Source organism: Clostridium zhoujianii, assembly GCF_051590805.1.
In the GTDB taxonomy this organism is placed as follows: domain Bacteria; phylum Bacillota; class Clostridia; order Clostridiales; family Clostridiaceae; genus Clostridium.
Genome location: NZ_JBPUTF010000001.1, coordinates 2,691,339 through 2,878,845 on the forward strand (window position 1 = coordinate 2,691,339; position 187,507 = coordinate 2,878,845).

Below are 187,507 nucleotides of genomic sequence, written 5' to 3' on the forward strand. Positions count from 1 at the left end.
ATCTTTAACATATTGAGTTTTTTCTGAAAGCCCTTTTGGCTCAATATAACTCATTACAAAATACTCTTTTCCATCTGTATCTTTATAAATAACATACATTGCTTTAGCATCATTATCCCATCTCTTAAAGAAACCATCTGATTCTTTTAAGTTCTTAACAGCTTGTAATTGTGGAATATTTTGATCATAGAATCCTACTGATACAAGTTTATCATAAATAAATTTATATTCTCCATCAAATTTACTTGATACAATTTGTGGTATACCTGCAGCAAATGCAAGGCCTATATTAATCTTTTCAGATGGACATCCCTCTTCTATATACTTTTTAACAGCCATATCTGTGTTGTAATCATCATAATCAAACTCTGTTTTCCAATCTTTTGATGCATATAATGCTGAATCAAAATAACATGAACCATATCTAAAATCATATGTCATTATATTTATATAATCTAAAATATCAATAACCTTCTTAAATTCTGTCCAATTAGTTGAAAAATTAACGTTACCTGAACCTGCAATTGATAATAAACTATCTGATCCAATTGCATTTCTTACTTCTTGTAATAGTAAAGTAAAGTTCTCTTTATCTTCTGGTCTTGATTTAATTACACCCCAACCACCATTAACAGGGTATTCCCAATCTAAATCAACTCCAGCTAGTCCATAAGTATCAATCATCTCTTTACAAGACTTAGCAAAAGCTTTTCTTCCTTCATCACTAGCTGCTGCATCTGAGAATCCTCTAGCTTCCCATCCACCAACAGAGAGCATAACCTTTAAATCAGGATTTCTTGCCTTTAATTCATCTAATCTTGATAAATCACTCTTTACCTTATCTGGTAAGTAAATAGTATTTAATAAACTTGGATCAAAGTCCTTTGGAACAACTACATCTGGATTAGTCTCTGGTCCCATAGCTGGATCCTTATATTCCTCATTGTAAATTAATCCAAAAGAATAATTTAAATGAGTAATTTTAGTTACGTCTAAAGTATCAATGTCACAATTTCTTTGGAATACATATCCAACATTTTTATAACTTTTTTGATTTTCGGTAGCCCCTGCTTTTGTTGTTGTAATACAACCAAGTACTAATGTAATCGCTACCATTGATGCCATGAAAGTCTTTAAAAATTTTGTTTTCATAATTTGCACCCCTCATCTATTAATTTGTCCCAATAATATTGTAAACTTTAACAGATATAAACTCAATGACTTTTTTGAATTTTCTGTATATTATATATATTTCTTCCTCAATGCAAATATAACTAATAGTTATATTTATGTAATCTAGTATTTTTTATATTAGGTAAAGCACCTAATATAAAAAAACTTATATCAATATCAACTTCTTTTATTTATAACAAAGTCGTATTAATATAAGTTTTATTCTAACTACTTGTCTTATCCTTTTTAAACAATATACATATACCTATTACAACTAATATTAGTGGTGCTACTATTGATCTATTCATCCAAGTAAAAATATTACCAAATACCATTGACCAGAAAGATACAACTGCAACAGAGGTTAATATTCCAACAGGAATCAATAAGCCCTTTTCTTTTCCTCCAAACCAATAAAGTTGAAATAACCCTATGGCAACAGCTAATATATAAATTGGCCAAGTATATGCTGATAATCTCCACCTTGTAAGAATTTCAAATATAAATAGACATCCTATAGTAGTTAATATTCCTCCAGGTACTAGCAGTCCTGGATTCTTCTTAGATGAGAAATATGCAAATTCAAAAAATAATCCAGGTATTAAAATAAATAAAGGCCACATTTCCCAAGGCCTAAATATGTGAATATTAAATATCCTACTCAATATTCCAAGCACTCCGATTGCAACTAGTAGTAGTCCCCAAAAGTAATTTTTATTTTTCATTATTATTCACTATCTCCTTTTTTCTCTCTATCTATAATATAATTTTTTCTTTAATATTATAAGTGTATTTAGTAATAGCTTTATATGACAATAATCATATTCTTCCCTATCTATTTACACCTTATATATTGTATCATTTATCTGCATATTTTTCCATTTACTGTATTATATAACCAATCTATAACATTTTATGTGATTTGCTACTGAAATATATATGTCTAAAAAAATAACCCCTATAGCATTTTATACTATAGGGGTTCACTTTAATTCCTAATACTATATTCAATAATTCTTTTAAATAGTTTATAGTGAATTAATATTTATTATTAGAATCCATTATTGTTAGATACTTGCTTAATCCAACGACCTGATTTCTTAATTGTTTTCTTACCTGTTTCTAAATCAAGAGCTATATATCCATACCTGTTCTTATAGGCATTGCACCATGACCAACAATCTATTGGTGTCCAAGTATGATATCCAAAGCATTTAGACCCTTCTTCAATTCCCTTATGTAGGTATTCTAAATGTTCTTTGTAAAAATCAATCCTATAATCATCCTCAACTATACCATCAGCATTTATATACTTTTCTTCACCTTCAACACCCATACCATTTTCTGATATGAACCATGGAATATTTTTATAATTATCTCTAATATTTATAGCTATATCATACATACATTGAGGATATATTTCCCATCCTCTGTAAGGATTCATTCTTCTACCAGGCATTTCGTAATTATCAAAATATTTATCTGGCATCCACCCTTTTGATTCATCAAACTTCTCTTCCTTAGCTTTAACTCTTCTTGGTTGGTAATAGTTAACCCCTAAGAAATCTACAGTATTTTCTTTTATAATATTCATTTCTTCTTCTGTAGAATCCCAAATAACATCATCTTCAACCAATATATCAACTAGCCTTTTAGGGAATTCTCCCTTAATTGCTGGGTCTAAGAATGAATTGTTAAAGAAGTCATCAGCAAATTTAGATGCCTCTAAATCCTTTAAATCATTACTTCTTGGATAAGATGGAGTTAAGTTTAAAATTATCCCTATTTGTCCTCCATCTCTATTGTACATACCTTTCCTATAAGCTTCTATTGCTTTAGCTGATGCTAAATTAATATTATACATTGCTTGAACAGCTTTCTTACCGTCTATAATCTTTGGATAATGGAATTGATATAAATATTGTCCTTCTACAACAACAATTGGCTCATTAAATGTTGCCCAATACTTTACCCTGTCTCCGAAAAGCCTAAATGCTGTCTCTGCAAACTTTACAAATAAATCAACTACATGCTTTGATTCCCATCCTGAATACTTATCATAAAGTTCTACTGGTAAATCAAAATGATGTAAGTTCATTACAGGTATCATTCCGTTCTTAATGCACTCATCTATAACATCATTATAGAATCTTACCCCATCTTCATCTGGCTCACCAGTTTCAAAGTCCTTTATAAGTCTAGTCCATTGAATTGAAGTTCTAAATGAATTTAATCCAATTTCTTTTAGCTTTGCTAAGTCTGATTTATAATCATTATAAAAGTTTGATGCAATATTTGGCCCTACTCCATCAAAAAATATTTCTGGCTCTATATCAAACCAATGATCGAATACACTATCATGCTTTTTATTAAATCTACCCTCTGATTGTGGTCCTGAAGTTGCTGAACCCCACCAAAAATTTTCTGGAAATACTAATTTCTTATCCATTAAATATCCTCCTATATCATCTTAAGATATTATTCTATGTTTTCATTCTACAACTATCTTCTTTTATGGTAACTACTTGTCTATACAAGAATATCCCTGTATGTGCTATACTCTTAGTAGTATATTATGTAGATTAGGGAGTAGTTAAACATGAAAAGTAAAGATATAATTCGGGACTTAATAGAAAAAATTACTTTAGGTGAAATACCAATTGATTCGCGTATTCCTTCTGAAGCGCAATTAGCCATAAAATACGACTGTAACAGACATACAATTAGAAAAGTCTTAGAATCACTAATTGAAAGAGGTTATTTAAGAAAAGCTCATAAAGGTCCAACTTATGTAAATAGCCTGCCATCTGATCATAGCTTAACCCTCTCCTCCTTCTATGAATTACATAAGAGTGATAACATTAAGACAGAAGTAATAAAATTTAAATTAATAAAAGCTTCTGATAAAATTAGTAATATACTTAAAATTGATACTGGCTCTAAAATATGGTCAATAATTAGAGTTCGATATGTTGGAACGGTACCAAATCATATCGAAGAAACTTATATGCCCTATTCTATATTTGAAAACCTATCTCTTGAACACTGTAGTACAAGTATATTAAATTACGTAGAGGAAGAATGTGGATATGAGATAAGTCATGGCATTAAAAGCATAAAAGCTATTAAATTAAATAATAAAAATAGTAACCTTCTAAAGTTACCTGAAGACTCATTAGCACTTCAAATAGAACATACCGGTTATCTAACTAACGGTAGGGTATATGAGTATTCAGTAAATACTCATGGGGATAATAATATAACTTATTATGCAAAAAGATAATAGGTCTTAAATCTTTTTAAATGAGGACTCTCATAATAATCTAGGCTATTTGCATTAGTAGCAAAATACCCATCATAAATATGAGAGTCCTTGTTTTTAATCTTAAATTTTCACTCAAAAATATCTTATAGTATTTTTCTACGTTCTCATTTTAAATTCTAATCTACATCTTTTACAAGTTACTATTATTGCCTTCTGTCCTCGTGGCAATCTTAATTTTTGTTTGCAGTTAGGACAAGTTACAATCTTATACTTCATTTTTTCATTAAACTTATATTTAAGTTGATTACCTAGTTGAGCTATTCCATCAAAATTCATTCTTGGTAAAGTATTTGGTAAACTCTTACCGAATTTACTAAGAATTTTATTTATAAACATAGTGAACCTTGATAGTTCTGCTGATCTTTTGTATATATTTTTAGAAAAGGCTCTATATAGAACAATAATCATACAGAAAAAACCTAACACTCTTGTATATCGTCCAAAGTTTAATAAAGAACTAAGTACAAGTAAGAATATTGATAAAATATCAAATCCGTAAGCTCCATATAAAAAATTCATATTCTCCCCTCCAATCTATAAGGCTCATTTTAACATATAATTGAACAAATGACTAAAAAAATATGTAAATTTTCTTTTAATATAATTCTATAAAAAAGAAGAGTTATAATTAAAATTACTTTTGAAAAAGTAATTTTTATAACTCTTCTTTCTTAATTTAACTTCTGAATAATTTTATTTTATTAACTTTTATGTTTATGATGGCATGAACAGCCTGAAGAATGTCCATTAGCCTTTTTTTCTTTTTCCTGTTGACTTGAACAACTTTTATCTTTCTTTTCACTCATAATATTTACACCTCCTAGGAAGATTTCAATATTATCCCCAATTTATTATTTCTTAGTTAAGCCCATTGATTATTTGTAGCTGTTTTTTTGTTTTTCTTATTATCATGGCTACAACTACAACCTCCACATGAACTCGCTTTTGATTTAACCTCATTTTCTTTATGACTTGAACAGCCACAATTATGTTTTTCACTCATAATATTATCCCTCCTATTAAAAGATTACGCTATTATTATTTGTAATAGATAAGTATTAATGCTATGTAATCACTTCCTAAATTAACATAAAAAAATAGACTAATATATTTTATGATTCTATCCTTAGAACTCATAAAATTATATCGGTCTATTTTTAATTGAAGTTACTATTTATTTGTTTTCTTCTATAAGTTCAAGAATTCTTGACTTACATCTTCCAGCATGACAATGGCCCGTTCCTGCGCCAGTTGCATGTTGTACTGCTTCAAAACTATCAGCACCTTGCTTAATAGCCTCAACTATTATATCCTTTGAAATACCTTTACAAAGACACACTGTTGTTGACATATCTTTTTCTCCTCTTTAACTACAATAATTTATTTCTTCTTATATATTCACATTTTAGCCCTGAATTATTCTTCTACTGATATTGCACCTACTGGACAGCTATCACAAGCTTCTCTTACTGCATCTTCTGTTCCTGGCACTACATCTCCTGCTACAGCTACTCCTGTATCTAATGAAAAAACTTCTGAACAAGTTCCTTCACATAATCCACATGATATACAAGTATTTTCATCTACGAATGCTTTCATTTTAAATCCTCCAAATTTTTAATTCATACTGTTTTAGTCTGAATTGACTATACTCATATTATCATCTAATATTGATTATTTGTCAATATTTATTTCTATCAATTATTTAACTTATAGATATTATTAATAAAAAAATAATGTAGGTACTTAATGTACCTACATTATTTAAATTCCTATTTATTAACAACTATTTTTTCAATTATAGCTATTCTTTCTTCACCTAAAACATTAGCTAATTTTACTGGCATAAAACCATCTTTATATACAGCATCACCGTTTGCTTGTGCAATCTTAGTGACTCTCTCTTCTAACTTTTCATAACTCATAAGGTCATCTAAGTATAAATCTACTAAGTCCTTTAAACATGTTGCTAATTCTCTTGGATTTTTATAAACTGCTCTCATAATATACTCCTTAATAATATGTTACAAATTCTTTCATTCGTTATATAAAAGATATTTGTATTATATAATTAATCCTCTATTTTCTCAATAGTAATTCCTAGTGAGTCTATTATTCTGCTACTAAATTTAAAATGTTTAGTAGCACAAACTCTACATAAAACTTTTTCATTAACTTCTATAGGATTCTCAGAGTCCTTATCACAGCAATAACAAGTATTTCTCTTTATTATTTCTTTATATTCAGAATTAACTTTATTACAACCCTCAAATTTTCCATCCATATTGTTACATCCCCTTATAACTTAATATATTTTTTATATACTTGAAGTTTGTCCATAAAATTAATTTCCTAGTCATTTTTTTCGAGTATCTGCATTTCCGAAGCTTGCCTGAGGAAAATCTTGCAGGCACATATATTCCTTTTTTACTATCCTTGAATAACTTCGATAACATAAACTTTTACAAAATGTATCTACATTTTAATAAGGATTAACATTTACTAGAGAGTAAAAAATCCGAATGTAATACAAAATACATTCGGACTTTTATTTTTTTAAATCTATAGTAAAACTTTGATCTATAAGTATTTTTACCTCATGCCTACTAATTACTCCTACTTTAATATCCTTTAACTCATATTAAAAATATCTATTTCTTATCTTTAATATAAGATTATAAATAGAGTCCTCTATATTAATTAAATTAATATATCACAATAAAAATAGCTATATTAGCCAACAGACATTAACTATGCCTTATTTACTAATATAACTATCTTTTACTACATTACATTCTTAGCTGGAAATTGGCTATTATATAATTTTGAATAGAACCCTTTAATCTTCAGTAGCTCTTCATGATTTCCTTGTTCTACTATATTTCCATTCTCCATAACTAATATCATATCTGCTTCCTTAATTGTAGAAAGTCTATGAGCTATTATAAAACTGGTTCTACCTTCCATCATTTTTTGGAATGCTTTTTGTATATGAATTTCTGTTCTTGTATCTATATTGCTTGTTGCCTCATCTAAAATTAGCATTGGAGGATCTACAAGCATTACACGAGCTATAGTTAGAAGTTGCTTCTGACCTTGAGATAAATTATCTCCTGTTCCACTAATTACAGTATCATATCCTTTAGGTAATCTTCTTATAAAACCATGAGCTCCTACTGCCTTTGCTGCTTTAATTATCTCTTCTTTTGTAGCGTTAGGTTTTCCATAGGATATATTATTTGCTATTGTATCTGAGAATAAGAAGGTTTCTTGAAGTACCATTCCAAAACTCTTTCTTAATCTATCTCTAGATAGATTATTAATATCTACTCCATCAATTAAAATTGACCCATTATCTACCTCATAGAATCTCATAAGTAAATTTACAAGTGTTGTTTTACCGGCTCCTGTTTTACCTACTATTGCAACTCTGCTTCCCTGTTTTATACTCATATTAAGATTTGTTATAAGCTTATTCTTTGAAGTATATGAAAATTCTACATCCTTGAATTCAATATTTCCTTTACAATCTTTAAATTCAATTACATTATCCCTATCTTGAACCTCTTCTTCCATATCCAATATCTTGAATATACGAGTAGCTGATGCTATTGCTGTTTGTATTTGTGTAAATACCCCTGTTATTTCATTGAAAGGTTTCGAAAATAGGTTTGAATAAATTAGAAAACTTGATATATCACCAACAGTAATCTTACCCATAATTGCAATTATGCTTCCTGCAATTCCTATAATAGAATATGCAATATTATTTACTAATCTAGTTGATGGATTAGCAAGAGATCCAAAAAATTGAGATTTAACTCCTGCTTTATATAATCTTTCATTTATCCCCTTAAAACTCTTAAAAGATTTCTCTTCATAATTAAAAGCTTTAACTGTTTTCTGTCCAGTAATTATTTCTTCTACGTATCCATTTAAATCTCCTAATTCCTTTGCCTGATCCTTAAAGTACTTTTGTGAACGTGTAGTTACAAAACGAGCTACAAAGAATGTAAATGGTGCTGACAACAATACTACTAACGTCATTAAAGGATTGATTGATAACATAAATCCGATAGATCCAATTATAGTTATAATTCCTGTAAGTAATGTTGCAATACCTTGCAGCATACCATCTCCAATAGCATCTATATCATTTATAAATCTACTTATGGTATCTCCATGAGGATTGTTATCATAGAACTTTAATGATAAATTATTAATCTTATCAAAAAGATCTTTTCTAAGTAAATTAACAGTCTTATAGGATATCCCATTTGTTAAATATGTTAATAGCCATGTGAATAAGCATCCTACTCCGTAAACTATAGCTAATATTACTAAAATATTAACTACGTTATTAATGTCTACTTGCCCTTCTCCAATCATCTTATCAATGGATTTCCCTATTAATATAGGTCCAATTAAACTTGATATTACACTTATAATTGCACAGACAATAGCAAATATTAAAAGCTTTTTATTTTTTCCTATATATTTAAATAATCTTATTAAGGTATTATTTTCAATCATTTTTTAGCCTCCTCATTTGAAAGCTGGGATAGACATATTTCTTTATATACATCACAACTATTCATAAGTTCATCATGAGTTCCAGTGCCAACTAATACACCATCATCAAAAACTAAAATTTTATCTGAAGTTTTTATTGTACTGGCTCTTTGAGAAACTATAATTGTGGTTAGTTCTTTACTTACCTTTTTTATTGCCTTCCTAAGAGCAGCATCAGTTGCAAAATCTAAGGCACTCGATGAATCATCCAAAATTAATATTTCTGGCTTTTTAACTAATGCTCTAGCTATTGTCAAACGTTGTTTTTGTCCCCCTGAGAAATTAGCTCCTCCACGAGCTACCTCCCTGTCATAACCTTTTGGTAACTTTGATATAAATTCATGTGCTTGAGCTATTTTAGCAGCTTCTATAACTTCTTCAATAGAAGCATTCTCATTACCCCACCTTAAGTTGTCTGCAATTGTTCCAGTAAAAAGTTCTGTTTTTTGTGGAACCACACTTATTTTCCTTCTCAGCTTTTTTAAAGGATAATTTCTTACATCAATGCCCTCTACTAATATTCTTCCTTCCGTAACATCATAAAATCTTGGTATTAGATTTATAAAAGTAGACTTACCAGATCCAGTCCCACCTATAATTCCAATAGTTTCACCTTTTCCTATTTCCAAAGAAATATTTTGTAAAGCCATGTCTCCTGTTTTGCTATAACTAAAGGATACATTTTCAAATTTAATAGCTGAGATAGATTCCTTAGCATTATTATTTATATCCTTATTAATGTCATTAATAGATGAGGTTGTTTCAAATATTTCCTTAATTCTAGTACCTGAAGCTGATGCCTTTGTAAATATAACAATAAGTCCTGATACAGTTGTTAAGGCATATAATACCTGGGTCATATAATTTATAAATGCAATTATTGTACCTGCTGATAGTCGTCCACTTTCTATTTGAAGAGCGCCTGTCCACAAAAGTACTATAATTGCTACGTTCATAACAAATAGTGTTAGTGGATTTAGTAACGAAGATATTTTTCCTATATCTATAGCAGTTTCTGTTAGATCTTCATTAGCTTCTCTAAATTTATCTTTCTCCTTAGATATATTTGCAAAAGCTCTTATTACCCTTACCCCGCCTAAATTTTCACGTAGTAAAGATGCTATTTTATCTAGCTTTTGCTGATATTTCTTATACATTGGAGATGTTTTTCCTATAAATAAATATAATATAACTGCAAAAAATGGAGTTGTAGCAATTAATATTAAAGATAATTTAAAGTCTAATATCATTGCCATTATAATTGCACCTATACATATAAACGGTGCTCTAACAACAAGACGTATTAACATTGCCACAGCTACTTGTAGTTGATTCACATCATTTGTCAATCTATTTACTAATGATGAAGTTCCAAAGCTATCTATCTCAGCATAAGATAAAGATGATATATGCCTAAATAAAGCATTACGTAGATTAGTGCCAAAGCCTTGAGATGCACGTGCTGCGTAATATTGACATATCATAGCACTACCATATCCAAGAATAGTCATGATAAGCATAACTCCACCCATTTTAAATACATATTCAGTATCCTTAGTTGCCACTCCATTATTAATAATTAATGCCATTATAGTAGGTAATATTAATTCCAATATTGCTTCAAAAAGTTTAAATAATGGACCTACAATGCATTCCTTCTTATATGGTTTTAAAAAGTCTTTTAATTTGTACAAGAACCTATTCCTCCGTTTTTTAATTTATCCAATTTCTACTTCCCTAACACTCACATCTTATATAAGATGGAGCTAAGAATCACTTTATATACTCTATTATATAACAAAAATCTGTTAGCTTTTGCCAAACTTATTCTATTAACTCATTTTTTACAAACATTCTGTTTTCTATTTTTTAATTATTATTAATTTAACCTTCTAAAACTTCCTCCATTATTGTAAAATTATAATATAATAGCTAAAGTTATAGTTTATTTTTATGGAGGTATTTCGTGGATATATTACCCCTTATAGATATAAATATTATTACCTTGATTCTACTGACAATTATATTATTTCTATCCAAAAAGAGAATGGATTTTAATAATAATGATAAAATTAATCCAATATTTATTTCAATGATTGTATTAACTATTTCCCTTCTACTTCTTGAAATAATATCAATTATTATTCAAACCTATAATAGTATAGGTTTAATTCCTATACATAAAATTATAAATATTATTTCTTTTTCATTATCACCTTTAATATCATTTCTATGGATTAATTATCTTAAAGGTTGGATTAAATTAAAATTTAACACCTCACTGCTAATAATTCCAATAATAATTAATATTATAATATGTATATTAAGTTTCCAATTTAATCTTGTATTTAGTATTGATGACTTAAACAACTCTATCCCGGGACCTATTCACTTTATTCCTTTTTTAATTTTCTTCTCCTATCTAATATTCAGTCTCATACTTTTAGCTCTTAATAAAAATATATTAGATAGACGAGAATATAACTCACTTTCAAATTTTGCGCGTATTCCCTCTATAGCTGCTATCCTACAATTATTTTTTAATAATGTTTTTATAATATGGAGCTCCCTTGGAGCATCCTTTGTAATTTTTTATATCTACCTCCAAGAAAGAGTGCTAATTTATGATCAATTAACCAACTCACAAAATAGACTAGGTTTAGAAATTAAAATTTCAGAACTAATTTCTTCTCGTAATAAAAGATTTTCTATGATATTTATTGATTTAGATTATTTTAAAACTATAAACGATACATATGGACATGCTGAAGGTGATATAGCCCTTAAAAATGTTGTTAGCCTATTTAAATTAACTTTCAAAAATACAGGACAAGTCTTCCGAATGGGTGGAGATGAATTTGTTATATTAGTTTATTCTAATAAAGCTGATAGACTTGAAAGGCTCATACATAAATTACATATGACCTTCGATAGATATAACCAAGATAGTCGTAAACCTTACACTCTACAATTTAGTTACGGATATGATATATTTAATAGTAACTTTAATAATATTGAGGAATATTTATCCCATATTGATAATTTAATGTACAACAATAAAAAATCTAAAAAAGCTAGATAATACAAATTTAAGTACTATCTAGCCTTATTTATCTTTCTTAATATCCTCTACCTCTTTTCTCAATTTCTGAACTTCATTTAATAAATTACATATACAGGATTTTAGTTCTTCAATCTCTTCGTTTCCTGAAGATCCTTGATTTGTGCTTGTATTGTTAGTTCCATCATTTGGACAAAATGGATTTGTAACATTTTTATTTTTAGGATTGTAATATCTTCCTGGTCCATTCTGTTGATATTGCTGTTGAGCATTGAATGTTTCAATTGCTTGCCCTACCAATTGTAACCAGTTACCCACTGCATTTTGCACATTAAAGGGTAAGCTACCTGCCATTATATTTCCCATCAATTCCCCAATTAGAATAAATAATTGAGGATTTAAATCTTGGAATCCTCCAGGCATATCCCTACACCCTTCTCCATCATTAAATTGATTTCCTTGATTATTCTCTTTATATCCACAAAAGTTCATAAAATCATCAAAATTATTGAAACCATTAAAATTCATTTATATTCCTCATATAAGTGATTTCATAATATACTATTCACTAATGTTCATCAAAATGATTTTAATTCACTTTCTTATAATGCATCCCAAGGAACAATTACAAGGTCAGTCCAAGTTTGAACCCACTTATTAACCTTAATATAATATATATCTTTATTAACTTGTTTTTTATTTACCCTTACTATTTTATTAAATAAATCCTCTAACCCAAATGGTGCATACACCTTAACTTGTCCCTCCTCACCTCTTATCCCAATAGCCGTTGCTGTAGTTGGTAGTGATTCGATAGCTTCTTCTAAGGATTTGTATGCCTTTATATTGTATTCAAAGTTCTTTTCATTACATAAATGAGCCCTAGCTTCATTTTTAATATTAAAATTAATTCCTATATTACTAAAAGCTTCATTTATTTTTTCTGATAATACCTGTTCTGACTTTTCTGTTAGATCTGAATCATCAAAATATAAGAAATCGATATCATATATCCCATACATCAAATCATTATTCGATAGATAATTCCAGACTGTTTGCGCTATACATTCAGTTCCAATATAGTAATTTTTTATTTCTAATTTTTTTGCAGCCTTAACTATCTCACTCAATATACTGTTTTTTAAAATTATTTCCCTCAATAACTCAATATCACTCATATAAACACCCTTTATACATTAATTATTTCTACCCTAATCTACATTCTTCTATGTCAATATTATTTGATTTTAAAAATTCTGATACATCATCTATATCATCATAGGCACTCTTATATATTATTCTTTTGATTCCAAATAAAGCTAGCATTTTTGCACAATTAAAGCATGGTGAAAAACTAACATATGCTGTAGCCCCATCTAATTTAAATCCATTATTCTGAGTTGCTTTCTTCACAGCATTCATCTCAGCATGTACCTCATTAATTCTTGACCAATGATAATGTTCATTTGGTTCTGCATCAATCCATTCAGTATCTACTTTACTTCTCTTTTTCCATACACCTTGTACCTTTTTAAAAATTTGATTGCAATTAACCTTCCCTCCAAGGGTTCCATTAATTCCAATTGAAAGAATATTATTATCTTTTACTAAAATACACACTACACTCTTAGCTGCACATTTTGAATGTTTCTCATATAGTTCTACTGTCTCAATAAAAGTCTTATCCCATTCAGTTATTTTATTTTCTCTTGTTTCTTCCATCATTATTTCTCCTTATCTTGAAGTTTAAATATTTAAATTTATCAATTTCTAGTTCTCTTACCTTATCCTATGCAGTAGTTTTTGCTAGTATACAATAAGTATACCATATTTCTTCAAATCGTCTTACATTTTTATCCAAAATAAATTACCCCTACATCTTTATGTAGAGGTAATTTTATATTATTTTGTAAATTCAATCTTATCTACAATAACTCCATCAGGATTTTCAATTTACAAGGCGAACTTATCAAGATTATCAAAAGAGGATATCCCATTAAAAACCACATTACTACTTCTTCTTTTAAGAAAATTGATTTACCAATCTTATATAATTCTATAGTGCACTGATTAACAGCCTCTATAAAAGCTTCACTATCACCTAGTTTGCTCTACCTATTAGTAACTCCAATCTTTTCTCTCCTTTTCTCTTTTACCTCTATTAGATAATCAACCTACTATAAAGGTTGTAAAAATTTAAAAATTAATTATTTTACATAAAAAAAGAGCAATTGAATAGTCATTCAATATACTCCTCTTACTATATAGCTCTTGCCACAAATGCTATTAAGTATGATGCTGGAACAAGTAATGGTAATGCTATGAAGGTTCCTATTACCTTACTTCCAACCATACCAACTATACATGTTCTAAATTCCTCTTCACTACACTTTCCTTCTATTACATCATCAGTCATAATTGATAACTGAGGATCAATAAATATAGACATAAGTATAGTTGCAGTACCGTTTATAACTGAAGATAGAGTGATACAAGTAGCGCTTAAAGTAGGCTCTATAGTCCCAGCAAAAATTGGTGCTAAGGATCCTACTGTTATTAATGCTACTGTAATTACATTATATATTAATATCTTCCACGGTAGCTTTTTTAAATCTATCTTAGTTAGATTCTCCTTCGCAGGTATTGCTACACAATCTTTTATATATCTGACTCCGCCTCTTGTAAAGCTATGCAGTATAAGTTTAGGTATTGATCTATCCACTGAAAACTGTTTAACTGCCTTACTAAAAATTCTCTGACATGTAGGAAGTAAAAATGCTCCAAAGATTGTTGCCACTCCTGAAATTATAATAATTAAATTAAATATATTTAATAAATCTCCTGCAGATGGATTATTTTCAACATACTTCGTTAATATTGGCACTTGAAAAGTTACTGCTGTTCTTGACGCTAAAGCTAATATATTAAATACAGCAAAAGAAACTGCTATTTTTCCGGTGGTAACACCAACAAACCTAGCTGAATATGCTAATGTCCCAATAAGGGCAATGATAAAATTCAACACTAAAACTACTATTATTTGAGTATCCAATAATTAACCTCCTCCTAAATGTTGTAAATTGGTATATATTATTATAGCATAGTCCTATTTTTTTAGTATAATCCTATCAGCTTTGTAATTAAAAAATAATATTTTTGTCATAATAAGTGTAAAAATAAGCTTTTTATCAAATACTATCTATTGATAATTTATAATATAAGGAGAGATTAATAATGTCTAGTACAACAGGAATAGTAAAATGGTTTAGTCAAGAGAAAGGGTATGGATTCATATCTTGTGATGAAGGTAATGATATCTTTGTACATCATTCACAAATTAAAGATAAAGGTCCTGATAAGGATTTACACGAAGGACAAAGTGTAACTTTTAGTATAGAAAATAGTGAAAAGGGTCCTATGGCTATTAATGTTCAAAAATAATAAAAAACTGTACAAAATTACTTTGTACAGTTTCTATTTCCTATATCTAATTATTCTATTTTATGGCCGGTATTCTCAATACAACTTCTTATGGCTTCCTCATTAGATGCCTCACTAAACATAACTTCTACTGTTCCTCTTCCAATATCTACACACACATCTTGAACACCTTCAATTTTATCTAAAGCATTCTTAACTTGTGTCTTACTAGTTGTATTTACTAATCCATTTACTGTATAGTGAACTCTATTCATTGTTCATTCTCCCTTCATGATGAAATAACAATAATAGTATGTTCAATTTTTCAGTGTTATATTTGTTTAAATATAGTTTCTAGTACTTACTATTTTCTCATTTTTAGTATAAACTCTTGGAACTCTCTGCTTTAACATACAAATAACTTCATAATTAATTGTCCCCATAATTTCTGCTATATCATCTGCATCAAATTTTAGATTTCCTTTTTTACCAAGTAGTATTACTTCGTCTCCAACCTTTACATTTTTAATATGACTAACATCAACCATACATTGATCCATGCATATTCTCCCTACTACAGGTGCAAATTCCCCATTTATTATAACCTTTGCTTTTCCACTTAAAAGCCTAGAATAACCATCTGCATATCCTATTGGAATAGTTGCTATTATACTCTTCTTATTAGTTTTGAAAGTTCTTCCATAACTAATATACATATCTTTCTCTAATTCTTTAACATGACATACCTTTGTCTTTAATGTTAAAGCTGGCTTTATATCTAATCTATCTTTTTTAACTTCATCTGATGGGTAATATCCATAAAGTATTATTCCAGCTCTTACTGCATCAAGATAGGTCTCTGGCAAATCAATAATTGCACCACTATTCGATGCATGTTTTAAAGGTATATTTATCCCATTCTTAATAAGCATATCACTAAACTTTTGGATTTTTGAAAATTGTTCATGAGTATATTCCTTATTCTCTTCATCAGATGTAGAAAAATGTGTAAATAAACCTTCTATTTCAATTCCTTCTAAAGTATTTATCTCAAGAATATCCTCAAAATTTTTATCATTTGGAATAAATCCTATTCTTCCCATTCCTGTATCTAATGCAATATGAATTTTTGATTTTTTACCAAGACTTAAAGCAACCTCAGATAATTTTTTTGCATATTCTAAGTCATAAACTGTTTGTTCTATATTATTACTTATTAATTCTTCAGCAAACTCTAAAGGAGTATATCCTAATATCATAATAGGAGCAGTAATATCATTACTTCTAAGCTCTAAGGCCTCTGTTATAACTGCAACTGCGAGCTTAGATGCTCCATTTTCTAAAAGTGTTGGTACTACATCAATAGCCCCATGACCATAGGCATCTGCCTTTACTACTGCTATTACTTCTTTATCTTTTACTAAAGTTTTTATATTTCTCATATTTTCTGCTATTGAATCTAAATCTATTTCAGCCCATACAGGTCTCATAATTCTTTCCATGTCTACACCTCTGCCTTATTCTCCATTAGTATAATTATATTTTAACAAAATCACATATAAAAAGAAAAGAACCACTCTTCTTATAAATCTAATTAATAGTGGTTTTTAAAGATTTTATATTCCCTCATTAGATTTCCTATACAAAAAAATCCCCAATAGGATCGCCCATCTGCCTTTTCAAATCTTATCTAAAAAATCTTAAAGGCCATAGTCATTTTTATTCTGCTAGAATAACTTTTATAATATAGTGACAAAAGTTATCCACATTCCAATAATGATTATAATTTCCTACATAGTAAAAAAAGCTTATAAAACATAAGCTTTTTCCAATCTTAATTTGCTTTCTTGTAGTTCATTATACGCTTTGAGAATACAACTCCTAGTATTAAAATCATAATAGGTACTATACATTTATATGAAAGTAAATTATCGAAATTTCTCCCTAAAATTGAATAGCAAATAGTCTCTGGTACAACCCCTAATAAGGAGGCTGCAATAAAATCCCTATAGTTTATTTTTGTAAATCCACAAGCATAGCTTAATGGATCATAAGGAAGAATTGGTGGTAATCTTAGCATAAACAAAATCTTAAAACCATTCTTTTCAATATTGTTATCTAAATTAACTAATCTTTTCCCAACTATCCCCTCTACAAAGTCTCTACCTAAAAATCTTGATAAATAAAATGCAATGGTTGCAGATATCCAAAATCCTATCATTGTTAAGATAAATCCCTTAACAGGCCCGAATAGAGTTCCACCAATTATTGCAATTATATTACTTGGTATAACTACAAAAAATGGCTTTAAAAAATATATAAACATATATATAAATATAGCTAATATACCTCTTTCACCTATAAACTCTGCCACCTTATCAATATCTAAACTCATTATATACTCTCTATTTTTAAATAGTATAAATAAAGATACTGCAACTATAGTTATAAATAAAAAGAACTTAATCTTATTCTCTCTTTTATTTTTCCCCATTCTCTTCCCCTTATTTTATCCCTTATTTTATCATCCAAACTATTTGTAATTATATCATACTTGACTATTCTCAAAACTAGTCTCTCCTAATATTAAGATATTATTAAGCTTATTAACAAGTAATCCCATTAGATACTTTCTTTTTATAAACCAGGTATCCAACAATATCAGCTAATGCCCAACCTATAGGAATAGCCCACCAAATCCCACTTGCTCCTAATGAAGTTGATGCTAGCATATATGCTAGTATCACCCTAGTTCCTAATGAAATTACTGTGAGTCCTATTGACATATTTAAGTATCCTATAGCCCTATAAATTCCATAAAACATAAATAGAAAACCTATTAACACATAAAATACCCCTACTACAGATATGTACTCAACACCTAACTTTATTACTTCAACTTCATTTTTGTCTACAAATAATAGCATTAACTTTTTAGAAAATACTATTATTGATACTGAAATTATTCCACAAAAAATAATTATTGCTTTTACAGAGAATTTTATCCCTTCTCTTACCCTGTCAAACCTCTTCGCTCCAGTATTTTGAGCTACATAAGTTGAAAAAGCATTTCCATAATCTTGTACTGGCATATATGCTAATGAATCTATCTTAACTCCTGCTGCAAAAGCTGCCATAACAGTTGCTCCAAAAGTATTTACTAAACCTTGTACAAATAATATTCCTAAATTCATTATTGATTGTTGCACAGCTGTTAATACTGAATATTTAGCTGTAACTTTAAAGACTTCCCTATCTATTCTTATATCTTTTCTTTCTATATTTAATAATTTCAAGTTTTTATAGGTATAAAATACTCCTAGCAAAGCAGATACTCCCTGTGCAATTATTGTTGCTAATGCTACACCCATAACACCTAAATCAAATACTAAAACAAACACCAAATCTAATACTACGTTGATTATAGCTGCTACAATCAAAAAATATAATGGTCTTTTTGAGTCTCCTACTGCTCTAAGTAATGATGTTGTCCCATTATATAAAAAGGTAAATACTAAACCTATTATAATAATTATTAGGTATGTTTTTGCATCTGGTATTAGCTCTATAGGCATATTAAATATAGATAATATTGAGTCAATAAATACTAATGAAATAACCATTAAAATGATTGTAACTGCAGATATGAATATAAAAGAATTAACTGTTACTTTCTTAAACTTCTCCATTTCCTTTGACCCATAATATTGAGAAAGTATTACACCACTTCCCATACATAGCCCTATAATTATTGAAGTCACAAAAACCATTATAGCAAAGGATGACCCTACCGCAGCTAATGCATTTGTTCCAACAAACTTACCAACTACTATGGTATCAACAAGGTTGTAAAGCTGTTGAAATATATTTCCTATTATCATAGGAAATGCAAACTTCAGTATTAATGTACTAGGTTTCCCCTCTGTCATATCAATCATATATACTCCCCTCCACTTTATATTCATCTTATAAAGCCTATTATACAATACTTTCTATATTTTCCTATTATAATAATTACTAAAATCAACTTTTTTCTAGTAATCATATCATAAGCAAATAGTGAAAAATGGTATAATTATATAAAAACAAAGGAGTTTATTATGAAAAAAATCGGTATTATTAGTTGTTCAAATGGATTAAAAGAAAATCAAATCACTGTTATAAATAAATTAGAAGAAATACTTATTTCTTTAGGCATAGAAGTTACAAGATCTACTTCTCTTTTTGCCTTAACAGGTGTTGCTAGTGGATCAGGTAAAGATCGCGCTAATGAGCTTATCAAATTCTATAAAGATCCTACTATTGATGGGATTTTTGATGTTTCTGGTGGAGACCTAGCCAATGAGGTGCTGGAATATATAAATTTTGATGTATTGAAAAATAATCCAAAGCCTTTCTTTGGATATAGTGATTTATCTGTAATTCTAAATAGTATTTATTCTCAAAGTTCTATTGAATCTTATCTATATCAAATTAGAAATATTGTTTCTAATCCTGATGCCTTGGATATGTTTAAAGATTATATGTCTGGTAAGAATAATAATTTATTTAACTTTGACTATAATTGGGTACAAGGAAATTCTATGGAGGGTATAGTAGTTGGTGGTAATCTACGTTGTGCCTTAAAGCTTGCAGGTACAAAATTTATGCCAGATTTTAAAGATAAGATACTACTTATAGAAAGTTTAGGTGGAGATGTACCAAAAATAACTACCTATCTTACCCAATATAAGTTAATGGGCGCTTTTGATAAAATAAATGGAATTATACTAGGCACTTTTACTGAAATGGAGAATAATAATTTATCCCCATCAGTTGAGGAATTAATTGTTAAAATAGTTGATAATCCAAATTTACCTATAATTAAAACTAATGAAATAGGACATTCTAATAATTCTAAATGTATATCTATTGGTAAGTATATGTCTTTCTAGGAAATTAGAATTTCTATCTACATATTTAAATTATATATTTTTTATAACTAAAGTTATTTTTGTAAATCCCTAAGATGTAATGTTATTTTTTTTGTAAACATAACATTACATCTTAGAATTCACTAATATTCTCTCTCTATAAACATATATTTTAATTAAGTGGAAAACTCCTACCTATTGGAGATCCACATCCCCCTAAAATTTATTACACGCAAAGGTAAGAGGTATATAAGTAACTGTTACTAATATACCTCTTATTCTTATTGTTTATATAGCTCTAGTTTCTTCTCTTAAGAATTCTCTTTCTTCATCATTTAGATATATATTTAATTTATCATAAACCATTTTGTGATAAGAATTTATCCATTCCTTTTCATCTTTTGTAAGTATTTCTGCATTTACACCATTTAAATCTATTGGACAGTAAGATACAGTTCTAAATTTATAGAACTCACCCATTTCCTCATCTTCAAAAGCTTTTGTAACAAGTAATGTATTTTCTATCCTAATACCATGCTTATTCTTCTTATAAACTCCCGGCTCATTAGTTATTATCATTCCTGGTTCTAATACAGTATTATTCCCAGATTGTCTAAGTCCTTGTGGTCCCTCATGAACATTTAAAAAGAATCCAACTCCATGACCTGTTCCACACTTATAATCTAATCCATACTTCCATAGAGGACCTCTAGCTAATGTATCAAGATTAGCTCCTGTAGCTCCCTTTAAGAATATAGCTGAGGCAAGTCCAATATGCCCCTTAAGTACTAAGGTAAAGTCTCTCTTTTCTTCCTCTGTTAAAGTTCCCATTATGAAAGTTCTTGTAATATCAGTTGTTCCATCTAAATATTGAGCTCCTGAATCTACTAAAAACATACCTTCTGTCTTAAGAGTATACTTACTTTCTTCAGTGGCAGAATAATGCATCATAGCTGCATGTTCTTTGTATCCAGCTATTGTATTGAAACTTAATCCCTTATAATTTTCACCTTGAGATCTTAATTTCTCTAATTTATCAGCTGCTGAAATTTCATCTACTTCAATTTTTCCTATGTTTTCTTTAAGCCATTTAATAAACTTAACCATAGCAACACCATCCCTTATTTGAGATACTTCTGTATTTGCTATCTCTATCTCATTCTTAATAGCTTTTAATGATGTTGTTATATTTAAAACTTCTATAATCTCTACTTTACTTGGGATTAATGTATATAGCTTTCCATTAACCTTTGCTGGATCTATTATAGCTGTCCCTTTAAGCTTCTTAACATCCTTATATATATCTAAATAGTTTCTTATTATTATTCCTTCATAATTTAAAGACTGCCTGACATCACTATTTATTTTAATATCCTCAATATATAATATAGCTTCATCTTCCTTAACTAGGGCGTAGGCTAATCCTACTGGGTTATATGTTATATCATTGCCTCTTATATTATATAACCAAGCAATATCATCTAGAGAAGTTATTATATAGTTGTCTCCACCTAATTTTTTCATTTCATCTCTAACTTCTTTAATCTTTTCCTTAGCTGATTTACCTGCATATTTAGTGTCTAAAATAAATATCTCATCTTTAGAAAGCTCCGGTCTATCTTCCCATACTTCTTCTAAAAGATCTTTATCCATCTTTATATAAAATTTATTTTCTATAGCTAAATCACTATAATTTTTATATTGATTTGTGGCTATAACAGTTCCATCAAAACCTAAAACCTCACCTTTTTTTATATTATTTTTTATCCACTCTTCTATAGTTGGGTATCCTGGAGTCATCATCTTCATAAGTTCAATTCCGGTGCCCCCTAACTCATTTTCAGCTTGAATAAAATACCTTCCATCTGTCCATAAATACGCTTCTGTCATTCCAATTAAAAGAGTTCCAGCTGAACCTGTAAATCCTGAGACATATGCTCTTCCCTTATAATAATCTGGTACATACTCACTTTGATGAGCATCTGTACTTGGAATAATATAATAATCAACCTTATTTTTTTTCATAGATTCTCTAATAACTTCTAAATTACTCATAAAAAATTCCTCCCCGATGTTAATTTATTAAAATTTTACTATTAAACTAAATAATAACTTTATTTAATTTAATATATCATTTTTGTATATTCTATTACAAATCAAATTTCTATAAATAGATTTTTTATAGTTAATAGTTAAGAAAATTTCATATACTTTCCTATATATATATAAATATATCCCATAAGTAAATTCTTTTAGAATTTACTTATGGGATACAAGTTATAATCTATTTGTTTGTATTACTTTCCAAATGTAGGTATATCAAAGTCAAAAGCTACCCCACATTTATCTAAATAAGGTGCCATTATTGTTGCTTGTTTTTCTGCCCAAGCTATATCTGATGCATATTGATGCCAACCTGGTCCAGACGAACTTAAATTCCATCTCATTTTATATAGTGTATTTTGCCCATAGCTAGAATTATTTATATAGTTCTTACTTATCCAGCTAGCCCCTTCTGTAATGGCCTTTTCAGGTGTAAACCAACCTTGCTTATAGGCATATTCTGAACCACCTCTTAATGGATCACTATCTATAGCTCCTACGCCATACATATTATATACAATTCTTGGTGTAACAGGTTTTCCATCCACCTCTTTTACTAATACACCTTTCGATAAAGTTGATGTACCATTACCAGTCTCTAACCTTGCATGAGACAATAAGTACATAACATTAACATTATACTTTTTAGCACCATCTATAAAGGCTTGTCCTTTACCAGATAATATTCCTCTACCGGATATAACTTCATTAATTACGGACATTGGAATTCCATCTACATGATTAAGCTTCATAAACATGTATTTACCTGAATTATTTATAAAGTTACTTGGATCTAAATTATACTTAATTTCACTCTTACTTGCATTTACCCACTTACCATTTTTATGTATTAGATTTAAACTTGGATATTGTAAATCAACATATTTATCTAATGTCATAGAATAATTACTTGAATTTGTACTAATTCTAATATACTTTGAACTTACATATCCATATGTATTTCCATGCTTTATTTTATACCAACCATTGGAGGACTTATCAACTACTTCTACGATAGTATTGATATTTAACTTACCTACTATACCAAAATTCTCACCAGCTCCACTTCTTACATTTAAACTTGATGCTGATACTGAGCCTACTGAAATTACTTTTGTATAATTCTCATTTGTACCACCTTGTTCTGGTGTACTTGTGTCTGGTGGTGTAACAGGCTTCTCAGGTTCTACTGGCCTTTCTGTTTCTTCGATTAATTTAATATAGCTCTTACTTGCGTATCCTACCTTGCCTTTATAATCAATTTTGTACCAGTCTCCTGATTCTCCAGTTATATCAACCTTTTCTTCATTTAATAAATATCCTAAAACACTTGAATTTACATTAGCTTCTGATCTAACTCTTAAATTACTAGTTATATTATATACTTGTCCCTTTTTATTTTTAGGAACCTCAGGCTTATTGTTTTCAGGCGGCTTTTGAGTATTTGTAATCATTACATAATCTTTATGTACATATCCAGTACTTGAATTGTAACTGATTTTATACCAATCTCCTTTAGTACCTGTTATCTTAATCGTTGATCCATTACTTATTGCTCCTAAAATCTTTGAACTTGTACTAGCATCTGATCTAACTCTCAAACCTGATGGGGCATCTATAACAACACCTCTAGACTCTTCGGATGTATTATTATTATTATTATTATTATTATTGTTGTTGTTGGAGCCAGAGTTACTATCTGATATCTTAGTTATGTATTGCTTATGGGAATAGCCTGTCTTCCCATTATAGTTTATCTTATACCAATCTCCATCTTCACCTATTATCTGTACTTCTTGTCCAGCTAATAAATATCCTAATGTTAATGAATTAGTATTTGGTGCACTTCTAACCCTCAAATTCCCTGATATAGCATTAACTTTTCCCTTTGAAATTGAAGTAGTAGGTGGTGATACTTCTTCTAATACCTTAACGTACTTTCCATAAACGAAACCTATCGTTGATCCAGTTCTTATATTATACCATTCTCCACTTTGGGATATTATCTCAAATATATCTCCATCCCTTAAAGATGTAATTTTTGCAGAACTCGTACTTGGTGACTGTCTTACAATTAATCCATTACCAGTTCCAATAACTTGTCCTCTTTTTGCTGCCCTAACTGATCTACCTATATTCAGCACTTCTACATTGCTTTTGGGTACATACCCTTCATTCCCATTAAAATATATTCTATACCACTCATCCGTTTCAGCTTTTATTTCACATATTTCTTCAGGATTTAAATATCCAATAACCTTGGAATCTTCCCTTGCTTCTTCTCTTACCGTTAAATTTCCATCAACATTAACAACTTTTCCTGCATAAGAATCACTTATTGTCATGATACTTTCTTTATTATTTCTTACATCATAACTCAGTTCAGTAGCTTCAACAGAATTGCCTGCTAAAGACATGCCACCTGAAAAAGCTGTAGTAGTTAATAACATTTGTGCAATCTTCTTTTTATTCATCCTTAGCTCCATATCCTTTTTACATAATATTTTGTCTTACTTTTCTATTCTGGTCATAAAATTACCTATGGTCAATATTATATGAAACTATAAGAGATGGAGCAAGTTATATTGTAGCAATATGTTGTAATTTAAACTTATTTGTAATAATATACCACTTAGTAACACTTTCATTTTTATAAATCCATACTATATTAAGATTGGAATTTAATCTTCAATTATCTTTATAAGTTCTTTAAAATCCTCTATATAATAATCAGCAAATTTTATGATGTTATCATGTTGATTTTTCTCCCTTTTTAATAAATACCCAGTCATTAAAGTTCTCATCCCTAATTCCTTTGCACCTTTCAATTCATCTGAACCACCATCACCAACAAAAATACAGTTTTGCGGATTAACATTCATTTTTTCTAATGCAATTCTATATATTTCTGATTTAGGCTTTAAATATCCAACTTCATATGAGAATATAGTCTTATCAAATAAAATATTTAAAGGAGATTTATTCCAATACATAACATCAATTATATCTGCATTACTAATTAAACATATTTTCTTCCCATTCTCCTTTATCTTTAAAAGTACATTTATAATTTCTGAATCTACTTCAATTAATGATCTCTTAAATCTCTCTTTTCTTATTTCTAAAATTTCAGCTTTTACGTTATCATGAATGTCTATGTCCATTTTATTAATAATATCGTCAATAATTTTTTTAGGACTTATCTTCTTATTTGTAGCTCTTTTTAGATATAGTTCAGTATCCTCTGAATATCTTTCCCATTCATCTTTTGATATTCCCAAAACATCATTTTCATTTTTAAAATCACTATACTCAGGTATTACAAGAGTAAAAAACAAGTCGAAAAATACAACCTCTATATTATTTCTCACATTAAAATCTCCTTTTTAAATATATCATTGTAATTATTTGCCTATATAAATAATTTATAACACCCTTTATGTATAACATCACTGATAACTACCAATACCTTATTTATTTCTTCCGTTCCTTCTGTATAATCATAAACTTTAAACTATTTTAAACAAAAAAACATAAGCACTTCCTTATATTGTGATATGGGGCTCTCACCTTCCTTTTCTTTTATATTTTTATTGTTTCTACTGGCTTCTATTAGCAATTAATAAATTAATTTTAATTTATAGATGGAGGGAGATTTTTCTCCCCCACCTTTTTTCTTATTGATGCTTAATTAAGTCATTATACTCATTTAAAGCATCATCAAGATTTTGACTCGCTACAACTACTTCATCGTCTACTAAACTTGTAGTTTTATTAATTATTCTTTGTAGTTCTTCTCGTAGCTCTTCTATTTTTCTTTCCATTCTTTCAATATCTTTCATATTATCACCTCCATTGCTAAATAATACTAATTACTTGCAATAAAGGTAATTTTATATAATATATTTAATACCTTTTATAGATAAATCACCTAACATTATTATGCTAGGTGATTTTTCAATTTGGTTGTTGAGAATTTACGAGAATTATCTTTATTAGTTTCCTACATTTTCATACTCTGCTATATTCCCTAATAATTCTTCATATCTATATATTCCTTTCTATATACTCTAGTAGCATTAATGTCTACTAAGTATTCATTAGCAAATATTCTTTGTTTATCTATTAGCTTGTCCATCAATACACCTTCTTTCTATATCTCGTATTAGTTATACACATTATGCACAATATATTGTGGATAACTTTTTTATTTTCTAATTTTTCCCATTTTATTTTTCTATATTTAAACTCAGTATAGTACTTAAATAATATATATTGTAAGATAAAGTAGCTCTCACCTTCCTTTTCTTTTATATTTTTTATTATTTCTACAGACTCCTATAGGCATTAAAAAAGAACCCTATTTATAGAGTTCTTTTTATTTTATTCCTCATCAACATATGTATCTCTTACATTTTCTAACAGTACATTTCCTCTTTGTTTTTTCCCTTCACCATCATATACTTCAAAATCATATCCTGGATATTGTTTCTTTAATTTATCCTTTATAAATGAAACATTTGCAGAGTTCTTGGTCATTCTCCCACTTACATAATTATTAGGTACACTTGCATCTCCTCTTACATCTTTCCCATCTTTGAAGAACTTAACGTCTATTCCTTCTTTTTTATAAATTGTTTTTTCAACAAACTCTATTCTAGGCATTACTACCACCACCTTATATTCATAATTCTACATAAAACTATAAATACCTTTTAATCTTTTTATTCACTAATAAACCCTTTATCATTTTTAAATATTTTATTCATTTACTTTAATTACATAATTATTTATTTTTACTTCCTCCATTATATACTTCCAAAACTCCTTGTTGAAAATATTTATCCTTGCTCTATATAAGCCTAGTCGAAATAATTTAGGTGCTATCTGTATTACTACTTTTTCCCCTTATTCTCTATTAACTCCTCTATTTTTCTATAGCAGTTGCTTGGTCCATATTTATTGTTAAAGATACTTATAATTTGTTCTTCCTATCTCCATACTTTAGTTCTTTGATTAAAATTGAACTTCAAAAAAAGTTAGGAGATTTATATAATATTGATCTAAACTTAGTTTTTGTAATTCTAAGGGGTACTATCTAGATGAAAGCAATGTAAGAAAGGAATTTAAAGATGTTGCTATAAAGGTTAGTGACTCAGATATTACCTTTCATTCAATACGTCATGCTTATGCTAATAGACTATTTAAAAACAATGTTACAGATAAAACTATTCAACTAATATTAGGACATAGTAATATATCCATAACTTTAAATATTTATACACATGTTCAAGAAGAAATACTAAGATCTGCTGTTAATACTTTTGAGGGGCAAAAGGGGGCAAAAAAGGGGCAAAACGAAAATTTGCAATTTTATCAATCACCGCAAAGTTAGTGTTTTCAATGGGTTTAGTCGTGTGAAATAAAAAAACCCGTAAGCATTTCGCTTACGAGCTTTGTGGCAGGGGCAGTAGGATTTGAACCCACAACCAATGGTTTTGGAGACCACTACTCTACCGTTGAGCCATACCCCTTTAGGACAAGATTGATTATATAATAATATTATTCAAAAATCAACTATTTGTTCTATAAAGGTATTATTATTTTTCTTCCACTGGAATTCCTTCATATATAGAAGTATAATTTCTAATCAAAAGTTCTCCAGCACTAATATCTTCATTATATCTTTCTAAATTAATGATTCTATATCCTTCTATAGTAAATTCTGTCTCTTTATCCTTAAGTATAATAACTTTATTAGGATCTAATTTATTAATTTTAACTATTTCAGTTAAAGGCTTGTCCTTAGTTAACTTAATAGGCGAAATTCCTATAGCCCTATAGAAATAATCCATATTATCATCTAAAGCTATAAATGTATAGTCACTTATTGTTCCATGTCTCTTTTCTAATTCTTTAATTGAATCATCTATTTGCTTAACTGCTTTATTATAATTATCTTCATACAATCCTCTATTAATGGGATCCCTATCTTGAATAGCTGACTTCACGTTATACAATGCAATCTTATATTCATCAAGGCCTGTCCAATAGTAAGGATTCTCTACATTACTATTTTCTGTTTCCATACTAATTGTTCTAATTCCTCTTGAAAGGTTGATTATACCTAATTTACCTTTCTTAAGCTTATCAATAACCTCATTAATCCAAGGTTCAAATTGATTACCGCTATAAAGAAATAAATCCATATTAGAAATATTACTTATAATTTCATCTGTATATTTAAACTCATTAGAGCTTTTCTCATCCATAAACATAAATTCAACATTATGCTTGTCTCCAGCTATAGCCTTTACCATTTCATATTGAATTTTATTACAAGTCATTATATTTAAATATATATCTCTATCACTTTCACTTCTATCAACCGTATTTGCTACTATCGGATTTGTAAATATTCCTAAGCCTAAAAATAAGAACAACGTAATCCCAAGCATAACAAATGTTACTTTTTTCAAGTAATCACCTCCTGGATTCAAATACCAGTTATTAACTTATTATAATTATATCAACTAATTCTTAATTAATGTATAACAAAATTATTACAATATTTATTTTACCCACTTATTAATGAATTTTACACGTTAATTAAAGGAATTTCAACTACCATAATCTGTTATTACCCTTCAATACTTTTCTTTTTCTCCATTTTTGGATAGAATATAAGGATAGAATAGATTTTGAAGGGAGATTGCTATGGAGTTTAAAGTAAATAGTATTGAAGAAACTACAAAGCTTGGTTATGAACTAGGTAAATTATTAAACTCTGGTGATATTGTTTGTTTAACAGGCGACCTTGGAACTGGTAAAACCCATATTACAAAGGGAATTGCTAAAGGTCTTGATATAAATGACACTATAACTAGTCCAACTTTTACTATAGTTAATGAATATGATAGTGGAAGATTAAAAATGAATCATTTTGATGTTTATAGAGTAAGTGATCCTGATGAAATATATGCAATAGGTTTCGATGATTATATTTTTTCAAATGCAGTTTCAGTTATAGAATGGGCAAATTACATTGAAGAAATTCTTCCAGAGGATTATCTTCATATACATATTTTAAAAGATCTATCAAATGGAGAAAACTTTAGAAATATTAAAGTAAATGGTTATGGAGATAGATATGATTATATTAAGGAGCTGAAATTATGATAGTTTTAAGCATAGATTCATCATCAAAGGTTGCTACTGTAGCTTTACTTAAAGATGATATGTTGATAGCCGAATATGTTTTAAATGATAAACGAGAGCATTCCGTATTACTTATGCCAATGATAGAAAATATCCTTAAAGAAAATGATTTAACTGTAAATGATATTGATGGTTATGTAGTATCAAAAGGCCCTGGTTCTTTTACAGGATTAAGAATTGGTATGGCTACAATTAAAGGAATGAGTTTTGGCTCAAATAAGCCTTACATAAGCTTATCATCCCTTGATGCCTTAGCTTATAGTGTATCTTCTTTTAGTGGAATAATATGTCCTATAATGGATGCACTAAGAGAAAGCGTATATACTGGTCTTTATAAAAATAATAATGATAAATTAGAAATAATTATGGAACCTACACCTATGGACTTAATTGACTTACTTAATTTGTTAAAAGAAAAGAAGGAAGAAGTAGTATTTACTGGTGACGGTCTAACTAAGCACAAAGATTTCATAAAAGAAAACTTCCCTAAGGCTCACTTTGCTCCAAACCATTTAAGTATTGTTAGAGCTTCATCTCTTGGAGAATTAGGATTAGAACTTCTAAAAAATGGGATATCTGATGATCCAAACTCTTCACCAGTTTACTTAAAGAAACCTCAAGCTGAAAGAGAATTAGAAAGAAGGATGAGGATGAGCGATGAATTTAACTCTTAGTTTAATGGAAGAGTCCGACTTAGATGGAGTCCTTGAAGTAAGTTCCATTTCTCTTAAGGAATCTTGGAGTAAAGGTGCTTTTTCAAAAGAGCTATCTAATCCACTTGCTAAATATTTAGTTGCAAAAGCTGATGATCGTGTTATTGGCTTTGCAGGTATCTGGATAATCGTAGATGAAGGACATATAACTAATATTGCTGTTCATCCAGACTTCAGAGGACAAGGTATAGGCAGGAATCTTGTTGAAGGCTTAATTGAACACTCAAAAAATTGGGGTTGCTATGCCTTAACCCTTGAGGTTAGAGCTTCTAATATTACAGCTCAAAATCTATATAAGAAGTGTGGATTTACCGTAGATGGTATTAGAAAAAATTACTATAAAGATAATAAAGAAGATGCTTTAATTATGTGGAAACGTGATTAAGAATGTAGTTCAAACTAAAAAGTTGGGACTTGTATCTCTTTTCAGGTTGGCTAGCTCTGTGAGATGCCACCTTGCAATGATATAAGTCCCAACTTTTTTATACTCTAAACTGTATATCTTATATAAAATCTCTAATAAATCATAGTTACTAATTAGAATTTTAATGATTCTTTTTCTGTTTTTTGACAGTTATACTAACTTGTTTTACAATATAGTTGTAGCTTGTAAAGCAAGTTAGTTCTTTCATCTAAATTTGATGAGTTATTTTTTTCTCTAACTACCATGCTTTGCAACTTAGCTATTAAACTATCTTATAAAAAGTTAAAACAAGAAAATCTTTAAATAAAGGTGGGTTATCAATGATTGATTTATATGAAAAGGGAAAGAAATATGGACTGGATGATGATCATCTAGATGTATTATATAGAATTAATAGTAAACTTTCCTCAACTATTATTAGTGAATCCTTTTGTGATGATGTTTTATCTGATTTACTTGATCTTTTTTCAGATAATCAAAAATCTGGAAGAAGAGTTACTGATATAACTGGCACTAATATAAATAAATTTATAGATGAAATAGCTGATTCCTATTTTTCTACTATTTCTAGAAAGAATATTTTTTCAACTTATATCATGTATGCCTTTATATATTCCTTAGCTTATACTCCATTATCTGCACTTCAAGGAGTATCAATTTCATCCACATTAGTTCTATCAGTTATAGGATTTATGTTAGGACTTTTGGTATGCATGATTATCCATAAGTGTAAACTAAGCAAATCAAAATTAGTTAATAATATCTGTTTCTTTATACTAGCTGGATACCCACTTAGTAATTTTATTTATGAAAACTTCTCCTTCTTTTCTAAAATTGAAACTTTACAAGTACCATTATATATATTATTTTTAGTTATAGCACTTCAGTTAGTAGGAATAATATTAACTTACAAACTAAAGAACTCTAGAAATACGGAGGATTAAATATGGCAACAAGTTCTCAATTATTAAAAGGACTAATGGATGGTGTTATTTTAAAGGTAATAAGTAAAGAAGAAACCTATGGTTATGAAATATATGAAAAGTTACAATCTTTAGGATTTGAAGATTTTGCTGAAGGTTCACTTTACCCACTATTATTAAGGCTTGAAAAAAAGAAACTTATAAAGGGTACAAAAAGACCGTCAGAGTTTGGGCCTGATAGAAAATATTATTCACTTACCAGTGAAGGACTAAATGAAATGAATTCCTTTAAAGATGTTTGGGATAAAATAAATACTGCTGTAGTATCATTATGGCTAGATAAATAAATAATAAATTCTAAAGGTAGGATTATTATCCTACCTTTAACTATTAAATATATCTACTAGTATTACCTTTATATATCCTATATCCATCTCCAAAGGATTCTATTAAATGTTTTTCTTCCTGTAATATAAGTAAATGTATTGAAATCATGCTTATTATCATAGTTCCTAGGGTAATTAAATTAGGAAATACTATAAATATCCCTGTAAACATAGTATAAAATCCAAGAAAAGCGGGATTTCTGCTATATCTATATATTCCATCTGTTACAAGCTCAGTCTTTGTATTTTTATCAATTCCAACTCTCCATGAAGTTCTCATGGAAAATGCTGCTACACCAAATATTATTACACCTATAAATATAATAACTATTCCTATCCATCTTACTATAGCATTTGTATATAAGTAAGGAATGTATTCATCTATTTTATCCCCTAAAATAGATTCTATAACCCATGCAAATCCCCATAAAAATGTAGCAATCTTCACTAGCCTTTCTATAAGTTTTATTTTCTTATTCTTTTTTCCCTTTCCAAGGACATTAGCATTTATTTTATTCTTTCTATATAACAAAAGTAATTTTCCTAAATATAATGATATAAATAGAATAAATAAAATTAATGCTACTAAATTGATTTTTTCCATTCTTATCCCCCCTATTTTTATTATTTTGAAATTATATATATGAATATATGCTCATATGTTTATATTATATTAAATTTCTTAATTTGTGAATAAAAAAGTTAGAGATTTTTAATTCTCTAACTCTTCTATAAAATATTCTTTTAATCCTTCAGCTGTATTAAATGTAATATGGCAGTCAACCTCATCATATTTATCTGCAAATCTACAATGTCCAAAATCCATATTAGCTGCCTTTGCTGCCTGATAATCAACTAATGCATCCCCAATATATATTGCTTGTCCTTTATTAATTTTTGCCTTTTCCATAGCTTTTAATAATGGTTCTGGATTTGGCTTATGTTTATCTGTATCTTCTTTACATACCCAAATCTTAAAGTACTCAAGTAAGCCTCTTTGAACAAAGTCATCATGAAGTTGTTGATGAGTTTTAGATGTTACTATTGCCAAGTTATAGCTTTTACTTAATTCTTCTAACATTGGCATAACTCCCTCAAAAACATAATTGTAGTGAGCATATTCCTTTACTTTATTCCCCCAATATACCCACGTATCCATAATTTTTTCTTCTTTAACCCCTATATTCCTTAAAGCCATGTCACCTGGAATTCCCATATACTTTCTTATTTCTTCCTCTGTGTACTCCTTATTAAATAGCTCTTTCATTGTTATCATAAGTCCAATGCTATTACTTCTTGCAGTTTCAATTAAAGTACCATCAACATCAAATATAATCCAATCATATCTCATTAATTATCCCCCTTATAAAATTAATTCTAAGTCTGATTTTAAAGTTCTTTGATTAGTTAAGTTAATGCCTTTTATTCCAAACTTCTCTGCAATTTCTACATTTTCTCTAACATCATCAATAAAGACACACTCTTCTGCTTTCAAGTTATATTTTTCTAGAATTAATTTATATACTTCTGGATTAGGTTTCATTAATTTCTCTTTATATGAAGCTATGCCACCATCAAATAACTTAAAAACAGGATACTCTTCATTTACATACTTAAATGCTTTTTCATGAAAATTAGATAAGAAGTATAATTTATATCCCTTAATTTTTAATTCATTAATCACTTCTATAGTTGATTCTATAGGCGTCAACATTGGATACCAATTGTCAAAAGCCATTCTTATCTCCTTTTCTAGTTCTAGATTTCCTGCACATATTCTTTCTATTGCTTCATCTTCTGTTATAGTTCCTTCATCTAACCTTATCCACTCCTCACCAGCAAATATAACCTTCATAAGTTTATTAACTTTCACTTCATCTTTAATCTTATCCATTAAATATTTTTTAGGTTCAAAATCCAATACAACTCTTCCTAAATCAAATATAATATTTTTTATCATTAACAATACCTCCTAGATTATGCTTTAACTATTAATACCTTTTCATCTATTAGTTTTAATGCTAATTTTGTAGCACCAATAACTGCATAATTTTCCTCATCCTTATTGAACTCTATCTCACATAATGTTTTATTTGTTGATATTTCCTCTAACCTATCAACTATAGCTTTCTTACAGTCCATTTTGAATATTTCTCCACCTACTACAATAGCTTGCGGATTTAAAATACAATTTACCGTTGCAATTAAATATGATGTAATATCTATACATTCTTTTTTACTAAATTCCTTTGATAATAGATTATTTATAATACCATCTTTATAGGGCAAGGCTCCAATTTCTCCTGCAAAATTTGTACTACCATCTATTATTTTATTATCTACTATTATCCCAGCACCTGCCCCTAAGGAAGTTAAACAAATATAAACCACATCTTCTATATTTTTATCTATTGCATATCCCAATGATATTACATTCAAATCATTCTCTATTATTACAGGTATATTATAATTTTCTCTTATATATTTTCTTATAGGATATTCAACCCAATCATTAAGTTCATAGCCTGAATAGTATCCCTCTTTACTAACCACACCTGGAACACTTATTACAATTCCTGATATATTATCATAGTTTTCTAGCACTCTATCCATAACTTCCTTTAAAATACCTATCGTTACCTGCCTTTGTCTGTACACTACTCCCGATGTTATCTTATCACCTATGAAGTTTAAAACATTATAGGTTAGTCCTTCTCTGGAAAAATAGATTACTAATGCTAACTTTCTATTCTTATTTATAGAGTATATCTCAGCTCTTCTCCCACCTGTAGAATCACCCTGACCATTAATAATTATTTCTCCTTCCTTAAGTAATTCTGATATTATACTTCTTACTGTAGTTTGACTTACTCCAGTATCTTCAACAATCTTCTGTCTAGTGGTACTACCTTTCTTTTTTATAGATTCCATTATTAAAGATCGATTAACTTTTTTTATCTCTTTCTGATTTCCTGCAATATTACTCATACTTTTCCTCTCTATTTCTCGTATACACTTCTTATTATCCTACAAGGATTACCTACTGCTACAGAATCCTTTGGAATAGACTTAGTTACTACGCTTCCTGCCCCAATAACACAGTTATCACCAATTGTTACCCCAGGTAATATACATACACTACCTCCAATCCATACATTATCCCCAATAAATACTGCATTACTACAAGTTTTATAAGGAGATTGTATAGGATTTTGCTTATTTAATCTCTCTCTTGGATTAACCGGATGCATAGCTGTGTATATTTGAGTATTAGGACCAATTAAACTATTTTTTCCAATAGTAATATTATTATCATCTAATAATACACAATTATAATTTATAAATGTATCATCCCCAATATAAATATTCTCCCCATAGTCACAACTGAAGTTTTTTTCTATCCAAACTCCTTTACCACATCTCCCCAATAATTCTTTTAACAGTTTTTCTTTTAATTCTTTATCTCTTGAATTTGAATTATTAAATCTATCCAATAACTCTTTTGTTTTATGATATCTATTTTGTAGTTCTTCATCTCTTGTATTATAAAATTCCCCATTTAACATCTTTTCTTTTTCTTTCATAATACCTCCAAAACTTTTATTATAAACTTTTAAAAGTTTCTAATAAAAGTTTACTACATTATTCTTTCAATTTCAATAATTTGGCGGTTACTAAAAATAATTATATTTTACTTTTCCCACCAAATCCATCCCCCTCTCTCCATTAAGTATAAATATAATAATCTTTTCTTTAATTTCATCATATTTATTAAATATCTTTTTTGCACCCTCAACATCGTTATAGACTTTCCAATAGCCACAAAATAAGCATTTTTTATTAGAGCTCATAAAATCATTAACATCCTTTATAGGTATTCCTAAAAATAATCCTAATTCATGCGGACAATCACATTTGCTATATCTATCTTTTAGTACATTTAAAATTTCATATATATTTTTAGCTTCTGAATATCCAATCTGTATCAAAAGATTTTTATTATCTTCTTTATAAAGGTATTCCTTCAATAAATATTTGTTGTAAATTAAAATTATAACTACATCATTGTAGCTCTTTATTTCTAGCCACTTTAAGTCCATGTCATCTATAAATCCTCTTCCATATCTGATCCACTTGTCATAAGAATTGTCTCCATTTCTCTTAAATGTAATTGTTGAAGCCGGCTTAATTCCAGCTATAACTGGTGATAAATTATATACTAATATATTTTCAATATACTCCTTGTCTTTCATAACCTTTAATATATTATAAAATTCTATATACTCATAAGATGCTAAACCCACTTTAATCACTCCTAATAACTATTTCTAAAGTTATTCTTCCTCAGAGTAATCTAATATAGACATACTTTTTGTATAATTTTATATAAAGAAAAAACTCTGATAAATATCTTATCAGAGTTTTTTAAATAACAATATTCTATTTATTTTTCATTCTTCTAAACATTATATTAGCTCCCCATATAAAAGGTCTATATAAAATTTTATTAACATCATTCTTAAATAACCTTTTTGATTTATCTGAAATAGTATTACCTGATGTTATTTCTTTCATAGCTGATTCAAGAGCCCTACTAATTCTTTCTCCTTCTTTTCCTGCCTTATCCAAAGCTTTAGATTCTATTCTAATTGCACCTCCATAAGATAACCCACCTAGCCATCTCATGTTAACTTTATTACAGAAGCATTTCCCGCTTCTTATTAATGGATCTATTCTTCTGCTTTCAGGAAAATTACATTGTCCAATCACAAAAAATCCTTTTTCTGATAAATCATCTATATATTTATTTTCCATCGCCTCTAAAAATGCTAATACTGGATATGGAAAAGTATCAACATACAAAGGACTAACTATTCCTATTATATCTGAACTTCTTATTGCATTTTCTAAACTATTAAATTCATTGTTATTAAAAGCTCTTTGAATACTTATTATTTCGGTATCTTTTCCCTCTTTACTTAAAATTTCTTTTATAGCATTGCATATATTTAATGAATTTCCATTAATCCTTGTACTTCCATTTAATAATAGAATGTTACTAACCATTTAAAATACCTTCCTTTAATTCTTTAGATATAATGCCTAATATAACATCTTTATTATCACTGGTGTTCAGTATTATAGTTTTATATGAACTACAATCAAAATTAATATAATTTGCTTTTACAACTGACTTAAACCCTTCTACCTCTTCACAATCTTGATTATCTATAGCCCCTATAGCTATTAATTTTTTACCATTGTAAGGCATTTTATGTACCATATATCCTTCTTTTAATCCCAAAAATTTCGATCCTATTGGTAGTAATCTATCTACAGCTTTTTTTAGGGTCTTTGAGTATGTTCCATACTTTATATTAGTTAAGAATATTATTAATTCGCTATCTTTATATTCAGCTAATACCTCTACCCCATCATCTTTCTGAACGCAAATTCCACTTTCAGCACATCCATTACAACATCTACAATACCCTACTGTCTTTTCTCTTAATTTAATATGACTTATATCATATTTATTTAATAAATTAAGGAGTATTCCTTCTATATCATTTGAATTATTCATACCATTAAATATACAAATTTTCATATGCTACCTCTTAATTCATTATTTTTACAAAATCTGATATACTGCTTTCATCTATTCTGTTAATATCCTTCTTCCCATCTACCTTTTCATCATTCTTTTGGGATTTACTAATCATCTTTATAATTTGTCTTTCAAAGAAATTCATTTTACTAAATAAGAATGCTCCACCAAAATTCACCTTTCCCTTTGCATTTTTTAATATATCTTCATCAAAATTTTCTTTAAATTGTTGTTTTGCCTTTTCATTATCAGACATACAAACCATAAATAAGCCGAAGTCCTTTTTTATTAACTCTTCTTTATTATTCTGTACAAAATTCTTAATTTCCTTATTCATCATCCCCATATATATAGATCCACCAATGATTACTTTGTCATAGTCTGATAAACTAATATCTTTATTAGTATTAATATCTACTAGATCTACTTCCCCACCTAACTTTTCTTTTAATTTCCTTGCACACATTTCTGCTGTTCCATACTTTGATCCAAAAATTATAATAGATTTCACTCTATTTTCCCCCCTTATTTATTGTCATCTTTAATTTCAAACTTATTAATATTATCATTAAATTTATTCATTCCTTTAAATATGATTATTAGATCCTCCTTACTAACACCACTAAATACATTATTTAAAAATTCTAAATCCCTATCTCCTCTATTCTCACTATAGCTTTGAAGTTTATCAGTTAAATGGAGCCTTAAGGCTCTTTTATCCTTTTCTATTTTTATAAACCCCTTTTCTTCAAGCTTTAAAGCTAACTGCTTTACATTCTGCCTAGATGATCCTATTATCTCACCAACCTGGCTAAGAGTAGGTGCTTCATCTTTAAAAAACTCTGATATTCCAATCAATAAAAGCCATTGCTTTGTAGTAATCTCACCTAAAAAGCTATCTCCAATAATTTGAAGCCTATTAGAAAATACGAATATACCACCAAAAATATACTTTTGTAAAAATTCTTTATCTAATTCCTCCATCCCGCCTCCTCCTTATATGTAATATATTACCTTATTAAGTAATATATTACCTTAATTCATGTTATAACGCAATTATATATATTCCTTTTTCAAAAATAATTATTCTATTGAAAAGTGACTTTGCTCTAAAAATATACTATTATATATTTATACTATATTTTAGGAGATTAATTATGTTGACTGATTCAGATATAAATTTTTTAAATACTAACCTTAAATTTTATAAAAAACTTACAATAGAAGAAAGAGAGATTTTTAATTCAAAGTCTTTTACCTCAATATTTCCTAAAAACTCTGCAGTCTTCTCTGCTGATAAAGAATGTAGTGGACTAATTATTGTTGTAAAGGGAACTTTGAGAGCCTTTCTAAACTCTCCTGAAGGTAAAGAGATAACAATTTATAGACTATTAGATAGGGATACTTGTATTCTCTCTGCTTCATGTATATTTAAAAATATACATTTTAATATAAATATAGAAGCTAGTGAAGATACTGAGGTTATTATATTGCCAAGTAAATACTTAGACTCACTTTCAAAAAGTAATCCTATACTCCAACAATATATTTTAGAGTTAACACAATCAAGGTTCTCTGATGTAATGTGGACTATAGAGCAACTTGTATTTACTAGCTTTGATAAAAGATTAATAAGCTATCTACAAGATTATAATTCAGAAACTATCAAAATTACTCATGATGCTATTGCAAGAGATTTAGGTACTGCTCGTGAAGTAGTTTCTAGAATGCTAAAATACTTTGAAAAAGAAGGAATGGTTAAACTCTCTAGAGGTACTATAAATATCATAGATTTGAAAAAAAATTAGTACTATAAATCTCTATAGTACTAATTTTTTCTTACTTTTTATCTGCTCTATCTGAAAAAAATGATAATATCACTGAAGATATAAGTAATGTCATACCTAAATACAATATCCCTCTATTATCACTTATTGGGCATGCCCCTTCTGGCAACCCTACTCTACTAACTATCACTTTATATAGTCCATATACACCAACTATAACCCCAGAATACATTAGATAATCACTTATTTTATTTATTCTTTTCTTAATAATTTTTTCTCTCATTTAACTTCACAATGATCCTTAATTAAAATTGTAATTTGTTAATATACTATCCCTATTCATACTTTTATCGTTAAAGTACTCATAATAACTTAGTGCTAAAAAGCTTCCTGCTATATTATATATATTGTTAAATCCTAATTGTTGCAATAATAAAGTTGCATTATAGCTTCTTTGGCCTGTTCTGCAATGAAGATAAACGGGTCTATCTTTAGGGATTTCATCTAGTCTTTCTCTAATCTCACTAAATGGAATATTTTCAACTCCATTAATATGACCTCTTTCATATTCAACCTTTTCTCTTATATCAATTATAGTCTCACCTTTCTCTAATAAGCCTCTTACTTTATCTACTCCTATCTGTCTAAAATCTCCCCTTAAAAGATTTGATCCAACATAACCTGCAAAGTTAACTACATCTTTTGCTGTTCCAAATGGTGGAGCATAAGATAAATTTAAATTCTTTAACTGTTCTACTGTTCCTCCAAAAGCTATTGCTGTAGCTATAACATCTATTCTTTTTGTCACATCACCCTTACCTATCGCTTGGGCACCTAAAACTCTACCTGTTGGTACTTCAAATAATAGTTTTAGATGTATTGGACTATTTCCTGGCATAAGACTAACTTTATCATTCCCTATTATTCTTACTACTTCATAATTAGTCTTCATTCCTAATGCTTTAATTAAACCCTCACTTAATCCTGTTGCTGCTCCATTGAAATCAAATACCTTTATAGCTGATGATCCTATAAAGCCCGGATTATTAACTGAAATTCCATTAATATGATCTGCTACCGCTCTAGCTGCTATCTGTGCTGGGCCTGCTAATGATATCTTTGTCATGGTTCCCATTAAAGGATTAAATACTTCTATTGCATCACCTACAGCATATATATCTTTATCATTAGTTCTATAGTTTTGATCTACCTTTATTGCCCCTGTATCTCCTAGCTCTAAATTAGCTTCTAATGCTAGAGTAACTTCTGGCATAACACCAATTGCCATAACAACAGTTCTAGCTTCTATCCTTTTGCCAGACTCTAATAACACTTCATTTTCAGTAAATCCATTAACCTTATCTCCAATTACTAGGTTTACTCCATGATCCATCATTTCTTTATGAAGTATTTGCACCATATCATAATCAAAAGGTTTTAATATTTGTGGCATTGCTTCAATTAAAGTAACATGGTAACCAGCCTCATTTAAATTTTCAGCTGCTTCAACACCTATGTATCCACCTCCAATAACTGCAACCTTTTTAGATTCATTACTCTTTACATACTGGTTCAATTTATCTATATCTACAACATTTCTTATAGTAAATATATTTGCCTTCTCGATTCCTTCAATTCTTGGAACTATAGGCTTTGCTCCTGGTGATAATATTAACTTATCATAACTTTCTTCATAAGTTTCTCCAGTTACTACATTATGTACCTTAACTTTTTTGTTTTCTCTATCTATACTTAATACTTCATTATTTACTCTTGCCTCAATTCTATATTGAGAAATAAACTTCTTTGGATTCATCAAAATCAGCTTTTCTGCTTCATCTACGACTCCGCCTAAGTGGTATGGTAATGAACAATTTGAAAATGAAACATGTTGCCCTTTTTCAAACATTATTATTTGATCCTCTTCACTTAATCTTCTAAGTCTAGCTGCTGCTGATGCTCCTCCAGCGACTCCACCAATAATTAATATTTTTCTTTTCATACTAACCCTCCTAAACCAATTACTTTCTCTTTGTTCCTACATAAGAACCCATTCCACCAGATACATTTATCACTTTAAATCCAAGTTTATTTAATGCCTTAGTAGTTCTTGAGCTTCTCATTCCTGACTGACACATTATGTAATATTCCTTTTCTTTATTTAAGTACTGATCTGGATCACTTAGAATTTTATCCATTGGTATATTCTTAGATCCCTTAATGGCACCTGATTTAACCTCATAAGGTTCTCTTATATCTATTAAATTTATTTTTCCTAATACATTATCTAAATCATTAACATTTACTGACTTAACTGAATTTTCACCAAATATTGAAAACATACATTTTCCTCCTAGCTTTTTTATTTCTTACTTAAGTTATATACCTTTTATTAAAGCTAGTCTGTGACAAAATCACTAAAGTTCATCTCATAGATAATTTCTTACCTTTTTCCCGATAAATTTTAAAGTCCGCCTTTATTTTGCCATATTTTTCATATATACTATTATTATCGAGTATAGTTATATAATTTAGCGTTATAGGTTAAGTCCTAGCGTCATATTTTATATATTTTAAGAGACAGTATAATTTTATACTATCTCTTTTTTATTTCCTTGTATTAACTACTTACTAATCAACTTCATATCTCTTTGATAACTTTTCTAAAAAATCTCTGCACTGTTTATAATGATTAGAGGCTATTAATATGTCCCAGACATAACCATCTTTAAAAGCTATCTGAATTCTGTCTAAAAACATATCTTGTATAACCTTAGTTACTGCCCATATTGCCAATGGAATAGAAATAAATACTCCCATAGACATTAGTGGTATATCCTCTATATTAATATCCAATGCCTTTATTACAAGAAATAATAAAAACATAATAATAGGATATATTATTGAAAGTATTTTAAACTTATTTCTACAAAGCTTTATTTTCAACTCCCCTTCTTCATCTTTTATAAGCCTAACTACCTTATTAGTAAATCTTATTCCCACTATCTCATCTAAATCCTTATTCCTATCCATTAGTGGTTTATTTGCAACATTTGAATCTACAAAAAATACTCTTGTATCTGTAAAATACATAGTATCAAAGACTCCATAATCAAGGCCTGCACCCAAAGTAGTCATTCCAAAGAAAGATGATACTGTTAAAGCATTTAAAACTTTTATATTTCTTATTTTTATTATACTCTTAACCTGCTCTTCATCTTCTAGTTGTCTCTTAACTATATTATTTCCTTCAGCTATATTTTTTCTACCAATCTCAGTTCTTACAGCTCCGCTTATAATTCCTAGTTCCTCATTACTCATGTCCCCAAGCTCTAAATATTCGCTTATTTCTTCTTCTGAATATGTGACTCCGTTAAAAAGCTTAAATAGTTCCTTCTCTTCCATTCAACTCACCTCCTAAAGTTACCTTTAATTTTTTTCGCCCTCTCGATAGTCGTGTATATATATACTCTTCGCTAACTCCTAAATCCTTTGCAATCTTTCCTGCATCTTGTTCTAAATAATATTTCCTTATAAATATATCCTTATCCTTATCTTTTAACCCAATTAGAAGTTTCATAAATTCTTCTTTTTTATCTACAATGCTATACTCATCTTCATGGACTGGTTCACTTAGTATTTCCTCTTTAAGCTCTAAATTCTCCCTACTCTTGGTTTTTCTCATATTATCAATTGCAGTATATTTTGCTACTGAAATCACAAAATTAATAAATTTCCCCTTCTCTCCATCGTAGCAATCTATGTTGTTCCATATCTTAAGCACAACATCATAGAATACTCCTTCTATTTCACTTTTATCATAACTAGTAGCTAAAACCTTATTTAATACCCCATATACAAGTCTCCCATATTTTTTTATGAAATTATCTATTCCATTTTCGTCCTTTGCTAGTAATTGGCCAATTACAAAACTATCCTCCATAAATCCCCCTCAAATTCAGTTAACCTATTTCCATTACTTTAGAAAGACTTGTTACTCTATATACGTAAATATTGAGTAATATCTGTCATATTCCTAAATAAATAATTTGTTTATTTATTATTATCATCTAATATCATTTGCCAATATGCCACATTTAGCCATTCATTATTTTTAAATCCTATTTCCTTAAACTCAGCTATTTTTTCAAATCCAAGTTTCTCATGAAGGCCTACGCTCGCATCATTTGGTATAGTTATTCCTGCAACAATAGCATGATATCCATAGTCTACTGCTAATTTTATCAGCTCACTATATAATTTAATTCCAACACCCTTTCCCCTAGCATTAACATCTATATATATTGATGATTCTTTTGAAAATCTATAAGCTGAGCGTGAACGCCATTCTCCTAAATATCCATATCCTATAACTTGTCCCTCTTCTTCATAAACAATCCACGGATGATCTTTTATTTTTTCTTTTATTCTTTCCTCCATATCCTCTTGATTCAATTTTTCCTCTTCAAAAGTTATATTGGTATTTAGAATATAATAATTATAAATATCCACTATAGCCTTTGCATCTTCTATTACTACCTTTCTTATCATAATATCCTCCAAATTATGTCACCTTTATTTATATTATACAACTTATCACATATCTTTTCTCCCATAAAATTCTATATTGTGTGACTTAATCACTGAAATATTTATTGAACTTATTTATTATAAAGTTACTAATAAATTCATCTTAGGAGGAACTATGGCAAGTATGATTAGAAAAAAAGCTTTTGTTGATACAAATTACTGCGTAGCCTGTGGAGTCTGTGCAAATAACTGCCCTGTAAAGGCTATATCTATCTTTAAAGGTATTTATGCTAAAGTAGATTTAAGTAAATGTGTTGGTTGTAGTAAATGTGCTAAATTATGCCCAGCATCTGTAATTGATATGAAAATGGAGGATGAAATATAAATGAAACAAAAGAAAAAAAATTGGTATGATTACATGTGGATAGTATCCACTTTATATTTAACATTAGGCTTATTCAATATCCTTTTTGCTTGGCTTGGTCTAATTTGTTTTATAGTTCCACTTGTTATATCAATTATTGGTGGCAATAAAAAATATTGTAATAAATACTGTGGTAGAGGACAATTGCTATCGCACCTTGGAACAAAATTTAAACTTTCAAGGAACAAGCCAATCCCTAAGTTTTTGAAGACAAAATGGTTTAGATATGGATTTTTAGCATTCTTTATGACTATGTTTTTAAATATGATTTTTAATACCTTCCTTGTTTTTAGTGGTACAAATGATTTAAAAGAAGTTATAACTTTATTATGGACTTTTAAACTCCCTTGGAATTTAGTAAATATTTCTTATGCATCTCCTTGGATAGCTCAATTTGCCTTTGGTTTTTATAGTGTTATGGCTACCTCAACCATTTTAGGTATAGTAACTATGATTTTATTTAAACCAAAATCTTGGTGTGTTTATTGTCCTATGGGCACTATGACTCAAGGTATATGTATTCTTAAAAATAAAAGTAGTAAGGCTTAAACCTTACTACTTTGTATCCTATAATGCCTTTATAGCTACTAAATTTAATAAACTCCATGGTTTGTTAAAGTGTGGTTGGAAGAAGAAATCAGTCATTGCTAATTCTTCAATTGTCATCTTATTTTGAACAACTACTGATAAAGTATTCATCATTTGAGTTAAATCAATCTTAGATATAATTTGACCACCTAAAATCACCTTAGTATCTTTATCATAAACTAGTTTTACCATAGCCTCTTCAAAAGTCGGCATAAATTCTGGTCTATAGTTGTCTTTAGCTGTTACTGTAGCTACATTAAACTCAGTTGTAGCCTTTGCTACCTCCTCAGTCATTCCAGTTGATGCTATACACTGTTCATATATCTTGATTCCTGATGTACCTTGAGTACCCATATATTTTAATGTAGGTTTCTCAATATTTCTTGCTACTAAAGTTCCCATTCTAACAGCATTAGTAGCCAAAGGAATATATCTTTCATCTCCTGCTGGATTATATCTCACCACACAGCAATCTCCTGCTGCAAATACATCTTTCTCACTAGTTCTCATGTACTCATCAATAATTATAGCACCATTCTTTAATGTATCTAATTTACCTTGAACAATCTTTGTGCTTGGAGCAAACCCGATACATAAAATAACTAAATCACCTTCATAACTTCCGTTTTCAGTTACAACTCTTTGTACCTTTCCATTTTCTCCTTCAAACTTTTGTACCTTTTCTCCTAGAACAAGATTAATCCCCTTGTCTCTAAACTCTTTTTCAGCAATATCTGTGAATTCCTTATCAAGGTATTTCGCCATAATTCTATCTTCTGCATCTATTAATGTTACTTTCTTTCCTTTTAATTCAAATGCTTCTGCAAGCTCAACACCAATATATCCTGCTCCAATTACAACTACATTTTTAGCTGATCCAGTCTTTTCTACTATTGTTTCTGCATGGTTATGATTCTTACATAATACTATATTCTCTAAATCTCCGCCTTCGAACTTAGGTATTATTGGCCAAGAACCTAGTGTTAATACTAATTTATCATAGCTATCTTCAAATTCATCTCCACTTACTAAATTCCTAACTTTAAGCTTTTTATCTTCAAAATTTATATCTAATACATCGTGCTTCATCTTAGTTGTTACCCCAGCCTTTGCTAGGTTCTCTGGTGAATTATAGAATAATTTTTCTGGTTCTTTTATTACTCCACCCACTTGAAGAGCTATTCCACATGATAGGAATGAAATATTATCATTTCTCTCATATATTGTGATATCACTATTAGGATAAAGCTCCATTAAATTTACAACTGCTGCTGTACCTGCATGAGTACACCCCACAACTACTATTTTCATTTTAAGTCCTCCTCGGATAATTCTTTTTATTTGATAATTATTATTCTATTTTGATGATACTCCATTTTTTTCTAAAAGTAAATAGATTTTTGTTAAATAAATAACACTTTTTTCGACTTTTTAACTAATACTAAGGTGGTAGAAATATTTCTACCACCTTAGTTTTTCTTTAATAAACTCTTATTATGCAAACCTATAGTCCATTTATGCTATTGCTATAATTCTAACACTCCCACCTTCTATAAGCGGGACTGATACCTGTAGGTGGTTGCCTTTTAATGTATTAGTTCTCATACTCTTCATATGGAGTAAGTATTTCTATTATTAAAACCCCATATGAAGCTAATAATCACTTGCTCTTTTAAACACTCTTCTTTCAAGGCTTATTCTAACTATTTCTTCCTTTAAAAAATTTACTATACCATCAAAATCACTTTCATAATTCTCCTTATAATTTGTTATATTCACCAGCAAAGTCTCACATCTTACTCCAATGCTAGTCTCCTTATTTAATATTTTCATATCTATATCTTTTATTACTTCATTTAACCCTAATACCTTATCTTCAAATATTCTTCCAAAGGTCTCCCTTGTTATCCCTATTGCTATAAGTAAGTCTACTTTATATACATCACAACATTTTATTAAATTTCTTCTTATTATTTCATCTGTTTCAGGTATTATTCCATATGATACTATTTCAAAATCTTTTTCTTTTAGGTAATTAGTTATATACTCACCACTAGTGTCTTCCCTCTCCCCGGTGAAAGTCTTATCACTAACAGTAATTACACTAGCCTTATACATTCTTCCTCCTAGTAAAGATATTCTTTAGTTATATTTACTATTAAATTCCTCTAATTATGTTATCAATCTAATCTTTATTAATTAGCTTTTTTATATTTATTATGTAATATTACCCATCTCTTGTTAATTTCACTTCTTTAATTATATCCTCTAGAATTTTCTTTAATACAGGATCAATTGTTCCTGAAAATTCACTTTTGTTAAAACCCATAAATAGAACATACTTAAAATTAATGCTAACATTCCAAAAAACTTGATGAAAACCTGCTTCCAAAGCTCTTATTCTTAACTTATCTATAGATTCCCCCACGCCAACAATTATATCCCAACTTTCATCAATCTTATCTATTGCATCTTCTACTCTATTGCTATTAAAACTTATAGTATTTACTCCTATATCTTCGAATTTATTCTTTAAGATCTTAGCTATTTTCTCTTCGTTCTTGCCTACTGTTACTAATCCAACTACTAGTACTTTAGAAACACTATATACTTTGTTCATTTAATTTTCTCCTTAAATAAATGTTACCTTCCTATAACCCTTACTCATAATATATTTATTAACTAATACAAATAGTATTTAAAACATTATATATCTTTTAAATATATTGGGATATTTAGATAATCCTATATTCCACTTAGATAAACAATTTTTTCTACCATATGACGTATAAGTTTTAAAAGTTATCTCTCACCTAATAATTCTTTAAATTCTAACTTTTTTTAACTTTTTCTCGACTTAAAAGAACAATTTATAGCCCCCATCATAATATGTACTATACAAAAGCTTAAAGAAGGAAGTTTAATGCCTAACCTATTTAAGCTTGTATAAATTATTAAGACGGAGGTTTTGATGAATATTATGTCAGATAATGAAAGATACGATAACGATGATTGTGGTTGCAAAGAAGAACGTCATGAAAAACAATGTGTGGTAAAATGTATATCTCACCAAGGACCTAAACCAGGTAGAGCAATATTAAAATGTGGTTGTAATGGTGGTGCTCCAATTCCTGTAATTAGTATTAATGTTTTAGGAACTGTAAAGCCATTACCTCTAGCTAGTGTTACTATAGATAATAGTAACTTAAAATGCCCTACAACACTTTTAACTTTCACTGCTGAAATTTCTTCTGTTGAAGCTAGCCTTTTAAGACTAAACTTCTTTGTTAAGAAATCTTCAAAAAATGGATGCTGTGACTTTATATGTGGCACTCATCACTTCGCAGATGAACTTGATGATACCGGAACATCATCTATTTCATTCCAAGTTTGTGACTGTAATCCATGTGACGATTGTGTAACTTATAGTGTTGAATATGCTGCAACTGATGTTGTTCTTACTAATGGTGCATTTATAACTAATGCAATTCTAACAGCTCTATCTGTAGAGAACATTTGCTAATTTAAATCTTTATTAATTTAAATATTACTCCTAGAAGAGCTCTTTTTAGAACTCTTCTAGGATAATTGTTACCTTTATTAGATTTATGAATATCCTATATTAAATACAATTAATTTATAGGAGGATATATGAAGGTTCACCAAATTAAATCAAAATATACTTATTATACTCATATGGGTAAAGCAGGTCCACTAGTAATAAAAGCGCCTGTAATTCTATCTGATTTGAAAATTTTAATTCCTATTAGTACTACCCTCTCATTAGATAAGGATTATAAAAGTACTACAAGTGATTACAATAAAGTTATCATTTCAAAACTTAAGCTAAGAAATGAAAATGAGCTTGTTATTAGTGGCTTTTTACTTAAACTACTTGAATGTTCTATTATAGAAAATAATAAACTTTGTAAATATAATAGAATATTTAAAATACCTATAGATAAAAAAATCTGCATAGAATTCAATCAACAAGCAAATTTATCTTGTAAGTCATGTAAGTCTATACAAACCTTTGATCCTGAACCTTTTAATTGCCATCTTGACTCTATAGAACTTCTAAAAGATTCTGCTGAATATAGCTGTTATGAATATCTAAGTGAAATGGTTATCTCTGTCAGATTATCTTTATCCCAAGTTCAAAATGTCTTTATTCCTGAACCTGAAGGAAATGTATATATACAATCTAAAGGTTCTAAAAATTTCATCTTAACTGAAGATTGTAATAAAGATTTCTATTACCTTGTTGGAGAAAATCCTAAAAAGGGCTTAATAGCTGATAAGGTAACAATAGACACTGATTAACTTTAATATAAATCCCCAACTTTCTAATCTAATTGAAATAGGACCTATATATTCTTCAAACTCATCTTACATAGAATTCTTTGAAATTCTATGTATATAGGTGATTATTTAATAATATATAGGTCCTACTTTTTACTTATTTAATTATATACAATTCTCCATTATCAAATCCTGTAGTTATATGCTTAACCTTAAACAAGTCTAGATAACTATTTTCCTTAATTATATTCTTAATAATCTTTACTACACTATCAATTACACCTGCATAACTTATCTCTTTATTTATAGGCAAAGCTTTAAGATATTTATCTATTGGTCTAAAGTCTTCATTACACGCCCAATCATCGTCTTCCTCATCATAAAACTTTGCACCAATTAAATACATACAATACCCTTTACTACTTTCATATAACCCAAAGTTCAGCCCCTCTATGTCATCCTGAACCTTATCTTTTTCATCAACTTTTTTAATCCATTCTAATATTAACCCTTTTAATTCTCTCTCATCCAATACTATAACCTCCCAAATAACCCCAATATAATTATAGCATCTAAAAAAGACTTATATAAGAAAAATATCTTCACATCTAAATGATTGTAATATTTTAATCTTATATAAGTCTTATTTATTATTTCTAGTATTAATTTAATACTCTACGTGCACGTCCAATCTTACTCCATGGAACATTTACAATTCTAACATCAGCATTTTTATTAGGTGCTTCTATCCATTGACCATTTCCAATATACATTCCTACATGTTCAAGGTTTGAATAGAATAATAAATCTCCTGGCTTAAGATCATTTGTAGATACTTCTCTTCCGTTCCCAATTTGATCCCAAGTACTTCTTCCAATATTAATACCTGCTTGTCTAAATCCCCATTGCATAAGACCTGAACAGTCGAAGGCTCTATAACCCTTATCTGCATATCTTTCTGCTCTAACATAAGCACCATTAGCAGTTTGTGATGGATAAGTTGCCTTTAACATATTTAACAATGATGTTGTTAAATACTCTCCTGATCCACCCCACACATATGGGCTTCCAAGATGTGCCTTCATAGCATTAAATACATTTTCAAAAGTAGATGAAGGATTGGTTGATGTACTTCCATCCACTATTTTAATGTAGTCCTTTGATACATATCCTGGTTTACTATTAAATAATATCTTATACCAATCTCCTGTTGTTCCTATGATATCAACTACTTCTCCGCTTAATAGATATCCTAAAACACTTGAATTAGCATCAGCTTCAGATCTTACTCTTAAATTACTTGTAACATTATATACTTGTCCTTTTTTGTTTTCTACAACATCAGATCCACCATTATTTGAAGAGTCTGAGTTATTTGACTCACCTTTTTGTATATAATCCTTATGTGCATAACCAGTAGTTCCATCGAAATCTATCTTGTACCACTCGCCACTCTCACCTTTAATATCTACATTTTGCCCATTCTGTAATGTTCCTAAAACAGTTGAATTTGTACTAGCGCCTGATCTTATTCTTAATCCAGATGGCGCATTTACTACATGACCTTTAATAGTTTCTACATTTGTAGATCCACCATTATTTGAAGATCCTGAATCACTTGATCCAGCCTTCTTCACATAATCCTTATGAACATATCCAGTAGTTCCGTTATAGTTGATTTTATACCAACTTCCACTTTCTCCAGTTATCTCTACTTCTGCACCATTCTTTAAGTACCCTATAGCTGCTGAACTTGTACTAGCTCCTGATCTTACTGTAAGGCTAGTTGTTATATTAATAACTTGTCCTTTTTCTCCTGTTGCAGATCCATTATTACTATTATTATTAGATCCTGAATTACTTGATCCAGTCTTCTCTATATAATCTTTATGAGCGTACCCTGTAGTACCCTTGAAGTTGATTTTGTACCAATCTCCACTTTCTCCAGTTATCTCTACTTCTTCTCCATTAAGTAAATATCCAAGTGTTGAAGCACTAGTGCTTGGACTTGTTCTTACTCTTAAATTAGAGGTTATATTAACTACTTTTCCTTTTTCCGATGACGGATTTTCAGAAGGTGTTGATGGTGGAGTTGTAGAATTTCCTATTACTTTTACATAATCACCATGTATAAAACCTACAGTTGAACCAGACTTTATATTATACCACTGGCCACTTTTTGCTATTATGTCAAATGTATCACCATTTTGTAAACTTCCTATAACAGCAGAGCTTGTACTAGCAGTTTGTCTAATTCTTAGACTGCTTGTTATGTTTATAACTTGTCCTTTTTCTCCTGAAGATGGTGCATTAGAACTAGTTACTTTAATATACTCTTTAGATACATATCCTTCTTTACCGTTAAAGTTTATTCTATACCAACTACCTGTCTCACCTTTTATTTCAATGCTTTCTCCGTTATTTAAATATCCAATTACTGACGAACTAGTTGTTGCTTCAGATCTTACTCTAAGGTTACTTGTTATATTTACTACTTGTCCTCTTTGTACATTTCTTGCATTATTTATTGCTTCTTCTTGATTATACCCTTCATCAGTAACTGGTACAGCTTGTGCAGCTGTTTGGGATAGAGTTATTCCACCAGCAAATGTCGAAGCAGCTATTATTATTTGTAATATCTTCTTTCTATTCATCACTATCACCTTCCTTGACTTATAAAAACCCTTTTCATACTCTATTATATCTCATTATTAGTAAATTTCACATCATATTTGCCATATATATTCACAATTTTGTAATATTTTCTTCGACAAATAGATAATTATAATAATTTAACCATATATTTTTCATTTTTAACTATTTATCAACAAATATTTTAATAAATTTAATAATATATTATTAAATTAAAAGAGAGTGCCTACTTCATGGCACTCTCTTGAATCTCTAATCAATACTCATTTAAATTTCTTTACTCAGTTTTTTCTTACTATCAAAACCTGTGTCAACCTTAAATATAGAAAGTGATACCTTTTTATAAACTATAAATGTAACTACTGAAACTAAGACTGCCTTAACTCCATTGAAAGGCAAAAGACCTATAGTTACATATTGAATAGTTTGTGCTGGATCCATCACCATTCCAAAGGCTGGTAATAAAAAATATACATTAGCTATAATCCCAGCTACCTCCATAAAAAGTCCACCTACAATCATACCTATAATCGCACTATTCTTACTTTTACTCCTATGATAAATATAGGATGCTGGCACTACAAATGAAATTCCTATTATAAAATTCGCAATTTCTCCAACAAACCCTGTTGCAGTTCCAGTTAATAATAAATTTAATAGTATCTTCATTCCCTCAATCACTATACCTGCTGCTGGACCAAAAGCAAAAGCACCCATAAGTACCGGCAACTCACTTAAATCCATCTTAAGCCATGGAAATAACGGTATTAGTGGTATTTCTATCAACATAAGAATTACTGCAATTGCACTTAAAAGTGCCATTTTGATAAACTTGCTTAAATTTGTGTTTGGATTATTCAATTATCCATCCCTCCCCAAAGTTTATCTTCTGGAGCATCTTATTAGAATTTAGTTAATTTTCAATTTACTTTCCGGAAAGTAAAAAAGCCCTGACACAAATGGTCAGGGCAAACACACAAAATAAATAGAGCTAGCTCTACTAAATTCTAATACATTACCTTCTTTCATCCAGACTATACTGTCGGCCTCGGAGTCTCACCGAATCATGCTAAATAATTAGCTCGCGGGCTATACCGCCGGTGGGGACTTACACCCCGCCCTGAAGATTATTAATTTTTACATACTTATTATACATCCATTTTACTTTTTCTTCAAGTTATTTAATTAAATTTTTAACAAAAAACAGAATACTATTCTTCTTCCTTTATATCCTTCATAGTTAAAGAAATTCTCTTTCTCTTTGTATCTACTTCCATTATCCTAACTTTAATAACATCCCCAACCTTAACTATATCAAGTGGATGTTTAACAAATCTATCTGCCATTTGACTCTTATGAACTAATCCATCTTGGTGAACCCCAATATCAACAAAAGCACCAAAGTCAGATACATTCCTTACTGTTCCCATAAGTACCATTCCAGGTGTTAAGTCCTTAAGATCAATAACCCCTGTCTTTAATATTGGCTTAGGCATTTCGTCTCTTGGATCTCTACCTGGCTTTTGAAGTTCTTTAATAATATCCTTTAAAGTTAATTCTCCTATTTCAAGTTCTTTTTCAAGATTCTTTATTCCTCTATCATTAACTCTCTCTTCTATATCTCCAAGATTATTATTCTTTAAATCATTCTTAGAATATCCTAGAATTTCAATTAGCTTCTTTGCATCATTATAAGATTCTGGATGGACTGAAGTATTATCTAAAGGTTCTTTACTTTCAGCTACTCTTAAGAATCCAGCACATTGCTCATAAGCCTTTTGACCTAACCTCTTAACCTTTAACAACTCTTTTCTAGTCTTAAAGCCACCATTCTCATCTCTATATTCAACAACATTCTTAGCAATAGTTGCATTTATTCCTGAAACATACGTTAACAGACTTGGTGTTGCAGTATTTAAATCAACTCCAACCTTATTAACAGAATCTTCAACTACTCCCTTTAATGATTCCTCTAATCTTTTTTGAGTAACATCATGTTGATATTGACCAACTCCAATGGCTTTAGGGTCAATTTTAACAAGTTCTGCCATAGGGTCTTGAAGTCTTCTACCTATTGATATAGCCCCTCTTACAGTAACATCTAGATCAGGATATTCCTTAGTTGCAAGTTCTGATGCTGAATATACTGATGCACCTGCTTCTGAAACTATAACATAAGCTAGCTCCCTACCTGTTTCCTGCTTAATCTCAGAAATCATTTCTGCAATAACTTCCTCTGACTCTCTTGAAGCTGTTCCATTCCCTAAAGAAATAACATCAACATTATGCTTTTTAATTAAAGCCTTTAAGGTCTTCTTAGTCCCTTCTATATCTCGCTTAGGAACTGTAGGGTATACTGCTACATTCTCAAGAAATTTTCCTGTGCTATCTAATATTGCAACCTTACAACCAGTTCTAAATCCAGGATCATATCCCATAACAACTTTTCCCTTAATAGGAGCTTGCATAAGTAATGCCTTAAGATTTTCCTTGAAAATCATTATAGCTCCTACTTCACCTTTGTCTGTAAGTTCATTTCTAATTTCTCTTTCAATTGAAGGGAAAATTAATCTCTTATACGCATCCCTTATAGATAACTTTAACTGTTCATCAGTAGATATATTATTATTAAGTAATTGATTTTCTAAATAAGTAATAACCTTCTCCTCGTTTACTACTACTTTTACAGAAAGAACCTTTTCTTTCTCTCCCCTATTTATAGCAAGTATTCTGTGAGGTGGAATCTTTTTAACTTCTTCACTATAATCATAATACATTTCATAAGGAGTTGGTTCTTCTGATGCTCCCTTTGATTCTATATGTCCATCTCTCATAACTAATTCTCTTATATACTTTCTAAATTTAGCTTCTTCAGATATTACTTCTGCAACTATATCTGAAGCACCAGCTAATGCATCCTCTGCTTTTTCCACACCTTTTTCTTCATCAATATATTTAGCAGCTTCTTCTAATAAGTTTCCTTGAAAACTTCCTTCAATAATCATATTAGCTAATGGTTCTAATCCTTTTTCCTTAGCTATGGTTGCCCTAGTTCTCTTTTTTTGCTTATATGGTCTATAAATATCCTCAACCTCAGTTAAGGTTACTGCCTTTCCTAAAGCTATTGTAATTTCCTCTGTTAACTTTCCTTGTTCTTCAATTAACCTTGAAACATCTGCTTTTCTCTCATCTAAGTTTCTTAGGTATGTTAACCTTTCTGATAAACTTCTTAAAACCTCATCAGAAAGTCCCCCTGTTTTTTCTTTTCTATAACGGGCTATAAAAGGAACTGTATTCCCCTCATCTAACATTTCAATTACATTATTCACTTGACTAAGTTTAAGTCCAAGTTCTTTTGCCAATCTTTCTTCGATTTTTACCATTGTCTCCTCCTAGTTTTTTCATCCTGAAATAAATATAAAGCTATTTATTTCAAGACGCCCTAATTTACATAATATATTACTATTATAAACTTATTTACACTTTTAATAAATGTTTCGGCTAATTTTTGGAAAGATTTTATTAACTTGTTCTATTCTAATAGTAACCCTATAATAAGTATTATTACTAATTTCAAAGGAGAATTTAAATATGGAAAAACTAACTATGCTTGGTACTGGATCTGCTATGGTTACCAAATGCTATAATACCTGCTTTACTATTTCAAATAATGATGAATATTTCCTAGTAGATGCAGGTGGTGGTAATACTATCTTAACTAATCTAGAAAAAGCAAATATTCCAATAAGCAAGGTACATAATGTTTTTATATCACATAATCATAATGATCATATCTTAGGTGTTGTATGGGTTATACGTGCTGCTTGTCAAGGAATACTAAATTCAAAATATGAAGGTAATCTAAATGTATATTGCCATAAGACTTCTATTGATGCAATAAAATCTATTTGTTCTTTCGTACTTCAAAAAAAATTTTTAAAGCTATTTGATACTAGGATAATATTTAAAGAAATATCAGATAAATATGAGGCTGAAATCTTAGGAAGAAAAACAGTATTTTTTAATATAAATAGTACTAAAGATCTACAACATGGCTTTAAAACTACTTTAATTAATGGGAAAACTCTTACTTTCTTAGGTGATGAACCCTATAGAGAAAGTATTAAATCTTACTGCGAAAATATAGATTATTTACTTCATGAGGCATTTTGTTCTTATGCAGATAGAGAAATTTTTAAACCTTATGAAAAACACCATGCTACAGCAAAAGATGCTTGTGAAAATGCTAGAATTCTAAATGCTAAATCTATTCTTTTATACCATGCTGAAGATAAAAACTTATCTAATAGAAAAGCCAACTACATAAAAGAAGGAAAAGAGGTCTTTGATGGTACTATCTACGTTCCTAACGACTTAGATACAATAGATTTATAAATAACTTTTATATTATGTCTCCTTCTGTTATAATTTAATTGTAAATATTTTACAGAAGGTGATTTTATGAATAGAATGATAGAAAAATGTGTCTCTCTAGTATTAGTTATCCTAATAACTCTACTAGTACTAGATTATTTTAAAATAATAGTATTTAGTAAAGTGATTGGTGAATGTCTATCCTTTATTACAGTTGTATTCATAGTTTTTTCTTCTACAGCTGCAATATGTACAAGTAAATCAGGATTATATAAATTTATTAATTATATTATCCTATTAACCATTACCGTTGGACTAATAATAACCATAATTTACGACAAGCTTAATGTTATAGTTTATGTATCACTATTATTTACTCTTATCTATGGGTTGATGGATATGCTGTTTAATAAGTCCTCTTAAAATTAATAACTCTTCAAATCTCTCTAAGCCTTACTAACATAATCATATTATTGTTCTTAATTTAATAGTATTAATTAGTACTATTAAATTAAGGAGATAATATGAAAAAACTAGTATACATATTAATTACACTTCTGTCCCTTTCAGGACTAATTACATGTCTCATTCTAAAAGGAAGCTATTATGACTTTAACCCCTCTAATGTTAAAAATAACATAGAGTATCTTTCTTCTACTGATTTCAAAGGAAGACTTACTGGCTCTGATGAAAACTACATGGTAGGTAGTAATATAGAAAGTACCTTTAAAGAATATAATCTTAAACCCCTAGGTAAAGATTTTAAAGAAGGTTTCAATGTAATGACTCCCACATCTACTAATGCAAACTGTTCATTAAAAATACTAGAGGACAAAACTACTATTAAAGAATTCACCCTTGGAGAAGATTTCAAAGAGGACATGCTTAACTTCAAAGATACTTCTATTCAATTTACAAATGAAGATAAAATTAATATATATCAAAAATCTCTTTCTATAACTAAAGGAGACATAGAATACTTATTTTATGTTACATATGATAAGGAATTCTCTTTTAGAAGTTCATTTATAAATGATTCTGAAATTGGCTTTGCTATGCAAATAAACACATCGACCTTTAACGAAATACTAGATTCTTTACGATCTGGTTATACACTAGATGTTCAATTACCTTATAAAGTTCAACAAAAGGAAGTATTTAATATAGTTGGTAAAATAGATGGTACATCTAAAAACCTTCCTCCACTTATCATAACTTCTCATTATGATCATGTTGGTGCAGATACTTTAAATTCAGTATATTATGGTGCCTTAGATAATGCTTCTGGAACTGCATTTATGTTAGAACTTGCAAGAAGCTTTTCTACCTTAAAGATGCCAAAAAGAGATATTATCTTTGTAGCTTTAAATGGTGAAGAGTTTGGTTTACTTGGTTCTAAAGCATTTTCTAATAAATATAAAGATGAATTAAAAGGTGCTGAAGTTATAAATTTCGATATGATTGGTGTTAAAGATTGCCCTATCACCCTTATGGAAGGTGCAAATAGTAAGGATAATGACTCTAATTTATTACAAGACTTAGAAATTATATGTGATCAGAAAAACATAAAAAAACTAGTTACCTATCAAGATTCTAGTGATCATGCTAGCTTTATAAATGATGGATTTGATTCACTAACAATTTCTCATGCAGATGTGTCTAATATTCATACCCCTAGAGACACCCCTGAGAAGATTTCTACAGAAGCAATTAGTTCCGTTTATGATGTAGTTGAATCTAAGATATTGGATTATGCTTATGAAAATAATTTTTTAATATTTTATAATTCTAAAACTCTTATTTTTTTCTTCCTTTCTACCTTTACTTTAATTGGTTTTGGAATAATTCAACTTAATAAGTTGAAAAAATTTAATGATAGTAATGCCAATATATAAAAACATCTAGGAGAAATCCTAGATGTTTTTACTTTTACAATATACATATCTTAATTACGCATTTTCTATTAATGAATATATTTCATCATTAAGTCTACAAATACTCTCACTTACTTTTAATTCTTTCTCCTCTAACTGGTTAATTAAATTATTTACCCTATTCTCCAATCTTCTTATCTTACTTAAAGAATCTTTAATTTTATCTTGTACGGACATATCAGTAAAAATATTATCAAAAAACACATCAAAGGCATAAGTACTATTATCGAAGGTTATATCATCTATAGCAAGAACCATATTAATATCACTAAGCTCCATATTCAACCTTCCTATAGAATATCCTAACTTATTTAATTCCTTTCTTGCAGTGTCTAACTTATCATGCTTAGCTATTGATGACATCACGCCTCCACCAATCATGTCATAGGTCCCCCAAGATTTTGCACTCTTTAACGCTTTACCTGCATTCCTAATTATACTAAAACATTCTTTTCCTGATGTTATTGCTTCTAATATTTCTCTTCCCTCTTTTGTGTCTATCTCTAATAAGTTTTCTAATACTTGTAACTTTTCTTTTTTCTCTTTATCAAAGGATTTTATAAGTTCATACTTTTTCTTAATCAATTCTTCATACTGTTCTTCATAATTATCTATATTTTTAATTCTTAGTTTAATAGAATCTATATCATTCTCATATCCATTAACTACTTCTAAGCATTCCTGATACTTTAATTTTGCCTCTAAATATTCCTGTTCTTCTTTATATAATTTTTCTTCCTTATTACGTAAAATAGTTGATAATATATTTGCCATAGACATTTTTTCTAATCTTTCAACATCTTTAAATTCTTTGTCTAGATTCTTTTTTAGTACCTCTAATAACCTTTTTTTAATATCCACCGAATCCTGAATAGTGCCTAATTTTTTTTCTAATGTATTTCTAAGAATCATTTCTTCCTTACATTCTTTTATCTTAGTATTAATTTCATTAAACATTTTACCCCTCACCTCAATAAAGATATTATCACAATAAATATTATATCATTTTTATACCTCCTCTTTTCCTTGGTTATATACTTTTACCTTTAGCATACTCTCATTATCTTTTTCATCACATATAACTTATTTTCTTAATACCTCTGTCAAAATAAAAAAGAGTATGCCTAAAAATAATTTTTCATTTTTAAACATCCTCTTTAATTTAGAAACCTCATTAAGAGTTTCATATATACTTTTGTATTTATAACCTTAAATTTTCAATTGTACTACAGACCCATTTCCACTTTTTTATTCAGCTTCATTCATAATTCCTAATTTATCAAATATCATAAAACTTATACTTAGCACCATTGCAACAACAGTAGCTAATCCCATTCCTTTTAACTCAATATTTCCTAGTGTTAATTTTATTCCACTTAACCCTACTATAAATATTACAGAAGCTAATATTAAATTTCTTGACTTAGCAAAATCAACTTTTTCTTCAATGAATGTCCTTAATCCTGATGTTGCTATTGTTCCAAATAGTAAAAAGCTGACTCCTCCAATAACAGGGGTAGGTATTGTACTAATTAATGCTGACATCTTCCCCGAAAAGCCTAATAATATTGATATTATACCAGCACCACAGATTACATATACACTATAAACCTTTGTCAAAGCCATAACCCCAATATTTTCTCCATAAGTTGTTGTTGGTACTGATCCAAACATACCTGAAATCATTGTTGATATACCGTCTCCAAGTAGTGATTTATGAAGTCCTGGATCTTTTGCTAAATCCTTTCCAACAATACTACTTGTCACCTTCAGGTGCCCAACATGTTCAGCTACAACTACAAATGTTGCTGGCAATATTGTTAGTATGGCATTAATATCAAAATGTGCTACTTGTATCTTAGGGAAAGTAAATAAACTTGCATTACTTACTGCAGTAAAATCTACTAACCCCATAAAACACGCTGTTATGTATCCTACAACAACTCCTATCAATATAGGTATAACCTTTAAAAACCCCTTTAATAATACATTACTTAAAATCACTGTTATTAAAGTTACCATTGATACTATTACCCATGTTGTATTAAATGTAGGTGAATTACTTCCCCCTACTGGAAAACCTGCCATGTCTGCTGCTGTTCCAGCAAGCTCTAATCCTATTATTGTTATTATTGCTCCCATTGCTGCTGGCGGAAACAATTTATTTATCCATCCCATACCTGTATATCCTACAATAATAGCTATTGTTGAAAATGCTATTCCTGTAACTACGAAACCACCTTGTATAGTTTGAAAATCATAACCTTGTGTATATAATAATAAAACTGGTGCTATAAATGCAAAACTTGAGCCTAAATATGCTGGAATCTTTTTTCTAGTTATAAATGCATATAATAGTGTACCTATCCCATTAAAAAATAAAACTGTTGTTGGATCTACCTTTAAAAGAAGTGGTACTAGAACTGATGCTCCAAACATTGCAAATAAATGTTGAATACTTAATGGTATTGCCTTACTTAAAGGGACTTTTTCCCCTACCCCTATACAGTCCTTTTCATATTCTAATAATTCGTTATTTATCATTTCTGTCTCCCTTCTTAGCTTCTCAGAGCTAAATTAAAAGTATATTTCTTTAAATATATCACAGATATATATACAAAGTTTTAACACATTATTAAATAAATAAAAATTTGACTGTTTATGTAGATATATTCTTTTAAAAAAGATTAGCCTATTCCTAAGCTAATCTAAATAATTAATTATTTTTTATTTTTAAAGTAATTACAAATAATAATACTGCAACAATCGTAATACCTAATCTTAAATAGTTCTCTGATATATTTAAAATATCATAACTAATTAATGATTCTAATGCTATAGATGGTATCTTTCCAAAAAAAGTTGCTATAGTATATGTACCTATATTAACATTACTTAAAGAAGCTGCTAGCGTCACAAAACCTGATGGCATAAACGGCAACAATCTTCCTTCGAATATTAATATTCCTGCTTTTTTTCCCTTACTATTAACGAGCCTATCTAATAACTTATATCTGCCACTTATGGATTCTATTCCTCTTTTTAATCCCATCCTATATACTTTAAAAGTTATAGCACCACCTATTGTTTCACCTAAAATGGATATAATAAAGCCCTCAGCAGGACCAAAAAATAAAATATTAGCTCCTGTTACAAATATTGATGGTAATACTCCAGCTAATGATACTAAAATACTTAATATCAAGGATATAATTATTGCTACATTGCTATACTCAATAAAAAGTTCCATTACACTTTCAATACTAAACATTTTTCAAATAATCCCTGACTTCTAATAAACTATTACATATCATAAATGACCTTTTCTTCATTTCTTCATCTGGTGCCTTCATATCAGGTACATTTATTCCTTTCATACCTGCAGCATGTGCTGCTTCTATTCCAGCACCTGAATCTTCAAGTACTATGCATTTATCTGGAGAAACCCCTAATTTTTCTGCTGCCTTTAAAAATATTTCCGGATTAGGTTTTGAATTTATAACCTCATCCCCACATATTACATAATTAACTTTATTCTTAACTCCTGCCATTTCTAACATATGTAGAGCTCTCTCTCTACTTGTTGAGGTAGCTACTGCTACTTTATAATTTTGATCCTTTAGATAATCAAGTAATTCATGTAACCCTGTCTTTACTGGTACCCCATTCTTATTCATGAAATCTGTCATTATCTTTATTTTTTCTTCATATAGCCTATCTAATGGGAAATCTTCACCATAAGTTTCCTTCATTATCACACCAAACCCTTTAAGGTTTCTTCCTATTAATGAAGTATAGAAGTCTTCCTCCATTGTTAATCCTTCTTTTTTACATACTTCCTTCCATGACCTAAATGATATTCTTTCTGTATCAAACATTAACCCATCCATATCAAAAATAACTGCTTCAATGTTTCTCATAGTATTCTCCTTTGTATTTGATTCTCATCCCTCTTATTTACTTACCAAAAAACTATTTATAAACTGATCTAACTCTCCATCCATAACTGCTGTAACATTCGAAGTTTCAACATTTGTTCTATGATCCTTGACCATGCTATAAGGATGAAATACATATGATCTAATCTGACTTCCCCATCCCATATCCTTAAGATCTCCTGTTAAATCTTCTATTTTTTCCTTATGAGCTCTTTCTTTTAGTTCAATAAGCTTTGCCTTAAGCATAGTCATTGCAGTATCACGATTTGAGAATTGGCTCCTTTCATTTTGACATTGAACTACTATTCCAGTTGGAATATGAGTAATTCTAACTGCTGATTCAGTCTTATTAACATGCTGTCCACCAGCACCTCCTGATCTATAGGTATCAACCTTTAAGTCATCTGGTCTTATATCAATATCTTGTTCCTTGGTTAGTTCTGGAAGAACTTCTAATGATGCAAAAGAAGTTTGTCTTTTACCATTAGCATTAAATGGTGATATTCTAACAAGTCTATGAACTCCTTTTTCAGCCTTTAGATATCCATAAGCGTTCTCACCTTTTATTCTTAAGGTTACACTCTTAATCCCTGCTTCATCACCTTCTAAGTAATCTAAAGTCTCTGTTTTAAAACCTTTTTTATCACACCATCTTGTATACATTCTTAAAAGCATTTCTGTCCAATCATTAGCATCTGATCCTCCAACACCTGCATGAAGTGTTAATATAGCATCATTTCTATCATATTCACCTGATAATAATATCTCTATTCTATAATCATATAGCTCTTTTTCTAAACTCCTTATTTCAGAGATAATTTCATTTGCTGATTCTTCATCATCCTCTTCCATAAGTTCCCGTAATACTTCTATATCTTCTATTCTACTAACTAGATTATTATGTCTATCTAACTTATCCTTAATTCTCTTACTCTCTTTTGTAACATCTTCTGCCCTCTTAATGTCATCCCAGAATCCATTTTCCTGCATCTGAAGTTCCAATTCTTTAACTTGTTTTTCTAAAGCTTCCTTGTCAAAGTGAAGCCCCCATTTCCTCTATATTCTCCTTTAAGCTAGGAACCTTAATCATTTCCTTTTCTAGCTCAATTATCATATAATCATCTCCTTCAAGTTAGGATACCTTTTAGTATTCCTACAAATTTAATATATTTCTATTAAAAAGGCTAACCATCTACTGGTTAGCCTATACATAGTACTATTAATTATACTTCTCTGCCACAGCAGTTTTTATATTTCTTACCACTACCACAAGAGCATATATCATTTCTGCCTATTTCAACTTTTTTTCTTACAGGCTCTCTTTTAATTGATTGTGATTCTCCACCAGATCCTGTATGAACTGCTGCAGTTTCTTTAACAACCCTTTCTCTTTCAGGTGCTCTTTCCATTTGAACATGGAAGATATACTTAACAGTATCTAGTTTAATGTTTTGAATCATTTCTTCAAACATTGCACTACCTTCCATTTGATATGCTTGAACTGGATCTTGTTGCTTGAATGCTCTAAGTCCAATCCCTTGCTTTAAGTGATCCATATTATCTATATGATCCATCCACTTTGAGTCAACTGTTCTAAGAAGAATAACTCTTTCTATTTCTCTCATCTTTTCAGAACCAAACTCTGCTTCTTTACCTTCATATATTTCTAGAGCTATTCCATTTAGCTTTTCTATTATTTCATCGTTTGAAAGATTCATTAACTCATCAATAGTTACTCTATTTGCTGGAATACAAATATCATCTAAGTAAGTTATAAGTTTCTTCATTTCTGTTTCTACTTCTTCGCCTTCTACCCCATTTAAATGAGCTAATACAGCATTAGATACAACCTCTTTAGTCATATTTATAATTTGTTCCTTAAGGTCTTCACCTTCAAGAACTTCTGATCTTTGCTTGTAGATAACTTCTCTTTGCATATTCATAACATCGTCATATCCTAACAATGTTTTTCTTATGTTAAAGTTATTTCCTTCAACCTTCTTTTGTGCATTTTCTATTTGCTTTGTAATGATTTTATTTTCTATTGCATCATCGTCTTCAAGACCTAATTTTTCAACTATTCCTTGAATCTTATCTGATCCAAATATTCTCATTAAATCATCTTCAAGGGATATATAGAACTTAGATGAACCTGGATCTCCTTGTCTACCAGCACGCCCTCTTAATTGATTATCTATTCTTCTAGACTCATGTCTTGCAGTACCTATAATCTTAAGGCCTCCTACTTCAACAACACCTTCTCCAAGTTTAATATCCGTACCTCTACCAGCCATATTAGTCGCTATTGTTACCATTCCAAATTCACCAGCATTAGCTATAATGTCTGCTTCTTGTTCATGATATTTAGCATTTAATACTTTATGAGGAATTCCTCTCTTCTTTAAGACATTAGACAACTCTTCTGACTTTTCAATACTTATTGTACCTACAAGAACAGGTTGACCTGTCTTATGAGTTTCAATAATTTCTTCTGCTATTGCATTAAACTTACCTTTTTCATTTTTATAGATAAGATCTGAATTATCAATTCTTTTAATAGGTTTATGAGTTGGAATAACTATAACGTCTAGTCCATAAATTTCTCTAAATTCATTTTCTTCTGTTAAAGCTGTACCAGTCATACCAGAAAGCTTTTGATACATTCTAAAGTAATTTTGGAATGTAATAGTTGCAAGAGTCTTTGATTCTCTTTCAATCTTAACACCTTCTTTAGCTTCAATAGCTTGGTGTAAACCATCAGAGTATCTTCTTCCTTCCATAAGTCTTCCTGTAAACTCATCTACTATAACTACTTCTCCATCTTTAACCATGTAGTCTTTATCTTTTCTCATTGAATAGTTAGCTTTTAAAGCTTGTGTTACATAATGTTGAAGAGACATATTGTCTGCATCTGCATAGTTATCAACTTTAAATGTTTTTTCTGCCTTTTCAACACCAGCATTTGTTAACATAACTGCATTTGCTTCTTCATCTATTGTATAATCTTCTTCTGCTCTTAAAGTCTTAACAAAATAGTCTGCAACCTTATAGAATTCAGTTGATTTTTCACCAGCTCCTGAAATTATAAGAGGTGTTCTAGCTTCATCAATAAGAATTGAGTCAACTTCATCTACTATACAGAAGTTAAGCTTTCTTTGTACTCTTTCTTCCTTGTAGATAACCATGTTATCTCTTAAATAATCAAATCCAAATTCATTATTTGTTCCATAAGTTATATCTGAAGCATATGCTGCTCTTCTTTGTTCATTTGTAAGTTCATGAACTATAACCCCTGTTGATAACCCTAAGAAATTATAGATTTGTGACATCCATTCCATATCTCTTTTTGCAAGGTAATCATTAACAGTAATTATATGAACACCTTTTCCTGGAAGCGCATTTAAATATGCTGGTAAAGTAGCAACTAATGTTTTACCTTCACCAGTCTTCATTTCGGATATTCTTCCTTGATGAAGAACAACTCCACCTATAAGCTGTTCCTTATAGTGTTTCATTCCTAAAACTCTCCATGAAGCTTCTCTTACTGTAGCAAAGGCTTCAACTAATATGTCATCTAATGTTTCTCCATCAGCTAATCTTTTTTTAAATTCAACTGTTTTTCCCTTTAGCTCATCATCTGACAATTTTGCCATTTCCCCATCTAATGCCTCTATCTTATCTGCAATAGGTCTTATTCTGTTTACTTCTCTTTCACTATATGATTTAAATAACCCTCCAAAAAGTCCCATATTGTCATCCTTTCATATCTTTTTATTAACCTTAGTAAAAAACTAAGCTCACAATTGTACATTTATAAATTATACCATTGTATCTTTAGTGTTTTCAAGGAATATAACTATTAATTAACAAAGAATTATTATAATATCTTAATCAATCCCTAATTACTTATTTTTCAACAAAAAACTCCATAGAGCGCATTAAATAAATTTAACTGCTCTATGGAGTATAACTAACTATTTATACTCTGGCTCTATTAAACCATAGTTGCCATCTTTTCTCTTATACATTACATTAACTTTGCTAGTTTTTGCATCTTGATAAACAAAGAAGTTATGTCCTAATAATTCCATTTGTAATATTGCTTCCTCACTTGACATAGGCTTAACATTAAAACTCTTAGTTTTTACTACCCTAGAATCATCTTCATCATCATCTTTAAAATCTAAAGAATTAAAATCTGGATATCTTAAAGACCCTGATGTGTTCCTTCTTGAAAGTTTAGTTCTTTGCTTTCTAATTTGTCTTTCTAACTTGTCTAAAACTAAATCTATTGATTTATACATATCTTCTGTAGACTCTTCGCCTCTTAGAATTACTCCATTGAAAGGAATAGTAACTTCTATAATCTGTCTATTCTTTTGAACACTAAGTGTTGCTCTAGCTCCTACTGCTGGTTCAAAGTATCGGTCTAACTTTGATATCTTCTTTTCGACCATATCCTTCAATGCATGTGTAAGTTCAATATTCTTTGCTACAACTGTTACTTTCATAAATCCAGCCCCTCTCTCATATCTAAGTATATACTTAGATAATAGTTAATATGTGTTTTGTTTATACTATAATTTTACATAATATATGCCAAAAAAACAAGTCTAAATTTTCAGAATATATATACTATTACTGAATACTTCTTTAATTTTCTTCAAATAGCTCTAATTTATGCATTAATTTATTTTATATATTATAATAAATTCATTATCCTACTTAAAAATCTCATAATTTATATAAAACCTTATAGATAATTTAAAACAAAAAAAATAAAGTAAGATACATATAGTATCTTACTTTTAAATAGCAAAAATGAAAGAGTAGCAAAGCTACTCTTCAAAGCTAGCTGACCTGGTCTTTGCCCCCACACTCGCCTACTGGAGATTTCGCTACCCAGAATTACCCTCTCACTACTAACCCTCTCAATATATAAATTGGTAGGACTTACCTCTATACCGCACCATGCTCATTAAAACTTTGTTTAAGTTACGTGGATCGTTTTGCCTGCGACTAGCATCGACTTTCAACCACAGACCTAGCTTTACATTAATATTATATATTAGATTTCCCAAGTGTCAATATTTTTATTTCAGATGCACCACATTCTTTTAATACTCTTGCGGCTTCTGATAACGTTGCACCTGTGGTAACTACATCATCAATAATTATTAACTTTCTTCCTTTAACTTTTTTCACATTCTTAACTTCAAAAGCTCCTAAAAGATTTTTTAACCGTTCTTCTTTTATTAATGTCTTTTGTATTTTGGTTTCTTTTACTTTTTCCAACGTATCCATAACCTTGAAATCTTTTCTAAATCCTATCTCATCAGCTATATATTTACACTGATTAAATCCCCTACTCCTTAGAGCTTCTTCACCAATTGGTATAAAAGTTAAACAATAATCTTTTTCTACTAAATCTAATTTCCCTTCTATGAGTCTAACTAATACTTCTCCTGCATTAAAATCTTTGTGGTATTTAAATTTTAATATTAACTCCTTTAGGGGCCCCTTATAATACCCTATACAAAGTTCATCTTCTTTACATCTAGTTATTTTATTATTACACTCTCTACAAAGTCCCTCCACATCTTCTTCACTGCATATAATACAACAAAAATCCGCTGGATATATTACTGCCAATATACCTCTTAGAATCATACCTATAATTTCATTAATCTTTTTTCCCATATTTTCTTATTGAAATCCCTAGCCATATCCTTTGCTATTTCCATTTCTTCAGATACCTCTCTTGATACAAATAATACTTCTGGTAGATTAATATTAATTTTTCCTATTTCTCCACAAAGATAAAGAAATTTTTTATAATTATATTTTTCATCATCTGAAAAAAGGACTATTGCATTATCTATTTTCAAGTCTTTCAATGATTCCTCCATAAAGTCTGTTATTATAAATGTTGCCTTATCTTTAATCTTTAAAACATTCTTTATATTCTTTTTATCATCTCTTCTTGAAATTGCTATTACTTTTACCCCTTCAATCTTTAATTTATTAGCATAATAATCATATACAAGGCTTAACTTTTCCTTACTTGGGACATAAATTATAATGTTTTTCCTTTTATCTCTAAACCATTTCAAATAGTCATAAAGTATGTATGGTATATCCTTATTTAAGTCTATTCTAGTAGTTATAAATCTAGGCTCTACAAAAGGATTTTTACTACATATGGGTGCTACCTCTAATTTATCCCCCAATGTAGTTATTGGCTCTATAGTATACAAAATCATTCTATTTGATATCTTTATAAGATTCTCATATTTAGTCCTTAAAGCCTCTTTACTTAGTGTGGAAAAGTTTGATATATCATCAAAAATTGTTAGTTCATATTTTCCTGATATATTCCCAATGTTTTTATAGTTAACAAAAGTTATATTACTCTTACTTTCACCGCTATCTATAGTACTATAAGTTATATTTTTTTTGATTTTTTTTAGTTCCTCGATTAATGTTCTATCTTCACCATTTTGTCCCCAAACATAAAGGACATTTTTCCTATTATTTAATACCTCTAATATAACATCTTCTAGAATATAGTTATTATTAAATGGACTTGTAATAATAGATAAAGTTTTAGTATTTTTTCTATACCATTGGCTAATTTTTTTTACTGAATACTCAATCTCCTCACTAAAAATTTTCTCTTTTCTATCCATTATCTTATCCTTTCTCTCCTAGGAAAATATATCACTTTCTAATAATTCTTTTATTCTATTTCCTAATGAAGAATATCTCTGCGTACTATTTGTATTGCTAACCATATATTGTAATGCTCTTGGATATCCTACTACTGTTACTAATTCCTTTGCTCTTGTAATACCTGTGTATAATAAATTCCTATTCATTAAAAATGGAGATCCCATATAGGATGGAATTATTACAACTTTAAATTCACTTCCTTGACTTTTATGTATTGTTATGGCATATGCTAAATCTAGTTCATCCATACTTTCTGTATCATACTTTACCTTACGTTCATCATCAAATATTACTGTTAAACTTCTTTCCCCTTCATCTATCGAATGAATAAATCCCATATCCCCATTAAAAACACCCTCTCCTTCTATATCTCCTCTTCCAGTTATAGAAGTCCATTTTAATGAATAATTATTTTTGGTTTGCATAACCTTATCCCCTTCTCTAAGAATGAGATTTTTCTGTTTCTTTTCTTTTTTGCTTTTCGATGGAGGATTTAAAATTTCTTGTAATCTTTCATTTAGGTTAAGAACTCCAAGTAACCCCTTTTTCATTGGACTTAGCACTTGGATATCCCGTCTCCTATCCCACTTATTATTAAAATTAGGTAACCTTCTGTTAACTAGATCTAGTACAATAGCCAATATACTATCTATATTCTCCTCTTTAATAAAATAGAAGTCCTTATTCTTTTGATTTAAATATGGCATTTCTCCGCTATTAATTCTATGAGCATTAGTAATTATTAAACTCTCTGCCCCTTGCCTAAATATCTCTTGAAGCCTTACAACTTTAATCAAACCACTATTTATAAAATCCTTTAATACATTTCCTGACCCAACTGATGGTAATTGATCTACATCTCCAACTATTATAAGTCGCGTTCCTACTTTAATCGCCTTTAGTAAATTATACATTAGGAAGATATCTATCATTGATGCCTCATCTATAATGACTACATCTCCATCTAGTGGTTCATCTATCTCTCCACCTAACAGTACATCTTCTTCTCCAGCTCCTATATCAAGTAATCTATGTATTGTTTTTGATTCTCTACCTGTAGATTCAGTCATCCTCTTAGCTGCTCTACCTGTAGGTGCTGCCAATAAAACCTTCATACCTTGGTTTTCATATATATCTATAATACATTTTATTATTGTCGTCTTACCTGTACCAGGCCCACCTGTTATTATTTCTATACCATCTGTAAATGCACCTATTATAGCCTCTTTTTGTGACTTAGCAAACCTTATCTCCTGCTTCTTCTCAAAGACACCAATTTCAAAATCTATGTCGGAATTTATAGTTTGATAGTTTTGTATAGAAAGCTTCGCTATCTTTTCTGTAATTCCAAGCTCGCTATAATAATAAATTGGAATAAATACTCCCTCTATATCTCCTATTTTTTGAACTATTAGCTTTTTTTCTAAAGATGAGTTATATATATTTCCTTCAATCAACTCTTCTTTTACCATAAGTAGTTCCTTTGTCTCCTTAATAACCATATCCTTTGGCATATATGTATTACCTGCTGCACAAAATCTATTTATAATAAAATCTATTCCACTTTTTATTCTTGAGTCCGATTCTTTACTTATTCCTATAAGTCCTGCAATTTTGTCAGCTGTACTAAATCCTATGCCTTTTATCTCTCTACATAATATATAGGGATCCTTTTGTGCTATTTCCTTTGCATTAGGCCCAAATCTTTTATATATCTTCAAACACTGACCATGAGTTATTCCGAATCCTTGGAAATATATCATTACATCTTTTAAATCATGTTGCTCTAAATATGACTCATATATAATATTAAATTTCTTTTCCCCAATTCCCTCTATTTCTTTCAATCTATCTATATTATTATCTAATACCTCTATAGTTTCTTCTCCAAAATGATCAATTATTTTTTTTGCTGTAACAGGACCTATTCCTCTAATTATTCCAGAAGATAAGTATTTCTCAACTCCATCTAATGTAGTTGGCATTATTTCTTCACATGTAACTATACTGAATTGTTGTCCAAATTGCTTATGAACTTTCCATTCGCCAGTTAATTTAATATGCTGTCCTTCTCTTAAAAAAGGCACTGTACCAACAGCTGTTACAGGTTTATTATCTACATTTATCTTTGATACTACATACCCTGTATCTTCACTTCTAAAAAGAATCACTTCTACAAAGCCCTCTAAGACCTCCATATTATCTCTCCATATCTTATAAAGTTATTTTTATTCTTGACTATATATATTATAATTATATCATAGGATGTTAAAGTATTTCCTAATAATCATTGGAGGTGTTTATAATGCTTATTAAAAATTGTAATATTATTTACTTAGACAAAGTAGAAAAAGGCTCAGTATTAGTAGAGGATGGAAAGATTAAAGAAATAAATCCTTCTAATGTAAATGATACTGAAATAATAGATGCTGAAGGTCTATATCTTTCACCAGGATTTATTGATGTACATATCCATGGTGCTGGTGGGTGCGATACTATGGATGGAAGTATTGACTCACTTAATACAATAGCAAAAACTATAGTTCAACATGGTACAACATCATTTACCCCTACAACAATGACAGTTGCAGGTGAAGATATAAGAAAATCTATGGCTGTAATAAAAAAATTAAAAGCTGATGGTACTGAAGGTGCTAACGTTTTAGGTGCTCACTTAGAAGGCCCTTTTATTAGCCCAAATGCAATTGGTGCTCAAAATCCAAACTTCGTTTTAGCTCCATCAATTGAAAACTACAAAGAAATAGTTGGTGATTGTGAAGATGCTGTTACATCTATTACATTAGCTCCTGAAGTTGAAGGTGCTAAAGATCTAATCAAATATCTTTCAGAAAATGGTGTTTCTGTTTCAATTGGACACACTAAGGCTACTTATGAAGAAGCTATTGAAGGTATTAAATGTGGTGCCTGTCACACTACTCATCTTTATAATGCAATGACTCCATTTACTCATAGAGCTCCAGGAGTCGTTGGTGCAACCTTTGATACAGATATAACTACTGAAACTATATCAGATGGTATTCACATAGCTTATCCAGCTCTTAGAACTGCATATAAGCAAAAAGGAACTGATAAGGTTTTATTAGTAAGTGACGCTATGGAGGCATGTGGTATGCCTGATGGTAAGTACTCTTTAGGTGGTCAAGATGTAATTGTTAAGAACGGAGCTGCAAGATTACTTGATGGTACTCTAGCTGGTTCAGTACTAACTCTTGATAGAGCTATTAATAATATTAAGAATAACACTAGTTATAATTTAAATGAGATTGTAAGAATGGCTTCTTACAACGGTGCTAAGCATTGTAACGTTGAAGATCGTAAGGGATTAATTAAAGAAGGCTATGATGCTGATTTAGTATTATTTAATGATAATATTGAAATTAGTAAAGTATTTGTTGGCGGAAAGCTTGTTTTTAATAAATAATTCCCATAAAAAAATCACTGATTTACATCAGTGATTTTTTTATTATAATAATTCCTTAATAGCTTCCACCTTATTTAATTGCTCCCAAGGAAGAGTTACATCTGTTCTTCCAAAGTGACCATAAGCTGCAGTTTGCTTATATATTGGTCTCCTTAACTCTAAATCTCTTATAATAGCACCTGGTCTTAAATCAAATACCTTCTCTACTATATCAACTAAAACTTCTTCATCCACTTTACCTGTGCCAAAAGTATCTATTTGAATTGATACTGGCTTAGCAACACCAATTGCATAAGCTAATTGAATTTCTAACTTATCTGCAACTCCGGCTGCTACTAGGTTTTTAGCCACCCACCTAGCAGCATAAGCTGCTGATCTATCAACTTTTGTTGGATCTTTTCCTGAGAATGCTCCACCACCGTGTCTACCCATTCCACCGTAAGTATCAACAATTATCTTTCTTCCTGTTAAACCTGAATCTCCTTGCGGACCACCTACTACAAATCTACCTGTTGGGTTTATATAATATTTAGTATTTTCGTCAAGTAATTCTGCTGGAACTACAGCTCTTATAACAAATTCCATAAGATCCTTTTCTATTTGTTCTAAAGTTACTTCTTCTCCATGTTGAGTTGAAATTACTATAGCATCAATCCTCTTTGGCTTGTTATCCTCATATTCTACAGTTACTTGAGTCTTACCATCTGGCCTTAGGTAATCTAAAGTACCATTCTTCCTAACCTCTGTTAATCTTCTAGAAAGTCTATGAGCCATAGCTATTGGTAGTGGCATAAATTCTTCTGTTTCATTGGTAGCGAAACCAAACATCATACCTTGATCTCCAGCACCTACTGCTTCAACATCGTCTTTATCACCTTTTCTTGATTCAAGAGCCTCATCAACTCCCATAGCTATATCAGCTGATTGTTCATCTATTGTTGTCATAACTGAGCATGTGTCACAGTCAAAACCATATTTAGCTCTATCATAACCTATTTCTCTAACAGTTTCTCTAACTACCTTAGGAATATCAACATAACAATTTGTAGTTATTTCACCCATAACCATAACCATTCCTGTTGTAGTACATGTTTCGCAAGCAACTCTTGCACTAGGATCCTGTGCTAAAATAGCATCTAAAACTGCATCTGAAATTTGGTCACATATTTTATCTGGATGCCCTTCTGTAACTGATTCTGATGTAAATAATCTTTTCATTTTCCTTTTCTCCTTTCAAACGGGTTTTTTTACAATAAAAAAACTCTTCAACAAGAAGAGACTTACTAAGCAATCTCTCTCATCTCGTAGATATTTATATCCACAGGAATTGGCACCTTGCGATTCTCACAGGTTGCCGGGTTTCATAGGGCCCTTTCCCTCCACCTCTCTTGATAAGAGTTTTCATATTAATTTTATGGTATTATTCTAACATATTAGTTCTTCAAACTCAATAGTATAATTTACTAAGATTTATTAAGTTTATCCACAGTCTTCAAAAAACTATCAACATTTTTTTGATTATCTACAACTATTAGTGGAAATAAAAAAAGCAAGATAATTCTTGCTTTTAAATGGTGGAGGAAGAAGGATTCGAACCTTCGAAGCAACTTGCAACAGATTTACAGTCTGCCCCCTTTGGCCACTCGGGAATTCCTCCATATTTTATTGGAGCTGGCAATAGGAATCGAACCTACAACCTGCTGATTACAAGTCAGCTGCTCTACCGTTGAGCCATGCCAGCATGTGCTAATTAAAGGTTTAAATGGTGGGCACAACAGGGCTCGAACCTGTGACCCTCTGCTTGTAAGGCAGATGCTCTCCCAGCTGAGCTATGCGCCCATTTAAACTGGTGGAAGAAGAAGGATTCGAACCTTCGAAGCAACTTGCAACAGATTTACAGTCTGCCCCCTTTGGCCACTCGGGAATTCTTCCATATTTTATTGGAGCTGGCAATAGGAATCGAACCTACAACCTGCTGATTACAAGTCAGCTGCTCTACCGTTGAGCCATGCCAGCATATTATGTGAAAGTTTAATGGTGGGCACAACAGGGCTCGAACCTGTGACCCTCTGCTTGTAAGGCAGATGCTCTCCCAGCTGAGCTATGCGCCCATTAAATGGTGGAGGAAGAAGGATTCGAACCTTCGAAGCAACTTGCAACAGATTTACAGTCTGCCCCCTTTGGCCACTCGGGAATTCCTCCATATTAACTCTTTCACTTTTGTTCAAGCATTTCGAAACACTCGAACCAACAATAGTTAGTATATATTCAACGGCTTTATATTTCAACCTCCAAAATACACCATTTAAAGAGATTATTTTATATATTCTTTCATTTAGTTAGAATTACTTCTATTTAATGTACTATTCACTTTTTTCTATGCCTCCTGTCCAATAATAGAAAAATCAATAAATTGACCTAATATATTCTCTAAAACCTGATAATCCTCTGTTGTTAGCCTCTTTTTTAACACCTTAAAAGCTTCTCTTACACCTTCTTCTTCATCTTCATACTGAATTACTTCCTCTATCTTGCCTATATCAACTGTAGACATCTTTTTAATAATATTATTTACTATTACCATATCATCTTTATTTATATTTTTTTCAATTAGGCTCTTTTCTATTTTAAATATAGATTTGTTTATTGTAGGAACATCATCTACTTCATTATTCCTTGATAAATCATCAATATCAGAATTATCACTATTTCTCCTACTCTGAACCTCATTTATAGTATTTTGAATAACTTCATTCCGACTTCCTTTTGGCTCCCAAATAAATAATGTATATATCGTTCCTATTAACGCTATCAACATAATTCCTACAATTAATAATTTTTTCAAATAAATCAAACTCCCTTCCTTTTGATTTATTGCCAAAAATTCTTTTTTTATACTTAAATAATATTTCTCTCTTAAACCTCATATATTTAGTGAGGGGGTGTAAGATTTGACTAAAAGAAAAATACATTATAAATCAGCACTTGCTTACTTTGAAATTGCTGAAAGCCTAAAAGATTTTATAAATAAAGATACAATTATTGTCTGTATAGGAACAGATAAGTGTATAGGAGACTGTCTTGGTCCCTTAGTTGGTACAATATTAGAAGATAATTTTTTTCCTCTTCCTATATATGGTACTATTGCTGCACCAATTCATGCCCTTAACATAGATAAACGTTTAGATGAAATTAAGAAAACACACCCTAACGCTTGTATTATAGGCGTAGATGCTTGTCTAGGAGAAATTAAATCTATTGGTGAAATACACACTAGAGATTATGCTATACACCCTGGTAAAGGTGTTGGGAAATCTCTTCCCGATGTGGGAAACGCATCTATTATTGGCATAATAGACTCTAGTGATAATGCAGACTTCTTTTCATCACGTTCTATAAGATTATCCCTAGTTTTAGAGATGGCTAAAATAATTTCTACAGGTATTATTTACGCACATCATCTAAGTAATGGAAAAAATTTAATATTATAAGAATAAAAGATTGAGAGTTTCCCCTCAATCTTTTATTCTTATTAAATACTATTCAACTAAAATAACATCTTGTGAATTCAAGCTAGAATCAATCTTATCAAAGAAAGCTAGAACCTTTCCTGTTCCCTCTGCAACACATTCCACAGAATCTTCTGCAACAGTTACATTCACTCCAGTTTCAAATTCTATAAGCTTGTCTAATCCATATAAAAGAGCACCTCCACCAGTCATGAAGATACCTTTTTCAATAATATCCGCCGCTAGCTCTGGTGGCGTTTTTTCTAGTACAGCCTTAACACTCTCAACTATTGATAGTACAGGTTCAAGTATAGCTTCCCTAATATCCTCTGTTGATATTGGAATTTCATCAGGTAAACCCGTAACTAAATTCCTTCCCTTCATAGTTGTGTCTAAACTTCTTGCTCCCTTAAAAGCTGAGCCAACACTTATCTTTAAATCCTCTGCTGTCTTTTCACCAATCATTATTTTATGCTTTGATCTTACATATTTAATAATAGCCTCATCAAATTTATCTCCCGCAACCTTAATAGAAGACCTAACCACAACACCACCTAATGATATAACAGCAATATCGCATGTACCACCTCCGATATCAACAACCATAACACCATCTGGTTTTGTTATATCTAATCCGGCACCTATAGCTGCCGCAAGGGGTTCCTCTATTAAATGCACTCTCTTAGCTCCTGAATTTTTCGCTGCATCAATAACAGCTCTTTTTTCAACTTCACTAGCTTGAGATGGAATGCATACCATAACTTTTGGAGCAACCATATTTTTTTTCCCTACTGCCTTTTTTATAAATTCCTTTAACATTTTTTCTGTTACATCATAATCTGAAATAACACCATCCCTTAAAGGACGAACTGCAACTATATTTCCAGGAGTTCTTCCAATCATTTTCCTAGCTTCTTCACCAACCGCTAAAACTTTATTGTTGTTTTTGTTAATTGCAACAACCGACGGCTCCTTTAATATAACTCCTTTTCCTTTTTCATAAACTAAAACAGTTGCTGTTCCTAAATCTATTCCTAATTCTGCCCCAGTTCTCCAAAACCACATTCCACTCACTCCCACATCTTTAATTCATTGCATTATTTATACAATTTTTTTCAATTTTCTACCTATTGTTTATTATATATGCAATATTATTATCATTCAATAGCTTTATACTTTAATTTTGTGGCTTTTCCACCTCTAATATGTCTTTCCGCCTTATTAAGTTCTAAAATGCTATGAGTTTTTTCTGCAATTGTGGGATTTATTTTAGGTAATCTTTCTGTCATATCCTTATGAATGGTACTTTTACTCACTCCAAAAACCTTTGCAGTTTTCCTAATCGTAGCTTTTGAATCAATAATATATTGTGCTACTTCTAGTACCCTTTCTTCAATGTAGTCCTTCAAAATGCTACCTCCTTAATTCACTATATTTATAATTATGCAAGCTCTCGTCATTAAATTACTTATTAATCAGCCATTTTATCTTTTAAAATGACTGATTAATATTAATTTTTAGTATTTTCTACTTACTCTTGTATGAAAAATACTTTAATGGATCTACCTGTTCGTTATTAGAATTAATAACTTGTAAATTTAAATGTTCTCCAAAAACTTCTTTATCATAGATCTTTGATGTTTCTCCAACCTTACCAATTACTGTATCCACAGTAACTTTATCACCTTTCTTAACTGATAGTTTTGAATCTAGATTACAATACTTAGTTTTTAATCCATTTGCATGCTTAACAACTACTGTTACACCCTCTTCAACACCATTATTCTCAGCACTCTCAACCACACCTTCTGCTGCAGCTTTTACCTCAGATCCTATTTTTACGTTAACATCAATACCTTTTATTGTTTTCTGGGTTGTGTCATCAATCTTCACAGGTTTAGGATATGTATACCCTCTAAGTAAAACTCCTTCAACTGGCTTGCTAAACTTAACTTCATTAGTTGTTGCTACTGCTTTCGCCTGATTATTGTTGCTATTAGCATTGCCACTTGTATTATCCTTTGATTTACTATTATCAACACGCTCAGCATTAGGCATTTCATTTGTCACATTTTTATCGTCAAGGTTTACACTTACTTCTTTATTGCTATTATCTACTTTAGGTTGTGATTCTGAGTTCCTAGCCTTTTTTAAAGAAATGGCTCCAACTGTAGTAACTATACATAAGCAAAGGAAAAGTACTACGTAAAAACCCTCCTTTCTAAAAAAATCTTTTGCCTTTTGTTTATAATTTTTATCCATATAAACACCTCCTTTCTCTATTATTTCCGCAAAGTTTAAAATAATACATAATTACCATATTTTTATTTCACCAAATTTCAACATTTTCACTTATATCTATATATTTCATAATAATTAATCTACATAAAGAGATTTTTATTAATAAAAAAAGAAGCCATATAGGCTTCTCTACTCATATTTAACTTTCTCAATTCCCACTCCACTGTAATAATGCAGTAATATATCTGTATATTTTTTCCCTTCCTTACCCATTACATTAGCTCCCCGCTGACTCATCCCAACACCATGCCCATATCCTTTACAACTAATCTTAACAATATCACTTGCAAACTCAATATTGAAATTTGCTGATTTTAGCTCAAATATCTTCCTAAATTCTACTCCTGATATCTTAACTTCACCTAAAATTATTTCTTTAGCTGATCCCCCTGTAGTCCTTGAATCAATCTTAACTTGAGATAACAACTTTTCCTTACTAACCTTAGCATTTGGATATGACTTATTTATTTTACCTATAAAGTCATCTATCTTTATTTCTTTAACTGTTTCATAATCCTTTGATGTTTCTTCCCCTAGGCTATCTACTGATTTTAAATATGGTATATCACTTGAAAAAACATCTACTGAGTCTTCTGTTTTTCCTGAACTAGTTGAAAAGAACTGTGGATACAGTACTATTGAACCATCATACACTAATACCTCACCTTTAGTTGATGACACTGCCTCAGTAATCTTATTCCAATTCTTATCTCCATCTGAACTTTTCCAATTTGCTAAACGTTCTTCCTTACTCATATATACTTGGCAATGTGTTGTATCACAAATATCTCCCCCCTTAGAATTTTTGCATGGAGACAATCTCTTTGAAAAATAAAATGTTCTTGCCGCAACAGCTTGCGCTTTCAATGCCTCTAAATCAAAATCTGCTGCCATCTCAGCAGCCACTACTCCTACAATATAATCTTCTAAGTCCATCTCTTGTATTTCATTTCGCTTAGAATTATATAGTTTTACCTTATCACTTCCTTTTACGATGACACCTTCACCCTTTATATACTTTATTGAATCTTCACTTACTTCAAATGAATTTACCTTATCAATGGGGGCTATTATAAATATACTTCCAATTAATATCATAAAAATAAATATAAACATCGTCATATAGGAAATTATCTTTATATTTTTTATAATTTCATCTTTGTTCATTACTTTGCCTCCTTAAATATTTCACTTTTAACTATATGCTTACATAATTTAAGTTATAACTAGGTACTCATAACTTCTTCTTTAATCTATACTCACATTTAAAAGTTATTTTTATAAATATAAAAAGACAAGCTTATTGAACTGCTTCCCTTATAGTTACAGTTTTATTACTTTAACTGTCTACTATAAAGGGAGCATATCAAATCCCTTGTCTTCTTGAATAATTGCATTTTATTTATTAATTCTGTTTATTTCTGCTCCTAGTCCCCTAAATTTCTCCTCAATATCTATATATCCTCTATCAATATGATATATATCACCTATCTCCGTCTGTCCCTCAGCTACCAAGCCAGCTAATATCATTGCCGCGCCAGCTCTTAAATCTGTAGCCTTTACTTCACAACCAGTAAGTTTAGTAACACCCTCTATAAATGCGGTTCTTCCATCAATTTTAATTTTTGCTCCCATCCTTACTAATTCTGCTACATGCATAAATCTATTTTCAAATACTGTTTCTGTTATCATACTTGGACCGGCTATAAGACTTAATAAACTCATCATTTGAGGTTGCATATCTGTTGGAAACCCTGGATAAGGCATAGTTTTAATATCTACTGGCTTTTTAGGACCTGTTCCGTCTACTATTAAAGTACTATCTTCCTCTGTAAATCTAATACCACATTCTTTTAATTTTTCAATCAAAGGTCTAACATGTTCTCCATTTACGCCATTTACTTTAATCTTACTATTTGTCATAGCTGCTGCAATCATGAAAGTTCCAGCTTCAATTCTATCGTAAATAGGTTTATATGATATTCCTTTTAAGGATTCTACCCCTTCTATTATTATTTTTCCAGTTCCTGCACCAGTTACCTTTCCTCCCATGGCATTTAAAAATTCTGCTAGATCCCATATTTCCGGTTCTTCTGCTGCATTCTCTATTATTGTTGTTCCTTTTGCTAGAACAGATGCCATAAGAATATTCTCAGTTGCTCCTACAGATGGGAAGTCCAAATAAATTCTATTTCCAATTAATCTCTTTGCTTTAGCTTCAACAAATCCATGACCCATACTTATTTCTGCCCCCATAGCAGTAAATCCTTTTAAATGAAGATCTATAGGTCTACTTCCTATATTACATCCTCCAGGTAATGATAGTTTACAGTGGCCAAATCTTGCCAGCATAGGTCCCATAATTAAAAATGATGCTCTCATCTTTCTTATTAAGTCGCTATTTGCATCTACAGGCAAGATATTTTTTGTATTAATTTCAAGCTCATTATTTAAATTTGATATATTTACATCACAATTTAATTCCCTTAACAAATTACATATTACAGATACATCCTCTAACATTGGGGCATTTTTTATAACTAATTTCTCTGGGCAGAGAATAGATGCCACTATAATTGGTAATACAGCATTTTTTGCTGCGCTTATATTAACCTCACCTTTTAGTTTATTACCACCTTTTACTATTATCTTTTCCATATTATCCTCCATAATGAATTGTTAGTATGTTGTAAATATTATTGGTGTACCAATAATTAGATAAGAGCCTGTATCATAGCTACTTATCACAAAATTTACCCTTTCTCCATCGTATAAAATAGCTGTTCCAACATTACCATTATGGATATCTAGGGTTTCTATGTCTTTTAAATATGATGTATTTTTAATTGCCTCTAAAGCTTCTTCGGTATTATTTATTCTTCCCTTTACATATTTAAAATATCTTACTTCTATAGCATTATTAGTTTGTAATTTAGTTAATTCTTTCATTAATTTTGATAAACTCTTTTCACTGTCATAATTTATTAAAGTTATTTCCACTTGAGTTTTATCATTTTCTTCATATATGTTTATATTTATCTTCTTAAGTATTTTATTTACTTGAATATTATCATCTTTAGCTATAATATCTTCATTCTTATAAAAGCTTATAATATTATCTTTTAGTTTTTCGAATTCTTTTTCTTTTTTTAAATTACTTTTATATTCTACCTTAACTCCACTTTCTAAAAAATTGCTATATCCTTTTATTTCAGATTCAATGGAAATAAAGGAATTAACTAATTCTTTTTGAGGAATAGCTCCTAAATTAATAAAAGAAAATAGGAAAACTAAAATAAGGCATATTTTATTTTTCATATATACCCCCACCTTTCTTCTTAATTATGGACAGCTATTCTTTTTTTATTCAGTTACTATATATACTATAATATATATATATAATCGTTTTTTGTGAAAGATTGTCAAAATAAAAAAGTTGTAGCGATTATGAGCGCAGACTTTTTTCGCGCATCTACAGTTCCGATGCTTGTCTGAGGAAAATCTTGCAGGCGTACTCTATTTTATTTTTTATTCTTTAGGAGTGTTAATCTTAATAATAAGAATATGTTGTGATTATCCACATTTTAGATGTAAATTTAATTTTCTAAATAATAAAAAAGCATCCCTATAAGGAATGCTTTTTTAAATCCATTCTCACCATTGCTCTTACTAAAGCTGCTCTTGCTCTTTCAACATCGAACTTTGATGATTCCTTTATTCTCTTCTCTGCTCTCTCTTTGGCAGATTCAGCTCTAGCTAAATCTATCTCTTCTGGCAACTCTGCTGCATCACTACAGAAAGTTAGCTCATTATTCTTTACATTTATAACACCTTTTGAAGTGAATATTTCTTTCTTTTCTCCATTACTACCTTCTATTATAGTAATACATGGAATAGTACTTAAAATAATAGGAGCATGACCCGCTAAAAATTCTACATTACCATTAATAGTACTTGTAAAAACTTTTTCTGCTTCCTCTTCTATTACCACTCTACTTGGTGTTAATATTTTAACTTTGAAGGTTTTGGCCATTTTCCTCCACCCCTTATCCTAAAGTCTTAGCCTTTTGTACGGCTTCCTCTATAGTTCCTACAAATAAGAATGCTGATTCTGGAATATCATCATACTTACCTTCTAATATTTCTTTAAATCCTCTTACTGTTTCTTTAACTGAAACATATTTACCTTGCATTCCAGTAAATTGTTCTGCAACAGTAAATGGTTGTGAAAGGAATCTTTGTACTCTTCTAGCTCTTGCTACAACTGCTTTATCCTCATCAGATAATTCATCTACACCAAGTATAGCTATTATATCTTGTAGTTCTCTATATCTTTCAAGTATGTTCTTAACCTTCATAGCTGTTTCATAATGTTCTTTTCCAACTATTCTTGGATCAAGAATTCTTGAACTTGATTCTAATGGATCAACAGCAGGGTATATACCTAATTCTGATATACTTCTTGATAAAACTGTTGTTGCATCTAAGTGAGAGAATGTTGTAGCTGGTGCTGGATCTGTAAGGTCATCAGCTGGAACATAAACTGCTTGAACTGACGTAATTGATCCATTTGTTGTTGAAGTAATTCTTTCTTGTAATGCACCCATCTCAGTTGCTAGTGTTGGTTGATATCCAACAGCTGATGGAATTCTTCCAAGCAATGCTGATACTTCTGAACCAGCTTGAGTAAATCTGAAAATATTATCTATAAATAATAAGACATCTTGACCCTTATCTCTAAAGTATTCTGCCATTGTAAGACCTGTTAAAGCTACTCTCATTCTTGCACCAGGTGGTTCATTCATTTGTCCAAAAACTAATGCTGTCTTCGCTATAACTCCTGAATCTTTCATTTCATGATATAAATCATTACCTTCTCTTGATCTTTCTCCAACACCTGTGAATACTGATAATCCACCATGCTCTTTAGCTATATTATTAATTAATTCTTGAATAAGTACAGTCTTACCTACCCCTGCACCACCAAATAACCCTATTTTTCCACCCTTTTGGTATGGAGCTAATAGGTCTATAACTTTTATTCCAGTTTCAAACATTTCCGGTTCAACGGATTGATCCTTAAAGCTTGGAGCTGGTCTGTGAATTGGATACCTCTCTTCAATTTCTATCGGTCCAGCATTATCCACTGGATTTCCAAGAACATTGAATAGTCTACCTAGAACACCTTCCCCTACAGGAACAACTATAGGCTTTCCAGTATCTATAGCATCCATTCCTCTTCTTAATCCCTCTGTTGCTTCCATTGCAATAGTTCTTACAATATCATCACCCATATGTTGCTCAACTTCAGCAACAAGTACTTCATCTCCAAAATTTATGTTAATAGCATTATATAAATTAGGAAGTGAATCTGAATCAAACTTTATATCAACTACTGGTCCAATTACTTGAACTACTTTTCCTATTTTACCAGGCATTCAAATACCTCCTTACTATTTTTGAGCTTCTGCTCCTCCAACTATTTCAGATATTTCCTGAGTTATCATACTTTGTCTTATTCTATTATACTTAATATTTAAAGCCGAAATTATATCATTAGCATTATTTGTAGCGCCGTCCATAGCCGTCATTCTTGAACTTTGCTCACTACATTTTGCACTTAGCATTAAATTTCTTATTTTACCCTTTAAATATATATCAAGTGAATCCTTTAGAACAGTTTCAATATCTGGTTCTACTAATTGTTCACCTACTTCTCCTTCAACTCTTTGTACAGGCAGTATCATTTCTGATTTTACTTCCTGTTTCACTGGAGAATGAAATTCTGTATATACAATATGAACTTCTGATACTTTTTCCTCATTAAATAGCTTAAGAGCTTTCTCGTATATTACCTTAACTTCCTTTATTGTTGGAACATCCGGTATATCTACATATTCTGCAATGGTCTCTAATCCAGCTCTCTTAATGTATGAAAGCCCTTTACTTCCAACGGTAATAATACTAACCTTATCTCTATGATCCTTTACTAAGGCTCCAAGATAGGAAACTACATTATTGTTATAACCTGCACATAGCCCTGAGTCAGATGTCATAACTATATATAATTTTCTATCACTATTATTTCCATTAAAATAAGGAATCTCTAATTTTTCTTCAGCTATAGTAGCTAATGATTTCATAGTTTTCTCAGCTACTTCTACATATTTATTATTAGTAGCTAGTTCTTTCCTACATTTTCTAAGCTTAGAAGTGGCAACAAGTCCCATGGCATTTGTTATTTTCTTGGTACTTTGTACTGACTTAAGTCTTCTTTTTATTTCTATCAGTCCTGCTGCACCCATTATTCCACCTCCTAAAGAATGGCATAGCTTTAAATAAAGCTATGCTTCTTGTAAAAATACTTTCTTATATTCTACTATGGCTACTTCTAACTTGTTCTTTATTTCATCAGTTAAAGTCTTCTCATCAATAATTTGCTTTAATAAATCTCTATGATGTGTATCCATATACTCTAAGAAGTTTCTTTCAAATTCTCTTATATCGCTTACCTTTATATCGGAAAGGAAATCATTAACTGCAGCATATAAAATAGCAACTTGTTTTTCAACTGCCATTGGTTGGTATTGATCTTGCTTTAATACCTCTATTAATCTCTTTCCTTTTTCAAGTCTCTTCTTAGCATCTCTATCTAAGTCCGAGCCAAATTGTGAAAAGGCTGCAAGTTCTCTATACTGAGCAAGCTCTAATCTTAAAGTACCTGTTACTTGCTTCATAGCCTTTATTTGAGCATTACCACCAACTCTTGATACAGATATTCCTGCATTAACTGCTGGCCTTTGTCCTGAGTTAAACAAGTCTGCTTCTAAGAATATTTGTCCATCTGTAATCGAGATTACATTTGTAGGAATATATGCTGTAACATCTCCTGCTAATGTTTCTATTATTGGAAGAGCTGTTAGAGATCCTCCACCATATTCTGGGGCAAGCTTAGCTGCTCTTTCTAATAATCTTGAATGAATATAGAATACATCTCCAGGATATGCCTCTCTGCCTGGTGGTCTTCTAAGAAGTAATGACATTGTTCTATAAGCCACTGCATGCTTAGACAAATCATCATATATTATAAGAACATTCTTACCTTCATGCATGAAATATTCTCCCATACTACATCCAGCATAAGGTGCTAGATATTGTAATGGAGCACTATCTGATGCTGTTGAGCTAACAACTATTGTGTAGTCCATAGCTCCCATTTCAGTTAAAGTATTTACAATATGTGCTACTGTTGATTGTTTTTGGCCTATAGCAACATATATGCAAATAACATCTTTACCTTTTTGATTTATTATTGTGTCTATTCCAATAGCTGTTTTACCAGTTTGTCTATCACCTATAATAAGCTCTCTTTGCCCTCTACCAATTGGAATCATTGAATCAATTGCTTTAATACCAGTTTGTAAAGGTTCATTTACTGAACTTCTTTCTATTATTGTTGGTGCTGGTACTTCCATAGCTCTTACTTTATTAGTATTAATAGGTCCTTTTCCATCAATAGGATTACCTAATGAATCTACAACCCTACCTATTAACGCTTTACCAACTGGAACTTCAACTATTCTGTTAGTTCTCTTAACAATATCGCCTTCTCTTATACCTTCTTCTGAGCCTAATAAAACGCAACCTACGTTATCTTGCTCAAGGTTAAGAGCCATACCATATACATTGTTAGGGAATTCTAATAATTCACCCTCCATACAATCGTCTAATCCATATACTCTTGCGATACCATCTCCAACCTGGATTATTGTACCAGAATCTACTGTTTGGATATGCTTTTCATATCTTTCAATTTCTTTTTTAATAATTGAAGTAATTTCTTCTGGTTTTATATTCATGGACTCACCTCTATTCTCTCTTAAGCATTATGCCTTTCATTTCCTCTAGCTTGGATTTAACAGTTCCATCTATAACGTCATTTCCAACTCTAACATAAACTCCACCAAGAAGGCTCTTATCAACTTCCGTTGTCATAATTATCTTCTTATTGTATTTATCCTGTAATTTTTTTTGTAAAGCCTCAACCTCATTTTCTAACATAGGCACTGCTGTCTTTACATGTGCAATCAGAGTATTTTTTCTATCTAGATCTATCTTTTCCATTTCATTTATCTTTTCTTTAAGATATAATATTCTATCCTTTTCAATAAGTATTAATAAAAATGAAAGAAGTTCTTCATCAATCTGCCCTTTGAAAATATTGATAAATGTCTTTTTTTTCTTTTTTGTACTTATTTGAGGATGTTTTATTACTTCATGAAACTCTTTATTATTCTCTATAATCTTACAAATTTCTCTAAGGTCATTTAAATACTCTTCTACCTTGCCTTTTTCTTCTGCAACTTGGTATAAGGCTAAAGCGTATCTCCTATCTAAATATTCATACATATTTAACTACCTACCTTAGTGATAAAATCATTGATTAACTCTCTTTGCTTAGTCTCTTCTACTTTTTCATCTAATGCCTTAGTTGAAAGATCAATTGCTAAATCAACAACTTGTCTCTTTAATTCAAATTGAGCCTTTTCTTTTTCTCTTTCAATTTCTAACTTTGCCCTATTCATAATTGATTTTGCCTCATTATTGGCATCCTCAACTATTTCACTATATACTCTATTAGCTTTATCTTTCTTCTTTTCAATAATCTTATTTCCTTCTTCTTTAGAAGCTTTTAAGATTCTTTCATTTTCAATAAGATAGATTCTTGCTTTTTCTGAATCCTCATCTGCTTTAGATAATTGTTCTTCTATGTAATCTTCTCTCTCTTGAATAACAGTTTGAATCTTTTCCCAGAAAAAATGTTTTAGTATTAATACTAAAATCCCAAAATTTATTAGGGTTGCAATAAGAACAGATACATCTATTTCCATCTACTTTTATATCCTCCCTTCGGAGTCAATTATATTAACTCTAATCCTTTAATCTACTTTATAACTAACATAAATGCAATGATTAATCCATATATTGCTGTTGCTTCTGAAAGACCTGCTCCTAAAATTAAAGCACTTTGAATCTTACTAGCGGCTTCTGGTTGTCTTGCTATTGCTTCAACAGCCTTTCCTGTTGCTATTCCTATTCCTATTCCTGCTCCTGCTCCTGTTAATACAGCTATTGCTGCTGCTAAATGTGCTATTGTCATTTTAATTCCTCCTTAAATTTCACCTTTAATGATGTTCTGATACTATCTTAATATTTATTATTGTTAGCATAGTAAATACTAACATTTGAATTGTTCCATCGAACAAATCAAAGTAGCCATGTGCAATAATCGGTAATCCAATTTGTGCTAGCCATGTCATAGACCCCAAGGCTTCATAAATCATATCTACAAGCATTGTAGCTGCCATCATGTTACCAAAAAGTCTTAATGCTAATGATACCGGCAACATAACTCTTTCCATTATATTAAGTGGCAACATTAACAAATATGGTTCTCCAAGTCCTTTAGTATATCCCCAAGCACCATTTCTTTTTATTGCTGTACCATTAATAACAAAGAATGATGTAAAGCCTAGAGCTAAGGTAACACTTAGATTCTCTGTAGGTGGTTTTATACCAATTACCCCTATTAAATTTAAAGATAATAGGTAAATAACTAAGGTACCTACATAAGGTATGTAACTAATAAAGCTTTCACCTATATTATCTCGTACAAGATCATGTACATAGGTATATATGCTTTCTAATACTACCTGCCTCTTATCTGGCACTCTTTTTAAATTCCTTGTTAAAAGGTAAGCTGCTATTCCTAATATAAGAATTACTACCCATTGAACTATAATATCTCTTGTTATATTAATGGGGAAATCTCCTATATTAAAAGAAAAGATAGGCGTAACTGCTTCCAACCTAAGCACTTCCTTTCTTTTTTAATGTACAATAGATTAAAACTGGATAGTGAGTTATGATTCCTAATAAATATGCAATAAGTAACTCTACATTATTCCTAAATGGAATAATAAGAGCTGAAACTAAAAGGATTCTACAAATTGTGACTATTAATATTAGTCCTTTTTTATTTTTCTTAAAAATCCAATTCTCCGTTCCATAAATACTTACTTGAAAATTTATCATTGCCATAGTCACACCTAGTAAATAAACTATTGTTGGCTTTAATGAGAAGATTATTCCAATAATTAAAGACATAAATAATCCGCTCGTCATATCATATTTTGTGACTTTTGCTTTAAGGTTATTCATCTCTTTACTCATCTAAAACTCTCCTCGCTTCCGCTTTGAATATTATATCGCCCTTACAAACTTTAAGAAAACCTTAATTTTCCTCAAAAACCTTAAAAAAACCTTGAATTTTGAAAATATACCCCTAGTAATGGCTATTCTCTTAACTAATGTCCATTAATTGCTGTTTATCTTCTAATATACATAAATCTATTCATACTTATTCATTAATCTGAAAATTCTGATATTTAAAAGTTTTCCTTAATTCACTTGATAACATTTTCATTATATGTTTTTCAAATATTATTTTTAGTTTAGTAACATTTTATCCATCTTTCCTTGTTGAAAGCAGGCATTTCCTACTTTGGAACAGTTTTACTAACATAAACAATTGAAATGATTTTATTTTTATTATTCATATTTTTTTCTAACTAATTATCTTTATTTTATTCCTTATGATTTTATATATTCTTAGTACATTTATCACTCCTATTCCGCCCTAGCTTAAAAGACTTTATAATAATGCACCTCCAATTATATACAATACTACCATGTAACTCTGAAAATAGATATATCAAAAAAAGAGCTAACCTAAATTAGCTCTTTTACTTACACTTAAATTCTCTCTACAATAAGGGCAGTTCCCATTCCGCCACCTATACATAAAGTAGCTAAACCTGTTTTAGCCTCTCTCTTTTCCATTTCATATAGTAAAGTTGTAAGAATTCTTGCACCTGATGCTCCAACCGGATGTCCTAATGCAATAGCTCCTCCGTTAACATTAACCTTACTCATATCAAAGTTAAGATCCTTAGCAACAGCTAAACTTTGTGCAGCAAATGCTTCATTTGCTTCAATTAAATCTAAATCCTCAATTGTTAAGTTGGCAGCTTCTAAAGCTTTCTTTGTTGCATGGAATGGACCATATCCCATTATTGCTGGATCTAATCCCTTTGAACCATATGATACTATTTTAGCTAATGGTTTTACTCCTAATTCAGCAGCTTTTTCCGCACTCATTATTACAAATGCAGCAGCCCCGTCATTAATTCCAGATGCATTACCAGCTGTAACAGTACCTTCTTTTGCAAATGCTGGTCTAAGTTTTCCTAATGTTTCAACTGTTGTTCCAAATCTTGGGAATTCATCTGTATCAAATACTTTTGGTTCTCCCTTTCTTTGAGGGATAACAACTGGAACTATTTCATCCTTAAATCTTCCTTCTTTTATAGCCTTTTCAGCTTTTTGTTGTGAAGATGCTGCAAATGCATCTTGCTCTTCTCTTGTTAAATTCCATTCTTTAGCTATATTTTCTGCAGTTACTCCCATATGATAGTTATTGAATGCATCCCAAAGAGCATCATTTATCATTGTATCAACTAACTTTCCGTCTCCCATTCTTTGGCCCCATCTAGCTTTATCTAATACATAAGGCGCTGCTGACATGTTTTCCATACCACCTGCAACAACTATATCTGTATCTCCTGATTTAATCATTTGAGCTGCTAATGATACTGCTCTTAATCCTGATCCACAAACTTTATTAATTGTCATGGCTGATACTTCGTTAGGTAATCCAGCCTTTATAGTTGCTTGTCTTGCAACGTTTTGTCCTAAACCTGCTTGTATAACATTTCCCATTATAACTTCTTCAACGACTTCTGGCTTAATTCCTGCTCTGTTTACAGCTTCTTTAATTACTAATGCCCCTAAATCTGCTGCTGGTACGTCCTTAAGTGATCCTCCAAATGAACCAAGTGCTGTTCTTACTGCACTGGCAATAACTACTTCTCTCATTAATATACCTCCTAAATTCACGTAAATCTCAAAATTATGTTCGTTAAACTATTAACATAATACAATTATACCATTTTTATCATAATTTTCAATATAAATTTGTTAAATTTTAAACAAACTATCTTTTAAATTCTTCTACCTCTTTTTCACTTAAGTTAAAATATTTAAGAATAGCATCTGCAATTCTGACTGATGCTCCGCCATCACCATAAGGATTAACTGATTTACTCATCTTTTCATATGCAACCTTATCTTGTAGTAAAATATTTGCCTCTCCAACTATCTTTTCAATATCAGTACCCACTAATTTAACAGTTCCATAATCAACAGCCTCTGGTCTTTCTGTAACATCTCTTAATACTAAAACTGGCTTTCCTAAATGTGGTGCTTCCTCTTGTAATCCCCCTGAATCTGTCATGACCATAAAACATTTATTCATAAGATTATGAGTTTCCTTTGTGTCTAAAGGAGATAATAAATGGACTCTATCTTGTCCTCCAAGCCTTTCATGGACCACATCTTTAACTACAGGATTTAAATGTACTAGATATATCAACTCTACATCTTTATTTTCATCTACAATCCTATTCAATGCTTCACATATATTATCTATTCCAACACCCCAATTTTCTCTTCTATGAGCTGTAATCATAATCACTTTTTTATTTTCAAAATCTATTTTATTTAATTCCTCATTATCAAATATATACTCATCTTTCACCGTATGATGCATAGCATCAATAACTGTATTGCCTGTGATATATATATCTTCTTCTTTTACTCCCTCCCTTAATAGATTTTCCTTAGATCCCTTAGTAGGTGCGAAATGTAAATCTGCTATTGCACCAGTAAGCTTTCTATTCATCTCTTCTGGGAAAGGAAAATACTTATCAAAGGTTCTAAGTCCTGCTTCCACATGACCAACCTTAATTTGTTGGTAAAATGCAGCAAGTCCGCCAGCAAATGTTGTAGTTGTATCTCCATGAACTAATATCATATCTGGCTTTTCTTCTTGAAATACCTCTTCTAACCCTTCTAGAACTCTATTTGTAATTCCAGTAAGACTTTGCTTACTTTTCATTATATTTAAATCAAAGTCAGGCTTTATATCAAAATACTCTAGTACCTGATCTAACATTTCTCTATGCTGTGCTGTAACACATACCTTAGATTCAATTTCCTCTCTCTTCTCTAGCTCCTTTACTAATGGAGCCATTTTTATAGCTTCTGGTCTTGTTCCAAAGATTGTTATAACCTTTTTTTTCAATACTATTACCTCCTAATATTTTATTAATATATTATTCTAATATCCTAGTTCTTTTTTCATAGCTAGTGAATCATCATCTTCTATCCATGAATTAACATAAATAGTTCTACATTCATTCTTACTATCTCTTATAACTAATTTTTCTATACCTGCATTAATCACCATTCTCTTACACATTGAGCAAGAATTTGCATCCTTTACATACTCTTTAGTTTTTGCATCTCTTCCCACTAAATATAAAGTTGCACCAATCATATCTCTTCTTGAAGCGCTTATAATTGCATTTGCTTCACTATGTACACTTCGACAAAGTTCATAATGAGTTCCTCGTTTAACTTGTAGTTGCTCTCTTATACAATTTTGTAAGTCAATACAATTCTTTCTTCCTCTTGGAGCTCCTGTATAACCACTGGAAATAATTTCATCATTTTTTACTATAATAGAACCGTAGTTTCTTCTAAGGCATGTTCCTCTTTCTGCTACGGTTTCTGCAATATCTAAATAATAATTGTCTTTATCTCGTCTCTCCATTTCCTAAACTCCTTAACTAAGTTTTAGTAACTATACCTTTCTAAATTATATATTAGATATCCTTCAATGTAAATAATTCCACAATATTGATGAAATACATAAAAAAAGTACTTCTACAAAAGTAGAGGTACTTTTTATGTATTTGTTATTTAGTCCCGAATAATCTATCCCCTGCATCTCCTAAGCCTGGAACAATATATCCTTTTTCATTAAGCTTTTCATCAATAGAAGCAAGATATATATCAACATCTGGATGTGCTTCCTTAACTGCTTTAACACCCTCTGGTGAAGAAATTAAACACATAAGTCTTAGGTGCTTAGCTCCTCTTTGCTTTAATAGAGTTAATGCATCAGCAGCTGATCCACCTGTTGCTAGCATTGGATCTACAACTATTACATCTCTTTCAGCTATGTCTTGTGGTAATTTACAGAAGTATTCAACTGGTTTTAAAGTTTCTTCATCTCTATATAGCCCAATATGTCCAACTTTTGCAGCTGGTATTAAGTTTAACATTCCATCAACCATTCCTAATCCTGCTCTTAATATTGGTACTATTGCAACCTTTTTACCTGAAAGCATCTTACATGTAGTCTTACATATAGGTGTCTCTATTTCCACATCTTCCATACTTAAATCTCTTGTTACCTCATATGCCATTAACATAGATACTTCACTTACTAAAGCTCTAAACTCCTTTGAACCAGTCGCTTTGCTTCTTATAAATGCAAGTTTATGAAGTATTAATGGATGATTAATTTCTACTACCTTACTCATATCTAAAACCTCCTAAGTTTATTTACTATATTTTTTTTCTATAGCTGTGATTTTTTCTATTCTTTTAACATGTCTATCCCCTTCAAACTCTGCAGTTAAGAAGGCTTTTACTATATCAAGTGCTAATCCAGTTCCTACAACTCTTGCACCTAATGCTAATATATTTGCATCATTATGTTCTCGCGTTGCATGAGCACTAAAAGTGTCTGCGCATAACGCGGCTCTCACTCCTGGTACCTTATTCGCAGCAATACTTATACCTATTCCTGTTCCACAGATTAGTATCCCATAATCGCATTCCTTTTCTACTACCGCTTCAGCAACTTTTAATGAATAATCTGCATAATCACACGAATCTGTAGAATATGTACCATAATCTTCTATTTCATAACCCGAATTCTTTAAGAAAGAACTTATCTCTTCTTTTAATTCGAATCCACCATGATCTGAGCCTAAGGCTATCTTCATAGTGTACACCTCCTATGTTTTTAAATGTTTATTCATAAAAAAAGAAAGAGTAAGTATCATTAGCTACTTTCTTCTTTCTTTATTTTTGACAATAATAAAGACACTAACCCCTCTATTTGTTTATATGTTTTTTCATAAATGCTAATTGTGCTACCGTAAGGATCAATTATTTCATCCTTTACGCCAACATATTCTGATAAAGTGAATGTCTTATTCTTATAATTTGGATAATATTCTTTGATAAAGTCTCTGCTATACTCTGTCATAGTTAAAACTAAATTTGACTCTTCTAAATGGGATTTTCTTATTTGAACAGCTTCCCTATTATTAATATCAAAAGATAATTCTCTATTAACTAACTCTACTGAAGATTTAGTGGCAATACTACCTGGAACAATAGATATCCCGGCTGATTTAACTGTAAACTTTTTATTTTCATTTAATCTATTAAATATTGCTTCTGCTATAGGGCTTCTACAAGTATTACCTGTACACACAAAGAGAATCTTCATCATTACCTCCAAATTAGATATTAATTATATCGTATCCCGCTGCCTTATTTAGTCTATTCATAACTGCTATTCCAACACCTTTTTCTTCAAAAGCTTCAGCAATTATAACATCAACACCAATATCATCAAAACTTCTAAGAGCTTCAAATAAGTTGTGGGCTACCTCTGACATATTATACATACTTCCTAAAACTATCACTTCACCAATTTTATAAAGTGAGCTATTCTCTTCTGACGCAAGAATTCCAACCTTCTTACCTTCATCCATATAATTGTGTACCATTTCATTAATTTTTTCAATAGTTTTTTTACTATCTCCTGAAACAATTTTAACCTTTGCTTTTGGAGCATAATGTCTATATTTCATTCCTGGCGCCTTAGGTTTAAAATCCTCCGTAGGTTTAGACATTATTCCTTTATCTATTTCTATTCTTTCATCAATAGTTTTTAACATTTCAAGAGTTATTCCACCTGGCCTTAAAATTAATGGTGGATCTATAGTACAATCTACTATAGTTGATTCAACACCTACATCGCTCTTTTCCCCACCTAGTATATAATCTACTTTTCCAGATAAATCTTCAATACAACGTTCCACATCTGTTGGACTTGGCCTTCCACTTATATTGGCTGACGGTGCAGCAATTGGTGCTCCAGATAACTCAATTAAATTTTTAGCAATAATACTGCTAGGCATTCTCACACCTATGCTTTTTAAATTTGCACTAGTTACATCAGGTACTATATCTTTTTTATTTAGTATTATTGTAAGTGGTCCTGGCCAAAATTTATCAATTATTCTTTTTGCCACATCTGGAACTTCTTCTACATATTCGCTTATATCCTTTGATGCAACATGTATTATTAAAGGGTTATCTTGTGGCCTTCCTTTGGCTATGAAAATTTTCTTTACAGCTTCATCATTTAATGCATTTGCACCTAATCCATAAACTGTTTCTGTTGGAAATGCTACTATGCCGCCTTCTCTTATAATTGTTGCTGCTTCATTAAGATACTTATTATCTTCTTTCAAATTCTTAACTATAGCTATTTTTGTCTCCAAGGTTAATTCCTTCCTTCTTTATACTAAGGTTTGCCCTCTTGCTATTTTTATATTCTGAATGCATTCTTCTGTATATGTAGCTTTAACACAGTTTTTATATACATTATCTAATAACATATATTTATTTAATCCGCCTCTTTTTACTACTTGATAGTAATATACGTTTTCTGGTTGTAGCTCCTTTATTCGCAAAAATTCCTCTGTAATTAATGGATACTTTTTCAAAAACCCCTTTAATACAGGCTTTAACATCTTATTCTTAAAGTTGACTGATGTTACTATAATTATCTCCATTTCCTCTTCCATTTTTTCTGTATGTACTAAAACAACCTTATCACAAAATATCAAACTTTCTTTTCCCCAAAGTCCACATTTGAATCTTAGTCTATTATTATTGCAAACATATGTGATTTTATGATAATTTGCTTTATTTATTATTGCTACTACTATTAAAAATTCAATAAACATTAAATAGCTCAAGTAAAAAGGGGTTGCTAATCCAGTTAATAACACTATAAATGGTAGTATTATAGCTATTAAGATCATCATAATATAGAATTTTTTCAAGAATTTTCTTTCTTTCTTTATAGCTTTGAAAATATCCATATTTTATCCCTCCAATTACTCCAAAAGCCCTACATTAAAAATGCAAGGCTTTCAAGTACTATAAAAATGCAAGGCTTTCAAGTACTATTACATATCAGTATTTCCCATTTGCTTCATCTTTTCAGCTTGATCCGCTGTGATAAGAGCATTTATCATTTCATCTATATCACCATTTAAGTATGCTTCTAACTTATAAAGAGTCATTCCTATTCTATGATCTGTAACTCTTCCTTGAGGATAGTTGTAAGTTCTAATTCTCTCACTTCTATCTCCAGTACCTACCTGACTCTTTCTATCTTCAGCTATTCCTGCTGACCTTTCCGCTTCTGCTTGTTCAAAAAGTCTAGCTTTAAGAATCTTTAATGCTTTTTCCTTATTCTTTAACTGTGACTTTTCATCTTGACATGAAACTACTAAACCTGTTGGTAAGTGAGTCATTCTTACAGCTGAATCTGTAGTATTAACGCATTGTCCACCATTACCTGATGCTCTAAATACATCAATCTTTAAGTCTTTTTCATTTACTTCAATTTCTACATCATCTACTTCTGGTAATACAGCTACTGTTGCAGTAGATGTATGTATTCTACCACTTGATTCTGTATCAGGAACTCTTTGTACTCTATGAACTCCACTTTCATACTTAAGCTTCGAGTATGCTCCATGACCTTTTATCATGAATACAACTTCTTTAAATCCACCGATATCAGTTTCGTTTGCACTCATTAACTCAACTGTCCATCTATTATTTTCAGAATATCTTGTATACATTCTAAATAAGTTAGCTGCAAATAGTGCTGCTTCGTCGCCACCTGCTCCCCCTCTTATTTCTACAAATACATTCTTATCATCATTAGGGTCTTTTGGTAATAATAAAATTTGTAATTGTTTTTCTAATTCTACTTCTTGATTTGTTAACTCAGAAATTTCTTCTTGCATCATTTCTTTCATTTCTTTATCGCTTTCTTCCGCAAGCATTTCTTTGTTAGCAGCAAGGTCTTCTACAACCTTCTTGTACTCCCTATATGCATTTACTATCACTTCAAGATCAGCATGCTCTTTACAAAGCTTTCTCCACTCATTTTGGTTAGCCATAATTGATGGATCGCTGATTTTTACAGATAGTTCGTCATATTTATTCTCTATAAAAGCTAATTTATCTAATAACATGCTATCACTCCGTATTTCATTTTTTCACATTTTAGTATTATATCACAATTTATTCATTGTAATCAACAAGTAAACTTTCCTAACACTACTCTATCTAAGCCTGCTAGATCTTTTATTACTCTTACATTACTAAAATTGTTTTCTTCCATTAATTTTTTTACTTCTTCACCTTGATCATAGCCTATTTCAAATGAAAGTATTCCTCCATCTAATAGTACACTCTTACTCTCCTCTACAATTCTCCTATAGAAAATAAGTCCATCATCACCACCACTTAGAGCTGTACGTGGTTCATAATCCTTAACATCACTCATAAGTTTTTCTATCTCCTCATCCTTAATATACGGTGGATTAGATACTAAAATTTTATATTTCTTTCCTTGTTCTATTACCTCTTTTAATAAATCACTCTTTATAAAATTAACTCTATCCTCTAGATTATTTTTAACTATATTCTTTTTAGTTACCTTTTCAGGTATTGGATAGTAATCTATTGAGTCTACTTTTATATTCTTCCTATAATGAGCCAATGAAATACCTATAGCACCACTACCAGAGCATAAATCACATAATTCGATTTCTTCATCTTTATCAATTAACTTTAATACTTCTTCAACTAATATTTCTGTATCACTTCTTGGAATAAGAACTCCTTCCTCAACAAAGAAATCTAACCCCATAAAATCACATTCTCCAAGAATATATCTAACAGGCATCTTGTCTTCTCTTTTTTTTATAAGGCCTAAGTATTCTTTCTTCTTATTATTTGATACCTTTTCAGCATTATTCGTTATTAAATAAAGCTTATCCTTTTCCAAAACCTTGCCTAGTAATAATTGTGAATCTAATCTAGCTGTATCAATTTCAGCTCCAATTAAAATCTTGGTTCCCATATTAATTAACTCACCAATGGTCTTCTCTGGTTCCTCTATACCCTCTGCCGCCATTAAGGATGCTATAGCTACCTCTATCTGATCATCATCAGGTTCTTTTGTTGTTAACTCCTGTAATTTTAATCCAGGATATGAAATAATTCTTGCCATATTATTATCACTTTTTCCTAACCATTTTATAATTTCATAGGTTATCCCAGCTACAACTGGTATTAACACTACTCTCAATGTAATTCTTTGTAATATTCCTCCCCATCCTGTAAATGAGAAAATAAATATACTTACAAACATTATTAAAAATAAAAAATTTGTTCCACACCTTGGATGAAATCTAGAAAACTTCTTAACATTGTCCACAGTTAGCTCTTCTTCAGCTTCATAACAAAATATTGTTTTATGTTCTGCTCCATGATATTGAAACACTCTATAAATATCCTCTAACTTACTTATTCCACCTATATATAGAAATAAAATTACTATTCTTACAAATGCTTCTATTAAATTTAAAGATATAGCTGATATATTTAAACCTTTGAATAAAGCTGCTATTGCAGTAGGTATACCTATAAATAATCCTATTGCAATAACAAATGCTAATATCATAGTAAAACTCATTACCATATCATTAGTCTTCTCTCCGAACTTACTTCTTAACCAATCTTCGAATTTTGATGGCTCTGTATCCTCAAAGAATGAAGCTGAATAATTTAATGACTTCATTCCTAATTTCAAGGAATCTACCAATACAAATATTCCTCTTATAAAAGGTATGTTCAATATACTATACTTCTTAGTAATTGGAATAACTGTTTCAAAATTTACTTCAATCTCCCCATCTTCTTTACGTACTGCTGTTGCAAGTCCTTTCGAACCTCTCATCATTACTCCTTCAATAACTGCCTGACCACCCACATCACATTTTTTCATTATATACCACTTTCTTCCTTATATTTTATCTTTATAATTATAATAACACTTACCACACAATGATTCATACTCTACATCATTAATATTATCTATTGCAATTTGATCCCCTGAAAAAACAAAATTCCCGTTAACTTTTCTTGCATTCAATAAAGCCTTATTTCCACACTTACAAATTGTCTTCATTTCTTCTATACTATGAGCAATTAATAAAAGCCTGCTACTTCCTTCAAAACCTTCCATTTTAAAATCTGTTCTTAACCCATAACATATAACTGGTATATTAAGCTTAACTGCTATTTCAAATAAATTATCAATTTGATTTCTACTCATAAATTGTACTTCATCTACTAGTATACAATGAATTCTCCCATTATTTATAATATACTCTTCTACCATTGTATAAATATTATCATTAACTCCTATTAACATATCTACTTTTCTCTCAACACCTAATCTTGAAATAAGTCTTTCCCCACCTTTTTTGTCTGTAGAAGGTTTCATTAATAATACTCTCATACCTCTTTCTTCATAATTGTATGCTACTTGCATTAAATGGGTAGATTTCCCTGAATTCATTGCCCCATATCTAAAGTATAATTTGCTCATCCTAAGCCTCTCTCCTTCATCTTTAGTTACCTCGATTATAGCATTTTCATACTATCATAAAAAGTGTTTTTTCTTATCCATATTCCTTGACTGATATAAAGATGCTATGATATACTCTAGTAGTTATTTAAAGAAGTTTACAAATCAGTAAACAATCGAAAGAGGTGAAATAAATGAGAGAAGGCATACATCCAGAATACAATCACGAATCAGTGGTTAAGTGTGCATGTGGAAATACTTTTACAACAGGTTCTGTTAAAGATGAACTTAAAGTAGAAATATGCTCTAAATGTCATCCATTCTTCACTGGTAAGCAAAAGATCAATGATATTGGTGGTAGAGTTGATAAGTTCAACAAGAGATTTAACCTTAACCAAGGTAAGTAAGAAATTTAGGGAAAGACTTAGTCTTTCCCATTTTCTTTATATAAGGCTATTATATTAACTTGGATTATTTCCCCAAGTAATGATAAAATAAAACTATAAATTAAAATTTAAAAGTGAGTGGATTGAATGAAGAAAGTTTTAATCTTAACTACCTCAACTGGACAAGGTCATAACCAAGCTGCAAATTCATTAATCGAAGCCTTCACTGAAGAAGGTTTTGAATGCGTTAGGCATGATTTTTTAGCTAATAACAGTAAGTTTTTAAATGATATGATTGTTGGAGGATATGAAATATCTGCATCAAAATTACCTAATACCTATGGTGTATTTTATAAACTAACTGATAGTAAGGTAATTCTTAAATTATTACCTCTAGTATTTAACAATACTATCAAAAAGTTAAATAGCCTTATTAATTCAACAAAACCTGATATTATAATTGGAACCCACCCCTTTACAGTTAGCATACTTGCAAAACTAAAATCCCAAGGGATGAATGTTCCATTTATATCTGTTGTTACAGATTTTAAAGCACATTACACCTATGTAAGTCCTTTAGTTGATGCATATATTACAGCCAGTGAGTATACAAAAAAATCTTTAGTTGATAGAGGCATTAATCCTGATATTATTTTCCCTATTGGAATTCCTATAAAGGAAAATTTCTATGAATCAGATAAGGAAATATCGAAAATAAAAGATAATGGGTATTTTAACCTTCTACTTATGAGCGGAAGTATGGGCTTAAAAAATATTTCATATGTTTTGGATGAATTACTGACTAATCCAAATAAACTAAGGATTACTGTTGTTTGTGGAAATAATGAAAAGCTAAAAAATTCTCTTTCAAAAAAGTGTCAATCAACATATCCTAATAAAAAACTTCATATTCTTGGATTTTCTAATGATATTGCATCATTAATGGAATTTTCAGATGTAATAATTTCCAAACCTGGTGGCCTTACAGTAACAGAAGCTATTGCAAAGAATTTACCACTTATAATTCCATTTGTTATTCCTGGTCAGGAAATGGAGAATACTGAGTTTTTAACTTCTAGCGGCTACGCTTATTATGTAAAGGATATACAGAATATTAATCCTACCGTAAATAAGCTAATACAAAACCCTGAGTATTTAAAAACCATGAAGACTAAATTGAAATTATTATCTTCTTCTTACTCTATAAAAGGCATTGTAAATGTTGCGAACTCATTTATAGATAAATATAACAAAAAAGCTAACTGATTTTATTAAACCAGCTAGCTTTATTTTTTATTTTTTACTTATATCATTTTTTTCAAATATTCTTACAAACTCATTATTATTCTTAGTTTTTGAAAGCATATTTATAAGATTCTCTGTTATATTTTCTACATTTCCATCTCTATACATAACTTTTCTTATATTATAAGCTACTTCCTTTTCTTCATTAGAAAGTAATAAATCCTCTTTTCTTGTTCCAGATTTATAGATATCTATAGCTGGGAATATTCTTCTTTCTTGAAGCTTTCTATCTAGGTGAACTTCCATATTTCCTGTTCCCTTAAATTCCTCAAAAATCATATCATCCATTCTTGAACCAGTATCTACAAGTGCAGTTGCTAATATTGTTAAGCTTCCTCCATCTTCGATATTTCTTGCTGCTCCAAAGAATTTTTTAGGCATTATTAATGCTCCTGGATCCAATCCACCTGATAAAGTTCTTCCAGTTGGAGTAATTGTTAAATTATATGCTCTTGATAACCTTGTTAAACTATCTAGTAATATAATTACATCCTTACCTTGCTCAACTATTCTCTTAGCTCTCTCTAAAACAATTTGAGAAACCTTTGCATGATTTTGCGGTTCTTCGTCAAAGGTTGAATAAATAACTTCGCCCTTTATACTTCTTTGCATATCTGTTACTTCTTCTGGTCTTTCATCTATAAGCAGAACAATTAAAACAGCCTCTGGGTGATTAGTTGATATACTTTGAGCTATCTTCTTCAATAAAGTTGTTTTACCAGCCTTTGGAGGTGCAACTATAATTCCTCTCTGTCCCTTACCTATTGGGCAAATTATATCCATTAATCTAGATGATAAATCTGTGTTATCACTAGTTTCTAATCTTAATCTTTCTGTAGGGTAAATTGGTACTAGCTTTTCAAACCCTTTTCTTCCAATAGCCTTGTCAGGATGTTCACCATTAACTCTTTCTACAAAAAGTAATGCCTTGAACTTTTCTCCTTCCTTTGCTTCTCGTACCTTACCTACAACTTCATCACCTGTCTTAAGATTAAACCTTCTAATTTGTGATGGAGATACATATATATCCTCACTACTAGTTAGGTAGTTTTTACATCTTAAGAATCCAAAGTTATTATTTTCTAATATCTCAAGAATTCCTCTAGCAAAATAAGATGAATCATTTATCATTGCTTTAAGTTCTTCTTTTTTCTCTTCAGATTTTTCCTTTATATTATTAATAGGACTCTGTACTGGTTTTGGTGCAATCTTTTCCCTTAAGACTACTCCATCCTTCTTTATGCTATTTGCCTCAATTGAGGTAACTTGTTCTATTAATTCGCTCTTCTTAAATTTGGATATATTTTTAACACCTATTTCCTTAGCAATTTCCTTTATTTCTGCTAAGGTCATATTTTCGTATTGTTCTTTTGTCAAAATGACACCTCCAAAAAACTATAAAATTTTATATGTAAATATTGAAAAATAACTTGAATGCATTTGAAATGAAACCAGACATGTTATCTGTTGTTTTACTATTTAAGTATACCTATTAATGATTATTTTAACAACCCCTCTTCAATTTCAAAGAACCTATCTCTAAAATCTTTACTAATTAATAGCTTTTCCTCTGCTTTTCTCACATTATAAGTAATACTTCTCTTACTTTTTAAATTAAGTATATCTCCAACCTTTTTTTCATCCATACATCTATATTTTTTTAGTAATAATAATAGTAAATATTTATTATCTCTGTCTTTTAAAAGCTGAATAAAATTTTCTTCATCTAACCCATAATATTCGCATATAACTTCTAGTATTTTTATATATTTTTCTCCTAAATTCATTAATATACACCACCTTAAATAGTAATAATACATACTAGTAATTATTACCATACGAATTATACCTTAAACATATTAATGAAATAAAAACTCTCATATCTCCTCTTAAGTTAAATCAAATATAATTGATATTCTTTAAAGTAAATATAAGAGTTCTTTAATTATAATCAAATATTAAGTTTACATATCTATTTAATCTTCTTTTTGGGTTCTTACTTTTAGGTATAATGATGTCTTTAAAGGCTTTTGACCTGATACAGCCATATCATACTCTATATTAAGCTCTCCCCCTTCATCATCAATATTAACATTAAGTTTATTAGTGGATATTGATATTTCTAACATTCCATAAGGTGTATTATATAGGGCTACTGATGGTTCTTTTTCATTAAATAACATCTTAGTTGATGTTGTACCTTCCCTTTCTAGTATTACCTCATTATCTCTTATAGTTAATGTTGTTAAAGTTCCCTCCATACCAGAAATCTCTGTTTCTTCGTATATAGCTTTGTATTCATCATCAAGCTTAATGTACTTTCCTGGTGAAACTACTTCTATTATATCTCCGTCTTCCATACTTGCATTACTCTTTACACTTATAATCGCTTTCTTCTCCATAGTTTCCTCCTATTTTTTTTCTTGGATTAAGAATTCATTTATTTCTGATTCTGTAGCTGGTTTAATAGTAAATTCATCTTTAAATTTCGTTCCAAAATTTCCAAACTTAACTGTTACCTTATCCTCTTCCTTCCCCTTACTATACCTAGCCGCTAGCTTACAAGCTAGTTCTTTATCTTTTTGTGTAGCTTCTCCGTGAATAACCGCCATAGCTCCCTTATGACTAGATGGGAAGAATACTATATCTTCCTTATCTAAGATTTTCTTTAATGCTTCTCCTTCTTCTCCAGTTCTTGAAACAATTATTGTGGTATTATCAGATGAAACAAAATGTCTACCATATTTTAGTAAATCTATTTCCTTAGGCGTTAAATTACTCTTTCTCTCAAGCTCATTTCTCAATCTAATGGAATAGTTAGGCTCAGTTAATTTACATCCACCTGCTGGTGATGGATAGTCTTTAATTCCCCACTTATCCGCAAGTTCTATCTGTATTTTTCTTGATCTTCCTGATATCCCCATAAGCTTGTCCCTATCTACAAGTCCGTTAACTTCCATTTCAGTTGGTTCTAAATTTAAAGCACATAATGGTCTTAATATTTTATTTCCAAAGCCTGACTCTTTCCTAACCATATTTAAAGCTTGCTTATTTTGAGACATAGGTCTTTGGTTTAAAACTTCACCAGTTATAATAAAATCCGCATTAAACTCCTCTAATAATCTTCCTGAATGTCTCATCATCATAGCATGACAATCGATACAGGGGTTAATATTCTTACCCCAACCATGTTTAGGGTTCTTAACCATCTCGAAATGTTCTTCCGAAAAGTCTACTACTTCTAATTTAATTCCTATTTGTTCAACCATCCTTCTTGCATTCTCTTCATTGAAGAAATATGATTTAAAGCATAATCCTATTACCTCTATACCTTGATCCTTTATTAATTTAGCCGCTAAAATACTATCTAGTCCCCCTGAAACCATCGCTAATGCCCTAGTCATATTATTGCCTCCCGAAATTTACATATTATAATCTATAGTTTATGATTAATATATATATTTATCAAGTGGAAATTTATTTTTATGGGTACCCTATCCAAAGATATCTTTGAAGAATTCTACAATCTTAAATTTAATTTTAGGTTCTTCTTCCTTTTTCTCAGTATCAATCTGTTTGTTTTCTTCAATCTCAACTTCCTTAGCACGCTCTATTTGCTCATCCAATTCTTCCTTACTTCCTTCTTCTTCAACCTTTCCTTTTGTTACATCAATAAAACATAATGGTGGAAACATGACACACCACCAGTTACGACCTGAACCACTTCCTATTATTATTCTAAAGGCTTCATAATTTCCTTGTGGCAAAGTAATATTTCCATAGGACTTTTCCGGAAAATTTTCATGTGATAATTCTGCTATACTTTCGTAAGCATATCCATTTTCTTTAATAACATTCTGAGCTATACTATTTACTTTATCTTTATTATCCAAAATTATTTTTCTAGATTCATCTAAAGAAGTAGAATCTTTTAATAATGGATACATATATTCTATAACTTTATCTCTTACCTTAAGCTTTAAATTTTGATCAGCTTCAGTATCGCTGTTAGCTATTACATGAAACCTAATTAATATATCCTTAACTTCATCATAATTATACTTAACTTCCTCACTTACCTTAGGAATACTTGTACACCCTGTAAAAATGCTTGTACATATACACATTAAAATTAATAATCCAAATTTTTTTTTCATAAACAAAACCCCCTTGTAGCTTAAATTATTACCACAAGAAGGTTTTTTATTCACACTTTTAAATTGTTCTCGTTATAAATGTATCCTCGAACTTACTTTTCATTTCATCATAACACTTTTGTGCTTTAAGCATGTCATCAAAAAAACCAAAAACTGTAGGTCCACTTCCACTCATCATAGATCCAATTGCTCCATGTCTTATCATATCAGTTTTTATAGTAGATATAAGCTTATGCTTCCTCAATGTAACATTTTCTAATAAGTTCTTCATATTATTTGCTACGTAATTCAAATCATCTACTGCCATCTTCTCTATTAATCCATTTGTATTAGGATGTAATCTTGCCTTAGATAAATCAAAAGATTTATATACTTCCTTTGTAGATACTCCAAAGGGTGGTTTAACTAAAACTAATATATGATTCTTAAATGGTTTTAAAGTTCTTATTACTTCTCCTATCCCTTCACATAACGCAGTTCCTCCCTCTATACAATAAGGAACATCAGCACCTAAAGTAACACCTAATTCCATAAGCTCTTGATCGGATGCATTCACATCAAAAAGCTTATTCATTATCTTTAAAACTGCTGCACAATCAGTACTTCCTCCTGCTAGACCTGCTGATACAGGGATGTTTTTCTTTATATCGATGTCTACCCCTAACTCAATATTATAAGTATCTATAAATAATTTCGCTGCTTTATAGGCTAAATTTCTCTCATCTGTTGGCACAAATGGTTTATTGCAGCTTATAGAAATTCCTTTGCTACTCTTATTTATTTCTATCTCATCATACAAATCTATATTCTGCATTATCATTTTTAGTAAATGATAACCATCTTCCCTTTTTCCAACTACATCTAAAGCTATATTAATTTTTGCATAAGCTTTTTCTTTCATAAGTTTCTATCCTTTCCGACGCTATTATTTTATAATTTTATCATAGCAATATAAATTAATAAAGGCTCCCTCGTTTATATTTAATTTACTCCATTTTTCTACACTTTCCTTATAATTCCATAAATAATTTAATATTCATAATTATAACCATATAAATTTATGTAAAACCATACTTATTTTTCATATTTATAAGTACAACAAAAAGACCTTTACTTTTCAATAAAAAAAATGTAAAAGCCAGGCGATATAATCAAACCGTATGCTCTTACATCTTTTAATATACAACTGCTAACACTCCCGTTTCTCCGTATGAGCTTAATAAACCCTACTAAAACACCTAACCCGCATGTTGTACTATGGTGTAATGCGACTAATTCTAATGCACCGAGTCAATTAATTGCTCTAAGCCTTTATTCCCGCCTGCATTACAAGTTTGATTATATTATATTAAGTTTTATTATTCAAACTAATAATTATCTATCTAATCTATAATGTATACTAATCTTTTATCCATTTCTCTATCTTATTCTTCTGTTTCCTATAATAGCAATTATTATGCATATATTGTAAATATGTTATTGGCAGTCTCAAACATCTCGATTCTTTTTCTCTTATTCTCACCTTCAAATTCTTCTTTAAATATCTTCATATCACAGGAACTAAAATCATAACCTTTTAACATTTCTCTATAATCAAATTTCTCACTATGCTTTAACATCCCATACATAACCCTAACAAATTTACACATTAATGCAATTTGCATTTCTCTTTTTTTTTAGGTTTTTGATGTTTATATGATTTATAGTAACAATAGGATATTCTAAAATATTCATTATGCTTAATTAAACTCTCTACAATATTAAATAGATGTTTCCTTACTATACGTGATCCTGCTTTATTTATCTTTCTTTCTCCTACAAACTTACCTGAAGAATTTCCTCTAAGGCTCAATCCTAAATATGCTAATATAGTTCTCGAATTTTTAAAGTTTTTAATATCACCTATTTCACTAATAACCGAAATAACTTGTATCATTGGTATTCCCTTTATATCCTCAAAATCCTTATATGACAGTATTACTTCACTAGCAATATTTTTTATCTCCTCATCTAAGAAATCCTTAGATTGTTTTTCTATGAAAAGTCTTCCTAGATATGCTTTCATCTCAATTTTTTCAGCATAGGATGGCTCTTTTATATATTTACAACAAACTTCGCATTCTTCTTTGTATAATTGAATCATTTTTAAATTCGGTTTATTGGTTATATCCTTCACCCTCTTTAGAACCTCATTATAACAAACATCAATTATATCCCTTGGTGATGGATATAGGTTAAGTAGTGCCATTCCTGTTTTACTATTAAGGTTTCCAAAGACTTTAAAGTATACTGGATTACATACATCTATACACCTATGTATCTTATTTTTAATGGCAACCAGTTCAACACTACTCCCCTCTCTCATACGCGCTAACTTTTGTAAAGCCCTTAACTCTCTTTCACCATCCCTCACATATGAATAGTTACCATTCCTAACACAACTAGCAATAACCCTAGCATCTAAAGTATCATTCTTACCCTTCTGACCTTCTTCTAGTGCTCGTCTATGTTTTACCGCATCTGTTTTTATCATTACAGTCTCTATCCCAATATCCTTCAAATAATCATTTAAGTTAAACCAGTAGTGACCTGTTGATTCAAAACCAACGATGACGTTTTCATAAGTCACTTCATAATCATTTGAAATAACATCTATCTTCTCTTTTAACTTTATAAATCCATAATAGTCATTCTCTATTTCGAAACCTTTTTTAGTAAGTACCTGACCATCAATGTTAAGTATATTTACACTATTTCTCTCCTTACCAATATCTATTCCAATGAATACCTTCTTCACCATTAGTGTCACCTCTTGTGTTTATTTATTTACATATGCGATTATACCTAACAAAACCTATTAAATCTATATTAATATTAGCCCCAATACTTAATTAATTTAATACCTGTTGAAAGCACTTATTATTATTAAAAAGATGTTCCCCAGGGATACCTCATATAATCGATAACAAATTAAAGATATGATTATAAGTAATAATCATATCTTCAACTTTTTATATTACCCCTACTATACCTGTAAAGTAACCATCATCAACTTTATTAATTTCGTTAACTAACTACCTCCTTGTCCCATTGTTACACATCCCGATACAAGATAAGCCTCCCATAAATCTTCCCCTCCCCAGGTCGCACAACTTAAAACTGCTATTAACCCCAATTCACCCTTTCCCCCATACCATTTAATAGTCATAACACTTCTTAAAAACCTTTAAATACCTTTAGTTATATTAGAAATGAAACTTCCATAGGTACCAGTACCCAGTATTATCCATAGTGGACTTTTCATGCCTAATAGGAGACATGTACATAGTATTATTTATTTATATTATACTAATACTAAACTTTAATAATATCTATTTATAGGAGGATTTTAATATGAATAATAATGACCCAGACCTTTTCTATTGTAAAAAGTGTAACGTAATCATTGAAGAAATCTGTGGTAACAAATCAGACTACAGTTGCTGCGGTAAAAAACTTACTAGATTAGTTGCAGATACCACCGATGGGGCAGAGGAAAAGCACTTACCAATAGTTGAACTTTCAAATAATATCCTTACTGTGAACATAGGTTCAGTTTCCCATCCAATGCAAAGTGAGCATAGCATTGAATGGGTATACCTTAAAACACAAAGGGGAAGTCAGAGATACAACTTAAAGCCAAACGAAGAACCTATTGTTCAATTTTTATTAAGTGATTCTGATATTCCTATCGCTGTATATTCTTACTGTAATCTTCATGGTCTATGGAGAGGGGGGATATAAATTATACCATGTTAACCTAGGGAATTTGTTATACCGTATATCTACAATATATCACTATATTTATTAATTCATAGATGTCCCTATTTTATATATATTTATCTAATTAAATATATGCTTATAATTAAACTATTTAAAGACATAGAAAAGGTACCCTAATATAAAGGTACCTTTTCTATCTTTACAAGATTTAACTTTAATATCCAGAACCAGTATAATAGCACATCTTAATAATTAAGTATTTAATCTTAAATATGAACAACTTAGAGCATTTTTAATATAATAGTTATATATAGTTACACAAAACTGCTACAAACTTAAAAAGCATGACGTATTCTTATACCTCCCCAAGTACCAACATTACTAATGAATACTCGTATATTAATTTATTCAAGGGTATTAACAGTCTTAACTATAGAGGAGGTAGATTTCGATTACTACCTTCTCTATTTATGTTTATTAAAACTAGAATATACTATATATATATGAATACAATATTATCAGACTAATATAAACCAAGCTACTGCTATCCTTCTAGTTCTAATATTTCTGGTTTCCTATAGTCATTTATATGCTAACTATACATGTTTATCCCTAATATACTACAACGCGTAAATATTACACATATAGGTCATGTCATATTCCTAAACATTTCAAATATATCCAATATCCCATAACCCCACTGAGGATTTGGATATATATCCCCCTTCCTTCGATATGTACCCCTATCAATATATGCCTTAAGTGTTTGTGCAAAAAGGTAACGATTATTTCCATCCGTTATTCCCCACTCAAATAACAAGGCACAAACACCAGCAACAATTGCTGCCGATACCTCTGTTCCACTTATCGATGTAAATTCATTATTGATTGTTACTGCCAAAACATTAACCCCAGGTGCTGCCACATCAATCCTATCCATGTAATCATTCAAACCTGCTACACCTGAAAAGTTTACTATATTATTATTCATTTGATTGTAAGCTGCTACTGATATCAAATATACAGAATTTGATGGGTTAGTACTAGTTCCATATGGATCAAATGGTCTAAATCTTGTTTCACCAAGGGTAATTCCCCTCTGAGGTAGCCAGGCATTGAAGGTACCATCTACAATTAATCTACCAGTCAACCTAAATTGCCATATTCCAGGAACTATATCATGAAAAACTACTCGTATTAGTTCATCCCCAGAGGTCAACTCAGGCATGTAGTACTTTATTGTAACTTTTGTTTTTTCAAAAATATAATTATAACTTCCCGAAATCTTTAATAATGTAGGACTCTTGCCTGTACTTTCACCGGATGGGGAAATAACCTCCAATGTCATTACATTTGGAACATCGACCCATATTTCTGTTTCAAGATACTTCTGTTGCTTATCTACGTCCAATTGTATAGTCTTCATTTCCCCCTCACTGGTTATTACCCCAGATGTATGTCCACCATTAGCTCCCTCATTCCCGGTTCCAGTGACTACTACAATTCCCCTACTCATTGCTATTGATTCTATATACTCCTCAAGTAACCCATCCCCCTTGTGGTTACCTGCATTTGTTTCCAATGGGAAATATATTACTAATGGTTTTCCTTTTTCAAGAGAATATTCATACAAAAACTTCAGTGATATAATTATGGATGTTAGATTATATATAGGAACACCTATGTTATATTTCATCTTCAAGTTCTGAGCCTCTATCAACTTTATAGCTATGAAAGTACATCTTGGTGATATCCCCCTGAAATTTAACCTTTTATTATCCCCACCTATTATTGATGCCATACTTGTTCCATATCCACTATCATCCTTACTTGGAACTATGCTATATGGGTCTCCACCATTTCTATGGATATTAATTGCCTCATTTACCTTATCCATTGTATAAAAGCTACCATATGCTATGTTAGCATGATTATTATCCCCACCCGATGATATAGTTTGGTCCCAAATCCCCTCAATTCTAGTCATACCATCTTCATCCATAAATGTATCCGACAAATAATCAATTCCAGTACCAACAACTGCTACCATAGTTCCCTCTCCACTTAACTTTAATGGATGTTCTAATATTACCTCTTTTGCCTTTTCCTTAGATATAGTATTTATATCCTGCAATGTATAATAGACTGGGAAAGCAACAAATATTACCGATGGAAATATCCCGTAGTTATTCTCTAAATCTAAATCTGACTTGGTTGATATTATTGCATACCTTTCATCTACCATTGTTACAAAATACCCCGGCACCTTTGATACATCACCCACAATATCACCCTGGTATTGGGCCATATAATGCTTGTATTCCCCATCCATAAAGATATTTTCAGTAGCATTACCCTTTTCCACCTTTTACCTCCCCCTCCACAATAGGTATTCTTATAAATAACCCACCAGTATAATATTCATTATATCGGTTATTATTACTCCTACTCAACTGTTCATATAGCCCACCTATAAAGTTGAAAACCCCTAATAAATCTAGTAGCCCATAGCCAACCTCCCTATTTGGATAGATAAATTCCCTACGTCGTTTTGCCCCATACATAAGATATGACCTTAGCGTTACAGAATACATAGTTAAATCATTTTTATCAGTTATTCCCCACTGTAGTAATAGGCAACATACCCCACTAGCTACCGCTGTAGCTGCTGAACTCCCTGAAAAGGTTGTAACCCCTCCATATGGCTTTGTTGTTAATATATTTATCCCAGACGTTGTAATATCTGGACTTACCAAGTTATTTGTATTAAATCCTCTACCTGATTCGACACTCCCAGAACCCTTCTCGCTATTATAGTAGGCAACTGTTACAACCTTCCTAGCTGTTGAAGGTATTGTTAATGTAATATTGGGGTCTGGTTCCAAAAAAACGGTTCCCTCCGGCAATATCTCTTTCGCTGGTAACCATATGTCATACCTCCCATTAACTATATAATCCCCCCTTAATTGTATCTTCCATATTCCAGGACTCAGATTTATTAGTCCTATAATTATAGATTGGTTGCCAGTGAAGTGTTCTGGTATAAAGTGATATATCTTTAAAACTGTATTTGTAAAAACAAACTTCCTCTCTTCCATTCCCCTTATTTTAGGTGGGATAAATCCAGAAGATTCCCCTGTGGGGGATATTACATTTATAGCCATTTTATTAGGTCTACGTGCCCATACGGTAAATGATAACTCTGCCATCCTTTTAGGTATATTTAACTCAATTGTTTTAATATCACCTGTATCTTTAATATACCCAGATGCATGCCCCTCTGCTGCACCCTGGTTCCCAGTGCCAACCACTGTGATAATACCTCTCATCCGCCCAATATCAGTTATATACCTAGACACCAGGTTATTCCCATCATGGCTACCTTCTGTAGTTCCCACCCCAAGACAAATTACTATCGGCTTTTCTAATATTAGTGCATACCTCTTCAAATATTCTATCCCAGCCAAGATCTCCGACGCATTATACACCGGCTTTACCTCTAACCCATTTTCCCTCATTATTTTTTTATAACTTAGGGACTCAAGTGCCTTCACTACCACAAATTCGCAATCCGGTGCTATACCCTTTATATCTTTGTTAAATCCTCTCGCTCCAATAATGCTAGCCATCTTTGTCCCATGTCCTACATCATCCTTTGTAGGCACTACCGAATATGGATCACCACCATTCTTTGATATATCTATAGCCCTACCAATGTCCTCACCAGTAAATATATCACCAATGTACACCGACTTACCTTTTTCAGCAATAATTGTCTGGTCCCATATACTTAAAATTCTTGTTGTTCCATCTTCTCTCATAAATTCTTCGTTTAAATAATCTATTCCAGTATCTACTAGTCCAACCAGTATCCCCCTGCCAGTAAGGTTTAAATATGGATTCTCTTTTACTTTATAAATTTCATCGATATTAGTAGGCGATACATCCTGCAATACATATTGGCTCCTAGGTTCAAAAAAAACTATGCTAGGTACATCATTAATAAGCCTATTCACATTCTCATTAGAAATGGATACCACACCTAATCTTTCTGTTATTACATCCCCACAAGCATAATCTATTTTATCTATCTCCTCCTTAAAGTTACCCCTATATTCAATCAAGTAATTCGGTGAATTCTCACTATAGTAATAGTCATTACATTTATTACTTCTAAACATACTTTTCTCCTCTAATAAATATATTACTATTTATATTAATTATTCATTAAAAATATACCCAACATCATAACCTACCTACCTTATTTCGTTTTTGTATATTTTATAGGATTAACCTTACTCATGCCTTTCTTATATTATTCTATTATTTTTAATGCTTATATAATAATATCCATTAATATCCATTAGTTAAATTCAATGTATAAAGCAAACCTTTAAGTAAATAATATATGTTGTGAAACAATGTTAAAGTTAACTTTATATTTTAGGAGGAACGTAATGGGATTAGGAATTAGTATTTATCCACTAATTAGTTCAAAGGAGGATACAATAAACTATATAAGAAGCGCAAATACACTCGGTTTTGATAGGATATTTACATCAATACTTGAGCTTTCTAAAGAAAAAAACTTAGCATTAAACCAAATGGAATGTTATAAGGAGGTTCTAAATTATGCAAAGGCCCTAGGTATGCGTGTTTTTATTGATATTAACCCTCAAGTACTTAAAAACATTGATATTGACCCAACTAACTTAGAATTCTTTGTTGATTTAGGAGCTACAGGCATTAGGCTTGATGGGATATTCAATGGTATCCATGAGGCAATAATGACATATAATAGGTTCAATCTTGAAGTAGAAGTAAATGCCTCGTTTAATACATCCTATATAAACAATATAATTGATTTTGGATGTAAAAGAGGTAACCTGGTTGCATGTCATAACTTTTACCCCCAACAGTATACCGGCCTCTAAAAGAGCTTCCTTATTTCGAGTATTAATAGACATAATGACCTAGGACTAAAAGTTGCAGCATTTATAAATTCTAATTCCGGGGGGACCAAGGTCCCTGGCCAACAAATGATGGACTAGTAACTTTAGAAGACCATAGGTCACTAGAACCACTAGTTCAGGCACAAGAACTGTTTGCATTAGGTATTGATGATGTTATTATAGGAAATGCCTTTGCTTCTGATAAGGATCTAGAAGAGCTAAGTAAAGTTGATAAGGACATAATATCCCTAAAGTTTAACCTACCTGATAACCTTGGTTTAATTGATGGATTATTTGATGGAGAAATCCTACAGGATAGATTTGATAGTAGCCCTAAGGTAATACGTGTTTCAAAAGGCAGGACTACATATAAGAATACATCAATAGGAATTACAAATGAAGGTAATGGTCTCGTTAAAAAAGATACAATTTTAATTAACAATAATCATTACTTAAACTATAAGGGTGAAATCCTTATAACCAAAGAACCACTAAAGATTGATAACAAGCGAAATATTATAGGATACGTTGACGAAAACTATTTACCACTATTAGATTATATAGTTCATGGTAAAAGGTTTAAATTTATTAAATAGTAATATGAGGGGATGATACACAAATGAATAAGTTAATAACATTTATTGAGGGAAAAGTACTACCTATCGCAAACAAGGTGGGACAGCAAAGACACCTAATGGCTATTAGTGATGGCTTTCTAACAATCATTGCTCTTACAATTGTTGCCTCCCTTGCTACCTTAATTACCAATGTTCCATTAAATCTTATAAAGGGTTTCCTGACAAATAACTCCTTTGGCAAACAAATATATGAACTATGCCAAAACATATCATGGGGTGCATTTGCATTTATGGCACTATTTACATGTATAGCGGTGGCTCAGGCCCTGTGGCACAGTTATGATAAAAATGGTTTCGAAGGTGGTTTAATAGCCGCTGCTGTTTTCTTAGCTGTATCTAAACAAACCCTGCTATATAAACCGGAAGGTGCTACAGAAGCCATCTCTGTAAAGGGTGGATTAGCTGCAAATAACTTTGGGGCAACTACATTATTTACCGGAATAATTATTGCATTAATAACAATTGAATTACTAAGATACCTAAGTGGAGTAAAATGGCTCGAAGTTAGGTTGCCAGAAATGGTCCCCCCAGCAGTTTCTAGGAGCTTTAAGACAATTTAACTATAATTATATTAGTTACCCTTGGAATAATACTAAGAAGTTTAACAGGACAGTACATAGCAGATTTAATTACCTCCTTAATACAGGCACCTATCCAATCAGTTTCTGATTCACTCGGATCTGCAATTATAATTCCACTTATTGTTTGTACCTTATGGTCATTCGGGATACATGGTACAAATGTAACAGATGGGATATTCGTTCCAATATTAACTGCATTAGCTGCTGAAAACATGGAATTATCAGCACAAGGTACTACAAGTGGATTACATATAGTAAATGGCCCATTTTTCTATGCATTTGTATGGATTGGCGGTGCAGGAACAACTTTAGGGTTAATTATAGCAATGCTTATAGCAGGTAAAAGATCAAGAAATAGGTATGGGGCTATTACTACACTTTCTATCGGACCTGGAATATTTAATATTAATGAACCTGTAATATTTGGTGTTCCAATAGTATTAAACCCCGTAATGGTAATTCCGTTTATTCTAGTTCCTGTAACTTTATCTACAAATTCTTATTTTGCTATATCAATTGAATTAGTTTCACCGGTTGTTGTTCAATCTATACCATGGACCACACCACCAATATTATCCGGGTTTCTTGCTACAGGTAGCCTAAGTGGCGCTATACTTGGTTTATTTAACTTAATACTTTCAGCCATACTATATACACCATTCGTACTCACTTCTTTAAAAACTGAGGAAAAGACAGTAAAATAAATTATTACAATAATAAGCCTAATCTTATCTAAATAAATGCACGCTGTTATTTGATAATGATGGCAAACCAAAAACAGACCATAATTACTATTGGATTTTCAAGCACTCCCCCATATAAGTTGGAGCAATTTATTAACATAGTTCTTAAAATATCTTAATCGTAAGGTTAGGCCTATTAAATTAATTAGGAGTTGAAATGATGAAAAAGTTTATATTCTATACAATTTTAATAACATTGTTAGTTATCCCACATAAGGTTAATGCATATGTCACCCCAATATCAGATATATATACACAGGGAATATATCCCCTTGATACATTTTATGGATATAATGTATCAATCGAATTAAAGGATGAACCTGATACCTCAATTCTTATATTAGATGACGATGGGAAGCTCACAGTCTTTGCAAAGCTAGTTCCGAACGAAAAGATATACCTAAATAACATAAATTATAAAGGTAATATATTAATAGTCGGGAACGGGAAGGTCGCTGTATTATTTGATAAAAGATAGTGTTTATCCAACTCAAGTTCCCTACGTATTGCTAAAAAACCAGTATTAAGATAATAATTTATTATCTTAATACTTGGTACTTTGAAAAAATAAATAAATTCATATAATTATCACCTTTAAAAATTCTTCCTTTTTCACTCCAGCACTATAAAAATAATCTAACCCCACTAATTAAGTTTAACTTTTCCATATACTTCCTTAATTATATTCTTATCTATTTCAAATATAACTCCATATCGTATTTACAATATGAAAACTTCATTGTTCCATTTACTACTCTCTTGATTGAAGTTCCCCGACAACCCAAATATATTTCTTAATATTATCCTTTTCAATAAATATTCACTATAGTAAAGATATTTCCCGAATCTAACCTAAATAATATAAAATTATATCTCCTTTAATATAGTTACTTAATCGCCTAAAACTAATAATTCATATATATATGTTTAAGTAAGCTTTAAGTAAACTTCATCTAGTCCACCCTCTCTTAAAATCATTCAACTAATACCTATTTTCCTAATTTCATGTAACCGATGGGCTTCACGCTACGCTTATCCAATTAGGAAGAAAGATGCTCTGCACTTTCAATATAAATGTGTTTTTTTGAGGCACTAGCCTATCATATCCAACCTTACTTGTCAAAACCATAAAAAAGTTTTTATCAGCATATCCATTGGTATGCAGCTAAAAACTTTTTTATATGCCTCCGGCTTTTGACAATCGGTTTAGGATATGTAGTCTTGGGCTCAACAAAAAAACTTCAACACAAGGTGCTGACCGAAAGTTTTGTAATTTAATTGAAAGGATTTGATTGTATGAAAGCTTATAGAATTTTTTTATCCCCACTTGATAATAAAATCAGACATAAAAGTCAATTCAGAATTGATTTGTTTGGAGATATGAAAATTAATGAAGTAAAGGAACTTGAAGGATTTACATTATTATATTCTAGTAAAGGGCATAGCGAACTTATAAATATAAAAGGTGAAATGGTAACAAGAACTACACGATATGTCCAAGCGTTTAAAAAAGATATTGAAAGGAAGTGATTAATATTAATTAACCTGTAAAGGGGGTGATAATGTGAAGAAAAAAAAGAAGAAGACAAAAGGAACTACTTCTAGTAATGATTTAATACAATTAATAACAGTTTTGGTGAACCTATTAATAGCAATCTTAAATCTATTACTCGTTCTAAACAAGTAGAATTTGGAAGGGCTTACACCCCTTCCATTCCTCAAATCTTCTTCTTATATAATACCATATTCAGAAGGGAGTTGTATATATGAAATTAACTGAGAAACTACTACTTGCAACATCTTCACTAACCTTAATTATTAACTTAATAACTTGTTATTTATTATTAACTAAATAGTCTTTAGGTGTCCCTAAAAGGGACATCTAAATAAAACAACATTAATTATTTTACATAACTATAAATATAAGAAAGAAGGAATTTTATTATGAAAAATGTAAGCGTATTTAATATAAAAGGTGGCGTAGCTAAAACAACATCAACTGCTAATTTAGGGGCTGTATTAAGCCAAGAAGGTAAGAAGGTATTGTTAATAGACCTTGACCCTCAAAGTAACCTTACAAAGCTATTTAAGGCATATAGTATGGATGATTTGACAATATCTGATATTTTACTTGAAAAGGACTTAGACATTAAAAAAGTTATCAAATCTACCGACTTTGATAATATTGATATTATCCCATCTAATGTATCACTTGCATTTGCTGAAAGAAAGATACTTCTTGATGTTAGCAAAAGTCAACAAAATAGACTTTCAAAAGCACTTAAAAATGTTGAAGGATATGACTACTGTATTTTAGATTGCCCTCCTGCTCTTAATATGATAACTGTTAATGCTCTATGTGCCACTGATGAAGTTATAGTTCCTATAAAAATAGATAAATTCGCTCTTGATGGGCTTGAATACTTATTAGATAGTATTGATGAAATCAGAGAGGAACTTAATCCAAAGCTAGAGTTCAAAGGTTGTTTTATAACAATGGATAGTGCTACTACTGTAAATAAAGTAATTAAACAAAGCCTTAAAGAACTATTAAGAGATAAAATGTTCAAGGCTACTATTAAACAAAACATTAAAGTGGTAGAAAGTACATTTAATGAAAGCCCTGTTGTATTCTCATCAAGCAAAGCTAAGGCAAGTCAAAATTATAAAGAATTATGTAAGGAGGTATTCTAATATGGCTAATAAATTTTCAATAAGTGAAGGTATGTTAAATGGAATATCTAAAAATGTTAAGAAAGTTACTGAACTTGAAGCCAAAGAAAGCTTCAAGTTAGAATATATAGATATAAATAAAATTCAAAGAAGCGAAAAGAACTTCTATGAAATTATAGATATAGATGATTTATCAGAAGATATTAGAATTAATGGACTTAATCATAATTTAGTTGTAAGACCTACAAAGAATGGAACATATGAAATAATTAGTGGTGAAAGAAGATTTACTGCATTAACTAGATTAGTTACAGAAGGAAATACTCAATTTATTAATGTTCCTTGTAAAGTAATCTCTCTTAATGATGTAGATGCTGAAATAGTACTTATTCAGGCAAATGCACAAACTAGAGAATTATCCGAAAATGAAAAGCTTAAACAGGTTGAAAGATTATCGGAACTTTATAAAGCTAAAAAAGCTAACGGTGAAAAAATAGGAAAAATTAGAGATGTAATCTCTAATGATTTAAAGTTATCGCCAACACAGGTTGGAAGATACGAAAGAATTAATAATAAGCTTATTCCCGAACTTAAAGAATTGCTTGAGCAAGGTAATCTATCAACTGCGAACGCTAGTGAGTTTTCAACATTAAGTGAAGAAAGCCAAAAAGGTATATTGAGCATCATTAAAAATAATATTCCTATTTCTAAAGAAGAAGCATTATCATTAAAGAAAGAATTGAAAAACGTTGAACTTTTAAAGGAAGAAGAACTTAAAATGAAAAGTTACTTAATGACCTCTAATGCTGAAATGAAAGAAAAGTTAATGAAATCTAATTTTGAAAAAGGTGAAATAATCTCACAAATTGGAGGTCAATTAAGGGTTGAACTAACAAAGGAACTTGATAATAAATATTCTATGAAAATTGAAGAAATAAAAAACAACTTTATTAACATTAATGAAGAGAAGAAAAAACTCGAAAACGAAATCAAAGAACTAAAGGCTAATGCTCCTAAAGAAAACCTTGAAGAATTGACTGAAAATATAAAGTTAAAACAACTTATCGATAATTCTAAAAAAGCTATTCTTTTAGTTTCTCGACAAAGTAGATATATGAGTGATAAAAAACTTAACTTTACTGATGATATAAAAGTAGACCTTGAAAATGCTATAATTACCTCTACCATATTTAAAGATTTACTTAAAAGTTTCAAATAATAAAGGTGTCCCCAGGGGACACTTTTATTTAATATAAATGGATAGTGAATACTATTTATGAATTACATATTGTGTCCAAAACCTGGTTATCCTTAATAAAATAACCACTACAACATTTTGGTTATCAATATCAGCTATTGCTTTAACCATAGTTGTTAATAAGGGTGACAACTATTTAAGGTTCCATTACCATGACAAATATCACCCTAATTATATCTCTCCCCATTATATATAAGTAAATTACCCTATATTATGTTGCTAGGCAATAATAAGCTTCAAGATTAAATTACTAAAACTTTAATATTAAAACATACAAATATAAAATAACTAACTCTTTAATCTACAAGGTCAAAAGGTTAGGAAGTATTAAAAGAATATCTTCTTTTAATACTTCTCCACTATATTAATAATACTATTCTATATTATTTTTATTAACTTTTAATGTATTTGCAAATGAATCTAAATCCTGCTCAGCCCTTTTCGGGTCAATAAAACCCCTTACTACCTTATCTTCTTTATTTCCTTCATATACTTTTATATTATCTAACTTATATATTATATACCCTATTCCCCAAGTAGCTATAGTATAAAATATATATGGCATAGATGCATTAATATAATAGGATATAACATTTACTAGCTGTTCACTTACCACTAATCCCTGTGTACTTATTAAGTTTGATATATATTCATGTGAAGCATATATGGTAAATAATGTATATACTGCTGTAATAAAAGCAATAACATATAATAATATGCTTATAACTTGGTTACTTTCCTTATTATTCTTTTTCATAATTATCCACCCCTTATTAATTTAAATTTCTACTAACTTCTTATCTTTTAACCTTAAAACTACATCAGCTTCCTTAGCCATATCCTTACTATGGGTTACAACAATTACACATTTACCATAATTATGTGCACTCGTCTTTAATATCCTTATAATATCATCTGCTGTATCGCTATCTAAATTTCCAGTTGGTTCATCTGCAAGTACTATAGGTGCATCTGAAACTAATGCCCTTGCAATTGCAACACGTTGCTGTTGTCCTCCTGATAATTGAAGTACATTTCTATTTATTTCTTCCTCTTTTAGTCCAAGTGCTTCTAGCTCCTTTTCCCTAGCTTTAGGATTTACTATCCTTATATTTTCTAGGGGTGTTAGGTAATCTATTAAGTTATAATTTTGAAAAACTAAGGATATATTATTTTTTCTATGATATTCATATCCCCTTTCTTTTATATCATTACCTTTAAATAAAACTTCCCCCTTTTGTGGCTCATCCAACCCTGCTAATAAAGATAGTAATGTACTTTTACCTGCCCCTGAAATCCCCAATATCGTATAAAATTTACCCTCTTCAAACTTTATATTTATATCCCTTAATACATTTTTCTTATTGTTATATGAATAATTAATTTTATTTAACTCTAAAATCGACATATATATCACTCCTAACTCATTTTAGATAAAATTTCTTTTGGTTTTAATCTTATTATAGAAGCTGAAGATATAAATACTGAAGCAATTATAATACCAGATCCTATAAGCCATACATATATCATCTCATCTGGTGATATTTTAACTTCTATATCCTTTGTTGTATGGGTAAGCATATTACTTTCAGGGTCATTTCCAAGAGGTATTCCAGCGCCATATTTTATACTTTGCTCTGTTTCATTTGCAGCCTTTTCTATTATTGAATCTCCAACCTTTTGAGATATCATCTGTCCTGAAAAATATGATATACTAAAGGCTAATACACTAATCATCAATATTTCAATTATATATTGTGCTATTATTTTAAACTTTGAAACCCCAAGAGATAATAGTATTCCTGTTTCATGAATTCTTCCTTGAATCCAAAAGGTCAATATTAATGATAGAACAATAGCACTAATTATTATACTTCCTATTAACACCATATTTACAATGCTATCCATCTTTTCAAAGGACTTAGATAACGCCATAAACACCTCATTACCTTTCTCTATCCTAAAGTTCTCCCACTTTAGAGGTAATTTCTTCACCTTAGTTATAACAGAATCTAAATCAGAATCTTTATCAGCATAAAAACTTGCCTTATCAAATATCTTGTCATTTTCCCCAAATCCATAAAACTCTTCTATAGATTTATTATCAGTTAATAAGTTATTTTCTATTATTTCTAATGAACTTCCCACGCTATCTTCATTACTTCCACTTTCGAATACCCCTACAATTTCAAGGGTCATTTCTTCTTTTCCTTTACCATGAACCACATTATAATCTATAGACGATCTTTTAACAGTTAATTTATCACCTATTTTTAAATTATTAAGTTCTGCTAAGCTTTTATGAATTAATACTTTATTTTTATCTTCAGTAATTATGTGTCTTCCTTCAACTAATTTAATCATGCTACTAGTGAACTTCAAATCTGATTCTGAATAATCATTGCCATCTAAAGCAAATGTATTTTCTACCCCTTCATAATTATATGGTATCTCTTTGGATGGCTTTACCTTCCTTAGCCCATCTATGTTCCCACCTGCCCCAGATATTGTAGCATTATATGACTTAATTTCTTTAACTTTTAATACCTCTTCTAGATCTTTCCTTGAAAGATGCCTTCCCCTATTTTCAAAATTTTGACTTCTTAGATTAAAGAAATTAGCTAAATCCTTGCTAGAATTTTCATTTGATATTTTAGCTGCTTTTTTTACTGCTATACCACTTAATACTGAAGTGGCTACTGCTAGTAATACAAACATCATTATTAAGCTTTTTCCTTTCTTTCTAGTTACATATAACCAGGCTCTTTTTATTACATCCACTTTATCTCCTCCATTAGCTTTTATAGTTATTCTTATTCCTATCAACTTCAACCCCACCGTTTTTGCAGTGCTGCTACTCTATATAAGTTCAACTAAACTTAAGATTAGCCCTTATCTAAATTAAGTTTCACTTTATGTTTAAATAATATAAAAGCTATATGAAATAAATATGAAATTAAATGCTTACATATATGTATTATATCAATTTATCAATAAAAAATAGATATATATAATCTTGCCTTAATTAAGAATTAACTACATATATCTACTTACAAAATGAATAATAAAATTTATATTTAATCATATTTTTTAAAAATTATAGTGAATTTCATCCCTCTTTCAGTTGCATCAAATGAATGTTTTATATCTAATGTGTTTAATATTTGCTTAACAATATATAAGCCTAATCCGTTTCCCCCAGTATTTCTATTTCTGTCAAATTCTGCCCTATAAAAAGCCTCAAATACTTTATCTAAATGTTCCTTTGGAATTGGTATACATTCATTTTCTATAGTTAATGAATTTTTATTAAAGTATATATTTATATTTCCTCCTGAATCTGTATAATTTACTGCATTAGAAATAATATTTGATAAAGCTTTACTTAATAATTCCTTGTTAGTGCGTATGCTTAATTCCTTTGGATAATTAACATTTATATTAATATATTTATATTTTGCTGTAACTTTATATGGAGCTATAGCCTCTTCTAATAATTCTCCTATACTTGTATCTGCAGATTTCATATGCTTATCAAAGGTATTTAATCTTGATGTATTTAATATATCTTGAACCATTTTACTTAATTTATCAACTTCATCTTTGCATTTATTTAAATATATATCATGATTTTTATATTTTCCTACATTTAATATCATATTTTCTAGCATTATATGAATACTCATAAGTGGGGTTTTTAGTTCATGTGAAGCACTTCTTAAAAAATCCACCTTAAACTTTTCTGATTCACTTACATTTTTAATTTCACTTTCTAGGTTATCAATAGTATTCCATAAGGTACTATATAAGGAGTTTATATTTTCTGCAAGTATCTCCATTTCATCCCCAGTATTAACGACACAATAGGCTTCCTTATCCAAGGCTTCCATACCTTTGGTTGTATCACAAATTCTTCTTATAGGATCTGTAATTATCTTAGTATAAAGATATGATGCTATTATAGAAATAACTAAGCTTATTCCTATTGAATATGGCAATATCATAAAAACCACACTTCTTGCTTCCTTAAGAGATTGAAGACTCATCATTATTTTAATTTCTCCCTCAATGTCATTTAAACTTTTAAATTCATCATTTCTAAATATTGATGGGCCTTTCATTTTAAAATAATTGCTATTATCACCAATAAGGTTAGTTGGATTGTTTAAATTGTTATTATTAAATAAACTATTTAAATCATTATCAATAATGTTATCTCCAATATCCGGGAGTATTAAATCTTTATATTTAAATTCTTCAGTATCAATATAAACATCAGCTTGATTTATTCCTTCATAAGTAGTTGTTTTTCCACCTATTGTTAAAATAATGTTTAATTTATATTTCTTTGCAAAATTATTAACTATATCAATAGCACCTTCACTATTTTCACCTTTTAATTGTTTAACTAATCCTTCACTTATATTAGCTAATTCCTTTTGCTTTTTGTTATTGTAAAGTGTTGGTAACAGCATGTAAAGTAAGGTGTGTGATACAATAATGATCATACTCATAAGTATCATCGTAAAAATATATGTTTTAGGAAATAACTTTAAATTGCCCATAATCATACCTCGAATTTATATCCTATACCTTTTACAGTTACAATACAGTTTAAGGATAGTTTTTTTCTTAAATTCTTAATGTACACATCAATAACACGATCACTTGGGGTTTCATTTATATCCCAAAGTATATCTAATACTTGATTCCTAGTTAAAACCTTATTTTTATTTTTTATAAGTAACTCTAACAATTGAATTTCCTTAGGCCTTAAGTTTATAAATTCATTATTTTTCTTTGCAGAAAATCCTAAGAAATCTACTTCTATATCTTCATATACCCATTTACCTATTTCTTGTTCTTCATTTAATCTTCTTAAGAGTGCTTCTATCCTCTTATGAAGAACTACAACTGAAAAAGGCTTAGTTATATAATCGTCAGCCTTTTCATCAAAACTCATTATTTGTGTGTAGTCATCACTCATAGCAGTTAACATCATTACTGGTACCTTACTGGTTTCCCTTATTTTATTTAACACAATAAATCCATTTTTCTTAGGTAACATTATATCTAAAATTACTAAATTAAAGCTCTTTTCATTAAATAGATTAATTCCCTCTTCTCCATCACAAGCCTCTGTTACAGAGTATCCAGCTTCAGATAAATATTCACTTAAACCTTCCCTTATAGCTTCCTCATCTTCTACAATTAATATATTTACTTTCATGGTATCTTAAGCTCCTTTTATAATTTATATACTTTTCTCATTTTTTATTATTATAACTTTCCTATTAGCGTTATTTTGAATCCATATATTTCTTAAAATCGTCATACATAAATCAGATATATAAAATCTTCTTGTTTTTTAAGTTTGGTAAACATTTTTCTTATATTAGAAATAATATTTTTGATACCCTAGTGGTATAATTCATTAAATCTATTCAATGCCAAATTACAGGTAAGCCTACTACAACCTATTGGTTTAAATATTAATAATTCTTGCTGATTAGTTGGTATTGATCTGATTTTTATTGATTTATTAACTTTTTTCACCTCTTTTTTAATAAATAAATCATACAACCCCGATACCATATCTTGAATCATCACCTATTTCAGCTTCTAATTACTCTTGTAATACATCTCTAAACATTTCTTTTAAGGCATTTAGAATATCACTTATACTTGTAAAATTTTGATTCTTTATATGTTCTCTTAATAATTCTTTCGGCGTTCCTGGCATAAAAAATTCCTTCTTGTAATAACTTATCACCTTAATTATTTCCAGGGGGTGGGAACTTTCATTAAGTTTACATAAAGATCGCCATACATACCATTCCTTATTATCATTGGAGAACCACATTTTTTACATAACTTTTCAACCTGAAATTCTTTTTTGATAAAATTATATATTTTTCTTTCATCAATATCTTTATAATACACTCTTACAAAAGGTAACTTCGCCATTTTAAATAATGGATTCTTAAGGATGTCTCTTAAAATTTTCCCTTCTTTTTTATGATCTTCTCCATCAAATTCAACTCCCATTTGTGGTGTCATATATTCCTTTAAACAAATTAGCATATCAATCTGGTAATATGGAGGATTCTTGAAGCCTCCTTTTTCATCAAACTTATGCTCAAATATTTCTTTTAGGTATATGTGCGGTATTATTACGAATTCTCTAGATAAATTTCTAGCTACCCTTTCAAAAATAATTTTTTATGATTCACTATCCCAAAAGCGTTTCTCTTTTATACAATACCCCTCAGCACTTATTGTTTTTCCATTTAACTTTTCTTAAAGTGTTCTTTTATCAGGTTCATATATATTATCTTTATTCTCCAATGCATTAAGTCTGTTATTAATTCTATATTTAGTCAAACTTAATTTACCACTTTTCCTTGTAAAAATATTATTATAGCTATTAAAATTATGAAAATTAAAAATTTCATTTTCTCTCCCCCATCACTCTCTTATTTCATATAATAGCATATTTTTATAATACTTATACCTTTTAAACCTTATGTATCTTCCATTTGCTTTAATATACTTTGCTATATTCATATAATTTAACTTTAGAATTATTTTAATTACCCCAAGTGAACTTTCAAGTAAACTGATTAGTAACTCCTTACCAATAGCTTATATCCCTCCTAAAGCTATTCTTATAGCGTTAGTCAATCCACTCCCCCCTATGGGACAAATAAAAAATATTTGTTTTCTTTAGGAGAGTAATTTAAATTACCCAGTTTACACTATACAACTCGGACTTGCTTAGGTCTAGTATTATCAAGTATAGTACCATCTAACTTGTTGTATCCCCCTCGTTAATCACGCTAGGACAGGCACACCACCATTATACATCATTTATAACAGTAACGTCTAAGAAAAGTAATACCCTTCTAACGGATATTATATCGGTAGTGAATCGATAAGTTTTTTATAGTGTTATTCCTTTAACCACCTGCTGTATAAGTCTTTATCTTAATTTAATTTTATTAGCTATACTCATAAACATAGTAAATAAGCACCATTACATAGTGCTTATCATACCTTACTTAATTCACTTTTTAATCTTTCTCTATAAGCCTTAGATTTCTCATACTGCTCTGCTAATTTTCTATACTCTTCCTTAGCACAAGCTATAGTGTCCGGAGTACAATGTTCCCTCACTACTCTCTCATATTCTTTTCTAGCAACTATCATAATTCTATATTCATTCTTAACTCTTATAGAATATTCCTCGTAAAGACTTGGTTTAAATTCCGGAATTAATAGCTCTATTATCTCCTTTTGCTTTTCAATTTCTCTTAAAATATATTTATTTTGGCTTTGTATACAAGTTCCCTCAAGAAGATATAAAAACCGTTCAAACTCCCTAACTAATTTATAAACATCTGCCTTTTTTATCCTATTTACATTTATTCCCAAAAAAATCCACCTCACTAACCCTATTTACAAATAGGCAGATTTTTTCTGCCTATTCTTTCCTATGCTTCGATTTCAAATCCTCTTTCCTCTTTTGTATTTCTATTGCTTACTACATTCAAAATAGATTCGTATTTTTTATAACTATCATCCAAATTAATACTATTTTCATAACAAAAAGAAGACTTATTATTATCCTTGTCTAAGTCTTCTCTTTCATTCTTCTTTATTTCATTATAAAGTTTAATGCCTTCTCTAGCACTTCCATACGCTAGTTCATCACCATAGAATTGAAGTTCTTGCGATACTTCTTTTAAAACTTCCCTCTCTATTATGTTAATGTAATTAACTGATATTTCTTTAACTTCTTTTAAAAGCTTTTGCTTATCCTCAAACTCCCTTCCTTTAGTCCAACTATGTAAATATTGTAGTGAATAATCACTCGTATCAAGCCCGAAATAGGAGCATATAGTATATGCAGCCATTTCGGCTTGAAACTCTTTTTCGCTAGTAGTATAGTTATCTCTTGTCTCTTTATTATGAAGTTTTGAATGAGTCAATTCATGTAATAATGTTTTCATATTTTGCAGTTCACTATTTCTACTATTAGTCATTACTTCATTTGAATATGGTAAACTTACTCCTTTTACTACACCAAGTTCATAATCCGGTTTTAGAATTTCTACTCCTATACTTTTAGCTACCGCTTCCATACCCTTATATATAAATTTATAGTTTTCAACTTCTCCCTCAATCCACTTATTGGGGAATATCTCTGGAAGGTCACTAACCTTCGCTGTTGTCTGACTTATATCAAATACATTCCCTAATTTAAAGTAAGTACCTTGTATAATTTTAATTTCTCCATTTTTAATACTTTCTTTTTCTTTTTCGGTTGCTTTTATTACTTCTACTAAGTCTTTATTATTTCGTATAAATTTAGGCTTTGATTTTATAGGTACTAATATTTTAATTCCTTTCTCACCTTTTTTCACTGAATATCCTTGTTTCTTCCAAAATTCATAACTTCCTACTGCCAATGCTCCATTAAATTGATTATCTATCAGCATAGCATTATTAAGTGAATAGTTATAAAATTTACTCATATATTTTAAACATTCTTTTATACTTTCTTCACTTACAAAATAACCTTCTAATTTCTTTTCTGCCGATTCTATGAGTTGATCTACTTCTTTTTTCTTTTCCTCAAATGATTTTGTTTTATATTTATTGGGATTGCTCATTTTATTCCTCCTAAAAATAAAGCACCAGGACTTTTAGTTATCCTGGTACTCATATAAATTATATTACTGTCATAGTTCCTTCATCAAAAGGAATTAAATATGTTTCATCTTCATTAAAAGATAACTTTAACTCATCTATAAATTCCTTACTAGCCTTTACTTTAAGCTTATCTTTTTCATTAACTTTAATTCCAATTATATGGTCATCTTTAATTTCTAAAACCATTAATAAATTTTCATCATTCATAATACTTAACTACTCCATTTCTAATTCATTATTTTTAGATTTAAATATATCTAATTCAATCCCTATATTATTATCTATTGTAATTTCTTTCCTTGTCCTAAACATTTCATTATAAGTACCTATTGTTTCTACTAAATAATCTTTAAAAGAAAACTTCTCTATATCAAATTCTTCTAAAACTTCTTTAAAATCTTCTACAACATCACTTAATTTTAATCTTTGTTTCTCGACAAAAACTTTTTCTTCTTCTGTCATTTGCCTTTCATATATCTTAGCTAATTCTTCTTTATTTAAGTCTAAAAATTGTTCTTTTTCTCTATTATTTGTTATTTCTGTATTTATACTTATGTTATCCAATGATAAAGAGTTATCTTTATCATTGGATTTAATATTGTTTGACTTTCCAAGAACCATATCTTCATATCTTTCCATATATGTTTTTTCATTATATCTATCATACTCATCTTCCATTATCCCCATAATTTCTCTATCTAGGTAACTATGGAAACTTTTAAAATCTTCTTTTTCAAAATCATGCTCTTTAGCTTGATTTAAATATTCTTGAGTATATGAAGATATGTTTAGATTTCTCTTTTCCATAAACTTTATATCATCTTCAGGAATTAAAGCTTGAACTAACTCATTAAATTCTTTTAATTCCAAATCTAAAATATTGTTTAAATCATATTGGGTTAAGTTTTCTGTAATAGATAAATTCCACACTTCCTTAGAAAAATCACTAAGCTCTTTAGAATTAAATAAATAATTATCTCCAAGTTCATTATGATATTTATTATTTGAATTATTAGCAAAATGAATATTATATTTACCATCTTCAAATCCTTCAATAAAAAAAGATGTTCCTTTCCCTATGAAAGAACCATCTTCTAAATTTAGATTTTCTGTTATTATACGCTCTTTTTTTATATCAATTTCTTCTTCATTTCCAATACTAACCTCTTTTTCTCTATAAGCATTTAATTCATCTAAAAGTGCATAGTTTATATTCTTATATTCATTTAATTCATTATAAGTATCTAAAAATTTCTTTTGAAGATTATCATATTCATTAGATAAAAAATCATAATTAATATCCCTTACCCTTTCCTTTTTTGAATTATCTATATTTGACTTTTTACTATATTTTTTCCCTACTCGATTCACTTCTTTACCATATTCATAGGTCATTTCCCCCACGAATTTAGTATTAATTTCATCCCAAACTTCTTTAGATATTAAACTTTCCTTTCTATATGCAGAAATTGTTTCTGATGTATTCATCTCATAAATATTGTCCCTTTGCGAATAATTCATATCTCCTGCAATAATAGAGTCATATAAGTCTGTTTTTGATATTCTAGATACATTTTCTATAGTCTTTATATATTTCCAGTCTCCATTTTCTATGTCTACCAACTCTCTTATGAATTCATCTTTTCGTTCATCACTTAGCTGATTAAATTCTAACTCTGCTCCCTTTTTAATATAATTTTCATTAACTCTATATCCTTCATTCTCTCTCTCAAGAGTATCAATATCATACCTATATTCTAAATTCTCTTCTTTTAAATCCCTTATTCTTTGTGAATCTTCTAATATTTTTATATTTAACTCCTCAATTTCATTTGCCTTTCCCTTAAATAAAAATTTAAATGCTCCATCTTTTATATCATCAATCCATGACATCACTATTACCTCCTTTTATTATTCCAATACAAGTTCTCTCCGAATGAATACTTTTTAGTTATTATTAATATTCTATATCTTCTTTCTCAGCTTCTATTTCTTTCTGCAACTCTCTATAAACTCTCTTGTTTTTCATATGTTCTAACTCATTTCTAAACCCCCTTTTAATATCATTAATTTGTTTTTTGTTAATGTTAATTCTTATTGGGCTATTACTTTTCTTTTCTATATCACCCCTCTCAATCAATTTTACTTTTTTCTTTTCTTCCTTAGCATAATCTCTCATTTCTTTTAAAAATGTGTTTCCCATTCTTTTATAAAGTTCATCTATTTTATTTACTTTATAATCCTTATATTTCTCTTTTTTACCTTCTCCATATCTTCGCTTAAATTCTTCACATTCTTCATCCAATACATCATTTAACTCTTTAAAACTTTCTTTACAATAATTATCTATATAGTATTTACTCAGCTTATCTATTAATGGTTTTGCTTCATTTATTGAACTATATCCATATTGCCACTTACTTAAATCTTCTGGAAGAAGCTTTATAATTTCAATAAACTGTTTCTTCATATCCCTATCCTTAAATGTATTAACATCTTTCTTTTTGTGTACAATACTTTCTCTAACAAGATTATTAATCTTATCGAACTCTTTTTGCCTATTAACTAAAGTGTTAATAAATTTACTTTTCATTTTTCCTAAAGTCTGTGGTTTTACTTTGCCACGATCTTTAGTTGGCTCTAATTCAACTAAAGAAGTATGGACATGAATATTATCCGTATTATAATGAATATCAGCAGACCAAACAGCCATATTAAGGTTCTCTTCTTTAACCCTCAATGCAATTGAATTTCGAATTGCTTCTCTAATTGCTCCTTCATTAAGTGACTTAGTCTCATTATTGTATAGTCCACTTTCTATAAGCCAGTCATTATCAAAGCTATATACATCTTTCCATAAATAACTCCCTTTTTCTTGTGCCTGTCTATAAACATCTTTTAAACTTTCTTTCTCTTCTTTTGACAGACTATCTTTATCTTCTGTAAATAGTCTTACTGTAGTTCTATCCATTTCTTTTTTACGATTTACACTATCCATATATTCTAGGTACTCACTATAATTAGTTGATTTAATATTTAACTCATTATGAGTTTCTTCCCTATCTATATAGTCAACATATCCTCCATAATCTTTAAAATTATTCTTTTCAAATTCACAAACCATAACTATAGATGGTGTATTTCCATTACTCATTATCTAATTTCCTTACCCTACTTTTAACCAATCTTTTCTTTACTGTTTTCTCTGCTATCTCTAGCCCTTCTGCTTTTAAAATATCCGTCCCTAATATATCTCCAACATTATTTTTAATAAATAAACCATTTAGCATTTCTATAATGACTTGGATATTTTTATCTGAATAATTTATTCCTCTATTCATTTTTTCAATATCATATTTTAATGATTTTGCTACTTCTTTAGCAATAATTTTTATCATTAATTCTGTAGTGGTATCTGATTTTTCTTTATGCTCCTTTAATACGAATTCTAATGCTTCACTTTCAGATTTACATATTCTATTTTTCTTTACTTCTAATATATAATCTATAGATTTTGTAGAGATAGTATAGTGCTTTCTTTTTTTATTCTCATACGCCATATATCATTACTCCTAAACATCTATTAAATTTTCATCAATAAATTTACCCATAACTTCAGTATTCTTTTGAATAGTAGCCATTGTTATATTTATTAACTTTTCATATTTATTCTCAAATGTTTTAAACTCACTAAGTGCAGTTATATTTTCAAGGTGACTTCTTAGAAATTCTTCTCTACTTTTATATCCTTTTTTCTTTGATAACTCATCTAATGTCTTAACAACTTTAGGTGATATGTTTCTAACTAATACATCCATCTTTTTCTCCTCCTTAGTAGAATCTTATATTGCAGTTTCACTCCAATATTTTTTGAAGAGCATAAGGGGAATCTGCTATCATATTATATGATAGGCTAGGCAAAGCCTAGCATTAACGTGATATCACATTTTCATTCATAGTCCCATCTTTTTCCCACTTATAATCCCACTTGAAACCCACTTTTTTTAATCATTCATTTTATCATAATCACTTCTTTTAACTTCCAACTTTTCTAATTTACTATTCATCTCTCTTCTTTTATCTTCTAACTGCATTATTGTTTTTTCTGTTTCAACTTTATCACTATAAAGACTTTCTATCTTTGAATTAATATCTAATAATTCACTTTCAGTAAGATACTTTCTTTCACCTTCCAACCTAGTTATTTCTAATTTAATCTGTTCTATTTTCTTATTTTGAACTATAATTTCATCTTCTGATTGAACTATCTTGCCATTAACTTCATCAAGTTCTTTGTCCACAGTTTGTAATAGGTACTCCCTTCTGCTCTTTTCTTTAAGTGTAGAATCCTCAATGCTTTCTCTTCTATCAACATAGAACTTTGTACTTGTTTTTATTTCATTATCCTCAGTAAATGTTAATAAAACAGTTGTCCATTCCTTTGGCAGATTAACTACTACAGTATAATCTTTACCGTTTAAATTAATCAGCTTTGCCTTTAATTTTTCATTAGGTTTCTTTCTTTCCTTAACTTCTAACAATAGCTCTTTATCAAAAGTTAAATTAGTTTTCTCAAGCTGAAAATTAACTTCCAAAATATTATTTGTATTACTATACGTTGAACTCTTCATAGTAACTTTATAGTTATTCATAGCTACTGCTTTATCAAAAGATGTGGACATAATATCACCTTCCGAATTGAAAATACTATTTGATAGAAAGAAAAAGACATATCCACAAACTATAATTGTTAATGCAATATTATATTTTCTTGACTTATAGTTACATCTTTTTTCTTTCTCTTTTTTTTCTTTATCACCCAACTTTTTAAATTTACTTTTCAGTATACTTTCTATCTTTTCTTTCAACTTAATCACCTTCTCACACTATTAAAATAAAATAAAAAATGTCCCCTGGGGACACTATTCTATCTATATGCAACTATTTTTCATCTACTACTCTTCTAACTGTCCCATTAAAAACATTCTTATAATAACATGAATTCAAGCTTGAAACTGTAACTCCACTGCTTGTACCACAATGAATAAAGTCTCCATTTCCTAAATAAACTCCAACATGACCATTAGTTGTGTAAGTATCAAAGAAAATCAAATCTCCTCTTTTCATATTACTACTTGGTACTGCTTTACCCATATTTACAAGTGAAAAAGTAACTACACTTTCTCTTGCTCCAAGTTGAAGACCTGCACTCGCATACATATAATGAATAAATGAACTACAATCAAATATACCATTATCTACATCATACTGAGTTCTCCCACCTCCCCATAAATAAGGTCTTCCCATCCATCTTTCACCTGCTTTTATTGCATTTTCTACTATTTCATTAGCATTCGAATCTATTCCAGAACTTCTAAATTCCATAGCATATTTAAAAACCTTATTAGGATAATCAAACTGTGCTGAATCTAAATTAATATTCATTCCATAATAAGGACCACCATTATAACAAGCAAAAGTTCTTCTTAAAAGTTCTCTAAATTCTTGATTATCTTCATCTGCCTTCCAATTAATTAAATCCATATTTTCATTACTATTGTAATTAAGGTTTACTGTTTTTCCTTTCTTATATAAAACATAATTAGCATAATATCTTATCTCATATGAACCAGCTATTATCTGCACTTTTGAATCTTTTAGATATAGGTTCCACATATCTTCTGTATTAGAAAATGTATAACCGTTCTTCTTATATATCTCACCCAAACCTAAGTCCATTAAATATCGCCACAAGTCCTCCCCTGTTGCACTATCATATTTTTGTATCTGCATTATTCCATATGCACCACCAAATGAAGCGTTTGGATCAAAACCACTTTCCTGTTTTGCTACCGCCGCAAGTATCCAATTAGGTATATTGAATATCTCCGACGCTTCATTAAAATACGGCACAAATTCTGTCGGTACTCCCATCGCTCCTATATCACTAATGTCTGGTGCTTCACTTGTATCATTCTGAACTAACATTACAAATAGAGCGAATATCACCACCGCACAAACTATCAATCCAAAGTTGGATATCCCCATAAAAGCTAACAACTTCTTTTTCATTTTCTTCTTTAAAGCCTTTTTTAATAAGTTCTTCTTTTCTTTATTCTCATCCATCTTTCTTCACCAACTTCAATAAAAAAAGACTAGATTAAGTTTTCTTAATCTAATCCTTAAACATTTAGCATATTTTGTACTTAAATTTACTTTAACAATTCACCCTAGTTAATTCCCGTTATTCTTTGGATATTTTGTTAGTGAGTATTCAGAAATTTTGTAGTCGCTACCTTCTTTCATAAATACCACGAAAAAAGCTGCTTTTTCTTCTCCCACTAATTCTCCTTTTTCATTATAAATATTTGACATTAACTCTAAACTCCATAATAGTGACTTATCTTCTTCCTCATATTTAGGCTCAATAATATTTACTGCTGTTACTATTCTTTTGTATACTTCTTTTAGGTCTTCCTTAGCTATCTGTAATATTCTTTCACCCAAAGGTTTAGTAGTATAATTGGTTATATCCCCCAAATATTTTAAGGGATCAGTTGATTCGATAGAATAAATACTCTTTGAAAATTCCAAAGCCATTTTCTTGGTATTTTCCAAATCATCTACTGTATATTTCTCTTCTTTTACACCAGGAGTGTTTTCGTTTATATTACTGCTAGGATTCTCCGCAAACGTGATTTTATTAGTATCATACGAATCATCTTTTTCATTTTTATTAGGTATAAAGGATATAAAAATTATAAAAATAAGAATTCCACTTAACGTTAAAGTTAGTACCCTCTTATTCACTTTATCTTCCACCCTTAAATATCCTTCTTTCTTCTTCTGTTATCTCTATTTGCATTGATATATTTTTCATACCCATTATAGATAGTATACATTCCCCTTCTTCGAGATTCGGTATCATTTCTATTTCACTTTCCGTTAACCTTCCGTCAAATATCTTCTTAATAGCTTCTATAGCATTAGCGTCCTGTTGCATTATGAATTTATACTGCGTTAATTCAAATAGCTTTTTTAATTCTTCAACTGCTTCTGACTTAGCATCTTGGGGAACATAGTCCTTAATAGATTGATTAGCTAATAAGACTGCCCCAAAATATTTTCTATCTTCTCTTTCCATCTGTAATATATATCTAATTCCATCAATATTATTAGAATTAATATAATTATGTGCTTCATCTATAACAACTAAAAACTTAACTACATCCTCAATATCTTTTCCATGCTCCTCATACTCCATCTTCTCTCTTTTACCATGTTGAGTAGCTTGTCCCCATATCGAAGTTAAAACGCTAAATATTTGAGTCATAAATATTTGAGTCTCATATTGATGTAATGTTCCTACCTCATAAGAAATTAATTGCTCATCAGATAAATCATCAATAGTTGAATGACCATTAAATAATTTACCATATGTAAATACTAGCTTTTCTATAGTAAGTATTATACTTTCTAACCTATTAATTTTACCTGTAGTTAAGTTTTCCCTAACTATTTCTTCTTCTACATTTGAGTAAAGTTCATTCTTAGAGTACTCTAATAATTCACTCATTATCGGATACTCATTAGCATTATATTGAGTACATTTATCTATATCTATACCATAACTAATATAGAATTTTCTAACAATCCTATCAAACTCATCTATATCATTATCTTTATTTTTAGATAATGAACTATAAAGCATTGATAATTTGCTCATATGGACTGTATAACATTGTTCATCGAGAATCTCATTACTTTCTTCATCTATTACTGTAGGATATATGTGAAGTGGATTAATAATACCACTTGAACCATCTAAAGAAACTACCTTACCTCCACACTTTAAAATTAACGTCCTAAACTCTCCAGACTTATCAATTACTCTTACCTTATTTCCAATTAAATAATTATTATATATTAACTTTTTTAATGCAGTAGATTTACCTGCTCCTGTTGTTCCAGTTAGTAATGCATTATATGACTTTCTTTTCTTATCCTTATGAAATAAATCAAAAAGAACACTTCCCCCAGTAAATGTTGTACCTAGAAATGACCCTAAAGGATCATTAATATTAGTATAGTTAAATGGAAATCCAGCACCTAAACTTAATGAAGGCAATCCCTTACCTTCTCTCTTATTTTCATACTTCGCTTGATTGCTATAATTATCAAACAAAGCTTTCCACTCATGCTCCTGCTCATTAAGAAGTATTGCTCCGCGATAATTTAAATTTTCTAATTCTTCTAGTATATCACCAACCTTTTTTTCTAAACCAGCTCTTGTTCTATCTGCAACGTAAATTCTTAAATGAATAACTTTTAATACTTCACCATATTTAACAACTTCCTCTTGTAATTCAATAAGCTTATTGAATTCATCTTTAGCCATTAACTTATCTTTATACTCCATACTTTCATAATATCTTGACTCTTGCTCTCTTAAAGATTTCTCAAGTTTTTTTAGTGTATCTCCTTTTGTTGCTTCCCCTACATCCATAGTTACAATTGTATTTTTTATATTCATAACTGAATTTAACCAAAATTCTTCTACTTCTGTTGGATAATCATATAAGTGCAATACAACTTCGTACCCATCACCTTTTTTAATTATGTTATCCTCAAAACTTATACCACCTTGCGGTTGTATCTTGGATAAAAAATAAGGATTATATTCATAATTCAATATTTTCACTTTCTCCATAAAAACACTTGTCCTTTTTTAATACTAAATCACCCTTAGCATTACTCCCGTATGCAGAAGGATTATTTAATACTATTGATTTATTACTCATAAACTTAGTACCTTCATAATTTATAGCCTTGTTTATTTCTTTTGCTTCAAACCTTAACAATAAATTGTTTTTATCATGTGTTTGTTTTAAGCCTCCAAAATTTCTTTGTATACACTTACGAACTGTTTCTTCATTTGCTTTTAAAATTTTAGATATTACATTATATTTATAACCTTTTAAATACAACTCCTTAACTCTAGCCTTATCTAACCTCAATTAGTACCTCCTAATAAAAAAGAATATAGTTATTCCATAGTAAAAAACTGGGACATATTTTGTTTTTAAAGATTAATTATTCATAAAAAGTTAATATCTTTATTTATTATTCTAGATATAATAAAAAAGCCGATATTAACACTTTTTCTCTTAATCACTCTATTGATTAAGAGATTATCATTAATATCAGCTTTGGACAAACATTCCATTATTTCATTTTAGGTGTTCTAATGCATTAGCATCAGCCTTTATTTTATAAATTTGCTAGGTTTAGATTATTGTCTATAGAATTATATTCTTTTATTATGTCTAATAATGGTTCTAGACATTCATAAAATACAATTATAATATCTCCGGAAGATGAGTTATTTATTGCTTCCCTAAATGCATCACACTCATCTAAGACCACCTTAGATTTGTTTTTATTATTAACATTTCTTATCCCTTTTTCCAACAATTCTGCAACTTCGCCTGGCTTTCTACCTCTTCTGCTCTTATCTTCCTTTATGTAAATAGTATCCATAACACTACTACACATAGATCCTATTTTTAATATCATTTCGTCTTTTCTGTCTCCAGGAACACCTATTACTCCAATAACCTTCTCTTGCTTAAGTTTCGATAAGGAATCTAATACCACTCTATATCCTTCTATATTATGACCGTAATCAAGTACTATCTTTACTCCATTCAGATCATACATATTAAATCTTCCAGAGTTACACTCCATATTAGGCTTAAAACTATTAAATCCTTTGGCTATCATACAATAGTCTATTCCTAATCCTATCAATGCCCCACAGGCTGCCATAGCATTTTCTATATTAAATTCTAATATACCATCTAATGCTATTGGTATATTTCTAATATCTAGAATTTTATACTCTCTTTTTTCATTGCTTACCCACAAAGCATCTTTTTCAATATATACTGATATTCCACCTTCAACTATATTCTTTTGAATAAGCTCATTTTCTTTTGACATTGAAAATAATATTTTCTTAGCTTTTATTCTATCTATAATTTTTATACTCCACTCATCATCAGCATTCATTACAACATATCCATCTTCTTTTACAGCTTCACCTACTAGTGATTTTACGAATGCCAATTCTTCCATTGTATTTACTTGATCTACTCCAATATGATCCTCAGTAATATTTGTTATTACAGCAACATCAGCCGAATCATAAGCTAACCCTCGTCTTATTAATCCTCCTCTTGCTGTTTCTAATACTGCAACTTCAACATCCCTATTTAATAGAACTGTTTTTGCACTATAATATCCGGTATCGTCACCATTATCAATACATTTACCATCAATAAATATACCATCTGTTGATGTCATCCCAACATTATAACCCATTGTTCTTAATACATGTGATGTTAACCGGGTTGTTGTAGTTTTCCCATTCGTCCCTGTTATAGATATTAGCGGTATATTTACGGGCGTACCATTATATTGTAGGTTTAAAATTGCTTCTCCAACCTCTCTACTTTTCCCTAAACTTGGATATTGATGCATCCTTATTCCTGGTGCTGCATTAACCTCCATAACTCCCCCATTCTGATCATATATAGATTTGCTTATATCATCTATCTTTATATCTATCCCACAAATATCCAATCCAATAGTCTTAGCTGCCCTTATACATATTTCTTTATTTTCTTCACAAATTTCATCTGTACAATCTACAGCTATACCCCCAGTAGATAAATTAGCATTATGTCTTAAGAGTATCTTCTCTCCTTCTTCTGGAATTGTAAGTAAACTCTTTCCTGACTTTTCTACACACTCTAATAACTCATCATCTATTTTCACCTTAGTTAGAGGCTTTTCATGATTATATCCCCTTATTGGATTATTATTTAATCTTCTAATTAGCTCTTTTAAATTACTAACTCCATCTCCAACTACAACCGGGGGCATTCTTAAAGAAGCAGCTACAACTTCATACCCAACTACACAAACCCTATAATCATTGCCTTGAAGATATTGTTCTATCATCAAATCCTTATATTTACCTTTTAAATTATTATAGATTCTTACTAAATCCTTTTCAGATGAAATGTTTATAACAACTCCTTCACCTTTGCTTCCATACCTAGGTTTAAGAACTAATGGATATCCTATTTGTTCTCCTTCTTTGAGAAGGTTTATTATATTGCATACTCTTCCACCTTTTGCTACAGGGATACCTTGACTCATTAAAAGTTCCTTAGTTAATACTTTATCTGATGCTATATCTGTTGCTACACAACTTGTTGTTGCCCCTATAGTTGCCTCTATAACCCTTCCTTGTTTACCATATCCAATCTGATATAATCCACTATCTCCCAGCTCAAATACTGGCAATCCATATCTTAATGCCGCGTCTCTAATTGCTTGCGTACTAGGACCTATACTTTCTTTATTTAGTATGTCTTCTAATAATTTAATTCTACCCTCATAATTTATACTTTCATTGCTAATAAGTGAATTTATTATATCTAATGCTAGTCTTGCTGTTTCTATGGCTGTTGATCTGTATTCATATTGAAAAATAATATAATATAAATCTCCCTCTATTTCCCTTGACTTCCCATAGGAAACATCTAAGCCAAGTTTATTCTGTATGGCAATTATAATATGTTCACATATATGTGCTAAATATGTTCCTTCATTTAATCTTTTTACAAATCCCCCATCTTCATCTATTCCACATCTATGAGATTTTAGTTCTGGAACGAAATTTAATAATCCTGCATTAAACCCTGGTATATCTTTACTTGGCGTTTCTGAATAACCACATAAGTCTACATCCAACCTAATACATTTCTTATGAGAATATATATTTCGTCCCTCAAAAACTCCCTCTTTAATTATCTTCATAGTTAGTTTTATCCTCCTCAAAAGGTGCTTTTCCAATAAGACTAAATTTGTTTCCTTCTCTAAGTACATGAAGTTTAACATTGTATATACTTAAAACTTCATCTGAATGTTGTTCTGAAACATTCGTATATGATATTCCACTTCCATCTATAAAATATACTGCACCTTCACCTATCACTTCTACTATGCCATTCTTATTAACAATAATTGCAGTATTTTCATCAATCCCAATCCCTAATACTTCAGGATTTTGCGCTATTCCTGTCAATAACCTTCCTATTCTTCCCCTTTGTGCAAAGTGCTGATCAATAATAACATTTTTAATAAAACCAAAACCTGGTGACATCTTTAATGTACATTTTCTCGGAGCTTCTTCATCTTCCCCCTCTACAATCATAGTATCACTCATAACTGATGCTCCAGCAGATGTCCCAACTATATATATTCCCTTTTCTTCTACCTCTTTTAACGCATCATAAATAGGTGATCCCCCTACTAAGCTTGTAATTCTTAGTTGATCTCCACCTGTAAAGAATATTAAAGAGGCATTTTTAATTAACTCCTCATTTTCCTTCTTATAAGCATCCTCTCTCTCACTTATATCTAAAATGTCAATATTTTTAATACCTAATTCCCCAAAAGCCTTTCGATACTTATTAGCCGCTTCTTTTGGATATTCTGTAGCTATGGTTGCAATTAGCAAGCCATCTTTTTCTTTATTGATACATTCACATACCTTTTTAAGTATTTCCTTTTTTCCTTCTTTATCTTCAGCTCCCCCAATTATAATAAGATTTCCACTTAATTTAATATTCATCCTATCACCTCAAATCTTGCATTTGTTATTGTTTCCAAGAGTAAAGATAATTATTCAAATTCTTTATAACTCTAACTATATTAATAACAAAAAGGAGCTAGAAATAATCTAACTCCTTTAAAACGCAACTAAAATAAAGCTCTTCCTGGTACTATTAATTTTTCTCCACAGGTAATCATGTCTGGATTTTCTAATCCATTTATGTTTACTAGATCTTTAACTGTGGTGTTATATTTCTTTGCCAAGTCCCATAAATTATCATTTTTGCCCACCACATATATTGTTATGCTCGCTTTCTTGGTTTTACCCTCTCCTTCACTTTCAATTACATCTGAAATAAACTCTTTATTTACCTCATAGCAAACTTTTGCTGCAATTAATATATTAGCTTTTACTGCAATAGTATTAGCCTCCAATGCTGCATCCATCCCTTCTAAGTTACACTTAACAATTGCCTTCATACCTGCTTTTGCCCCATTCATATCTAAAACAACTGTAAATGGGATATCACCACTTACCTGAGCATATCCTTTCTCATCGTCAGTAGTCTTATATATAACATTAGCCTTAATTATACCCTCAACTGTAATTTTATCATCAACTACATTCTTCTCAGTTACAATTGCATTTCCTGTAGCTGTTATAATACTCTCTGGCTTCATATCATTTTCTTTTATATATATATTATCTTTTATTATAGATTCTGTTGATTGTGATCCATGTATAACACCAATCTCATAGTCATCTTTTCTTAACTCAATAGAAAATTCTGGCGAATAAACATCTTTAATCACCTCGATGCTCTCATCGGAAAATATTTTAACATTAGCCTTAACTAAAAACTCTGTATTAATTATTCTAGATTCTCCAAGGTCATCTTCCTCTAAACCTAAATCTCTATTTTCTATTTCATAAGATACTGAAGGAATCATCTCTGAAAATACACCAACTATTTCTTCTTCTTTTGATAGATATACATCATCCTCTAAACTAACTATATCTCTAGACTCATCCCCTATATAAAGAATATTAAGCTTACAATAACATCCTAAATACACTTTATCTTCTGCAACTTTAACTTCTTTTTTATGAAGTCTCATTGAGCATTTTAATATCTTTGCTACCTGTGGTTTATCCATACCAACTCTAAGCATAGATTTTCCTATAAGTTCTACCTCTTTATTAGCAGCAAGCCTATTTATTGATTCAGTTCTCCTTAGAACCTCAACCTCTTCTGTTCCTTCAATATCTTTTACAAAATCAAACTCTATACTCTTATAAAGTTCCCAGTTAAGATCAATAACACCTTCTATTGCTATCTTTCTTTCATTCATGATTTTAGCATCAATATGTTCTACCTTGCATTCAACTTCGCAAACCACCCTATGTTCACCCTCATCAAGGTCTAAGTAATTAGTAAATTTTTCAGTATAACTCACTGAATTCACTACCATATTATCTTCCCTAGGTATATAAAGCACAGTATACTCTACTTTCCCCTCCAACATAACCTTATCACCAATAACTTCCTTGCTAGTTATTAATGCTCTTGAATCTACTGCTAAAACCTCTTGCACATCTGGGTGAGTGTCCGGTATTAAATACTCATCTTTTAAAATAGCCGTTGAACTATTTTCTCTTAGTAGTTGCTGGAATTGTACATTTTCTTTTATAACATCTATCTTTGACATTTTATCCCTCCCATAGAATACCTACTATTATGTATATATCTCAGCCTCTATTTCTATGACAAAATTTCAAAAAATATTTTTTCTAATATATCCCATAATAATTTTCATATATGAGAATTTTGTCTAAAGATATTTTTTTCACTACTTTCCCCTTGTAATATTGTTGACATTTATATTTATTTGTCGTATAATAAATCTTGGTTATTGACCATATAACCTCTCATAAATTCTCAATACCCTTTTATACCATAGTTGAAAGATGGAAACCCACCATCTTTCTTTTTTTATTTTTTTAATAATATATTTATTCAATTCTATCTACAGTTTTACTTTTATATGCATATGTTTGAACAAAAAGAAAAACTTCGATATAATCGAAGTTTTATTACTAATTAGGAAAAACTAATTGTACTGTCTTAGTTAGTACATCTGAATAACTATATGTCACGGTTCTTTGGGTGTCATTCTCTAATCTGATTACAAAAATACTAGGGTATACACTTTCTATAACACCATCATTAACTAGGATTTTTTTACGCCCTCCATTTGCTCTTAGAGTTACCTTTTCTCCTAAGTGCCTTTCAATGTCTTTCTTAATAATTGCAATAGTTTTTATCTTTTCCATTTTCAAACACCCTCTTTCCTAATTCTATTATACCACCGATTCCTTATATTGTCAATGAAAATTTAATATTTTATCACTTTTCACTCATATTTGTCAATGGAAATTTAAGAATTTTTTAATTTTTTAATTTACTACTATATTGTTAGTGTTTTTATTTATTTTTATTCAAAAATATCAAATATTCATTGATAGATTTACATTCATTAAAATAGAAAAAATGTTGTTTAACACCTAACTTCAATTATATTTGCAAATATCATATTTTCACATACTCCTAATTTAAATATATGGAGATTTAGGATATCCTTCTCTGTACTTCCCCCTAGTTTGCAACCCACCTATACCTTTTATTCCTGTTATTGTATTTTCTATAACATCAGTTATTGATACAACCTTGTCTATCCTAGTATAGGCAATTTTCTCACATACAAACACTGGGTCAAGACAATGAATTAATACTCTATTGGGACTTGATGCAAAATTAGCCCCTGCATCTAACATACACTCATAACAACTTTGGCAAGCCCCTGCAAATATAACTAATTCATCATAACTCGCATTATAATTACGTAATGCTTTAACTGAATCTATATAATGCTTTGAATTCCTATAACATTTTAAATCTAAATAATTACTTGTACTTTTTAATACCCCATCATGACCAGTAAGAACTACTATATCAGGCTTTATTTCTTTTACTAGATCTACTATAACCTGTGCTTGTTCTCTTTCAGGTATAGCTTTACCTACAGCATCCAATGATAGTTGCTTATAAACTTTAAGGCAGGTCTCCATATACTCAATATCTCCATCTACATGAAGTATCTTACCTGGTCTTCCAAACATAAGCTCCTTACTGGTCGTCACTTTGGGGGATTTACTTATTCTCGTAAGTACATCTCCCCTAAGGGAAATTGCATTCTTTATTGCTTTTTTTACCCTACTATTTAATATCTTATCCTGTTCCCCTACATAATCATCATTAACTTCTTCAAGATCCTCACTTCTTGAATCAGCTATAATTCTTATATTAATGCCCTTTAATATATAAACAGGCTGTCCATCAATCTCTTTAATATCAATTATTTTAAATGTAATATCTTTATCATATGATTTACGTACTACTACATCTCCTACTACCATATTTTCCTCTCTTTATATAGTGTTGTTATTTATAATATGAATTTAAGAAATAATTGTGTATTAATTCGTACTATCAATATATCTTTTTCTTAATAAATATATTTAGAAAAAGAAAAGGTGCTCTCTTCGAACACCTTCCCCTTATAAGTCAAACTCTTCTTTGAATTTTTCCAACAATGTTAAATACTTATCCTTCTCATCTATAATACCTTGTAGTTTTTTAGAGAAGGTATTTTGTCCCCAGTTGACCTCATTGTAATAGTATCTGTTGGCTAAGCGCCAATATCTTTGTGGGAATTGTAGATAGGAATATAAAACTTTATACTCTTCGTCAGATATAGGTGATATAGATTCGTATGATTCTAATATTGCCTTTGCGAAGCTTATATCCCAATCTACCCTTTTAAGTACTTTTATCATAAAATTGGATATGTCAAAGGTTCTAACTTCTCTCTTACAATAATCAAAATCAATAACATGGACGTCGTTATTATCACTAAGTATAATATTATGATAGGTAAAATCATGGTGACAAAAACTTTTTTCCTTATCTGCTACTGCACATAAATCATAGTAAGATGATTCTTCTAATGTTTTTAAAGCTTTCCTTCCAATGTCCTTATAGAACTCCATAGACTTTAAATAAAGCACATCAAAATCACTTTTAACACTTTTCTTCCTTATCATGTCTCTCATCTTGTCTAGTGATTTAATTCTCTTTGCCATGAGGTGTGGCCATCTTCCCAAATCACTTTTAAGTTTTGAATTCTCAGGTGGGTCGTACCCTTTGGAGGCTTCATGCATCTTTGCTAAAGTTTTAGCTGCAAGCTTAACTTCTTCAATATTATGAAAGTCACATTCTCTTCCCTCTAGCCATTCGGAAAGAGTGTAAAGATCCTCATTAACTAATGCATATGGTTCTTCTTCAATATTTAAAAAATATCTATCAACTTTACTAAATCCATTATTAATTAGATATTCTTTTGCACCATATACAAACATTAATTTTTGAGGTCCATAGTTTATTTTTTTCAAACAACGTTCACCTTTATTAGTTTTTAAATAGTAGACCCCTTTGTTTGCTTTAATTATTTCAATCTTAATGTCGAACTGTCTTTCTATTTCAAATTCTCTCATCATAGTCCTCACCCCCTTTATATTTATATGTATATGCTATTTCTTTTATTAACAAAACTTAAGGTAATTTAATATAATAAAAAGAGAGTACTGAGAAAGGATACATCATGAAGATCGGAATAGACGGCAGAGCCGCTAAATGGTACAGGGGAACTGGTATAGGAACTTATACTCACCAGCTTATCTCAAGCTTAAATAATGTAGATTTTGATAATGACTATCTTGTCTTTCTACCTGAAGGTTCGTCTTTAAAAGATTTAAAAAATAATTTTCACGTAGAAAGGGCTAAATCTAATTTAAAAGAAAATTTTTGGGATGAGGTAAGAGTTCCTAATATACTTGATAATCACAATATGGAGCTATATCATGTTCCTCAAAATGGTGTTGGACTTTCAGAAAATATAAATTGCCTTAAAGCCATCACATTGCATGATATAATCCCTTTAAGGATGCCTGAAACTGTAAGTGACAGATATTTAAAGATTTTCAACAATGAGTTACCTAGTATGTTAAAGGATTGTGAAGGAATAATAACAGTTTCTGAGTTTTCAAAGCAAGATATAGCACGGGAGTTTAACTTTCCAAAGGATAAAATATATGTTACTCACCTTGCTGCTGAAGACATATATAGACCTATGAGTAAATGTATGTGTAAGCATATCATTAAGGATAAATATGGTATTGAGGATGATTATGTTCTTTATGTTGGTGGTTTTAGTCCACGAAAAAATATAATAGGTTTAATCGAGGCTTTTTCTCTAATTCAACCATATAACAGGAAAAATGTTAAATTAGTCATCACCGGCAAAAAAGGACTTTCCTACAATAAATATAAACAGAGAGCTGAAGATCTAAATATTGCAGAGGATGTGATTTTTACTGATTTTATCCCTCTAGAAGACTTACCACTTTTCTATAACGGAGCTGAAGTTTTAGCTTATCCTTCTTTTTACGAAGGATTTGGTCTACCACCATTGGAAGCTATGGCCTGTGGAACTCCAGTGATAGCTTCTAACGTTACCTCCCTACCTGAGGTATGTTATGATTCAGCTTTATTAATAAATCCTTATAATATAGAAGATCTTAGTTATGCTATAGAGAAGGTATTAAATGATAGCTTATTAATGCTTACAATGGTCAAAAAGGGCTTAATGCGTAGTATAAATTTCTCATGGAATAACACTGCATTAAGAACTATAGATGCTTACAATTCTATGATAAAAAATTAGCTCAAAGTAAAAGAGGAAGCAATTTTGCTTCCTCCTTCACACTCCATTAACAAAACATCTCTTTATATTTTCTCTTATATGCTTCTAAGAAATCTCTTCTAAATACTTCATTACTTAACTTGTTTTTAATCCTATTTAAAAAGACCTCCTCTTCCCAATCTTTTTCCCTATGATAATAGCTTCTTACTATTGAGTAAAAATCCCTAGGATATAATAATAGAATATATAGAAATTTGTATTCTTCCCTATCTAAAGGATAAACCTTATCATATGCATTTATGACATCCAATGCCTTATCTATATCAAAAGCTGCATTTTTTATTCCCTTTAATACCAAATCAGCTAAATCCATTATTCTAAGATCAATAGAACAGTAATCAAAATCTATTAAATACATTTCATCCTCTGATATTAAAAAATTATGCTCTGCTAAATCATTGTGGCAAACCACAATATTTTTCATCTCTTCTCTATAAGAACTATATCCACTAAATGATAATAATTCCTTCGATTTATCTATCTCTTCCACATACTTATCAATAACCTCTAAAAATAATTCATCAAACTCATTTTTATATCTATATTTTTCTACCCAACTTCTAATTTTTTTTATATCTTCTAAACTATTATCCAACTTAATAACCATGCTCTCTTCTATAACTTCACCTTCAGCTTTTCCTATTTCTTTTAATATTTCTTTAAAACCATTTTTAGATGCCAAGTGCATTCTAGCTAAAAGTTCTCCACTCATTTGAAATTCTAAAGGATTAGTAAATGTAACCTCTCTTCCAGGTATCAAATCCATTACTATATAATTATTTCCCTTCCAGTCTATATAACACTTTCCACTATCGAATTTTCTAAAAGATATTATATTGGAAAATTTATCATAAATATTTTCCACACAAGAATTTATAAACCTTAGCCTGTCTTCACTATACTCAACTCTCTTTAAAATCATTTTCCCCTCATCAGTTTGCAATATAAAAACTTTTCTTAATGGTGTAATATCCAACACATTAATACCCAGTTTATTAAAGAACTCTGAACTTAAATCATAATCCAGTAGATACTTCTTATCAGGATACCTTAGCTTATTCATGCTTTTACCACTCCTTACAAAATCTCATTCTCATATTTCAAAGAAGACTTAATATTTTTTAAGTACTCATCTGGTAATAATCCTCTTTTATTTTGCCTATACCTATACCATTGCTTTAAACTATCATAAGGAACAGATAAATGTATCTTAATATACTCCTCACTATCTTTATTTAAATGCGACAACTCAATATATTTATCTATACATGATTCAATGCTTACATTCATTAACCTACGCCTTACCTTTTTTAAATAAGCACATATATCCTCTTCAATTAAGTTATAACTTATATTTTTCAAATTACCTATCTCTACAGCATCAATCACTCTTAAATTGCCCTCATCAACTCTCCCTAAGCATATTTCATTTTTCTTCATGCTACGTTTTATTATTCCAATATAATCTATTTCATTAAGCCTTTTTAAAGCCTCTTCAGCTCTATATAATATATTCTCTCCATTTTCCATAATATAGTAGTCCATTTCATTTTTTTCTTTTAAATTTTCTCTAAACTCAAAATCCTTCCTTAACCTTTTAAGCTCTACTTTAATAGTTTCTATATTTTTTCCTATTGTACTATTAATTCTAGTAGATCCATTCCTGCCATAATCCATTAGAATTCTATGAATATCTTCTATAAGAATTATTTGACTAAATACCTCTTCCTCCGTATACAAGCGCCTTCCCTTAAAGCATTCTTCCGTTACTATTATATCTTTTTCTAATAGATATTCACTTAGAGTTAAATTATTAATCATAACCCCCTCCTTTAGGAAAAGAATGAATAGATAAAGCTCTCTCGCTCTTCTCTATCCTCTAAATACTTACTTAACCTTCCTATAAAAAACTCTTCCTTCCATGGCTGTTGTTCCCAATACATTTGAATTCCTAATTGCCAATAAGCTTGCGGAAATCCTATAAATTCTTTCATTATATTAAATTCTTCTTCATGTAAACTGTGACTTAATGAATAGTTTTCTAATATACTTTCTCCCTTTCTAATATCCCACTTTCCATTTTTCATTGCTCTAATTAATAATGAGGATAAATCATGTAAATTGGTATCTAATATACAATAATCAAAATCTATAACACTTATCTCCTCTTTATTGTCTATTAGAACATTATGATTGGCATAATCATGATGACAGAAACCTCTCTTTAACACCTGCTTCTCCATTATATTTAAATATTTTGAATCTCTTAATCCATTTATACTTCTATCAGCTCTATCTATTTCTTCTTCTAAAGCACTAAGATATAATTTATCAAAATCAGACTTATATGCTTTCTGGTTAATCCGATTTTTAAAGTCTAATATTTCATTTTTTCTTGTGTTAAAAACCTCTAACCAAGAAAACCATCCTATTCGTGGCTTCATATCTTTAGTGATTGTAAATCCTTCACTACAAAGATGTAGTTCACCAAGTTTAGTTGCAGCTCTCGAAAGTTCAATTGGATTATCATAATTGCTTTCTCTTGAAGATATCCATTCAGTTACATAAGCGTAGCTCCCAAAGAAATTTATATAATAATTCCCCCCATTTGTTATGAGGATTTGAGGAATCGTCTTAAACCCCCTATTCTGGAGATGTAACATTGCAGAGAGTATAAAATAAAAATGAGGGAATTGATATTTAATAATCTTAATACAATATCTTCCCTCTTTAGCATATACCTTATAAGTGCTCTTTACCTTCTCTATAGATTCAATATTTAGATTATAATTATCTTTTATGAGTTTTGATATTCTCTCCTCTTCCATCAAATTCCCCTTGAGATTAATTCCTTTTATTATATGTATTTCACCTTTTTAGTGTGATTTTCATTCACAAATTAATGAAGAAAGTAATATTTTATACTATATGAATTTTTAGAGGTGACTTTATGAAGGTGGGAATTGATTCTAGAGGTGCCAACTTATATGCTGGCTCAGGAATAGGCACATACACACAAAATCTTGTATTAAACCTAATTAATAATAGATCAGATACTTTCGATTTAATATGGACCGGAGCTAAAAATGAAAATTTCTTAAGAGATAATACTAAATTATTTAATACATCTGGAAAACATGGTGGCTTTTATGAAACTTACTATGTACCTAATTTAATGAAGAATGAAAAGGTAGACTTATATCATATCCCTCAAAATGGAATAGGCTTTCCTTTCGATTGGGATCTAAATGTAGTAGTCACCATACATGATCTTATTCCATATATAATGCCAGAAACTGTTGGAAAGGGCTACCTAAATAGATTCCTTAAAGATATGCCAAATATTCTTGCTTATTCTGCTGGAATACTTACTGTTTCTGAATACTCAAAAAAAGATATCTTAAGATTTTTTCCAAGTTACCCTGCAGATAAAATTTATGTAACTCCTCTAGCTACCAATGAATATTTTAAACCTATAGCAAAAGATTATTGCACGGAATATTTAAAAAATAATTATAAACTTAATGATCCATATATTTTATATTTAGGTGGTTTTAGCACTAGAAAAAATGTTAAAGAACTCATTCTGTCTTTTAACAAAATTCAAAAGGATTTAAAAGTTCCACATAAGTTATTATTAGGTGGCTCTCTTAGAGATGAGGGACTAATTCTTAAAGACCTTGTTTATTCATTAGGCTTACAGGATTCTATTCTTTTTACTGGATTCCTAGATGATTCACTACTGCCTATATTTTATAGTGGTGCTGAGGCTTTTGTTTACCCATCCACATATGAAGGATTTGGTTTACCGCCTTTAGAAGCAATGAGTTGTAAAACTCCTGTTATTACCTCTAATTTAACTTCAATTCCTGAAGTCACTGGTGATAATGCTATCTTAATTAATCCTTTTGATAAAGATCAATTAAGCCAATCCCTACTAGATCTCTTAAATAATGAATATTTAAAAGATGAACTAGGGGAAAAAGGATATAAAAGAAGCCTCCATTTTTCATGGAAGCAGACAGCCAGTAATACTCTTGATGCTTATAATGATATTTTAAATTCAATATATCTATAAATTATCTATAACTTTTCTATAAAGTTTATAGTCCTTTACTCTAGGAGCCTTCTCTGTTATATTACTCATTATAACAAGGGGGCTTTTCCCTTTAAAATTATTAATATCTGATTCAATTTCTCTATTTTTATAAGTAGATAAAAAACTCAAAAAAAATTGTCCATCTTTTATATCTTCAATCCCATCCTTGGTGTTTGTAGTTAGGAAACCTATAAATCTTCTTATTAATTCACTATTGCTATTAACTTTGCTTACTACAACTAAATTATCTCCCTCTGCCACATAGAATTTATTACTTCCACTAACTTTAGACGGAGCATTATTTGCAGTCCATACACATTCCTCTTCTAAAGCCTTCAATTCTCTCATACCATTTATAGAAGATATTCTAGCTAAAAACTTTCCACCTTCCTTAGTGTTTATTATATTTTCTACATTCAATAATTCAAGTTTTTCTTTTACATCATTTATAACATCTTCATAAATAAGAGACTCTTCCATAGCTTGCATCGTTAATAAAGATATTAGGTCATCATAATCTTGCCCTGTAGCATTTAGTATTCTTACCTCCCCATTACTCTTTGCAAATATATCCTTTCCCATATCAATAAGACTTTCCCAAGTATTAATATTCTCATGTTTATACCCGTATGTATCCATCATATCTTGTCTAAGATATAGCACTAAAGGTCTTGATGTTAATGGAATCCCAACTAATTTCCCATCTACTTTAACTTCATCTATTCTTCCACTAGTAAAGTTCTTTGAGTAATCATCAATTATGCTTGTCTCTTGCTCTATTGATATCTCATATCTATTATCTTCAGCTATCTTAGCTAAGTAATTACTATCCATTTGTATTATATTAGGTAAGATGTCTTTATTAAAAGCATCTTCAACCTTATTTTCATATTCATATGATTGTACCTTAATTACATTTACTTTACTCTTGTCATTTACTTCCATAAACTTTTTAGCCGATTCATTTAAATAATCAAAATTTATACTATTGGCCCATATTGTTATATTACCCTTTACATTATTCTCTATTTTGTTATTAAATAGAAGAAATGAGATTGTAATCAATATTCCTGACACTAAAATTGCAACAATATATTTAATATTTTTCATAAACTCGCCCCCTTGATAAGTATACCTATGATTATATAACAATTAATATCTATTTGTCATATTTCTTTACAATCCCTATGACTTCTATTATAATAGGTGAAAATACTGAATTTAGAATTAGGAGAATCTTATGCATATTGAAAATTTAAGGTTTTTTTATGAAGTTGCGCAAGCTAAAAGTATTTCAACCGTAGCTAAGGACTCACATATTTCTCAATCTGCCTTAAGTCAGCAATTATTAAAACTTGAGAATAACCTTAATATAAAGTTATTTAATAGGAGTAATAAAGGAGTTACCCTTACTAAAGAAGGGGAAATAGTTTTTAACCATTGTGAAGTAATACTAAGTACGTATAATAAAATGATTGAAGAGCTTGAACATACCAACACAAAAAATAATCTAATTACTATTGATGGTTTAGATATTATTACTTCTACTATAATTCCTATGGCTATTGGTAAAGTTAAGAGATTCTTCCCTAAATATATCTTAAAAATAATATCATCCGAGTTTAGCTATAATAATATATTAAATAGTATTTCTGATATAAATATATCCTATACACAATATCACGATTCATCTACAATAATTACTAAAGAACTATGTAACGATAGATTAGTTTTTATTTCAGACATAAGTTTTAAAAAGGATAAATTAACATTAGAAGACTTCTTATCAACACCATTTATTATGGTAAATGATAAGCTTAATTTAAAAAGGCTTCTTACGAATAGCCTAAGATCTAATAATAATGATATCAGTTTATTACCTATTTTATTTAGTACTAATACTTATCAATCCGCATTAATTGGTATTAAAGAAAATAAAGCTTTGACTGCTATTCCATATAGTATATATCATAATTGTTACAAAACTTTAGGTTATAAGATTATTGAGGTTGAAAAACTTTATTTTCCTCTCACATTATATATTAGTTACGGAGAACAACTTTATAAAAAGGAAAAACATTTTATCGATAAGTTTACTACAATATTAAAAGGCTTCTTAAAGTTTTAAGAAGCCTTTTAATATTCCCTAAGGATTAGCATTTTAGCAATATCCCTTAATATAAACTTATATTCATTCTCTGGTAATCTATCAATTCCCTTAAAAGCTTTGTCAGTATATTTCTTTGCTAAATCCATAGCTTTTAATACTCCATCATGTTCTTTCACTAACTTAATTATATCTTGTACATCATTATCACTAATAGATTTACTATTTAAATATTTATCAAATACATTCTTTTCTTTCTTATAAGCATAAATAAAAGGAAGTGTAAATATTCCTTGCTTTAAATCATTTGCTGCTGATTTTTTTATACTTTTGTCATCACCAACATAATCTAATATATCATCTATTATTTGAAAAGCCATACCGATATTATGTCCTATTTTCCATAATTCTTTAGCCAACTTATCACTACATCCACTCTCTGCTGCTCCTAAATATAATGATAAGGAGAATAACTCAGCTGTCTTTCCTGATATCCTGCTTAAATAATTTTTAACTGATAGGTTATTAGAAAATCTTGAATTTAGTTGTTCAACCTCTCCCATACATATCCTTGACATAGCTCTAGAATCCATCTTAATACTTGCTAATGACGCATTAGATGCTAATATTTTAAAACATACACAGAAAAGAAAATCACCTATATACACGGCATAATCCTTACCATATTTTGATTGAATTGTTTCATTTCCTCTTCTTAATTTTGAGTTATCTATTACATCATCATGAACAAGAGTTGCCATATGAAATAATTCTAATACTGCTCCTAATGCTCTTACTCTTTCTTCATTGTGCTCTCCAAACCTTGATCCTATTACTACGAATGCAGGTCTAAGCATCTTACCACCAGATTCAATTAATTCCAAAATCGAACTTTCAATTACTTTATCTCTACACTTAGTCTCTTTCTTCATTAAGCGTACAATTTGTTCAAGTTCAACTTTTATTTCTTTGTAGTTGTCCCAAATTTTATCCATTTGTTTTACCTCATATTGTTTCTTTGAAATATGGTACTTTATTCAAGTGCTCAATTAAAAAGTTTGCTGTTATACCTATAAATATTCCTGTAACTATACCTACTACAGATAGTACTGGTAAATATAAAGTTACACCTATATTCTGCACAATTGATGCTGCAATTAATATTTGCCCCACATTATGGAAAACTGCACCTGATGCACTTACTCCTATTATGCTCACTTTTGTCTTAAACAACTCCTTAATCAATACCATTGCAAAGAAGCTCATAATTCCACCTGCTGCACTATACATAAATGCTGATAAACTTCCGCCAAAAATAGAACCTAATGTTAACCTTAAAAATAAAACTAAAAATGCTTCTTTCTTACTTAATGTATAAAGAGCTAGCACTGTTACCAAATTAGCTAATCCAAGCTTTGCACCTGGTGTAATAAATGGAACTGGTATCATATTCTCAAATATATGCAGTACTAAAGCCTGTGATATTAATAAACCTATGTATACAATTTTTCTGCTTTTTTTCATTTTTCACCTCTAATATGAAAGAATGATATCATCATCATTTTCACCTAGTATTTGAATCATTACTTTATGTGGCAGGCAAACTAAGCTTTGCCCTGGTTTATTTATATATCCTGGTTCAATACAAACTCTGTCTGGACAATCTGCATCTATTATTGCAATAGATTCATCTTTAACCTTAACAATATTATAACCATCCTTTGTACTAACAACTATCTCTTCTTCTCCCTTATGCCCTGTTAATGGTATCTTTTTATATAACTTACCGCCTATGGTTATCTCTGCATAAGTTAAATCAAAACTTTTCCTATACTTCATTCCCAAAACTATTTCTGGAGTAAAAGATATAACTAGAAGAAATATAATAATTATTATATCCCACTTTTTAAATATGCTTCTCATCTTAAACATAAAAATCCCTCACTCTTAATACGATTCTATGTCAATTATTTTTTAGTTAACAATTAGTTTATCTCTTTATTATACTTTGTAAAATAAAATAAGGTAAGGATGGTTATCTACCATCCTACCCTAATACTGACATTTATTTTTGCTTATATACTGGTGTTCTCTTACCTAACCACCAATTACCTACTATTTTATTTATCCAAGGCATCACATAATAGTCTAATCCAAATGTTCTACCTGCTCCACCCATAAGTGCGATTGATCCAAATGTAAACCATAATATATCCCATCCTGCCATTGCACTTAGAATAAAGTTAACTGTCATTGCCGCTGAAGCACCTGACGCTAAGAATGTAAATAGGCCAACTATTAAGCATAACCCTATACCAATTTCAACCATAACAACTATTCTTTGGAACCAAACAGCTATTTCTGGATTTGGCATAAATACTTGCATTATTGCTTCGTAGAATTTAGGCATCTTTTCTAGTATTGGTGTTGCAAATGTTTGAGCCGCATCTCCTGCTTCTGCTGCTGCTGAAGCCCCTGAATCTGCTGCTGTTTGTAACCATTCAAATGGCATCTTAACATTTCCAGCCTTTAACCAGCTATCTCCACCAATCATATTTCCATTGAAGAATGCATTAATTCCATGTTTTTCCCATGTTCCTTCTCCAACAAATTTCTTTAAACCTTCTAATAACCAAAGTACACCTATATATACTCTAAGTGGTACTAACCATAATCTGTTAGCCTTTGATGATAAATGTCCTCTCATTAAAGATCTCTTATCTTCCATTGAGAAGAACTCGTGTTGAATGTAGTGATAACAAGCATTTATATTATTAACACCCCATAAGTAATGTAAGTTTACTAAGTGCTTCATAAGCATTGCAAAGAATCCTGCAAGCTTCATTCCAGCAACATTAGCAACACAGTATCTTCCACCGATTGAAACCATAAATCCATGGTAGTTTGACTTAAACTTTGTTAATTCTTTATCTTCCATTGACGCAACTATATTCTTAACAATAGTATCGCCAGTTTGTATTGCAGCTTCAACTATTTGTGGAGTTCCCTTTCCTTCTTCCTCTTCATAGTAATTAAGATCTCCAACTACGAATACATCCTTCTTATCCTTAGCTTGCATAAATTCATTTGCAGCTAATCTACCAGCTCTAGCTGTTTCTAGTCCATATTTTGAAGCCTCTTGATTCGCTTGAATTCCACAAGTCCAGATTAAAGTTTTTGTTTCAACTTCTTCTCCACTCTTAAGAATAATCTTATTTGGAGTTACTTCAACTATTGGGCTATTCTTAAGAATAGTCATTCCCTTCTTAGTCATGTAGTTTTCAGCTTTGTCAGCTTGCTTTCTATCTAACATATTAAGAATTGTTCCCATAGCTTCAACTACAAGAAGCTTTACTTCATTTTCATCAACATTATGTTCTTTTGCTAGTCTAGTCTTCCACTCTAATAGCTCCCCAGCCATTTCGATTCCTGTAAATCCTGAACCTGCAACAACAAATGTTAACATTTCTTTTCTCTTAGCTTCATCTCTTTCCATTGATGCTAGTTTAAACATCTTTTGAACATGCTTTCTTATTCTCATAGCATCATCAAATGACCATAGAGTAAATCCATTTTCTTTTACTCCTGGCACTCCGAAGAATGCTGGTTCACTACCTGTTCCTACAACTAAATAATCATATGAATAATTCCCATTAGTAGTTTTTACTTTTTTATTATCAGTATCAACTTTTTCTATTAAGTCTGTTATAACTTTAACTTTCGTTCTCGCAAAAATTTTGCTTAACTCAACTTGCACAGATTCTGGATGTACTCTTCCTCCAGCTACTTCGTGTAGTTCTGTCATTAAAGTATGGAATGGATTTTTATCAATTAATGTAATTTCCACATTTTCATCTTTCTTATACTTCTTCGCTAATTTTTTAGCAACGTGAACGCCACCATAACCAGCGCCTAATATAAGAATATTCTTCTTATTTGACATCTTCTCACCTCATTAATAATTTCACTATAGTTTTAATACTAAACATAAAACTACTCCTAAACAACATGTTGATTTTATAGCTTTCTGAATGATATGTCTATAAGATTAAACTAGTATTACTTACCTCTTTGCTACATTTTTAAAAAATATTTTTGGCTATACCTATTGAAACTACAGGCTTTCATCTGATAATTACATTTTTTACATATTAATTTTATTAATACACCATAAGAAAAAACAATGTCTAACTTTGAATTTTAAGTGTATAATTAACTAGTAATGTCGAGAAAAACCTTTTCTTGACATATTTTTAACATAATAATTAAAATTTCAAGGGGGATTTTTACTTATGAACAAGAAGAGATTAGTAAGTTTAGTTGCTGCTACAATGCTTTCAGTTGCTGTATTAGCTGGATGTGGAAGCAAGAGTGACTTCAAAGATGGAAAGTACGAAGTAGAATCAAAAGCTGCTGATGAAAGAGGTTACAAATCATCTCTAACTATGGAAGTTAAAGATGGAAAGATCACTGAAGTTAGCTACGACGAAGTTAAAGAAGATGGAACTGGTAAAAAGGCTGACACTGAATACAACACAACTATGAAGGGAATTAAGGGAACTAACCCTGCTGAAGCTTTCCCTGCTTTAGAAAAAGCTGTTGTTGAAAAGCAAAGCGCTGACGTTGATTCAGTTTCTGGAGCTACTTCATCAAGTGAATCTTTCAAGAAGTTCGCTGCTAAAGCTATAGAAAACGCTACTGCTGGAACTACTGATAAAGCTATAATCGAATAGTTTTATTAATAAAAGACTTTAGGGAGATCCCTAAGGTCTTTTTCTTGTAATAAATTATTTTTTTTGGTAAAACTATATATAATCTAGTAACTCTCAAGGAGGATTTGTATGAAAAAATATAAAAAGCTATTTTCTTTCACCTTATTACTTTTCATTTCCCTTGGCCTTATATCATGTAGTAAAAAAGAAGGTTCTGAACCACTATCAAAAACGGAATATTTTATGGGTACAGTTGTTACTGTAACACTTTATGATAATCAAGATGAAGAAATAATTAATAAAGCCTTTAATAGAGTAAAGGAAATTGAAGAATTAGTAAGTATCAATACTACAGGTACAGAATTAGATGCCGTTAATGAAAATGCTGGAATAGCTCCTGTAAAAGTAAGTCATGACACTTTTACAATAGTTAAAAAAGGACTTGAATATTCAAAACTTACAGATGGGTACTTTGATATAACCGTAGGACCATTAGTTAAGCTTTGGAGTATAGGGCTTCCTGAAGCAAAGGTTCCTACACAGGCCGAAATAGATGAATCTTTAAGATATATAGGCTATAGTGACCTTGAACTAAATGAAGCAGAGCAAACTATATACTTAAAGAAAAAAGGAATGTTAATTGATTTAGGTGGAATTGCTAAGGGGTATACGGCTGATGAAGTTGCTACTATTCTAAAAGAAGAAGGTGTTACTAAAGGAATTATCGACTTAGGTGGTAATGTCTATGCATTAGGAGAAAAAGCTGAGAATACTCCATGGAAAATAGGTGTTCAAAATCCATCTGAAACTCGTGGAGAAATAGTTGGATCTTTAACACTAGAAAATAAATCTATAGTAACATCTGGTATTTACGAAAGATTCATAGAAAAAGATGGGAAAAAATATCATCATATTCTTTCTTCATTTAATGGATATCCATATGAAAATGAAATAGCCGGCGTTACTATAATAAGCGATACCTCTATGGATGGTGATGCCCTTTCAACTTCTGTTTTTGCAATGGGTGTGGATAAAGGCCTAGAGTTTATTAATACTCAAAAAGATATTGAAGCAATTTTCGTAACAAAAGATAATAAAATTTATTTATCTGAAGGTGCACAAGAAATCTTTAAATTAACTAATACAGATTTTACTATAGTAAATTAAAATGGTACTTCATACTGAAGTACCATTTTTTAATTACTCAACAATCTTCTTGTTGAAAAAGTTATATATCATTTCCACAACTGAACCAACTACACCTACTAAAACTAGTCCATATATTAATTCCATACGCATCACTTCCTTTGTACATTCAAGTTAATTATATTTTTCTGCTGACCTTAGAGAGATATACCTATCTTCCTAATATTTATCTAAATTAACTCTAGGTCTTTTTCAATCTTTCTTCTCCTGATAAAAATAAAATAATATAATGTAATCATTATTATCCCCTTAATTACAGAAGTAATACTTATACTCCACCATACTCCATCAATACCTAGTAAAGTAGACATGGATAAAAGCATAGCTAGAGGTATTCTAATAGCTGTAAATAGAATACTTACTATAGAAGGTATACTTGTATTTCCTAATCCTCTGAATGCTCCAGATGTAGTTATCTCTATACACATAAATATTTGGGAGTATCCCAAAATTCTTAAATAATCCACACCCCCACTTATAACCTCTGCCTCTGGAATAAATAATGTGAATACTTCCCTTCCAAATACAATCAATACTATAGATGCTACTAATCCAACAAATACAGATACACCTATAGTAGCCTTAAATCCTTTTTTTATCCTCTCTGGTTTTCTAGCACCATAATTTTGTCCTATAAATGTGGTTAACGCAGTTCCAAAACCTCCTGCTGTCATCCATGAAATCGCCTCAATTTGCGATCCTACTTTTTGAATAGCTATAGCTGACGCCCCCCATTGAGCAGCTATTCTCCCAAGGACCATTGAAAATAAAGTGAAACACCCATTTTCTATGCATGCAGGCATACCTAGCTTAACTATATTTTTTATAAATAACTTATCTATGTATTTTAAAACCTTTTTCCCTGTGATATATTCATTCTTAATATAAGCCACTACAAAAATACCTGTAACTACAACTTGAGCTAATACTGTTGCTATGGCAGCTCCTGATACCCCCAAAGCTGGTATAGAACCAAATCCAAATATCAGAAGTGGATCGAATATCATATTAAAAATTAAGCCTACTGTATTTATAATAAAAGGCGTTTTACTATTTCCAGATGCAGTAAATATACTTGTGAATATAGGATTAATAAAACTAAAAATAGTTCCTAATATAACAATAACTAAATACTCATTAGCCATATTTATAATTGTTGTATCTCCTAAATTGAAGAATCCTATTAGAGGCTTTTTTAATATTAAAATTATTATGGTGTAACCTATTGCTAAAACCATATTTATTAAAACACTATTTACTATAAACTTGTCACGTTCTAACTTATTTCCCTTTCCTATAGATTGTGATACTCCTACCTCAATTCCAACCTTAGATATAAATACTAATGCCATTCCAAGCCAAGGAAAAAATCCAGCCGTACCTACTGCTGCAACAGCTTCACTCCCTACCCGCCCTATCCATATCATATCAGTCATATTATAGGCCATTTGTATAAAAGATGTTCCTAATATAGGTAGAGATAGCGCAATTAATGACCTCAATATCCCTCCTGAAACTAAATCTAAATGTTTTTTCATATTTACTCCCCTTCTGTTATCAGCTTGTTAAAATTATTTTTCTTTTTCTCTTCTATATTAATTATGTATAGTGCAAGAATAATAGATAATACACCAGCTATAATCTTTGTTATTAAATATACACTTATCATATCTCCTTCCACACTTGCAACAAATCCTAATTGTCCGCCTAGCACATATGCCCCTGATACAGAAAATGCTGAACAAATTATCCTTCCCTTTTCATCTAATTTTTCAAAATTTGAAAAAACTATTATTGCTGATGCTAGAGATCCTATTAAAGCTGCAACAGATTCATTATTAATTCCAATCTTTTTTCCAATAAAACTTAATTGCTTTTTTAATAATTTTTGCACACATTCCAACATAACATATGCACCACCTAAAAATATTGCTATCTTTCCAACGATATATAAAGCTTCTTTTAAGGGCATAACAGAACTTAATATCTCTATACCCGAAATAGAAAATATTCCTTGAACTATAAGACCTATTGTGCTTGCAAAAACTATAAGTCTTCCAATATATTTAAAAATTATCAATGTTAACTTTGGTTTAAATACTATTCCTAACGACAATAAAATAGCTAACAAAATTATTGGTAGTATGTTTATTAATAATGCTCCTATAGTTATATCTAATAGAAGCCCTCCAATAAAAAGAGCCACAGGTATGGTTATAATTCCACAAAGTATCCCCTTTGTAAGGGATGACATATATTCTTCTTTTACTAATCCTAATGCAAGTGGTAACGTAAAACTAAGTGTACACCCTAAAATTGAGGCTATTATAATTCCTGAAAACACTGCAAAATTTTCTGTATTCGCTATCCCTAAAGATATATTATAAGCACCCATATCCACCGCAATAAAGCTTGCTGGGAATACTGATGGATCTAATCCTAATGCTTTAGAAATAGGTGATAATATCTCACTTAATAATTTCGCTACTAATGGAGTTATTGATAATATTCCTATCATTGATATTACTAGGGGTCCCATTGTCTTTATTCCTTCTTCAAATACACTTCCTAACTTTAATCTATTTCCTTCAAAATAGTCTATAGCCCCTACAACAAAGAAAATAGATACTATGTATAATAATATTTTTTCCATCACGCCTCCAAAAATTATATTTTATTCTAAGGATTCAAACTATAATATCATATAATACCTTTTAAAGGATAGTATATAATACCAGTAAAAGAATAAAAAGCCCTTAAATAAGGGCTTTTTTTGAAAGTTAAAACAATAACCTAGCGATTAGCAACCGCAATTATTATCTTTATGGCCATTTCCACAACCACTTGTTGGATTAACGCCTATGCATTTTCCATCATAGCAATTAACATCTAAAGGCATATATTTAACTTGGATATTGTCCTTATAAACTTTAAGCATATATTTTCTATTTGGACATAAAGGTCCTAGTAAGAATTGACCATATTGATCTGTAAATGTGTGAGTTAGAGGACAAGGTAACTTACAACCATCTACAACTTGTAGTAATTTAACAACAGCATCAGCTACTGGATTACCACAAGAATCTAAAACTGTACCATGAATAACAGCTCTTTTTTCTACTGGTAATTTTATAACTGCCTCGATTTGTTGATTTTCTCTTGGACATACTGAACAAACAGCAACTTTTCCGCTCATAACTTTTACCTCCATTGTTCTTTATACTATAAAATATGTTTGTCCAAGAGAAACGTGATATAAATTCAACAAATTATGATTTTTTTCTACTTAATATTCCCCTACAAGATTATTGATCCACTTCTTAGATTTAAACCTTCTATAGCACAATATTACCTTTACTAACTCCTCTGCTGTGCACAAAGCATACACTAAGTGTACTGGTAACTTAAGCATGAATGCTCCTATAAAAGCTAACGGTACCCCTATAAACCACATAGTACATGCTTCAATTAATAAAGATGTCTTAGCATCTCCTCCACCTCTTAAAACACCAACTATAATAATTATGTTATATACTCTAATTATCATAATCATTGCTATTACATATAATATATCTTTTGCCCAAGTTCTTACTTCATTAGAAACATCAAATATCTCAACTATATTACCTGATAGTAAAACTAATCCTAAAGATAAAATCACTCCTATAGTACATCCCAGCTTAACTGACCTTTTACCATATTCATATCCCTTTTGATAATTTCCTCTACCTATTTCATTACCAACTATAACTAATGCAGCAGAACCTATCCCAAATATAACAACCATAAATAAATTGTTTACAGTTGTTGCTATCTGCACTGATGCTATAGCTTGAGTTCCTATTCTTCCATAAATAACATTGTACATTACAGAACCTAATCCCCAACAACCTTCATTTAATAAAACAGGAATCATCGTAATAAATATCATTTTCACAAATCTTTTATCAAAAGAAAATAGTTCTTTTATTTTTGCAGCTAATACTCCATTTGTAATATATATATATCCTAATAGAATAACAACTTCTAATACTCTTGCAATAACTGTAGCTATAGCTGCTCCTTTTACTCCTAATGCTGGTGCACCTAAATTACCAAAAATTAATATCCAGTTAAAAAAAGTATTAATTAATAAAGCTATTCCACTTATTACCATTGGAACCGCCGTTTTTTCTATACACCTTGAGGCAGTAGCATAATTAAATGTCAATGCTGTAAATGTGTAGCTTAAACAAACTATCACCAGATAATCTGCTCCAAGGCTTATTACCTGTGGATCCTTATTAAATATAGAAATTATCATCTCTGGAGATACTCTAGCCCAGATAGTAAATAATAGCCCTATTCCTAATGCAAATAATGTTCCAAGTCCTACTATTCTCCTAATATTATCAACATCTTTCTTCCCCCAATATTGAGAAGTAAAGATTGCCATACCGCTAAAAATACCCATTATTAGTATATTAAATAGAAAGAAATACTGATTACTTATTCCTACTGCTGCTATTTCTTTTTCTCCTAACTTTCCAATCATTATAGTATCTACTATATTAAGAGAGGATGTTATAAAGTTTTGAATTATAATAGGTACTGCAATTAACAATATTTTTTTATAAAATTCCTTATCTTTTTTTAATAAACTCTTCATATGTCCCCCTAAAAAAATAAAGCCTCCACCTAACAAGAGTTAAAGTGGTTGCTTTTCACTATATTTCATCTATATTATTTACATGTTGATTATTTTACCATATACTTTTTTTCCTTGTCAAACTCCTTTAATAATATCCATTCCTATAAAAACTATTCATATCATATTATTTCCCATAACAAAAAAAGATGAGCAATATAATTGCTCACCTTTAACAATAATTATTTACTTTCAAAATATTCTTTAAATTGTGGTAAATAATCTTTATGTGCTTCTAATAGCTCATCTAATAAAATCTTAGCCATCTTATCTGAAGATACTAATGGATTCATAGACATAGCCATTAATGCCTTATGATAATCACCAGTCACAGCTGCATCAATAACTAATTTTTCAAATGTCTTAATTTCTTGAACTAATCCATTTACTGCTACAGGCAATTTACCCATTGCTAATGGTCTTGGTCCTTCCTTAGTTATAACACATGAAACCTCTACTGCTGAATCATTATCTAACCCTTGGATTGCTCCATTATTTCTACAATCTACAGGTTGTATATCACCCTTATCATTATATATTGAATGAATTAATCTACATGCAGCATCTGAATATAAAGATCCACCTCTCTTCTCAAGTTGTGGTGGCTTTATATCTAAGTTAGGATCTTTGTATAACTCAAATAAATCATCTTCTAATCTCTTAACTACTTCAGCTCTAGTTTCTCCCTTAGAGAATTCTTTCAACTCACTATGAAGCATTTCTGATGTTTCATAGTAGTATTTATGATATGGGCAAGGCATCATTCCTAATGCCTTTACAAAATCAGCATCCCATTCAAAGTCACTAATATTTTTAACAATTGAGCCCATCTTACCAGCTGCAATTGAATCAACTACTTTTTCTGTAACATCTTCCCCATCTAAGAATATTTTCTTTCCATATACCATATGGTTTAGTCCAACGAAGTCCATTCTTATTCTATTATGTTCAACACCTAACATATTAGCTGCTGCTTTTTCCATATTTATTGGAACATTACATAAACCTATTACCTTTTTATTTTTACCATACTTAATTACAGCTTCAGTAACCATTCCTGCTGGGTTTGTAAAGTTAATTAAGAAAGCATTAGGACATAATTCTGACATATCCTTATCTATATCTAAGATAACAGGAATTGTTCTTAAAGCTTTAAACATACCACCTGCACCATTAGTTTCTTGCCCTATTAGTCCATGACTTAAAGGAATTCTTTCATCTTTAATTCTTGCATCTAGTAATCCAACTCTTAATTGAGTAGTTACAAAGTCTGCATCCTTTAAAGCTTCTCTTCTATCTAAAGTTAAATGTATTTCCATTGGGACACCAGCTTTTTTTACCATTCTCTTAGCTAGCTCACCAACGATTTCTAACTTGTGTTTACCTTCTTCAATATCAACTAACCATAATTCCCTAACTGGTAATTCATCATATCTTTTTATGAAACCTTCTACTAATTCTGGAGTATAACTTGATCCTCCACCTATAGTAACTATTTTAATACCTTTTTTCACAATGGCACCTCCCATTAATTTTATAATAAAGGGCTATGGATCCACCCACAGCCCAGTCTTGTTTTATTTTTTAAGCTTAAATGCAAACTTTGACCAAGGTTGAATTAAATCTAATAGGAATAACTCTTCTTCTACTATTCTAGCAACTACATTACTCTTTCCACTATTTTTCATATCTTTAAGAGCTACTTGTAATTCTCCAGCATATCTAGTGTATAGATCTGATTCGATGATAACATCTCCTCTTTTAATATCTGGTGTATTAAATGGAGGGAACTTCTCACCCTTATACTTAACTCTTGATTGAGTTGATCTAGCCATATATTCTGAATTATCCCCTCTATTAAAGTGGAATTCATCAAGAACTATCTTTCTTTCTATTTCTGGAATATCATCAACTAATTCAACAGTAAATTCTAATAAATCCTTGTTAATTTCGCTTAATGCTTTTAATTCTGCTTCTGATGCAAAACAATTAGCTACTATAACATCATCTATACCTGTTGCAAATAAATGCTTAGCTTGAACTTCTATTGGCATATCTCTATGCATTTCTAGTGTACATAAGCCTTCTGATACTGGCCATGGTCCAAATTCAGCTGTAGGTGAATTTACAAAGGCAGCTGTATTTATACCTAATTCTTTAAATTGATCAGTACATTTAATGTAATGATCTAATGAAAGTCCTGTATAAACATGTGGATAGAAGTTATGACATCCATATATATTTTTAACATTAGGTCTAAATGACATTATGTTATCAACATACTTTGTTCCATTACTCATATTTAATTCCACTTTTAATCCATATGGATTAAATGACATTATAGATTCTTCGTTACCAGCAAATCCCTCATCAAATCTTATTCCGCTTAATCCCATTTCACTAAATACAGATAAGTCAGTTATTGATGCACCTAAGTTTTTAAATACTGTTGGATCTAAATCAGCAATTACTTCCATCCCATGAGCATTTGCAACATCTAGCATCCTCTTAAATTCTGCAACAACTTCCTCTGTTGTTTTACCTTCTACAGATAATAAACAAGTAAATATTCTCTTAAATCCATATTTAGCTGCTAATTCTATATATTCAATAATTTCATCCATAGAACCGTGACTTGGATAAACTGAAATTCCTAACCTCTTCATAATTATGTCCTCCAGATTTTATAAATTCTGTTCTTTTTTATATAAGTAGTAGGCTCCCTTTGCTGCAGAAACGTCATTTTCTACAAAATCTACTACATTTATATTTTCTTTTAAGTAATTTTCAAAGGCTTCTCTAACAAATTTAGATTTTCTTATAACGCCTCCTACTAATCCTATTCTACATTTTTCAAACTCTAATTTCTTAAATACCCTTTCAGCTGCTTTAGCAATTTCTATTCCTTCATTAACTAAAACCTCTTTTGCAAATTTGTCTCCCTTTTCAGCATGAACTGAAACCAAACCTGCCATTGCTGCAATTTCATCTTTTGTTGCCGAATAAATAAACCCTACAATTTCATCAACATGATTCATATTTAGTTTGTCAAGAATAGCTTGTGATAATTCACTTCTTTTTAAACCAAAATCTTCTTCATGAATCATATTTTTAAATGCTTCTATAGATATTTTATAAGCGCTTCCTTCATCACCAAGTAAATGGCCCCATCCACCACATCTTGCTTGTCTATTATTTTTAACTCCAAAGGCAGTTGACCCAGTACCAGCAATAACTAAAATACCATCTTCACCTTCTAATAGCGCCTTTAAAGCTAAATCTCCATCGTTCATAATAATAGAATCTCTTTGGAATTTGCTTTTAACTTCTTTATAGATTACTTCTGCATGATCCCCCACTTCAGATCCTGCAAGTCCTAAATATATTCCCTTTAACCCGTCTTCTCCAAGCTTATTAATTAACTCTTCTATTGAAGTAGTTATGTTATTTAAAGCTTCTTGTTTCCCATTAACTAGATTCCCAAAACCAGTTAACGCTCTAGCTAATACTTCACCATTAAGATCATAGGCAACAGCTTCGGTTTTAGTACCACCGCCATCAACACCAATTACATAACTCATAGCTACTCTCCTCTTTATATAATTTCCTCTCTGCAGATCTACACTAATTTTAACTTCAATATAAATATAATTATGTTAAATAATTAGCCTGTTATATACTGTTATAATCAACGAACTCTAATGGAAACCATTAGAGTTCGTATTAAATTCAGACTATAATCTTGCGTATATGTCTATAAATTCGTTAGCTAAGTCTTTCACAGTCATTGATGTCATGAAGTGATCTTGTGCATGGCACATTAATAATGACATTTCAACTTTATCTCCGCCAGCTTCTGCTTGGATTAAGCTTGTTTGTGCATTATGAGCATGTCCTAACTGTTCATCTGATTTCGCAATTAGTGCTTTTGCTTCTTCGATCTTTCCTTCTTTTGCTGCTTGAATTGCTTCCATAGCATAACTTCTTGCTTCTCCGCTATTCATTATTAGTCCTAATATAATTTCTTCCATTACTCTAAACTCCTTCTCGTATCTACTATAATTATTGTCCTAAGAAGTACCCCCCAGTAACTCCCTATTTATCCATTAAATCAAACTTTTATTATTTAGCCATGCTTAATGCTAAAGCTAAAACCTTTGCTCCGTTCATAGTACCATAATCAACTGTTGGTATTATGTCTACTGGAATACCCATTGGCTCATATTTTGATTTCATCTTGTTTAATAAGAATCTAACTTGTGGTCCTAATAAAAGAACATCCATTTCGCTTTCGTGATTCTTAACATCTGCTTCACCCATAGCTTGAATTGAACACTCAATACCTTGGTCCTTTGCAGCCGCTTGCATCTTAGTTACTAATAAACTTGTTGACATACCTGCTGAACAACATAAAATTATTTTTGTCATGGTTAATTCCCCCTTGAATCTTTTTTATTTTAATTTTAATTATTTACTTTTGCACTATATATTATAAGCAATTGTCATGCCAACTATTCATATTTCATAATTTTTTTTATTTTTCTAAAAATACATTGATATTACTAGCTTTGCATCTACTCATAAAAAAAATAACTGTGCAATTTAATTACACAGTTATTTTACACACTATTTTACACACTATTTATTTTACACACTAATGATAACTTTTACACAGTTTTATTATTTTCTGTAACCATTCTAACTATAAATGCTAATTCATCTTCCCCTATATTAATATTATAGTTCATCTCAAGCTTTCTCAAACTTTGTTTTACTAAAATAAATTCCTTGCTGTGCTTATTTCTATACTCGTTAAGCTTTTCAAAGTTTCTTCCCTTACCTCCACTAATTGTTTTTTCTATAAGGAAGCATAAATGTATTACAATACCTACTTTCACTTCATGAGATACTTTAATCTCTAATCTTTCTTCAATATCCTTTATAGCCTCTCTAACTAAATTTACTAATGCTATCCCATCAATATCTGTTAATTGACTATCTATTGACTTAGATATCTTTCTAAAGTCTCCCTCTTCATTTATCCATTCATCGAGTTTTTCTATTCCATCACCTGCTAGAATATCTGGTGCTGGAATAAATGGAATTCCTTCAACATTTAAAGTTACAGTTCCAACAACTCCTAATATATTGTAATCATTCCTTAAGCTTTCCACCTTCTCTGAAAAATCACTTTTATCTAATATATTTAGAGGTACTATTTTCACCTTTTCACTATTTACTAGTCTTTGATTTAATATCTGTCTTAACTTTTCAGCAGATCCTTCACCTGTAAAACAAGCTGTAATAATCATGTCTCCCTTTGTTTCTTTCGGCACCTTTATTCCTTGAATACCATATCTACTTATATCTAAACATGATTTATATATCTCATTTAAACTTCTTCCATTTAAAGCTTTTCTACCAGCCTCTATAACTAATAAGGTGCTTGTCATATCAATGGTTTTAACAGGAATACCTGTTTCTTCTTTAATCATATCACCAAAATTAGTTAGTGATCCCATATCTACTAAAAACAGTACTCCCTTTCCGGAGTTAATTTCTAGAACCTTATTTTTAACAATTTCATACATCTTCTCTGCTTTCATACTTAATGGCATATCTAAGGCTATAGTATAATCTTCACCTATGAGTGTATTTGCAACCTCTACCATACTTGTAGCAGTTGAATGACCATGCATTATTACAACAACAGCAACCTTACCGTCTTTTTTCTCATCTATCTCATAAGGTCTAGCTGCTATAAACATTGTTAAATACCCAATTTCATCTAAAGGCACTTGAATACCAAAGGTACTATCTATTTTCTTTGTAGCCTCCATAGCTACTAAAAATTCATCTGCATACTGAACTCTTATAAAATTCAACTTCGGATGATATATTTTATTACCTTGTTTAATTCTTTCTAAGCTACCTTGAAGGTGAAGCGCAAGTCCGAAATATACCTTCTCATCATATTGTCTATTTAATCTTTTAGCTGCTAGCGCTAATATCTCTTCTACCATATCAACTATACTAACATCAACTATTTTACTAATTTCTTCTTTTCTGAATTGTCCTGGTAAATCTCTTATATATTTTTTAAAATAACTTTCTATATCAATGTTTAAAATATCATTTATTTCTTTCTCTTCTAATCCCTTTTTCTTAAGTTCCTCTAGCTTACTTTCAATAATGTCATAGAAGTATTCTCCATGAATATACTCCTCTTCTTCCTTTACCATATTGAATATATTATCATTATCCTTATATGAAAATCTTAATACATCCCCCATATTTGCAAGTAGCTCATCTATTTCTAACCTATAGTCTTGAAGCTTCATTAGCCCTTTCTTAACTCTCTGATGTAAATCGGACTGCTCAATTAAAATGAAATCCCTTCCATTTGCCTTATAATTTAGAAATGCTTTTGCACAAGCTAATTGGATATCGCTTTTAAGTTGACCTATATTATTTGGACAATCATATAGAAGATAAGATATTAGTGCGTTTTTATTAAAGTAAATACTCTTAGATAGCCTAACTGATTCTGCTTTTATAAATTGTTCCAATAAATAATATCTTTCTTGAATACTTCTTTCTTTTAAAGATGGTAAAGTTATACTCATAGGTATTCTTCTTGTAAATGTCTTTAACATAAAGGACTGTGGATCTTCTGTAGTTGCTGCTACAATCTGAGCTTCAACGTGAATCGGATTATCAGTCTCTCCTAAAGGCCTAAAATATCCCTTATCTATATAAGTAAATAACATTTCTTGTCCTTGTGGTGATAATCTATGTATTTCATCTAAAAATATTATTCCACCATCTGCTTTCTTTAACAATCCATCTTTATTAGTATCAGCACCAGTATATGCCCCCTTCTTCACACCAAATATCTGAGCCATAACTAATTGAGGGTTATCTGCATAATCTGCACAATTAAATCTTATAAAAGGTGCATCTTTCTCTATAACCTTTGATTCTTTTGCAAATAAATACATAAGCTCAGCAAACATAGATTTTCCTACACCAGTTTCTCCTAATATTAACGTATGAAGTCCTCTAGGTGGATAAAGCATTGCAGCCTTTGCTTGCTGTATTGGAACCTGAAGACTTTGACTTGCACCTACCATTTTATCAAGGCTATTATTACCTTCTATTTCAGAAACCGCCATCTCGTCTTTACTTCCATTATTAACTCCATTAGAAATAGAGTAGATAACAGGTCTACCCTCTATTTTATCCACTCTATTTTCCTTGAATAAACTATTTAAGTATCTAGAAACATTTGCTCTATCTAGACCCATAAAATCACTTAATTCTGCTGCTGAAACTCCTCTTTGCTCTTCCTTCTGCAATTGAAGTAATGAATTATACACTTGATCTAATTTACTCATATCAGCCCTCCAATGGAAATAGTTACTCCCATTATACTATAATTCAAGCTAACTTTCAGTAAGTTCTAATGTTAATGTAACCTCTTTTCCATTCCTTTCAACAGCAACCTCTACCTTATCGCCTATATTTTTCTTTCCTTTAATTTCATTTAATTCATCGAAAGTTTTTATTCTCTTCCCATCAAACTTTGTAATTATATCCGCTATTTTAATTCCTGCCTTTTCAGCTGGTGAAAATTCCACTACATCTTTAACAAATAATCCTTCTGGATAATCATTCCTCTTAGCAGTAGCCTCATCTATTTCTCTTACACTTACTCCAAGGGTTATAATTGGTTTTGATAATGTATCTATTCTATCCTTTGCATCATTTATAGGAATTGAGAATCCCATTCCTTCTACATTGTCTACTACTAACTTCATTGAATTAATACCTATTACTTGACCTTTAGTATTAACTAATGGACCTCCGCTATTACCAGGGTTTATAGCAGTATCAGTTTGAATTACATTCATTGTTACACCTGTACTTGCCTCAATATTTCTATTTACTGCACTTATTACACCCTTAGTTATAGTTTGAGCAAAATCCTTTGATAATGGTGTTCCTACCGCTATTACATCTTGCCCTGGATATAAGGCATCTGAATCACCTAATTCAGCAACTCCAGGAACCTTTGTTCCATCTGCTAGTTTTAACATTGCCATATCTTTAGCTTGATCATAGTTAACAACCTTAGCCTTAACTTCACTTCCATCACTTAAAAGAGCTGTTACCTCTTGACTTCCTTCTATTACATGATAATTTGTTAGAACATATCCTTCTTCATTTATTATAAATCCTGATCCTATTCCAGATACCTCTTGTGGATAAAGTCCATTATACTTTTGAATTCCTTTTGTTGATATAGTTACTACTGCTGGTTTTACCTTTTCAAAAGCTTCAGAAACTGTTAACGTCCCATCTGATGCACTTGTAAATTCTGGCGCTGCATAGGACTTAGACTCTACTACTGTTCCATTCTTGTTCATAACATTATAAGTAACTAAGCCTCCAATTAGTCCTCCTGTCATTGCAACTGCAAGACCACCTGCTATTACACCTAATATTTTTATACCATTTTTTCTTTTCTTCTTAACTGGACCTTCTGTAAAAATTACTCTTGCATCATTTTCTTGATTACTGTTATTCTCTTCACCATAAAAAACAAAACTTTTATTATCCTCGTTATTATTTTCCGTATTCATAACAATATTTCCTCCTAATAATTTATTAGCTTCTCTATATTTAAAGTATATCCTTTTTTTGTGACAAGTATATGTCATCATTTATGACATATATACTTTTTTATGTAATTAATATTTTAACAAATTAGATTAACATAATAATTGTCTAATAGGTATGTGTATATAATAATATAGAGCTAACCAACAGCTGGTTAACTCTATATATTCTTAATTTATTAAATAAATTTACTTTTCTGTTCTTCTCTCGATTCTCTTTGCCTCTTTTACAACATAATTTATTCCCGTAATTACCGACTCACTATCAGTAATGGAAATTATCTTAGAATCTGAATCTGTTTTATATACGCTAGTAAGTTCAACAGTTCCTAATTTTGACAATTCCTCATCATCTCTATTAGATATTATATATAATGGTTTATTCTTCATTAACCCATCTATTTGAGAGTTATCTTCATAATTATATATATTTTCAAGTTCATTGGATATTGCTTGTCTATAATTTTTCTTTGTTTTATGAACTGCAAACTCCTCATCTGCACCCTTTGGTAGATTTTCTTCAAAGTCATTTACCTTTATAGCCAGTCCAAACTTCTCAAGTAAGGTTGTTAATCCAAAGGATGCTCCAACCTTCTCAATTTTGCTCCTATAATACTTCCATTTAATTTCTTTTCTAAAAGCTTCACTTTTTATATTTTCCTCATTAAATGGTTGTACAAGAACCATACCTTTTACAGATTCAGGATACAAATTAGCAAAGTTGGTCATTACTAAACTTCCATACTCTTCTCCAACTAATATTACTGAACCAGTAACTCCAGCTTTTCTAAGAAGTATCTTCAACTCTTCTGCCTTTTCTTTAGGTGTCTTTATTTCTCCAATATCACTAAATCCATACCCATTCCTATTATACACAAAAGTTTTAACATCAAGCTCTTTTTCTACTTCCTTAGCTATGGATTCCCACTCATATAAGTTAGCTCCTATAGCTCCATCAAATACAATTGTAAAATCTCCAGCTCCTCTTGTTCTATACTCTTGTTTCTTACCATCAATTTTTGCATAATTTAACCTTGACTGAACTTTTTCTTTTCCAACAAAATTGCTTACTAGCTGAAATATAAATCCTATTGCAAAAATACCTACTATTACTATAGCAAATCTCTTTACCCATTGAACTGGATGGATCTTTTCCTTCATGTTTATTCGTTTTAAACCATTTGATTCTGGTATCAGATTCATCCTCTCACCTATCTTTCACCTAATTTTAAATTAGGTTTAGCATTTAAGTCTAATGATGATATATTGCCACCTATAAGTTCGTAATAGGCAGCTGATCCTATCATTGCTGCATTATCTGTACATAATACAGGCTCTGGGAATAAAATATCTATCCCCTTTTCTTTTCCTTCTTCTATTAATGCTCTTCTTAATGCAGAGTTTGATGCTACTCCACCTGCTATAGCAATTTTTTTAAGATTCTTCTTTTTACATGTTAAGAAAACATTATCTCTTAATACATCTACAACAGCCTTCTGGAATGAAGCTGCTACATCTGCTTCATTAATTTTTATATCTTGCATTTTACATTTGTTTAAATAGTTTAATACTGCAGATTTCACCCCACTAAATGAAAAATCTAATGTATCTTCGTGAAAATTTGCTCTAGGGAATTCCATAGCATTTTCATTACCCTCTTTTGCAAGTTTATCTATTTTAGGTCCACCAGGATACCCTAAGCCTATGGCTCTTGCAACTTTATCGTATGCTTCCCCTGCTGCATCATCTCTTGTTTGTCCTATAACCTCATATTCCCTATAGTTCTTTACATGTACTATAAATGTATGTCCTCCAGAAACTACTAATGATACAAATGGTGGTTCTAAGTCTTTGTGTTGTATGTAATTTGCACAAATATGTCCTTCAATATGATTTACTCCTATTAAAGGTTTATTTGATGAGAAAGCCAATCCTTTTGCATATTGTAACCCTACTAATAAAGCTCCCACAAGACCTGGACCATATGTTACTCCTATAGCATCAATATCCTCTAAAGTAACACTAGCCTCTTCTAACGCTTCTTTTACTACTGCATCAACAACCTCTATATGCATTCTTGAAGCAACCTCAGGTACAACCCCTCCAAATTTCTTATGGGTATCTATCTGAGATGCTATTATGTTTGATAATACTATTCTTCCATCTTGTACTACAGCTGCTGAAGTTTCATCACAGCTTGATTCTATTGATAATATCAACTTTCTATCCATTTATGTATCCCTCGTCTTTTTTCTATTTAAAAATCAATAAAAGTATTATACTTTATATACTCTCCTATATCAATTCATTTCCCTTGTACAGAAACTTAATCTAATGTATATTTAAATTTAGTACTATATATACAATTATAGTATATTTAAAAAATAAATCAGCAATTTTGTTATAGAATTTATGGAAAATTAAGTTTTCTTAAGAAGGAGTTTAGAATTATGTCATCATATGCTAAGGTAATCGTTGCAGGATCACCTATAACTAAATCAAATTTTAAGCTGCATAACACTCAAGGTAGAGCTATCTTACCTTCTAATTCTGGCCAATATCATGATCGCTATGCAATTTATGAACAAGAAATTGCATATATTGCACGATCTCAAAATCCAGATGTAGTTTTAGAGGAAAGTCTTATTGCCTTACTTAAAGTTTATTATAAAAGCGACAAAAGACACCCTGATACAATTAATATTACAAAAAGTATATTTGATGGTATCGAAAAAAGTGGATTGATTGTTAATGATGCTCAAATCAGAAGAATTGTTGTTGAGGAATACTATGATAAAGAAAATCCACGATTTGAGTTAGAACTATTTGGTGAGAGCCAATATAATATATCATATACAATACAAAAGAACGAAATAGAAAATGATAAAATAATGTATTCTCCAATAAAAAAAGGCCCTCTAGGTAAAGTTCAAAAAGATAATCTAGCTCATTCAACCTCTGCAAATAAAACCTGCAGTATATGTAATAAATTCCTATCCTCCGATAACTTTGTTACAGGGGATAAGGGTAAAACATTGATATGTAAAAATTGCTTTAAGAAACTATTTTAAGAGGTGATATCATTGAATGAAAAATTTGTTTTTATAGGGGATAGTATAACCTTTGGTTATGGTGTTCCTAAAAATCAAGGCTGGGTATCTAAACTATCTACTACACTTAAATCAGAGGTTATCAATAAAGGAGTTAATGGTGATACAACCCCTTCAATGCTTAATAGATTTTACGAAGATGTAATCACCCATAATCCAAAGTATATTTTTATAATGGGTGGTACCAATGACTTACTATCTGGTAGATCTATTGATTCTATACTTTCTAATATTACAGAAATGATTAATGAAGGTATTGAAGGTAATTCTACCATATATATAGGTATCCCACCTTATATAATAAAAGAGATGGCAAATAAACTATTCATACCATCTCCATTCTACTCTTATTGTGAAAACTCTCTTCCTATACTGAGAACTGAACTAATTAATCTCTGCAAAAAAAGAGCTATAAAATACTTTGATTTTTATAATTTGACATTAGATAATTTAGACAAAAACATATATATTGACGGAATTCATCTAAATTTCCTAGGAAATACTTTTTTATTAAATGAAGCTATAAAGGTCCTTAGTATATAAACTTTGTTATATACTCTGAGGCCTTCTTTCCTGCCTCAATACCATCTATATCTTTTTCATTTAATGCATTTATTCCATAAATAAGATTACCACAAGCAAATACACCCTTAAAGGATGTTTCATATTCATTTACCTCTGGTCCTAAGTTCTTAGGATTAATACTAATTTTAATCTTTCTTGCTAAATCAACCTCTGAGAAATATCCCACAGATAATAATAGGGAGTCACATGCAATAGTTGTATATTGATCCTTTTCTTTATTCAATATCTTTACTCCTTCTATTCGTTCTGTTCCAAAGACCTCTACAATTTTACTATCTTTTATTATTGGAATGTCAAATCCTTTTATTATATTTTGATTCTCTTCATTGAATGTAAAATCAATATCCTCTTTAACTACTAACGCCTTTATATTAGCACCTTCTATAAAAAGTCTTCTTGCTACTATAAGTGCCCATCTGCTACTTGCTATTATTACCGGTTCTTTACCTGGTAAGTAACCTTCAATATTTATTATTCTATGAGCATTGCCTATTGTGTAAATTCCAGTAAATCTATTTGTTGGTATTACTATACTTCCAGTATATTTCTCTCTACACCCAGTAGCTAATATTATTGCACTTGCCTTTACATCTACTACCCCTTCATCTGGATTAACATAACTTACTATTTTATCCATGGATATATCTAGCACCTCTGTATTAACCTTAATATCTATTTTATATTCCTTTAATTTTTCTTCTATAACATTAATATATTCTGGCCCCGTAAATTCTGCATTTAACACCTTCTTACCAAAGCCATTATGAATACATTGATTCAATATTCCACCTAAAATCTCTTCCCTTTCTAAGAGCAAAATCTTTTTAATTCCATTTTCCAATGCTGTTAAGGCAGCAGTCATCCCTGAAATGCCTCCACCTATAATAATTAAGTCATATTGATTCATAAAGATTTCCTCCTTCAAAATACCCAATATTAAAGCTAATTTTAAAACCTTAATATATTGCTAATTCATATATTATAACTAGATTATATCATACTAGGTTTTCTTTAACATGCTTTTAATTTTATACTTTAGATTGTATAATATTCTTAAATTAACATATACAAATTTATTATGAATAATAGGTGATAAAATGAATACTATAGCACTAGTCCTATATTTTATAGGCTTACTAGGTGTATGTTCAGCTCTATTGATACTAGGGTTTAAATTACATAAGAAAGGAAAAATACTAAATATAATTACCCTTACACTTATAATCCTCTCCTTTATTTCTCTAGGTATTGGGATTATATTAAACTTACTTAATATAAAGAATTTGCCTTCTGTTGATGATATCCAATCTAATACTACTGTAATATCTGATTTGGATGCCAGCGAAAAAGTTATAGATACGTATAAAGACTTATCTTTTATATACAAGATAACCTATTCAGATTCAAGCTCTGTGGCTGATGCTTTTCTTACAGTAATTAATGATTCTTCTTATTTATTTAGTGGAAATATAAACTTGCAATTCCTAGATGAAAATAATGAAATATTATCAACTATGGTATTACCAGTAAAGAATCTAGTTCCTAATAGTTCTATAAACTCTAATGTGCAGGTAAATAAAAATACTAAAAATATTGAGTATTCCTTCGAAGGAAAATTTATTAAAGAAAATACTTTAGATTCTACTGTAGACTATAGAGTTAAAACCATGGGTATAGGAGATGGCTATATGAGGTTTGAAGTTGTTTCAAAAAATAAATCTTATGGGAATCTTGAGAAGATATGTCAAGAATTTAAAATCCTATATACAAGTGATATATGCAAAGGCTTTTTAATTTATTTTATTGAAAGTGATGATTTGGGTTTTAATAAATCCTACTCTGATTTCTTTGGAGATAATGAAAAAAATATCTATACCCTAAATATATTTGAGAATAATACTAAATATAAAATAAGCTAGGAATTATCCTAGCTTATTTTATAACTTTATTAAATCATCTGCTGAGTTCATTATTTCAACTATTTCACTCATATCAGTTACTTTGCCTACAAGTAACTCTTTCTCTAATCCATAACTCTCTAAACAAGTTTTTGAAGTAAAAATATTTACTCCTTTTTCTTGTAATAGTTTTAACCCTTCTATAATCTTAGATCCTCTAGTAGCTAATCTTACTCCACCATTTAGGAATACTATTGTCTTAGGAACTTTATCTTCTTCACTTAATGTATCAAAATAACTTATCATTAGGTTTTCACCTAACTTGTCATCTCCTTCACCCAACTTGTCTGTAGTTATTAAAATAGAAATCTCCTTTTCCTCTTCTAATACTTCTAGACAACCTCTTTTCTCAACTTTTATTTCGTATCCGCCATTTATTTCTTTAGATTCTACTTGGTATCCTTGACTCATCGCATATTTTACTACATTTCCATTTGCAATATCATTGTCAACAAATACAATTGCTTCACCTTCTCCAATAGAATCAAAATATTTTTTAATTCTTTTTACTGGCACTGGACATTGAAGGCCCTTGCAATCAATCCTCTTCATAATCTCACCTCATACTAGTTTAAATGTTATAATGTTATTTCAAAATATAACCTTTTATTCAATTATATCATTTATAAAGATTTATTAAAGATTTTTTTAACTGTTTACTTTGACTTTATAAGTATATTATAATTTAAATTGACTATTTCAAAGAGGTGAAAGCATGAATAAATTTATAGATAGCATTAAATCTTATGTGAAAAATGTAGACAAGCACACCCTTATAAAACTTGGACTATTTCTAATACCTTTAATAGGTATTGTATGCAAGGGAGTATTCTTACAAGGTTTCATTCAAAGTGAAAATCCATATAATTTCGATTTAGCCCTTGGATTTTCTGAATCCTCATATTTCTTAAGTTACTATTTTGCATTTACATTAATATTTCTTAGTTTTGCATTACTATTTAAAGGTAAAGGAAGAATAATCTATATATTTATTGTCGATGGATTATTTACTCTACTAGTATTATTAGATGTAATGTATTTTAGAGGGTTCTTAACGATGCCTTCTGTACTAATATTAACTCAAACTGCAAACCTAGATAATTTAGGTGGAACTGTATTCTCAATGATGAGTCCACTTGACATATTATTCTTCTTAGATTTAATAATACTAGGTATTTATGTATTTAAGACTAGAAAATCCTATAAAGTTACTCCAGCTAGATCAATAAAGTTATTTCTTATTACATTTATAATACCTTTACTTTATGTTGCTTATGTTCCTTTTAATCTTTACGTATTAAAGAATGAGGATGTAAATAAAGCTTATTTATTTGATGGTTATGATCCAACTAATACTGCTAAGTATTTTTCATCTATTGGGTATCATATAATAGACCTTTATACAGTTTATAATAACTCTAAACCATATGACCTTACAGATGAAGAAAATCAAAAAATAAATGAGTATTATGAATGGAAAAAAGAAGACTTGCCAGATAATGAATATGCTGGTATATCAAAAAATAAAAATCTAATAGTAATTCAAGTTGAATCTTTAGAGACTTTTGTCTTAGGTAAAGAGATTAATGGTAAAAAAATTACCCCTGTTATGGATTCACTAATAGAACAAAGTTTATACTTCCCTAATATATATGAACAAGTTAATGAAGGAACTAGTTCTGATTCAGACTTAATGGTTAATACATCAATGCTTCCATTAAGAAGAGGAAGTACTTTCTTTAGATATCCAAACGTTAAGTATAATTCTTTACCGATATTACTTAAAGATGAAGGTTACGAAACAGCCTCTATACATCCTGATAAAGGTTCTTTCTGGAATTATGCTAATGCCCTAAAAGGTGGTATTGCCTTTGAAAACTTTATAGATCAATTTAGTTTTGATACCTCTGATCTTATTGGAATGGGAATTAGTGATAGAAGTTACTTTGAGCAAACTGTCCCAATGATAAAGGAATTTAAAGAGCCATTTTACGCTCATACAATAACCCTTACAAATCATGGCCCATTTGATTTACCTGCTGAGTTAAGAAAATTATCTCTTGATGATGAGCTTAACAAGAGTGAATTAGGAGGATACTTTGAAAGTGTTCACTATACGGATGCTCAAATTGGTTACTTCTTAGAATTACTTGATAAAGAAGGTATATTAGATAACTCTGTTATTGCTATAGTTGGTGATCATACAGGAGTTCATAAATATTACAATTTTGGAATTAACCAATTATCAAATAAAGAAGATTGGTACTTAGATAATAGTAATCCTACTGTTCCATTTATTATCTATGATAAAAGTATTAATGAAGGTAAAACTTTTGATACAATTGGCGGTCAAATTGACATAATGCCTACTATGCTTTATATGTTGGGCGTAGATAGAACTAAATATGAAAATACCGTTTTTGGTAGAAATCTCCTTAATACAAATAAAAACTATGCCATCCTTACTAATGGTACAGTTAAAGGAACTGATTTATCTGCTGAAGATGAAGAAATGTTAAAAAATTCTCTAGACTTATCAGATAAAATGATAAGAGCTGACTATTTTAACAAGGATAAATAGATAAAATATAGGCAAGTCAAATACTAAAGTATAGTGTTTGACTTGCTTTATATTTTAACCTAATAATTATATTTTAATTATAAAATCACTTACCTGCTATTGACATTTCTTTTACTATAATAGATGGTGATCCAATACTACTCATTGGAAACCTTAAATCACTTCCTATCACTTCTATGTCCTTTAATAAGTCAAAGTAATTACCTGCTACAGTTATTTGCTCAACAGGAAATGACTTCTTTCCACCTTCTATATAAAATCCCTTAGCTGCTAATGAAAAATCTCCAGTTATTGAATTTGCTCCTGAATGAAGTCCTGCAAACTCTGTAACCATTAATCCTTCACCAATAATCTTCATAAGTTCCTCTAAACTCTTCTCTCCCTTTTCTATATAAAAGTTAGTTGGAGAAATACTTACTGGTGATGCATAAGATCCTTTAAAGCCATTACCTGTTGTTTTGATTCCTGCCTTATTTGCAGTCTTTAAATTATGAAGTAATGTAGTTAGCCTACCCTTTGAAATAACTTCTTTTCTATAAGTAGCAACACCTTCATCATCAAACGGTGTTGATGATAGTCCATTTTCTAATAATGGATCATCAACTATTGTTAATATATCTGAAGCAATAACTTCCCCTTCTTTACCTTTTAATAAAGACAATCCTTTTTGTGCTGCATCTCCATTAAATATACCTGAAAATGTTCCAAGAAGTGATACCATTGCTTCGTTGAATATTATTGTTTTATATTTACCTGATTCAATGCTCTTACCACCAATTCTTGATAATGCTTCTTCAACACCTTGTTTAGCTATAACCTTAGGATCTATTTCACCTACAGAATTAGCAGTTATATATCCAGTTCCATCATACTTTTCTCCATTTTCCTCTACTATTGGTGCAACATAAGCTGTTAGCAAATTTCCTTTGTTAGTTAGTTCTAATCCTTTAGTATTATAAATTCCGTATTCAGATGTTCCATAACCTATACTACAACCGCCTATATTAACTACTTTATCTGAATATTTCTTTGACTCTTTTTCCATATCTAATGCTATCTTTATTAAGTCTTTATTATCTATGTTTTCTAGCTTTTCTGAATAAGATTTTACTTCACTATATTCTTTATCTCCTTCATAGATAAATTGAGTATCTTCACTTTCTATAGACATAGCTCCACTTTTTGCATTACTAACAAGCATATCTATAGCATCTTCATCTAATATTTCTGTATATGAATAACCCATTTTACCATTTATTTTACCTCTAAATGATAGTCCAAAAGTTTTATTAAGACTATACTTTTCTACCTCTTCTTCATAAACAGTAATATTTAAACTTTCTCTATTACTAAAATAAATTTCGCATTCATTAAAACCTTCTGCCTTTGCTTTTTTGAATAATAACTCTTTAAAATCTTTAAATTCCATAATCAGTCCTCCTATCTTCCACCTACAGTGATTTCTTTTACTCTTATCATAGGTTGACCTACATTAACAGGTATACTACCAGAAGATGAACCACACATCCCTTGTGCTTGCTCTATGTTGGTGCCTACCATATCAATATTCATTAATACCTCACTACCCTTACCTATTAAGCTAGCCCCTCTAACTGGCTCTTGAATCTCGCCATCTTTAACTAAATATCCTTCTGCCACAGCAAAGTTAAACTCTCCAGTGACAGGATTAACTGAACCGCCACCAAGTTTTTTTGCATAAAGCCCTTCTGATATTGATTTAATTATTTCCTTAGGATCATCCTCACCAGCTGCGATATAAGTATTAGTCATTCTTGAAGTAGGGGCATACTTATAACTTTGTCTTCTAGAATTCCCTGTTACATTCATCCCCATTCTTCTTCCATTAAGTTTATCAACCATATATGACTTTAATATACCATCTTGAATTAATATATTCTTATTACTTGCATTACCTTCATCATCAATATTTATAGATCCCCAAGCATTTGGAATTGTTCCATCATCAATTGCAGTGACCTTGGTAGATGCTATTTGTTCTCCTAGCTTATTTGCAAATACGGAATTCCCCTTAGCTACAGCTGTTGCTTCTAGTGAATGTCCACAAGCTTCATGGAATATTACTCCACCAAACCCGTTATCTATAGCAACCATCATATTACCTGCTGGGCAATTTTTTGCATGTAACATTGTGTATGCTGTTCTAGCTGCTTCTCTGCCATAGTAAGCTGGATCTATTTCATTAAACATTTCAAATCCCTTATATCTTCCTGGCCCTTCGAAACCTGTTTGATTTTCATTATCCTTAGATGCAATGGCATTTATACCTAGTCTTGTTCTTATTCTTCTATCTTCTGCATACACCCCTTCTGTATTTGCAACAAGAATCTTTTGATCCTTATCCATATATGAAACACTTACTTGTGAAATATCTGTACTAAACTCTTTAGCACTTTTATAGGCTATCTTCATTACACCTATTTTCTTTTCATACTCAACAACATTTGGATATATCTCTATCTTATGAATATCACCAACATTAACTGTATTATTTAATACAATACTCTTTTCTTCTTTTAAATCACCTAAAGCTAAAGCTGCTTTATATGCTGTATCTAGTAATCCTGATAAACTATTATCATTAGTATAAGCATATACGCTCTTAAACCCTTTAAATATTCTTATCCCTACACCATAGGTTCTACCCCCTAGTGCATTTTCCACTTTATTATCTAATATACCTATTGAATTGCTTATGCAATCTTCCTCAAAAATTTCTGCAAAATCTCCACCTGTAACTAAGCATTTAGCTAGTACAGTAGATGCTACCTCTCTTGAAATCATTTCTTTCCTCCTATTCTATACTTCTACTATTTTCTTTGAATACACTACCCCATTTATCAACATAATCTCCGGCACACCACTCTGACATAATTACCTCTTCTCCATCTTTTAGCTGAATTCGCTTTAATGGGTTTAATCCTAAATTACCATCTTGTATCTCATATATTAATAATTCATTCTTAGTTACTATTATACCTAACTTTCCATCAGGGGATATAAATGCATCTACTATAAAAGGTATCTCTCCCTTTAGAACTTTCCATGGTATTATTAGTGTATCATAGTTTATTAACTTTTGATTAGGTGTAATATTTAAAGGATAATCATAGGGAATTCCATCTGATATAGATGATATTCTTCCCTGCAATACCCATTTACCATTACTCCTCACTAATGTAAAATTACTATAATCTATATATTTACTTAATCCCCTAGTCTTTGAACTATCAAGACTTTTATATGCATTTTCATATGCTCTCTGATATATCTTATTCGTTTCTTCTGGATAAATATCACCTATAACAATTGCTTTTTCAGAATGAAGATTATCTATAGGCAATACTTCGTATTTAGGGCTATTAATAATCTTACCACTTCTTGTAACTTCTGTAGCAATATAGTCATTTCCAACAAAATTTAAACTTCTCTTAATATTTATCCCATCTTCGAATATTTTAATATTGCTATCCTTTTCAATATTGGCTTCAGGAGCTTTACCATCTATAGAATTTGCCACAAAATATTCATAATCTATATTTAACTCCTTATCTTCTATAGTTTCTTTTTTCAATACCCATATTCCCTTAGTTCTAGGGAATATTATATCACTTTTTTCTTTTATCTCTTGCAATTCATTTTCTTTTGTACTAATCCATAAGGTTCTATACTCTTCTTTACCATTATTTTGAGGATCACTACTTTTTAAACCAATATATACTCCTTGAGAACTAGATTCTTGACTCAATCCCTTCTTTTCATCATCGTACTTATTCGCCTTAAAATCTTCGTCTCTTTCTTCAATTTCTGATTCTATATTAATAGTAAAAATTACTCCTTCATAATAAAAATAGGAACTTCCTTCCTCTTGATATATTATCTCTCCCAAAATATTATTTTGGTATGTTATTGAATATATATTTGTACTGTCATAATCTATACCTAAATCTGATACTTTAAAGTTTGCCTCATATGAAAGCATATAATTCTTATCAACTACTTTTAGTTTATAATTTACTCCGCTTAATGTCTTACTACCGATTTTTATAGAATTATTTTTTATTATTAATGAATTTTCTATTATTTCATCTATTTGAGATTGTGTTGAAATATTCCTATCCTTTACAGAATAATCACTAACTTTCCATACTCCGCTTATTCCTAATTTATTATTTTTAGGTGCTTTGATATTAACATCTACTCCCCCATTAGTAATAGAGCAACCTGTAAATATTAAACTACATATGAATATAGTAAGTATTTTAAAAATTTTTTTCATTTTACGGTTGCACCCCCTTAATTAAAGGGATTATAACAGTTATCTTTGTACCTATATTTTCTTCACTTTCTATCTTCAAGTCTCCTCCATGAAGTTTTGCAATCTCATCACATATTGATAATCCAATTCCATTTTGTGACTTAACATTCTTACCTTTATAAAACTTTTCTTTAACCCTTGGTAAATCTTCCTTTGATATTCCGGAACCATTATCCTCTACAATAATACTCATATAGTTCTCTCTCTTATTAATATCTATTTCTATTCTTCCTTCGGTATCTGTAAATTTCAAAGCATTATCAACAATATTTATTAGTACCTGCTTCATCTTATCTATATCTATATATACTATATCATCCCACATATTTGATTTTATCTCTAATACTTTACCTTCTCTTTTAACTCTTTGAGACATATATATCTGCATGTATTCTATAAAATCTTTTACCTTAACCTCTTTCCTATTTAATACTGTTTTTCCATTCACAAGTTTAGAGAAGTCTAGCAACTCTTCTACCATTGTTACAAGCCTATCAGTTTCCTTTTCTATTATATTTAATCCAACCTTTAAGGTTTCCTTATCTGTCAATTCATCATCAAGTGTTATTGCCCAGCCTTTTATAGATGTTAGTGGAGTTCTAAGTTCATGAGACACCGATGAAATAAATTCATTTTTTAACTCATCTTTTGCTTGTATCTCTTCTGCCATATAATCAAGGGTATTCGCAAGCTTACCAATTTCATCTTTATCCTTAATATTACTTCTTACTTTCAAATCACCACTTGCCATCTTTTCAGCAACAACTGTAAGCTCCTTTATTGGTGTTATTATACTTTTTGCTATTAATATACTTAAAATAAATCCTATTACTAAAACTAACATTGATATAAATAAGAAAAATAAAACAATAGCATTTATTGCTCTATCCACACCTTGTAAGGAGATTATAAATCTTATAACTCCAATAACCTCATCTTCAACAATAATTGGTTTAGATACTGCCATTACTTTATAATCATAATAATCTACCTTTCCTACCCATCGGCTACTTTTTTCACCATTAAGCACTTTGGTTACATCTGAATATTCTTTTATATTTCCATCTATTGCTCCAATAGAATTCATAATCAACTTACCTTTATCGTTATAAATCTGAACTTGTGCATCAGTCTGATCCCAAAAGCTATCCAGATTATCGTAAACTGTCTCCTCTAGTGAATAAGATGAAAAATATTTATTATAAAAGCTTGTTGATAATCTTATTTGATTCTTTAATAAAGCTTCTGAATTATCGTAATAATACTTTTTTATGAATACTACCAATAATATATCCAAAATAATGACCGTAGAAAATATAACTATTATAAAGCTTTTTATTAATCTACTCTTTATACTCTTCATATTATCAACCTTTCCATCTATATCCCAATCCCCATACTGTTTCAATATATTTAGGTGATGATGAGTCTTCTTCTATTTTAGCTCTCAATCTTCTTATATTTACATCAATAATTTTTGGATCTCCAAAAAAATTATAACCCCAAATAATATTCAATAATTCATCTCTTGTAAATGCTTTATTAGGATTTTCAATAAATAACTTCATTATCATATATTCTTTTGGAGTAACATCTATTTCCTGCCCATTCTTTAATAGTTTTTGTGAGTACAAATCTATTATGAATGGTCCACCTTCTAGTTTTTGAATAATACCGTTATTTTCAACTTCATTTTCTATTCTTCTTAAAATCGCTTTTATTCTTAATACTACCTCTAATGGATTAAATGGTTTTATAATATAATCATCTGCTCCATATTCAAGTCCCATTATTTTATCCATATCCTGACCCTTAGCTGTTAACATTACAATCCCCATTTTAGGAAACTCACTTCTTAATTTATTACATACCTGAAACCCATCAATTCCTGGTAGCATAACATCTAATATAGCTATATCTGGCTTTTCATTAAGAGCCTTATTTATTCCATCTTCACCTGTATCAGCTTCTATAACTTCAAATCCATTTCTAATTAAATTTATTTTTAAGAATCCTCTTATACTTTCCTCATCTTCAACTAATAAAATTTTTGACATTCTCTCACCTCATATCAATATATGCTAATAGAAGAGAAGCAATTTGCTGCCTCTCTTCTATTATAAACAAATTATACTATACTACAAATAATTATAACTCTATAATATAATGTTACTCCATTAAATGCTAGATATTAATTTATAAATATACATTACAATAATGTTACTATTTTTTATTATATATAAAAAGAAAAGCGATAGTATTAACTATCGCTTTTTTTGCAAAAAAAAATGGCTCCGCGGAGAGGACTCGAACCTCCAACCTATCGGTTAACAGCCGAGTGCTCCACCATTGAGCTACCGCGGAACATTTATTCAAAGATTGCTCTCTGAAAATTGCACATAGTATATATTAAGTATTCTCGTTATTTATTTGGTCAAGCCCTCGACCTATTAGTATCAGTCAGCTCAATACATTACTGCACTTACACCTCTGACCTATCAACCTCGTGTTCTTCAAGGGGTCTTACTAGCTTATGCT

Annotated in this window: 189 protein-coding genes, 9 tRNA genes, 1 rRNA gene, 1 pseudogene and 2 riboswitches (1 of these 202 running past the window's edge); of the genes and pseudogenes, 40 read left to right on the top strand and 160 right to left on the bottom strand. The window is 30.1% G+C overall.

Translation table 11 applies throughout. The features are described 5' to 3' along the window. From ACSYT2_RS12700 to ACSYT2_RS12710, 3 genes are all read right to left on the bottom strand, one after another. A protein-coding gene (locus ACSYT2_RS12700; protein ID WP_430855594.1) for a glycoside hydrolase family 18 protein crosses the window boundary here: on the bottom strand, positions 1 to 1,152 show its 5' portion. The gene continues 252 nt to the left of window position 1, outside the view; 1,152 of the gene's 1,404 nt are visible here — the first part of the coding sequence; the start codon lies at positions 1,150 to 1,152; its stop codon lies beyond the left edge, outside the window. Between the two features lie 245 nt (positions 1,153 to 1,397). After that, on the bottom strand, positions 1,398 to 1,898 hold the full coding sequence (locus ACSYT2_RS12705) for a LiaF transmembrane domain-containing protein (RefSeq protein ID WP_430855595.1): 501 nt from the start codon (positions 1,896 to 1,898) through the stop codon (positions 1,398 to 1,400). A 326-nt stretch (positions 1,899 to 2,224) separates the two neighbouring features. Continuing rightward, positions 2,225 to 3,622 (bottom strand): glycoside hydrolase family 1 protein, encoded by a 1,398-nt coding sequence (locus tag ACSYT2_RS12710; RefSeq protein WP_430855596.1) that lies wholly within the window; start codon positions 3,620 to 3,622, stop codon positions 2,225 to 2,227. A 150-nt stretch (positions 3,623 to 3,772) separates the two neighbouring features. On the opposite strand from ACSYT2_RS12710, the gene ACSYT2_RS12715 reads away from it, so the two are divergent. Beyond that, on the top strand, positions 3,773 to 4,456 hold the full coding sequence (locus ACSYT2_RS12715) for a GntR family transcriptional regulator (RefSeq protein ID WP_430855597.1): 684 nt from the start codon (positions 3,773 to 3,775) through the stop codon (positions 4,454 to 4,456). A 138-nt stretch (positions 4,457 to 4,594) separates the two neighbouring features. Here ACSYT2_RS12715 and ACSYT2_RS12720 read toward each other — a convergent pair whose 3' ends face one another. The 8 genes from ACSYT2_RS12720 to ACSYT2_RS12755 all read right to left on the bottom strand — a co-directional run bounded on the left by ACSYT2_RS12720 (position 4,595) and on the right by ACSYT2_RS12755 (position 10,764). Next, entirely contained in the window at positions 4,595 to 5,017 is a 423-nt protein-coding gene (locus ACSYT2_RS12720) for a zinc ribbon domain-containing protein (RefSeq protein ID WP_430855598.1), read from the bottom strand. Positions 5,018 to 5,360: 343 nt separating this feature from the next. Further along, on the bottom strand, positions 5,361 to 5,501 hold the full coding sequence (locus ACSYT2_RS12725) for a hypothetical protein (RefSeq protein WP_430855599.1): 141 nt from the start codon (positions 5,499 to 5,501) through the stop codon (positions 5,361 to 5,363). A gap of 171 nt (positions 5,502 to 5,672) precedes the next feature. Next, entirely contained in the window at positions 5,673 to 5,849 is a 177-nt protein-coding gene (locus tag ACSYT2_RS12730) for a (2Fe-2S)-binding protein (protein ID WP_430855600.1), read from the bottom strand. Positions 5,850 to 5,914: 65 nt separating this feature from the next. After that, complete coding sequence (locus ACSYT2_RS12735; protein ID WP_430855601.1) at positions 5,915 to 6,097, bottom strand: ferredoxin; 183 nt, start codon at positions 6,095 to 6,097, stop codon at positions 5,915 to 5,917. Positions 6,098 to 6,270: 173 nt separating this feature from the next. Then, positions 6,271 to 6,501, bottom strand: a complete 231-nt coding sequence (locus tag ACSYT2_RS12740; RefSeq protein WP_430855602.1) for a TIGR04540 family protein — start codon at positions 6,499 to 6,501, stop codon at positions 6,271 to 6,273. A 68-nt stretch (positions 6,502 to 6,569) separates the two neighbouring features. Further along, complete coding sequence (locus ACSYT2_RS12745; protein WP_430855603.1) at positions 6,570 to 6,782, bottom strand: hypothetical protein; 213 nt, start codon at positions 6,780 to 6,782, stop codon at positions 6,570 to 6,572. Between the two features lie 500 nt (positions 6,783 to 7,282). Next, positions 7,283 to 9,031 carry an ABC transporter ATP-binding protein gene (locus ACSYT2_RS12750; RefSeq protein WP_430855604.1) on the bottom strand — a complete coding sequence of 583 codons (1,749 nt, stop codon included), beginning with the start codon at positions 9,029 to 9,031 and terminating at the stop codon, positions 7,283 to 7,285. Then, positions 9,028 to 10,764, bottom strand: coding sequence for an ABC transporter ATP-binding protein (locus tag ACSYT2_RS12755; protein ID WP_430855605.1), 1,737 nt, complete (start codon positions 10,762 to 10,764; stop codon positions 9,028 to 9,030). Before ACSYT2_RS12755 ends, ACSYT2_RS12750 begins: the two co-directional genes overlap by 4 nt. A 920-nt stretch (positions 10,765 to 11,684) precedes the next feature. Here ACSYT2_RS12755 and ACSYT2_RS12760 point away from each other — a divergent pair. Then, on the top strand, positions 11,685 to 12,152 hold the full coding sequence (locus ACSYT2_RS12760) for a GGDEF domain-containing protein (protein WP_430855606.1): 468 nt from the start codon (positions 11,685 to 11,687) through the stop codon (positions 12,150 to 12,152). A gap of 24 nt (positions 12,153 to 12,176) precedes the next feature. Here ACSYT2_RS12760 and ACSYT2_RS12765 read toward each other — a convergent pair whose 3' ends face one another. The 4 genes from ACSYT2_RS12765 to ACSYT2_RS12780 all read right to left on the bottom strand — a co-directional run bounded on the left by ACSYT2_RS12765 (position 12,177) and on the right by ACSYT2_RS12780 (position 15,183). Beyond that, the gene (locus ACSYT2_RS12765; RefSeq protein WP_430855607.1) at positions 12,177 to 12,659 is read right to left on the bottom strand and encodes a hypothetical protein; all 483 of its coding nucleotides are present in this window, start codon (positions 12,657 to 12,659) and stop codon (positions 12,177 to 12,179) included. A gap of 74 nt (positions 12,660 to 12,733) precedes the next feature. Next, positions 12,734 to 13,309, bottom strand: a complete 576-nt coding sequence (locus ACSYT2_RS12770) for a nucleotidyltransferase family protein (protein ID WP_430855608.1) — start codon at positions 13,307 to 13,309, stop codon at positions 12,734 to 12,736. Between the two features lie 28 nt (positions 13,310 to 13,337). Next, on the bottom strand, positions 13,338 to 13,853 hold the full coding sequence (locus ACSYT2_RS12775) for a deaminase (protein ID WP_430855609.1): 516 nt from the start codon (positions 13,851 to 13,853) through the stop codon (positions 13,338 to 13,340). Positions 13,854 to 14,391: 538 nt separating this feature from the next. Continuing rightward, positions 14,392 to 15,183 carry a lipid II flippase Amj family protein gene (locus tag ACSYT2_RS12780; protein ID WP_430855610.1) on the bottom strand — a complete coding sequence of 264 codons (792 nt, stop codon included), beginning with the start codon at positions 15,181 to 15,183 and terminating at the stop codon, positions 14,392 to 14,394. Positions 15,184 to 15,365: 182 nt separating this feature from the next. Here ACSYT2_RS12780 and ACSYT2_RS12785 point away from each other — a divergent pair, with 182 nt between their 5' ends. After that, on the top strand, positions 15,366 to 15,572 hold the full coding sequence (locus ACSYT2_RS12785) for a cold-shock protein (RefSeq protein WP_430855611.1): 207 nt from the start codon (positions 15,366 to 15,368) through the stop codon (positions 15,570 to 15,572). A gap of 50 nt (positions 15,573 to 15,622) precedes the next feature. Here the strand turns inward: ACSYT2_RS12785 and ACSYT2_RS12790 are convergent, their stop codons facing one another. The 4 genes from ACSYT2_RS12790 to ACSYT2_RS12805 form a co-directional block, all read right to left on the bottom strand. After that, the gene (locus ACSYT2_RS12790) at positions 15,623 to 15,826 is read right to left on the bottom strand and encodes a heavy-metal-associated domain-containing protein (protein ID WP_430855612.1); all 204 of its coding nucleotides are present in this window, start codon (positions 15,824 to 15,826) and stop codon (positions 15,623 to 15,625) included. A gap of 66 nt (positions 15,827 to 15,892) precedes the next feature. Beyond that, complete coding sequence (gene alr / locus ACSYT2_RS12795; RefSeq protein WP_430855613.1) at positions 15,893 to 17,053, bottom strand: alanine racemase; 1,161 nt, start codon at positions 17,051 to 17,053, stop codon at positions 15,893 to 15,895. Positions 17,054 to 17,385: 332 nt separating this feature from the next. After that, positions 17,386 to 18,045: a TVP38/TMEM64 family protein gene (locus ACSYT2_RS12800; protein ID WP_430855614.1), complete on the bottom strand. Its 660-nt coding sequence runs from the start codon at positions 18,043 to 18,045 to the stop codon at positions 17,386 to 17,388. A gap of 112 nt (positions 18,046 to 18,157) precedes the next feature. Next, entirely contained in the window at positions 18,158 to 19,489 is a 1,332-nt protein-coding gene (locus tag ACSYT2_RS12805) for an MATE family efflux transporter (RefSeq protein WP_430855616.1), read from the bottom strand. 162 nt (positions 19,490 to 19,651) lie between these two features. Here ACSYT2_RS12805 and ACSYT2_RS12810 point away from each other — a divergent pair, with 162 nt between their 5' ends. Then, positions 19,652 to 20,485: a S66 family peptidase gene (locus tag ACSYT2_RS12810; protein WP_430855617.1), complete on the top strand. Its 834-nt coding sequence runs from the start codon at positions 19,652 to 19,654 to the stop codon at positions 20,483 to 20,485. 267 nt (positions 20,486 to 20,752) lie between these two features. On the opposite strand, the gene ACSYT2_RS12815 is transcribed toward ACSYT2_RS12810, so the two are convergent. The 5 genes from ACSYT2_RS12815 to ACSYT2_RS12835 form a co-directional block, all read right to left on the bottom strand. Next, positions 20,753 to 22,519, bottom strand: coding sequence for an aminopeptidase P family protein (locus ACSYT2_RS12815; RefSeq protein ID WP_438384904.1), 1,767 nt, complete (start codon positions 22,517 to 22,519; stop codon positions 20,753 to 20,755). Positions 22,520 to 22,761: 242 nt separating this feature from the next. Beyond that, entirely contained in the window at positions 22,762 to 25,041 is a 2,280-nt protein-coding gene (locus tag ACSYT2_RS12820) for an SH3 domain-containing protein (protein WP_438384905.1), read from the bottom strand. Between the two features lie 207 nt (positions 25,042 to 25,248). Then, the gene (locus ACSYT2_RS12825) at positions 25,249 to 25,938 is read right to left on the bottom strand and encodes an HAD family hydrolase (RefSeq protein WP_438384906.1); all 690 of its coding nucleotides are present in this window, start codon (positions 25,936 to 25,938) and stop codon (positions 25,249 to 25,251) included. 306 nt (positions 25,939 to 26,244) lie between these two features. Further along, positions 26,245 to 26,409, bottom strand: coding sequence for an aspartyl-phosphate phosphatase Spo0E family protein (locus ACSYT2_RS12830; protein WP_430855621.1), 165 nt, complete (start codon positions 26,407 to 26,409; stop codon positions 26,245 to 26,247). 541 nt (positions 26,410 to 26,950) lie between these two features. Continuing rightward, entirely contained in the window at positions 26,951 to 27,232 is a 282-nt protein-coding gene (locus tag ACSYT2_RS12835) for a hypothetical protein (RefSeq protein WP_438384907.1), read from the bottom strand. 418 nt (positions 27,233 to 27,650) lie between these two features. On the opposite strand from ACSYT2_RS12835, the pseudogene ACSYT2_RS12840 reads away from it, so the two are divergent. Then, positions 27,651 to 27,962, top strand: a pseudogene (locus ACSYT2_RS12840) (tyrosine-type recombinase/integrase); the annotation flags it as partial. Positions 27,963 to 28,026: 64 nt separating this feature from the next. On the opposite strand, the gene ACSYT2_RS12845 reads toward ACSYT2_RS12840, so the two are convergent. Both ACSYT2_RS12845 and ACSYT2_RS12850 read right to left on the bottom strand, forming a co-directional pair. Beyond that, positions 28,027 to 28,101: transfer RNA gene (locus ACSYT2_RS12845), tRNA-Trp, on the bottom strand. A 66-nt stretch (positions 28,102 to 28,167) separates the two neighbouring features. Then, a complete protein-coding gene (locus ACSYT2_RS12850) occupies positions 28,168 to 29,046 on the bottom strand; it encodes a metal ABC transporter substrate-binding protein (RefSeq protein ID WP_438384908.1) in 879 nt (292 codons plus the stop codon). A gap of 238 nt (positions 29,047 to 29,284) precedes the next feature. On the opposite strand from ACSYT2_RS12850, the gene tsaE reads away from it, so the two are divergent. The 5 genes from tsaE to ACSYT2_RS12875 all read left to right on the top strand — a co-directional run bounded on the left by tsaE (position 29,285) and on the right by ACSYT2_RS12875 (position 32,192). Next, the gene (gene tsaE / locus ACSYT2_RS12855; protein WP_430855624.1) at positions 29,285 to 29,746 is read left to right on the top strand and encodes a tRNA (adenosine(37)-N6)-threonylcarbamoyltransferase complex ATPase subunit type 1 TsaE; all 462 of its coding nucleotides are present in this window, start codon (positions 29,285 to 29,287) and stop codon (positions 29,744 to 29,746) included. Beyond that, a complete protein-coding gene (gene tsaB / locus ACSYT2_RS12860) occupies positions 29,743 to 30,459 on the top strand; it encodes a tRNA (adenosine(37)-N6)-threonylcarbamoyltransferase complex dimerization subunit type 1 TsaB (RefSeq protein WP_430855625.1) in 717 nt (238 codons plus the stop codon). Before tsaE ends, tsaB begins: the two co-directional genes overlap by 4 nt. Further along, complete coding sequence (gene rimI / locus ACSYT2_RS12865; RefSeq protein WP_430855626.1) at positions 30,443 to 30,883, top strand: ribosomal protein S18-alanine N-acetyltransferase; 441 nt, start codon at positions 30,443 to 30,445, stop codon at positions 30,881 to 30,883. Before tsaB ends, rimI begins: the two co-directional genes overlap by 17 nt. 359 nt (positions 30,884 to 31,242) lie before the next feature. After that, entirely contained in the window at positions 31,243 to 31,866 is a 624-nt protein-coding gene (locus ACSYT2_RS12870; RefSeq protein ID WP_438384909.1) for a hypothetical protein, read from the top strand. A gap of 2 nt (positions 31,867 to 31,868) precedes the next feature. Then, positions 31,869 to 32,192, top strand: a complete 324-nt coding sequence (locus tag ACSYT2_RS12875; protein WP_430855628.1) for a PadR family transcriptional regulator — start codon at positions 31,869 to 31,871, stop codon at positions 32,190 to 32,192. Positions 32,193 to 32,235: 43 nt separating this feature from the next. Here ACSYT2_RS12875 and ACSYT2_RS12880 read toward each other — a convergent pair whose 3' ends face one another. The 10 genes from ACSYT2_RS12880 to ACSYT2_RS12925 all read right to left on the bottom strand — a co-directional run bounded on the left by ACSYT2_RS12880 (position 32,236) and on the right by ACSYT2_RS12925 (position 38,823). Further along, positions 32,236 to 32,835: a methyltransferase family protein gene (locus ACSYT2_RS12880; protein ID WP_438384910.1), complete on the bottom strand. Its 600-nt coding sequence runs from the start codon at positions 32,833 to 32,835 to the stop codon at positions 32,236 to 32,238. A gap of 108 nt (positions 32,836 to 32,943) precedes the next feature. After that, on the bottom strand, positions 32,944 to 33,582 hold the full coding sequence (locus tag ACSYT2_RS12885; protein ID WP_438384911.1) for an HAD family hydrolase: 639 nt from the start codon (positions 33,580 to 33,582) through the stop codon (positions 32,944 to 32,946). Positions 33,583 to 33,594: 12 nt separating this feature from the next. Further along, entirely contained in the window at positions 33,595 to 34,191 is a 597-nt protein-coding gene (locus ACSYT2_RS12890; RefSeq protein WP_438384912.1) for an HAD family hydrolase, read from the bottom strand. Positions 34,192 to 34,208: 17 nt separating this feature from the next. Then, positions 34,209 to 35,219 (bottom strand): ROK family transcriptional regulator, encoded by a 1,011-nt coding sequence (locus tag ACSYT2_RS12895; protein ID WP_430855632.1) that lies wholly within the window; start codon positions 35,217 to 35,219, stop codon positions 34,209 to 34,211. 11 nt (positions 35,220 to 35,230) lie between these two features. Further along, positions 35,231 to 35,815: a sugar O-acetyltransferase gene (locus ACSYT2_RS12900; RefSeq protein ID WP_438384913.1), complete on the bottom strand. Its 585-nt coding sequence runs from the start codon at positions 35,813 to 35,815 to the stop codon at positions 35,231 to 35,233. Positions 35,816 to 35,905: 90 nt separating this feature from the next. Then, entirely contained in the window at positions 35,906 to 36,535 is a 630-nt protein-coding gene (locus ACSYT2_RS12905) for a DUF3793 family protein (protein WP_438384914.1), read from the bottom strand. A gap of 136 nt (positions 36,536 to 36,671) precedes the next feature. Next, complete coding sequence (locus tag ACSYT2_RS12910; RefSeq protein ID WP_430855635.1) at positions 36,672 to 37,298, bottom strand: NAD(P)H-dependent oxidoreductase; 627 nt, start codon at positions 37,296 to 37,298, stop codon at positions 36,672 to 36,674. Then, on the bottom strand, positions 37,291 to 37,839 hold the full coding sequence (locus ACSYT2_RS12915; RefSeq protein ID WP_438384915.1) for an NAD(P)H-dependent oxidoreductase: 549 nt from the start codon (positions 37,837 to 37,839) through the stop codon (positions 37,291 to 37,293). Before ACSYT2_RS12915 ends, ACSYT2_RS12910 begins: the two co-directional genes overlap by 8 nt. A 10-nt stretch (positions 37,840 to 37,849) precedes the next feature. After that, complete coding sequence (locus tag ACSYT2_RS12920) at positions 37,850 to 38,350, bottom strand: flavodoxin domain-containing protein (RefSeq protein WP_438384916.1); 501 nt, start codon at positions 38,348 to 38,350, stop codon at positions 37,850 to 37,852. 14 nt (positions 38,351 to 38,364) lie between these two features. After that, positions 38,365 to 38,823, bottom strand: coding sequence for a MarR family winged helix-turn-helix transcriptional regulator (locus ACSYT2_RS12925; RefSeq protein WP_438384917.1), 459 nt, complete (start codon positions 38,821 to 38,823; stop codon positions 38,365 to 38,367). 173 nt (positions 38,824 to 38,996) lie between these two features. Between ACSYT2_RS12925 and ACSYT2_RS12930 the strand changes: the two genes are divergently transcribed. Beyond that, positions 38,997 to 39,647, top strand: a complete 651-nt coding sequence (locus tag ACSYT2_RS12930) for a Crp/Fnr family transcriptional regulator (RefSeq protein ID WP_430855639.1) — start codon at positions 38,997 to 38,999, stop codon at positions 39,645 to 39,647. A 31-nt stretch (positions 39,648 to 39,678) separates the two neighbouring features. Here ACSYT2_RS12930 and ACSYT2_RS12935 read toward each other — a convergent pair whose 3' ends face one another. From ACSYT2_RS12935 to ACSYT2_RS12960, 6 genes are all read right to left on the bottom strand, one after another. Next, complete coding sequence (locus ACSYT2_RS12935) at positions 39,679 to 39,909, bottom strand: hypothetical protein (protein WP_430855640.1); 231 nt, start codon at positions 39,907 to 39,909, stop codon at positions 39,679 to 39,681. A gap of 18 nt (positions 39,910 to 39,927) precedes the next feature. Further along, entirely contained in the window at positions 39,928 to 41,628 is a 1,701-nt protein-coding gene (locus ACSYT2_RS12940) for an FAD-dependent oxidoreductase (protein WP_438384918.1), read from the bottom strand. Between the two features lie 19 nt (positions 41,629 to 41,647). Continuing rightward, positions 41,648 to 41,968, bottom strand: a complete 321-nt coding sequence (locus ACSYT2_RS12945; protein ID WP_430855642.1) for a rhodanese-like domain-containing protein — start codon at positions 41,966 to 41,968, stop codon at positions 41,648 to 41,650. A 289-nt stretch (positions 41,969 to 42,257) separates the two neighbouring features. Further along, the gene (locus tag ACSYT2_RS12950; RefSeq protein WP_438384919.1) at positions 42,258 to 43,031 is read right to left on the bottom strand and encodes a hypothetical protein; all 774 of its coding nucleotides are present in this window, start codon (positions 43,029 to 43,031) and stop codon (positions 42,258 to 42,260) included. Beyond that, the gene (locus ACSYT2_RS12955) at positions 43,009 to 43,569 is read right to left on the bottom strand and encodes a sigma-70 family RNA polymerase sigma factor (protein ID WP_430855644.1); all 561 of its coding nucleotides are present in this window, start codon (positions 43,567 to 43,569) and stop codon (positions 43,009 to 43,011) included. The genes ACSYT2_RS12950 and ACSYT2_RS12955 overlap by 23 nt, the downstream gene beginning before the upstream one ends. Before the next feature lie 110 nt (positions 43,570 to 43,679). Further along, positions 43,680 to 44,177: a GNAT family N-acetyltransferase gene (locus ACSYT2_RS12960; protein ID WP_430855645.1), complete on the bottom strand. Its 498-nt coding sequence runs from the start codon at positions 44,175 to 44,177 to the stop codon at positions 43,680 to 43,682. A gap of 154 nt (positions 44,178 to 44,331) precedes the next feature. On the opposite strand from ACSYT2_RS12960, the gene ACSYT2_RS12965 reads away from it, so the two are divergent. Further along, positions 44,332 to 44,541 (top strand): ATP-binding protein, encoded by a 210-nt coding sequence (locus ACSYT2_RS12965; RefSeq protein WP_438384920.1) that lies wholly within the window; start codon positions 44,332 to 44,334, stop codon positions 44,539 to 44,541. Next, complete coding sequence (locus tag ACSYT2_RS12970; RefSeq protein ID WP_438384921.1) at positions 44,542 to 45,129, top strand: 4Fe-4S binding protein; 588 nt, start codon at positions 44,542 to 44,544, stop codon at positions 45,127 to 45,129. It begins immediately after the preceding gene. A gap of 18 nt (positions 45,130 to 45,147) precedes the next feature. Here ACSYT2_RS12970 and ACSYT2_RS12975 read toward each other — a convergent pair whose 3' ends face one another. The 3 genes from ACSYT2_RS12975 to ACSYT2_RS12985 form a co-directional block, all read right to left on the bottom strand. Beyond that, a complete protein-coding gene (locus tag ACSYT2_RS12975; protein WP_430855648.1) occupies positions 45,148 to 46,479 on the bottom strand; it encodes an FAD-dependent oxidoreductase in 1,332 nt (443 codons plus the stop codon). 342 nt (positions 46,480 to 46,821) lie between these two features. Continuing rightward, entirely contained in the window at positions 46,822 to 47,286 is a 465-nt protein-coding gene (locus ACSYT2_RS12980) for a molybdopterin-binding protein (protein ID WP_438384922.1), read from the bottom strand. A gap of 109 nt (positions 47,287 to 47,395) precedes the next feature. After that, positions 47,396 to 47,788: a hypothetical protein gene (locus ACSYT2_RS12985; RefSeq protein WP_430855650.1), complete on the bottom strand. Its 393-nt coding sequence runs from the start codon at positions 47,786 to 47,788 to the stop codon at positions 47,396 to 47,398. A 360-nt stretch (positions 47,789 to 48,148) separates the two neighbouring features. On the opposite strand from ACSYT2_RS12985, the gene ACSYT2_RS12990 reads away from it, so the two are divergent. Further along, on the top strand, positions 48,149 to 48,691 hold the full coding sequence (locus ACSYT2_RS12990; RefSeq protein ID WP_438384923.1) for a DUF4489 domain-containing protein: 543 nt from the start codon (positions 48,149 to 48,151) through the stop codon (positions 48,689 to 48,691). Between the two features lie 128 nt (positions 48,692 to 48,819). After that, entirely contained in the window at positions 48,820 to 49,491 is a 672-nt protein-coding gene (locus ACSYT2_RS12995; RefSeq protein ID WP_438384924.1) for a hypothetical protein, read from the top strand. 136 nt (positions 49,492 to 49,627) lie between these two features. On the opposite strand, the gene ACSYT2_RS13000 is transcribed toward ACSYT2_RS12995, so the two are convergent. The 4 genes from ACSYT2_RS13000 to ACSYT2_RS13015 form a co-directional block, all read right to left on the bottom strand. Beyond that, on the bottom strand, positions 49,628 to 50,002 hold the full coding sequence (locus ACSYT2_RS13000; RefSeq protein ID WP_438384925.1) for a hypothetical protein: 375 nt from the start codon (positions 50,000 to 50,002) through the stop codon (positions 49,628 to 49,630). Positions 50,003 to 50,132: 130 nt separating this feature from the next. Further along, the gene (locus ACSYT2_RS13005) at positions 50,133 to 52,124 is read right to left on the bottom strand and encodes a C40 family peptidase (protein ID WP_438384926.1); all 1,992 of its coding nucleotides are present in this window, start codon (positions 52,122 to 52,124) and stop codon (positions 50,133 to 50,135) included. Between the two features lie 265 nt (positions 52,125 to 52,389). Continuing rightward, complete coding sequence (locus ACSYT2_RS13010; RefSeq protein WP_438384927.1) at positions 52,390 to 52,983, bottom strand: ECF transporter S component; 594 nt, start codon at positions 52,981 to 52,983, stop codon at positions 52,390 to 52,392. A gap of 152 nt (positions 52,984 to 53,135) precedes the next feature. After that, positions 53,136 to 53,254: riboswitch (FMN riboswitch) on the bottom strand. A gap of 79 nt (positions 53,255 to 53,333) precedes the next feature. Then, positions 53,334 to 55,505, bottom strand: a complete 2,172-nt coding sequence (locus ACSYT2_RS13015) for a Tex family protein (RefSeq protein ID WP_438384928.1) — start codon at positions 55,503 to 55,505, stop codon at positions 53,334 to 53,336. Positions 55,506 to 55,713: 208 nt separating this feature from the next. Between ACSYT2_RS13015 and ACSYT2_RS13020 the strand changes: the two genes are divergently transcribed. The 3 genes from ACSYT2_RS13020 (at position 55,714) to ACSYT2_RS13030 (ending at position 58,391) form a co-directional block, all read left to right on the top strand. After that, positions 55,714 to 56,517 carry an MBL fold metallo-hydrolase gene (locus tag ACSYT2_RS13020; protein WP_438384929.1) on the top strand — a complete coding sequence of 268 codons (804 nt, stop codon included), beginning with the start codon at positions 55,714 to 55,716 and terminating at the stop codon, positions 56,515 to 56,517. A 66-nt stretch (positions 56,518 to 56,583) separates the two neighbouring features. Then, positions 56,584 to 56,919 carry a hypothetical protein gene (locus ACSYT2_RS13025; RefSeq protein ID WP_438384930.1) on the top strand — a complete coding sequence of 112 codons (336 nt, stop codon included), beginning with the start codon at positions 56,584 to 56,586 and terminating at the stop codon, positions 56,917 to 56,919. Between the two features lie 101 nt (positions 56,920 to 57,020). Continuing rightward, positions 57,021 to 58,391, top strand: a complete 1,371-nt coding sequence (locus tag ACSYT2_RS13030) for a M28 family metallopeptidase (protein ID WP_438384931.1) — start codon at positions 57,021 to 57,023, stop codon at positions 58,389 to 58,391. 54 nt (positions 58,392 to 58,445) lie between these two features. Here ACSYT2_RS13030 and ACSYT2_RS13035 read toward each other — a convergent pair whose 3' ends face one another. The 10 genes from ACSYT2_RS13035 to recD2 all read right to left on the bottom strand — a co-directional run bounded on the left by ACSYT2_RS13035 (position 58,446) and on the right by recD2 (position 71,298). Further along, positions 58,446 to 59,387, bottom strand: coding sequence for a hypothetical protein (locus tag ACSYT2_RS13035; RefSeq protein ID WP_438384932.1), 942 nt, complete (start codon positions 59,385 to 59,387; stop codon positions 58,446 to 58,448). 291 nt (positions 59,388 to 59,678) lie between these two features. Continuing rightward, positions 59,679 to 60,974: a uracil permease gene (gene uraA / locus ACSYT2_RS13040; protein WP_430855660.1), complete on the bottom strand. Its 1,296-nt coding sequence runs from the start codon at positions 60,972 to 60,974 to the stop codon at positions 59,679 to 59,681. A gap of 172 nt (positions 60,975 to 61,146) precedes the next feature. After that, positions 61,147 to 61,701 (bottom strand): TVP38/TMEM64 family protein, encoded by a 555-nt coding sequence (locus tag ACSYT2_RS13045; RefSeq protein ID WP_430855661.1) that lies wholly within the window; start codon positions 61,699 to 61,701, stop codon positions 61,147 to 61,149. Next, on the bottom strand, positions 61,694 to 62,350 hold the full coding sequence (locus ACSYT2_RS13050) for an HAD family hydrolase (RefSeq protein ID WP_438384933.1): 657 nt from the start codon (positions 62,348 to 62,350) through the stop codon (positions 61,694 to 61,696). Before ACSYT2_RS13050 ends, ACSYT2_RS13045 begins: the two co-directional genes overlap by 8 nt. Positions 62,351 to 62,383: 33 nt before the next feature. Then, positions 62,384 to 63,482 (bottom strand): peptide chain release factor 2 gene (prfB, locus tag ACSYT2_RS13055; RefSeq protein WP_430855663.1). Its coding sequence is split into 2 segments (ribosomal slippage): positions 62,384 to 63,409 and positions 63,411 to 63,482, totalling 1,098 coding nucleotides; the frame shifts between segments, so codons are not numbered across the junction. A 109-nt stretch (positions 63,483 to 63,591) separates the two neighbouring features. Next, entirely contained in the window at positions 63,592 to 66,117 is a 2,526-nt protein-coding gene (secA, locus tag ACSYT2_RS13060; protein ID WP_430855664.1) for a preprotein translocase subunit SecA, read from the bottom strand. A gap of 225 nt (positions 66,118 to 66,342) precedes the next feature. After that, positions 66,343 to 66,879, bottom strand: a complete 537-nt coding sequence (gene hpf, locus ACSYT2_RS13065) for a ribosome hibernation-promoting factor, HPF/YfiA family (protein ID WP_430855665.1) — start codon at positions 66,877 to 66,879, stop codon at positions 66,343 to 66,345. 550 nt (positions 66,880 to 67,429) lie between these two features. Continuing rightward, positions 67,430 to 68,068 (bottom strand): ComF family protein, encoded by a 639-nt coding sequence (locus ACSYT2_RS13070; protein WP_438384934.1) that lies wholly within the window; start codon positions 68,066 to 68,068, stop codon positions 67,430 to 67,432. Next, positions 68,041 to 69,057: a hypothetical protein gene (locus ACSYT2_RS13075; RefSeq protein ID WP_438384935.1), complete on the bottom strand. Its 1,017-nt coding sequence runs from the start codon at positions 69,055 to 69,057 to the stop codon at positions 68,041 to 68,043. Before ACSYT2_RS13075 ends, ACSYT2_RS13070 begins: the two co-directional genes overlap by 28 nt. Positions 69,058 to 69,075: 18 nt before the next feature. Then, positions 69,076 to 71,298 (bottom strand): SF1B family DNA helicase RecD2, encoded by a 2,223-nt coding sequence (recD2, locus tag ACSYT2_RS13080; protein ID WP_438384936.1) that lies wholly within the window; start codon positions 71,296 to 71,298, stop codon positions 69,076 to 69,078. 107 nt (positions 71,299 to 71,405) lie between these two features. Here recD2 and nagA point away from each other — a divergent pair, with 107 nt between their 5' ends. Further along, positions 71,406 to 72,542 carry an N-acetylglucosamine-6-phosphate deacetylase gene (gene nagA / locus ACSYT2_RS13085; protein ID WP_438384937.1) on the top strand — a complete coding sequence of 379 codons (1,137 nt, stop codon included), beginning with the start codon at positions 71,406 to 71,408 and terminating at the stop codon, positions 72,540 to 72,542. Between the two features lie 42 nt (positions 72,543 to 72,584). On the opposite strand, the gene metK is transcribed toward nagA, so the two are convergent. The 9 genes from metK to ACSYT2_RS13130 all read right to left on the bottom strand — a co-directional run bounded on the left by metK (position 72,585) and on the right by ACSYT2_RS13130 (position 75,387). Next, positions 72,585 to 73,760, bottom strand: a complete 1,176-nt coding sequence (gene metK, locus ACSYT2_RS13090) for a methionine adenosyltransferase (protein WP_430855670.1) — start codon at positions 73,758 to 73,760, stop codon at positions 72,585 to 72,587. A 76-nt stretch (positions 73,761 to 73,836) separates the two neighbouring features. Next, positions 73,837 to 73,940: riboswitch (SAM riboswitch) on the bottom strand. Between the two features lie 174 nt (positions 73,941 to 74,114). Continuing rightward, positions 74,115 to 74,199, bottom strand: a tRNA-Tyr gene (locus tag ACSYT2_RS13095). Between the two features lie 9 nt (positions 74,200 to 74,208). Further along, positions 74,209 to 74,283 (bottom strand) — tRNA-Thr (locus ACSYT2_RS13100). 22 nt (positions 74,284 to 74,305) lie between these two features. Next, positions 74,306 to 74,381 (bottom strand) — tRNA-Val (locus tag ACSYT2_RS13105). Positions 74,382 to 74,389: 8 nt separating this feature from the next. Then, positions 74,390 to 74,474, bottom strand: a tRNA-Tyr gene (locus ACSYT2_RS13110). Positions 74,475 to 74,483: 9 nt separating this feature from the next. Further along, a tRNA-Thr gene (locus ACSYT2_RS13115) sits at positions 74,484 to 74,558 on the bottom strand. Between the two features lie 19 nt (positions 74,559 to 74,577). Then, positions 74,578 to 74,653 (bottom strand) — tRNA-Val (locus tag ACSYT2_RS13120). 6 nt (positions 74,654 to 74,659) lie between these two features. Further along, positions 74,660 to 74,744, bottom strand: a tRNA-Tyr gene (locus ACSYT2_RS13125). Between the two features lie 175 nt (positions 74,745 to 74,919). After that, on the bottom strand, positions 74,920 to 75,387 hold the full coding sequence (locus ACSYT2_RS13130) for a hypothetical protein (protein ID WP_430855671.1): 468 nt from the start codon (positions 75,385 to 75,387) through the stop codon (positions 74,920 to 74,922). A 106-nt stretch (positions 75,388 to 75,493) separates the two neighbouring features. Here ACSYT2_RS13130 and yyaC point away from each other — a divergent pair, with 106 nt between their 5' ends. Continuing rightward, complete coding sequence (yyaC, locus tag ACSYT2_RS13135; protein ID WP_430855672.1) at positions 75,494 to 76,033, top strand: spore protease YyaC; 540 nt, start codon at positions 75,494 to 75,496, stop codon at positions 76,031 to 76,033. 48 nt (positions 76,034 to 76,081) lie between these two features. Here yyaC and mreB read toward each other — a convergent pair whose 3' ends face one another. The 26 genes from mreB to ACSYT2_RS13265 all read right to left on the bottom strand — a co-directional run bounded on the left by mreB (position 76,082) and on the right by ACSYT2_RS13265 (position 99,167). After that, the gene (gene mreB, locus ACSYT2_RS13140; RefSeq protein ID WP_430855673.1) at positions 76,082 to 77,116 is read right to left on the bottom strand and encodes a rod shape-determining protein MreB; all 1,035 of its coding nucleotides are present in this window, start codon (positions 77,114 to 77,116) and stop codon (positions 76,082 to 76,084) included. 92 nt (positions 77,117 to 77,208) lie between these two features. Further along, on the bottom strand, positions 77,209 to 77,460 hold the full coding sequence (gene spoIIID, locus ACSYT2_RS13145) for a sporulation transcriptional regulator SpoIIID (protein WP_430855674.1): 252 nt from the start codon (positions 77,458 to 77,460) through the stop codon (positions 77,209 to 77,211). 118 nt (positions 77,461 to 77,578) lie between these two features. Beyond that, complete coding sequence (locus ACSYT2_RS13150) at positions 77,579 to 78,313, bottom strand: peptidoglycan DD-metalloendopeptidase family protein (protein ID WP_430855675.1); 735 nt, start codon at positions 78,311 to 78,313, stop codon at positions 77,579 to 77,581. Positions 78,314 to 78,481: 168 nt separating this feature from the next. Then, complete coding sequence (gene spoIID, locus ACSYT2_RS13155; RefSeq protein ID WP_430855676.1) at positions 78,482 to 79,519, bottom strand: stage II sporulation protein D; 1,038 nt, start codon at positions 79,517 to 79,519, stop codon at positions 78,482 to 78,484. Positions 79,520 to 79,750: 231 nt separating this feature from the next. Then, positions 79,751 to 81,010 (bottom strand): UDP-N-acetylglucosamine 1-carboxyvinyltransferase, encoded by a 1,260-nt coding sequence (gene murA / locus ACSYT2_RS13160; RefSeq protein WP_430855677.1) that lies wholly within the window; start codon positions 81,008 to 81,010, stop codon positions 79,751 to 79,753. A gap of 21 nt (positions 81,011 to 81,031) precedes the next feature. Further along, entirely contained in the window at positions 81,032 to 81,670 is a 639-nt protein-coding gene (locus ACSYT2_RS13165; RefSeq protein ID WP_430855678.1) for a hypothetical protein, read from the bottom strand. Positions 81,671 to 81,977: 307 nt separating this feature from the next. Then, the gene (atpC, locus tag ACSYT2_RS13170; protein ID WP_430855679.1) at positions 81,978 to 82,385 is read right to left on the bottom strand and encodes an ATP synthase F1 subunit epsilon; all 408 of its coding nucleotides are present in this window, start codon (positions 82,383 to 82,385) and stop codon (positions 81,978 to 81,980) included. 13 nt (positions 82,386 to 82,398) lie between these two features. Further along, a complete protein-coding gene (gene atpD / locus ACSYT2_RS13175; RefSeq protein WP_430855680.1) occupies positions 82,399 to 83,790 on the bottom strand; it encodes a F0F1 ATP synthase subunit beta in 1,392 nt (463 codons plus the stop codon). 15 nt (positions 83,791 to 83,805) lie between these two features. Continuing rightward, positions 83,806 to 84,657 (bottom strand): ATP synthase F1 subunit gamma, encoded by an 852-nt coding sequence (atpG, locus tag ACSYT2_RS13180; RefSeq protein ID WP_430855681.1) that lies wholly within the window; start codon positions 84,655 to 84,657, stop codon positions 83,806 to 83,808. Between the two features lie 39 nt (positions 84,658 to 84,696). Further along, complete coding sequence (atpA, locus tag ACSYT2_RS13185) at positions 84,697 to 86,211, bottom strand: F0F1 ATP synthase subunit alpha (protein WP_438384938.1); 1,515 nt, start codon at positions 86,209 to 86,211, stop codon at positions 84,697 to 84,699. A 10-nt stretch (positions 86,212 to 86,221) separates the two neighbouring features. Then, positions 86,222 to 86,761 carry a F0F1 ATP synthase subunit delta gene (locus ACSYT2_RS13190; protein ID WP_430855683.1) on the bottom strand — a complete coding sequence of 180 codons (540 nt, stop codon included), beginning with the start codon at positions 86,759 to 86,761 and terminating at the stop codon, positions 86,222 to 86,224. A gap of 2 nt (positions 86,762 to 86,763) precedes the next feature. Next, positions 86,764 to 87,243, bottom strand: a complete 480-nt coding sequence (locus ACSYT2_RS13195) for a F0F1 ATP synthase subunit B (RefSeq protein WP_430855684.1) — start codon at positions 87,241 to 87,243, stop codon at positions 86,764 to 86,766. A 53-nt stretch (positions 87,244 to 87,296) separates the two neighbouring features. After that, complete coding sequence (atpE, locus tag ACSYT2_RS13200; RefSeq protein WP_430855685.1) at positions 87,297 to 87,512, bottom strand: ATP synthase F0 subunit C; 216 nt, start codon at positions 87,510 to 87,512, stop codon at positions 87,297 to 87,299. Positions 87,513 to 87,537: 25 nt separating this feature from the next. After that, positions 87,538 to 88,221 (bottom strand): F0F1 ATP synthase subunit A, encoded by a 684-nt coding sequence (locus ACSYT2_RS13205; protein WP_430855686.1) that lies wholly within the window; start codon positions 88,219 to 88,221, stop codon positions 87,538 to 87,540. 1 nt (position 88,222) lies between these two features. Beyond that, on the bottom strand, positions 88,223 to 88,585 hold the full coding sequence (locus tag ACSYT2_RS13210; RefSeq protein ID WP_438384939.1) for a hypothetical protein: 363 nt from the start codon (positions 88,583 to 88,585) through the stop codon (positions 88,223 to 88,225). A gap of 582 nt (positions 88,586 to 89,167) precedes the next feature. Next, positions 89,168 to 90,349 (bottom strand): acetyl-CoA C-acetyltransferase, encoded by a 1,182-nt coding sequence (locus tag ACSYT2_RS13215; protein WP_430855688.1) that lies wholly within the window; start codon positions 90,347 to 90,349, stop codon positions 89,168 to 89,170. Positions 90,350 to 90,467: 118 nt separating this feature from the next. Continuing rightward, positions 90,468 to 91,622, bottom strand: coding sequence for a non-hydrolyzing UDP-N-acetylglucosamine 2-epimerase (gene wecB, locus ACSYT2_RS13220; protein ID WP_430855770.1), 1,155 nt, complete (start codon positions 91,620 to 91,622; stop codon positions 90,468 to 90,470). A 30-nt stretch (positions 91,623 to 91,652) separates the two neighbouring features. Further along, positions 91,653 to 92,147: a deoxycytidylate deaminase gene (locus ACSYT2_RS13225; RefSeq protein WP_430855689.1), complete on the bottom strand. Its 495-nt coding sequence runs from the start codon at positions 92,145 to 92,147 to the stop codon at positions 91,653 to 91,655. Positions 92,148 to 92,292: 145 nt separating this feature from the next. Beyond that, the gene (gene upp / locus ACSYT2_RS13230; protein ID WP_430855690.1) at positions 92,293 to 92,922 is read right to left on the bottom strand and encodes a uracil phosphoribosyltransferase; all 630 of its coding nucleotides are present in this window, start codon (positions 92,920 to 92,922) and stop codon (positions 92,293 to 92,295) included. Between the two features lie 18 nt (positions 92,923 to 92,940). Beyond that, positions 92,941 to 93,390 (bottom strand): ribose 5-phosphate isomerase B, encoded by a 450-nt coding sequence (gene rpiB, locus ACSYT2_RS13235; RefSeq protein ID WP_430855691.1) that lies wholly within the window; start codon positions 93,388 to 93,390, stop codon positions 92,941 to 92,943. Between the two features lie 59 nt (positions 93,391 to 93,449). Beyond that, a complete protein-coding gene (locus ACSYT2_RS13240; protein ID WP_430855692.1) occupies positions 93,450 to 93,902 on the bottom strand; it encodes a low molecular weight protein arginine phosphatase in 453 nt (150 codons plus the stop codon). Positions 93,903 to 93,915: 13 nt separating this feature from the next. Next, a complete protein-coding gene (locus ACSYT2_RS13245; RefSeq protein ID WP_430855693.1) occupies positions 93,916 to 94,965 on the bottom strand; it encodes an L-threonylcarbamoyladenylate synthase in 1,050 nt (349 codons plus the stop codon). A gap of 18 nt (positions 94,966 to 94,983) precedes the next feature. Further along, the gene (locus tag ACSYT2_RS13250; protein ID WP_430855694.1) at positions 94,984 to 95,571 is read right to left on the bottom strand and encodes a hypothetical protein; all 588 of its coding nucleotides are present in this window, start codon (positions 95,569 to 95,571) and stop codon (positions 94,984 to 94,986) included. A gap of 87 nt (positions 95,572 to 95,658) precedes the next feature. Continuing rightward, positions 95,659 to 96,741 (bottom strand): peptide chain release factor 1, encoded by a 1,083-nt coding sequence (gene prfA / locus ACSYT2_RS13255; RefSeq protein ID WP_430855695.1) that lies wholly within the window; start codon positions 96,739 to 96,741, stop codon positions 95,659 to 95,661. Between the two features lie 62 nt (positions 96,742 to 96,803). Beyond that, the gene (gene prmC, locus ACSYT2_RS13260; RefSeq protein ID WP_438384940.1) at positions 96,804 to 98,561 is read right to left on the bottom strand and encodes a peptide chain release factor N(5)-glutamine methyltransferase; all 1,758 of its coding nucleotides are present in this window, start codon (positions 98,559 to 98,561) and stop codon (positions 96,804 to 96,806) included. 18 nt (positions 98,562 to 98,579) lie between these two features. After that, on the bottom strand, positions 98,580 to 99,167 hold the full coding sequence (locus ACSYT2_RS13265; RefSeq protein WP_430855697.1) for a thymidine kinase: 588 nt from the start codon (positions 99,165 to 99,167) through the stop codon (positions 98,580 to 98,582). Between the two features lie 173 nt (positions 99,168 to 99,340). On the opposite strand from ACSYT2_RS13265, the gene rpmE reads away from it, so the two are divergent. Both rpmE and ACSYT2_RS13275 read left to right on the top strand, forming a co-directional pair. Next, positions 99,341 to 99,553, top strand: coding sequence for a 50S ribosomal protein L31 (rpmE, locus tag ACSYT2_RS13270; RefSeq protein ID WP_430855698.1), 213 nt, complete (start codon positions 99,341 to 99,343; stop codon positions 99,551 to 99,553). Between the two features lie 126 nt (positions 99,554 to 99,679). After that, the gene (locus ACSYT2_RS13275) at positions 99,680 to 100,798 is read left to right on the top strand and encodes an MGDG synthase family glycosyltransferase (RefSeq protein ID WP_430855699.1); all 1,119 of its coding nucleotides are present in this window, start codon (positions 99,680 to 99,682) and stop codon (positions 100,796 to 100,798) included. A gap of 27 nt (positions 100,799 to 100,825) precedes the next feature. Here the strand turns inward: ACSYT2_RS13275 and rho are convergent, their stop codons facing one another. The 9 genes from rho to ACSYT2_RS13320 all read right to left on the bottom strand — a co-directional run bounded on the left by rho (position 100,826) and on the right by ACSYT2_RS13320 (position 108,202). After that, positions 100,826 to 102,214, bottom strand: coding sequence for a transcription termination factor Rho (gene rho / locus ACSYT2_RS13280; protein ID WP_430855700.1), 1,389 nt, complete (start codon positions 102,212 to 102,214; stop codon positions 100,826 to 100,828). 122 nt (positions 102,215 to 102,336) lie between these two features. After that, positions 102,337 to 102,624: a hypothetical protein gene (locus ACSYT2_RS13285; protein WP_430855701.1), complete on the bottom strand. Its 288-nt coding sequence runs from the start codon at positions 102,622 to 102,624 to the stop codon at positions 102,337 to 102,339. A gap of 189 nt (positions 102,625 to 102,813) precedes the next feature. Beyond that, the gene (locus tag ACSYT2_RS13290; protein ID WP_430855702.1) at positions 102,814 to 103,239 is read right to left on the bottom strand and encodes a YwiB family protein; all 426 of its coding nucleotides are present in this window, start codon (positions 103,237 to 103,239) and stop codon (positions 102,814 to 102,816) included. Positions 103,240 to 103,248: 9 nt separating this feature from the next. Then, positions 103,249 to 104,241, bottom strand: coding sequence for a tRNA 4-thiouridine(8) synthase ThiI (locus ACSYT2_RS13295; RefSeq protein ID WP_438384941.1), 993 nt, complete (start codon positions 104,239 to 104,241; stop codon positions 103,249 to 103,251). A gap of 90 nt (positions 104,242 to 104,331) precedes the next feature. Continuing rightward, on the bottom strand, positions 104,332 to 104,994 hold the full coding sequence (spoIIR, locus tag ACSYT2_RS13300) for a stage II sporulation protein R (RefSeq protein WP_438384942.1): 663 nt from the start codon (positions 104,992 to 104,994) through the stop codon (positions 104,332 to 104,334). A 58-nt stretch (positions 104,995 to 105,052) separates the two neighbouring features. Further along, entirely contained in the window at positions 105,053 to 105,895 is an 843-nt protein-coding gene (ispE, locus tag ACSYT2_RS13305) for a 4-(cytidine 5'-diphospho)-2-C-methyl-D-erythritol kinase (RefSeq protein ID WP_430855705.1), read from the bottom strand. Positions 105,896 to 106,448: 553 nt separating this feature from the next. Further along, on the bottom strand, positions 106,449 to 106,613 hold the full coding sequence (locus ACSYT2_RS13310; RefSeq protein ID WP_438384943.1) for a hypothetical protein: 165 nt from the start codon (positions 106,611 to 106,613) through the stop codon (positions 106,449 to 106,451). A gap of 29 nt (positions 106,614 to 106,642) precedes the next feature. Then, positions 106,643 to 107,794 (bottom strand): IS110 family RNA-guided transposase, encoded by a 1,152-nt coding sequence (locus ACSYT2_RS13315; RefSeq protein ID WP_438384944.1) that lies wholly within the window; start codon positions 107,792 to 107,794, stop codon positions 106,643 to 106,645. Between the two features lie 270 nt (positions 107,795 to 108,064). Next, positions 108,065 to 108,202, bottom strand: a complete 138-nt coding sequence (locus ACSYT2_RS13320) for a hypothetical protein (RefSeq protein WP_438384945.1) — start codon at positions 108,200 to 108,202, stop codon at positions 108,065 to 108,067. A 185-nt stretch (positions 108,203 to 108,387) separates the two neighbouring features. Here ACSYT2_RS13320 and ACSYT2_RS13325 point away from each other — a divergent pair, with 185 nt between their 5' ends. Then, complete coding sequence (locus ACSYT2_RS13325) at positions 108,388 to 108,777, top strand: desulfoferrodoxin family protein (protein ID WP_438384946.1); 390 nt, start codon at positions 108,388 to 108,390, stop codon at positions 108,775 to 108,777. Positions 108,778 to 109,405: 628 nt separating this feature from the next. Here the strand turns inward: ACSYT2_RS13325 and ACSYT2_RS13330 are convergent. Next, positions 109,406 to 111,121: a S8 family peptidase gene (locus tag ACSYT2_RS13330; RefSeq protein WP_438384947.1), complete on the bottom strand. Its 1,716-nt coding sequence runs from the start codon at positions 111,119 to 111,121 to the stop codon at positions 109,406 to 109,408. Further along, positions 111,108 to 112,937: a S8 family peptidase gene (locus ACSYT2_RS13335; protein ID WP_438384948.1), complete on the bottom strand. Its 1,830-nt coding sequence runs from the start codon at positions 112,935 to 112,937 to the stop codon at positions 111,108 to 111,110. Before ACSYT2_RS13335 ends, ACSYT2_RS13330 begins: the two co-directional genes overlap by 14 nt. 276 nt (positions 112,938 to 113,213) lie before the next feature. Here ACSYT2_RS13335 and ACSYT2_RS13340 point away from each other — a divergent pair, with 276 nt between their 5' ends. The 8 genes from ACSYT2_RS13340 (at position 113,214) to ACSYT2_RS13375 (ending at position 119,562) form a co-directional block, all read left to right on the top strand. After that, positions 113,214 to 113,690, top strand: a complete 477-nt coding sequence (locus ACSYT2_RS13340; RefSeq protein WP_438384950.1) for a MupG family TIM beta-alpha barrel fold protein — start codon at positions 113,214 to 113,216, stop codon at positions 113,688 to 113,690. 260 nt (positions 113,691 to 113,950) lie between these two features. Then, positions 113,951 to 114,304: a phospho-sugar glycosidase domain-containing protein gene (locus ACSYT2_RS13345; RefSeq protein ID WP_438385021.1), complete on the top strand. Its 354-nt coding sequence runs from the start codon at positions 113,951 to 113,953 to the stop codon at positions 114,302 to 114,304. Positions 114,305 to 114,327: 23 nt separating this feature from the next. Next, positions 114,328 to 114,906, top strand: a complete 579-nt coding sequence (locus ACSYT2_RS13350; protein WP_438384951.1) for a PTS transporter subunit EIIC — start codon at positions 114,328 to 114,330, stop codon at positions 114,904 to 114,906. Between the two features lie 56 nt (positions 114,907 to 114,962). Beyond that, a complete protein-coding gene (locus tag ACSYT2_RS13355; RefSeq protein ID WP_438385022.1) occupies positions 114,963 to 115,631 on the top strand; it encodes a PTS transporter subunit EIIC in 669 nt (222 codons plus the stop codon). A gap of 199 nt (positions 115,632 to 115,830) precedes the next feature. Further along, a complete protein-coding gene (locus ACSYT2_RS13360) occupies positions 115,831 to 116,148 on the top strand; it encodes a hypothetical protein (RefSeq protein ID WP_438384952.1) in 318 nt (105 codons plus the stop codon). A gap of 818 nt (positions 116,149 to 116,966) precedes the next feature. Continuing rightward, complete coding sequence (locus ACSYT2_RS13365; protein WP_438384953.1) at positions 116,967 to 117,200, top strand: hypothetical protein; 234 nt, start codon at positions 116,967 to 116,969, stop codon at positions 117,198 to 117,200. A 414-nt stretch (positions 117,201 to 117,614) separates the two neighbouring features. Continuing rightward, positions 117,615 to 118,364 carry a ParA family protein gene (locus ACSYT2_RS13370; RefSeq protein ID WP_438384954.1) on the top strand — a complete coding sequence of 250 codons (750 nt, stop codon included), beginning with the start codon at positions 117,615 to 117,617 and terminating at the stop codon, positions 118,362 to 118,364. A 1-nt stretch (position 118,365) separates the two neighbouring features. After that, the gene (locus tag ACSYT2_RS13375) at positions 118,366 to 119,562 is read left to right on the top strand and encodes a ParB/RepB/Spo0J family partition protein (RefSeq protein ID WP_438384955.1); all 1,197 of its coding nucleotides are present in this window, start codon (positions 118,366 to 118,368) and stop codon (positions 119,560 to 119,562) included. Positions 119,563 to 119,974: 412 nt separating this feature from the next. On the opposite strand, the gene ACSYT2_RS13380 is transcribed toward ACSYT2_RS13375, so the two are convergent. The 25 genes from ACSYT2_RS13380 to ACSYT2_RS13500 form a co-directional block, all read right to left on the bottom strand. Beyond that, positions 119,975 to 120,358, bottom strand: coding sequence for a hypothetical protein (locus ACSYT2_RS13380; protein ID WP_438384956.1), 384 nt, complete (start codon positions 120,356 to 120,358; stop codon positions 119,975 to 119,977). A 21-nt stretch (positions 120,359 to 120,379) separates the two neighbouring features. Beyond that, complete coding sequence (locus ACSYT2_RS13385) at positions 120,380 to 121,009, bottom strand: ABC transporter ATP-binding protein (protein ID WP_438384957.1); 630 nt, start codon at positions 121,007 to 121,009, stop codon at positions 120,380 to 120,382. 11 nt (positions 121,010 to 121,020) lie between these two features. Continuing rightward, the gene (locus ACSYT2_RS13390) at positions 121,021 to 122,427 is read right to left on the bottom strand and encodes an ABC transporter permease (protein WP_438384958.1); all 1,407 of its coding nucleotides are present in this window, start codon (positions 122,425 to 122,427) and stop codon (positions 121,021 to 121,023) included. A gap of 251 nt (positions 122,428 to 122,678) precedes the next feature. Beyond that, entirely contained in the window at positions 122,679 to 124,166 is a 1,488-nt protein-coding gene (locus ACSYT2_RS13395) for a HAMP domain-containing sensor histidine kinase (RefSeq protein WP_438384959.1), read from the bottom strand. A gap of 2 nt (positions 124,167 to 124,168) precedes the next feature. Continuing rightward, a complete protein-coding gene (locus ACSYT2_RS13400) occupies positions 124,169 to 124,831 on the bottom strand; it encodes a response regulator transcription factor (protein WP_438384960.1) in 663 nt (220 codons plus the stop codon). Between the two features lie 188 nt (positions 124,832 to 125,019). Beyond that, positions 125,020 to 125,208, bottom strand: a complete 189-nt coding sequence (locus ACSYT2_RS13405) for a helix-turn-helix domain-containing protein (RefSeq protein ID WP_438385023.1) — start codon at positions 125,206 to 125,208, stop codon at positions 125,020 to 125,022. Between the two features lie 171 nt (positions 125,209 to 125,379). Continuing rightward, a complete protein-coding gene (locus ACSYT2_RS13410; RefSeq protein WP_438385025.1) occupies positions 125,380 to 125,820 on the bottom strand; it encodes a DUF2726 domain-containing protein in 441 nt (146 codons plus the stop codon). An 831-nt stretch (positions 125,821 to 126,651) separates the two neighbouring features. Next, entirely contained in the window at positions 126,652 to 127,035 is a 384-nt protein-coding gene (locus ACSYT2_RS13415; protein WP_438384961.1) for a hypothetical protein, read from the bottom strand. Positions 127,036 to 127,094: 59 nt separating this feature from the next. After that, positions 127,095 to 128,276, bottom strand: coding sequence for an ArdC-like ssDNA-binding domain-containing protein (locus tag ACSYT2_RS13420; protein WP_438384962.1), 1,182 nt, complete (start codon positions 128,274 to 128,276; stop codon positions 127,095 to 127,097). 58 nt (positions 128,277 to 128,334) lie between these two features. Continuing rightward, entirely contained in the window at positions 128,335 to 128,523 is a 189-nt protein-coding gene (locus ACSYT2_RS13425; RefSeq protein ID WP_438384963.1) for a hypothetical protein, read from the bottom strand. 9 nt (positions 128,524 to 128,532) lie between these two features. Then, positions 128,533 to 130,209 carry a hypothetical protein gene (locus ACSYT2_RS13430; RefSeq protein ID WP_438384964.1) on the bottom strand — a complete coding sequence of 559 codons (1,677 nt, stop codon included), beginning with the start codon at positions 130,207 to 130,209 and terminating at the stop codon, positions 128,533 to 128,535. Between the two features lie 64 nt (positions 130,210 to 130,273). Further along, positions 130,274 to 131,470, bottom strand: a complete 1,197-nt coding sequence (gene mobP2 / locus ACSYT2_RS13435; protein ID WP_438384965.1) for a MobP2 family relaxase — start codon at positions 131,468 to 131,470, stop codon at positions 130,274 to 130,276. After that, complete coding sequence (locus ACSYT2_RS13440) at positions 131,463 to 131,876, bottom strand: hypothetical protein (protein WP_438384966.1); 414 nt, start codon at positions 131,874 to 131,876, stop codon at positions 131,463 to 131,465. The genes mobP2 and ACSYT2_RS13440 overlap by 8 nt, the downstream gene beginning before the upstream one ends. Positions 131,877 to 131,888: 12 nt before the next feature. Then, complete coding sequence (locus tag ACSYT2_RS13445) at positions 131,889 to 132,134, bottom strand: ribbon-helix-helix domain-containing protein (protein WP_438384967.1); 246 nt, start codon at positions 132,132 to 132,134, stop codon at positions 131,889 to 131,891. Positions 132,135 to 132,320: 186 nt separating this feature from the next. Next, the gene (locus ACSYT2_RS13450; protein WP_438384968.1) at positions 132,321 to 133,184 is read right to left on the bottom strand and encodes a hypothetical protein; all 864 of its coding nucleotides are present in this window, start codon (positions 133,182 to 133,184) and stop codon (positions 132,321 to 132,323) included. Positions 133,185 to 133,257: 73 nt separating this feature from the next. Further along, positions 133,258 to 134,442 (bottom strand): C40 family peptidase, encoded by a 1,185-nt coding sequence (locus tag ACSYT2_RS13455; protein WP_438384969.1) that lies wholly within the window; start codon positions 134,440 to 134,442, stop codon positions 133,258 to 133,260. A 108-nt stretch (positions 134,443 to 134,550) separates the two neighbouring features. Next, the gene (locus tag ACSYT2_RS13460; protein ID WP_438384970.1) at positions 134,551 to 135,126 is read right to left on the bottom strand and encodes a hypothetical protein; all 576 of its coding nucleotides are present in this window, start codon (positions 135,124 to 135,126) and stop codon (positions 134,551 to 134,553) included. Position 135,127: 1 nt separating this feature from the next. Beyond that, positions 135,128 to 137,026, bottom strand: a complete 1,899-nt coding sequence (locus ACSYT2_RS13465) for a VirB4 family type IV secretion system protein (protein ID WP_438384971.1) — start codon at positions 137,024 to 137,026, stop codon at positions 135,128 to 135,130. Further along, positions 136,998 to 137,333, bottom strand: a complete 336-nt coding sequence (locus ACSYT2_RS13470; RefSeq protein ID WP_438384972.1) for a DNA-binding response regulator — start codon at positions 137,331 to 137,333, stop codon at positions 136,998 to 137,000. The genes ACSYT2_RS13465 and ACSYT2_RS13470 overlap by 29 nt, the downstream gene beginning before the upstream one ends. 253 nt (positions 137,334 to 137,586) lie before the next feature. Then, on the bottom strand, positions 137,587 to 140,205 hold the full coding sequence (cphA, locus tag ACSYT2_RS13475; RefSeq protein ID WP_438384973.1) for a cyanophycin synthetase: 2,619 nt from the start codon (positions 140,203 to 140,205) through the stop codon (positions 137,587 to 137,589). After that, a complete protein-coding gene (locus ACSYT2_RS13480; protein ID WP_430855707.1) occupies positions 140,192 to 141,022 on the bottom strand; it encodes a cyanophycinase in 831 nt (276 codons plus the stop codon). The genes cphA and ACSYT2_RS13480 overlap by 14 nt, the downstream gene beginning before the upstream one ends. A gap of 128 nt (positions 141,023 to 141,150) precedes the next feature. Then, a complete protein-coding gene (locus ACSYT2_RS13485; protein ID WP_430855708.1) occupies positions 141,151 to 142,713 on the bottom strand; it encodes a DUF3794 and LysM peptidoglycan-binding domain-containing protein in 1,563 nt (520 codons plus the stop codon). Positions 142,714 to 143,101: 388 nt separating this feature from the next. Beyond that, positions 143,102 to 143,338 (bottom strand): Veg family protein, encoded by a 237-nt coding sequence (locus tag ACSYT2_RS13490; protein WP_430855709.1) that lies wholly within the window; start codon positions 143,336 to 143,338, stop codon positions 143,102 to 143,104. Positions 143,339 to 143,617: 279 nt separating this feature from the next. Further along, the gene (gene yabG / locus ACSYT2_RS13495) at positions 143,618 to 144,481 is read right to left on the bottom strand and encodes a sporulation peptidase YabG (protein ID WP_438384974.1); all 864 of its coding nucleotides are present in this window, start codon (positions 144,479 to 144,481) and stop codon (positions 143,618 to 143,620) included. A gap of 141 nt (positions 144,482 to 144,622) precedes the next feature. Then, positions 144,623 to 145,621: a CotS family spore coat protein gene (locus ACSYT2_RS13500; RefSeq protein WP_430855711.1), complete on the bottom strand. Its 999-nt coding sequence runs from the start codon at positions 145,619 to 145,621 to the stop codon at positions 144,623 to 144,625. A gap of 104 nt (positions 145,622 to 145,725) precedes the next feature. Here ACSYT2_RS13500 and ACSYT2_RS13505 point away from each other — a divergent pair, with 104 nt between their 5' ends. Then, complete coding sequence (locus ACSYT2_RS13505; protein ID WP_430855712.1) at positions 145,726 to 146,847, top strand: glycosyltransferase family 4 protein; 1,122 nt, start codon at positions 145,726 to 145,728, stop codon at positions 146,845 to 146,847. 46 nt (positions 146,848 to 146,893) lie between these two features. On the opposite strand, the gene ACSYT2_RS13510 is transcribed toward ACSYT2_RS13505, so the two are convergent. The 3 genes from ACSYT2_RS13510 to ACSYT2_RS13520 are packed head-to-tail and all read right to left on the bottom strand — an operon-like array spanning position 146,894 to position 149,714. After that, the gene (locus tag ACSYT2_RS13510) at positions 146,894 to 147,949 is read right to left on the bottom strand and encodes a CotS family spore coat protein (RefSeq protein WP_430855713.1); all 1,056 of its coding nucleotides are present in this window, start codon (positions 147,947 to 147,949) and stop codon (positions 146,894 to 146,896) included. 14 nt (positions 147,950 to 147,963) lie between these two features. Then, positions 147,964 to 148,707, bottom strand: a complete 744-nt coding sequence (locus tag ACSYT2_RS13515; protein WP_430855714.1) for a hypothetical protein — start codon at positions 148,705 to 148,707, stop codon at positions 147,964 to 147,966. A gap of 11 nt (positions 148,708 to 148,718) precedes the next feature. Continuing rightward, entirely contained in the window at positions 148,719 to 149,714 is a 996-nt protein-coding gene (locus ACSYT2_RS13520) for a CotS family spore coat protein (protein ID WP_430855715.1), read from the bottom strand. Between the two features lie 122 nt (positions 149,715 to 149,836). Between ACSYT2_RS13520 and ACSYT2_RS13525 the strand changes: the two genes are divergently transcribed. Further along, positions 149,837 to 150,964: a glycosyltransferase family 4 protein gene (locus ACSYT2_RS13525; RefSeq protein ID WP_430855716.1), complete on the top strand. Its 1,128-nt coding sequence runs from the start codon at positions 149,837 to 149,839 to the stop codon at positions 150,962 to 150,964. Here the strand turns inward: ACSYT2_RS13525 and ACSYT2_RS13530 are convergent. Next, positions 150,959 to 152,095 (bottom strand): extracellular solute-binding protein, encoded by a 1,137-nt coding sequence (locus ACSYT2_RS13530; protein WP_438384975.1) that lies wholly within the window; start codon positions 152,093 to 152,095, stop codon positions 150,959 to 150,961. The genes ACSYT2_RS13525 and ACSYT2_RS13530 overlap by 6 nt on opposite strands. A gap of 130 nt (positions 152,096 to 152,225) precedes the next feature. On the opposite strand from ACSYT2_RS13530, the gene ACSYT2_RS13535 reads away from it, so the two are divergent. Beyond that, positions 152,226 to 153,113, top strand: a complete 888-nt coding sequence (locus tag ACSYT2_RS13535; protein WP_430855718.1) for a LysR family transcriptional regulator — start codon at positions 152,226 to 152,228, stop codon at positions 153,111 to 153,113. 8 nt (positions 153,114 to 153,121) lie between these two features. Here ACSYT2_RS13535 and ACSYT2_RS13540 read toward each other — a convergent pair whose 3' ends face one another. The 4 genes from ACSYT2_RS13540 to ACSYT2_RS13555 form a co-directional block, all read right to left on the bottom strand. After that, positions 153,122 to 154,087 carry a polyprenyl synthetase family protein gene (locus tag ACSYT2_RS13540; protein ID WP_430855719.1) on the bottom strand — a complete coding sequence of 322 codons (966 nt, stop codon included), beginning with the start codon at positions 154,085 to 154,087 and terminating at the stop codon, positions 153,122 to 153,124. 10 nt (positions 154,088 to 154,097) lie between these two features. After that, positions 154,098 to 154,616, bottom strand: coding sequence for a Gx transporter family protein (locus ACSYT2_RS13545; protein WP_430855720.1), 519 nt, complete (start codon positions 154,614 to 154,616; stop codon positions 154,098 to 154,100). Between the two features lie 9 nt (positions 154,617 to 154,625). Next, on the bottom strand, positions 154,626 to 155,024 hold the full coding sequence (locus tag ACSYT2_RS13550; protein WP_430855721.1) for a NusG domain II-containing protein: 399 nt from the start codon (positions 155,022 to 155,024) through the stop codon (positions 154,626 to 154,628). A 133-nt stretch (positions 155,025 to 155,157) separates the two neighbouring features. After that, positions 155,158 to 157,035, bottom strand: a complete 1,878-nt coding sequence (locus tag ACSYT2_RS13555; RefSeq protein WP_430855722.1) for an FAD-dependent oxidoreductase — start codon at positions 157,033 to 157,035, stop codon at positions 155,158 to 155,160. A gap of 349 nt (positions 157,036 to 157,384) precedes the next feature. On the opposite strand from ACSYT2_RS13555, the gene ACSYT2_RS13560 reads away from it, so the two are divergent. Both ACSYT2_RS13560 and ACSYT2_RS13565 read left to right on the top strand, forming a co-directional pair. Beyond that, positions 157,385 to 157,825 carry an FMN-binding protein gene (locus ACSYT2_RS13560; RefSeq protein ID WP_430855723.1) on the top strand — a complete coding sequence of 147 codons (441 nt, stop codon included), beginning with the start codon at positions 157,385 to 157,387 and terminating at the stop codon, positions 157,823 to 157,825. A gap of 108 nt (positions 157,826 to 157,933) precedes the next feature. After that, positions 157,934 to 158,971 carry an FAD:protein FMN transferase gene (locus tag ACSYT2_RS13565; protein WP_438384976.1) on the top strand — a complete coding sequence of 346 codons (1,038 nt, stop codon included), beginning with the start codon at positions 157,934 to 157,936 and terminating at the stop codon, positions 158,969 to 158,971. Positions 158,972 to 159,180: 209 nt separating this feature from the next. On the opposite strand, the gene ACSYT2_RS13570 is transcribed toward ACSYT2_RS13565, so the two are convergent. The 13 genes from ACSYT2_RS13570 to tsaD all read right to left on the bottom strand — a co-directional run bounded on the left by ACSYT2_RS13570 (position 159,181) and on the right by tsaD (position 174,609). Beyond that, positions 159,181 to 160,548 carry an MATE family efflux transporter gene (locus ACSYT2_RS13570; protein ID WP_430855725.1) on the bottom strand — a complete coding sequence of 456 codons (1,368 nt, stop codon included), beginning with the start codon at positions 160,546 to 160,548 and terminating at the stop codon, positions 159,181 to 159,183. Positions 160,549 to 160,550: 2 nt separating this feature from the next. After that, positions 160,551 to 161,663, bottom strand: a complete 1,113-nt coding sequence (gene eutH / locus ACSYT2_RS13575; RefSeq protein WP_438384977.1) for an ethanolamine utilization protein EutH — start codon at positions 161,661 to 161,663, stop codon at positions 160,551 to 160,553. Positions 161,664 to 161,810: 147 nt separating this feature from the next. After that, positions 161,811 to 162,206: a carboxypeptidase-like regulatory domain-containing protein gene (locus ACSYT2_RS13580; RefSeq protein WP_430855727.1), complete on the bottom strand. Its 396-nt coding sequence runs from the start codon at positions 162,204 to 162,206 to the stop codon at positions 161,811 to 161,813. Between the two features lie 90 nt (positions 162,207 to 162,296). Continuing rightward, complete coding sequence (locus ACSYT2_RS13585) at positions 162,297 to 163,658, bottom strand: MATE family efflux transporter (protein WP_438384978.1); 1,362 nt, start codon at positions 163,656 to 163,658, stop codon at positions 162,297 to 162,299. A 221-nt stretch (positions 163,659 to 163,879) separates the two neighbouring features. Further along, positions 163,880 to 165,211, bottom strand: a complete 1,332-nt coding sequence (locus ACSYT2_RS13590) for a 6-phospho-beta-glucosidase (protein WP_430855729.1) — start codon at positions 165,209 to 165,211, stop codon at positions 163,880 to 163,882. A gap of 63 nt (positions 165,212 to 165,274) precedes the next feature. Further along, complete coding sequence (locus ACSYT2_RS13595) at positions 165,275 to 166,363, bottom strand: DUF871 domain-containing protein (protein ID WP_430855730.1); 1,089 nt, start codon at positions 166,361 to 166,363, stop codon at positions 165,275 to 165,277. An 18-nt stretch (positions 166,364 to 166,381) separates the two neighbouring features. Further along, positions 166,382 to 167,278 (bottom strand): N-acetylglucosamine kinase, encoded by an 897-nt coding sequence (locus tag ACSYT2_RS13600; RefSeq protein ID WP_430855731.1) that lies wholly within the window; start codon positions 167,276 to 167,278, stop codon positions 166,382 to 166,384. Positions 167,279 to 167,431: 153 nt separating this feature from the next. Then, the gene (locus ACSYT2_RS13605; RefSeq protein WP_430855732.1) at positions 167,432 to 167,728 is read right to left on the bottom strand and encodes a PTS sugar transporter subunit IIA; all 297 of its coding nucleotides are present in this window, start codon (positions 167,726 to 167,728) and stop codon (positions 167,432 to 167,434) included. Between the two features lie 91 nt (positions 167,729 to 167,819). Next, positions 167,820 to 168,125, bottom strand: a complete 306-nt coding sequence (locus ACSYT2_RS13610) for a PTS sugar transporter subunit IIB (protein ID WP_430855733.1) — start codon at positions 168,123 to 168,125, stop codon at positions 167,820 to 167,822. Between the two features lie 239 nt (positions 168,126 to 168,364). Continuing rightward, positions 168,365 to 171,094 carry a sigma-54-dependent transcriptional regulator gene (locus tag ACSYT2_RS13615; protein ID WP_430855734.1) on the bottom strand — a complete coding sequence of 910 codons (2,730 nt, stop codon included), beginning with the start codon at positions 171,092 to 171,094 and terminating at the stop codon, positions 168,365 to 168,367. Between the two features lie 48 nt (positions 171,095 to 171,142). After that, positions 171,143 to 172,342, bottom strand: coding sequence for a S1C family serine protease (locus ACSYT2_RS13620; protein WP_430855735.1), 1,200 nt, complete (start codon positions 172,340 to 172,342; stop codon positions 171,143 to 171,145). 225 nt (positions 172,343 to 172,567) lie between these two features. Further along, the gene (locus ACSYT2_RS13625; RefSeq protein WP_438384979.1) at positions 172,568 to 173,581 is read right to left on the bottom strand and encodes an alpha/beta fold hydrolase; all 1,014 of its coding nucleotides are present in this window, start codon (positions 173,579 to 173,581) and stop codon (positions 172,568 to 172,570) included. Positions 173,582 to 173,589: 8 nt separating this feature from the next. Then, entirely contained in the window at positions 173,590 to 174,609 is a 1,020-nt protein-coding gene (tsaD, locus tag ACSYT2_RS13630; protein ID WP_438384980.1) for a tRNA (adenosine(37)-N6)-threonylcarbamoyltransferase complex transferase subunit TsaD, read from the bottom strand. Positions 174,610 to 174,828: 219 nt separating this feature from the next. Here tsaD and ACSYT2_RS13635 point away from each other — a divergent pair, with 219 nt between their 5' ends. Beyond that, entirely contained in the window at positions 174,829 to 175,449 is a 621-nt protein-coding gene (locus ACSYT2_RS13635; RefSeq protein ID WP_430855738.1) for a RusA family crossover junction endodeoxyribonuclease, read from the top strand. A 6-nt stretch (positions 175,450 to 175,455) separates the two neighbouring features. Continuing rightward, entirely contained in the window at positions 175,456 to 176,031 is a 576-nt protein-coding gene (locus ACSYT2_RS13640) for a GDSL-type esterase/lipase family protein (protein WP_438385026.1), read from the top strand. Here the strand turns inward: ACSYT2_RS13640 and ACSYT2_RS13645 are convergent. Next, on the bottom strand, positions 176,021 to 176,980 hold the full coding sequence (locus ACSYT2_RS13645) for an NAD(P)/FAD-dependent oxidoreductase (RefSeq protein WP_438384981.1): 960 nt from the start codon (positions 176,978 to 176,980) through the stop codon (positions 176,021 to 176,023). The genes ACSYT2_RS13640 and ACSYT2_RS13645 overlap by 11 nt on opposite strands. Before the next feature lie 190 nt (positions 176,981 to 177,170). On the opposite strand from ACSYT2_RS13645, the gene ACSYT2_RS13650 reads away from it, so the two are divergent. Further along, positions 177,171 to 177,992 (top strand): hypothetical protein, encoded by an 822-nt coding sequence (locus ACSYT2_RS13650; protein ID WP_438384982.1) that lies wholly within the window; start codon positions 177,171 to 177,173, stop codon positions 177,990 to 177,992. A gap of 18 nt (positions 177,993 to 178,010) precedes the next feature. Here the strand turns inward: ACSYT2_RS13650 and yedF are convergent, their stop codons facing one another. Further along, the gene (gene yedF / locus ACSYT2_RS13655) at positions 178,011 to 178,583 is read right to left on the bottom strand and encodes a sulfurtransferase-like selenium metabolism protein YedF (RefSeq protein WP_430855741.1); all 573 of its coding nucleotides are present in this window, start codon (positions 178,581 to 178,583) and stop codon (positions 178,011 to 178,013) included. A gap of 163 nt (positions 178,584 to 178,746) precedes the next feature. Here yedF and ACSYT2_RS13660 point away from each other — a divergent pair, with 163 nt between their 5' ends. Then, positions 178,747 to 180,612, top strand: a complete 1,866-nt coding sequence (locus ACSYT2_RS13660; protein WP_438384983.1) for an LTA synthase family protein — start codon at positions 178,747 to 178,749, stop codon at positions 180,610 to 180,612. Positions 180,613 to 180,697: 85 nt separating this feature from the next. On the opposite strand, the gene ACSYT2_RS13665 is transcribed toward ACSYT2_RS13660, so the two are convergent. The 7 genes from ACSYT2_RS13665 to ACSYT2_RS13695 form a co-directional block, all read right to left on the bottom strand. Continuing rightward, positions 180,698 to 182,041, bottom strand: a complete 1,344-nt coding sequence (locus tag ACSYT2_RS13665) for a TldD/PmbA family protein (protein WP_430855743.1) — start codon at positions 182,039 to 182,041, stop codon at positions 180,698 to 180,700. A gap of 11 nt (positions 182,042 to 182,052) precedes the next feature. Then, a complete protein-coding gene (locus ACSYT2_RS13670) occupies positions 182,053 to 183,435 on the bottom strand; it encodes a TldD/PmbA family protein (protein WP_430855744.1) in 1,383 nt (460 codons plus the stop codon). A 10-nt stretch (positions 183,436 to 183,445) separates the two neighbouring features. Then, on the bottom strand, positions 183,446 to 184,930 hold the full coding sequence (locus ACSYT2_RS13675) for a hypothetical protein (protein WP_430855745.1): 1,485 nt from the start codon (positions 184,928 to 184,930) through the stop codon (positions 183,446 to 183,448). Between the two features lies 1 nt (position 184,931). Beyond that, positions 184,932 to 186,332 (bottom strand): sensor histidine kinase, encoded by a 1,401-nt coding sequence (locus ACSYT2_RS13680; RefSeq protein ID WP_438385027.1) that lies wholly within the window; start codon positions 186,330 to 186,332, stop codon positions 184,932 to 184,934. Between the two features lie 4 nt (positions 186,333 to 186,336). Further along, positions 186,337 to 187,026 carry a response regulator transcription factor gene (locus ACSYT2_RS13685; protein WP_430855747.1) on the bottom strand — a complete coding sequence of 230 codons (690 nt, stop codon included), beginning with the start codon at positions 187,024 to 187,026 and terminating at the stop codon, positions 186,337 to 186,339. A gap of 232 nt (positions 187,027 to 187,258) precedes the next feature. Further along, positions 187,259 to 187,333: transfer RNA gene (locus ACSYT2_RS13690), tRNA-Asn, on the bottom strand. 66 nt (positions 187,334 to 187,399) lie between these two features. Further along, positions 187,400 to 187,507, bottom strand: a 23S ribosomal RNA gene (locus ACSYT2_RS13695); the annotation flags it as partial.

Excerpts from the sequence above, each read along its gene's own strand:
- ACSYT2_RS12705 (WP_430855595.1), bottom strand. The coding sequence starts at position 1,898 with ATGAAAAATAAAAATTACTTTTGGGGACTACTACTAGTTGCAATCGGA.
- ACSYT2_RS12710 (WP_430855596.1), bottom strand. The coding sequence starts at position 3,622 with ATGGATAAGAAATTAGTATTTCCAGAAAATTTTTGGTGGGGTTCAGCA.
- ACSYT2_RS12715 (WP_430855597.1), top strand. The coding sequence starts at position 3,773 with ATGAAAAGTAAAGATATAATTCGGGACTTAATAGAAAAAATTACTTTA.
- ACSYT2_RS12720 (WP_430855598.1), bottom strand. The coding sequence starts at position 5,017 with ATGAATTTTTTATATGGAGCTTACGGATTTGATATTTTATCAATATTC.
- ACSYT2_RS12725 (WP_430855599.1), bottom strand. The coding sequence starts at position 5,501 with ATGAGTGAAAAACATAATTGTGGCTGTTCAAGTCATAAAGAAAATGAG.
- ACSYT2_RS12730 (WP_430855600.1), bottom strand. The coding sequence starts at position 5,849 with ATGTCAACAACAGTGTGTCTTTGTAAAGGTATTTCAAAGGATATAATA.
- ACSYT2_RS12735 (WP_430855601.1), bottom strand. The coding sequence starts at position 6,097 with ATGAAAGCATTCGTAGATGAAAATACTTGTATATCATGTGGATTATGT.
- ACSYT2_RS12740 (WP_430855602.1), bottom strand. The coding sequence starts at position 6,501 with ATGAGAGCAGTTTATAAAAATCCAAGAGAATTAGCAACATGTTTAAAG.
- ACSYT2_RS12745 (WP_430855603.1), bottom strand. The coding sequence starts at position 6,782 with ATGGATGGAAAATTTGAGGGTTGTAATAAAGTTAATTCTGAATATAAA.
- ACSYT2_RS12750 (WP_430855604.1), bottom strand. The coding sequence starts at position 9,031 with ATGATTGAAAATAATACCTTAATAAGATTATTTAAATATATAGGAAAA.
- ACSYT2_RS12765 (WP_430855607.1), bottom strand. The coding sequence starts at position 12,659 with ATGAATTTTAATGGTTTCAATAATTTTGATGATTTTATGAACTTTTGT.
- ACSYT2_RS12770 (WP_430855608.1), bottom strand. The coding sequence starts at position 13,309 with ATGAGTGATATTGAGTTATTGAGGGAAATAATTTTAAAAAACAGTATA.
- ACSYT2_RS12775 (WP_430855609.1), bottom strand. The coding sequence starts at position 13,853 with ATGGAAGAAACAAGAGAAAATAAAATAACTGAATGGGATAAGACTTTT.
- ACSYT2_RS12785 (WP_430855611.1), top strand. The coding sequence starts at position 15,366 with ATGTCTAGTACAACAGGAATAGTAAAATGGTTTAGTCAAGAGAAAGGG.
- ACSYT2_RS12790 (WP_430855612.1), bottom strand. The coding sequence starts at position 15,826 with ATGAATAGAGTTCACTATACAGTAAATGGATTAGTAAATACAACTAGT.
- alr (WP_430855613.1), bottom strand. The coding sequence starts at position 17,053 with ATGGAAAGAATTATGAGACCTGTATGGGCTGAAATAGATTTAGATTCA.
- ACSYT2_RS12800 (WP_430855614.1), bottom strand. The coding sequence starts at position 18,045 with ATGGGGAAAAATAAAAGAGAGAATAAGATTAAGTTCTTTTTATTTATA.
- ACSYT2_RS12805 (WP_430855616.1), bottom strand. The coding sequence starts at position 19,489 with ATGATTGATATGACAGAGGGGAAACCTAGTACATTAATACTGAAGTTT.
- ACSYT2_RS12810 (WP_430855617.1), top strand. The coding sequence starts at position 19,652 with ATGAAAAAAATCGGTATTATTAGTTGTTCAAATGGATTAAAAGAAAAT.
- ACSYT2_RS12815 (WP_438384904.1), bottom strand. The coding sequence starts at position 22,519 with ATGAGTAATTTAGAAGTTATTAGAGAATCTATGAAAAAAAATAAGGTT.
- ACSYT2_RS12820 (WP_438384905.1), bottom strand. The coding sequence starts at position 25,041 with ATGAATAAAAAGAAGATTGCACAAATGTTATTAACTACTACAGCTTTT.
- ACSYT2_RS12830 (WP_430855621.1), bottom strand. The coding sequence starts at position 26,409 with ATGAAAGATATTGAAAGAATGGAAAGAAAAATAGAAGAGCTACGAGAA.
- ACSYT2_RS12835 (WP_438384907.1), bottom strand. The coding sequence starts at position 27,232 with ATGCCTAGAATAGAGTTTGTTGAAAAAACAATTTATAAAAAAGAAGGA.
- tsaE (WP_430855624.1), top strand. The coding sequence starts at position 29,285 with ATGGAGTTTAAAGTAAATAGTATTGAAGAAACTACAAAGCTTGGTTAT.
- tsaB (WP_430855625.1), top strand. The coding sequence starts at position 29,743 with ATGATAGTTTTAAGCATAGATTCATCATCAAAGGTTGCTACTGTAGCT.
- rimI (WP_430855626.1), top strand. The coding sequence starts at position 30,443 with ATGAATTTAACTCTTAGTTTAATGGAAGAGTCCGACTTAGATGGAGTC.
- ACSYT2_RS12870 (WP_438384909.1), top strand. The coding sequence starts at position 31,243 with ATGATTGATTTATATGAAAAGGGAAAGAAATATGGACTGGATGATGAT.
- ACSYT2_RS12875 (WP_430855628.1), top strand. The coding sequence starts at position 31,869 with ATGGCAACAAGTTCTCAATTATTAAAAGGACTAATGGATGGTGTTATT.
- ACSYT2_RS12880 (WP_438384910.1), bottom strand. The coding sequence starts at position 32,835 with ATGGAAAAAATCAATTTAGTAGCATTAATTTTATTTATTCTATTTATA.
- ACSYT2_RS12885 (WP_438384911.1), bottom strand. The coding sequence starts at position 33,582 with ATGAGATATGATTGGATTATATTTGATGTTGATGGTACTTTAATTGAA.
- ACSYT2_RS12890 (WP_438384912.1), bottom strand. The coding sequence starts at position 34,191 with ATGATAAAAAATATTATATTTGATTTAGGAAGAGTTGTATTGGATTTT.
- ACSYT2_RS12895 (WP_430855632.1), bottom strand. The coding sequence starts at position 35,219 with ATGAGTAATATTGCAGGAAATCAGAAAGAGATAAAAAAAGTTAATCGA.
- ACSYT2_RS12900 (WP_438384913.1), bottom strand. The coding sequence starts at position 35,815 with ATGAAAGAAAAAGAAAAGATGTTAAATGGGGAATTTTATAATACAAGA.
- ACSYT2_RS12910 (WP_430855635.1), bottom strand. The coding sequence starts at position 37,298 with ATGGTTAGTAACATTCTATTATTAAATGGAAGTACAAGGATTAATGGA.
- ACSYT2_RS12915 (WP_438384915.1), bottom strand. The coding sequence starts at position 37,839 with ATGAAAATTTGTATATTTAATGGTATGAATAATTCAAATGATATAGAA.
- ACSYT2_RS12925 (WP_438384917.1), bottom strand. The coding sequence starts at position 38,823 with ATGGAGGAATTAGATAAAGAATTTTTACAAAAGTATATTTTTGGTGGT.
- ACSYT2_RS12930 (WP_430855639.1), top strand. The coding sequence starts at position 38,997 with ATGTTGACTGATTCAGATATAAATTTTTTAAATACTAACCTTAAATTT.
- ACSYT2_RS12935 (WP_430855640.1), bottom strand. The coding sequence starts at position 39,909 with ATGAGAGAAAAAATTATTAAGAAAAGAATAAATAAAATAAGTGATTAT.
- ACSYT2_RS12940 (WP_438384918.1), bottom strand. The coding sequence starts at position 41,628 with ATGAAAAGAAAAATATTAATTATTGGTGGAGTCGCTGGAGGAGCATCA.
- ACSYT2_RS12945 (WP_430855642.1), bottom strand. The coding sequence starts at position 41,968 with ATGTTTTCAATATTTGGTGAAAATTCAGTTAAGTCAGTAAATGTTAAT.
- ACSYT2_RS12950 (WP_438384919.1), bottom strand. The coding sequence starts at position 43,031 with ATGGAAGAGAAGGAACTATTTAAGCTTTTTAACGGAGTCACATATTCA.
- ACSYT2_RS12955 (WP_430855644.1), bottom strand. The coding sequence starts at position 43,569 with ATGGAGGATAGTTTTGTAATTGGCCAATTACTAGCAAAGGACGAAAAT.
- ACSYT2_RS12960 (WP_430855645.1), bottom strand. The coding sequence starts at position 44,177 with ATGATAAGAAAGGTAGTAATAGAAGATGCAAAGGCTATAGTGGATATT.
- ACSYT2_RS12965 (WP_438384920.1), top strand. The coding sequence starts at position 44,332 with ATGGCAAGTATGATTAGAAAAAAAGCTTTTGTTGATACAAATTACTGC.
- ACSYT2_RS12970 (WP_438384921.1), top strand. The coding sequence starts at position 44,542 with ATGAAACAAAAGAAAAAAAATTGGTATGATTACATGTGGATAGTATCC.
- ACSYT2_RS12975 (WP_430855648.1), bottom strand. The coding sequence starts at position 46,479 with ATGAAAATAGTAGTTGTGGGGTGTACTCATGCAGGTACAGCAGCAGTT.
- ACSYT2_RS12980 (WP_438384922.1), bottom strand. The coding sequence starts at position 47,286 with ATGTATAAGGCTAGTGTAATTACTGTTAGTGATAAGACTTTCACCGGG.
- ACSYT2_RS12985 (WP_430855650.1), bottom strand. The coding sequence starts at position 47,788 with ATGAACAAAGTATATAGTGTTTCTAAAGTACTAGTAGTTGGATTAGTA.
- ACSYT2_RS12990 (WP_438384923.1), top strand. The coding sequence starts at position 48,149 with ATGTCAGATAATGAAAGATACGATAACGATGATTGTGGTTGCAAAGAA.
- ACSYT2_RS12995 (WP_438384924.1), top strand. The coding sequence starts at position 48,820 with ATGAAGGTTCACCAAATTAAATCAAAATATACTTATTATACTCATATG.
- ACSYT2_RS13005 (WP_438384926.1), bottom strand. The coding sequence starts at position 52,124 with ATGAATAGAAAGAAGATATTACAAATAATAATAGCTGCTTCGACATTT.
- ACSYT2_RS13015 (WP_438384928.1), bottom strand. The coding sequence starts at position 55,505 with ATGGTAAAAATCGAAGAAAGATTGGCAAAAGAACTTGGACTTAAACTT.
- ACSYT2_RS13020 (WP_438384929.1), top strand. The coding sequence starts at position 55,714 with ATGGAAAAACTAACTATGCTTGGTACTGGATCTGCTATGGTTACCAAA.
- ACSYT2_RS13025 (WP_438384930.1), top strand. The coding sequence starts at position 56,584 with ATGAATAGAATGATAGAAAAATGTGTCTCTCTAGTATTAGTTATCCTA.
- ACSYT2_RS13030 (WP_438384931.1), top strand. The coding sequence starts at position 57,021 with ATGAAAAAACTAGTATACATATTAATTACACTTCTGTCCCTTTCAGGA.
- ACSYT2_RS13035 (WP_438384932.1), bottom strand. The coding sequence starts at position 59,387 with ATGTTTAATGAAATTAATACTAAGATAAAAGAATGTAAGGAAGAAATG.
- uraA (WP_430855660.1), bottom strand. The coding sequence starts at position 60,974 with ATGATAAATAACGAATTATTAGAATATGAAAAGGACTGTATAGGGGTA.
- ACSYT2_RS13045 (WP_430855661.1), bottom strand. The coding sequence starts at position 61,701 with ATGTTTAGTATTGAAAGTGTAATGGAACTTTTTATTGAGTATAGCAAT.
- ACSYT2_RS13050 (WP_438384933.1), bottom strand. The coding sequence starts at position 62,350 with ATGAGAAACATTGAAGCAGTTATTTTTGATATGGATGGGTTAATGTTT.
- secA (WP_430855664.1), bottom strand. The coding sequence starts at position 66,117 with ATGGGACTTTTTGGAGGGTTATTTAAATCATATAGTGAAAGAGAAGTA.
- hpf (WP_430855665.1), bottom strand. The coding sequence starts at position 66,879 with ATGAAAGTAACAGTTGTAGCAAAGAATATTGAACTTACACATGCATTG.
- ACSYT2_RS13070 (WP_438384934.1), bottom strand. The coding sequence starts at position 68,068 with ATGGGAAAAAAGATTAATGAAATTATAGGTATGATTCTAAGAGGTATA.
- ACSYT2_RS13075 (WP_438384935.1), bottom strand. The coding sequence starts at position 69,057 with ATGGATAGAAAAGAGAAAATTTTTAGTGAGGAGATTGAGTATTCAGTA.
- recD2 (WP_438384936.1), bottom strand. The coding sequence starts at position 71,298 with ATGGAGGTCTTAGAGGGCTTTGTAGAAGTGATTCTTTTTAGAAGTGAA.
- nagA (WP_438384937.1), top strand. The coding sequence starts at position 71,406 with ATGCTTATTAAAAATTGTAATATTATTTACTTAGACAAAGTAGAAAAA.
- metK (WP_430855670.1), bottom strand. The coding sequence starts at position 73,760 with ATGAAAAGATTATTTACATCAGAATCAGTTACAGAAGGGCATCCAGAT.
- mreB (WP_430855673.1), bottom strand. The coding sequence starts at position 77,116 with ATGTGGTTTTGGAGAACTGGGGCAGAATTAGGAATAGATTTAGGAACA.
- ACSYT2_RS13150 (WP_430855675.1), bottom strand. The coding sequence starts at position 78,313 with ATGGATAAAAATTATAAACAAAAGGCAAAAGATTTTTTTAGAAAGGAG.
- spoIID (WP_430855676.1), bottom strand. The coding sequence starts at position 79,519 with ATGAACAAAGATGAAATTATAAAAAATATAAAGATAATTTCCTATATG.
- murA (WP_430855677.1), bottom strand. The coding sequence starts at position 81,010 with ATGGAAAAGATAATAGTAAAAGGTGGTAATAAACTAAAAGGTGAGGTT.
- ACSYT2_RS13165 (WP_430855678.1), bottom strand. The coding sequence starts at position 81,670 with ATGAAAAATAAAATATGCCTTATTTTAGTTTTCCTATTTTCTTTTATT.
- atpC (WP_430855679.1), bottom strand. The coding sequence starts at position 82,385 with ATGGCCAAAACCTTCAAAGTTAAAATATTAACACCAAGTAGAGTGGTA.
- atpD (WP_430855680.1), bottom strand. The coding sequence starts at position 83,790 with ATGCCTGGTAAAATAGGAAAAGTAGTTCAAGTAATTGGACCAGTAGTT.
- atpG (WP_430855681.1), bottom strand. The coding sequence starts at position 84,657 with ATGGGTGCAGCAGGACTGATAGAAATAAAAAGAAGACTTAAGTCAGTA.
- atpA (WP_438384938.1), bottom strand. The coding sequence starts at position 86,211 with ATGAATATAAAACCAGAAGAAATTACTTCAATTATTAAAAAAGAAATT.
- ACSYT2_RS13190 (WP_430855683.1), bottom strand. The coding sequence starts at position 86,761 with ATGTATGAATATTTAGATAGGAGATACGCTTTAGCCTTATACCAAGTT.
- ACSYT2_RS13195 (WP_430855684.1), bottom strand. The coding sequence starts at position 87,243 with ATGGAAATAGATGTATCTGTTCTTATTGCAACCCTAATAAATTTTGGG.
- atpE (WP_430855685.1), bottom strand. The coding sequence starts at position 87,512 with ATGACAATAGCACATTTAGCAGCAGCAATAGCTGTATTAACAGGAGCA.
- ACSYT2_RS13210 (WP_438384939.1), bottom strand. The coding sequence starts at position 88,585 with ATGAGTAAAGAGATGAATAACCTTAAAGCAAAAGTCACAAAATATGAT.
- ACSYT2_RS13215 (WP_430855688.1), bottom strand. The coding sequence starts at position 90,349 with ATGAGAGAAGTAGTTATTGCCAGTGCAGTAAGAACAGCACTTGGTTCA.
- ACSYT2_RS13225 (WP_430855689.1), bottom strand. The coding sequence starts at position 92,147 with ATGGAGAGACGAGATAAAGACAATTATTATTTAGATATTGCAGAAACC.
- upp (WP_430855690.1), bottom strand. The coding sequence starts at position 92,922 with ATGAGTAAGGTAGTAGAAATTAATCATCCATTAATACTTCATAAACTT.
- rpiB (WP_430855691.1), bottom strand. The coding sequence starts at position 93,390 with ATGAAGATAGCCTTAGGCTCAGATCATGGTGGATTCGAATTAAAAGAA.
- ACSYT2_RS13240 (WP_430855692.1), bottom strand. The coding sequence starts at position 93,902 with ATGAAGATTCTCTTTGTGTGTACAGGTAATACTTGTAGAAGCCCTATA.
- ACSYT2_RS13250 (WP_430855694.1), bottom strand. The coding sequence starts at position 95,571 with ATGGATATTTTCAAAGCTATAAAGAAAGAAAGAAAATTCTTGAAAAAA.
- prfA (WP_430855695.1), bottom strand. The coding sequence starts at position 96,741 with ATGTTATTAGATAAATTAGCTTTTATAGAGAATAAATATGACGAACTA.
- prmC (WP_438384940.1), bottom strand. The coding sequence starts at position 98,561 with ATGAAAAAATGTGATGTGGGTGGTCAGGCAGTTATTGAAGGAGTAATG.
- ACSYT2_RS13265 (WP_430855697.1), bottom strand. The coding sequence starts at position 99,167 with ATGAGCAAATTATACTTTAGATATGGGGCAATGAATTCAGGGAAATCT.
- rpmE (WP_430855698.1), top strand. The coding sequence starts at position 99,341 with ATGAGAGAAGGCATACATCCAGAATACAATCACGAATCAGTGGTTAAG.
- ACSYT2_RS13275 (WP_430855699.1), top strand. The coding sequence starts at position 99,680 with ATGAAGAAAGTTTTAATCTTAACTACCTCAACTGGACAAGGTCATAAC.
- ACSYT2_RS13285 (WP_430855701.1), bottom strand. The coding sequence starts at position 102,624 with ATGAATTTAGGAGAAAAATATATAAAAATACTAGAAGTTATATGCGAA.
- ACSYT2_RS13290 (WP_430855702.1), bottom strand. The coding sequence starts at position 103,239 with ATGGAGAAGAAAGCGATTATAAGTGTAAAGAGTAATGCAAGTATGGAA.
- ACSYT2_RS13295 (WP_438384941.1), bottom strand. The coding sequence starts at position 104,241 with ATGACTAGGGCATTAGCGATGGTTTCAGGGGGACTAGATAGTATTTTA.
- spoIIR (WP_438384942.1), bottom strand. The coding sequence starts at position 104,994 with ATGAAAAAAAAATTTGGATTATTAATTTTAATGTGTATATGTACAAGC.
- ispE (WP_430855705.1), bottom strand. The coding sequence starts at position 105,895 with ATGAAAGAAAAAGCTTATGCAAAAATTAATATAGCTTTAGATGTAGTT.
- ACSYT2_RS13310 (WP_438384943.1), bottom strand. The coding sequence starts at position 106,613 with ATGTTAAAGCATAGTGAGAAATTTGATTATAGAGAAATGTTAAAAGGT.
- ACSYT2_RS13315 (WP_438384944.1), bottom strand. The coding sequence starts at position 107,794 with ATGGTGAAGAAGGTATTCATTGGAATAGATATTGGTAAGGAGAGAAAT.
- ACSYT2_RS13320 (WP_438384945.1), bottom strand. The coding sequence starts at position 108,202 with ATGACTATTAAATGGTATGGGGGAAAGGGTGAATTGGGGTTAATAGCA.
- ACSYT2_RS13325 (WP_438384946.1), top strand. The coding sequence starts at position 108,388 with ATGAATAATAATGACCCAGACCTTTTCTATTGTAAAAAGTGTAACGTA.
- ACSYT2_RS13335 (WP_438384948.1), bottom strand. The coding sequence starts at position 112,937 with ATGTTTAGAAGTAATAAATGTAATGACTATTACTATAGTGAGAATTCA.
- ACSYT2_RS13340 (WP_438384950.1), top strand. The coding sequence starts at position 113,214 with ATGGGATTAGGAATTAGTATTTATCCACTAATTAGTTCAAAGGAGGAT.
- ACSYT2_RS13350 (WP_438384951.1), top strand. The coding sequence starts at position 114,328 with ATGAATAAGTTAATAACATTTATTGAGGGAAAAGTACTACCTATCGCA.
- ACSYT2_RS13360 (WP_438384952.1), top strand. The coding sequence starts at position 115,831 with ATGAAAAAGTTTATATTCTATACAATTTTAATAACATTGTTAGTTATC.
- ACSYT2_RS13365 (WP_438384953.1), top strand. The coding sequence starts at position 116,967 with ATGAAAGCTTATAGAATTTTTTTATCCCCACTTGATAATAAAATCAGA.
- ACSYT2_RS13370 (WP_438384954.1), top strand. The coding sequence starts at position 117,615 with ATGAAAAATGTAAGCGTATTTAATATAAAAGGTGGCGTAGCTAAAACA.
- ACSYT2_RS13375 (WP_438384955.1), top strand. The coding sequence starts at position 118,366 with ATGGCTAATAAATTTTCAATAAGTGAAGGTATGTTAAATGGAATATCT.
- ACSYT2_RS13380 (WP_438384956.1), bottom strand. The coding sequence starts at position 120,358 with ATGAAAAAGAATAATAAGGAAAGTAACCAAGTTATAAGCATATTATTA.
- ACSYT2_RS13385 (WP_438384957.1), bottom strand. The coding sequence starts at position 121,009 with ATGTCGATTTTAGAGTTAAATAAAATTAATTATTCATATAACAATAAG.
- ACSYT2_RS13395 (WP_438384959.1), bottom strand. The coding sequence starts at position 124,166 with ATGGGCAATTTAAAGTTATTTCCTAAAACATATATTTTTACGATGATA.
- ACSYT2_RS13400 (WP_438384960.1), bottom strand. The coding sequence starts at position 124,831 with ATGAAAGTAAATATATTAATTGTAGAAGATGAGGAAGCTATAAGGGAA.
- ACSYT2_RS13405 (WP_438385023.1), bottom strand. The coding sequence starts at position 125,208 with ATGATTCAAGATATGGTATCGGGGTTGTATGATTTATTTATTAAAAAA.
- ACSYT2_RS13420 (WP_438384962.1), bottom strand. The coding sequence starts at position 128,276 with ATGAGCAATCCCAATAAATATAAAACAAAATCATTTGAGGAAAAGAAA.
- ACSYT2_RS13425 (WP_438384963.1), bottom strand. The coding sequence starts at position 128,523 with ATGAATGATGAAAATTTATTAATGGTTTTAGAAATTAAAGATGACCAT.
- ACSYT2_RS13430 (WP_438384964.1), bottom strand. The coding sequence starts at position 130,209 with ATGTCATGGATTGATGATATAAAAGATGGAGCATTTAAATTTTTATTT.
- mobP2 (WP_438384965.1), bottom strand. The coding sequence starts at position 131,470 with ATGAGTAATGGAAATACACCATCTATAGTTATGGTTTGTGAATTTGAA.
- ACSYT2_RS13440 (WP_438384966.1), bottom strand. The coding sequence starts at position 131,876 with ATGGCGTATGAGAATAAAAAAAGAAAGCACTATACTATCTCTACAAAA.
- ACSYT2_RS13445 (WP_438384967.1), bottom strand. The coding sequence starts at position 132,134 with ATGGATGTATTAGTTAGAAACATATCACCTAAAGTTGTTAAGACATTA.
- ACSYT2_RS13455 (WP_438384969.1), bottom strand. The coding sequence starts at position 134,442 with ATGGATGAGAATAAAGAAAAGAAGAACTTATTAAAAAAGGCTTTAAAG.
- ACSYT2_RS13465 (WP_438384971.1), bottom strand. The coding sequence starts at position 137,026 with ATGGAGAAAGTGAAAATATTGAATTATGAATATAATCCTTATTTTTTA.
- cphA (WP_438384973.1), bottom strand. The coding sequence starts at position 140,205 with ATGAAGATAATTAAAGAGGGAGTTTTTGAGGGACGAAATATATATTCT.
- ACSYT2_RS13480 (WP_430855707.1), bottom strand. The coding sequence starts at position 141,022 with ATGAATATTAAATTAAGTGGAAATCTTATTATAATTGGGGGAGCTGAA.
- ACSYT2_RS13485 (WP_430855708.1), bottom strand. The coding sequence starts at position 142,713 with ATGTCAAAGATAGATGTTATAAAAGAAAATGTACAATTCCAGCAACTA.
- ACSYT2_RS13490 (WP_430855709.1), bottom strand. The coding sequence starts at position 143,338 with ATGGAAAAGATAAAAACTATTGCAATTATTAAGAAAGACATTGAAAGG.
- yabG (WP_438384974.1), bottom strand. The coding sequence starts at position 144,481 with ATGGTAGTAGGAGATGTAGTAGTACGTAAATCATATGATAAAGATATT.
- ACSYT2_RS13500 (WP_430855711.1), bottom strand. The coding sequence starts at position 145,621 with ATGATGAGAGAATTTGAAATAGAAAGACAGTTCGACATTAAGATTGAA.
- ACSYT2_RS13505 (WP_430855712.1), top strand. The coding sequence starts at position 145,726 with ATGAAGATCGGAATAGACGGCAGAGCCGCTAAATGGTACAGGGGAACT.
- ACSYT2_RS13510 (WP_430855713.1), bottom strand. The coding sequence starts at position 147,949 with ATGAATAAGCTAAGGTATCCTGATAAGAAGTATCTACTGGATTATGAT.
- ACSYT2_RS13515 (WP_430855714.1), bottom strand. The coding sequence starts at position 148,707 with ATGATTAATAATTTAACTCTAAGTGAATATCTATTAGAAAAAGATATA.
- ACSYT2_RS13520 (WP_430855715.1), bottom strand. The coding sequence starts at position 149,714 with ATGGAAGAGGAGAGAATATCAAAACTCATAAAAGATAATTATAATCTA.
- ACSYT2_RS13525 (WP_430855716.1), top strand. The coding sequence starts at position 149,837 with ATGAAGGTGGGAATTGATTCTAGAGGTGCCAACTTATATGCTGGCTCA.
- ACSYT2_RS13530 (WP_438384975.1), bottom strand. The coding sequence starts at position 152,095 with ATGAAAAATATTAAATATATTGTTGCAATTTTAGTGTCAGGAATATTG.
- ACSYT2_RS13535 (WP_430855718.1), top strand. The coding sequence starts at position 152,226 with ATGCATATTGAAAATTTAAGGTTTTTTTATGAAGTTGCGCAAGCTAAA.
- ACSYT2_RS13540 (WP_430855719.1), bottom strand. The coding sequence starts at position 154,087 with ATGGATAAAATTTGGGACAACTACAAAGAAATAAAAGTTGAACTTGAA.
- ACSYT2_RS13545 (WP_430855720.1), bottom strand. The coding sequence starts at position 154,616 with ATGAAAAAAAGCAGAAAAATTGTATACATAGGTTTATTAATATCACAG.
- ACSYT2_RS13550 (WP_430855721.1), bottom strand. The coding sequence starts at position 155,024 with ATGTTTAAGATGAGAAGCATATTTAAAAAGTGGGATATAATAATTATT.
- ACSYT2_RS13555 (WP_430855722.1), bottom strand. The coding sequence starts at position 157,035 with ATGTCAAATAAGAAGAATATTCTTATATTAGGCGCTGGTTATGGTGGC.
- ACSYT2_RS13560 (WP_430855723.1), top strand. The coding sequence starts at position 157,385 with ATGAACAAGAAGAGATTAGTAAGTTTAGTTGCTGCTACAATGCTTTCA.
- ACSYT2_RS13565 (WP_438384976.1), top strand. The coding sequence starts at position 157,934 with ATGAAAAAATATAAAAAGCTATTTTCTTTCACCTTATTACTTTTCATT.
- ACSYT2_RS13570 (WP_430855725.1), bottom strand. The coding sequence starts at position 160,548 with ATGAAAAAACATTTAGATTTAGTTTCAGGAGGGATATTGAGGTCATTA.
- eutH (WP_438384977.1), bottom strand. The coding sequence starts at position 161,663 with ATGGAAAAAATATTATTATACATAGTATCTATTTTCTTTGTTGTAGGG.
- ACSYT2_RS13580 (WP_430855727.1), bottom strand. The coding sequence starts at position 162,206 with ATGAGCGGAAAAGTTGCTGTTTGTTCAGTATGTCCAAGAGAAAATCAA.
- ACSYT2_RS13585 (WP_438384978.1), bottom strand. The coding sequence starts at position 163,658 with ATGAAGAGTTTATTAAAAAAAGATAAGGAATTTTATAAAAAAATATTG.
- ACSYT2_RS13595 (WP_430855730.1), bottom strand. The coding sequence starts at position 166,363 with ATGAAGAGGTTAGGAATTTCAGTTTATCCAAGTCACGGTTCTATGGAT.
- ACSYT2_RS13600 (WP_430855731.1), bottom strand. The coding sequence starts at position 167,278 with ATGAGTTATGTAATTGGTGTTGATGGCGGTGGTACTAAAACCGAAGCT.
- ACSYT2_RS13605 (WP_430855732.1), bottom strand. The coding sequence starts at position 167,728 with ATGGAAGAAATTATATTAGGACTAATAATGAATAGCGGAGAAGCAAGA.
- ACSYT2_RS13610 (WP_430855733.1), bottom strand. The coding sequence starts at position 168,125 with ATGACAAAAATAATTTTATGTTGTTCAGCAGGTATGTCAACAAGTTTA.
- ACSYT2_RS13615 (WP_430855734.1), bottom strand. The coding sequence starts at position 171,094 with ATGAGTAAATTAGATCAAGTGTATAATTCATTACTTCAATTGCAGAAG.
- ACSYT2_RS13620 (WP_430855735.1), bottom strand. The coding sequence starts at position 172,342 with ATGAATACGGAAAATAATAACGAGGATAATAAAAGTTTTGTTTTTTAT.
- ACSYT2_RS13625 (WP_438384979.1), bottom strand. The coding sequence starts at position 173,581 with ATGAATCTGATACCAGAATCAAATGGTTTAAAACGAATAAACATGAAG.
- tsaD (WP_438384980.1), bottom strand. The coding sequence starts at position 174,609 with ATGGATAGAAAGTTGATATTATCAATAGAATCAAGCTGTGATGAAACT.
- ACSYT2_RS13635 (WP_430855738.1), top strand. The coding sequence starts at position 174,829 with ATGTCATCATATGCTAAGGTAATCGTTGCAGGATCACCTATAACTAAA.
- ACSYT2_RS13645 (WP_438384981.1), bottom strand. The coding sequence starts at position 176,980 with ATGAATCAATATGACTTAATTATTATAGGTGGAGGCATTTCAGGGATG.
- ACSYT2_RS13650 (WP_438384982.1), top strand. The coding sequence starts at position 177,171 with ATGAATACTATAGCACTAGTCCTATATTTTATAGGCTTACTAGGTGTA.
- yedF (WP_430855741.1), bottom strand. The coding sequence starts at position 178,583 with ATGAAGAGGATTGATTGCAAGGGCCTTCAATGTCCAGTGCCAGTAAAA.
- ACSYT2_RS13660 (WP_438384983.1), top strand. The coding sequence starts at position 178,747 with ATGAATAAATTTATAGATAGCATTAAATCTTATGTGAAAAATGTAGAC.
- ACSYT2_RS13665 (WP_430855743.1), bottom strand. The coding sequence starts at position 182,041 with ATGGAATTTAAAGATTTTAAAGAGTTATTATTCAAAAAAGCAAAGGCA.
- ACSYT2_RS13670 (WP_430855744.1), bottom strand. The coding sequence starts at position 183,435 with ATGATTTCAAGAGAGGTAGCATCTACTGTACTAGCTAAATGCTTAGTT.
- ACSYT2_RS13675 (WP_430855745.1), bottom strand. The coding sequence starts at position 184,930 with ATGAAAAAAATTTTTAAAATACTTACTATATTCATATGTAGTTTAATA.
- ACSYT2_RS13680 (WP_438385027.1), bottom strand. The coding sequence starts at position 186,332 with ATGAAGAGTATAAAGAGTAGATTAATAAAAAGCTTTATAATAGTTATA.
- ACSYT2_RS13685 (WP_430855747.1), bottom strand. The coding sequence starts at position 187,026 with ATGTCAAAAATTTTATTAGTTGAAGATGAGGAAAGTATAAGAGGATTC.